The organism is Paradesertivirga mongoliensis (assembly GCF_024436395.1).
In the GTDB taxonomy this organism is placed as follows: Bacteria; Bacteroidota; Bacteroidia; order Sphingobacteriales; family Sphingobacteriaceae; genus Paradesertivirga; species Paradesertivirga mongoliensis.
Genome location: NZ_JAFMZO010000001.1, coordinates 256,181 through 486,866 on the forward strand (window position 1 = coordinate 256,181; position 230,686 = coordinate 486,866).

Genomic DNA, 230,686 nt, shown 5'->3' on the forward strand with positions numbered 1-230,686 from the left:
GACGGCAAACATTAGGTTTATAATACAAAAGCCCCAGATCTCTCTGAGGCTTGGTGGGAGATACTGGGTTCGAACCAGTGACCCTCCCGAACCTCCCAATCCAGAAGTTTTCCTGTAAAGCCAGAATGATTGGTATTATGTTTCTTTAATCGCTCGCTCACATCTGAGGTACAACCAACATAATATTTGTCCAATGATTGGGAATACAGAATATAGACGGCAAACATTAGGTTTATAATACAAAAGCCCCAGATCTCTCTGAGGCTTGGTGGGAGATACTGGGTTCGAACCAGTGACCCTCTGCTTGTAAGGCAGATGCTCTGAACCAGCTGAGCTAATCTCCCGTTTTTTATTTTATCTCTGCTTTCCAGTGACCCCCCCGACTCAAAGTCGGGATGCTCTGAACCAGCTGAGCTAATCTCCCTTTTGGGACTGCAAATATAGACGCATACGCCTATTATTCAAAATAAATTTTATAATAATTTTAATGGCCTTTTTTACAGATACTTAGTAAGCTCTGGCGACAAGGGGCTAACCCTTGAACGGAAGCGATGCACTAATTTTCCGTTCTCGTCAATCAAAAACTTCTCAAAATTCCAGGCAATATCGCCGGTAAAGTCGGGGTTTTCTGCCGAGGTTAAATACTTAAACAAGGCGTTCATATCCTCACCCTTCACACTCACTTTCTCCATCATCGGAAAAGTAACACCAAATTCCTTCGTGCAAAACTCCTTTATGGCGAGATTTGAGCCGGGCTCCTGGCCTTTAAAGTTATTGGCCGGAAAACCTATTACAACCAGTTTGCCTTTATACTGTTCTGACAACTTTTGCAGATCCGCATACTGCTTAGTATATCCGCATTTTGAGGCAGTATTAACGATCAAAAGCATTTTACCTTTGTACTTATTCAGATTAAAGGTCTTTCCATCAATCGTTTTAACTTTAAAATCGTGTACCGATTTAGGTGCCACGGCAAAGAACGTAAACAAAACAACTAGCAAGGTTTTCATATCCGGATTTGTTGGTATAAGAACAAAAATACCATTCACATCGTCAAAAAAAGAAACCGCCATGTAATTTTACTATGGCGGTTCCAACCTCACATCATTTAAATGCGCGTTTAATTAGCAGATAACCTGTTAAAGATCTTTCCAACAACCTTTGGAATATCATTAACCGCCTTCTCTGGGTTATTGACCGCTCCTTTGGCAACTCCTCTCCATATTACCTTTGACGAATTCCGATCAATTAGGTCGATTACAATGTTACCTTCCTCAAATTGCACTTTACGGGTCTCGGTTCCGGCATAGACAGGAAAAGGGCGATAATACTGATAATAATAAAACCGCCGGCCCTGGTAGTAACCCAATCTCGGAACATACCGTGCCGCAGGCTGATAATACACCGGATCGTTCACCACCCTGCTTTTATTATCTACCACCGCTGTATACCTGATCAATAAATCGGGCTTGCGGCTATTGACTTTAAATCCCCGGTTATTCAGCTCCCGGTTAACCGCAACAATCATTTTGTCTTCGGCAATGTCATTCTCATAATATTTACTCGCTTTCGATTCGCTGCCCGGCACCCAGGCATAGGTTTGATATTTGCTGATATCAACCTTATCGTTACTAACTGTGTAGAAATTATAAGAAGAGCATGCGGACAAGATCAGCGTAGCGAGCATCATTGAAAACATTAGCTTCCTCACTTTATCCATCCTTTCTGAAATTGTTTGTATACCCTCTAAACGCCAAAAGCTGCACTCAAAGCATACTGTTATGCGTTTGTTACAATTTATTCAGAAAGGTTAGGTGCCATTCGTTATAACAAAAGAAGCCGCTCCAAGTTATTGGAACGGCTTCAATCTGAAATATTTAATTTATTTATTTTACTTCTTCGAAATCTACGTCAGTAACCGTGTCTCCTGCATTGTTAGCCGATTGACCATTAGCGCCGGCTCCAGGGTTTTCAGCCTGTCCATCCGCACCACCAGTTGCTTTGTACATTTCTTCAGACGCAGCAGCCCAGGCGGCATTTAGTTCTGTTTGAGCACTTTCTATATCTGCGAGATTTCTGGCAGCATGCGCTGTTTTCAATTTAGCCAAAGAATCTTCGATAGGTCCTTTTTTGTCTGCAGAGATCTTGTCGCCATATTCTTTCAACTGTTTCTCAGTCGAGAATATCAGGGCATCAGCTGCGTTTAAAGTGTCTACTTCTTCCCTTGCTTTTTTATCCGCTTCGGCATTTGCTTCAGCTTCAGCTTTCATCTTTTGGATTTCTTCATCAGACAAGCCAGAAGATGCTTCGATACGGATCTTTTGCTCTTTGCCAGTAGCTTTATCTTTAGCTCCTACATGCAGAATACCGTTTGCATCAATATCAAAAGTTACTTCAATTTGAGGCACTCCGCGAGGCGCTGGTGGAATTCCGTCTAAGTGGAAACGGCCAATCGTACGGTTCTGATTTGCCATAGGGCGCTCACCTTGTAAAATGTGAATCTCTACAGAAGGCTGATTATCAGAAGCGGTTGAGAAGGTCTCAGATTTTTTAGATGGGATAGTCGTGTTGGCTTCAATTAATTTAGTCATCACACCGCCCATAGTTTCAATACCTAAAGAAAGTGGTGTAACATCAAGAAGCAATACATCTTTAACCTCACCGGTTAATACACCGCCCTGGATGGCAGCGCCGATTGCTACAACCTCATCGGGGTTAACTCCTTTTGATGGCTCTTTACCAAAGAATGATTTAACCGCTTCCTGAATTGCAGGAATACGGGTTGAACCACCTACTAAAATGATCTCATCAATATCTGAAGTTGAAAGACCAGCATTTTTCAAAGCAGAACGACAGGGCTCAATGGTACGTTTGATCAAGCTATCAGCCAATTGCTCGAATTTCGCTTTGCTCAAAGTACGAACAAGGTGCTTAGGTCCGCTTTGGTCGGCAGTGATATAAGGAAGGTTTATTTCTGTTTGATTAGAACTCGAAAGCTCAATTTTAGCTTTCTCAGCCGCTTCTTTTAAACGCTGCAGAGCCATTGCATCTTTTGCAAGGTCCATACCGTTTTCAGATTTAAACTCATCCGTCAACCAATCGATAATTACCTGATCGAAGTCGTCACCACCAAGGTGGGTATCACCATCAGTTGATTTAACTTCAAAAACGCCGTCACCCAGTTCCAGAACAGAAACGTCATGTGTACCGCCACCGCAGTCGAACACAACAATTTTCATATCCCTGTGAGCTTTATCCAAGCCGTAAGCTAAAGCCGCAGCAGTAGGCTCGTTGATAATACGTTTTACGTCTAAACCAGCTATTTCACCGGCCTCTTTCGTAGCCTGACGCTGAGCATCGTTAAAATAAGCCGGAACAGTAATTACTGCGCCAGTAACCTCATGACCTAAAAAGTCTTCGGCTGTTTTTTTCATTTTCTGCAAAATCATTGCAGAAATTTCCTGTGGAGTGTATTTACGGTCGTCTATTTCAACACGGGGAGTATTGTTATCGCCTTTTACAACAGTGTAAGGCACACGACTAATTTCTTTTGCTACTTCATTATGGCTGTTACCCATGAAGCGTTTGATAGAATAAATAGTCTTTTTAGGATTAGTGATAGCCTGACGTTTTGCTGGATCACCAACCTTCCGCTCACCATTCTCTACAAAAGCTACAATGGAGGGAGTGGTGCGCTTGCCTTCGCTGTTCGCGATAACAACCGGCTCATTACCTTCCATTACTGCTACACAGGAGTTAGTTGTTCCTAAGTCGATACCAATAATTTTTGACATGATATATAAGTTTTTTTGTTTTCAATAAATAATCATCAATGATTATCAAGCCTTATGCCAAGAGTTATATGCAAACAGTTTGACAGTCTTATGTCAACTTTCTCTGCAGATATAATGACATAGTGACAAAATGACCAAAAAAAAAGCCCCCTTTTTGAAAGGAGGCTTCTCACTGATGCAGTTTTTCTAATTCTTTTTTGTAGTAGTGGTCTTAGCCGGGGCAGCCTTCGCAGGAGCTTTCGCAGCTGGCTTTTTGGCAACCGGCTTAGCCGGGGAAGCCGGTTTCTTAGCAACCGGTTTTGAGGCTGGCTTTTTTGCAGCTGGAACTGTAAGCTTCTTCGCCCGCTTCACTTTTACCACTTCCAGATCGAATACCAACGTAGAAAAAGCCTGAATATCTTCACTCATTGCCTGCGGACCGTAAGCCAGTTGCGAAGGGATGATAAAAGTGGCCTTCGATCCTTCATTAAGCAAAAGCAAGCCTTCTTCCCAGCCCGGAATTACGCTTCCTTGCCCAAGAACTACACTAATGGGTTCGTATGTACGGCCGGGCTGTTCCAGTCCTGCCTTTTTTGCTTCTGCCTCAATACTTGAATCAAAGACTTTTCCCTGCAAGGTTTTGCCAACATAATTCACCAGTACAGTATCGCCTTTTACAGGCTTTGCTTTAGCAGACGGTTTGGTAATGATATATCGCAAATCGGACGCAGTTTTTATCGCGTTGATCTTGTTGTCAGCAATGTATTTTGCCAAGCCTTCTGCTTCCTTGCTTTTCAGGCCGTCCATCACCTTTTGCTGCTCTGCCATTGCCTCTTCCATAGACTGGATTTTGGCAATCTTGATTACGTAATGCAGCGAGCTTCCTTTTGGTAAAAAAGGCGGCCGTTGGCCCTCCATCTGCGGACCATTGAAAATAGAGTCGGTTGGTATAATTACCAAAGCGCTATCGTTCAAAGCAAGCAATGGAAAGAAGTCCATTAAATCTGCGATGTTCTTTGTTGGTGTTACCTGCAGCATTGCCGGCCGGTTTACTTCAAAAGAATTTACCAGTATCGAATCCTTATCCGTTTTCTGAAGAAAATTGAACGTTATAATGTCATTCAATTTAATTTTGGGCCCTGGATTGGCAGTATAGATTTTATACTGAAGCCCGTTGGGTAAGCGCTGCATCCCCGCATTTCCTTGTCCAAGCGCCTGTACCGATACTACCAGCAGCAATACAGCTATTATGTTTTTTATTTTCATGTGTGTAAAAAAAGCCCTCGTTAAAGGGCTTATATTTTCTTATTGTTGAGGCATTCCCGGAATCTGCATCGGCTGTGCCGGCGCCGATCCTGGCTTTGCTTTAATAATGTCAACTACCTCGATATCAAAAACGATAGGCATATATGGCGGAATTCCCTGGTTTCCCTGCTCACCGTAGGCAAGCTTTGAAGGAATAATGATAGTAGCTTTTGTTCCCTTTGGAAACAATAACAGTGCTTCATCAAATCCCGGAATAGTTCCGTTTAAACCAGCAGCAACTTTCATTGGCTCGTAAGGACGTTGAGCGTTGTAAATATTAGCTTTCTGCGCTATTGCTTTGATACTTGAATCAAATGCTTTTCCACTCAGGAACATTCCGGTATAGTCAAGCTTTACAGTATCACCTACAGCCGCCTTCGGACCTGTGCCTTGCTTTTTGATCACATACTGTAAGCCAGATGCAGTTACAGTCGGCTTCAAATCGTGCGAAGAGATATAACCGCTGATATTTCCTGCTTCTTTGTTCTTGGCTTTTTCAATTTCAGCTTTGTAAAACTGCTCTACTTTAGCCTGAAACTCAGGATCTGTCAATTTTCCTTTAGGAATTACTTTCTCAAGCTTGATGGTAAACAACATGTGTTTGCCTTTAGTATTGGTTGGCTTAGGCATTCCTTTAGCAACCATAGAATCGATGCTGATTTTGAAAGTAGCACTATCACCTTCGCTCAACATAGCAAGTCCATCGTAAATATCACCTTTGAAAGCTGCTTTTTGTTGTGGAATAAGGGCAACGCGTTCAGTATCGTAGGTGCTGGTTAATATAGAGTCTTCTTCAGTTTTCTGAATAAAGTGGATGGCAAGGAAGTCACCTTCTTTCACGGTAGCGCCCTCTTTATCCTCGTGAATAATGTATTGAAGGTCACCGGGGCCCTTTTTAAATTGCTTACATCCTGCTAATGTCAGAACAGCAAATCCTAAAACAACTAAATTTTTCTTCATTTTTATTTATAATATTAATAGACTTTTATAATCAGGCAAAATACCTTTAAATTCTGAAATTACCTCTTGTAAAGGCTTGTCCGAAGCACCTCCTGCAGCGTTCCGGTGTCCTCCACCATTAAAATATTTTTTACAAATCTCATTAGCAGGAAAATCGCCTGTCGACCGAAGCGAAAGTTTTACCTTATCGGGCCGTTCGATTATCAAAGCTGCTAATTTAATTCCATTTATAGTTAGTGCATAATTCACCAATCCCTCGGTATCACCGGTTTCTATCCCAAATCTATCAAGCTCATCTTGCGCCACACTAATCAGAGCAGTATTGTACTCTTCGAAAACCTCCAGTTTGTTCAAGAGGCAATATCCAAGAAAACGTAAACGACTTTCGGCGAAGTTATCGTATACCAACTGATGAATCTTTGAGTTCTCGGCTCCTCGTGCAATCAGATCTGCAACAATATGGTGAACAGCAGGCGTCGTGGTTGGAAAACGAAACGAACCCGAATCGGTCATAATTCCGGTATACAAACAGGTAGCTACATCTTTATTGATCAAATTCGGTTCCTTCATTATCGTTACGATAAAGTCGTAAACCAGCTGTGCAGTTGCACATGCGTTGATAGACCAATGCCGGTAATCATCGAAGTCTTCCGGTTCCAGATGGTGGTCGATCATTATCTTTTTCCCTTTTGCATTGCGAACCACCTCGCCCATCTCATTGATCCGCGAAAGTGTATTGAAGTCAAGGCAGAAGATTAAATCTGCTTCATCTATAATTTTATTTGCCTCCTGCTCCTTTTCAGTATAGATCAATACTTCTGGATTATTAGGAAGCCAATGCAGGAAAAATGGATAATCGGTGGGTGCAATAACGTAGACGTGGTGCCCCTTCTGGATCAAATAGTTATAAAGACCCAGGGATGAGCCCATTGCATCGCCATCAGGTTTGTGATGTGTTGTAATCACAATGTGCTGCGGGTAAGCCAATAAATCCTTAAGCGAGGTTAGTTCCAACATCTTTTAAAAAAAGAAACGCAAAGCTATCAAAAACCTTCGCGATACAAAATGCTTTATACAATAAGAATTTACTGATGCTAATCCACTAATAAACGAAAAATTAATCATCTCATAGATATTTTTATGCTGGCATTCCACATCAAATTTCAATTAAAAAGCTTTTCTTCAAGGGCATCTAAATAAAATTTATCTAAGTTTGCGGCGATTTTTCGAAACACTAAAACCAAAATGGCAACTAACAGAACATTTACAATGATTAAGCCCGATGCCGTGAAAAACGGACATACCGGAGCTATTTTAAACGATATTATTAAAGGGGGCTTCAAAATTGTGGCTATGAAATACACCAGCTTAACTAAAGAGACTGCTGGTGCTTTCTATGCGGTGCACAAAGAACGTGGCTTTTACGGAGAACTGGTAGACTTCATGTCTTCCGGACCTATCGTTGCTGCCATCCTTGAGAAGGACAACGCTGTGGAAGATTTTCGCAAGCTTATCGGGGCTACCGATCCTAAGAAAGCCGAAGTTGGAACTATCCGCAACAAATATGCCGAGTCAATTGAGGCAAACGCGGTACACGGTTCAGATTCTGACGAGAACGCGGAAATTGAAGGAAACTTTTATTTTTCTGCTTTAGAAAGATTCTAGGATTACAATCAGAAATTGAGAAAGGCAGAATAAGAGAATTATTCTGCCTTTTTTATATAAAAAACTTGGGCGTTGCCAGCTGTCCTCCGCTCTTGTCCACAACTGCTGGCCAGGCTTTCCGCTACAAGTCCTCTCCCGATAAAAGATCGGGATGCGGGCTTTTCGCTTCAATCCTTAACGCGGCCTCTTAAACAAAGATAATCTCATCCAACACCTTCGAGCCTGCCCGCTCATTCATCCGTTTTATAATTTCTGACCGGATCATCACCAGTTCATTTTTTAAGACCGACGATTCTACCCTGATAAATAATTTACGCTCGCGGATATAGAGCTGACTGGTGCGATTGGCCACCGCCTTGCCCATTAACTCGGGCCACGCAGCAATTAACGATGTTTCGTCAAACTTCCGTTTAAGTTTGTAGACATTAAGCAGTTGCTCAATTGCCTCTTTTAATGGCTTATCGTTATTTCTGCCCATTATTTTTTAACTGTGCCGTTTTCTATTTCAAAAATACTTAAGCCCACGCCAATTCCACTGAAAATTCTCTCTACTCGCTCAGAGCTGGTATCGGTAATAAAAATCTGTCCGAAATCTTCGTGCGATACCATTTGCATTAATTTGGTGATGCGCATTTCGTCCAACTTGTCAAAAATATCATCCAATAACAATAAGGGTTTAAACCCTTTTTTCTCGTTCAAATAAGAATACTGCGCAAGTTTCAGGGCAATTAAAAACGACTTTTGCTGCCCCTGCGAACCAAACTTTTTTAAAGGCATACCATGAACAGAGCATAGCAAATCGTCTTTATGGATTCCGGTTGTGGTTCGTTCCAGAACCCGGTCGCGCTCAACAGCCTTTTTTAGGAGAGCCGAAAAATCTTCTCTCGCCAACTGCGAATCATAAACCAGTTCCACCTGCTCGGCATCGTCGGTAAGATACTTATAATGGGATGCGAAAACAGGTAGAAAGCTATCCATAAAAACCCTTCGCTTTTCATAAATAATATTGCCCGAGGCTACTAACTGCTCATCGTAGATCTCTAACAGCTGGGCATCGTATCGGCCAGTCTGAGCAATGGAACGAAGCAACGCATTGCGGTTGGTCAGATTTTTATTGTAGATAATCAGCTCATCAAGGTAACGGTTATCTGTTTGTGAGATCACATTATCTATAAAGCGGCGACGCTCTTCGCTGCCTTCAATAATTATACTTATATCGTAAGGTGAGATCATTACCAGTGGGAACAATCCTATATGATCGGCCAGCCGCTGATACTCCTTCTTATTTCGCTTAAACTGCTTTTTTTGATTTCTCTTGAGTGAACAGGCGATAACATCTTCTCCACCCTGTCTGTCGAATGTGCCCTGAATCATAAAAAACTCAACGCCTTGCTTTATTTGCTGTGAATCAATAGGATTAAAGTAGCTTTTGCATAACGACAAATAATGGATGGCATCTAAAAGATTGGTTTTACCCGCACCATTATTTCCCGCAAAGGCATTTACCGAGGCAGAAAAATTCAATTCTGCTTCTTCGTAATTTTTAAAGTTTAAAAGAGAAATTTTTTGAAGCCACATAGCGCAAGAGACACAAAGTTACAGTTTAGATGGCATTCTGTTTTTTAAATTTAAAAGGGCTTGATTGTAAAGGCTAAAACTGTATTTTTGCAAACTTCAATTTTTAAAAACGCAAATGGCGACTAATCAAAAAGATACTATTACCCAGCCCGCTAAAACTGGCACCGGAAGCTTTGTGCAGGAGAACAAAAAGAGCTTAGCAGTGATTGGTGGCGCTATCGTAGCCCTGGTACTGCTGTATGTTGGCTATCAAAAACTCTACCTCGCTCCAAGAGCAGATAAAGCGGCGAATCAGATGTACAAAGCTGAAGAGTTTGTTGGTACAGATTCACTGGCTGACCGGGCTATTAAAGGCCATGGATCTTTCCCGGGTTTTGAACAGATTGCTGAAGAGTATTCAAATACAAAGTCGGCTAATCTTGCTAACGCGTATCTGGGAGGCTTGTATCTTAAAAAAGGCGAATTTAAAAAGGCAGCAGAGGTTTTGGGTAACTACAGCACCACAGGAAGCCCGGTAATCGATCCGCTTGTTTTTGGAATGCTGGGAGATGCATACACTGAACTCAAAGATTATAGCAAAGCTGAAACTTATTACAAAAAGGCTTCAGATAAAGGCTCGAACTCTTTCACCACACCGTTATTCCTTAAAAAACTTGGACTAGTTTACGAAGAGCAAAAAGACTATGATGCTGCTGTAGATGCTTATAAAGAAATAAAACAGGATTATCCTGAGAGCTATGAAGCATCTTTAATTGATGCCTATATCGCCCGTGCGGAAGCACGCCAGCAGCAATAGAAAAGTAATTTCCCACGCATAAAAAATGGTTATCCTGCTTGAGGATAGCCATTTTATATTTTAAACTCATGGCAACTCAACTTAAAAGCTTATCAGATTTTAGCCACACTACCATCCCCGATGGGCGAAAATACAGATTCGGGATAGTAACAGCCCAGTGGAATGCTGAAATTACCGGCGCTCTTTACAATGGTGCAGTTCTGTTATTGGAAAAACAGGGAGTGCTACCAGAAAATATTATAGAAATTACCGTACCGGGGAGTTTTGAATTAACTTCCGGCGCTGATATCCTGCTAAGTAAAAAAGATCTGGATGCGGTTATTTGTCTTGGCTGTGTGATTAAAGGCGAAACTCCGCATTTCGACTTTATCTGCAATGCTGTGGCGAACGGAATAAGCCAGGTCTCCATAAAATACAACAAGCCAGTAGTGTTTGGCGTGCTTACCACAAACACCCTTGAGCAAGCGCAGGCACGGGCTGGCGGAAAACATGGCAACAAAGGTGAAGAAGCGGCCGCTACTGCCTTGCTAATGGCCGATCTGCAAAAGAATTTAAACGATTGAAACTTATTAGTCTAACTTTCGTATTGTAGGAGAATTTTGATAATTTTACGCTCATTATGAAGAGACTAGCCCTTGCATTATTATTTTTATTTACCGCAGCTGCAACACTTGAATCTTGTTCAAGTAAAATTTGCCCTGCATACAACTCATACCCAAAAGCGAGAAGGGGCGCTAATTAATAGCCGTTTGTAATCTCATTCTCAAAATATCTTCATGCCTTAGGAGAATATACAATACCTGCCTATTTTTGAGTTTCTGTTTTATATGAATTGGATACCATTAGAAAGCATCGATCAACTGGAAGTAATAAAGCAAGCTCCGGGCCACAGCATTTTATTTAAACATAGCACACGCTGTTCCATCAGCCTTATGGCTAAAAGAAAGTTTGAATTCGAGTGGGATGCACTTCCGCCAGAAACTTCGCTTTATTTTTTAGATCTTCTCAAAAACCGCAATATTTCTGACGCCATCGCGGATATGTTCAAAGTGCATCATGAATCGCCCCAACTGTTGCTGATAAGGGATGGCGAATGTATTTATGAAAGTTCACACAGCGACATCTCAGCCGAGGAGACTGCCGAGCAAATGGCGGTGAATTCTTAAGCAAATCTTACTGATATTTAAACGTTATTATCTTCCTGATATCGGGATGCAGGCTGTAAAACACCGGACAGGTTTTAGCGGCATGCTCGAGAACAGCCTTTTCCTTATCTGAAAACGAATAAGGGAAGCTAACTTCTGCATGAATTTCGCTAACTCTTCGGGGCTCGGCGGCCATGATTTTGGTTATTGTACAAGTTGTTCCTTCAATATTCCAATCTCTTTCGCGGGCGGCGATACCCATGATGGTAAGCATACAATTGCCGAGCGATGTTGCAAGCAAATCTGTAGGAGAAAAAGCTTCTCCTTTTCCTTTATTATCAACTGGAGGATCTGTGATGATTTTTTCTCCTGATTGAAGATGGGTTGCTTCTGTACGTAAATCTCCTAAATATGTTATTGTTGAGGTAGCCATAGTATAAGTTAAAAGTGAAAATTCAAAAGTAAAAAAGCGCGGGCGATAAGCAACATGAACGAACGGAATTTAATACCATTACCAATCTTCTAAAATTCCCTTTCGAATTTGTGTTGAGGCACCCATAGGACAAGGTAAAGTGAAAATTCAAAAGTAAAAAAGTGCAGGCGATTAGCAACATGAATCGACAGAATTTAATACCATTGCCATATTTTGAATTTTCCCTTTTGAATTTTGACTTTTGAACTAACATCTCATATCTATCCGTTACCTTTGTACTATGATTGAATTGCCGGTTATTCCTGCAAACCAGACTGCACGCAGACCGAACTGGTTAAGGGTGAAACTACCTGTGGGAAAAGAATATGCGCATGTACGCAGCCTTGTTGATACTCATAAGCTTCATACTATTTGCGAAAGCGGCAATTGCCCGAATATGGGCGAGTGCTGGGGCGCCGGCACAGCCACATTTATGATACTGGGCAATATTTGTACGCGTTCATGCTCTTTCTGCGCCGTAGCTACCGGGAGACCCCTGGCTGTCGACATGGACGAGCCCAACCGGGTGGCTAATTCAATCAAATTAATGAACGTAAAACATGCGGTTATCACATCTGTAGATCGTGATGATTTAAAAGATGGTGGTTCCATCATCTGGGCAGAAACCATCAAAGCAGTAAGAAGAGAAAGCCCTGAAACCACTATGGAAACATTAATCCCTGACTTCAGAGGAATTTGGGATAATTTATACCGGGTTTGTGAAGAACGCCCCGAGGTAGTTTCACATAACATCGAAACTGTTAAACGTTTGACCAAGGAGGTTCGCATTCAGGCCAAATACGATCGCAGTATGGAGGCATTGAAAAGAATATCTGAGTTTGGGCTGAGAACCAAATCAGGCATTATGCTCGGCTTAGGCGAAACTGAAGAAGATGTTATCGAAACCATGCAGGATTTGGCGGATACCGGCGTTCATATCTTAACGTTAGGTCAATATCTACAACCCACTAAAAATCATCACCCGGTAATCGATTGGATCCACCCGGATCAGTTTGCCAGATACAAGGAAATTGGTCAGAAGATGGGATTCAAATACGTAGAAAGCGGTCCGTTGGTGCGCTCTTCATATCATGCCGAAAAGCATCTGTTCGACCAGGTTGTCTAAATCATTTTGCCTATTGCCTGCGGAATGTCCTTCAGGAGCGAACCTGCCGTCACGACATATGCCCTGTTTTGCGACGACAGTTCCTGCCCGGCTTTCCCATGAATAAACACCGCCAGATATGCAGCATCTTCCGGTTTATAGCCCTGCGCCAAAAAAGAAGTAATCATTCCTGTTAGTACATCTCCCATTCCTCCGCTCGACATTGCCGGCGTACCGGTAGGATTAAATACACACTTACCTTCTGGAGTAAATAATATGCTATATCGGTTCTTCAATATGATAATGCAATCAAGCTCTTTCGCCTTATTCATTCCTGTTTCGAGTCTCTCCCACCAATTGGAATGTTCACCAAAAAGCCGGTCGAACTCTTTGACATGCGGAGTTAACACCGATAGTTTGGGTACTAAATTCACCAAATCCGGATTAGACGCAAGAAGGTTTATGGCGTCAGCATCAAAAACTATCGGCTTCCTGAAGCTATTTAATGTCTGTTTCAAGACCAGTTTACTTTCGTCCGAAACACCAAGTCCCGGACCAATTGCAATGGCATTGTATTTTTCCCAGGCCAGATCAGCCGGAATTACATTTTTATAGCGCAAAGATGCCATAGCCTCGGGTATCCTGATATTTAATGCTGTAAGCCCTTCGGAAGGTATAGATGCTGTTGTAAGGCCAGTCCCCGTGTTTAAACAAGCTTCGGCACAAAGTAAAGCTGCTCCCATTGTTTGTATGCCGCCTGCCACAATTAAGGCGTGGCCGAAAGTTCCTTTATGGCTAAAAGGCTTGCGCTTTTTCAAGCGGCGTGTGATACTGCTGTCTGTAAGTATAGCATAAGGGGTTGAAAGAGCCTGAATAAACCCCTCATCAAGGCCAATATCAACAACTTCGAATCTTTTTATGCAAAGGGCAGAATCGGGAAGAAGGAAGTTGATTTTGGGGCGCTGAAAGCTTATGGTCAACTCAGACTTGACCGTTACATCATGCTTTGAAATCGGCCCTTCGGCTTTGAAGCCTGTAGGAATATCCACAGAAACAACGGTTCTTCCCAGGCTATTTAACCATTCTACCAGAGTAAGCCACTCCCCATCAAGCGGTTTATTAAGCCCGGTACCTAAAAGTGCATCGATTATGATTGACGCCTGCTCTTCCCGCAAATCAGCTATTTTTCTGAACTCATCGAATATTATTCCCTGCGACATCAACCTTGCAAGATTTCCGTCAAAGTCACTGGATGATTTGCCAGAAAAGCGAGCAATCTTCACGTCTACTCTGTAACCCGCACGGTATAGTAACCGGGCTATCGCCAAACCATCACCACCATTATTTCCTGTTCCACAGTACACCGCAATCGAACGCATTTTATCCGGATAATTTTTGATAAATGCCTCAGAAAACGCGAGAGCGGCGCGCTCCATCAAATCAATAGATTGCATCGACAGGTGCTGGATAGTGTATTTATCCGCTTGACGGCTTTGATCTGACGTTAAAAGATTGAGCATGCGTTCTAAACGTAAATGATTAAAGCTTGTTTAATAGCTCCCGGGATTTTGCGTAATTAACCGCATCTTCAGGAATTTTTTGCAACCAATACCGGGCACGCTCTTTATTTTCTTCCTTTAAAAAGCTTAGCGCGATATAAAAAGCCGCATCGTATTTGTAAACCGAAGTACCCGCATACAATTCTTCTAAAACTCCCCGAGCGGTCTCGGCGTCATCGGTTTCAACCAGAGTGATCGCATAGTAATATTGAACCATCGCATTAGCGGGATCTTTCTTATAAATTGGCTCCAGGGCAGCTCGCGCTTCAGAAAAGTCCTCTTTATTAAATGCCTTTACAGCTTTGGCCATTTGATCATCGTCACCCCCGCTCCGCTCTACCATTGCAATCATCTCAGTCTCTGCATATTCTTCGTACAAATTATTACGCCACGGTGCCCAAATTAAAAGTACTAAAAAAACAGCTGCTACAGCCGAAATCCAGGTTAAATAACGCTGCATTTGAATCAGCTTTGCTTCTTTCTTAAAATGTACGTTCCCGGCATTGCTCAATGTTTGTCTTAATTTACGATCATCCTCATCTTCTGTCAACTGCATTTTTAGGGAGCTATGGATATCATAATACCTGGAAAGAGCAGAACGCAGTCCTTCATCCCCCCGAAGTGCCTCCTCAAATTTAAGGCGCTCCCCGACTTCCATATCACCCTCTGCAAAACGGGCTACATCTTCCATACTATACATACTCATAGCTTTTAACTCTTGTTAATTAGTTTGATGAGAGCGGCCATGCATTCAGATTTTTTTTTCCTGAGATACCCATAGGTTACTCCAAGCTTTTCAGCAACTTTTTCCTGTGAGTCCGTATTCAAGCTTTCTTGAATAATTTCCTTACAGCGCTCACCCAGCTTTTCAAACATTAAGGCAAAATGTTTCGCTTCCTCAGCCTGCTTTTCAAGCAGTTCTGCTTCAGCAAAAACATCCTCTCCTACAGTTAATAAAGTGTCGTCGATATTTGTTACCTGTAAAACTGATTTTTTCTTTAACTCGTTAAGCCATTTCCGTTTACAAACCAATAAAAGAAAAGGCTCAAAAGGGCAGCTTAATTGAAACCCCTTATGCTTTGCCTGCTGGTAGATATCGATTAATGCCTCTTGCATGATATCCGCGGCATCGTTTTCGGAACCGCTATTGCTCAAAATATGTCGTTTGATCTTCCCTGCAAATTTCGCATAGATCTCCTGCACAACTTTCTGGTCGTTTTGAAGCAATGCCTCAATGTATCTGTGGTCTTCGTGCAGTTTTTTCAAGATTCCGAGATTCTAAGTTAAGTGCTTTTCGCCTGCGGTAAAATTTATTTTCTCCAAAGGGGGGTAACAAATTTCTGATCCGGCTGATATAGTTACAAATCAACCAAAACGGCGGATGCTGAAAAGCCGGAACAGAGTAAGCAGAAATATGAAAATACGATCACACGAACAACTAATAACAAAATGTCTGGTAAACCTGGCCCTGCTCTTAGCACTCAGCCTTATCATCCAGATCTTAATTATCAACTAACCATTAACGGCGGAAGCTGAAAAGCCAGAGAGTAAGCAAAAACAACAAAAATTAAAAACATGAAAAAGATCAATTTAATACCAGCCCTTATTTTAACAGTTGCATTAGTCTTTACTGCATGTAAGAAAGACAAAAATATTGTTGTCAGCAAAGCAAAAAATGCCAAAGAATTCGCAGAAAAGCTCGGTCCGCAGAAACAAACCGTATCTATGACAATTTCAACCGCTCCGCAAACCATTACTTTAAAAGGTGGAACCAAAATCACATTCCCTGTTGGCTCATTAACTAAAAACGGACTTCCCGTGACCGGCGAAGTAACAGTGGTTGCTTATGAAATGCTCAAAAGAAGCGCTGTGATTCTAGGGGGCACAAACACCAATCACATCTCTGGTGCTCCCCTCGTTTCGGATGGATTCATTTTTATCGATGTAAAAGCAAATGGCGAAAGTGTTGATAAAAACCTTGCCATTCCTGTTAAGGTAAGAATACCCGCAGAACGGGAAGGCGTGACTCAGCTATGGGAGGGCGTTCAGAATGACCAACAGCAAATGGCATGGCAGGCACCCAAACCCGCTAACGGAGCCGGACAACGTGAAGTTCAATCAACCCAGGGAGAATTTGCTTTTGATTTTGGAATGCTTGGATGGATTAACTGTGACGTGTTCTGGAGCTATTCTAATCCCAAAACTACTATGAGTGTAGAAATCCCTAATAATCCCGGCACCTTTGCCACTTTCCGTGGATTTTCCGGAGAAACCTTCGTTTTCTTTTGCGCCAAAGGAAGTAATGTTGCCGCTCAATTATATACTCCCGACGGCACCAGCAAGGTTAAAAGTTATGATAATGTAATGCCGGTGGGTGAAGAAGGCCGTTTGATTGCTTTCTCAATCAAAGACGGGAAGTACTACTTTGCTAAAAAAGATATCACCATTACTGCTAACCAAAACGAGAGCCTGGTTTTGGTGGAAACCACTGAAGCGAACGTTCAAACGGAAATCAATAACCTTGATAACTTCTAAATCTACTTTATTGAACACGTTAGCCCCCCAACACCGGTGCTTCTCTGCACCGGTGTTATTTGCGTTAATAATCTCTATATTTATTCAGCTAAACAGATGATGAGACACCTGGCTACTTTGATTTTTATTCTAATTGCGTGTGAAGCAAAGTCGCAGGTATTGCCGGCTGACACCATTCCTGCTGAAATTGCGGTGAGTATCGATAGCAGCAAAGTGCGATTCAATAGCAAACTAAGAGATTTAAGGCAAATTTCAGGAGCTCCCACGCCCTTCTACACTTACTTTTGGGAGTTTGGAGATGGGCATTTCAGCTTTGAGAAAGATCCGCTTCACCATTACCGTGATACCGGGACTTATGATGTAAGAGTCTATGCTACTAATAATTACGACGATGGAAAACCACCTCCAACTAAACCCAAAAAAATAAAAGCACCGAAAGCACCGCCAATTCAATATGCCTATAATAGCTTTAAATCTGGCGGGAGTATCGCACTTAAAACCAACAGAATGCCCAAGCCGGCCGAAGAAATGGTTCTGATTGTTGCCTATAGAAATAAACCGGAATGGAATATTGAGAATCTAAGTGGCAGGATAGCTATTTTGTACAATGAGAAACAGTTTAAGCAAAACAACTTCGTTTTAAACGATACCCGTAAGTACTATAATGAGGAAAAGACAGAGTTAAAAACCCTTCTTGCTTATACGCCATTAACAAAGGTGATAGAGGAAGATTGGAAACAAAAAGGCGGGCCCGCGAATGTGACGATCTTAAGACCTGCGGAAGACTCTCAATTGCTAAAAGAAAAAGCGGACCTATTCAGGAATGCAGAAGTCTGGAAATTTCAGAATTTGAAGAAAGGGGAAGAACGTTTTATGTTTCTTTCATTAAATACAACACCAGAAATGCTGCAGGACACCAATGCTGTAGTAACCATTTCGGCTGTCTTTATTCCCGACGACCCCTTAGTTGAACATGAACTTACAGACTTGCAATTGCAAATTGTAGCCTCTCATGATCCAAACAAAATGATGCTGAAAAACCGCCGGATGAATTATCGCTTCACCGGAAAAAACCGCGAACTCGCTTACAAGGTTCGCTTTCAAAATACAGGGGAAGGACCTGCAAAAAAGGTTGCCATTGGAGTACGTACTGCCGGCATACTTGATCTGTCTTCCTTAAAAATAACCGGCTCCCAACCTAATTGCATCCCCTGCGATTCTGCATATACGAACCAAAGCTGCCTGGATACAGTAATATTAAAAGACAGCGTGGTATTTGTATTCAAAAACATTTATCTGCCAGGTGTTAAGCAGAAAGGTGTATCGGATGTCGATTCAACCATGGGGCACATTGAATATTCCGTAAAGTTTAAAAAGAAGCCCAGGAAAGTACCGTTTGATAGCCAGGCAGCTATTGTGTTTGATAAAAATGAACCCATCTATACTAATCGATCCGTGGGCAGGTTTAAACCAGGACTTTCGCCGTCGCTGATAGCTGTATATGGCTCACAGTTGAATAAAACTCAGGCTATTAATCTTGGGAATAAAAACTTTAGCCTGGGGCTGAGTATTGCACCTTTTGCACCTCATCGTAAATATCTGCAATGGGAAATTTATGCAAGCAGTTATAACGAGGCTGAAACATTCCTGGGACGACAGGAGGGCGTCGGAGACACTGTCATCAATCGCATAGGATATAAAATTAATTATCGTGAGCGCTTCCAAAAAACTAAAATGGTTTCTGTGGATGTAGTGCCGGCTCAACTACGCTATAACTTAAACTCATTTGTCGGCTTTGGCGCAGGAGCACTTGTATCGCTAAACTTTAAAACATCCGGAGAGAGAACACAAAACACCTATGCGCAAACGCAGGGAGCCCAGGGCAGACTCGAAAATACGGTTTTCACCGCTACAGTAAAGGAAGACTTAAAAGGAATAGACCACTGGACAACAACACTTTTTGCCGATGTACAAATTGGCAGAGTACGCGTCGGGCCAGCGCTCGGACTACGTTACCTTCATTCGTTAAACATTAGCGACAGACGGATTTCAACTTATCTTACGTGGAAATTTTAGCAAATGCGAGCGATATGCCTGTTTATTTTTCTGGCAATTTTTCAAATGGCATATGCCCAGACCCACTCACGCCAGGAACTGGATTCTACTCTGGAGAACCTGAAAAAGCAGGATAAGTTAAGCGAATGGATTTACCAGCGCATTGCGTACAGCGCTGAAAAGCCCGAAGAGCGTCTGCCTTTTTTAATGGCGACAGCCGGTGAAACCTGGAGAAAACCCAAAACCAATCACGAACTCGAAGCCTCGCTCAATCTTCTGATTAATCAGGGCTATTATCAACTCTATACGGGCAACGTTCTGCAATCCATCGAAGAATATGAAAGAGCCCATGCCTTCTATCAAAAAAGGCCCCTGGACTTAGACGTGGTAGAGTATGTTCTAAAACCACTCGGCAATAATTATACCCGCTTAGGAGATTATACCAACGCTATTTTCATTCAAAAGAAGAGCCTCGAGATTGCCCGGAGAAATCGGGATAGTCTGTCTGTAGCCTCTGTTTATAACAACCTGGCAATCTCTTATAAATCAATGGGCGACCTAAAACAAGCTGCTGATATGTGCCTTAAGGGGTTTAGCTATTTAACCAAAAACAGTCCTCTAAAGGGCCTGTTAAACAGCACTCTTGCCGACGTGCAGTTTGAATTGGGAGAGATGGAAAAATCCTCCGCAAGCATTACAGAAGCACTAGACATTTTGTCGCGGGATAAACAGGACTCGTATACAGCTTATTGGCTGCTAAGCGCCTATACTTTAGCGGGAAATATCGAACAACAAAGAGGCAGTTTCGCCAAATCCAGGAAATACTACCAACAAGGATTACAATTAATTGAGGAGAAGTTCAGGGGTGGGCGACGGCGAGAAAAAGCTAACCTGCTTGTCCAAACCGGGAACATCTTAATTAAGATTGAACAACCGGCTGCTGCTTTGGTCGCATACAATCGGGCCCTGCAAACGCTTCTGCCAGAGTTCAGAAGTTCCGCCATCGAAAGTTTGCCCGCTGAGAATAGCTTATATGGCGAGAACCGCCTCTATGATGCATTGGAGGGTAGAGCGAATGCCTTGTTAGAGCTGAACAAAAATGAGCCGGCACTGTCTAACTTTTTGCTTGCCTTAAAAGCTGGCAGTAAAGCACGTGTTGAATTCTCTGATGTGGCAGACAGGCTATATTATCAGAAACAATCTAAAAGGTTAGCAGAAAAAGCAATAAACACCGCCTTTGCTCTTTGGCAGAAAACCGGGCAAGAAAAATATTCGGCACTTATTTTACGTCTGACGGAACAAACTAAATCCAGAACGCTATCAGAACATATTGAGCGAAACAGACAACTACTTTCCAATACAAACAATCCCTTATTAAAGCAACATTCAGCACTAAAACGCGCGATTGCTTATTACGAAAAAGAGTATTTATTGAATAAAAAACCCTCCATTTCACATAACAAAGAAGAGGTACAACACAAGCTGTCATTGCTTGAAAAGGAGATTAGAAAAAAATATCCCTCATGGAATAAATCGATGGATAAGGCCGAGTCTTCATTTGAGAAAGTTATAAACGAGATCCCACTGGGAACCAGAGTATTAAATTTCTTTTGGGGAACGGAGAACGTATATCTTGTCACAGCATCCACAGGACGCATTGATACTATCATTAAAATTGCAAATGCACCACGGTTAAACCGGATGATCTCCGATTACGTGGAAAGGTATTTCAGGCGGGGAGCAGCGGCAATGACGAATCATCCCGAAAAATTTTATTCGGAATCACAGGTGATATATAAACAGTTGTTGCTACCTGGCTTACGCGGTATAAAACAAAAAAAGATATTGATCATCGCTGATGATATTCTTGGTTACCTGCCCTTTGAATCATTAATTACCCCTGGCAGGTACTCGCCTAACATTTCAAAATGGCCTTTCTTGCTCAAAAAGCATCCGATTGGTTATGCTTATTCACTCCAAACATGGCTATCAGCATCTTCCCAAAAATCGTCAAACCCAACATTCAGTGGCTTTTTTATCTCGAAGGCAGAGGGAGGTCCGCCAATCCCTGCGGTTGAGGAAGAAGCCAGAAACCTTGAGCACCTTATTCAAGGATCTCAATTTATAGATAAGGAAGCTACCGTAAAGAACTTCAGCCAAGCGCTTAGCACTTCATCATCTTTGCACCTCAGTACACATTCTTATCTGTTCGGCAAAGAGAAGGAACCAGTATTGCAATTATCCGATGGAAAATTCTTCCTGTTTGAATTATCGGCACAAACAAAGGTCCCCGGACTGGTAGTATTGAGTGCTTGCGGTACCGCAGACGGAGCCATGGCTACAGGCGAGGGCATACTTAGCTTATCAAGAGGTTTTACAGCCGCAGGGACTGCAGGTGTGGTTGCGGGTTTATGGAATATCAACGATGCATCCTCAGCACAGTTAATAACGAGCTTTTATAGTAAACTCCAGAAAGGGAACGACGCCTCAACAGCACTGCATCAGGCAAAGCTTGATTGGATCTCCCAACAGCACAGCAATCATGCCTTACTTCTCCCCTATTATTGGAGCAGTTTGATTTATATCGGTAAACCCCAGACGATTAATCTGAAACCTGCTGCAAGCTACAGCTGGACATATTGGACACTATCACTCTTCACACTAGCAATTTTCGCCGGATTTTTGATGCGGCGAAAGAGCAGATCCTCAAAAGAATGAATGTGAAGCGTCGAGTTTCTCAACCTTATCTTCCCATCTCCACTTTTAAAAACTTACCGGTATGGCTGTTTTTCACTTTGGTCAGATCATCCGGCGTTCCGGCAAACAATATCTGGCCACCACCCGAACCACCTTCCGGCCCCAGATCGATCACCCAGTCTGAAACTTTTACTACATCCAGATTATGTTCAATAACCAAAACCGTATTGCCATGATCAACCAGACGATTCAGCACTCCAAGCAAGACATTGATATCCTCGAAATGCAGCCCCGTAGTTGGTTCATCCAGAATATAAAAGGTTTTTCCAGTGTCTTTTTTCGAAAGCTCTGTAGCAAGTTTTACACGCTGCGCCTCTCCTCCCGACAAAGTGGTGGATGACTGACCGAGTTTGATATAACCAAGACCGACATCGAACAAGGTTTTGATCTTGCGATAAATAGATGGAATAGGTTCAAAAAATGCCACGGCATCTTCAATACTCATATCCAGTACATCGCTGATCGATTTTCCGCGATATCGTACTTCCAAAGTCTCTCGATTATAGCGTTTCCCCTGGCATTCTTCACATGGCACCTGCACATCCGGAAGGAAATTCATTTCAATCACCTTCATTCCCGCACCCTGACAGGTTTCACATCTCCCTCCTTTTACGTTAAAAGAAAAACGGCCTGGCTTATATCCTCTTATTCTCGCTTCGGGCAAGCCGACAAAGAGGTTCCTGATATCAGAAAACACCCCCGTATAGGTCGACGGGTTTGAACGCGGAGTTCTCCCGATCGGAGTCTGATCTATCTCTATCACTTTGTCGATATGTTCCAATCCCTCAATCTTCTTGTAAGGAAGTGGTGTCTTTTTAGCTCTGAAAAAGTGGTGATTTAAAATAGGATATAAGGTCTCTGCGATTAAGCTTGATTTCCCGCTTCCGGATACCCCGGTAACACTGATAAATTTTCCCAGAGGAATTTCCAGAGTGACATTTTTAAGATTGTTTCCGGTAGCATTCTTTAACACTAAGGACTTACCAGTTCCTTCGCGCCGCTTAGCAGGTACCGCAATCTCTCTGGCTCCGCTTATATAATCATTGGTTAAAGTTTTACCTTTTGTGAAATCTTTGGGATGTCCTGCAGACACTACTTCTCCGCCATGTACCCCCGCTGCCGGCCCCATATCGATTACATAATCTGCTTCGAGGATCATATCCTTGTCATGCTCTACTACCAGTACAGAATTTCCGATATCCCGAAGATTCTTCAATGCGGAAATTAAACGTGCGTTGTCTCTTTGATGAAGACCAATACTTGGCTCATCAAGAATATAAAGAACATTAACTAGTTGAGACCCAATTTGAGTTGCCAGCCGGATCCGTTGAGCTTCACCGCCAGAAAGCGTTTTTGCAGTCCGGTCAAGTGTAAGGTAAGTAAGTCCCACGTCGATCAAAAACCCGATGCGTGAGCGAATTTCTTTTAGTATTTCCTTGGCAATAACATTCTGCCGTTCGGTTAAACGCTCTTCTATACCATCAAACCACACCGCCAGATTGGAAATATCGAGAGTTGCCAGCTCGAAAATATTTTTTTCATCTACTTTAATATGAAGAGATTCTTTCTTCAAACGCGCTCCGGAGCATTCGGGACAAGTGCGCAAAACACGATAGTTCTCCAAATCTTCAGCCGCCTCTTCCCCACGTTTTTCGGTTTGCTCCTCGAGCATTTTAATAATCCCGTCAAACGTTATCTGATAGTTCTGAACGTTCCATTTATTATACTCCACCGGAACGGTGATGATCTCTTCAGCTCCGTTTAAAATAATATTGATAATTTCTTCCCCTAACTTTTCGATTGGAGTCGACAAAGAAAAATTGTATTTTTTAGAAAGCGCCTTCAGGATATGGAACATCCAGGTCTCGCGGTATTCACCCAAAGGTGCCAGACCGCCCTGAACAATACTTAGTTTAGGATTGGGGATGATTGCGTTCGTATCAATTTCAAAAATATATCCCAGGCCGCTACATTTAGTACAGGCACCATAGGGAGAATTAAAGGAAAAAGTATTGGGCTGCGGCTCATCATAGGAAATCCCCGAAACCGGATCCATTAGGTATTTACTGAAAAAAAACTCGTGGTTATCCTGGTCGGAGATTTTGATAATGCCTTTGGCTGTCTTTAATGCGGTTTGTATAGAGGTATAAAGCCGCTTTTTATCGCTTTCGCTGACGATCAGGCGATCAATAACCATCTCTATATCGTGAATCTTATAACGATCTACCTGCATTTTAGGAACGAGGTCCATTATTTCGCCGTCCACCCGGACCTTCAAAAACCCTTGCTTCCTTATTTGCTCAAACAGCTCCCGGTAATGCCCTTTCCGCCCTTTAACCACTGGCGCAAGTACGTTTATCGCTTTGCCATCGAATCGCTCCAAAACATTTTTGAACATCTGCTCTTCAGACATTCGCTCCATTTTTTCTCCGGTTACGTAAGAATACGCTTCTCCTATCCGCGCAAAAAGTAAGCGCATGAAATCGTAAATCTCTGTAATAGTACCAACGGTGGAGCGAGGATTTTTAGAAGTTGTTTTTTGTTCGATGGCAATAACCGGACTTAGCCCAGAAATCTTATCTACGTCGGGCCGTTCCATACCGCCTAAAAACTGGCGTGAGTATGCACTAAAAGTCTCCATATAGCGGCGCTGACCTTCGGCATAGATAGTATCAAAAGCCAAAGACGATTTGCCGCTTCCACTTAAACCGGTGATGACCACCAGCTTATTCCTGGGAAAAGAAACATCTATATTTTTGAGATTATGAACCCTGGCCCCGTAAACTTCTACTTCACTTTGCTCGCCAAGGTCTGGAGTAGCTATATCCATAAATTATAAAGAGTATTAATGGATAAAGATTAGAAATTGTTTGGTAAAGAGTATCCCCTAAAAGTAAAAAAGGCCGAATTGCTTCGGCCTTTTTTACTTTTCTAATTTTGAAGTATCGTAAGTGTCTTTATCGCTCCCTGCTGAACCGTTGGATTAATAGAATAGGGCTGAACTTCCGGCTCTTCCTGATTATTGGCAAGCAGTTGCTTGCTGCGGCTCACAAAGCCGTGTTTGGCTGGATTCTCAATTATTTCTTTCATGGCGATGATCTTATACACATAAGATGCCGTCTCGCCATTCAGTTTAAGCTTGTAATAATTCCGGTGTCCCTGCTTTGCCATCTGACGGAGAAGGTTTACTTCACCTATATTGTATGCAGCAGCAGCCAGGGTCCAGCTGTTAAAGATTCCGTGTAACTCTTTTAAATATTTGCAGGCCGCGATGGTCGATTTGCGCATATTTTTACGCTCATCAATACTGCCGTTTACCCTCAATCCGTAATTACGCGCAGTGCCAGGCATAAACTGCCAGAAACCAGCAGCCCCTTTTGGCGAAGTGCCCTCTGCCAAACCACTCTCAACCAGGGGCATGTATTTGAAATCTTCAGGAATACCGTATGATTTCAGAATTGGCACAATAACCGGGAACCATTGTTCAGCTTTGCGATGAAGTTTAGTGGTTTGAATGCGACGGTAATTGTGGGCTCTCAAATACTTTTTCATTTTTTGAGAAATGACTTTACCCTGGGGCAAATGTTCATTCACAAATCTTAATGTTGAAGCTTTAGTCTTTACCGGGCTGGGTTCTTTTTTCTCCGCAAACTTAAATTGGAGATTCATTTTAAAAGGAAGATTCACCTTTTGTGAAAACGACTTTAAACGGGTTTCCGGAGCACTATATAAAAATAGCTTTGCCGAGAGCATTACTATTAGCAGTCCGGAACATGCAATTAAATGTTTCTTAATCATGTGTTCCTTACTTATTTTAACTAAAAAAGATTCCAAAGATACTCAATATATGCTTAATTACCAAATAGTTACGCTATACGCCCGATATTCAGCCACTTACATGTATTAAAATCCCTCTCACTTTTTCAATCTTCTGCGAAACACAATGCAGCAACAGACGTTTATTTTCTTAACTTTGCACCCCATTTTAATAAGGTTAGCAGCGTATCATGCCAGAAAAGAAAAACCGGAACAGTCGAGAAGACAAATCCCTCAGTAACAATCGTTTAAGCGGAAGTTCAAAAAACGAACGACCAGACAATTCAAACAACTTCAAAAAGAAAAAGTTTGAGGACGATTCTAAAAGACCTTATAAAAGTCGCTCAGATAAGCCGGAAGGCAAGGATTCTGAGGAAAAAAAATATTCTCGCAGCACAGAAGACAAGTCCTTTTCAAAGAAACCGTTTAACAGTTCAAAAGAAAAACCTTTCGGAAAGAGTGATCGTTCTTTCGAGAAAAAATCATTCGGATCGGACAGGCCTAAAGCTGACAGGAAGACTTCGGGCGAACGTTCTTTTGAGAAAAAACCTTTAGGCGAGCGCTCATTCGAAAAACGGCCGCGATCTTCAGAAGGAAAAAGCTTTGATAAACCGCGCGAAGAGCGTTCATTCGAACGACGCCCGGCCAGATCGGGCGATGAAAGAAGATTAAGGCCCGACGGAGACCGAAGCTTTGAAAAGAAGCCATTTAGAGAAGGCGACAAATTACCTTATAAATCTGGCTCGGGTTTACCTTATGAGAGAAAACCATTTAAGAGCAAGAATGAAACACGTAAATGGACCTCCGAAGAAAAAATTGACCAGCCTGCAACCCGCGGAAGGAAAAAAACAAGTTCTCCCTCTGGCGATGAGCTTATCCGCTTAAACCGATATATTGCCAATGCGGGAATATGCTCAAGACGAAAAGCCGACGAGCTGATTGAAGCAGGTGTTATTTCAGTGAACGGAGAAGTGGTATCCGAATTGGGCTTCAAAGTGAATCCTGTTAAAGATATTGTAAGATACAACGGCGAAACGCTGAAGCGCGAGAAGATGACTTACGTGCTTTTAAACAAGCCGAAAGACTATATCACCACTACCGACGACCCTCAGGAGCGTAAAACGGTCATGCAATTGGTTGAGAAGGCTTCCCGCGAACGCATCTACCCGGTGGGACGCCTTGATCGTAACACAACAGGATTGCTTTTAATGACCAACGACGGCGATCTGGCTGAAAAGCTTTCTCATCCAAGAAACAATATCACGAAGATCTATCAGGTTGAACTCAACAAAAACCTTTCTCAGGGAGACTTTAATAAAATCGAGTACGGCCTTGAACTCGAAGACGGTTTGATCAAACCTGACGCCCTTAGCTATGTGCAAGGAGCAAGTAAAAAAGAAATCGGAATTCAAATTCACACGGGGAAGAACCGTATTGTACGCCGGATCTTTGAATTTTTAGGTTATGAGGTGGTAAAGCTGGACCGTGTAGTTTACGGGAGCTTAACCAAAAAAGACTTGCCCAGGGGAAGATGGAGATACTTGGAAGAAAAAGAAATTATTCAATTAAAACATCTTATAAAATAGAAAAAGGCTTCGTGAAAACGGAGCCTTTTTTGTTTAAAGAATAATTATCTTGCAATATATAGCTAACAATGAAACCACTGATAATTACTCTTTTCATGATCATAAACCTCATGACAGAAACCCAGGCACAAAAATTCAATCTTTTGATCGGCACATATACCCGACCGGGTAAAAGTGAGGGGATCTACGTATATGAATTTGACGCAGCCAGCGGCAAAGTAATTCCCAGGAACAAGGCCACTGGATTAAATAACCCGTCGTATCTCGCTTTAAGCCGCGATGAAAAATTTCTGTACTCTGTAAGTGAAGGAGGGCCCGGCCGTGGCGCAGTATCGGCTTTCAGCTTTGACAAAAGGACAGGTGCGCTGAACTTGTTAAACTCAAAATCCTCGATGGGCGACGGCCCCTGTTATGTGACTGTAGATAAAAAGAACAAGAACGTTTTTGTAGCTAATTATAGCGGAGGAAGCTTTGCAGTTCTTCCGATTTTAAACGACGGGAGCCTGGGTGATGCGGTCCAGTCTATTACATTCACCTCGAACGGAATAGGAAAAGGACAACAAGAAAAACCGCACGCCCACTCAGCTGTGTTATCTCCTGATGAAAAATATCTATACGTGAACGACCTCGGAAATGACGAAATACTGAGCTACAAGTATTCTCCAAAAGCATCAAAACCATTAAGTCCGGCGCAAGTAATAAAACTACCGCAAGGAAGCGGACCCAGGCATTTTGATTTTCATCCTAACAAGAAATTCGCCTATTCATTACAAGAACTGACTTGCGATGTGGCGGCTTACCACTATAAGAACGGGGAGCTAACCTTTCTTCAAAGTATTTCGGGCCTGCCGGCAGGATACACCGGCCGCAGATGGTCGGCAGATATCCATGTCTCGCCTGATGGTAAGTTTCTATATTCATCGAACCGGGACGACGCAAATGATATCGCGATTTTTTCTATACAACAAGACGGGACTTTGGTAACGGTTGGAAGGCAATCCACTTTAGGGAGAGTTCCGAGAAATTTTGCAATAGACCCTAGCGGGAATTATTTGCTGGTGGCTAACCAGAACAGCGATAACATTGTGATCTTCAAAAGAGATAAAAACACCGGATTGCTGTCGGATACAGGTGAACGGATTGAAGTTGGGGCTCCGGTTTGTCTAAAGTTTAGCGCGGCAGAATAAATGGAAACCGCATACGAAACAAAAATGTGTCACCAGTAATAAAAAAGCTGTTCTATTCACATGATATAAAGAGCAAGTTCGAAATGTAATATGGTAAAACAAGCCAGCTACATTTAATTCAAAGGCCTGCTTGCTAAACGAGAGCCGCGTCCAGAACCTCCTTATAGAACTGTTCGTAAATCGGAAGAATGTTGCTTAAATCAAATTCCTTTGCGCGCTTTAATGCGTTCTCTTTAAATTCGGCCAGGCGTTTCGAATCTTCAAGAATATAAATAGCATTTTTGGACATATCCTCAACGTCTCCTACCTCGCTTAAAAAGCCTGTTACCCCTTGTAAGTTTAGCTCAGGCAAACCACCGGTATTGGAAGATATAACCGGCACTTTACACGCCATTGCTTCTAAGGCCGCTAAACCAAAGCTTTCTGAATGAGAGGGCATGACAAATAAATCAGCCACAGAAAGTATTTCTTCTACGGCTTCCTGTTTCCCTAAAAAGCGCACGTTTTCGCAAATCTTATATTCCCTGCAAAGTGCTTCACAGTTTACACGATCTTCACCGTCTCCCACCATTAATAATTTAGATGGGATCTGTTCATTTACCTTTTTAAATATTTTAATAACGTCTGTTGCCCTTTTTACTTTCCTGAAGTTTGATGTGTGAACCAGGATCCGCTCATTGTTCGGTGCAATAGCTTTCTTAAAGTGATCTTTGGGTTTAAGACTAAAGCGGCTCAAATCGATAAAATTCGGAATCACTTTAATGTCTTTCTGAATGTCGAAATGTTCGTATGTCGATTTCTTCAGATCTTCAGAAACGGAAGTTACGCCGTCAGATTGATTTATAGAAAAAGTTACTACCGGCTTAAAGGTTACATCTCTGCCAACCAGAGTGATATCAGTACCATGCAAGGTTGTTACTACCGGAATATGTATGCCATAAGTGGCCAATATCTGCTTCGCCATAAAAGCCGCCGAAGCATGGGGAATGGCGTAATGCACGTGTAATAGGTCTAAACCTTCAAATCGAACAACATCTACCAGCTTACTTGCCAGCACCAGTTCGTATGGCGGATAGTCGAACAACGGATATTGGGAGACAGAAACCTCGTGATAATATAAGTTTTCAGAAAAAAAGTCGAGCCTTGCCGGCTGACTGTAAGTGATAAAATGTACTTGGTGACCGTTATTGGCTAAAGCTTTTCCAAGCTCTGTGGCTACAACACCACTACCTCCAAAGGTTGGATAGCATACTATACCTATCTTCATATCACAAAATAAAGATAAAAAAATCAGGAGATTGTTGATGCTTCGTCAATTCTTAGGGCGGAGAATTGGTGGCGTGTATCATTTTGGCATGAAGTTCGGGGTTTGAAAGAGAAGAAGCTGGGCTACAAAGGCTCAAAGGCACAAAGCTCATAAATCCTTACTGGCCCCTGTCTTTTCGGTTCGTAACTAAAAAAATGGTGCCTAAGCCGGCAAATCACCTAATTTATGCCCCCCTCAATCCAGGCCATCCCTTATCGCCTTATAAATAGCGTCCTGGATCCTCGGCCTGATCCTTAGGCTGTTCAGCTTATTTGTAACAGAAGGGTGCACGCGGTTAGATAAAAATATATAGATCAGCTTATGCTCCGGATCTACCCAAACGCAGGTGCCGGTATAACCCGTATGTCCGTAACTTTTAGATGAAGCTAAGTCTGATGGATAGCGATTAGTGCGATCAGGATCCCAGCGATCAAAACCAAGGCCCCTGCGGCTTATATTAGACTGCCTAGTTGTAAAGAGGTCGATAGTTTCAGGCTGGAAGTATTGCTTGCCGCCATAAGTGCCGCCATTAAGAATCATCTGGAAAAGAATGGCCATATCATTAGCGGTAGAAAAGAGTCCGGCATGGCCAGAGATACCACCAGCCATAGCTGCGCCCTGGTCGTGGACGTATCCCTCAATTAATGTCTTTCGAAAATAATTATCCTGTTCTGTTGGCACGATCTGACTTTTTGGAAAGCGATTGCGCGGATTGAATCCGGCGGTATACATTCCAAGAGGGGCATAAAACTGCTTTCCCACGTATTTATCCAAACGCTCAGTTGATAAACGCTCAATAATATCTTTCATTAAGTACATGCTTAAATCGCTGTACACATATTTTCCGCGGGCCGAAAGACCCGATTTTAGCATCCGTGGCCACATCACATCTTCAAAATAATTGGCTCTCAGATAATAGTGGTCTGCAACCTTTACGGGATGGAAGATGGAAGAATCGCGGCTGTAATCACCGGGTTTCAAATCTTCGAAAAAAGGAATATAAGCCACTAAACCGGCCTGATGGAGAAGCAATTCCCTTACTGTTAAGTCGCTTTTATTTGTATTTCTGGCCAGGGGAATATAAGCGCCAACATTCGTATCCAATTTTAACTTTTGCTCTTCATAAAGACGCATTGCGGCCATAGTGGTAGCTCCGATTTTAGTTACTGAAGCAAGGTCAAAAATATCACCAGCCCTGGTGGGCATCCCATTCGCATAGGTGTGATTTCCATAGCCTTTATTAAAAATCACCTTCCCGTCTTTAACAATCATTACCACTGCTCCGGGGGTGGCTTTCTGCTCAATAGCTTCATTGACAATCCTGTCTATCGGACGTCCAAGCTCCTTGCTGTCGATACCCACTTCCTCCGGAACCGTGTATTTTAAGCGACTTGCCTTAGTGGTGTAGCCGGCCCCTTTTTTTATTTGAGGAGAAACATCCTGCAGAAGTTTCCCGGAGAGCGCTACACCTCCAAAAACAGCCTGAGCACTAAAGGCAGCACCTGCGGGCGAATTCACCGGCGTCCAGATAATAGGTACATTGATCTTATCCAAAAACTGCAGACCACCCGAATTGCCATAAACCACCACGAGGACTTGCCTGGTTTTTGCCAATTCCTGTATAAGGTTTTGCAAAGGCAGATCCCGGAGCGCCACATCGCCAACCTGCAGAATTACGGTATTAAAAAATTTGAGCCGGGCATTTAATGTATCTGCAGAAGCCTGCAAATTGGTATTAACAAGTTTAAATGCCGAAATCGACGCATAGTTACTTAATGTACCAACAAACTCCTTCTCAAAGGTAGCTCCAACGCTTACCGCAGCAATCTTCCGGTCTTCTAACCGGCCAAGAGGCACAATATCTTTTGAATTATTGAGCAGCACCACAGAAGATTCCAACGATTTTGACTCAACAAGCCATTCGGAATTCAAAGGTTCATCTAATTCGGCAGACATGAAAACTATTAATATGAGCAGCAGAACCGGAATCGCCGGCCACCACCTGTTAAGTATTTTTATCTTCATCAAATAATTTACTCAGCAAATCTCTATGGAATTATCTTAATAACGAAATTATCACCTTAGAAGTACAAATTTAATTGCCGGTCTGCTGAATGTTAAAATTATCAACACACATCAAAGAGTTAAAAGCGGAGGCTTATTTTGATTAAATTTGCTTGCTTATATGTCTGATATTATTCAACTTTTACCTGATTCGGTTGCCAATCAGATTGCCGCGGGCGAAGTAGTTCAACGGCCCGCATCAGCAGTAAAAGAACTTATAGAAAATGCCATTGATTCCGGCGCCGGAAAAATACAGCTAATTATCAAAGATGCCGGAAAATCTCTGATCCAGGTTATTGATGATGGTTGTGGCATGAGTGTTACCGACGCCCGCATGTGTTTCGAGCGGCATGCAACTTCCAAAATACGCAAAGCGGAAGATCTGTTCGCCATACGGACAATGGGTTTCCGGGGTGAGGCGATGGCTTCGATTGCCGCAATTGCCCAGGTTGAACTTAAAACGCGCAGACATGAGGATGAACTTGGGACTACCATTTGCGTCGAAGGCTCGGAAGTAATAAAACAAGAGCCTGTATCATGCAGCGCCGGAACAAGCATCTGTGTCAAAAACCTTTTTTACAACATCCCGGCAAGAAGGAATTTTCTAAAAGGAAACCCGGTTGAACTGCGTCATATTATTGACGAATTCCAGCGGGTTGCATTCGCACATCCTGAGATATTCTTCACTTTCCATCACGATGGGAATGAGATATTTCACCTACCCCAGGCATCGCTCAAGCAACGTATCATACATATTTTCGGCAGCAGCTATAACCAAAAACTCGTACCGGTTGAGGAGAATACCAGTATTATCGGGCTAAGAGGATTTGTAGGAAAACCCGAATACGCCAAAAAGACGCGCGGAGAGCAGTATTTCTTTGTAAATAAGCGATTTATCAAAGATCCGTATCTGAACCATGCGGTATTAAATGCCTACGATGAACTGCTGCCCGACGATAGTTACCCGCTTTATGTATTGTTCATAGATATCGACCCCTCTAAAATCGACATCAACGTTCATCCTACTAAAACAGAGATTAAATATCAGGACGAAAAATCTATTTACGCTATTATTCGTTCTGCCGTAAAGCGATCGCTGGGGCAATATAACATCACGCCTACCTTAGACTTCAACCAGGAAACCGGTTTCAATAACATGATAACCGAAAAAGCACACGAGGATATCATTCCTCCGGCCATTAGCTTCAATCCTGATTTTAACCCGTTCCAGGCAGAAAAGAAACAGGATCGCGAAATTTCTTTTCTACGAAGCACCGGGGGCGAAAGGCAGGATGTAAGCAAAAACTGGGGTTCTCTGTACGAAATCGTGAGGAACCCGGCACAGCAACAGCAGGAAATTGAGCTAGAGCGGAGCAATGATGATAGTGTTAAGAAACATGGCGAAAAGCAATTATTTCAACTGCATAACCGTTATATCATCTCTCAGATCAAATCTGGATTTATGCTGATTGACCAGCAGGCAGCACACGAACGGATTCTTTACGAACGCTTTTTACAGCAGCAGGAAACCCATCAGGGGGCAAGTCAGCAAAGTCTTTTCCCGCAAACGGTATCGTTAGGTGCAGTCGACTTTGAACTGGTAAAAGAGTTGTTACCCGACATACAGGCGCTTGGATTCCAGGTTCGCGAATTTGGGAAAAACACATTTATTGTAGAAGGGATTCCTGCCGATATTGGGTCAAACATTAGCGAAGTAGAAATGCTCGAACACCTGATAGAAGGTTTCAAAAACAATTTTTCGCTGCTGAAATTAGATAAAAGAGACAACCTCGCCCGAACCCTCGCAAGGAACGCTGCTATAAAAGGCGGAGTCGTTCTATCGCAGGGAGAAATGAACAACCTGATCGATCAGCTGTTCGCATGCGCGTCGCCCAATATTTCGCTTCAGGGAAAACCAGTAATTATTACATTTACACTTGAAGAATTAATTCAAAAGTTTGAAAGATAATTCGAACACACTAAGATAGAATGAGCTACAGACCTTCGTTTCTTGCCGATATACCACCCGTTGTAAAAAACCTTCTGATAATAAATGTTATTTTCTTTATTGCAACCCATCTAATCAAAGGGCCAATGGAGTATCCTTTGGTAAATTATCTTGCGGTTTATTATTTCGACTCGCCGAAGTTTGAAGTATGGCAGGTAGTTACTTATATGTTTATGCACAGCCCTGAGAACCTGATGCATATTCTTTTTAATATGTTTGCCTTATACAGCTTCGGACCGGTGCTGGAATACACTTTTGGTTCAAAGCGGTTTCTAAACTATTATCTATTCACTGGCTTGGGTGCTTTATTTTTACAAATGGCTGTACAAGCTATTGAGGTACATGGCATAACCGGCTCGGTAACTAATCCCGACATCCTCACAAAAATCAACAATTTACAAGGAGTAGACCTTGAAACAGCGCGAACGCTGGCGAGCAATTATTTTTCGCCAATGCTGGGTGCCTCCGGCGCAATTTTCGGAGTTCTTATAGCCTTCGGTATGCTGTTCCCCAATGCCGAGCTGATATTAATTTTTTTACCCGTCCCTATAAAGGCAAAGTACCTGATACCGTTCTATATTGTAGTAGAACTCTTCCTTGGGGTTAAACAATTTCAAGGCGATTCTGTTGCTCATTTTGCACACCTTGGCGGCGCTCTTTTTGGTTTTCTATTAATAAAGTATTGGGGCATTCATCGCAGGCCGGGAGGTTATTTATGAAGCAGTCTATGTTCAAAGAGCTTTGGAACAAAATGTTCTATTCGGGTAGCCGGTTGTATTTATTTATCGGCATAAATGTTATTGTGTTTTTAGTGCTGGGCATTTTACGGCTCGAGTACTTATTTACCCGAGACATTGCTATCACCAACTGGTTGCAGTTAAACCTTTCTGTGCCCGCAGATCTCGAAAAATTGCTGTACAAGCCCTGGACCGTCGCCACTTATATGTTTGCTCACACAGAAATTTTTCACTTTCTGATCAACATGCTGGTTCTATACTGGTTTGGCCGAATTTTCGAAGATTTTTTGAACGGGAAGCAATTCACTTTCATTTATCTTGCCGGAGGCCTTTTCGGAGCCCTGCTATTTTTACTTTTTTATAATATTTTCCCCGCCTTCGAAGACTCGAAATATGTTTCAATACTTCTTGGCGCATCAGGCAGTATCATGGCTATCGTAGTAGCTATTGCCACTCTGGTTCCTGATTATTCCGTCCGATTGCTTCTTTTTGGAGATGTGCGTTTAAAATACCTGGCGCTGGTATACGTACTGCTCGATGTTATTAGTATCGCTGGGACGAACCCCGGTGGCAGTATTGCCCACCTTGGAGGCTCTCTGTTCGGCTATATCTTCATCAAACAACTACAAAACGGAAACGATTGGAGTAAGATGTTCCAATCGAGAAAAAGACTGAAAGTGGTAAAAAACTCCGGCATTCCACCCGTAAGTTCCTCCAGAGTTCCCGAACAGGAATTAATTGATCAAATACTTGACAAAATTTCCAGGTCGGGATACAACAGCCTTACTCAGCAAGAGAAAGAGCAATTGTTCAAAGCCAGCAACAAAGAATGAGAAGATCTGGAAGTAAAAAAACAAAACCAGGTTGGTTACATAAATTTTTATTAATACTAAACATCCTCGCTGCCGCGATGCTCCTTCTGAGTTACGTGGCATCTTTTGTTTCGCCAGCCACTTTCTGGCCCATTGCTTTTTTAGGCCTTGGGTATCCTTTTCTGCTGCTGTTTAATTTTGTCTTTATTCTTTTCTGGCTTTTTAAAAAACCCGCGCTTTCCCTCATATCCGTTGTGACCATCCTCCTCGGCTGGAAATTTTTGGTGAGCACTATTGGCTTCCGCGAATCAACCGGCATCCAGGTTCCAAAATCATCAAATGCAATCGTCAGAGTAATGACCTGGAACGTTCATTACTTCAAACGCTTCGACGACACGGTTTATCAGCAAACGGTGAAAAACCAGATGATGGATGTTATCCGTAAAGAGCAACCGGATATTTTCTGTGTGCAGGAGTTCTTCTCCCGAAAAAAGGGTGAATATAATTTTAAAAAGGCTATCGAAGAACTGCTCAAAACCAAACACTACTACATTATGGAGCTTGCAGGCAACGATTATGAGATGAACGGCTATGCAATCTTCTCTAAATTCCCGATCAGAAACCGGGGTAAACTTCATTTCCCGAATACGGTAGGGAACGATGTGATCTTTGCCGACTTCGAAATAAAACAGAAGAAGCTAAGGGTTTACAACGTTCATTTGCAGTCCATAAGTTTCCAGCCAGAAGATTACGAATACTTAAAAAACGTAAAAGAGATCCACACCGATGTGAATTCAACTAAACGCTTAAGCCGCCGCATTAAAAATGCTTTCCTTAAACGCGCAGAGCAGGTTGACATCTTAAAAAAACATGCCGAGGCGTCTAATCTGCCTTATATAATTGCCGGCGATTTTAACGACACTCCCATCTCTTACGCCGTAAACACTCTTTCAAACGGAATGAAAAACGCTTTCCGTGAAAAAGGAAGCGGTTTTGGCATCACCTATAACGGAGATTTTCCAAATTTCCAGATTGACTATATTCTTACAAATCCGGCATTTGAAGTTAAAAATTACATCATTATTGATAAGAAATTGTCAGATCACTATCCGGTACGTACAGATCTGGAATTAAACCCCTAAGTGCTGGCATCTCATTTCTTCAATCTCAAACTATTCTTTAAGTTTGCAGCATGAATAACAACCTGGTTGTTTATAATACATTAACAAGAAAGAAAGAAACATTCGAGCCTTTAAACGCCCCTTTTGTAGGGATGTACGTTTGCGGCCCCACTGTTTACAGTGATGTGCATTTGGGTAATTGCCGGACATTTGTATCGTTCGATTTAATGTACCGCTACCTTTTGCACCTAGGCTTTAAGGTGAGATATGTAAGAAATATTACAGATGCCGGACATCTGGAAGGTGATAGAGATGAGGGGGATGATAAGTTCTCGAAGAAAGCGCGGCTTGAACAGCTGGAGCCAATGGAAATCGTACAGCGATACACCATTGGATTTCGTGATGTGATGCAGCTTTTCAACACTCTCCCACCCAGTATTGAACCTACGGCCACCGGCCACATCGCAGAGCAAATTGAGATGATAAAACAGATCATTGCGAATGACTTTGCTTACGAGGTTAACGGGACAGTTTATTTTGATGTAGAAAAATATAGTCAGGAAAACAACTATACGATACTTACCAACCGCCACATGGACGACCTCCTGGCAAATACTCGCGAACTTGGCGGCCAGGAAGAAAAACGCGGGCGGCTTGATTTTGCATTATGGATTAAAGCGAAGCCTGAACATATTATGCGCTGGCCATCGCCATGGGGCTGGGGTTTCCCCGGATGGCACATTGAGTGTTCGGCCATGAGCAGCAAATATCTTGGCGAGACCTTCGATATACACGGCGGAGGGATGGATCTTGCTGCAACCCACCACACCAACGAAATTGCGCAATCGCAGGCCTGCAATCATTCAAGTCCGGCAAAATACTGGCTCCATACCAATATGCTTACAGTCAATGGCGCGCGTATGTCCAAATCTGCCGGAAACGGCTTCCTTCCCCACGAATTATTTACAGGTGAGCATCCGCTTTTAACGCGCGGTTATTCTCCAATGGCCGTACGTTTCTTTATGCTCCAGGCTCATTACCGCAGTACGCTCGATTTTTCTAATGATGCACTTGAAGCCTCAGATAAAGGCTTTAAGCGATTGATGAATGCCTGCGCCTTACTCGAAAAGCTGAAAGTTTCTGAAAAGTCGGACGTCGATATCAGTTCGCTCAGACAACGCTGCTACGATGCCATGAACGATGATTTTAACAGTCCGGTTGCGATTGCCGAATTGTTCGAGGCGGCCCGCATCATCAATAGTGTTTACGACGGCAAAGCTTCGATCTCTGCATCAGACCTACAAGCGCTTAGATCATTAATCAACGATTTTGTATTCGACATATTGGGACTGAAGGAGGAAACATCGCAGACCAACGATTTTAGTCATCTCATGGACTTTATTATCAAACTGCGTCTCGAGGCAAAAAGCAATAAGGATTATGTTACTTCCGATAAGATCCGGATTGGCCTACAGGAAATGGGCATTCAGATCAAAGACGGAAAAGAAGGCAGCACCTGGAACAAAGTATAATTGCAAACCAGCTCACACAACAAAACATAAAAATAAACGCTTTATTGTTTTACTCAACTACTATGCAAAAGGCATTAACATACCTTATTATCTTTGGCTGTACCATTGTAACGGCAATATCTCAGCCCACAGATAAAGTTGGACAGCTGGTTTCTGCTGAAAATTATTTTGCTGCCCTGGCCAAGGAAAAGGGTATAAAAAAAGCTTTTCTTTCTGTGTCTGATGATAATACCATTATTTTCCGCCCGGGACCGGTTAGTGCGATTAAGTATTTTAAAGGAAAACGCGACAGTCTCGGCATCTTGAATTGGGAACCATCCTTTGCCCGGATCTCTAAAAGCGGAGATTGGGGTATAACCGCTGGTCCCTCCACGTTCAAAGCGTCCGACACGAGCAAAACTCATTACGGCGATTACCTTTCGGTTTGGAAAAAAAACACTAAGGGAGTGTGGAAACTTGCGATCGATATCGGAGTTGTACATCCCAAGCCAAAAACTGAGCCTGTTCTGGTATTTCAGAATGCCAAGAATGAAATCTATCAAAAGCAGCGTTCTCAGAACCGCTTGCAGCAACGCGAAGACGTAGTATTCAGTTCCGACAAACTAATGGGAACTATTTTAAAGGCTGATGACCAAATAGCCTTAAAGGAATTTATAGCTGAAGAAAGCAGGCTTCTTTTTCCGGGATTTCTACCCATCACCGGCAAAAAGAACATTATGAACTTTTGGCGGATACAAGGATTCAATTTGAGTTCTGAACCGGTTAAAGCCGACCGGTCGTTAAGCGGAGAACTCGCCTTTACGTATGGAAACGCGAGTATATTACACCAGGGCGAAACCAAAAAATATCATTATGTAAGAGTGTGGGAAGTGCAGCAAGGCTACGTTTGGAACGTAATCTACGAAGCGTATGTGCAGGCCGCCAATGAGCCTAAAAAAGAGGAGAACGATTAAAACTTCTAGAAAAGCTTTCTTATCAATTCTTCGGTAGTAATTCCTTCTGCTTCTGCTTTATAATTCCTAACGATTCTGTGTCTCAAAATCGGCTCTGCCACCGCCTGCACATCCTCAATATCCGGAGAATACTTTCCAGAGATAGCAGCATGGCATTTAGCTCCCAAAACCAGGTATTGCGAAGCGCGCGGACCGGCTCCCCAACTTAGAAAGCGGTTTACATCATCTGTAGCATTTGCGGTACCCGGACGTGTTTTAGTTGCCAGGTTAACAGCATATTCAAGTACATTATCCGTCACCGGAATAGTGCGCACTAATTGCTGAAAATATATAATTTGTTCGGCGGTTAATATCTTTTTGAGACTTACATTACGATTAGCTGTTGTATTCTTAACTACCTGAAGCTCTTCCTGAAACGAGGGATAAGATAAAAACACATTGAACATAAACCGGTCTAACTGCGCTTCCGGCAAGGGATAAGTTCCCTCCTGCTCTATCGGATTTTGAGTAGCAAGCACAAAAAATGGCTGCGGTAAGGGATAGGTATGCCCGCCAACCGTTACAATCTTTTCCTGCATCGCTTCAAGCAAAGCCGCCTGAGTTTTAGGAGGGGTCCGGTTTATCTCATCGGCAAGAATGATATTCGAGAACACGGGGCCTTTGATGAATTTGAAGTTCCTGTCTTCACCTAGTATTTCAGAACCTACAATATCAGAAGGCATCAAATCCGGAGTAAACTGCACGCGGTTATAAGACAGATCTAATACCTGCGAAACCGTTTGTACCAGCAAGGTTTTAGCAAGTCCTGGAACACCTACCAGGAGACAGTGCCCGTTACTAAAAATGGATATGAGCACTGATTTTACAACATCGTCCTGGCCAATAATTACATTTCCGATTTCTTGCCGAATTCGTCTGTACGATGCACTAAGTGCATCAACTGCTTCAATATCTGAATTGTATGCCATGGATAAATGCTCTTATTTAGATACCCAAAGCTTCATATTTGAGCAGCTTTGGTATTCGGGGTCGATTTTGATGTAAGTGGTACTCCTTCTCTTTTCAAACCATTCGCTTACCGTACGGCCTACTTTTTCTTCGTAAGCCATCTCCTTTAATTTAGGAAAATCCAGTTCGAGACTTGCACGATGCGGTTCTGTTTTTGATTTAAGATATAGAAAACGGTATCCTTGTTTCCCATCACGGGCGGTGAAAAGCTCAGGCTTTGAAAACTGGCCTACCTTCATGGTATCGATAGTCAAGAACACAGCTGGTTCAAGCTTATCAGTGGGAATATAGGTTGTACGTACTTGTACATTCTCCGCATTAAGCATCATCCCGCCATTATACTTGGTTTCGTTATTATCCGAGTACAGTGAAGCAGCTGTCGAAAAAGGGATTCGTTTATTTAAGACACTTTGATAAAGTGTATCAATAGAAGTCTTTGTACGATTTAAGCTTTCTGGTGTAGGGCTGGTTTTGATCAGGATATGGCGGGCGCTTACCTGCTCTCCTCTTCTTTCTGTAACTTGCAGAATATGGAAGCCGTGTTCTGTTTCAAAAACCGGCGAAAGTTCGCCTGGTTTCAGTTTAAAAGCCATTGCAGTAAATTCTTTCACCATCACCTGGCGATCGAAAAAGCCCAGACTTCCACCTTCTATTGCGGATCCCGGATCTTCAGAATATAAACGTGCTAAAGTTGCGAAATCCTCACCGCCTTTTATGCGCAAACGCAGAGCCTCTGCCCTATCCCGGAATGATTCCTTTTCCTTTTTCGTAAGCTCGGGATACATCACAATCTCACCCACTTCTACTTCTGCATTGTAATACTGTAAGCTGTCTTTAGGGATAGACTCGAAAAAGCGCTTAACCTCCAGAGGAGTTACACTCACGTTTTCGGTAATCTTGCCTTCCATTTTACGGGCTACAAGCTGCTCTCTGATATCGGGGCGGATTTGATCTTTATACTGGATGACCGAACGGTTTAGAAACTGTTCCAGTCTCTCTTGTCCTCCGGCTCGCTGTATCAGGGCCCGCATCCTGCGGTCTGCCTCGTTAGTTACTTCATCGTCAGTTACCGTTACCGAATCAATCACGGCCTGCTGCGATAAAAGTTTCTGAGTAAGCATTTGCTGCACCAGGTAACACTTAATTTCTTGATTTTCGGCATTACCCTGAAGGATATAATTTGCATAATCTCTTTCAATATCAGATTGAAGAATCACATTATCGCCTACAATTGCAACGATTTTGTTGATCGTCGTCTTTTGCGCGAGAACGGAACTGAAAGAGGTGAGTACTAAAAATATTACGCTTAAAAAATTTTTCATTCTAAATTTTAAATTAAGGTCTGCGACCTAAAAATTCCATTTCTTCACAAACGCTCGAGCCGGACTGTCGCAAAAATATCAGATATAATCTATTAATCAACAAATAATCAATTTAGTATCTGTACCAATATCGTTAATGGCATTTCTGATTAAGAGCAAAGACTAAAAAAATATTTTGGTGTAAAGGTAACTCAAATAAAAACTGTATTAGTAACGCTAATATGTTTTAACTATTTTTAACAGAATAGAGTTATTTTCGCCAACTGATGAACACACAAAAAACCTCGCACCCCTTTGCACTTGGATTACTGATGAACGAGGATTTGTATCATTTTTCAGGTGATGAAATAAACGTTAGGACTATTTCGGAAGATCAGCAAATCCTGGCGCCCGTCGAAGTAAAAGAACCGCGACGAGACAAGGAAGCTGAGCAACTGCCTGAAGTTAAACAAGCGTCCGAAGCTGCACCTGAACCCAACTACTTCGAATACCTGGGCGAAAACAATAAATACACCCTTATCCTGGTAAATGAACCGGCTTATGATGTGCTTGGGCCGAAAGAAATGGAGACCTTATTGAACATCCTTAAAGGGAAAAAACAGGATTTGAACGATGTAGCCCTGCTTAACATACGCAAGTATCCGACAGCTACTTTTCCCGTACTAAAAGAGTTCTTCGCCTGCAATTCAATAATTTTTTTTGGAATAAACCCATCTCAGCTTAAGATAGATGGCGTACAGGCCAACCAGATAAGCGTTTATGGGAACACCAGGATACTGGCAACATACAGTATTACCGAAATGCTGAACAGTGTAGAAAAGAAGAGAGCGTTTTGGGATGAAATGAAAAAGCTTTAAAGATATGAGAACCCTCGTGTTTGCCACTAACAATCAGCACAAGTTGGAAGAAGTACAGGCCATAGTTGGCAACAACTTTGCACTAAGAAGTCTGAAAGATATTGGCTGCGAAGCAGATATCCCCGAAACCGGCACTACGTTCGAAGAAAATGCCTCTCAAAAAAGTAGGTATATTTTCGATCATTTTGGGCTCGACTGCTTCTCTGACGACTCGGGGCTGGAAATAGATGCCTTAAACGGCGAGCCTGGAGTTTATTCGGCGCACTATTCTGGCACAAGAGATACAGAAGCTAATCTACAGTTGGTACTAGATAAATTAGGCAGTAATCCCAACCGGGGGGCTCGCTTCCGCTGCGTGATATCGCTTATTTTAAATGGAAAGGAGCACTTTTTCGAGGGAAGCGTGGAAGGGACAATCACCACCGGACGTTCCGGAAAATCGGGCTTTGGATATGACCCTGTCTTTCAGCCACTGGGCTACAAAGAAACCTTTTCAGAAATGTCTGCCCAGGAAAAGAACCAGATAAGCCACCGAGGACGCGCCATGGAAAAGTTAGTGGAGTTCTTAAACCAAATTCAATAATAGTCTGGCGATTTTTAATTCCCTGACTTAGCAATTGCCGGTTTCTTTGGTGAAGAGCTGGCAGGCTTCTTAGGCACCGGCTGTTTAGGCGCCTGCTTTCCTGGCTTCCTCAACGACGGAATGATTTCTTCCTTAGATGCCGGACGTTCTTCAGGCTTCCAGACAAATCCTTCCAGCATATCTTCGTCTTTCGGAATTTTATCAATCGGAAAATACTTGCCCTCGGCCTTTCGGACCAGCATTACATCGGTTAACTTATTATTAGCAAAATCCAGCCGCATTCGCCCGCTGAGCGTTCGGTTAAATCCGGAATACACACTATCCTCAGTGGTATAGTAAATACTTTCGGCATTTCCGTCTACCAGCATCCTGTGAAGGCGGCTGTTCACAAACAAGCCGGTCATTTTTGAGCCCTTTACCTGGTTAAACTTGGTAGAATCGTTTTCTGTACTTACAATAAATCCATCTTTCTTAAGCTGCATGTTATCAAGCTTCCGGTTTTTTAACTGAAGAAAAATGGTATCGGCAGATAGCTGTGAACCCTGTGTCCAGATAATCGGGTTTTGGAAACAGCGAATGGTTGAATCTGCATAACTGTAAAATGCAGAATCGGATTTCGATTGCAAATCAGACTTAAATATCTTAACCTTATGATAGGCCAGGATAATGCGTGTACGGGTTGTATCCAAAGGAGCTTTAACCTTCTTTGCGTTTTGCAACGAGTCGGTTAAGGCATTCACGCTATCCTTTTCGGCAACAGATAAGGCAGAATCGATAAGAGGCGCCTCAGGCTTATCCGGCTTTACCACCTTAGGTGCACGGGGTTTTCTGGGCTTTAACAAACCGAAAAGCCGTCTTTTAGGAGGGGTTTTTACCGGTGCAACCTCGGGCACCGAGTCTTGTGCAACAGTTTCGTTCGGAATATTGGGCAAAGCGGCAGGCACATTTCCATCAACAATGGCAGCACCAGGGGCTTGTCCCTCTACTATTACGGCCTCTTCCTCTACAACTTCGGCATCCGATTTTAATTTCTCTCCGTCAAGCGGAACGAGATCTCGCAAGAAAATAAGCTTCGTTAACAGCGTATCTGCCGTCATCCAAATAGTATCAACCTTAGTTGAATCTTCTTCCACAACCATCGTTACATAAGCGCTGCCAGTCATCAATGCGCTCTCATCCGCCTTGCGATAAGTCCCCACATTTCCTTTCATGGTACTTTTTTGCTCGGTATCTACGAAAGTTACATTTCTGATGGCCTTGCCAAATCCGGCTTTTCCATCATAAAACAAACTGTCGCCTTTTAGAGACTTTGTGCCATCGGTATAAAGATTCTTCTTCCCAAACCAGGCCTGATCTGTTTCGGTGTTGTAGCGGCCGTTCTCAGTATATAACTTAGTCTTATCCTTTTTATTTAAAATATTGGTAGGGCCGTAGAAATACGACATCTTACTTATCGAATTGTAGCGAAGTGTATCAGTGTTCATCAAAACCTCGGGCGTAGTTACTACCACATCATACCGAAAGTACGCATCGCTAGTAGTGCCGAAATAATACCCGTTTTTGCTCGTAATCACTGTTGGAGGATTGTTCACCTGCCCACCTCCGATATAGGTTCCCATACGGGTACCAAGATTATAGGTAAGATAGTTGGTGGTTAGCGTGGCATCTTTATCAACCAGCTTCACATTGCCGGTAAGCAACGCCAGCTTGGTGTTACCGTTGTAATTGAGCTCATCGGAATAAATTATGGTTCCGTTGCTTTGCGTAATCACTACATGACCGAAGGCATCAAAAGCATTGGCGGCGTTATTAAATAATGCGCTATCGGCCGACAAGGTGGTTCCATCTTGTGCAAATACTGGTTTTATCACACGTAAAGCCTGTTTACCCGGAGATAGCGACTGCGATTGTACCAGCTGAACTGTACTTTGAGCAGAAACGCCAAAAGCCGAAAGCAATACTATATATAGAAAGAGGAATTTCTTCACTTTGCAAAATTAGTTTTTTAAAAGCATCTAACTACATCCCGGGCGTTAAAGTATGTTAAGACAGTAAATACAGGATATATTTAGATATTTTTGACAAATGTTGCCTCTTAACAGATTCATATCGTTCATTGAGTTTAACAAGCTGTTTAAACCAGAGGAAAAGGTGCTGCTTGCTATAAGCGGAGGAAAGGATTCTGTATTGATGGCGCATTTATTTAACGACGCCCGCTTCAGTTTTGGTATTGCGCACTGCAACTTCGAATTAAGGGCTGATGAGTCTGACGGTGATGAGATTTTTTGTAAACAGCTAGCTGAAAAGCTTAACGTTCCTTTCTATCATACCAGGTTTCAGACCGAGATCTTAGCGAAGCAACAAGGCCTTTCGATCCAAATGGCCGCCCGCGAACTTCGCTACAATTGGTTTGAGAGCATTCGTGCAAACGAAGGATTTGATTACATAGCTGTTGCTCACCATCAGAGTGATACTACCGAAACCGTTCTTTTGAACCTGGTGAGAGGTACAGGGATTGCTGGATTACATGGCATTTTGCCGAAAAGGGGAAAGCTGATCCGACCATTATTATTTCTCAGGAGAGATGAAATAGACGAAATTGCCGGAGAGGAAAACCTCGCCTACCGGGAAGATCGCTCAAACAGCTCTGTAAAATATGCACGCAACAAACTGCGACTGGAAGTCATCCCTAAATTAAAAGAACTAAATCCATTTCTGGACCAAACTTTTGAGAGCAACAGCCGCCGGTTTAAGGAGTTGGAAGATTTTCTGAACAATCAGGTTGAAACTTTGAGAGAAGGCCTGTTTCGAATTACCCCTTCCGGGGATATCTATATCGGCTTGGATAAGCTCCGAAAATTACAACCTCAAAAGCTTTTGTTGTATGAGATTTTTAAACCCTATAATTTCTCGGAAGCTGTATTAGAGGATCTTGTAAAATCGTGGAATGGTCAGGCCGGGAAAATCTTTGAATCAACTACCCACCGCTTGCTACTGGATAGACACGAGTTGATTCTGAGCAAATTACAGGAAACCACCTTACCCGAGATATTGATTGATGAGAAAACTTCATCTTGTGTTTGGGGAACCCGCAGGTTTGAAATCAAAGAGTCTGATGCCATAGGTTTGGAAATCTCTGCATCCAGCGATACAGCTTTTTTTGATGCAGCCCTGTTACTTTTTCCGTTAAAACTTCGTCATTGGAATAAAGGCGACTATTTTTACCCTCTGGGGATGAAGGGTAAAAAAAAATTGAGTGATTTTTATACCGGACTAAAGCTACCTTTAACCGCTAAAAACTCTGTACCGGTATTAGAAAATGGTAACGGAGACATTCTTTGGATTGCAGGTTACCGGTCTGACGAACGCTATAAAGTTAGCCGCCTGAGCAAAAAAGTTATTATATTCGAAATGCAAACATGTCATGACAACAAAACCTGCTTTTACTGAAAAACAATACCTGGGAAGAGATTTTAACAGGATCAGCATCCGTGTGGTTATGATGATCTTTGCTTTCGCCGCCTACTTTGTTACCGAGAACCGCGACCGCAATGGCGACTTATTTTTGATAGTAGGTTTTGCCATTCTTATCGTTTCTATTTTTATGCTGTTTATGGTGCATTACAGAACGACGGTACAAAATAAAAGCGTAATTCTTGACGGCCTATGGACCACCAAGCTGGTTAAAATTGATTTAAATAGCATTGTAAAAGTTCAACGACGGCCATATAGCTCTTACTTGTTAAATAATCCTGTGTATAATCTGCATCAAAAAGGAAAGATCAGATTTTACGCAGGGGGAAAAGACGCAATAAGCCTGACAGACAGAGACGGACTTGAATATATTATAGGCACACAATGCCCCGAAGAATTCGAAAAAGCTCTGGTAGATGAAATGAAAAAATAAATTGCGAAGCCTGAGCTTCAACAATTTATTACATTTTTAATCCTATTTCTCTTAACCTTTCGTCCAGATACTCTCCGGCGGTCATGTCCGAATATAGTTTGGGATGTTGTTCATCAATACAATTATCAAGGCAGGTCAAATCAACATTCGATTTAGGATGCAGAAAAAACGGTACAGAATATCTCGAAGTCTTCATCAATTCTCTGGGAGGATTTACTACTCTGTGAGTGGTTGACTTCAATTTGTTGTTAGTTAATCTCTGAAGCATATCGCCAACATTTACCACTATATCTTCGCCCTGAGCCTTAACAGGATACCATTCGCCATGTACCGTGAGCACTTCTAACCCATCGGCGCTGGCTCCGATAAGCAAAGTGATCAGGTTTATATCTTCATGCGCCCCCGCACGAACCGCATCAGCAGGAAGTGCGTCGGGATCTGCAATCGGGAAATAATGAATCCCCCGTAAAATCGAATTGCCGTTATGTACTTTATCCTGAAAATAGTTTTCATCGAGCTTAAGGAAAACCGAAATTGCTTTTAAGAGATTCACTCCTGCAAATTCAAGCCTCTCATACACCTCGCGTGTTACTTCGTTGAACCTCGGCAGCTCTTCTACTACAATATTATCCGGATATTCATTCTTCACCGGATCGCCATCGGTAACGGTCTGCCCTCTTTGCCAGAATTCCTTCAAGTCGGGAGTTTTCGAGTCTTTGGCCTTTTCCTTTCCTTTACTGGTATAGCCCCGCTGTCCCGCTAACTCTGGTTTCTCGTACTTTAATTTAATTTCATCCGGCAAGTCAAAGAATTTTCTCACTTCCGCGTAGAGCTCCTTCATCAGCTCGGGAGACAGACCATGGTTTGCAATAGTAACAAAGCCGGTTTCGGTAAAGGCTTTGCCGATGTCATCAGAAAACTTCCTTTTTTGCTCAGCTGTGCCTTTCAGGTAATCATTTAAATCGAGTCGGGGAATATTTACTTCTGTCATATATTAAAGATAAGACGTATTCTGAAAATCTCCTACGAGGAGGACAAAAAACACAGGCCCTATTTAATCCAAATATATTTACCGGCCTCATCTTAAACCCGATGAGATAGCAGAATGTTTACATAAATAATTTCTGCCGGCTACTTTCTTTACAGCCTTATTACAGATTAATTTTCATAAAAAAGGCTTTTTTAGTAATATTGCATCGTTAAACTATTATATCTATAGGAAATGCAAAGTTTCAGGACTGAATTAGAAAATCCGATTGTAGAAAAAGATATCATCGAACTGGAAAAGAAGATTCGGATGTTTCGCGAAGGGACACTTCATGAAGAAAAATTCAGAAGCTTAAGGCTGGCCCGTGGTATCTACGGACAGCGTCAGCCCGGAGTACAAATGGTACGTATTAAGTTACCTTACGGCCGTGTAACTACCAAGCAGCTTGAACGCATTTCCGATGTATCTGATAAATATGCAACCGGCAACCTCCATATAACAACCCGCCAGGATATACAGATTCACTTTGTAAGCCTCGAGCGTACCCCCGAGCTTTGGACAGAGCTAGAGCAGGACTCGATTACGCTTCGCGAGGCATGCGGTAATACCGTAAGAAACGTGACTGCATCGCCAATGGCTGGTGTGGATCCTGAGGAACCTTTTGACGTTACTCCTTATGCTCATGCATTTTTCGAATATCTTCTGAGAAATCCTATTTGCCAGGATATGGGGAGAAAATTTAAAATCGCGTTCTCGTCATCCGAGAAAGATACTGCTTATGCGTTTATGCATGATTTAGGCTTTATCCCTAAGGTGAGATTTGAGAATGGCGAAGAAGTAAGAGGATTTAAAGTTGTTTTTGGCGGCGGACTGGGCTCACAACCGCACATAGCGGAGTTAGCTTCCGAATTTATTCATGAGGACGATGTTATTCCTTTCGCCGAATCAATTATCCGGGTTTTTGACCGCTACGGCGAGCGTGCAAAAAGGATGAAAGCGCGTATGAAATATCTGATCCAGGATATTGGCAGAGAGGCTCTGTTAGACCTTGCAGCGAAAGAAAAACTTGCGTTAAAATCTAAAGTTTTTAAAATAGACAGAACCATAAACGCAAGCTCTGTATTGTCTGATTTTATCGCTCCGATCCCAGAAATCACCGAGCCTGTAAAATACCAACAGTGGTTAAAAACTAACGTGTATGCGCAAAAGCAACAAGGATATGTTACCGTTGGGCTTAAAATACAAAATGGTGATATCAAAACTCCTGTGGCAAGAACATTAATCAAACTGATTCGTGAGATTGCTGCGGATGATGTTAGGTTAACCCAAAATCAGGGCATGCGCATTCGTTTTATTAAAGAAGAAAACCTTCCTTATGTATTCGAGAAGCTAAATGAACTAGGCCTTGCAAATCCAGGTTTTGAAAGTGTGGCCGATGTTACGTCATGCCCCGGAACCGACACCTGTAATTTAGGTATCTCAAACAGCACGGGAATTACACGTGAGCTTGAAAGAGTTATTCTGGAAGAATATCCGGACCTGATCTACAACAAAGACATTACCATTAAAATAAGCGGCTGTATCAATGCTTGTGGTCAGCATGCTATGACAGCTATTGGGTTCCATGGATCAAGCATGAAGGTCGGCCCTTTAGTTGCGCCTGCCCTGCAAGTTTTATTAGGCGGTGGCGCAACCGGAGACGGAAATGGAGTAGCGTCTGAAAAAATTGTTAAGGTACCAAGCAAACGCGGGCCTCAGGTATTGAGAACCGTTTTAGACGACTACCATAAAAATGCTTTAGAGGGCGAGTTGTTTAACCAGTATTACAGTCGGCAGGGTAAAATCTACTTCTATGACCTGTTAAGTTCGTTATCAAAACATGATGGAATTACGCCTGATGATTTTATCGACTGGGAGCAGGAAGAACCTTACAAACCAGCTATTGGTGTTGGTGAGTGTGCCAGCGTGCAGATAGACCTCATTGCAGTATTATTGGTTGAAGCAGAAGAAAAATTACAGAGGGCCGGTGAAGCTTTCGCAGCTGCTGAGTATTCTGATGCCATTTACTATGCCTATACTGGCTTTATAAATTCGGCAAAAGCACTATTAGTTTCTGAGGATAAAAGAACGAATACACAAGCGGGAATCATTAAAGATTTTGATGAGCACTTTGTATCAGCTGGAAAGATTAAACTGGATATGCGCTTTCAAGAGCTTGTTTATCAGTTAAACACACAAGAACCTACGCAAGAGTTTGCCGAGTACTATATCAATCAGTCAAAGCTGTTTAATCAGCAACTTACAGAATACCGCAATTCGCAATTAATTGCACAATAGGAATTAGCATAAAAATGTCAGGAACCATTACCGAGGAGCATTTAGTAGCGAGCACCTATAAGGAGCATAATACGCTTTTTCCGATCTTCCTAAAACTCGAAAACCTGACTACTTTAATAGTAGGCGGAGGCTATGTTGCCACCGAAAAACTGACTGCTTTATTTCAAAACAGTCCGCAGGCTGTCGTGCGATTAGTTGCCACGCAAATCTCGCCCGAGGTAAAATCTTTAATCACCCGGCACAATATTCATTTCGAAGAGCGTGCCTTTTCGCCAACCGACCTTGAGGGGATTGATCTTGCAATCATAGCGATTGACGATAAAAATACCAGCGCCGAAATACATTCGGCATGCCTGGAAAGCGGCGTACTCACCAATGTGGCCGACAAACCCGAGCTCTGCGACTTTTACTTAAGTTCGATAGTACAAAAAGGCAACCTGAAAATTGCAATATCCACCAACGGCAAATCACCCACTATTGCCAAACGGGTGAAAGAAGTACTCACGGAGGCTATCCCGCCGGAAATGGAGGATGTTCTTGACAATATGGAGAAGATCCGGCAGCGGCTGGGAGGCGATTTTTCGGATAAAGTGAGGCAATTGAACGATATCACCTCTGTTCTGGCTGTAAAAACAGAACCCGAAACCCGGCAACATAAAAAACTGGTGCATTACCTGCTCTATTCCGGGGCGGCAATCTGCCTGATGGTACTTGGACACCTCTTTTTTACATATATCAATTTTGAGAATATTTCTGTTGCATCAGAATGGGTAAGCCAGCAGGTAACATCAGAGATTTTCATTTATATACTGGGTGGATTTATCGCCCAAATGATTGACGGAGCATTAGGAATGGCTTATGGCGTAAGTGCAACCACCTTCCTTATGTCGTTTGGTGTTCCGGCAGCAGCTGCCAGCGCCAGCGTACACACATCAGAGATATTCACTTCCGGAGTTTCCGGACTGATGCACTTACGTTTTGGAAATGTGAATAGCAAACTTTTCAAGAACCTGCTATTACCCGGAATCGTCGGAGCAATTCTAGGGGCTTACATTTTGACCTCACTCGAAAATTACAACTCGTATATCAAGCCGATTGTAGCTATGTATACAATGACATTGGGGATAGTAATTATCAGAAAGGCATTGGCGGCCAAACGAAGAAAGAAGAAGACAAAAAACGTTGGAATTCTTGCTATTGTTGGGGGCTTTCTCGATTCGGTAGGAGGAGGTGGATGGGGACCAATAGTAACCTCTACGTTGCTCGCGGGCGGAAGAAATGCACGATTTACAATTGGTTCGGTAAATTTGGCCGAGTTTTTTGTGGCTTTTGCGAGCTCGGTAACTTTTAGCATTTTCCTTGGCATGGGAACCTATTTCCAAATTATACTGGGGCTGGTAGTGGGCGGAATGATCGCTGCACCCATTGCTGCAAGTTTATCCAGCAGGCTACCTGTAAAAACTATCATGTTAATTGTGGGTATAGTAATTATCATTGTTTCGTTGAACACCTTCCGTAAGTATATCTAGTTTGCTATATTTGATATACCAACTCTATAGACAAAGCTTTGTTAACCAAGAAAACGAAATATGCAGTTAAGGCTTTAATGGCTCTGGCCAGAAATAAAGCCAATACCCCGATGCTCATTTCAGAGATAGCGGCGAAAGAGCAGTTACCAAAAAAGTTTCTGGAGGCAATTTTACTCGAGCTAAAACGAAGCGGGTTTCTGGGAAGCAAGAAAGGAGCAGGCGGCGGTTACTACCTGATGAAAAAAGCAGAAGAAATTAAACTTGTTGCAATCATCAGGATCATTGACGGTCCGATCGCACTATTACCTTGCGTGAGTTTGAATTTTTACGAGAAATGTGATGAGTGTATCGACGAAGGATACTGCGGCATTAGAGATGTAATGAAAGATGTACGAGACGCAACTCTAAAAATCCTGACAGAAACAACTGTTGCAGATATGGTTGCTAAAGAAGACGCTATCAAGGCAAAAATAGCTTCGGGCGACTTTCAATCGATTCCTGCGGAAGATTTAAAAGGGCTTTCATGATCGAGGAGCTTCAAGATACCGCTTAGTTATTTGAGGTTACAGAGCAATTTCAACAAAACAGCGACTTTTCCACAATTGTCGAAAGGCTATACAATCAAGCAAAGTATTTTATAAATTGCATCAAACAGACGTAATTGAACCCGCTAAAAATTGCAGTGGTTGATGATGACCAAATTTATCAGTTCATTATCAACCGGACTCTTACTAAGCTACAGCCTGGCAGTAAAATTTTGAATTTTTCTAACTGCGCTGATTTCTTCAATTTTCTGAAAAGGAATTTGGCGGATGCCTCCCTTCTCCCCGACTTGGTTTTACTTGATTTAAACACTCCCTTTATGAATGGTTGGGAGTTTCTTGAAAACTATACCGCATTAAAAAACTCCTTGCAAAAGGAATTTGAAATCTACATCGTTACCTCGTCGGTTGATCCAAATGACCAACTGCAGGCAAACGAAACCCCATTGCTTGACGGTTTCTTCACAAAGCCCTTAAAGCCCGCAGAACTTCTGGAAATAATAAAAAAGAACGAATTGAAAAACATGTGACGTTTTTAATTCCTGAACGGGAAGGCGTATAGCCCTCAGACATTAAGTTCACTGGAACCATCCACAACCTCTCCCCCAAAATAATCAACCATTTTTGAAACCTTTTGTATCACTTAACGTAGGCTCACAATCATTTGGGATTTGTGAAAGAGCATTTAGAGAGAGAAAATAACTTTGACGTCCCCGTTGCCCTGGGGCTGAAAGAAACTTCGAAAAGAACAATAGGGTTCATCTATACCGCATTAGCGTTTGCCATACCACTATTTTTTGTAAATTATTTTCAGGGATTACATTGGGTAGCCTCTGTCCTGTTTATTTACATACTATTCTTGCTCGGGATTCTATACTTCGCTAAAAAAGGACATCTGCTTTACACAAAAGCAGCCTCTATCATCTGCGTAAACTTATTCTTTTGTGCCTTAACCATCATTGAAGGAAAAAGCTCGGGCGTATATATGTTTTTTATGCCGCTTTTTTTCTCAATACCTTATTTAATCGACGAAAAAAAGAATTCGGGACGGGAAGTTACATTGTACTTTGTATTTAGTACGCTTTGCTTCCTTGTTGCTATTCTGGTTGCAGAAGATATAAGCCCATATCAATACTTTCCGCCCAAAGCGCTCACATTCAAATTTCATCAAAACATTATCCTCTCGGCCGCATTGTGCTGGGCATTTGCTTATCTCAGCATAAAATTTGAGAGAAAGTACCTGGCTGCGGTTTTGGCTGAAAAACTGAAAGCAGAAAAAGCAAGCAGAGAGGCCGAAAAAGCCAACCAGGCTAAAAGCACCTTCCTGGCTACCATGAGTCATGAAATACGAACTCCGATGAACGGCGTAATCGGCATGGCCAACCTTTTGTCATCCACGCCCTTAAATCAGGAACAGGAAGAATATGTCAGCGTAATAAACACCAGCGGTGAAGCTCTCCTTGGGCTGATCAACGATATCCTCGACTATTCAAAAATTGAGTCGGGGAATATGGAGTTAGAAAAACAGGATTTTAATCTAAAAGAGTGCCTCGAAGGAGTAATGGATCTATTCGCGGGAAAAGCAGCGTCGCAGGGTTTGGACCTGATTTATCAGGTTGATCCGCGGATACCCGGCATTATTGTCGGCGACAGCCACAGACTACGCCAAATACTTATAAATCTAATTAACAACGCGCTTAAATTTACACATGTCGGAGAGGTGTTTGTGAAAGTGAATTTAGAAGGGCGGGCGGAAAATGAAAACGAAATCTCTTTCGATATCATTGATACCGGTATCGGAATCCCCAAAGATAAACTGCCAAAACTATTTAAGGCATTTACGCAGGTAGATTCATCAACCACCAGAAAGTATGGCGGTACGGGTTTAGGTCTTGTAATATGCGAAAAACTGGTTCGCCTTATGGGAGGAAACATTTCGGTAAAAAGCAAGGTTGGAGCGGGCACCACATTTTCATTTTCAATTAGATGCGAAAGCTCCGGTGTTAGCAAAAAGGAATATGCCTATTTAAATACGAAAAACAATGAGAATAAAAAGATCCTTATTGTTGACGACAATGCCAATTATCTTAGAGTAATTAAATCGCAGATGGAGCAATGGGGATTGAAACCATATATCGCTCATTCGGGCAAAGAGGCTTTAGACCAGTTATCAATCAATGCGGATATCAGCCTGGTCATCACAGACAAGTTAATGCCTGAAATGGATGGCATTGACTTAGCCAAAAATATTAAGGCTTTTTCGCCTGATTTACCTATTATATTGCTTAGCGCCGTAGGTGATGAAAATCGCTCAAAGTATCCGCATCTCTTTACCAGCACACTTACGAAACCCGTGAAAGAAAACCAGCTTTACACTACTCTGCAGGTGGCCTTGAAAGAAGGTAAAGTATCTTTGCAGTCCGAGGAGAAAAAAAGCGGTTCATTTGTCTTGTCTGAAGATTTTGCAGACGATTACCCTTTATCGATTTTGTTGGCAGAAGACAATCTTATTAATCAAAAACTGGCTCTGAAAATATTGAGCAAGCTCGGCTATACTGCCGATGTGGCGAATAATGGAGTAGAAGCTGTAGGAATGGTTCAGGAAAAGCAATATGATATTATTTTAATGGACGTCCTTATGCCCGAAATGGATGGACTGGAAGCAACCGCAGTTATCCGCTCGGGAGGTCAGCCACAACCTCAAATTGTGGCTATGACGGCAAACGCAATGCCCGAAGACCGGGAAATATGCTTAAGCGCAGGCATGGATAATTATATTTCCAAACCCATAAAGCTGGAAGAGCTTGTAAACATATTGAAAGAAACGGCGACGCTGAAATTCGACCAAAACCAGACTGAGGACATTACCCACGGTTGAACATACGCGCCCAACTGAGCAACCTTTTTGAATGCTTCTGTCTTAACTGCTTTGCCTTCAATCTCCAGGTCCAGTTATTCTCAACGGAGGCCGGAGTATTCATCCTGGCTTTTTCATCCAGACCAATTACATCCTGCATAGGCAGTATTACAATCCTGGCGACAGAAGAATAGGCCCGTTTTCCCAGTAGGAGATGAATATTCTTTTCGGTGGGCTCTTTACCCAGATATTCGTTCAGATTCTCTCTGGTGGCAATGTCCGCATCCTTCCTAAACCAACCCTTTGTGGTGTTATTGTCGTGTGTACCTGTATACACTACGCTATTGGGGTTAAAATTATGCAAACTGTGTACTGACTGTGCTCCGTCATCGCCGAAAGAAAATTGCAGCACGCGCATTCCCGGCAGTCCGAATTCGTCTCTTAAGTCATAAACAGGCTGATCAACGTCGCCCAAGTCTTCGGCAACGAAAGGGAGCTCACCTAATTCCTGCTCCAGCACTCTAAAGAAATCAGATGCCGGCCCGGGTTTCCATTCTCCATTTTTAGCCGTTTCTTCACCGGAGGGTACATCCCAATAGGAAGAAAAAGCACGGAAATGATCAAGCCGGAGTAAATCATACAACTGCATATTTTTTCGAATGCGCTGGATCCACCAGTCGTAATTCTGTCCTTTTAAAACATCCCACTTAAACACGGGCATCCCCCAAAGCTGACCATTGTCGTTGAAATAATCCGGCGGTACCCCAGCCATCCCAGTCATCCTGCCATCTTCATCTAAACAGAAAATATCTTTATTGGCCCAAACATCGGAAGAATCGTTGCTTACGTAAAAGGGAAGATCGCCGAACAGTTTAATACCTGATTTATTGCAGTAATTCTTTAAGTTGGTCCACTGTTTTAGAAAGATAAACTGGAGCCATTTAATCTTATTCAAAACGTCGGAATTGATTTCAGAGAATTGCTCCAGGGCCTTTTTATCTCGCAATTTATACTCCGGAGGCCATTCAAACCAAGGCTTCCCCTGATTCTGGTTTTTCAGGGAAAGATAAAAGGCAAAATCATCCAGCCAATGAGATTCCCGCTCGCAAAAATTCCGAAAATCATCACGGAGCGATGATTCCGAATTACAGAAATTATGATATGCTTCGTCAAAAAGACGGTCCTTTATTTGTTTTGCGGATGCATAATCGACTACTCTTTCACTTTTTATGCGATATTGCTGAAGCATTGAGGCGTCTAATAAGCCCTCTTCTGCCAGAAGTTCGGGACTGATAAGGAGGGTGTTGCCTCCCATAGTAGAAATCGCGCTATAGGGTGAATAACCCTGTCCGGCTTCGGTTGGACTAAGCGGAAGGATTTGCCAGTATTTTTGTCCTGCAGAACTGAGATAATCGGCGAATGTTTTAGCTCCGGGGCCAAAATCGCCAATTCCGAAAGGGGAAGGAAGTGATGTGATATGCAAAAGGACTCCGGCCCCGCGCCCGCTTTCTCTTTTTTGCAATTTGAAAACGGCGAAGGGCGTCTTAGCGAAAGCCTCTTTAATGAAAATCTCCTTGCCCGCTTTCGATATGGATTTCATTACCAAATCTTCCATCTCAGATGGAATATTTGAAGGTAAGACTATCCTGGTATTTTTCCACTTCAGGTTTTGGAAATCTTTCTTCCCCATTTTACTGATTCTGGCCAAATGTAGGGGAACTGCTACTATCATCCACTGATGCTGAAAACGACGGGCGAATGCAAGCACATGATCTTTGTATTTTCCTTTCACTTCGAGAGGAAAATAGTCTGCCTGCATAAAAAACTCTTGGTTATCTGCTCGAAGCTTTAACAAGGTTTTTGTTAGCCAAAGTTTTATAGCACCACTATACCGGTCTTCCCATAGTTTCGCCATAAGCTTGGTATCTGTTTGCGTGCTGTCAAGCTTTTCGAGCAACGCCGCTCTATGAGAGTAGTTAACCGGACGCCGGTTGTCGGGATCTACCAAACTCAGGTCCCATAATTCGGTACCCTGGTAAATATCCGGAACACCGGGACAAGTAAACTTAAGCACCAGTTGGGCCAAAGAATTTGCTATCCCAAAGTCGGCTATGTTACGGTTGAACTTTCGCAGCAACTTATAAAAAGCTCCGTCTTTATCAAGCAAAGCAGATGCAAAATCCATTGCACGGCGCTCGTAATCTTCGTCGGGCTTTGCCCAATCCGAACTAATTTTACCTTCACGAAGCGCTTTAACCAGATATTCATGTATCCGTGTTTCGTAGTCGCTGTCGTTTTCTCCTGGCATTGGCATAGTGCCAACTAAGGTTTGGTAAATAAAATATTCGTCGTTCTCACTTAAATGATACTGCTGCGATGATTCCGCGTTCAACTCTTGCCAAAGTTGTATCGTCCCGATCCAGCGGTCAGCCAGGTCGGTAAGAACGTTTAGCCGGGCGCGTACATCTTCACCCCGTTTTGTATCGTGCGTTGAAGTACCATTTAAAGACAGCGGCCAGTTTAATTGCCGTTCGGCCATCAGTTTGTGAAACGTTTCTATATCGTACCCAAATGTCTCGGGCGAATCGCCAACCTCGTTATGGCCAATAAATCGGTTGTAAGTATACATCAAAGTGTCCTCAACGCCCTTTGCCATCAGAGGCCCTGTAAACTGCATACAGCGCATATAGAACTTCATTGCCCGTTCCCTGTATCCGGGATCTTCTTTAGCCGGCTTTATCAATAGCGCTTGCTCCAATAGATTCACTGCCGAATGGAGTAAAGCCTTTTTATTTCTTATCCGGTTCAGAATATCTTGTATCGCATTCGCTTCCTCCGCTTCGAGCGGAAGACGGTTCCCATAATAGCGATACACAGGGCAGTAAATGAGAAATTCGGCAATAGCCTCTCTCAAATCACCGTCTGTTTCTATTTCGGTTCTGTCGATCAGGTTTAAATCAAGAAACAACTGATACAAATTGTCAAGTTCGCCGGCCATATGCTGACGAAGGATGTAGCCTTTTTTTTCTGCGATCAGCTCCCCAACAGGCCGCTTGTCGCCAATGAGTTTCTTGTAATATTTAGTAAAGGCTTTTTCAGCATCGTCATTGGCGAATAAATTATTTACCATCGATAGGAAATCATAACCTGTATTTCCTTCAATTGGCCAGCTATTCGGCAAAACTTCGGAAGGCCCCAGAATCTTTTCGACGATGATGTAAACGTCCTCGCCTACAAGTGAACGAAGTTCTTTTAGATACAACTCCGGATCGGATAGGCCGTCGATGTGGTCGATCCTAAGTCCCTGAAAAATTCCGTCATCCAGCAATTCTTTTACGTAAGAATGAAAATAGCTAAACACCTGTCCGTCCTGAATATTTAGGCATATAAGTCCATTCACTGTAAAAAATCGCCGAAAATTGATCTGCTTATCCGTTTCTTTCCAATGCTCTAATTTATAAACCTGTTCATCGAGAATTTGGCTTAAAACACCCCTATTTGAATTAACAACTTCAAGGCAGTTATCGATATGCGCTTTCACCGCGGCATCTCTCATTAAAGAATCGAGCTGCAAAAGCACCTCTGACCATTGATTAGAAAAGGTTTTGGAATGTTCTACCTGCTGTAAATCATCTAACTGCTGTATCAATTGCCTGACATCCTGCAAGTTACTACCTATTGAATTAAGAACCGCGGAATACGATTTCGGGGACAGGGGATAAGCCGAATCATAATACTTAAACACAAATCTAATCCCATCAAACTCCAGCCTCAGCTCGTTGTTTATGGCTTCATTCAAACTTGTGCCCAGGAAAGGAACGAGTATTTTGCCATTGTATGTCTCGCTTTCCCAATTGATATCGAAGAATGAGGCATACTCCGATTGTTTTCCTTTTTCTAACACATCCGTCAGCCATGGATTGGCAGGGTGAAACGCCATGTGATTGGGAACGATATCCTGGACCCATTTGATATTGGCGACCTTTAACTGAGCACTGATCTGTCGTAATTGTTCTTCTGTTCCTATCTCTGGGTTTATCTCATGGGGATTCAAACCGTCATACCCGTGGGTACTGCCAGGCGTGGAAGTAAAAATCGGTGATGCGTAAATAGTCTTAACTCCCAAATCATGGAGGTAAGGAATAATCTGCTGAAAGGCTTCAAAATTGAAGCCTTTATGAAACTGAACTCGATAGGTAGATATAGGGTTGTTCATTTTTTCTTTTTAAAACAATAAAGGCGCGTTAACTCTCGTCGTTCTCGTGTGGGCGAGTAGGTGCAATTGCAACGTCACCCGGTAGGTGAGTTTCATTTAGCCGCTTTATATTTCGACGGCTCAATATGACGCTGGCTATCGGCTCACTAAGAATGACCCAGCATTTGCCACTCCTCCTCAGTCTGTGCTTTCCTTAGCATCTGATACATTAAAAAAGAAACCGGAGGCAGGTTTAGTTTTTCATTTGATGAAATTTCATCGGGGCTAAACCGGTGTCCCTTCCATTCGGGAGATGATGAATCAAAAAGCTTTATCCAGGTTGAAGATTCGGCGGGAACAATGACAGCTTGAGCAGACTCAGAAAAATTCATCATGCACATCACCTGCTGCTCGTCATTCCATCGTCGAAGGATTAAAACTTTCTTTTCTTCATTGTGCTGTACACTGAGCTGCTTTCTGTTTAAATCTTTAAGTACCGGGTGATTTTTCCGCAACGCAATAAGCTGCCTGTAATAATTAAACATGGTTTGATGGGGTTCCATATTCAACAACTCCCATTGAAGTTTTGATCGCCCGAAGGTGTCTTCAGCCATGGGGTCGGGCGCTTCCGCAGAAGATTGAAAAGCAGCGAATTCGGCCTTTCTTCCCTTTCGTACGGCCTCTGCAAGTTGGGGATCGGTATGGCTTACAAAATAAAGGAAAGGATTTGTCTCTGACCACTCTTCACCCATAAAAAGCATCGGCAGAAATGGACTGCAAATGACCGCCGCTGCCATCACTTTCTGCATCTCAAAGCCCATCAGCTGACTCGACCGTTCGCCAAGCATGCGGTTACCAATATGATCATGATTTTGTGAAAATACCACAAACTGCTCGCCGGGGTTATGATCGGCTTTTACACCAAAGGTTTTATTTCTATGCGGAGAAAACTGGCCGTCGTAAACGTAAGCGTCTTTGTATGATTTGGCCAGATGAGAGATCCCATTGAAATCCGAATAGTAACCAGTCGGCTCTCCACCTGCAGTAACCCGCAAAGCGTGGTGGAATTCATCCAGCCACTGAGCGTCCATTCCGTAACCATGTTGGTCGAGCGGGTTGATAAAGCGATTATCGTTTAAATCGAGCTCTGCAATAAGATAATGCCGGCGACCGGTTTTCTCCATCAATTCATTTACACGCATCTTTAGTTCCTGTACGATATGCACCGGACTAAAATCTTTAATAGCATGAACCGCATCAAGGCGCAGGGCGTCGACATGAAAATCGCGGAACCACATTAATGCATTCTCGATAAAATAACGTCGTACTCCATCACAGCCAGAATCGTCAAAATTGATTGCGTTCCCCCAGGGAGTATGATACTTATCGGTAAAATATGGCCCAAAATCGCCGAGATAATTTCCCTCCGGGCCGAGGTGGTTATATACCACATCAACTATTACTGCAATGCCCTTAGCATGGCAAGCATCAATGAGCTTCTGAAGTTCCCTGGCACCGCCATATGAGTTTTGAACTGAGAAGGGTTGCACGCCATCATACCCCCAGTTTCGGTTTCCCGGGAATTGAGCAAGGGGCATTAACTCGATGGCATTAACTCCAAGATCCTTTAGGTAACTGAGTTTCGATTCTATCCCTTCAAATGTTCCTTCCTGAGTAAATGTCCCTGTGTGTAATTCGTACAGTATATATTCCTTCAAGGGAATGTTTTTCCAGTCCTGATCTTCCCAGGTAAAGCCGGCTAAATCTACAGCTTCTGAAGGACCATGAACCCCTTCGGGTTGAGATAAAGATGTTGGGTCGGGAAATTGCTTTACTCCATCCAATCTAAATTTGTATTGATCCCCCGGCTTTAAGTCGCCGGTAATGATTTTCCAGTACCCCTGCTCGCCCTGTTCCAGATTTGCAACGGCTTTTCCGCCCACAAGCAATTCTACCTGTTTGGCAAAGGGAGCCCATAACAGTACCTCTGCTGTACCGGAGCTGTTGAAGTTAAGGCCAAGGGAACGATCAGATATCTTTGTTTTCATCGGTTTCTAAAATCTTATGCTGCAAAAGCACTACGGAGCGGCCCTCTGCCTTCACGATATCTTGCGCGCTGTAAATCTCTTCCTTGCAACCCGGGAAACTGGTATCAAGAATTTTAACCCATCCTCTTGCGTAAATACTTGAGGGGAGCTTAAAATCAAGCGCTTCATGGTGCGCATTAAAAATCACATAAAAACTATCGTCAATAATTATTTCACCCCTTGAGCCAACAGTAAGTAACCCGCGACCATTTAAATACACAGCCAGTGATTTAGCATAATCATGATTCCAGTTTTCTTCCGTCATTTCTTCACCATGAGGCTGAAACCATGCAATGTCTTCAAGTCCTACACCCTTAATAGGCCGTCCCTTAAACCATCTCCTGCGGCAAAAAGAAGGGTGTGATTTACGTATATGGATGAGCTTTTTGGTAAACTCAAGCAATTCCTTATCGGCTCCCGCCCAGTTTAGCCAGGAAACTTCATTATCCTGGCAGTAAGCGTTATTATTCCCGTTCTGGGTTCTGCTCATTTCATCGCCGGCAACTAACATGGGCACACCCTGCGAAAGGAAAAGAGTAGTTAAAAAGTTCCGCTTTTGCTTGTTTCTAAGCGCAATAATTTCTTCGTTATCAGTCTCTCCTTCCACTCCACAATTCCAGGATCGGTTATGACTATCGCCGTCATTATTACCCTCGCCATTCGCTTCGTTGTGTTTTTCGTTGTATGAAACCAGATCATGCAGGGTAAAACCATCGTGCGCTGTTACAAAGTTGATGCTGGCCGTGGGTCTGCGATAGTCGTCCTGATAAAGATCGGGACTGCCTGTGAAGCGCTCGGCAAACTCGCCCAGCATGCTGTCTGCTCCGCGCCAGTAATCGCGTATGCAATCCCGATATTTCCCGTTCCACTCGGCCCATCCCGGAGGAAATTTCCCCACCTGGTAACCACCTTCACCAATATCCCAGGGTTCGGCAATGAGTTTCACCTGCGAGATCACAGGATCCTGGTGAATAATATCGAAGAAAGCACTTAAACGATTTACTTCATGCAGCTCGCGGGCAAGTGTCGCTGCAAGGTCGAATCGAAAACCATCCACATGCATATCTAGAATCCAATAACGCAGGCTATCCATCATCAGCCTTAACACGTTGGGCAGATTAGCATTCAGCGTATTACCAGTGCCGGTATAATCCATATAATAACGCTTGTTATCTTCTACCAGGCGGTAATACGAGCTATTGTCGACGCCCTTAAATGATAATGTCGGTCCGTTTTGGTTCCCTTCTGCCGTGTGGTTGTATACCACATCAAGAATTACTTCAATGCCAGCCTGATGAAATTCCTTCACCATGTTTTTGAACTCATTAACCTGCTCGCCCAAAATTCCGCTGGATGAATAACGGGCATCTGGGGCAAAAAAACCGATAGTATTGTACCCCCAATAATTTTGAAGCCCTTTCTCTTCAAGAAATCTATCTCTTACAAATTGATGAACAGGCATCAACTCTATTGCAGTAATTCCCAGAGACTTTAAATAGTTAATGGTTACGGGATGCGAAAGACCTGCATAAGTTCCCCGGATCTCTTCAGGAATTTCCGGATGCAGTTGGGTAAATCCCTTTACATGGGTTTCATATATGATCGATTTATGGTATGGTATTTTTGGCGATTCGACACCCTGCCAGTCAAATTCAGGATTGACTACAACAGATTTGGGGATGAAGGGCGCGCTATCTGTCTCGCTGAAGCTAAGATCCTCATCCGGATGTCCTACCTGATAACTAAACAAAGCATCGTGCCAGTCGACTGTTCCTGCTATAGCCTTAGCATAAGGATCAATCAATAATTTATTAGGATTGTAACGCTCTCCGTTCTCGGGCTCATAGGGGCCGTACACCCTATATCCGTATAACTGACCGGGCTCAGCCTCGGGCAAGTATGCATGCCATACTTGATGTGAACGCTCAATCAATTTTATTCTGGCGTATTCAGCTTCATCGTTAGGACTATAAAACAAGCAAAGCTCTACCCGGGTAGCATGATCTGCGTAGAGGGCGAAGTTAACTCCTTTTCCGTCCCAAGTGGCTCCCAAAGGATAGGGTTCGCCAGGGTAAACGATTATATTATTGCTCTTCATATAAGATTCTCGCGCTTTTGCGCCTTAAAACACTTTTGATTATTTTTTGGGGAATGCAGGCAAGGGCATCCAGTGAGTAAAGTCGCTTATGTCAACTTTATCGTCGCCAAGGATGAATTTATCCGATATTTCACTATAGTAACCAAAGTAGATTTGGCCGCCATCGAAAAGCAGCACATCCTCTCCTTGCGCAGGTAGCCGATCTCTTATTGAAATCCATTCCATGGCTAGATAACTACATAAAAAATAATATGTTTAGCGCTTTTCCAAAATTTGCAGCAAATAATTGTAAAATAGTGGTATGGTAATTTCAGATATAATAACAGAGGATATTGATGAATTAAAGGAGTTACAACCCGAGGGCTGGCCCGATATTACACCAAATATGAATTTTTATATCCAGTCATCATTTTGCAAACCCATCAAAATTTTATCCAACCGTAGAATTGTAGGAATTGGCGCGGCCATTTTTCACACCAACAGTGCCTGGCTCGGACATATTATTGTTCACAAAGACTTTAGGAATCAGGGCATAGGAGCATTTGTAACAAAATCCCTGTTGCAGATGACTGAAAAAGCCAGATATCACACCGTATCTCTCATTGCAACAGATATGGGTGAACCAGTTTACAGAAAATTAGGGTTCCAAAAGACGAATGAGTATCACTTTTATAAAAAGAACAGCCCGGCAACAGGTTACTCAGCATCAGACCACATACAAAATGGGTTCAGTTATTCAGACCAAATTCTTAGTCTCGATCGGCTGGCCGCAGGCGAAAAACGACATTTGCTTTTAAAAGGTCATTTACCGGATTCGAAAGTTTATATAGATGAAGGAAAGGTAAAAGGTTTTTATTTACCCGGTCTGGGCGATGGTCTGATCGTCGCCCAAGAAGAAAATGCTGGATTAGAACTTCTTAAACTACATCTCAACACGAAAAGCACCTGTGTGTTACCAGAAGAGAACTACGCTGCAATAGAGCATTTAAGGTCGGATGGATTTGAATATGTAAAGCAAGGCGCCAGAATGTCAATAGGCCGAACGCTGTTATTCCAGCCAAAAATGCTTTACAGCAGAATCGCCGGGAATGTTGGATAAAGTTAAAATAAAAGAGCGCGTCTGAAATTCAGACACGCTCTTTTATTTAATTATTCAGATTTAACGATAAATATGTTCGCCGCGATTATTTCTCCATTCGCTTTCGAAATATTGTGCGTCTTCGTCATTCCTAGGCTTTACTCCCATCACAATGCCACCCTCTTTAATACCCGATTCGTAATGTTTAGCACGGTCTTCAGGAATTCCTGACCCGATTAAAGCCCCAACGATACCGCCGGTTAAGCCACCTGCTCCTGCTCCAGCTAAACCTGCAGCAATCGGGCCCGCTACTATCAGTCCCAAACCAGGTATTGCAACCGAGGTTCCTATGGCTGCGATTGCTCCAAGAATTGCTCCGGTCGTTCCGCCAATGGCAGACCCTGTTCCTGCTCCTTCAAGCGCTTTGTTTCCAAGGTCAGAATCCTGATCGCTGTTTTCGAAATGTCTTTTGCGTGTCTCGTCAGACATCATCAGGTTTACATCATCCTGGCTATAGCCTCTTGAATGCAATGAATTGTATGCCCTTTCGGCACTTTCGCGATCTCTGAACATTCCGGTCAGCATTCGCTGATCCGTATTTGACATGTTTTCCATAATTAGATTATTTATAGGTAATAGTTAAAAAATCAAGTATTGAACTTAATGTTATAGCAACGTATTTGTGGGCGGGTGGTTTTTGTTTTTTGAATTGTGCAGCTTCCGCTGTAAAAAAGAAGGCCTCCAAACGGGGAGAGTGGAGACCTTTAACTAACCAATTATAAACCTGATTCAAATATACGACACGGTTACGAATAACGCAATCATATTTTCATTTTCTTGCAACTTTTACAATATAAACTAACATAATTGACACAACATCAACAAAATGAACTAATTCCCGATATATACGCGAACAACTGTGAGCGATTAAAGATCAGTGTAATAAACAGAATTGGCATGTTTCCGTTGTTGAGATAACAAGGCCGGATAATGAACTTTATCGATGTAATACTTATCTTAATACTGCTTTTATCTGCCTGGCGCGGCTTTCAGAAGGGCTTTATTTTAGGTCTTGCCGATCTTTTCTGCTGGCTTGGCGGACTGGTAGCAACATTTCTGCTTTATCCCTTTATTTTGAAATACCTCCCTTTGGCTGGTGCATGGACAGTTTTTCTGACGTTCATCCTCACACTTATCGCTATCAGATTAGTTCTTGCCTTTGTCGCAAACCAGGCTTTAAAACAGGTTCCAGCCCCAATGCATCTTTCACCGACCAATAAAACGCTAGGACTATTTCCTGGCTTTATCAGCGGCCTGATATATGCATCAATCGCGGCGGCTCTATTACTGCTCCTACCCATTTCCACTGCTCTTACTAACGAAACCAGAGACAGTACGCTGGCAACTAAACTGTCTGAAAGATTGGAAACACTGGAATCACGACTGGGTCCAGTTTTGGACGATGTGAACCGCTCTTTAAGTAAAATTACCATCGAACCAAGTTCTGATAAATTCATTAAACTCGGCTTTAGTGTAAAAGATGCAAGACGCAGACCTGATCTGGAGAAAGAGATGCTCGACATGGTAAATAAAGAACGGCGCAAAGCTGGCTTAAAAGCGCTTAAAGCAGACCCAGAAATTGCCCAGGTAGCCCTGAAGCACTCTGCGGATATGTTTTCAAGAGGCTACTTCTCACATATAAGTCCCGAGGGCGCCACTCCCTTCGACCGGATACAGGCTGCGGGAGTATCTTTCCTTACTGCAGGCGAAAACCTGGCTCTGGCACAAACATTGACCTTAGCACATACCGGTTTAATGGATTCGCCCGGGCATCGTGCAAATATTCTTCATCAATCATTCGGAAGGCTGGGGATTGGCATCTTGGACGGAGGAATTCATGGAATAATGGTTACCCAAAACTTTAGAAACTAGAAAATGAACAGAAATAATCAGGAAATAAAACTAACAGGGAAGCTAAAATGGGTAGAACAGATCTCCTACCTTCTTGACGAGCGATTTCGCATTCCAGGAACTACCTTCAGATTCGGGCTTGACCCCATTCTCAACCTTATACCGGCTGCGGGCGGGCTTTCCGGATTTGTGCTTACTGCAGCACTAATTTTAACCATGGCAAAAAATGGCGCCAGCGGAAGAATTGTTGCCCTTATGGGGATTAATGCGCTCCTTGATGCTACTATCGGAGCAATTCCGGTTATCGGTACTGTATTCGATTTTTTTTACAAAGCAAACTCTAAAAACATCCGTCTTCTGAAAGAACATTACGAAGAAGGTAAACACCAGGGCAGCGGAAAAAGTGTCTGGATAACCGCTATAGCTGTGATTCTCGTCCTATTCGTACTTCTTCTCATTCTGCTATGGAATATATTGGAATGGATCATAGGCTGGTTCTGATTTTGATGGGAAAACCGTGATTTTGCTCTGTGCAGGCGCTTGGCAAACAAGATCCCTGAAAATTATGTTATTAATAGTACCACGACTAATCAGAACTAAAATATGGGGCAAGTATTTACAATTAATTTAGGGGGAGTGAAGTTCCATTTTCAGCTTATTAAACTGAATCAGGTTGACAGGCAGGTGGAATCGCAAATCCTGCTACAAGGCACCACCATCACACTTTGCAAGAGCGGGCAGAGCGGCTGGACACAGAAAGAATCGCCCTGTCCCCTTATCAAAGATCTTATTCAGGCTATCGGAAACACCATTTCCCTGCGCTACCGGATCTGACTTTTATTGTGCCTCTTAACTGCTGGATATCCGCACGTTAATGAGGCAATTTTCATTTTATGGTATCAGAAAAACTTAAAACACACACAAAACAGCCACATCAGGAATTAGAGACGCTAATCATTCAGAAAATTACACAGTTTGACACCGAAGTCTCTTACGTTGATTTCTTAAAGACCTTTTACGGATACATCGCGGCCATCGAACAAAAATTAAGTCCGGTAGTAGAAAACAAGGGGATTATTGAAGACTATCCGGAGAGACGGAAAGCCAGATATTTGCTAGAGGATATTACCGCTTTGGCTCCTGCATCACACTTTCCTTCGCTGGCTTCTGATATCCCGGAAATCCAGTCTGCAGACCAGGCTCTGGGAGTAATGTATGTCCTAGAGGGCTCTACCTTAGGAGGAAAACACATTAGCCATATGATTTCAGCGAGGCTCAAATTCGAATCGGATAAGGGCCTTTCCTATTTTAATGGATATAAAGAAAACACTTACATAATGTGGGACCGTTTCAAAGATACACTGAACACCCACACAGATAATGAATCCGCAGAAATTGCTGTAATTGAAGCTGCAAATCAAACCTTTATCAAATTCAAGAACTGGATAAATGAACATTGAAGCAAAAAATTACGACTCAGAGTTTTGTGGAAGTTTGCCCTTGCATAATATTAACCTGATCCAGCCTTACGGTTATTTAATGGTTTTAGACAGGGATACACTGTCTGTTATTCAGGTGGGTGAAAACATCGAAGCCCTTCTCGGAATATCTCCGCAAAACCTGATAAATAATAGCCTGAGCAACTTTATACCACTTTCGGAAACAGAGCTGCTTAAAACCAGGCTTTCATCCAACATCACCGATGCTATACCCTTTCATTTAACGATAAAAGATAAACAAGAACAAACACGTCCCTGCATCGCAATCCTTCATGCAAAATTAGAATTCTTAATCCTTGAAATGGAAGAGGTATCTGGCAAAAAAGCATTTGTCGATGTAATTCAGGACTTGAAATTCGCAATGGCCGCCATTGATCAGGCAGGGACGGTACAAGAGGCTTGCGAATTTTCTATTAGCGAGTTAAAAAAGTTTTCTGGCTTTAATAAGATCATGATGTACAAGTTCGACGAGAACTGGAATGGAACCGTTATCGCTGAAGTTTCGGACGAAAGATTGGAGCCTTATATAGGACTTACTTTCCCTGCATCAGACATCCCCAAACAAGCGCGTGACCTTTATCTTAAAAATCCGTACCGGCTCATACCTAGCCGCTTGTATACTCCCGTACGGCTGTACCCGGTAAGAAATCCTGTCAGCAATTCTTTTTTAGATCTATCTGATTGCAATTTAAGAGGTGTCCCATCGGTTCACCTCGAGTATCTTGGAAACATGGATGTTATGGCCTCCATGTCGACAAGAATTATTGTGAGAGATAAGCTTTGGGGACTTATTTCATGCCATCATCACACAGAAAAAATGCTTAATTACGAGGAGCGTGCAGTATTCGAGCTGCTTTCGAGTATTATCTCTACCAAAATTACATCTATTGAGACCAAGGACAAGTTCGATTTCAGAAACGCTCTGCGCCAAACACGCGGCAAGCTTCTGGAGTATATCTATACCGATAAAAGTTTTGCCAGAGGCTTACTTAACCATGAACCAAACATTCTTAATCTGTTAAGCGCTGGAGGCGCTGCTGTTATTGAAAATGGCGTGTTAAGCACCATTGGGGCGGTTCCAAAAGAAGACGATATTCGGAATCTTATATTATGGCTTCAGAATAAAGGAATAGACCGTGTGTATGCAGAATCAAATTTGTCGGATAAATACGACCATGCTGAAAATTACATTGACACAGGTAGTGGTGTACTGGTTATTCCTGTTGACATCAGGCGTGGCGATTACATCATCGCATTCAGGCACGAAGTAATTAGAACGGTAAATTGGGGCGGAAATCCGGAGGAGGCAATAAATTTCGAACCAGACGGAAAAAAATACCATCCGCGCAATTCTTTTCGTTTATGGAAAGAGACCCTTGTAAAAACATCCGAGCCGTGGCATAGCGACGAATTGGCCATTGCTGAAGAAATAAGAAATTTTATTTTTGAATTTTCTTCTAAATATATACACAACTAAATTTTTGATGCAAAATGTCATTAGAAGAGCTGGCAAGTAAAAGTGCAAAAGAAAAGCAGGCAAATTCAAAAAATGGCCATTACATAGTCGCCATAGGGGCATCAGCAGGTGGACTCGAGGCTATCCATGAGTTTTTCGATAATATGCCAGAAAATTCTAATCTTTCTTTTGTCGTAATTCAGCATCTTTCTCCCGACTATAAAAGCCTGTTAGTAGAGCTCGTTGCAAAGCATACTCATATGAAGGTGTTTGAAGCAGAGCATGGCATGAGCGTTCATAAAGAATGTGTTTATATCATTCCGAACAAAAAGCTGATGACCATCAGGGATGGCAAACTCGAACTTAAAGAAAAAGTCCAGGAAAAAGCCCCGAATACTGCGATCGACTACTTCCTGCGTACGCTTGCTGCAGATCAGAAAGATAAATCTATCGCTGTAATTCTCTCTGGCACCGGAACAGACGGCACCCGTGGGATAGAGGCCATCAAGGAATGCGGCGGGATGGTGATTGTGCAAGATCCGGTGACTGCCAAGTTTGACGGAATGCCTAACAGTGCAATCACTTCCGGTAATGCAGATTTTATCCTCCCTCCGGAGATGATGCCCGAAGAGATTTATAATCATATCCATGAAAACCCAATTCATGTACTCAACAAGGGCAAAATTGACGATGGCTTGCTTGCTGAGATTTTTTCACGAATCTATAAAACGAACGGCTACGACTTTCACTACTATAAAACACCAACCATTATACGCCGGATAGGCAAAAGGATGGGGCAAAACGGTTTTAGTAACCTTAAAGAATACGTTGACTATCTCCATAAAAACGACGAAGAAGTAAATCGCTTAAGTAAAGATTTCCTTATCGGTGTTACTAAATTTTTCCGTGATCAACCTGCATACGATAGCTTGTTCAGGGAGGTATTGCCTGCTATTCTGTTAAATAAGAAAGAAAACGATATTCTGAAAGTATGGGTATGTGCCTGCAGTACCGGAGAAGAAGCCTACTCTATTGCAATTCTTATTGATAAATACCTGAGAAAGGTTCGCAAAAACCTGGATGTCAAAATTTTCGCAACGGATATTGACGAAAGTAATATCGATTTCGCAGCTCGAAACCTTTATCCGGATACTATTGCGAAGGATATTAACGCAGAGATATTTGAACAATATTTTCTTAAAGACGGGAAATATTATTCCGTAATTCCTCAAATAAGAAAGCAGATAGTATTTGCGCGGCATAATGTAATTAAGGATCCCCCTTTCATTAAGAATGACCTGGTAAGTTGCAGAAATATGCTGATTTACATGAATAATGTATTACAGCAAAAGGTATTATCGACCCTGCATTTTTCACTCAATATGGACGGGTACTTATTTCTGGGTCCAAGCGAGACGATCAACTCGATCAGAGACTGCGTTTATGAGGTGAACAGTAAATGGAAGATCTTTAGAAAGATCAGTAAGAATAAAAATCAGCCTTACGAAATTTATCGTCCGATCGATGGCAGAACCCCTATTCCCCGCTCCATGCCAGAATTACCCAAGCTGGATAAAGTTAAGACAAATCCCTTGATGCAGGATTTCAGCGAGTCGATGATCGAAGACTTTGGGTATGTATGCTTTTATATAGATCTGTCATTTGACATTAAAGAAGCTGCGGGAAATTATAACCGATTTTTATCCCTCCCTGAAAAGAACCTTAACCTCAATCTTCTTAAAATGGTTCCGCAGGAATTGTCTGTGGCAATAAATACAGCAGTTAGAAGAAGCTGGAAAGAGAAACGAAAAATATTCTTAAAGAGCGTAAGAGTAAAATCAAAAGATACCGAAACCTTTGTAAGCATTTCGGTTACTCCTGCAAGGCCTTCAGACGGAAAGCTTCATACACTAATCATCCTGGGCGAACACCACCAAAGCCACATTCATCAGAAAGAAGATTCTAATATTTTATCTTCCGCAGAACAAACGCAGTATGTGAATGAGCTTGAAATTGAGCTCACAGAGGCTCGTTCGAACCTTCAAATGGCTATTGAGGGAATGGAGACCACAAATGAGGAGCTCCAGTCGAGCAACGAAGAACTTTTGTCGGCCAATGAAGAGCTGCAGTCGAGCAATGAAGAGCTGCAATCGCTCAATGAGGAGCTCCACACTTTAAACACCGAACATCAGCTTAAGATTAAGGAGTTAATAGAGCTAAACGATGATTTAAATAACTTCTTCAGAAGTACCGATATCGGCCAGATCTTCCTCGATTCGGACTCCCGGATAAGGAAATTCAACTCTGCTGCAGTGAGTATAATAAACCTGATCGAATCAGACATAGGCAGACCGATCAATCATATCTCTACCAATATCCGGTATAATAACCTTCTGAAAGATATCCAGCAAGTATTAAATGATGGTTCAACTATCGAGAAAGAAGTTATTCTGAACAATGATAGCCGCTGTCTGATGCGTATTCTTCCCTATATCCGTCAGGATAAAACCAGGGACGGTGCTATAGTTACCTTCGTTGATATCAGTGCAATTGAGAACTTAAATAATATCATAAACGGGGTTTTCAATTCCAGCCTGAACGCAATCGTTGCATTCAAGGCAGTCAGAAACAATAATGGCGGCATTATCGACTTCGAGTTACAAACCGCAAATTATGAGGCGGAGAAAGTTTTCAATATTAAAGGACCAACAGAGGGAAAACGGCTTTCTATGTTGCACTCGATATCTGACCAAGGACTACTTGACAAGTATCATCAGGTTGCTAACTCGGGTATACCCCTGCACACCGAATTATCACTATCTGATAACGATATCCCGAAGTGGTTTGAGGTTGTTGCGGTAAAAATGAGGGACGGTTTTGTTGCGACGTTTTCAGACATTACCGACAAAAAAAATGCAGAGATCCGACTCAAAACAAACTATAATGAACTGATTGAAGTCCGCGAGAATCTCAAAAGATTAAATCTCCAACTCGAGGATAAAGTTCGGGAACGCACCAGAGAGCTTTCAGTTAGTGAAGAGCGCTTCCGGTTAGTTTCTCAGGCAACAAATGACGCAATTTGGGACTGGAACCTTGCGGACAACTCCATTTGGTGGAGCGAATCATTTTACCGCTTGTTCGGCTATAAAGAAGATAAGCTGAACCAAAACAGCGACTTCTGGCAAAGTAAGGTGCACTTTGAAGATCTTGAAGCTGTAAAACAGAGCTTAGATAAAGCTATTAATGGAAACGAAAAACAGTGGCACGCCGAGTATCGGTTTTTAAAAGCTGATGGAAAGTATGCCTATATTCTCGACAGGGGACATTTGCTGCATGACGAATATGGAACACCTTACCGGATGCTTGGCTCGATGCTCGATGTGAGCGACCTTATCAAGGCCAATGAAACCATAAGGAAAAACGAAGAGCGGTTTAGATTTCTGGCTAATACCATTCCCCAAAAAGTGTGGACAGCAACAGCTGACGGACATTTAGAATATATCAATAAAGTATTCCTTGACTTCACCGGAAAGTCCTCGGAAGAGTTAATCGAAAAAGGCTGGGAAGTTATTGTGCATCCGGACGATCTGGAGTTAAACCTTAAACTCTGGAAAATATCTATCGAAACCGGGCAGCCTTTTGAAATGGAGCGCCGGCTTTTAAGCGCAGAAGGTGAATATCGCTGGCATTTAAGCCGGGCTATTCCGCAATTTGACGAAACCGGAAGCACAACCATGTGGGTCGGCACCAGCACAGATATTGATGAGCAAAAAAATGTTTCCGAAGCGTTAAAAATATCGGAAGACTATTTCCGCCAGCTATCAGACGAAGCACCGTTTATGATCTGGAAAGTGGATGAAGCCGGGCGATGCAATTATGTAAACCAGCGTTGGATGCAGGCCACAGGACTCTCATTTGATGAAAGCATGAATTTAGGCTGGGGAAAAGCATTCCATCCGGAAGATGGCGAGCGCGAGTACACAAAATTCATGAAGGCATTCAATAGCCGCCAGCCATACAACTCCAAGTTCAGGATTAAATTTGTAGATGGAGAATACCACTGGGTTTTGGCAAAAAGCAATCCTATTATAGCTGACGTATTTGACGGCTATATAGGAAGCTTGACCGATATCACCGAACAGGAAATGGCCCAGGAGGCGCTAAAATTGCTAATGAAGAAGAAGGATGAGTTTATGAGCATCGCCAGTCATGAACTCAAAACTCCTATCACAAGCATGAAGGGATCGCTTCAGATTGCCGAACGTCTCACCAGGCGGGGAGCTGACATGAAGGAAATATATTCTTTTCTTGAAAAGGCGAACAAGCAGGTTAATCGCCTTACCGGACTGGTAGACGACCTGCTGGATGTTACAAAAATAACTGCCGGCCGGCTCGAATTCCATCTTTCTACCTTTGCCATCGGGGATGCAATACAAGACTGTCTCGATGAGGTGCAGCACGACAATATCACGCATCGGATAATTGTGGAAGGCGACCGAAATATTGAAGTAAATGCCGACCGTCACCGGCTAGAGCAGGTCATAGTGAATTTCATTTCAAACGCTATTAAATACTCGCCGGATGCAGATAAAATTATTTTAAACATTGGCAAAGAGAACAACATGCTCAAAGTATCGGTAACCGATTTTGGAATTGGCATCCCTGAGAACAAAAAAAACTTTGTGTTCGATAGATTTTTTAGAGTGCAAGAATCTTCAGCAAAGTTTTCCGGGCTGGGGTTGGGCCTGTTCATTTCCGCCGAAATAATAAAAAGACACGGAGGACGGGTAGGTGTTATTAGCGAAGAAAATAAAGGCTCGTCGTTCTGGTTCACTTTACCGCTTTAATGTAAAAAAAACAATTATATTATAAATTAAATTTTTGCACAATTAATTTATTTACTAACTTTACGTTATTGATGGAAAAAAGTGTATTAATTTTTGATGACGATGTAGATATATTAAGTATTTTAACATATCTGCTTGAGGAGAAGGGTTATAAAATTAGTACCCGTACAAGTTGTGCAAATATTTTGAACGACATCGCCGAGACTGCTCCGGACATTATTATGATGGACAACTGGATTCCGGAAGCGGGGGGAAAGGTAGCTACCAAGCTAATTAAGAGCCATCCCGAGTATCGGTCTATCCCGGTAATTTATTTCTCTGCCAACAACGATATTGAAAAGTTGGCTAAAGAGGCTGGGGCAGATACCTACCTGGCAAAGCCGTTTGATCTGGATCAGCTCGAAGAGTTGCTGAGCAACGTATTACAATAAAAAGTATTGATTTAATAAACTTGCCGAAGCGTAAAATATTACCTCCGGCAAGTTTTATCTGCTTAATTTTTCAATTCAAAAACTGCCCTCATCTGGTAGTTCAATTTGATCTTTTTAAAATCTATTTCAGGCATTGCTGCGGCTTCAGCACCCATGGCTTGGTCGCGCATCATGACATTGGCCCTATACATCGGCTGAGGATAAGACTCATTATTGATCTCGTTTATTTCAAGCGCGTCACCCACCTTATCATCCAATGCGGCAGCGAGGTATGAGGCCTTATCTTTCGCGGCTCTCAGAGCTTTGATTTTCAGTTCTTGCTTCAGCGATTCGATTTTCGAATAATCATAACTTTCTATATTAGTATATTCGATAGCCCTCGGCTCAATCGCACTTATTATCTGATTATACTTATTCAGATCAGTTACCTTAATTCTATACTGTTTCCTCGCCAGGAACGCCGGATTCTTTTTCCGTTCGTAAGCATAATTATAGCTGGAAATGTTGTTGATAGTGAAATTCTCTTTAGGAATTCCGGCATTTAATACAGCTGTCTGAAGCTGTCTTTCCAATTCTTCAATTTCAACCTTCTTCTTGCTGGCGTTATCCCTAAAATATTCCTTCAAGGAAATTCCAACGTAAATAATATCGGGAGTTACTTCAGCTTCGGCTGATCCGGATACTTCAATTTTTCGGCGGGTATCAACATTCTGCGCAAACACAGACCCTGCAAAAACGCTTAGTAAAGCGATAAAAACGACTCTTTTCATACTCTAAATTTGTGTGTTAGTTTAAAGATGCAGACTATCACCATTTTCCATAACAGATAAAAGGAATAATAGTTACACTGTAGCTATGACGAACTAATTCGAGATATCGCAACAGAAGACTAAATTTTAAAAAATCGTCCTCAGCATCGCTTCTAAACACAGCACATAAAAAAAGCCCCATTTAGGGGCTCATCTATTCTTCTACAATCTCACTATGAGGATAACTCTCTTCCATCCGCTCCTCCTTAAAATATCTTTTCTGAAAGATCAGAATTGAAATAACTCCAATCGAAATAGCGGCATCAGCAATGTTAAACACCGGCCTGAAGAAAATAAAGTCCTCACCGCCCCAAATAGGAAACCAGGTAGGAATTATCCCCTGAATAATCGGAAAATAAAACATATCTACCACTTTTCCGTGAAAAAGGCCGGCATAACCGCCCCCTGCAGGAAGAAATTTAGCAGTTTCAAAATACGTACTTTCAGAAAACAGCAATCCATAAAATGAAGAATCGATAATGTTTCCCAGGGCGCCTGCAAAAATCAGCGCCACATTTAAGATCAGTCCTCTGTGATACTTATTTTTGATAAGATATACCACGCCGTACCCGATCATACTAACGGCAGCAATTCTGAATAGTGTAAGCGCGAGCTTCCCCGCTTCGCCACCGAACTCCATTCCGAAAGCCATTCCATTATTTTCGGTAAAGTGAATAAGAGCCCATTTACCAATCAGATGAAACTCCTGACCAAGGGTCATATTGAGTTTAATCCAAAATTTGAGAACCTGATCGGCCAGCAGGATAATTACTATGGCAAGAAAGGGCTTGTAATAAGCTTTCATTAATTCTGCTTCAATTTAGCTTCCATGCTTAATGTAGTGTGAGGAACAGAACGCAAACGTTCTTTCTGAATAAGTTTGCCGGTTTCACGGCAAATACCGTAAGTTTTGTTTTCGATACGAACTAATGCAGCCTCCAGGTTTTCAATAAACTTTTTCTGACGGGCAGCAAGCTGGTTAATTTGCTCTTTCTCTAACGTTGCAGAGCCATCTTCAAGAGTCTTATAAGTACCTGCAGTATCGTCAGTTCCATTTAAGTTTGGATTGCTTAGCGATTGCGACAATGAAGCAAGTTCTTCGCGCGCAACACGTAATTTCTCCAGAATTAAATCTTTGAACTCTTGTAATTCTGCATCAGAATATCTTGTCTTTTCGTGATTTTCCATTTTAAGCTTTTGTAATTGATATTAGTAATTCCTGCTCATCAATTTCTACTTTCTCTCCCTTGTTCAATTCATTGACAAGTTCAAACGAGTCGGCCAGAATTTCAGCGCAAATATATGATAAATTATTTTTTACAGCTTCCGCGATATAAGGGTGGCTGCTTGTACGTACATTAATTTTATCGGTTACCTCGAAATCAAGATCTTTTCTAAGATTCTGGATACGGTTAACCAATTCTCTGGATATACCCTCCTGTTTTAACTCATTGGTTACTGTAACATCTAAAGCGACGGTTAGTTTGCCCATGTTCGTTACCTGCCATCCCGGGACGTCTTCTGCAATGATCTCGACATCGCCAATTGACACCTCCAAGCTGAAATCGTCCTTTACAAATTGGATAACTTCAGCATTCTCAAAATCATTTAATTGTTCCGGACTTAAAGCAGTTATAAAAGCTGCTACATCCTTCATATGCTTGCCGGCTTTCGAGCCTAAAGCTTTAAAATTAGGCTTTACCTTCTTCTTAATAATTCCAGACGTATCGTTGATATATTCGATCGCTTTGATGTTGGTTTCGGAAAGAATCAACTCCTTTACGCGCTCAACTTTGTCTTGAAAACTGCTATCTAACACCGGCAGCAATATTTTGTTTAAAGGCTGCCGAACGTTTATCCCTACCTTCTTCCTTAACGATAAAATCATCGAAGAAATATTCTGCGCAATCGACATTCTTTCTTCCAGATCGGTATCAACCAGCTCTGCATGGTAAACCGGGAAATCGGAAAGATGAATAGACTCAGATTTTTCCTTGCCGGTGATACTGTTCAAATCCAAAAATAAACGCTCGCTAAAAAACGGCGCTATAGGAGACATTAATTTAGAAACAGTGATTAAGCAGGTATAAAGCGTCTGATACGCGGATATTTTATCCTCAGTATAATCACCTTTCCAGAAGCGGCGCCTGCTTAATCGCACAAACCAATTACTTAAATGCTCATCCACGAATTCCTGAATGGCACGGGCAGCACGCGTTGGTTCAAAATCGGCGTAATAGCTGTCAACTTCTCTGCTGAGTGTATTTAACAGAGAAATCACCCATCTGTCGATTTCGGGGCGATTTTCGATCTCCTCTTCCGCATACTTAAAGTTGTCGATATTGGCGTACAGTGCGAAAAATGCGTAGGTGTTATAGAGCGTACCAAAGAACTTGCGGCGCACTTCGTCTAGTCCCTCGATGTTAAACTTCAGGTTATCCCAGGGCGATGCATTGCTAATCATGTACCAGCGGGTTGCATCTGCGCTATATTTATCAATCGTTTCGAAAGGATCTACCGCATTTCCTAGACGCTTCGACATTTTATTGCCGTTTTTATCCAGAACCAGGCCGTTGGACACCACATTTTTAAAGGCTACAGAATCATTCAGCATTACTGCGATGGCGTGCAGGGTGAAGAACCAGCCACGCGTTTGGTCTACTCCCTCGGCAATAAAATCGGCTGGATAAGCAGCTTCGAACTTATCTTTATTCTCAAACGGGAAATGCCATTGAGCATAAGGCATGGCGCCGGAGTCGAACCAGACATCAATCAGATCGGTTTCCCGAAGCATCTTTTTACCGCTTGAAGAGATTAGAATCACATCATCCACATAAGGTCTGTGCAGGTCGAAATTACCTTCGGTAAGTCCGTGTAACTGCGCCTGCGCTTTATCCAGCTCTTCATTATCCAGCAGGCCACTGTTAATGGCCTCCGATATCTTGGATTTCAGCTCATCCATTGAGCCAATGCATAATTCCTCCGAACTGTCTTCGGTTCTCCATATAGGCAAGGGCGTACCCCAATAACGTGAGCGCGAAAGGTTCCAATCTACCAGGTTTTCAAGCCAGTTGCCAAACCGACCGGTTCCTGTAGCTTCCGGCTTCCAGTTAATGGTTTTATTCAATTCAACCAGCCGGTCTTTCACCGCGGTTGTTTTGATGAACCAGCTATCGAGCGGATAATACAAAACCGGCTTATCTGTTCTCCAGCAATGCGGGTAGCTGTGCTCGTATTTTTTTACATCAAAGGCCTTATTTTCTTCTTTCAGTTTTATGGCGATGAGAACATCGGTTGGTTTAAAATCTGCAGCGCCCGACTCATCTGCAGAAAAATATTCCTCCTTGACATAGCGGCCGGCAAAATCGCTCACCTCACTAACAAACCGTCCCTGACGATCAACCAGTGGCTGTGGCTTTCCAAACTCGTCCATTACCAGAACAGCAGGTATCCCACTTTCCCTTGCGGCTCTAAAATCGTCTGCACCAAAGGTTGGGGCAATATGGACAATACCGGTACCGTCTTCAGTGGTGATAAAATCGCCGGAGATTACCCGGAAGGCATTTTTCTCCAGGTCATCGTTGCTTACATAGGGCATCAGCTGCTCATAACGGAGTCCTACTAATTCCGAACCCTTAAACTCGGCGCCAATCTCCCAGGGAATGAGTTTATCGCCAGCTTTGTAATCCTGAAATGACAGGCCTTGCGCCTCGGCTTTTAAATGCTTTGAGACCAAATCCTTAGCCAACACCACACTCACCGGAGCATAGGTGTATTGGTTGAAGGTTCTGATTTTAACATAAGTAATATTATTTCCGACAGCAAGGGCGCTGTTCGAGGGCAATGTCCACGGAGTGGTGGTCCATGCCAGAATCGTTGTATCTTCGCCTTCTGTATCAAATAAAACAGGGATTAGTGGATGCACCTGGCCAGCTCGCACCTTAAACTGAGCTACAATCGAAGTGTCTTTTACATTTCTGTAAGTACCTGGCTGGTTAAGCTCATGTGAACTTAAACCTGTACCTGCTGCCGGAGAAAAAGGCTGGATAGTGTACCCTTTGTACAGGTAACCTTTGCTGTACAGCTCCTTTAAGATCCACCATAGCGTTTCAATGTAATTATTTTCGTAGGTGATGTAAGGATTATCCAAATCGACCCAATAGCCCATTTTTTCGGTTAGGTCGTTCCAAACATCGGTGTATTTCATCACCTCCTTGCGGCAAGCTGCATTGTATTCGTCTACAGAGATCTTTTTACCGATATCTTCCTTTGTAATACCTAATGTCTTTTCTACAGCCAGCTCTATCGGCAAACCGTGGGTATCCCATCCGCCTTTGCGCTCAACTCGAAAGCCTTTCAGGGTTTTATAGCGACAAAATATATCCTTAATGCTTCTGGCCATTACGTGGTGAATACCGGGCATACCGTTAGCGGATGGCGGTCCTTCGTAAAATGTATACGGCCTGGAAGCCGGGCGATTAGAAATACTTTTTTCGAAGATCTTATTCGACTTCCAGTACTCTAATATCTCTTTTCCCGTCTCGGATAAATTTAACTGTTTATATTCTTTATACATCATTTACCACGCTGCAAAATAAGGTTGCAAAGGTAAGAAATAACCCTTAAAAAAGTTAAAATAAGGCTTTTATTAAACAGGCTCTGAGGATCCCGTCGCCACCCTGCTTAAGAGATTGTCCTCTAAACAGTACAAAATAAAAGTTCTCAAATAAAACAAAGCACCCGTCGGGACCCTACAGCGGACAAATATTATGCTGGCTTGATTTTGGCAAAGGCTACCAGTGACGAGACTTAATCCGTCTAATAAACCTTAGCGTTATGAAAAATCGATTCGTTAAAAAAGGAGTGATTGCATTTGTTGCAGGTATACTTCTGAATATATTGGGATACATGATGAAAGCCAACGAGATGGATCTTTATGGCTGGGCGATGACTTTGGGCACTATTTTATTCGGAATAGGATTTCTGCTGATTTTCTACAGCCTTGTAAGAAAAGTGGAGTACCAGGGTATTAAAGAAGAGCGTGAGGACGCCAAAAAAATGAACAAGCACAAACTGCAAGTAAAATAATATGACCTTATTGATTAGCTTTTTTGTTCTTCTAACTTGTTCTGCATTTTCAGGAGAACAACGGTGAAATAGTAGTTTCACAAGTACAATAAGACATTAGGATGCAGGTATTAGCTCAATATTCTCGCACCTCACCTATTTAAAGCTATCCTACAGGTCATTGCTCTCCTATTAGCCAAACTTCCCGGAAAAAAACCAATATTTGAAAACGATAACCTCGGCTGAATAATTATGAAGAAGTTTCTGAAGGGTTTTGTGTATGCCTGGCAAGGAGTGATCTATGCATTTTCTACGCAGATTAATTTTAAGTTTCATACAATATCTGCCCTTCTGGTGATTATGGCAGGCTATTTCTTCGAACTTGCTTTACATGAGTGGATTTGGATTTCCGTGTCGATTGGCCTGGTAATAATTGCTGAGCTTTTTAATACCGCTATCGAAGTTTTAGTTGATTTGGTATCACCGGATTACCATCCTAAGGCAGGCGCTGTGAAAGATCTGGCTTCGGCCGGAGTTCTGCTTACCACCCTCCTTTCTGCGATAATAGGCCTATCTATCTTTATTCCAAAAATAATTGATTATGCTGCATAAAACCCGCGGCATTGTACTTAAAACCACCAACTATTCTGAGAGCAGTGTGGTGGTTCAGATTTTTACCGAAAAGTTTGGCTTGCAGTCGTATTTGCTAAATGGGGTGAAAAAACCAAAGGCAAAAATCAAGCTGAATATGTTACAACCTCTGCATTTGCTCGAATTGATCGTTTATCACAAGCCCAGCGGGAGTCTGCAAAGAGTTTCCGAATTACGTAACCAGCCTGTACTTCAATCCGTCCCATACGACATCATAAAAAGCTCTATAACACTGTTTATCAATGAAGTGCTTTACAAATCGCTGAAGCTGCATTATGAGGACGAACCTCTGTTTAACTTCATTTTCAATAGCGTAGAGTTACTGGATAAAAGCGATGAGGGGTTGGCAAACTTCCACCTTTATTTTTTAATGAGGCTTACCAAGTTTCTGGGTTTTTATCCCGACAGGACCTTAGAAAGTGACGGACAATTCTTTGATTTGAGAGAAGGCGGCTATACCCGCGATCAGCCTCTTCATCTTTTGATAATCGATAAAGGTTTGATAACAGACTTTAAAAACCTTCTTAGCTCTTCTTTCGAAAACCTGGCTCTGTTAAATATAAATCAGGCTAACCGGAAAATTTTACTTTCAAAAATTTTAGATTATTACCGCCTGCATATCGAAAGTTTCGGCGATGTCAAATCACACCTTATACTAGAAGAAGTATTGAATTAAGCAGAAGCTGGCGGTTTGTCGCGAAGCATTTTCTCGATAACCAGTTCAAGCTCTGTCAGGTCGAAAGGCTTTTCTAAATAAGTATCCGCACCAGCCTGTTTGGCCAGAGATTGTATATCGTTATTCGCTGAAAAGTAAATAACCGGTATCTCTTTTAAGTCTTCCTGACTTTTAATCGTTTGGGTTGCGATTATGCCCCCGGTATCGGGAATCCAGTTATCCATTAAAATAATATCAGGCTTAATGCTTCTAACAGTAGCGTCAATATTATTACAGTGCGGCGAGGTGAATACTTCCCAGCCTTGCTCCTCTAATATGTAGGTACAAATGGAAAGTATGTCGACATCGTCGTCAAAAATCAGAATTCGTTTAGACATACTTTTCTCTCGATAATTTCTTAATAAGAATAAACGGGCTTGACTTGCGGCTTAACCTGTATTCAGTTTCTATTAACAGGTAAACTGATTCTATTGTTCTTAAAACCCAAACGAGCCATTGTTGTTTTGCTTTACGGGTTTATTTTTTTCGTCTTAATTAATCCACTCAAACTTGGTGTAGGGGACTAAAGCAGCTGGAATTTTTATTCCAGCCTCTGTCTGATTATTCTCGAGTAAAGTAGCAACAATTCTTGGTAAAGCAAGAGCACTTCCATTTAAAGTGTGAGCTAACTGGGTTTTACCTTCCTTTCCTTTAAACCTCAGTTTTAAACGGTTACTTTGAAAAGTTTCAAAGTTTGACACCGAAGAAACTTCCAGCCAGCGCCCTTGAGCCGCACACCATGTCTCCATATCATACGTTAGCGCCGAGGCAAAGCTCATATCGCCGCCACAGAGGCGCAAAACCCTGTAAGGCAATTCAAGTTTCTGAAGCAAAGACTGCACATAGGCGCTCATTCGCTCTAATACTTCGTAAGATTTTTCGGGCTGGGCGATCTGTACAATTTCGACCTTATCGAACTGGTGCAAGCGATTTAAGCCCCGCACATGAGCCCCGTACGAGCCGGCTTCGCGGCGGAAACATGGAGTATACGCGCAATTTTTTATTGGCAACTCTTCTTCCTTAACAATCACATCGCGGTATAGGTTGGTTATTGGAACTTCGGCTGTTGGGATAAGATACAGATTATCGATTCCGACATGATACATTTGCCCTTCTTTATCCGGTAACTGCCCTGTTCCGAAGCCAGAAGCCTCGTTCACCACTATAGGCGGCTGCATTTCGCGATACCCTTCCGCTTCGGCATTATCCAAAAAGAAGTTAATTAAGGCTCGCTGAAGTTTGGCTCCCTTGCCTTTATAAACAGGGAAGCCAGCACCGGCAATTTTATTTCCCAGTTCGAAATCAATAATATCGTATTTAGCTGCCAGCTCCCAATGCGGTAAAGCATTCGCAGATAATAAGGGTTTTTCGCCATGTTCGAAAATAGTCTCATTTTCTTCGGGAGTAGATCCCTTAGGCACCGAACTATGGGGAAGATTAGGAAGAAGCACAATTTTTGACTGAAGGCTTTCTTCCAGAGACGCCAGTTTATCTGCGAGGGTCTTAGCCTGCTCTTTTAAAACAGGAGTTTCGGCCTTTAGACTTTCTGCCTGCTCTTTCTGGCCCTGACGCATTAAATCTCCAATCTGCTTTGCAATACTATTTGATTTAGCCGAGACCTCGTCGAGTTGAGTTTGTGTTTTTCGCCGGTCCTCGTCTAATTCAATAATTTCGTCAACCAGTTCAGGCTGTTTAAAGTTCTTTAAAGTCAAACGCTCTAAAACCTTTTCCCTGTTTTCACGGATATAACTAACTTGCAGCATCTTTTAGAAATTTCGACAAAGATAAGAGCTGACATGAGTTGTGGGTTATGTTTATAATTTTTTCCCTTAGTTTGTTCCTATAGCCACGATATGCCCAAATTAGACGAACTGGTCTCTCTGATTGCAGAAACTCAGAAATATTTTCAGCAACAGGCGCAGCGTCAGGTAAATACTGCCTTAACTTTACGAAACTGGCTGTTTGGATTTTATATTGCTGAATACGAATTAAATGGTGAGGACAGGGCGATATATGGTCAAAAAATTATTAAAGAACTAGCCATACGACTTAAGCATTTTAAGGGAATGTCAGAGTCAAACTTATATCTCTTCCATCAGTTTTACCTTACTTACCCTGAAATTTTCCTGACAAGGTCTGCGAAAATGTATGTAGCTGACTTTATGGATAAAGCAATTTTCCAGACGCTGTCTGGAAAATCAGGTAATACCGGAAAAGCGAGCTCAAAAGATATAGCCGAATCTAATTCTACAATACTCCAGACACAGTCTGGAAAATCTTTGATTGACGCAGACAAGCTTATCAATCAGCTCAGCTTTTCACACTTTATCGAGTTAATCAAAGCTGACAGTCCCGTCAAGCGTAGCTTTTATGAGTTAGAAGCACTTAAAAACAATTGGTCGGTAAGAGAATTACAGCGTGCTATGAACAGCATGTTATATGAACGGACGGGCTTAAGTAAAAACAAGCGAGCCGTTCTAAACAAGCACCTAAACAAGGAAGAACTGTTACCCGAAGACGTGTTCCGAAATCCCTATATGCTGGAATTTCTTGGACTAAAGGAAGAAACTGAATACTCGGAATCAGACTTAGAACAAGCCATTATCAATCATCTGCAAACCTTCTTACTAGAAATGGGTAGAGGGTTTTGCTTTGAAGCGAGACAAAAACGTATCACCTTCGATAATACACATTATCGAACAGACCTCATATTTTATCATCACATTTTAAAAATGCAATGTGTTAATCGACTTAAAGTTAGGCGAGTTTACTCATGCAGACGCTGGACAAATGAATATGTATCTAAATTACTATAAAGACAATGAAACCAACGAAGGCGACAATCCGCCCATTGGAATCATTCTCTGCGCCAGCAAAAATGAAAATCTAGTCAAGTACAGCACCGCCGGTTTACCACAGAAAGTTTTTGTAAACAAGCATATGATCAATTTGCCAAAAGAAGAAGATCTGCAAAGAATAATAGAAGAAGAACAACAAAAAATTTCGAAGTCATGACAGGCAAACTATACCTCGTTCCCACCCCTATCGGCAACCTCGAAGACATCACCCTTCGGGCCATCCGCATATTAAAAGAAGCAGATATCATCCTTGCAGAAGACACCCGGACAAGCGGCCCTTTGCTTAAGCATTTTGAGATCGACAAAAAAGTATTCGCCCACCATCAGCACAACGAGCATAAAGCAAGCAGTGAGATCGTTCGCTTTCTGAACGAAGGAAAAAATGTGGCGTTAATTTCTGATGCCGGCACACCCGCCATTTCAGATCCGGGATTTTTCCTGGTAAGAGAAGTGCTCAAGAACCAGATCGAAATAGAATGCCTTCCGGGAGCAACGGCTTTCGTTCCGGCTTTGGTTAACTCGGGCCTTCCATGCGACAGGTTTACTTTTGAGGGATTCCTCCCTGTAAAGAAAGGCCGCCAAACGCGGCTTAAGGAGCTGGCAGCAGAAGAGCGGACCATGATCTTTTATGAATCGCCACACCGGATCTTAAAAACCCTCGAAGAATTAGCTGTGGTTTTTGGTGAAGACAGGCAAGCTTCTGTATCGCGCGAACTGACTAAATTATTTGAAGAGACCGTAAGAGGCACTCTGAGAGAAGTAAAACTTCATTTCGACACTCATACCATAAAGGGAGAATTTGTACTCTGCGTTGCCGGCAAAGAGAAGAAAAAGAAAGATGACAGTGAATAAGATGATTTAAAGTCATTCTTACATTTTCAGCCAAATACTTTTTTATTTTTGATGTTTAACACTGAATTTATCATGCGAATTGAACCATTCATAAACGACGAACAGGATCCGAAAACCGCCGAAAAAGTTTTAGGGAAAATATCCGACATGCTGACTCCGGGCGAACAGGTTGTTTACCTCGCCGTGCAAAAAAAACCGGCAGTTACGCTAATCCCTGATTCTATCGTGGTAACAGATAAACGCCTTATTTTTTGCAAACCAGGAAATCTGGGATTAACCACCAACTTCGAAATTTACAGCTGGAGAGATATTAAAGAAGTATCCTTTAAGGAAGAATTTTTCGGAGCAAAGTTCACTGCGGTGCCGCTATCAGGCGAAAATCTTACGGTAGACTACATTCCGAAAGTAGAGGCAAGAAAACTTTACCAGTTCTGTAACCAGCAGTTAGAACGTGGAAAAGAGATCGAAAGAGAGAGATCTTTAGAAAAAGAAAAATCAGCAAAGCCGCAGAACGAAATTGAGTTAAAACCCGTTATAGGAGAACCCTCACAAAACAGCTTTGATGGCCCCAGTGTTCCGGTTCAGCCCAGTATTCAGAGTGGAACGATTCCCGCTCCTGAAACTGCAAAGTCATTGGAGGACGAGATAACATTAAAGCTTCAAAAGCTGAGAGGGTTATACGAAAAACAATTAATTACACAGGAAGAATACGAAGCTAAAAAAGCCGATATCTTATCTCAGCTATAACGTGCGAAATAATTACCTTTTAGGCATAACCACTGCTTTTACGGCATGGCTAGCCTGGCCACCCGTACCATATACATCAATCCTGCTGCTGATAGCATTTGTTCCGCTATTGCTTGCGGTCGAAAATATTATCCGCTCAGAAAGCACAAAAAAGGGCAAACAGGTATTCGCTGTATCCTTTTTTAGCTTCGTAATATGGAATACATCGTGCATTTACTGGGTATTCAACTCTCTTAATGCTGTAATGCCGGTGGCTGTTGCTTTCATGGTGTCACTAATCCCCTTCGGACTGGCGGCACTGCTAATGACGATTGCTTTCTGGCTTTATTACCGCTTACGGATGATCAAAGGCAGGCTTTTGAGTTATATCGGCTTAATTAGTTTTTGGCTGGGATACGAATATTTGCATCAAACCTGGGATCTGGCATTTCCGTGGATGAACCTGGGAAATGGATTTTCTAACTTCCATCAAATTGTTCAATGGTATGAATTTACGGGGGTGTATGGCGGCAGTTTATGGGTTTTGATCAGCAACGTTCTGGCCTTGGAAGCATATTTAGCGCTTAGAATTAAGTCGCGGGAAGCAAAAAAACTCATATGGGCCTTCTCGGGAGTACTAGCCTTGCCGATACTCTATTCCCTCACTATTTATACCAACTATCAAGAAAAAGTTAATCCATCGAATATTGTGGTGGTGCAACCCAATGTAGATCCTTATCTTAAATTCGGCAGTCCCGCTGCTGCACAACTTCAGGGATTAATTCGCCTGTCTGACTCGATCGGCCAACCCAATACCGAATATTTTATATGGCCTGAAACCGCAATCCCCGAGACCGCCGACGAAAACAATGTCAGAACCGACTTAAACTTTCAACAGGTACAGAACTTCCTGCAAAAATATCCAAATGCAAATGTTCTTTCGGGGATTGAAAGCTATCTGATGTACGACTCAATGAGTACAGCCACAGCCAGGTATCACGCGGGGAGCGCCAAATACTACGACCGTTTCAATGCCGCTATCCAGATAGAAAACTCGGCGAGAGTCCAGTTTTATCATAAATCTAAGCTGGTTCCGGGCGTAGAACAAACACCTTTTTCATCGGCACTTGGGTTTATGAAACCAGTTTTTGCAGCCTTCGGTGGCTCGACTGGCAGTTATGGCCGGCAAGACGAGCCCTCGGTTTTTTACACGCAAAGCGGAATAGGAGTAGCGCCGGTAATTTGCTATGAATCGATTTGGGGAGAATACGTGTCAGACTACGTAGACAAAGGGGCCCAGTTTATCGCTATCATTACCAACGACGGCTGGTGGGGAAATACATCGGGCAAAGATCAGCACCTGGCTTACGCGAAACTTCGTTCCATCGAAACCCGCCGCTGGATAGCGCGTTCGGCAAATACGGGAATTTCGGCATTCATCAATCAGCGGGGCGACATTACTCGACGTAGCGGCTGGTGGCATGCAACTGCCCTGAAAGAAAACATTAACCTGAACGATGAGCTCACTTTTTATACCCGGCACGGCGACTATATCGCGATCGCTGCCTGCATTTTAAGCGGAGCGTTTCTGGCATTGTTAGTACTAAATTTGATTCAACGACCTAAAAGATCTTTGAAATAACTAAAAGATCACAAGGGATAACAGCATTAAATAAGGTAGCGCAATAAACAGCAAGGTTAGGCTTAGTTTGACTCCTTCAGCTTTTCGTAATCCTCCGCAGTATCAATATCAATATTTCCTAACGGAAAGGGAATTGCAACCACGTCCGATTCATTATCCAAAACCAGCCCTTTAGCTCCATGGTTTCCTTCGAGAGACAGTAGATCAGGAAAGAACCGCTTATCAAATAGCACCGGCGTTCCCAGGGTGTTATCATAAGTGCATGCGGCGATAGCCCTTCCAGCGGCTTCTTTTTCAGTCATCAGCTTGTTGAGTATCGCGGAATCAACAAAAGGCTGATCACATAACATAATAATAGCTTGCGGGGCATCTGGTTCAAGTTGCAACAATCTGGTCAGACCACATTTTATTGAGGATGACAGGCCTTCATTCCAACTCATATTAATCACTATCTGAACATTTTCGGCGATTTCGGTCCGGATGTTATCTTCGTCTGCCCCCAGTACCACTACAATGGGTGAGCAGTTAGAAGCCAGGCCTTCTTCAACGGCGTGCTGTAAGAGACTCTTGCCATTATAGATAAGTTTTTGCTTGGGCCGGCCCAGCCGGCTGGATGAACCTGCCGCAAGAATTATAAGTCCTGTCATAAGTTAATCGCGCAAGAGGAAAATTTAGCATTCGGGTGCTTCTTAGAAACAAGCTCAACGGCGTTCTGTTCTGCTGGTCTGAACTTTAATGAGGTACCTGTCCGATTCGACAGCACAGCTTTAATTTCTGAAACAATTGAAAGGGCTATTTCCTCTGGCGTTTCTGATCCAATATCCAGACCTGTAGGGCCGAAAACAATATCAAGTTTTTCGGCGGATAGTGGGATTTCATTTTCCTGTAACTCATCCAGCATCCGCTGGAGCTTCTTTTTTGGTCCGAGTGCTCCAATATATTTCAGATCAAAGTTGGACAGCTGTCGCAGCGCAGCGATATCATAGTTGTAATTATGGGTCATCAATACTGCAACCGTCCAATGATCAATAACAATTCCCGACAGGCAGTGCTCCGGCTTTGAAACCAACACCTGACTGGCAGACGGGAAGCGATTGGTGGTGGCGTAATTAGCCCGGCCATCTATAACAGATACTTCCCAGCCTAAAATGTGGGCAAATTGCACCAAAGGCATCGCGTCATTACCCGCACCAAATATCAGCAGATGAACCGGCGGCTTTAAGTATTCAATAAATCCGGTAATAGTATCATGGTAATTCACAATAAGCGATTCCGCACATTTAAGCACCTTGCCTGCATCAGCCAAAAAAGCGTCTTTAACAGCACTATCCAAAAAGCCCTGCTGCCCTCGGTCGCTTGTTAACAAAACAGACGTGCCTGCTTGTGGCGCCAACTTATTTTGCAAGGAAAAAAACGTTCCCAAAACCGCTTCCTGTCTTTTCGCGAGATAGCTTCTGAATAGGTGGATTGGATTAAACTCATCGCCGGGATTTAGCGGCTCGAGCAGCACCTGAATAACGCCATTGCAACCCAGACCAACGCCCATGGTTGCGTCATCATCGTCGGTAGTATCATAAGTAACTAAAGTGTTCCGACTTTCAACAATTGCAAGTCGGGCTTTACGAAGAGCATCGCCCTCAAGGCAGCCGCCACTGATAGCTCCGGTTAGCTCTCCATTTTCTGTTACGAGCATCCTTGCCCCTTCGTGCCGGTAAGCCGAGCCCTCCACATGTACCACCGTAGCCAAAGCAGTTTTGAGACCGCGTTCAGTGGCGTCATCATAGGCTTTCACGATCTCCTGCAACTCCTTCATTTTTTGGGTAAAGAAATTAAATTGGTTTACGTAAAAATCACCTTTTCTTTATGCAAGTCCAAATCCGGCAGGGACCAAAACGGTAACAATTTTAGTAAATGATTAAAAAAAACGGCTGGGCCTCAAAAAGAAACCCAACCGCTTGCTTAACCCTCATCACTCAACCTTTGTCTTTCTTAAGAAAATCCTTAGATTTTGGATTGGGTAAACGGATAACAGAATAGAAGCAAATTTGTTTGTGACCGGCGGTTAAGACAAGGGGTCTGCCTTAAATCCAAGTCGTTCAACCAGCTCCTTAATATCCTGCCGATCCAGATTTTCTGTTTCAACACTAAGGATTTTATCGGGATTATTGATATCCACATCCCAGTGTTTGATATCTACGTTTGCATCTAAATGGGGTGTAACCTTCGCGATACAGCCTCCGCAATTAATAGTTGTTTTAAATTGATACTTTTCCATGATTTTTAACAATTTCCGTTTTCTTGTTTTAACTCTCCCGACTCGAGCTCGATAGTGCTATGGTGCACGTTATGATGCTGAAGAGTGTGCCGTAACTTTTTTATCACCAGCATCTTTTCGCTAAAACTGAGTCGTTCATCTATTTTAATATGCACAGTAAGTGCGTTTTCTGTTGTACTAAGCGGCCAGATATGAATGTGATTTACATCAGTGATATCTGTATTTTTCAGAATAATGTCGCGAATCTCCTCAACCTTCACTCCTTTGGGAACCGCGTCTACCGAAAGCTTAAAACTTTCGACCAGAAGTTGCCAGGTGCCAACCAGTATCACAAAGGCAATAATCAATCCCAACACAGAATCTACCCAATTCCAGCCGGTATATGCGATCACAATTCCACCGATCACTACCCCCAGAGAAACCAGCGCATCTGCCGCCAGATGCAGATAAGCGCTTTTTACATTCAGATCTCTTTCTTTGTCTCTGAAAAAAAGCATGGCTGAAATTCCGTTCACTAAAATCCCTGCACCCGCAATCCAGGCTACTACGCTCCCCTCCACAAATTCGGGGTTAGATAAGCGACGTAAAGATTCATACGCCATTATACCCACAGCGAGCAAAAGGATCACTGCGTTAGTCAAAGCCGCAAGCACCGTTGTCTTTTTATATCCGTAGGTGAAGACCTGTGTGGCTTTTTTTCTGGCGAGGATGAAAGCCAACAAGGAGAGCACCAGGCTTCCAACATCACTAAGATTATGGCCAGCATCGGTTAACAGGGCCATCGAGTTATATTTCAATCCCCCGATTACCTCTGCTATCACGAACAACAGATTCAAAGTAATGCCTATCTTAAAAGCCCTTCCGGCTAATAATCCAGGACTTACCTCGTGGGTGTGATGATGATGTTCGTGCGTGTGCATATTACATTTTCATATACTTCAGCCTCAGACTGTTGGCCACAACACTTATACTGCTTAGCGCCATTGCACCGCCGGCCAGCATCGGGTTTAATAAAAATCCTGTAAAGGGATATAAAATTCCTGCTGCAAGTGGTATGCCGATTAAATTGTAAATGAAGGCCCAGAACAGATTCTGTTTAATCACTTGTACGGTTTGACGTGACAACTTTATAGCCCGTGGAATATGCATCAGATCGGAAGAGATCAGGGTCATTTTAGCTACATCCATCGCAATGTCTGTGCCTTTGCCCATGGCGATACTGACATCAGCCAACGCAAGTGCCTCACTATCATTAATTCCATCGCCCACCATCGCCACTTTAATGCCCTCAGCCTGCAATTTCTTTACGAAAGCCGCCTTATCGCCCGGCATGGTTTCCGCTTTATAATTAAGTATACCCACCTGCTTTGCTACAGCTTGTGCAGTAGTTAAATTATCGCCGGTAAGCATATAAACGTCGACATTCATTGCTTCAAGCGCTTTTACTGCTTCTGCCGAGGTTTCTTTGATTTTATCGGCTATCGCGATTGCGGCAAGTGTATTTTCTTTGTCGGCGAACCAGATAACAGTATACGCATTACTAAGCCATTCCTCCACTTTTTGCTCGAGTGATGCGTCTATGGCGATTGCATTTGAACTCATTAGTTTAGGACTGCCTAGAAAATATGCATCACCCTGATGGGATGCAAAAACACCTTCGCCGGTAAGGCTTTCAAATGATTCCAGCGGAAGCTGTTTTACCTCCATGTTTTGAAAGTATTTTACAACCGCATCTGCCAGGGGGTGTTCGGATTGGGATTCTATGCTATAAATCAAAGCCGACAAGTGTTCGCGGTCTGCACCTTCTTTCCATTCAATGCCAATTACGTCTGGTTTTCCTTCGGTGATAGTGCCTGTTTTGTCCAGAATAATGGCTTTTACATTCCGTGCTTCCTCCAAACTTTCAGCATCCTTTATTAGAATTCCGTTTTCTGCTCCTTTGCCAACACCCACCATTATTGCTGTAGGCGTGGCCAGCCCAAGCGCACACGGACAAGCGATTACCAACACGGTCACCATGGCTAACAGACCCTGAGTAAATCCATTTTCGCCACCCAATACCAGCCAGGTAAAAAGACAAAAAATGGCAAAACCGATAACCGCAGGAACAAATATGCCTGCGATTTTATCCACCAGTTTCTGCACCGGCGCCTTACTTCCCTGAGCGTTCTGCACTAATTTTATTATCTGTGCGAGAAGCGTGTCCTTTCCTACCTTTTCGGCCAGAAAGCGAAAACTACCTTTTTGGTTTATCGTTCCGGCGTATACCAGGGCATCCTTTTCTTTTAAAACCGGCACAGGTTCGCCGCTGATCATACTTTCGTCGACGTAAGATGAACCAGAAAGCACTTTCCCGTCAAGCGGGACCTTTTCTCCGGGTTTCACAAGAAGCACGTCGTTGACTCGGACATCTTCGGTCCTAACAACTTCTTCTTTGTCGCCTTTTATCCGGATAACCGTATCGGGCTGTAATCCAATCAATTTCTTAATGGCCTCGGAGGTGTTTGATTTGGCGTTTTCTTCCAGAAGCTTACCTAAAAGGATAAAGGCAATAACCACCACCGCTGCTTCGAAATATACATGTGCATGTAGTCCGCGACTTGTCCAGAACTCGGGATACAGGGTGTTAAAAACACTAAAAAGATATGCAATACCCGTACTTAAGGACACCAGAGTGTCCATATTGGCATTTCCATGATTTGCCTGTTTCCAGGCGTTGACGAAAAACTGCCGTCCGAATATTAAAACCACCGGTGTAGCAAGCGCCCACTGGATGTAGTTTCCATATTCTACATCCATAAAAAACATCCCAAGGGCAACAATGGGCAACGCAGACAGGATGGATAACCAGGTATTTCGCTCAAGAGCTTTAAATTTGGCTTTCTGAATAGCTTCTAAGGTGGCTTTCGCCGAAGCCGAATCTTCTATGATCAGATCATAACCCACCGATTGCACTGCAGATTTGAGTTCTTCGGGTTTCACAACCGATGGCTGATATTCTACTAATGCAGTATTATTGGCAAAGTTTACCGCTGCGTTTACTACTCCCTTGTGAGATTGCAAAATAGTTTCGGCGCTAATGGCGCAGGAAGCGCAGCTTAGGCCGGTAACAGGAAAGTTCTCTTTTATCGTTTTTGAAGTACTCATAGTATTTCATTTTTGTATACTCAAAGGTCGGGGATAAAGAGAGCGAAACTTTATATTATCATGGGAAAGATTTATAAAATTTTAAAGAATCAGCACAAGGGAGTTTAAGAGGAGTGTTTACCTTCACTCCTTCTTCCGCCCTAAAATCAGTCTGATTCCCTTATCATAGCTAAAATATCCTGAGATCCAATTCAGAAGCACGATAAGCCGGTTCTTGAAACTGATAATGGATATCAAATGAATAAACATCCAGATAAGCCATGCTAAGAAGCCCTGCGTTTTAAATTCTCGGTTAAACATTTTCAAATCTGCTACGGCATGATTGCGTCCGATAGTGGCCATAGAACCCTGATCATGATACTTAAAGGCTTCCGGCTTTTCGCCGTTTAACAGGCGCGTAAGATTTTTTGACAGTAATTTCCCCTGCTGAATGGCCGGCTGAGCCACCATCGGATGCCCTTCCGGATATTCGGGACTAATCATGCAAGCCACATCTCCGATGGCAAAAACGTTATCGTAAGCCTCTACCAGGTTATATTCATTCACACGAATGCGGTTTCCTTTAAAAATGCTTTCTTCCTTTAATCCCTTAATCGGAGCGCCTACCACACCGGCGGTCCAGATTAATGTATGAGCTTTTAATTCTTCTCCCGAATCAAGAAGAACTGTTTCTCCATCGTAGGATTTTACCCGCCGGTTGAGCCAAACCTTTACTCCATAATTTTTCAGAAACTCGAGCGATTTTTCTGAAGCTTCCGCAGACATGCCCTTTAATAACTGATCCCCACTTTGGATGAGATTAATATCCATCTGTTTTATGTTCAGCTCTTTATAATCTTTTGGAAACACATGCTTCCGAAGCTCGCTCAACGCTCCGGCTAACTCCACCCCTGTGGGCCCTCCTCCAACAATTACAAAATCCATTAACAGATTTAGCTGGGCTTCGTCGCGGGCTTGCAAGGCATTTTCAAGGTTGCAGAGAATGGTATTTCGAAGCATCACGGCGTCATTTATGCTTTTGAGTGCAATAGCATTTTTTTGCATCAGCGCGTTGCCAAAAAAATTGGTTTCTGCCCCGGTGGCAATTACCAGGTAATGATATGCAATCTCGCCAATCGTGGTGTTCAATAATTGTCTTCCTGCATCAAGCGATATGACTTCAGTTAAGCGAAAGAAGAAATTTTGCTGCCCTTCGAAAAATTTCCTGAATGGATATGCAATAGACGCCCCGTTAAGTCCAGAGGTGGCCACCTGATAAAGCAATGGCTGAAATGTATGATAATTATTTTTATCGATCAGCACCACCTGAACGGCAGCCTTTGACAAAGACTTGGCAAGCTTAAGCCCTGCAAAGCCGCCTCCTACAATAACAATACGTGGGTTACCCGTATCGGGGATACCTGTTAATTTCACCATTTATGTCCTTATGTAATTACACAAACATCGGGCGGTTAGATTTGTTCCCTTATAGCAGTGGCCGACGATTTGTTTAGCGTAGTTCAGCGGATCATCGGTATACCGATGGGTTTATTACTCCAGCTAAGGGGCGAAACTTTTGCTTTTAAATGATGATAGAAAGTAAAATACACATTTCTAATCGCATTACCAGTCATAGAGTCATTCAAGATTTTAGCCACACCGGTATTATAAACATGCTGGCCATTGATGCCCGGGGAATTATAGTTTACGTTAATGAGGCAGAGCTTTCTTTATCGGGCTATACAGCCAGCGAATATCTCGGACAGCACTTCGGAACTTTTTACAAAGATGAGTCTGTGGTTGCTGCTATTTTAGACAGTATTCGGCAGCCAGAGGGAATCTACAACCTGGAAGCACGCCTGCATTGTAAAAATGGGGTAATTAAGGATATCCTGATAAGCACCAGAAACCTGCAGGACGAGAACGAGCTGCTGTACACCTATCTTTTTATTCGTGACATCACCCTTTCCAGGAAAAACGAAAACCTTCTGGCGTATCTTAACACTGCCGCGGAAGTACTGGCCGGAGCCCGCGATACGAAAGACGCATTAAATAAGATCGCGGATCTGATTGTGCCCAGATTTGCAAATTGGTTTACTATCGACCTGTTAAAAAACGGCGAACTTGAACTAATCAAAATCGCCCACCAGAACCCTGAATTACTTAAAATCTCGCTCGACTATCGCCGGAGATACCCCACCAATCTGAGTGGGGACGCCGGCACTGCTCTGGTAGTGAAGACCGGCCGACCGAACTTCCTGCCAGTTGTGAGCCCCGAAATGATCGATATGCATATAACCGATCCCGTTCAGCGAAAAATTATTCACAGTCTGGGCCTGCACTCGGTCATCACCGTTGCCATGTTTAACAAAGAAGCAATTACCGGGGTAATTACCTTTGTTTCGTCAACGCCGGGGAAATATGATGAGTCTGATCTCCGTTTCGCACAAAATTTTGCAAACCATATAGGGCTTGCTATAGAAAACACCCGTCTTAACGAGGAAGCTCTGGCAGAAATAGACCGGCGTTCTAAAATAGAAGACGAGCTGCGAAGAACCCAGCTGCAATTAAAGTCGGCGCTCTCATCAGGCTTAATAGGCACCTGGATACGCGATTTGGAAAACAATATCCTGTATGCCGACGAGAGCTTGTCGAATCTGTTTGATATTGAATATAAGCCGGAGGGCGTAGCCCCCGATGTCTTTATCAGCCGCATCCATCCTGAAGACCTTGTAGATTCACAATTAAAACGCCAGGAGGCAGTTGAATGCGGCGGTGATTATGAAGCGGAGTACCGGATTGTTACGAAAGACGGAAAAGTTAAATGGGTTTTTGCAAGAGGCAAAACTGAATGTAATGCGGAGGGAAAAGCGGTAAGATTTGCAGGCGTAGTGGGTGATATTACCGAACGCAAAAAGGCCGAAAATGCATTAAAAGAGAGCGAAGAACGCTTCCGGCTGATGGCAGAGGCCATGCCTCAAAAAATATTTGTGAGCGACGTGAATGCAGGGCTTATTTACCTTAACCCACAATGGGAAGAATTTACCGGTTGCTCCCGGGAAGAGATCACTGAACTTTCTTTAGCTCATTTTATCCACCCTGACGACCTGGAAGAAAATCTTAAAAGATGGTCTGAAGCAGTTCAATCTGGCAGCGAGTTTCAATACGAGCACCGGTTCAGAGCAAAAGACGGGAAATATTTCTGGCATCTTACCAGAGCGCTGTCTCTGCATGATACCGGCGGAAATAAGATTTGGATAGGCTCTATCACCGACATTGACGAGCAAAAGAAAAAGGAACAGAAAAAGGATGAATTCATCAGTATAGCCAGCCATGAGCTAAAAACTCCTATCACCAGTTTAAAGGGCTATTTGCAAATTCTTAGCAGGATGGTAGAAAAAGAAAATAATTCATCCATCTGCGATCTGGTGTTGAAAACTCACAGACAGGCACATAAACTGGCTTCACTCATTATTGATCTGTTGGATGTATCGAAAATGCAGGCGGGTAAAATGAACTATAACTTTGTAACCTTCAATTTTGAAGAAGTGATAGACGACGCCATTACAGACGCACAAAATACCTATCCCAGCCATCGCATCACGGTTAAAGGCAATCCGGCGGTAAATGCTTTTGGTGATAAGCACCGCCTCGAGCAGGTACTATCAAACTTGCTAAGCAATGCTGCAAAATACTCTCCGGAAGAAAATGAAATAATTCTCGCTATTTCAACTTCTGATGATTTGCTAACCGTATCTATACAGGATTTCGGAATTGGAATCCCGGAAGAAAAGACCCGTTTTATATTTAACCGGTTCTTCAGGGCCGAAGATACGTCTTACAAATTTACGGGTCTCGGCATTGGCCTTTATATATCGCAGGAAATAATACAGCGACACAAAGGAAAAATCACCTTCTCCTCTGTGGTAGGAAAAGGTTCAACCTTTACGGTAAAGATTCCCCTTCGGGAATCCTGAGGTCTCTCTAACAAACAGCTTAACCCGCTTAATCTGTCAGGCGGCGCTCTCTCCGTAGTATTTGTTCAGGTATTCCCGCAGGGCTTTGGCCGAGGTGATGCCGGAATTATTTACGACAGATGTTAATATAGACGGATGCAAGTCGAACTGTTTCGACCAGTACTCCACTTCATAATATTCGTGTATGTTAATCCTGTCAAGATCGAGGCTACGAAATTCAATATCTTCCATATAATTTTAACTAACTATATAATAAACGTTTAACAGGCGACAATAGTTTTTATCGAACAACTATCTTTATTAAATTTAATAATATAATTACCTAATAAGAGATTGAACTGAAGCTGGGCGGAAATAACGGTGGTCAAACAATTCTAACCCTAACTCGTTATATCGCCAGCTAACATCTTGAAAGCATTTTTGCAGAACTAAGTAATTGCCGTATACTAAACCCGTATTTATTCGCCCGGCAGGTTAATATAAATTCCGGCATCTTTACCTCCTCTGCTCTCTCTAAAATAAAAAACAAAATCGTGATAAAAGTACTCTTAGCCGAAGATCACAATATAGTTCGCAATGGCATCAGGTCGCTGTTAGACAAGCAACCAGATATTGAAGTCATTGCCGAGGCTATGGACGGACTCGAGGTTATCCAGAAACTGGATGAGGGGATAAAGGCCGACATTGTGCTCACCGACGTGAACATGCCCCAGTTAAACGGTTTAGCCCTGATAGAACGTTTAAAAGACAAAAATCCGGAAGTAAAAGTAGTGATCCTTTCGATGCTGGATCATGAGAACTATGTAATGAAGGCAGTAAGTTCTGGCGCTTGCGGTTATTTGCTGAAAAGTGTAGGCGAAGATGAGATGATGTTTGCCATTCGTCATGTAAGCGAGGGCAACTTGTATGTTTGTTCAGAGCTCACATCAAAATTGCTAAATAAATTATCGACCCTGCCTGATGAAAACAGTGACGGGAACAAAATTGCTATCGACCTTTCAAGAAGAGAAATAGAAATACTTCTTTTAATTGCCGAAGGGTTTACAAACAATGAAATCGCTGAAAAGCTTTTCACCAGCAGAAGGACAGTTGAAGGACATCGCCAAAACCTTTTGGAAAAAACCGGCGCACGTAACACTGCTACGCTTATCCGCTTTGCCGCACGCCATGGCTTAATTGATTAAAAATGCGCTTCATCTTCGCGCAAAATGTTCGGAAACTGCTTGGTTCCCTAACTTAATTTTCCATGATACTAACCGGCCAATAAAACTTCTGTAATCTTATTTGTTATAGATATGTAAGAATATCACCGTGAATTACACCAGGAAGTCCTTATTCAGTGCCGAAGAGATGCTTGAGCGGTTCAGGCAAGAGGCTGATAAAATGTTATCAGGCATGGGTGAAGAGAAGGAGCTGAACCTTTCAAAAAAGGAAATTAAGGAGCTGCTTCACCAGATACAGGTACAGCATATCGAACTCGAAATGCAGAACGATGAGCTTAAGATCTCTAAAGAGAAGGTGGAAAATCAGCAGATTAAATTTGCGGGGTTATTTAACCTGGCTCCGGTAGGTTATTTAATTTTAGATAAGAATGGAATAATAACCGAAGTAAATAACACCGCCTGCTACCTGCTTGATGTTTTAAAACGAAATTTACTAAGCCGCTGTTTCCGGAGTTTTATCAATCCCGACGAAGCGCAATTATTTTATACTTTTCTAAGAACCCTCTTTCAATCGGAAACCCAGCAGAATTGTCAGTTAACGCTTATTACCCCAAAAGGGAAGGGCTTGTATGTACAGATTGAGGGAATTGCCGGACAAAATCCAATCTTACGGGAGAATGAATGCTATATTACTATCGTTGACATTACGGAAAGACGGCTGGCAGAATTAACATTAAAAGATACCAAAGAGCGGCTCGAAATTGCTCTTGAAGCCTCGGATGCGGGTACCTGGCAGATTGATCTTAAAACAGAACAGATCTCTCTTGATGAATTTAGCTGCGAAATTTACGGATTAAGTAACTGTAACTCCATTCAGGCGATCGACACGTTTATTAAAATGATTCATCCGGAGGATCGCAGGAACGCAAGTAAGCGCTTTGGCGAAGCGATCAGCCATAAGCAAGATCTTGATGTAGAATACCGGATCATCAAGCCCGATAAATCAATCGCCTATATTTCTGCCCGTGGCCATGTAATTGAAAACGAAAGCGCTGCTATTTGCTTTGTTGGCATCCTATTGGACATCACCGAGCGAAAACGACTTGAAACAGAGGCCTTACGTCTTAAAGAAGAGCACCAGAAGACCATTATGACAACCGTATTTCGCACCCAGGAAAACGAGCGAAAACGCATTAGTGAAGCCTTACATGATAGTGTTAGCCAACTGCTTTATGGTATTAAACTGAAATTACAAGATTACAAACGTTGCAACAAAGACGAGAACATTTACGAAGAGCTGAATTCGTTGATTGAGCAGGCGGTGGAAGAAACCCGGGATATTTCTTTTGAACTTGCGCCTTCAATACTTTCGGATTTTGGGCTGCCCATAGCCCTCGAAGAAATGGCAAAACGACTAAACACTGAGAAGTTAAAAATCTCAACAAAAGTGTCCGGGCTGAAAGATCGCTTAGACCTGAACAAGGAGATAAACATTTTTCGGATCGTTCAGGAGCTGGTCAATAACGTGATCAAACATGCCAACGCAACGGAATTAAAAATAGCATTAACTATAAAAGCAACTAATTTAAATATTTCTGTAAGTGATAATGGTGACGGTTTCGATTCCCTGCACGCGTTAAACGCCTCTGGCTCGGGCTTGCACAGCATAAAGAACCGGCTAGATTTATTTAACGGAACCATGAGCATCCAATCGACCAAAGCTGCCGGCACCGTGGTACATATCACATTTAAAGATGTTGCCAGTTAGAACCATAAATCCAGATGCGGTGGGCCTCAAGCGATCATCGATCTCATGCCTGCAAGACCCGATGATTAAATCCAGAATGCGTTATTACCCGCAATTGTAGTACCAATCCTTTCCAACTCAGCCCGGATGCTTATGCTATTTCGAGTGTCCACTGACGAATCTCAATAACATACACACTATCAATAGGATATACCTAAAACAGGTAAAAAACTCCAACTGAACAGGTATTTTCCGATGGCGAAAAAATGTTTCTTTAGCCGTATTTTTGTACTTCAATCTACCAAGATGAAAAGGGAAGAAAAATCAACGCATAATTGCGGCAAAAACAATCATCGTCTTTATAAAACTTCGGGAGTCGCGGTGCCAGGGCTCTGCTTTTTTCAGGAATTCTTCTGAGTCGGGGGTTTATGGTTTAGCGATCCTGGTATCGCCCTTGGGACTTAAATTTAAATCAGTTTAATATTCATAATTACTTATGGCGAAACGAGTTCTAGTGTTGGATGATGATATTGCTGTTTTAGAAGCTATAGAAAGTGCTCTTACCTACGAAGATTTTGAGGTGACCACTATCGGGCGCACTTATAATATTTTCAAATCGATCGACGAACATAAACCCGACATCATATTGCTTGATTTTATTCTTGACGGACTAACCGGTGGTGAAATATGCAGAAACATCAAAGCGAACCCGGATACGAAACATTTGCCGGTAGTTATCATTTCGGCTTACCAGGGTAATATGGAATCTCTTAAGACATACGGCTGCGACCACTTTATTGCCAAGCCCTTTAGTTTAAAAGATCTCATTGATGGGATAAATAAAACCCTGGACAAGGCTTCTGTTAAGAGCTAATACAGATTTGTAAAGGGATGACAAACACTTAATTACCGTTTAAAATCCGGACTTATCCCTTTTATACGGAAAAACTTCAGCCTTATCTTCATAATACTTCGAAATTTTCTACCTGAAAACTATGCACATAGAAGGAAAGTACCTGCTCCTTAACTACCGGGATATGCCCGATACAGATTTTATCTGTGAGAACGGAGGAGATCTACGAATTCGAGTACTCAGGATTCCGAGAAACAAACTGGATGCCTTACCCGAAGGTGAATTGCTCGGCGCAATGGACAAATGGATTCTTGTGTTTCAAAATATAAGTAACAGAAGGATTACCGAACAGGAAGAACTTATCAGGGCGGTACATTGGTATACGTGCAAGTTTGGGATTCAGCAAATGAAAATGCTGTACTTAAAGAGGTGAGGCGACGCTTTGTTTACTGACCGATCCGTCGCAGGTCGCTTTTTTTTAACCAGCCTTTGGTAATCTGGCCTGCCGTGTTAAAAAACACTACATAAATAAATCCATTTCTATCGTCTAAGGCAGTAAGTTCTGCGTTATTCCAATGCACAAGGTGTGCACTTCTGCGAGTGCTTGGATCGGGAGCGGTATGAAAATGTGCCTTAGATACGGCGAGTGTATATTTTTTCCGGTCGGGAACCTTGGGGGGCTCAGTGCTGGTAGATCCTGAGGGCCGCTCGGAGGAGGTGTCAATCAGGCCCTCGTCATCAGTGCCAACCTCCGAAGGTTCTTCAACGGGGACAGGAGTATTTTGAAGCTCTTCCTGCTGACTTTGAATTGCGCGCAGACTATCAGCATATTTCACAGAATCCCGTCTCGCCATAGCCCTTCTGGTACGACGATCGATCTCTAATTCATCTTTTTGTTCCTCTGTTAAACCCGCTGTATCTTCCTGCGGAATACTGTCGAGGGTTGCTCCGGCGAAATCCGTCTCCGGACCGCCTTTTTTTGAAAGCAAAGAGTATGCTGCGAAGACACCCAATCCTGCAAGAAGAATTAATAAAGTAAAGAACACCGGCCTCGAAAGACTTACAGCAGATCTTCGGTCCCGGTCGTACATACTGGCATCCCGTCTTTCTTCCTGTACGGCGGCCAGTCCGGGCGTACTAGCAGCGGCGTCCTGATATTGCAGCACCAGGGCATTCAGTCTGTTAATTTCGCTCTGCAAAACTGCTACACTTTCTGCATCAGCCGGAGTGTTTTTAACCGCAGATGTGCTATGAGAAATTACTGCTTCGTGAAGTTCAACTCCGTCTTTGAAACGATTTTCTGGTTTCTTTTCAAGACATTTCGAAGTAATAGCGAGAAGCCATTCCGGCACTTGCATTTCAGTTCGCTTCTTATCTGCAGACCAGGTGGCGGGCAGATGCTTTCTTCGAAGTTCGAGTACATCCGGAACCGGAGTTTCCATATGAGACACCATAACAGTGTTCCTGGAAGTTTCACCATTATCAAGCAGCGGAAAAGGAACAACACCGGCAAGAAGTTCAAAAAGAATCACTCCAAAACTATACACATCGGTTTGGAACAACATTTTCCCCTCGTTTTGCTCGGGGGCCATAAATTCGATAGCACCTGCATGCCTTAAACTACTCCGGCGTTGCTCGTCTGACATTATTGCGAGTCCAAAATCAAGCAGAATATAGTTCCCCGACCGAATATTAAACTTAACGTTATTGCTTTTTATATCCCCATGCTTAACCGAAACTTTATGACAGTGAGCCAAAGCATTGGATAATTGATCTGCGACTTTAATCACCTCCCTGATACTAAAAACGGGATCGTGTGGAGGTTTTAATAATTCTTCCAGGTCAGGGCCTTCGATAAATTCCATCTCGATGAAAGGAAAAGAACCACTTTCGGTGATCCCCGAGTTAAGAATCTTCACTACGTTAGGATTGGGCTCTTCATTAACCTTTTTCAGCTTCTCTACCTCGTTTTGAAAATCTCTAAAGTTTTTATCATCATTATTCTCGGTATGAATTGGCGTTGGCAATAGCTTTACGGCGCTTATAATCTCGCCAATGCGCCTGCCCTTGTAGACAGAGCCCTGACCACCGGTGCGCAATGCGCCCATATTTTCTAAGCCTTCGGTAATAGTGAATACTTTGCCCATTTATTTTTAACTGTTAGGTATCAATAATTGTTTATCAATCCCGCCTTTCAAACCTGATATCAAAAAATTTTTTCCTCTTCTTCTTTTCTTCGTTTTTGATCTCTTCTTTTTTGATCTCCTCGGCTTCTTCTTCCTGCACCTGTGCAATACGTTCTTTTATTGCGTTGTATCGTCTGGCATTATCTATCGAATCCTGGTAGCGCTTGGCATTTAAGCGTTCAAGCGCGATGATGGAGTCTTTCAGACGTTGTTTCTCAGCGTTAATAGCTGCCGTATCAATCAATGTTGCTGCCTGACGGCTTTTATAAACAGAAAATCCAGCGAACAGGGCCAAACTGGCAAGTAAAAGCATGAGCCCCATCACCACCGGCTTCAATCCTCCATAGGTGGCTCTGTTCATTAAGCCGCCTGAAGACGGTGAGCGACCGGCAGATGCCATAGTTTCTTTCTGCCAGTTATTTTCCTGCATAGCGACAAGGCCCGGTATTTCTGGCCTGATGGCGGCTTGCTGATATTGCATCAACAGCCCTTTCAATCTGGCGTTTTCACTTTGCAGTACAGCGATATCACCTGTGTTATAGGCATAATTATCTACGGGCGAAGTGCTGTTTATTACAATGGCCTCGTGAAGCTCCACTCCGTTCCTGTACCTGTTTTCCGGTCGCTTTTCAAGGCATTTGGCAATTACGGTAAGTAACCAGCCGGGCACACGCATTTCCCTGGCCCGTTTGTCGTCGCTCCAGCTTGCAGGAAGGTTATTTCTGCGCAGAGCCAGTACATCCGGAACCGGAGTTTCCATATGCGAAATCATCACCGCATTTCTGGATGTTTCCCCTTTATCCAGCAACGGAAAAGGAACAACCCCAGCAAGCAGTTCGTATAATATAACTCCGAAACTGTATACATCTGTTTCGAAAAGCATTTCGCCCGAGTTCTGCTCGGGCGCCATAAATTCTATGGCGCCGGCATGCCTTAAACTGGTGCGTCGCTGTTCGTCAGACATCACGGCAAGGCCGAAATCCAGAAGCATGTAATTGCCCGAATGCACGTTAAACTTTACGTTATTACTTTTGATATCGCCATGCTTCACATCCACTTTGTGGCAATGAGCCAAAGCGTTAGACAATTGGTCGGCAACTTTAATCACTTCCCGAATGGTGAACACCGGATCGTGAGGTGGCTTTAATAACTCCTCCAGATCGGGCCCCTCTATAAATTCCATTTCTATGAAAGGCAATGATCCGCTTTCGGTAATCCCGGAATTAAGGATCTTAACTACATTCGGGTTAGGCTCCTGGTTAACTCTTTTTAACTTGGTAACCTCGTTTTTAAAATCCCTGAAATTTTTATCGTTATCGTCTTCGGCATGAATAGGCGTTGGTAAAAGCTTAACAGCGGTGATAATCTCTCCAATGCGTCTGCCCTTGTAGACAGAACCCTGTCCACCGGTACGCAGCGCGCCCATATTCTCTAATCCTTCTGTTATGGTGAATACTTTAGTCATTGATTTAATAATATACAAAGACTCAGGACCTGAACTCCCTTGGTCTTTAATGTGTTGTGTGTCGGGGGGTATCCCAGAATCTTTGTGTGTTATATAAAACTATAACTAAGATTGTGCCGAACTTGAAAATTCTATCACGGCAGTTTCGCCGAGAATAATTTGATCCCCTTCTTTTAAGCGATGCCCGATATGTGTTGAGTTTAATTTCACCGGGTTATCATCATCGAACGACTTAATTTTGATTTTATTTTTGGGAGGAACGCCGCCCTCGTCGGCAAAAATCATAAAACAGCCCGCATCATTGTTCCATTCAATATGCGCATGCTGACGGCTGATGTATTTATTACATTCGTTGCCGCAGTCGCCAGGGAAGGCAATGGTATTGATCCTGAAAAAGCCATCTGCGGTCTGCGCTTTTTTTTCTCTTCCTATTGTAATTTTTCCTGAAGAGGAATTTATTTCATATTCATCTTTCTCGGCCTGACCGCTTAACACCCTGATGTAGGCAGTACCGGACTTGTGTATAGTTTGCTGACGGGTTTTTATAAACAGTGCAGCATGAACTTCGTTCAGCTTTTTTGCTTCCGGCGGCAGTTCGTCTGCAAAGGTCACTTCCAGTGTCCAGCCGGTGGGTAAATCGATCGCAAAATCATCGGCAATTCGTTGAACTTCCTGTTTGAAAAGCTGTGGTTCTTCGATATACACTGCAGATTCATACACATGCTTTTCGTTTTCCGAACATGTGATAAACAGTTGGATTCCCCTGATATGCTTCCCTTCTCCTCCTTCAACAATTTGTAATTCTTCTTTTATCGAACGTAGCAAAGCATCGCGAAGGCCTTTGACGTCCTGCGGACTCTCTGCATCGGTATTAAATATTTCGAACATTGACTTACCTTTCTATTATTAGTAATGACCTGATTATAAAACAGAAATCATGCCTTATTGTTGAGCCGTCAACAGGCGTTTTCCTGCGATTTATTAGTTTGTACTGAAGCGTGTTAATAAGATTTGCTCTTGCTAAGCGACATCACATTTATCCGCCATTCGCTGTATCGGGTGCTGCCTGCGGTGGATCAGCATCGGGCGATTGAACAGGAACAGGCGTATTGACAGGTGCCGGCGAAACTACCGGGCCACCCGGAGCCAGTGTACTATCCCGGCCAAACTGCGCCGGAAGTGGCTGCGAGGTAGTAAAGCTCTTGATATACCCCTTTTGCAGAAGCAGCGGAATAACATGCTTGCCGGCCAATGCCACCGCATCACTCGAACCCTTTGTAGATTCAACACGAATACATACCACCAGATGCCCCTGCCCTTTAGCTTTGGGTGCGAAAAACACGTACCATCCATCATTGATGCGTTCCTTTTTCCAAATCCGTTCGGGTGTTCCGGTTTTTCCTGCTACCGCGATACCGAGCGTATAGACCTTGGGCGCACTCTGCTTAATCATATAACCTTTAATAATGTCGGCATATGCGGGTTGCTCCGTAAGTTTGAAGTTCCCTTTAACGCCTTGCGGAGTATTGTGAACTTTTAGAACATACCGATTGGCTACAATATTTCCCTGGTTGGCAATGCCTGCCGCCATTCTGGCTATTGCCGCCGGAGTTGCAATTAATTCGCCCTGGCCCCAGGCCATACCTGAGATACCCTTGGCACGTGTACGCCTGATGTTGTTCGGATCGTATCTGGGCCTGGTTTTAAACTCTGTGGTTCTCCATAATTCGCGCCATTTGTTCTCCTGCTCCGGATTCAGTCCGTCTTTCTCATAGTAATAACCACCTACACCACGCAAGAACATCCCGGATTTGAGGTACACGTTTACCATTTCTTCCTGCAACTGTTCTTCGTTTGCCAGCTTAATAAAGTACACGTTATTCGACTTTTCGACAGCTCTTTCTAAGGTAATCCGGCCGGTCTCGTCAGGCTCGATGCCTTTGGTACGGATACGTTCGTGCGGACTGACCATGTAAACTTTTTTGGCGGCATCCAAGCCAAGCTTATTAAAGGCAGCAATTGTGGTTGCTATCTTAGCTGTAGAGCCGGGTTGCGTGGCATAGGTAAACCCGAGATCCTGGGTGGTCATCCATCGCGACAGCTTATTTTGTTCCGACATGGTCATGGTCATCTGCTCCCAGTTGTTTATCGGCGGAAGCGGATAATTAGCCGATGCCAGCACATCGCCGGTATAATCTTCCATAATCACCACCGAAACCCTGTTGTCTTTTAATGAATCATCTGCAGCAATTGCCCGCTGAATACTGGTTTGCAGACGTGCATCGATAGTTAATTGAACGTCGCGATTGCGCTGCTTAAACTTCTCTACTTCCTTACTGTTAATGCCGGCCAGTAGCAAAGGAGCCAATTCGCTATAATCCTTTTTAACCACTGTCATCTCTTTAATTCCACGTGCCAGAAAGCGGTCTTCGCGATAAGCGCTGGCAATGGCTGTAACTTTTTCGGTGGGAGTGTTAAAGCCTCTCAATTCAGCGCCATGCTGATACTCTGCAAAATAACCATTAACACTTCCATTAAATATTCCTGTATTCGCATCGCCGATCCAGAAGAAAGTTTCTTCGGCAAAAGGGTAATACCGGTCAAGGCGCTTATGAATAACCGAATCCATATCGAAGTTCAAACCGCCGGAGGCCCGCAAAACCCCCTGCTGCTGCCGCATAAGCTCGGGTTTACTTGTGGCCAGGAGCCTTCCGTCTCTATCGTATAAATTACCGGCCTGCAACCTGTTCATTAGAATCGCGATCCGCGGGTTATAACTAAACATCCGTAAACCGCTTCTGTCTGCAACCAATGCCGGCTGAACAACCCATTTTTTGTTATTGAACAAATAGCGCGAAACGTTAACCGTAAGTAACAGCACACCAATTAATGCTGCTGCTAATGCGGGGATCAGATTTTTGTCGTGTTGCTTTGTGATAAAACCCATCTGTACCTCGGTACCTTTTACCATAGAGGCCGACATTAAAAATCCCACTGCAATAAAATTAGCCACCATTGATGATCCGCCGTAGCTCACAAAGGGCAATGATACTCCGGAAAGCGGCAAGGCGCCTGTTGATCCGCCTGCGATAAGCAGGAACTGCACAAACGTGCTTATCCCGATACCGGCACTGAGGTAGAATAAAAATGGCGTACCTGTTTGTCGCCCGACGTTAATAGAGCGGTGGAGATAAATAAGAAAAAGCATGAAAACACATACAATGCCGGCCCATCCAAATTCTTCGCCAATGGCAGGCAAGATCATATCGGTATGTGCTTCGGGAATCGTTTTACCGAAACCTTCGCCAATACCCTGGCCGGTGATACCACCGCTGGACATGGCCCAGATTCCGTTGGCAACATGGTCGCCACCGTAAACTTCGTTATTCCATGCATCCTGCCAGATCGCTTTACGTTCTGTTAAGCGTTTTACCGGGCCGGGGAACAATTTATCAAGATATGGAATTTGGTCAATCAATAAAAACCCGGCTATGATTACCAGAGCCATAATAGCCGACTCGCTAATTTGCTTTCGCTTAAATATCATAGCGATGGCAACCAGAGCGACAGTTATCGCCGTGGCCAGCCAAATGCTGTTCAAGATCCAGGCAGCCAGCACATACAGCACTACGGAGCCTATCATAAACATAAAATCGCCTCGGGAAAAAGAAAACAACACGATGAATGTAAAACACACTACCATAGCCGGACCAAGGTCGCCCAGTATCAGGAACAACAGGATGGAGATTAAAATCGCTGCTAAAGCGAAGTAAAAGAACGACCAGCGCTTGCGATAACTCCGGTATTCGCTGATAAAGCGCTCGTTGGTGGCGAAAAATCCCGCCAGGAAAAAAATGATGATATACTTCACAATTTCGCTGGGCTGGAAACCAAACAAGTTTACTTTAACACCACTGCCTTCGGGACCGGTACCAAATACGATGGTGAGGCCCAGCAAAAGAACTGCAGCGGCTGCCCATGGCCATCCATTGGCTGCCTTCTTATTATTCTTGAAGACGAACATCCGGTACAGGCTGTTATCTACATTGAACTTGCGGACTTTAACAAACATCATGGCGCAGATCCCAAAGAGGCCCAGACCCAGGTAAAGGAGAGTGTCCTTAGCCAAAAAGCGGTCGCGTAGGGGATCTTGCAGACTGAGCAGGGTCAAAATAGATAAACCAGTAAGCAACATTACAAAAGGTATGAGCAATTGATCTGCTGCAGGAAATCTTAAAGTCAGCACCAGATGAACCAGCAGAAAACCTCCAAAAAAACATGCCATAATAATCCAGAACCATTCGTTGAACTCGCCGGGTTCTCTTACAATTAAAGAGCGTTCTTTTTTAAGAATATTAAAATCGCGGGTCGACAAAAGCCGGATAGTATGCGGAGACTGTACAAAATTAAGTTCTTCGTCATCATCCAGTTGCTGTACTCCCTGAGATATACCAAACTGGAAGCCCGGCTTTAAAGGCAAAAGTTCGAAAGCTTTATCATCGGGTAAACCCTTAAAAACATATTTGCCGTTAGCGTCGGTACGGGCATAGGCTGTCAAAGATTCCAGTTGTTTGTGCTTAAGCGAATCCAGCAGGTAAACGCGTTTAAAACCGGCGCCTGTTTCGATAAGTTCGGCTTCAACCTCTGTTACAGTTTCGCTGTAGGCGCTATCCTGGGGCAAGATCATTTGAAGCCGCACCAGCACACCAGGTACCGGCTGCTTTTCCCTGTCGCGTATTATGCCGGATATGCCATGCTTTCCTAGCCCAACCTCAGTGGTAGCTGGCAATTGCTGAGGTTTTGAGCGCTCCTGCGAAAAAGCGATCGAATCGTCTCCGGTAAACCCGAGTAAAGAGCGCGATGCTTCTACCCGCTTTCGAAAAGTTTCTCCTCCTTTTATGTAGGCCTCATCAGCATCAACAAAGAACTTACGTTTGTTTAACTCTCCGATATTATCGATTGGCTTACCTAAGGGATTCAGGCCCTTTTCTACCACCGAACCAATCAGGTCTATATCTTTTTGATCATCGAAGTAATAGCCCTTTTGCAGCAAGGTCCGTATCCCCTGACCGGCATCTTTGCTATTGAGATTAAGCATTGTTCCGTTGGTTAAGCGGCTACGGACATCTTTAAAATCACGCTGTATAACAGTATAGAGGTAGACAAAAAGCGACGCAAGAACTACGGTGATTAACAATAGAAAAAGACGCTCTGTCTTTCTTCCTCTTTTTATTAAGGGAGTATCTTCTGTCATTTTTATCTTGGGGGTAGGGTATTTAACGAATCTGTTCTGAACATGTAAGCTCCCGCGAGTCGGCCGGTAATGTATTGTCTGTCGGGAAAAACGAAAAAGTTTTGAACTGGCCATTTACAGTTGAAAAACTGCACGTTGCGCAAAAACAAAGCATCGTTCTGGGCCGAAACAGCCACGTTGAAATTCTCAAATTGCAGGCCGTCGAGCAGGATAAAGCGGGAATCTGCAGAAAGCTCGATTGCCGGACCTTTAAAGGTACTGTCTGCGCGTAAAACAATTTTCCCCCTGGCAAGGATAAAGAGCGAATCCTGATGAATGTCGAGCGTATCACTGATAACGATAGCTTGTTTAAACAGCGAATCGGAGAGCACCAGGGTATCGTTACCCACGGCGTTTATAGCTTCCTGCAGTTTTTTTTCCTCTGGGTTCCGCTTATCTTCAACGGGCGCAATAACAGGATCTTTACTATCAGAGCCCCTCGTATTTTTCCATAGTAAAAACAGAGTAGTTCCTAATAAGAACACACAGAGCGCTGCCAGTATTTTGTTTACAGGACCGGTTTTTTTTGAATGCGATACCGGCGGCGCGATTGGTACAGGCCGGTTTTCCGGCAAGCCTGGCTGTGGCTTAGTCAAAACTTTTTTTTTCTCTGCCCCGCTGTGGATGGTGCCAGCCGGCGGTGTTGCCTGCCAGGATGAGGCCGAGTCGTTTTGGACCAGTACTACCGTAATATTATCTTTTCCGCCATTTTTATTGGCCAGATCAATTAATTGTTTCGCCTTGTCTTCCAGTGAGGCCTGCCCCATTAAAACGCTTGTAATAGCGTCCTTGTTCACCATATCTGTAAGCCCATCGCTGCAAAGCAATAGCATATCACCCGGCAAAAAGGGCGAACTACCGGTTTCGATATAGTCGTCCTGGTTCTCGATATCTCTGCCGAAACCTAAAGCCTTATTAATTTCATTTCGCTTAAGATGCTTCATGGCGGCATCTTCATCAATTCGACCGGAGTCTTCCAGAAAGCCTACGAATGAATGATCCTTAGATACTTTTACTAACGAGCTGTCGCGCAATAAATAAAGTCTGGTATCGCCTACATGTGCATAGTGAAACTGATTGTTTTCCACATCAACCACCGCCAATGTAAGTACGCAAGCCATTTTACTGTGCTCCTTTGTTTGCAGCTTCTCGTCAAAAATCTTTTGATTGGCTTCAATAAAAGAGGATTTCATGGCTGCGATCAGATCGCCCGAAGGCTTAGCAAAATTCTCGAATATGGAATCCCGGGCAATCTCTGCCGCAATCTCTCCACCCGAATAACCTCCAACGCCATCAATAGCACAGGCAATAATGAACTTGTTGTCCATCACCTTTTTTGCTATGAAGGCATCTTCATTATTATCGCGTACTTTTCCAGTATCGGTTATTCCAAAAAAGTTCTCAGCCATTACGTTTATGCGTGTTTTTTATATCCTTGAAATGGGCTGCCAGTAAAAAAGCACAAATAAAAAGCAGCGCCACAGTTAATATCTGAGACATATTATGATTTAAAAATATTAACTCCTACTATTCCGTTTAAAATCATTCTCGAATTAATAGGAAGCTCGACCCATATTGGCGAATTTTCGTCGCTTCGCTCCACTTCCTTCTCGTTTACAATAGTTTTTTCACCAAAAGAAGCCAGGTAGAATTTACCGTCAGATTTATCATGCTTAATAAACAGATGCGGCGTATTGACCCATTCTGACGGGATTTTGAAAACGTTGGAATCTGTGCTTGTCTCTTCATCGCCAGACACTGTGATCTGCTCATCTTTCATAAAGTACTCCACTTTATGTCCGCGGTAAGCCTTATCGGGAAGAATGGTTTCAAAACGAGCCAGGCCGGTTTGTTCTGTATTTTTAAGTTTCGTTTCGTCGTATTTCAATTCCTCTACATAAGGTACCTCATAGTAGCCTTCGCTGTAAAAGTTGAAGCCTTTCAGGATATCATCGTTCACATCAAATGTTTCGGCAATACCGGTTTGGCGCGGAATAAATGTAACCCTGAGATTCTCATCCTTTTGGCTTCCGCCAGGTAACAATTTACCGATAAACCCTTTATCGCCCCGCGCATAATCGGGATGTGAAACAAACCGGAACACCCATTTGCTGCTCGATGGTTCCACGGTTTTACCCTCTGCACGGTACTGATTCAGCACTTCATAAAATTTCTTTACAGCTTCCTGAACGATAAGTCCGAAAATCCCCTTCTTATTGTCCATAAATTCCCGGTAATCTTCGGGATTGAAACTGATGATATACTCGTGGTAAAAAACTACCCGGTCGGCGAAAGTTAGCTGACCGATAGATTCTTTGAATTTATCTATAATATACTTGTATACAACATTCGGAGTGAGTGCTTCGGGTTCGGTAGGCGCCGAACCGCTATCGTTTAAAAACCATTCATGGATGCCTATACGTTGCCAAAAAGAGGGTTCTGTTGTCATTGCTTTTGCGTTCTAAATGTGGTTATTGTGATAATGAATTAATAGAACCAAAAAAGGGGGGCGGATGTTTGAGTGGGCGAGAGTTTGCCTGCGAATAGCCGGTAAGGGCAAGCGAAGTGACGCTTAAAGACTTGAAAACTATTTAAAGACTCCCCAGAATGAAGCGACTTTTGAGCTGTGTTTGTTCAGTAGTAATCGAATGGATTACACGAACAATTTTTAGATTATAAGTTTCTGACTGGGAGATCACGACTACATAGCTCTTTGTAAGCTGTACGTTCGCTCAAGGTAGGTCCATCCTCCGTTCATCCTACGTATGAGTGGTGTTGATTACCAGATGTGCTAAGCGGTGGAAACAACCGGACGAAATCTTCAGGATCTTGGTTTCTCTATAGACACGACAATAGACACACCTACAACCTCATCGCTTTTGCGCACCGGCGTATAGGTTGAAACAGTGTCTAACACGACCGAGTTATAATGTATCTGTTGTTTTTGTTTTACCTGCTGGCCCGACACAGCGCGGCCAAAACAGGTGATAAACTTCCCATCAATTCTGTTTTTAGTGTCCCGGGCGAAATCGAGAATACTATCGCCTTCGTGAATTTCTTTGCCATGAAGAACCAGGCTATTTGACGCTGCCTTTTCATTGAACAACTTTATCCGAAAATTGGGGTAAACGAAAAAGCAGACCGAATCCGAGTCGTTAAAAGTTGCTTGTAAGCTTTTTAAAATTTCTTGCACTCTTTAGTAATAATACGGTGTTAAAGATATGCATTATCTCTAATTCATGACTGGCAACTTCAGATGCAACTCCATCATTTTGAGTTGCATTACTATCGCACACATTGTATCGAAAGCTGTTCTGAGAGATGACCCTGCAAAGATGATTGGACATTAACTGAAAAAAACAGAGCAGAAAATTGACAAATCGTATAAAATTCGTACAGTGGTAAATATCAGTAGTTCAAAAAATGAAAGCAAATCACAACGCTGTTGGTTAAACCCAGATACATTTTCACATGTCGCCCTGCCCGATTCGCTTTTCAATGCGTTTATCAGGAACAATCCAGATTATAGCAACTAATATATAAATGCCAAAGCTTACCCAGGCATTGATAAAAGCCATAATTATGGCAGTAAAATATAAAACCAGGGAAACCTTCCCTTTAGAATCCTTACCTATGGCTTTACTGAGAATTGAGTTATTCCCATGATGTTTGACCAGTGTCCTTACCAGAATGGTGTACGAAACTGCATTCATAAAAAGAACAAATCCATAAAAAGCAACCGGCCATGTTGTAAAATGGTTTTCTCCCATCCAGCCGGTAACAAAGGGGATTAGCGACAGCCAAAAAAGCAAATTGATGTTCGCCCATAGAATGGTTCCATTTACGGATTCAACCACCTGAAGCATATGGTGGTGATTATTCCAATATATTGCCAGATAGATAAAGCTTAAGAGATAGCTAATAAATATCGGAAACAGAGGAACCAAGGCGGTCACAGTATCATCATGAGGTATCTTCAATTCAAGAACCATAATGGTGATAATAATAGCAATCACGCCATCACTAAAAGCTTCGAGTCTACCTTTTTTCATAATCCTGCAAAATTTGCATTTTGCAGGCCAAGATACAAGAACGGTTTCGTTCTGCCTACCGTCAATCCCAAAGAGTGAAAAATTTCGTTGAACGATTCTATAACGCTATTTCCTATAATTCCTCTTCAACCACTCTTCAGGCACCGGAACTACGCAAATATTCATAGACTTTCCATCGTCAGAAAGCATAGCCGACTGAATCTGAATTCGGGTTCCATCCGGACTGAAGGTAGGGTGAATATGATCGGAAGCCGTTTCCTTATGTCCCTTGGTTAGCTCAATCATTTCCCGGCTGTGTCTATCGATAAGATAGAGGGTACGTGAAAAATCATCTCCCGTTGCCCATCTTCCATCAGGCGAACCATGCACGTGCCACAAGCCGCTTCCGCTTGCCGTTTGCCCCGCAATAGTCATTTCGCGGGTACGGAGGTTTACAATACCGAGGCCGGTTGGTTTAGAACGGTTTCCCGATGGCCCCCAGTCGGCCTCCTGCCCCGGATTGGCGCCGCTCACTGCAGTACCAGGAGCATTAACTCCCGTATTTTCTGTTCCAGGGATCTTTCTATGTCCCATAATCGCTATCGCCACTTCATCCCGTGATATTACTGCTTCGTGGGTTACCCATTCATAATCGGCTTCCGGATAAAGCGGGCGCAGTCCTGTACCATCGGCCATTACAGTCCATGTACGCTGAGGAGACTTCCCCCCGGTTTCCCAGCAAAAAACGATCTCTCCGGCATTCCAGGGATTAGACTGAATATGGCCAACCTGAAAAGGTACTGATACCACATGTTTTAGCGCGCCTGTCCGGATATTCATGCTTCCAATCCCCGAGGGGCCAGCTCCCATATTCCGGGGGCCGAAAGCCTCGGCTATTTTTGTTCCAGCCGCAAGATATTTAGCCGATTCCTCTTTCCCCACACGGAAATATACCGTCTCTTCTCCGCCATCCAGGGCCAGGTCGCCGCTGGCCCCCATAGATTCCGGCGTGGTTCCGCACACGCGCTGATAGACCGATGGCTTCTGCATTTTCCCCGCTTTACTGTCGGCAAAAACCCTGGCCAGATCCACCTCTATTACCTGCATAGGGCGCGGAGCGTTTCGGCGTCGTGCGGGTTGGGTAGTCCCCGCTTCGGCCGCTGCGGGAGTCGGAACCGGAACGTTCCTTAAAAAATACAGCTTCATCGATTTTTGAGCAATACTCAGAGCTCCACTATAGCCGCCTTCGGTTACCTGCACCAGGTCGCCGGTCTTTTCATTTACCGCCATGGCTTCACCCGGCACACGGCCCGAGCGAAATATTATCCACTGCCCGTCGGATGTCCATTGCGGATGTGTCGGATATATTTTACTATCTCCCCCTGGAGTACTGGTGAGGAAGGTTAACATGGTGCCTGTAACAGGATCTTTTACCACCTTTCGTTCGGATGGAAATCTTCTGCCGATCTGCGCATCGGCCAAAGCCGGAAACATTAAAAAAGCACACAAAACTGTGCTGTAAATTAAATCAAGTCTGTTTTTTGTCATAGCTTTAAATTGGTTGAGAAGGACTTTTACTTTTTTGGGATCCATAAAAGTCTTCTTTAAACCAAATTACAAACTATTAAAGAGCCAGATTCATCTGCGCCGTATCATTTTTGTTATGCTAAGTAACGTTTTGGTGGCGTAAACTATAACCCTTTTCGTAAATCTTTCGTAGAAAGCACTTACGAAAATAAAGGCATTCAACGCACAAACATTCAAGCTAACCTCTAATACTAAATTGAAGCTCAATAAAACGACAAATACGGCAAGCCGATCAATACTTGGTGCCATTCAAAGCATAGCATTAACCATCGTACTATCTTTGGGGGTTGCCGGACTGTTGAACTGGAAATTTGGGTTCCTGAACACGGATTCCTTGCAACAGTATGCCTTGCATCCGCTAACTTCAGCTTCTCTGATCCTATGCGCTATAGCCATTGTGATGCTTAACACAGAAAAGAGCCAATGGCAGCATCCTTTTGTACCCAGGCTCATTTCAATTCTTGTCATCGGAATAGCTGTTTCGAACATGGTCTCCTATTTTGATGGAAAACCGTTGCTCAACCCAGTGCAAAGTGCTGTTCCGGTCAATTCGGCATTCCTGTTTCTTCTCACCGGATTCGCCATTCTACTGTCGAGTTATAAAAAACATTTCTTCTCTCAATCACTGTCTCTGATAACCGGCGCGTTTGCTATATTTTCCCTTATCGGACGTATACATAATATGCCCCAGTTCTATGTACCATTTAAAAGTGGCTCGATAGTGGTTCCCGGGATAGTTTGTATGCTGCTTCTGGCTACATCAATGCTGGCTTCCGGCAGAGAAAAAGGTTATATGGCCGAAATCACAAGCAGATACAGCGGTGGCCAGATTGCCAGACGACTTCTTCCCATGTTGGTACTTACTCCTCTTTTTCTGGAGTTTGTTAGATTATATGGCGAAGAATCAGGCTGGTACACTTCTGAGTTCGGCGTGGTTCTGTTTTTCTCTGCCATATTAATTATTTTCCTTTTCACCATTTTAAGTTCTGTAAAGCTTGCCAACAAAATTGACCTTAGCCTTGAGGAAGAAATTGATGAACGCGAAAAAGCTGAGACCGAAATAAAAGAAAGCAACAGGTTTCTCGAAACGATTCTGGAAAATATCCCTAACATGATATTTGTAAAGAAGGGCAAAGAATTACGTTTTGCTGCGATTAACAAGGCAGGCGAGCAGTTGCTTGGGATACCGAGACACGAATATATCGGTAAAACCGATGATGACATTTTTCCGGAAGACCAGGCCCTGTTTTTCAAAAAGAAGGATATGGAGGTTTTTAATAGCGAAGCGGTGGTGGTAATTGAAGAGGAACCTGTAAACACTAAGGAGGGAGAACGCTGGCTTCGAACAAAAAAAATCCCTGTAAAGGACGGCAGGGGAAATCCCTTATACATAGTAGGAATTTCGGAGGATATCACTGAAAAAAGAGAACAGAACGAAAGGATCAAGCAATTTTATTCCGAACTGGAATGTAAAGTAAAGGAGCGGACACAGGAGCTTTCCAATAGCGAGAAACGCTTCAGAGCTTTGATAGAAAACAGCACCGATGGCATTACGATTACAGACGAAGGTTCGGGAATTATTTATGAGAGCCCGGCAGTAGAACGCATGACCGGCTATTCGGCTATGGAAAAAACCGCAACACTCTTGTTCGACCACATCCTCCCAGAAGATTTTGAAAAATGCCGTAAACTTTATGATGACCTGGCGGCATCTCCCGGAAAGCCTATTTTTCAGCAATTTAGAATCAGACACAAAAACGGCCAATATATTTGGGTAGAAGGTACAGCAACAAACCTACTTTGCGACCAGAGCGTAAAGGCAATAATCTTCAATTACCGTGACATTACCGAACGTAAAAAACACGAACACGAGAGAGAATTGCTGATTCTTGAGCTTACTAAACATAACAAAGATTTGCGCCAGTTCTCATACATCACTTCACATAACCTGCGGGCTCCGGTGTCGAACTTACTGGGTTTGCTAAGCTTATTAAAATATACACCGGTAGAAGATCCGTCGCTGAAGGAGATTCTCGACGGCTTCCAAATTTCGACAAATGCTTTGAACGATACCATAAACGACCTGTTGAGTGTTTTGTACATCAAAGAAAATACACCGATGGAAATGGAAGATATTTCTGTTCCGGACATGGTAAACAAGGTTTTCATGCAGGTATCGAACCTGATTGAGGAAATTAAACCGGAAGTAAGCTTCGAAGTAAAAGCAAATAGCGTTATTTATTTCAACAGGACATATTTTGAAAGCATCTTTTTGAATCTGTTAACCAACGCTCTAAAGTACCGGTCGGATAAACGCCGTTTAAAAATCACGATTAAACTGCAAGAATTTGAAGACAAAACCATCGTAACCTTCGAAGACAATGGAATTGGCTTTGACCTTGCAACGGTTAAACCCAAGATATTTGGCCTCTATCAGCGGTTTCATAACCATCCCGACAGCAAGGGCCTTGGTTTATATCTTGTAAAAACTCATATGGAGGCTTTAGGTGGAAGTATTGATCTGGAAAGCGCAGTAGATGAAGGAACAAAGTTTATTCTAACATTCAATAAGATTTATGCTGAACAAGGTTCTCTTCATTGATGATGACAGCGTAGCCCTGATGCTTTACAGAAAGCTGGTCGAGAAATCAGACTTTGCGAGGGAAACGCTGACGGCTTTAAATGGAAGAGCTGCACTCGAATATTTTTCAGCTTTGATGGAAGACAATACGTCTCAAGACTATCCTAAATTAATTTTCCTGGACCTCAATATGCCAGTTCTGGATGGTTGGGATTTTCTAAAAGAATTTTCAAGCCCCCTTTATTCTCCCTTCAAATCGGCTAAAATTATTATCCTTTCATCATCTATTAATCCGGAAGATCTAGAACGTTCGAGAGAGTTTGAAATGGTGATCGACTTTATTTCAAAGCCTGTAACGATCGAAGTTCTGGAAGGACTGATGATACGGTTTCGAAGAGAAAGAGCGTAAAAAAAGCCCATGCAATGCATGAGCTTTTGATAATTCGCAACTTAGTGTGCTGGGCTGATATTCCTATCAACGTGATGCCCGTGCGAGTGCTGCGATGTCTTCACTGTAAATAGTCCGGCTCCAATCTCCATTATACCGATAATCAAATGGGGCAGATATACAAATTCGTCAAAATTAAATAACCAGGGTGATGCAGCCAGGAAAATACCCATGATCACATCCATGGTTAAATGTCCGCTCATTGATATAGCTTTTTTTCCTCCGCCTTCATAATCGGTCATGAAAGACAGACCGAGAACCAAAATACCAACAGCTATAGCCACCCATTTCGCACTTTCAATATCGGCGAAGTTAAATAACCAGGGCGAGGCGATTAATAATATTCCAGCTACATAATCCAACACAGCATGGAATTTTCGACTAATGAATCTCATAGTATAGAATTTTAAGTTTTAATTTAGATGTACTGATACTTTTACAAGTTGTATGCCAAGTGCCGAAAAACGACCTCAAACGGGTATAATCCGCAGCATCACCGTATTTTACACATTAAAATTAAAACCTTTGCCTTAATGCAACAGTAGGTTGCATGCCTTCGGAAGAGAATCCTGCTACGGCTCTGACGAAAAACCTGTTGAATGGATTCAGAAAAACCCCTGCGCCGTATCCATGATGAATAGTCTTCGATACTTCGTCTGGAATCCATACCCTGCCGATGTCATAAAACACAATGAGGCCGGCCTTGCCTTTTAATATTGGAAGTGGTCTAGGAAGAGTTATGCGCGTTTCGAGATTATTATAGACCAGGTGATCTGCCGCAAAGCGAAACTTACGGTATCCTAAAAGATTGTCCTGGCTACCCAGAAAAGCACTTTGATAAAAGGCCGTCTTACCGATCGTAAAACCAGCTCCTACGCGATTTGCCAGAACTATACCTCCTCTGTTATCCAAACTTTTATAGAAGGAAAACTGGGGAAAAGCCTGTGCGTATGTTTCCGAATATTTATTTAAACCCTCGAAAGCCTGCAGCCGCAGGCTAAAATGAACACCTTCTATAGGCATTCTTAAATCATTACGTGTATCCCGCATAAAGCTAAAAACAACACCAGCATGGCTTTTTTCTTTCGAAAGATTGTTAAGTTGATTGCCTGCTGCCAGCTCATTAATATACCTGCCCCCGTTATCCTTCGGATCAAATACAAAGTGCTGAAAAACCGGGCCGAAGCTTATGGATGATTGTTGGGGTAGTCTGATACGAAGGGCCGGCTCGATCTGGTAGAACGAAAAATTTACGCGATAAAAAGTCCGGAAATCTCCGCTTCGGTCAAAATCAGTATCATTTCCCCGGCCGAAAAAGTTAAGAATATTCCCCTTAATATCTGCCAGTCCGTTTAAGGTTATATCTGTGTTTTTAAATACCGATATCCATTCGCCTTTGTATTCTAAAATAAGCGCCTTAGTCCTGATACTCTTTAAAACAGTGATCTTTTGAATATTAGGATCAGGCGCCTTATACCCTTTTATCCGGTAAGAGAGGCCTAGAAACAAACCATCAACAGAACGCAGGTCGGCAGTTGGAGAAATCCTCCGGGCCTTTTTTAAAAAAGAAGGACCTTGTATCTCTGTGCTGTCTTTTGTCAGCAGTTTTAAAGTATCGCCTACCGAGGTACTATCGTTAACACTGTAGGCGTTTTGGCAAAAAGAAACTCCACCAATAAAAAGCGAAAGTATAGTAAGCAAGATCTTATTCATGTAAAATTATTTTCCAGATAGTGTAAATAAGTAACATCATAAGGCCCGCTGTGTTTCTTAAACATCAAACCTCGAACGCTCTTTAATGTTCTATAAGAAATTCTGATACATGAGCCCATACCGCAGACGTCTCTTATTTTATCTTCTTTGTATCCTTTTATTGGGCTTTTTCTTACTAACGGCATTCATTTATTTCTATCCTGAATCGGGTGCAGACCAAGAGTTTTCTGAAGAGATACAAGAGCATCAACATCCCCTCCTAGACAATTTAATGAGAGGGATAAGTGTGTTCGGCAGTTTTCCTTATTCCTTCAGCATGGTTGTTGCAACGGCCGTTCTCTTCCTGATTTTCAAATTCAAAAAAGAGGCATTATTTATCTGCCTTACGGGATGTTCGTGGCTGGTAAGCTCCTCGATTAAAATCATTGTAGACAGGCCGCGGCCAACCGAGGATCTGGTCAGAATAGTCGAAGAGGCCAATCGAAAAAGCTTTCCGAGCGGCCATGTGCTGTTTTATGTGGTGTTTTTCGGATTCTTAACGCTGTTGATGTATCATTTAAAAAGCATCCCTAAGACCCTGCGGGCGGTGATCGGCATTGCCTCGCTCTTCCTTATCTTTAGTGTTCCGGTGTCGAGGATCTATTTGGGCGCGCACTGGTTTACCGATGTATTGGGCGGTTTTTTATTGGGAATAGCGTGTTTACTTACTCTCAGCTTTTACTATTTAAAGAAACCTGATCAAGAAACTTAAATCTCCGCTCCATTTTATTGATGATTTTCAACATTCATATCATCTTAAATTGTAATTTAATCGCATGAAATCCAGCCTATCCGGCTTGGTGTTTAGAAAAGATGTTGAGAACCTTCGTACTCAGGCTAAGTCTGATCATCTGCCTATTTCCTTATACAGGCAATTCTCTTGCCGTGGAAATTCTATTTTCACGGTATTCTGTGAGCGATGGCTTAGCATCAAACTTCGTTAATTGCGTATGGCAGGATCCGCGCGGACTAATCTGGGTGGGAACCGACAACGGGCTGCAGCGCTTCGACGGCAGTAAGTTTACCAGCTTTTACCAGAACTCCAACCAGCAAAAGCTTCCTGCTCTGGCCGTTCATCAAATATTGAGAGATGCCCGAAGTACTATGTGGATCAGAATGGGCAGCCGGATCGGAACGTTTAACACCTTCAATTATACTTTTAAAGAAGTGAAGGTAGTTTCGCAAAAACCAATCCCTCCGCGCGCAGAATATTATTTAAGACGGGATTTTAAAGGCAACCTGCTCCTTACGGTATTAAAAGTGGGAATTTTCACATACAATGAAAGCAAACGAATTTTTGAGGAAAACAAAAATGTGCTCTATGTTCCAGCCGACCTGGGCATTAACCATGCTTTCGAAGACAGAACTACAGGAAATTACTGGCTGTCTACAGATAAAGGCCTGGCATTGTACAACTTCAAAGACAAGAAAATTTATAATCATACAAACCCCGGTTGGAACAAGGCGTTTTCGAAACAACCCGGCTTATATAAAAACGTAACGCATTTGCACATTGATAAGCAACGGAGGTACTGGATAGTTAGCTGGGCGGGCGGAACTCCTAAAACCTATTGTTACGACGAGCAGAAAGGCAGATTCACCACCGATACAGCCGGATTAAACTCTGACAATGGCTATTTTGAGATCAGAGATTTTAAAGAATCACAAAATATTCTCTGGGCATACGGACTGCATTTTCTTAAAATTTTCGGGCAGCATGAAAAGGGCTTTTACACTTTCTACAACGACAAGTCGACCTACGGCATTAAATTCAACTCTATCAATCATATATTCGAAGACCGCGAAAAAAATGTGTGGATAGCGTCGGATAACGGCCTCTATGCTGCCAAAGTGATATTTGATGAAGCAAAACATGGGATTATAAAAAAGTGGCACAATGAAGATGCGATCACTTCTGTCCTGCAAACTTCAGATTCGCACCTGCTTTTAAGTACTTCCGGAAGAGATATCGAACCACTGAAAACTTCGGGGAGAGACATCATGCCTGCCCCTGCCTACCGGGATGTGATTTACAAAAATCAGCCAAAGGGAGATAAAGCCTTTCATATGGTCTGCGACATGCAGGAACACACCCAAAGTAAAACACTCTGGCTTACTTGTCATAATGGGCGGCTAATCAAGCACAACTTAGTCAGCAGAACTTCCCAATTCCTTAATCCTGCAGCCTTCAACAATAAAAACGTTCGGCAAGTGGCCGAGGATAAGTCTGGCAACCTTTGGTTCGGCACACAATCGGGAGGTCTGATCAGGCTTGCTGCCGCAGATATTGGAACAAACAAATTTCAAGGGGTATTGAATTTCAAGGTTGGAATCTCAAAGCTATACGTCGATAAGCAAAACCGCCTTTGGGTGGCCACCGAGGGCAAAGGATTATATGAGGTGAGTACGAAGGATTATAAAGTTAAAAAAGCTTTAACAGCGGATAAGGCCCCGGGATATAGCTTGTCGGATAATTCAATCAAAGACATTATTCAATACAACGATAGTATATTCTATGTAGCTGCAGGCAATCTCGATATTTTGAATATTAAAAACGGCAAAGTCGAGCAGCTTACGCTTTATGACGGATTACCGTTCACTTCGGTTTCATCGCTTCAGCTGGACAGCTCAGGCGACCTGTGGTTGAGTACTATCGGCGGACTGTGTACTTATGACTTTAAACGCAGGTTTTTCAGGCTTTACGATCAGAAGGACGGATTAATCACCACCACCAGTGCCGATAATCTTTTGCAAACCAGTGCCAGGCTGCAGGATAACCAGCTTTTATTTGCGGGAGGAAATAATTATGTGCTTTTTGACCCCGACCAGATCAAGGATAAAAAACGCCCTGATAAAGTAACGATCACAGACTTTAAGCTTTTCAACAATAACTTACCGGTAGATTCGATCCTGAAATTAGACAAATTTACGTTGAACAGTAATCAAAACTCGATCACCATTGAATTTGCCACTTTAAATTACAACAGGCGCAACAAGCTTAAATATTACTATAAACTCGAAGGCGCCGACAATAACTGGGTTGAATCGGACGGGCCAATTGCAGCAAATTACGCCTACCTGCCGCCTGGCGATTATACCTTCCAGGTAAAATCTGTAAATAGCCAGGGGCTCGAATCCATGGAGGTTACCAGTCTGCCCATTCGCATAAAACCTGCTTTTTGGCAAACATGGTGGTTTTTACTTCTGGTAAGCAGCGCTATCGCAGGCATTATTTATTTCGGTTACAGGTTGCGGCTAAACCAACTGATGGAGGTCCAGAAAATCCGCGAACGCGTGGCAAGAGATCTCCACGATGATATGGGATCTACCCTTAGCACAATCAATATCCTTAGCGAAATGGCGAAGGTCAAAGTAAAATCAGATACTGTTAGTGCAGGCGATTATATTAGTAAGATATCGGATAACAGTATAAGAATGATGGAGGCTATGGACGACATTGTTTGGAGCATCAAGCCATCTAACGACAGCATACAAAAAATAACAGCACGCATGCGCGAATTTGCCGCAGGCATACTCGAACCTAAAAATATCGACTACTCTTTTGTACTCGATGAAAAAGTGAAGGAGCTGACACTGGATATGGAGGCAAGGCGCGACCTCTTCCTGATTTTTAAAGAAGCTATTAATAACCTGGCTAAATATTCCGGCGCAAGCACAGCAGATATCCAGTTCTATCAAAAAGACAATAAGCTCATACTTCAGATCGAAGACAACGGCAAAGGCTTTGACCCTAACCAGGCAGAGCAAGGCAACGGGCTTTTGAACATGAAAAAAAGAAGCGACAGGCTTAAAGCAAAATTTACTATCAAGTCTGAAATGGGGCTGGGCACAGAGATTTGCCTCGAGCTGCCACTAACATAAATATGTGATTGCAGAACAAGTTAGCTTTTTATAATTTCCGGCCCGAGATAGAGGTGAATGATAAAGATAATCTTATACGAAGACAATTCCCAGCTGCGCGAAGGCCTGTTTATGCTGCTAAATGGCTCTGACGGTTTTTTAGTGGTGGGGGCCTTTGGGAATCCTACAAATATTATCGAACAGTATAATAGCCTGAAACCGGATATTATCTTAATGGATATCGACATGCCCGAGACCTCTGGCCTGGAGGGACTCAAGATGCTGCGTCAGGTGAGTGCAGATGTTAAGGTGTTAATGCTTACTGTTTTCGACGACAATCAACACGTTTTTGATGCTATTAAGGCAGGAGCAAACGGATACATCCTCAAAAAAACGCCGCCGGCCAAACTTATCGAATATATACAGGAAGCCAACACCGGCGGAGCGCCAATGAGCTCGTCGATCGCTACACAGGTGCTTAAAATGTTTTCATCCATCCAAAACTCGGGCGATAAGCAGCATGACTATAACCTCTCAGAGCGTGAAACTCAGGTCCTACAACTTCTTGTCAATGGATACAGCTATAAAATGATAGCTTCTGAGATGTATATAGCTATCGATACGGTCCGTTCGCATATCAAAAAAATCTACGAAAAGCTTCATGTAAACTCGAAGAGTGAAGCTGTAGCGAAAGCCTTTAAAGGAAATTTATTTAATTGATCCTAAAAGCTTAGGCCGTAACCAGGCTTAAATATTTTGAACTTCTGCTTTCGAGGGAGGAAATCTTTTCTTTTAAGATACCACGAGCCCTGCTCAACTGCGTTCTTGACAATATTTCGGAAATGCCAAGCTCTTTTGCGATTTCCTGATGAGAATAGCCCTCTATGGCGAACATATTAAACACCAGGCGATATGATGCCGGTAAGCTGGTGATGAGGCGCAAAATATCTTTAGCCTCAAGGCCTTCCTGGTAAACAGCGGAAGAATATGCGTTTACATTTTCAGAAATATCTATAGAGCAGGATATGTATTTGTTTCTTCTGTAATGTTCGATAGCCGTATTAACCATTATTTTTCTAACCCAACCCTCGAAAGAGCCCACACCATTAAAGTAGTTAATCTTTGAAAAAACCTTAATAAAACCGTTTTGCAAGATATCCTCGGCCTCGAAACCGTCGCGGGCATAACGTAAGCACACACCGTACATTTTGGACGACAGCTTTTTATAAAGCTGCTCCTGGCATTGCCTGTCGCCATTTTTACAGCCCTCTACTAATTCAAGGTATCGTGATTGCGTCATGGGTTTATTTATTGAATAGAACAAATGTATGCCTGATTATCAGGCACATCAATCACATATTTGTGGGGTTTAATCCCCGTTGCTACGGAAGGACCTATTTACTTCAGACTAGAAACCATAACCATTTACCTGTTAAGTGCGTATAAGGTAAAACGATTTTTGAAAGCACCCCCTGGCAAGCAGGTATTAACATTTCGGTCTAAAGAATGAACGTTTAAACAATGGAATCAAAGGTCTTATCCTCTACCGGCTTTTTACACGAGTTTAGCATCGAAGAACTGTACGTTTTAACTACTCACTGGCTTTCCGACATCGGATTTTTTGAGCAGGAGATTAATTACTTCCAGTCGCTCATCAACAGGTACTTCCTTCCGGCTGTTGAAGAACAAAATGTCATGTTAATCCAGAGCCTGGCGAGCCATTTCGAATCGCTCGATTTGCGCAAAGAACAATTGAAGAATAACATCATCCAACATCAGCAACACCTTAGCACTTTCCTGGACAAGAGCCAGGTAGAAAACGAAGCACATCTCAACGTGCTTCATTCAAACCTTGAAGGGAAGCTTTTTGAATTTATTAAAACATTGCGTCAGATAAAGCTGGAATTTTTTAATGCCACAAAGTTTTCCGGTAAACTGAAAAAAGCGGAAACAAAAGCTTAACAGGCGAAAAGGCCACGGGCTATCTCCTTTATACACATCAAAAAATTGCGTCAAAGAATCGTCTGCAGAGTGTAACAGCGCGCACATTTCCTGCGTAAACCGGTAAAATGAGAAAGAAACGGATCGACGCCTCACATCGACATTTGTCTGTGCAGCACCACTGCGGCCAAGCTATCAGCCTGGCCGGAATATTGGTAATTTTTGGCTGGATTATTGACAGCGCGGTGCTTAAAAGCTTAGTCCCTGGATTTATGGCGATGAACCCGGTTATAGCCGCCAACTTCGTTTTATTTGGCGGCTGGCTATTGCTTAATAGCAAGCCCGAGTTCAAAGGGACCAGGTATCTAACTTTTCTGATATTGTTAGCCAACAGCTTTGGTGCGATATTAAAATTAACTGAAGGATTTTTTCCGCCCGGAATTGAAATTGACCACATCCTGTTCCCGCAGCTGGAAACAAACAAAATCCCTCCGGCATCAATTTTAAATCTGGTGATTTTGAACGCTGCCTTCTTTGTTTCGTTATCAAGGAGCAAAAATAAGGAGTATTTTTTTCAAGCGCTGGTATTGTGCTGTCTTGTTATCAGCTCTGTCTATTTGTGTGGTTACTTATTTAATTACAGTTCATTAATAGGGGCATCGGTATTAAGACCAATGGCTCTAAATACCTCCATCTGTTTCATGGCACTATCTGTGGGACTTTTATTTTCCTATCCTGATAAAGGCTATATGCGCCCCATCATGTCTAAGAAATTAGGCGGAACCATGGCGCGTAGAATAATTCCGTTTTTGCTCTTTACACCAATGGTTACTGGGGCGCTACGTCTCTGGGGACAACGGTTTAACTTCTATAATACAGAGCTAGGAGTGGCTATCTTCGTAATAGCGACCGCCTTCCTTTCATTTATTTTATCGTACTATTTTGCCAGGAGATTGAACGAGATAGACACAGTACGAAAACTGCGTGAAGACGAATTAAGAGAAAAAACGATTTTACTTCACCAATCAGAGGTATTACTCGAACAAACTGCCGGAATTGCAAAAGTAGGTGGTTGGGAAATTTCGCTGCCCGATAAGAGTGTTTCTTGTACAACTGAGCTTTACAAGATAACGGAGATGAACGAAGAGACAGAAATGGGGTTTGAGGATTTGTTAAATTGTTTCGGGAAAGAGTCGGGACAGTACTTCCTCAACCATTTTGAACAGGCCTTGAAAGATGGTAAACCTTTCGAAATAGAAGTCAAAATACTTAAGGCCAAAAAACACGAAATTTGGGTCAATGCCAAAGCCCGCACCATCTTTAACACCGAAGGCGAGGCAATAGCGATAGGTGGCACTCTTCAGGATATAGACGAAGCAAAAAAGAAGGAGCTATTGCTGGAGGAATCACTAGAGATCATCAACGAGCAAAATAAAAGGTTAATGAACTTTACGCATATCGTTTCTCACAATCTTAGAACTCACGCAGGAAATATCAAAAGCACACTGAGTATCTATGAGGAAGAGGAATCGGCCGAAGAAAAAGCAGCTATTCTAGAAATGACCAAATCTGCAGCCGACTCCTTACAGCAGACCATTGCCGATTTAAATGAAATTGTTGCCACACAATCTGCGTCAAAGCACCTCAGATCGCGACTTTATTTTGAAGATGTTTTTTTAACTGCAAAAAGCGTTCTGGAAAGAGATATCAAAACTGCTCAGGCAATAATCGTTACCGACTTTTCTGCCTGCCCCGAAATGGATTATGTCGCCGCCTATCTGGAAAGCATTTTCCATAACTTCATAAGCAACGCTATAAAATACCGCAGACCTGATGTGCCACCCGAAATTAAGGTATGCACGAATATGGAAAACGGCAAAGTAGCAATGACCTTCTCGGATAACGGCTTGGGAATTGATCTTGAAAAATATAAGGGGAAACTCTTCGGAATGTACAAAACCTTCCATAATCATCCCGACTCAACCGGAGTGGGCTTATTCTTAACAAAAAATCAAGTCGAATCCCTGGGCGGCAATATCGCGGTAGACAGCCAAGTGAATGTGGGAACAACCTTTAAGATCCTTTTTTAAACACCTGAAAAATGGCGCATCGTTTGTGCTTCGATGGAGGGGACAAGTTCGAATACCGTGAAAGTGTCGATTTGCGCCCGGACCTTCCGTTAAAATTTTATATTTGACCATTGCACACGAGCCAGATGATCACTGCTTTAATACTTATAGTAGCCTTAGTTGCTTTCGCCTACTTTTTTTTACATCAGGCCCAGTTTGGGAGGATAGCCACCGGCGACCGCCTAGAAAGAATAAAGAAATCACCGAATTACCGGGAGGGTAAATTTCATAACCTTAACCCTACTTCCGACCTGACCGAAGGAGTAAGTCTTTTTAAGGTCTTACGCGAATACCTTTTTAATAAAAGTGATTCGGTGAGACCACCTTTAACCCTGCCATCGTCGAAAACTGATTTGCACGCGTTAAATGCGGACGAGGACGTCCTGGTTTGGTTCGGACACTCTTCTTACTTTTTTCAGGTAGACGGAAAGAAAATATTGGTCGACCCTATTTTCAGCGGCAGGTCATCTCCGGTGAAGTTTACTACCAAAAGCTATAAGGGCAGCGATATATATACGACTGATGACATTCCGGAAATCGATTATCTCTTTCTTAGCCATGATCATTGGGACCATCTCGACTATGAAACCATCATCAAACTGAAACCTAAAGTCCGCCGCGTTATTACCGGACTAGGTGTAGGAGCCCATCTTGAACATTGGGGTTACTCTACAAATATGATAACCGAATGCGACTGGTTTGAAGAAGTGGTACTTGATGCGGGATTCAAAGTAAATACATGCCCTGCGAGGCACTTCTCGGGCCGGGGATTGAAGCGTAACCAGGTTTTATGGATGTCGTTTGTATTAACCAGCCCGTGCATGAAAATATACATGGGCGGAGATTCTGGGTACGACACGCATTTTGCAACCGTAGGCGAGCTTTATGGCCCGGTTGATCTTGCTATTTTAGAATGCGGCCAGTACAACCAAAACTGGAAGTACATCCATATGATGCCGGAGCAGGTTGTGCAAGCTGCAACAGACTTGAAAGCTAAATATCTGCTCCCTGTACACTGGGCAAAGTTCGCGTTGGCGCAACACGCGTGGGATGAACCCATTAACCGGGTGATTGACGAATGTGGTAAAAGGAACATGCCGGTTCTTCATCCAATGATCGGCGAAAGACTTCCATTAAAAGAATATAAGAATTGCGAAACCTGGTGGAAATAGTCAATAATATCTATCACAAATTCCTTATTTTTTCAATTACAATGGAACCCTTGTAAGCATTTCGCGTAAACTGCTGCGATAACCTAAACCTAAAAATCAATGAAAGAGGATTTTAGAATTCCTGTTTTCTTCCTCATAGCGGGTATTCTATGGATAACCTTCAGCGATCAATGGCTGTTCTCGCTGCCATTTAATATAGAACAGCAGGCATTCATCAGCAAAAGCAAGGGCTTTCTTTTCGTTTCCGTTTCAACTTTTTTCCTTTTCTTCCTGGTAAGGCATAGTAACCGGAAACTGATAAAACAGCAATATAACCTCAATCTGCAGGCAGAAGAAAATCGTAAGCTTTTCGAGATACTAAACAAAGTGCAGAGTTCCATTATATTTTCAAATCCTGAGGGAAAAATCACCTGGGTCAACCGCTCATTCGAAGTTGCCAGTGGCTATAGTTTAAATGATGTTATTAACCGGCATCCCAAAGAAGTGCTGCGTGGTTCGGAAACAGACCGCGATACAGCCGAAAAGATTGATACAGCTTTGAGAGAGGGGGTAAGTTGCAGCACCGAAATTTTAATCTATAAAAAGACAGGTGAGAAGTATTGGATCAATACCAACATCACCCCGCTATATAATAACGATCGCCAACTTAGCGGATTTCTGTCAATCCAAACCGACGTTACCGAATACCGGCTACTTGAGCAAAAGCTATCTAAACAAAATACTTTATTGCGAAACATCACCTGGATGGCTTCACACGACATCAGAAGACCGCTGTCTTCCATCCTCAGTCTTGTTGAACTAATAGAATCAGGAACTGAACCGGAACGAACAGAATGCCTGCTACTACTGGCACAAAGTGCAGATGATCTCGACAAAACCATCTGCTCGGTAAGCAACAAAATAAATGAACTCGAGCGACAATAAATAAATGCCCGCAACCTCCAGAAATCCTCAGGGGGGGGCTCTGAGGAGCATCTCTGGCAGAAATCTGAACCCTATCCTGCTTAATTGCGTATAAAGACTGTTATTTCCCTGCCGGGAACAATTCTAAATGAGTAAAACTGTCTCAAAAAGTGTTAATATATTCTTGGCTTTAGACAAGAATGTTATCAATGGATACTTCAATCCACATGATATTTCTCCCATCTATAAGCGTCAGCTAAGTGTGCGATTTGAGCAGTATATCCGGCAATCGGTTCAGTCGTCCAAGCGGCACGATCCAATTTTTTTCAAACTAAACAGTAAAAACAAAATCGACGAGCAGTTTGCCGACCCGCTGATGTATGCCATCAGAGGCCACTTCACGGCAAAGAAAAAACTGGAAGTTAAAGCCTTCTCCAAATTTAAGCGCAGGAACTACGGAACTCTTGGAGTAAGCCTTTTTATTGTATCCGGACTGAATTTATTGTTACCCGTGCTGATGGATGAAGTTACAGCAAGCCAGTCGGGGATGGGACATTTTATAGATGTGTTTAGTTTTATCATCTTTTATCATCCGCTTACCGAACTGCTGTTCAACTGGAATCCTTATCTCAAAAGAATAAATCTATTAAATAAGCTCATTGCCGCAGAAGCAATTATCGTGAGCGGTGAAAAAGGCGCTGTTCAGGCCGATAGTTTTGAAGAGTATGAGAGCTTTGAAGAAATGGAAGCCTGGTAGTTCAAATGCCGGTCAGCCTCAGGCCACTTCGGCTTTTATCTCCATCGAATCAAAACCCTGAATCACAGGAAGTGCATTTTCTTTGTTAATGATAGCATCAATAACCTTGCTTGACACAAATACCCGGGAAGGAATACTTTCTGCCTCGTACGATTTGAACTCCTGCCGGCGGGTAGCAACCAGGGTATCATAAATATATTCTTTGCCATTCTTACAAGCAAGAATCTCATCTTCCGTGAGATAAAATATATCATCTGCGTTTTCTATCCAGCCATTTCTTACAAATAAATCGCCGAAAGCTAGATACAGGGTACGATACATTCCAAACACCCTGCTGCGTTCAAGTTTAAACACCTCACGGTGAGCAATAGCCGTCTGCAATTTGTTTATGGCAGAAAATATATTCATTTTCTGCGCATCCGGAACAGCTGATAATCTTGATTCAAATATTTTAATGCAGAGTCTCTGCGATTGGCTGCCTGCCCTTATTTCAGAGATTTGAGCGTGTAAACAATCGCGTAGATAACTGTAAAACACCAAAGGGTTGGTGCGCATAGTTTGCGTTTCCAATTTCAACTCGCCGGTTGTTCTATCGCCATAGTGATCTATAAAATGAAGCACTTCTTGATAAAAATCGGTAAAGCGAACTTTAACCTGCTGATGTATGTCGTTAGGCAGCCTGCTAATCAGTAATTTCAGTTCGGGCTGTGAAGCACAAATAATGGCCAGGCGGTGCATATGCCTGGCGGGTTGCAGACTTGATACGGATTGCTCTTCATTTAAGAAATTGTCTACCAATTCCTCTGCGCCGCCTATTTCAGCTTCCTTCAATTTACAGGTCAAAACTGCACAAGCTTGCAGGATATATAGATCGTTTATTACTGGTACAGTCCAGTTTGTTATTAAATTACCGTCAAGCTCGGCTTTGCTTCTTTTCAAGTCATCTATACCTGATTGCTGAAAATTTTGCTTGTAAAATTCGGCGTTAAACTCCTGAATCTCATTTAGAAACTTAGGGACAGATCTTTTTAACGCCGCAAATTTTAAAAGGAGCTGAGGCCGGATAATATATTTCATCCATACGCGGATCAACTTTATGCGCCAGCTCTGTCCATCATCTTCTGCAAAGTTCAGGCTATCCGTAAGGCCAAGCATCTGGGCCAGCGCTACATTGTTCTGTTTAAAAGGATTGAATAACAGCACCCCACGGTACCAATTGTTAATGTTATAGTAAATACGTCCCTTAATCAAACCAACCAGATTTTGAAACACATCCTCGTTGTCTTTCATAACGCTTTTGCTAAGCGAAAGAGATTTAACCGTTTTCCGGTAAACCAATGCATAAAGCCGTTTGGTAAGATTATATGTTAAAGGAGTGGTGACACCGTTGCAGCATTTTTGTATGTTAGAGTTGTCGTAAACAATAACACTCTGCTTTTTTTCTGATACGGATATTGAAAAAGGATCTTCGTTTTGAAAAACTACCATTAAAGATAAAAGGTTAACACATAAAACCGAGCAATGTGAAAGCGAGACCGATGTTCTCTTGTTCGCATTTTGGGACCATTAGGTTTCAAAAAACTGAAATATTTTTTACTTATAGATTAAAAATCGAAAGACAGCAACATAACATTCAAGTATTCAGACCATTGAACGGAAAATTCATTCCAGACACTTCTTCACACCGCTAATGAAGACTAATCTTTAAAAATCCTGACGCGTATTGCATTGCATTTAGTAATATTACCGCAGGGCGTTATCAGTCAGGAATTATGTTCTTCATTCTCTCTAAACTATTACTGATATTTATTTTGCCGGCCACATGGATCTTTATTGCCTTGCTGGGGGCTTTGGTTTTCAGGAAACAATCTCAAAAAAGACGATGCTTGATAACATCGTTTTCTCTATTGCTGATTTTTACCAACCCGTTTCTTTTAAATCAATTTGCAAGGTACTGGGATATTGAACAGAATACAGATAATAACCGTTACAGTTGCGCCATTGTACTTGGCGGTTTCGTTAGTGAAGATGAAAGGGCAGAGGGATATTTTAATGGCTCCGCCGACCGCTTTATACAAGCGCTGAAGTTGGCGATTTCACAAAAGGCCTCCACATTACTTTTTACTGGTGGAAATGGCAGTTTGAAGCCGAGCGGATTTAGAGAGGCTAAGTGGCTTTCGGCAGAAATAAAATCATACAACGTACCCGATTCAGCAGTACTACTCGAAAGCCGGTCGCGAAACACTTCAGAGAACGCAGCATTTTCTAAAAAAATAATAGAACAGCGTAACCTGGCACCGCCTTATCTGCTGGTAACTTCAGCATTTCACATGCGCCGTTCGTTGCTCACCTTCCGCAAAGCAGGACTGGAAGTGGTTCCCTATTCATGTAATTATATTGCCGGCCGGGAGAGGGTTTCGCCAAGCAGCTTTACCCCCGATGCCCGCATTTTGAGTACATGGAATTTTTACATTAAAGAAGTGTTAGGATACATTGCCTACTACTTCAAAAACTAAAGCATAAAAGCCTGAAAGTACTTTCTTGCTTGCTCTCCGTAGCTTTTAATTAATGAATCAAAAGTGGCGACAAGGCCCTTATAATTGGTAGCTTTCCCTTTTGTTGGAGAAGCTAAGGGCTTTTCTAACGGTTTGTCGGTTACCGAAGTAGCGAACCATGTAACGTGTACATGAGGCAATGCAACACCGAGAATCATACCCGGCAGGCCCGAAAATGTTTCGGGGCCGCTCGCCACAGGAATCTGATCAGTGTAAAAAGCTACAACATAAATAGAATCCAGGATGAGACCGTTGGCGCGGCGGCATGAATATCCTGCAATTTCACGCGTTTCGTCGGTTATTTTCCATTTTACGTTACGGATACTGTCTCTAATGAGAAAAGTTTGTTCAAATACCTTCTTTTGAACGCTGCTGGTATGGGTAGCAAAATCGTTGAACACAGTATTAATCTGCTGGACAGAAGGGTGACTGCTGTACCTAGATGCTGTTGATGAAGGTTCCTCGGCGGGGGTAAACAGCGACTTATCCTTCGAAAACTGCAGGGTGCTCTTCATAGTCATGAATTGCGGCTGCGTTTTTTTATACTGATCCAGAATCTGAGTCATATACGCTTCATTGTCTTTCGTTATCTCGCTTTTAAGAATAGCGTGCATATTTGCCTTTTTCTCGAATTCAATCGTTCCCTGCATAGGAAACCGGGTAAACTGAGCTTGTAAACTGCCGCCAATCAGCAGCATAGATATTATTGTTAAGATGATAGTTTTCATATTCCTTAATTTTTTGGCTTAATTCCTCCGCCCATTTTGTTAAAATCCCAGATTAATGAGAATAGTGCGTATCGCCTGATGGTTGTATGGTCGCTCTGTGAGTTTGAGTTATCGTAACTCTGTCTGCTAAAACCGGTATTCTGATTTAACAAATCGTTACCTGACACAGCAAATTTCAAACTTTCATCCTTCAAAAACTTTTTGGTTAGTGTGGTAGTCAAAATGAAAAAGTCGATATCCTGATTAAACGTTTTTGTCCTCTTGGTTAAGGTGTAGCGGTAATCAGCACTAAGCTGGAGCTTCCCCGGTAATTCGACACTGAAAGAACCATTGGAGTTGAAACCGCCACCGCTATTATCGGTACTTTGGACGGTAGACTTATTATTGTTGAAAGAAGGGCCTAGTGAAACATTGAAATTGTACTTTTTAGCAACATAATGTGACGCGTTGAGATTAACCGAATAACTGGTTCTGGTCAATGAATTCAAGATCCTTTCCGGATCATCGCTATTACGGATATAGTTGTAATTCTTGCTTCCGTCTACTCCCGCCGACAAACCTAAGGTGAAGCCCAGGCTCTTAATTTTTCGGCTGAAACTGGCATTCAAATAATAATTTGAAGACATTTTGCTGGTAAGATTAACTGACTGGTATTCACTGGCTCCTTTTGAAGTATCAGTCACCGTATATCCAATAACAGGGTTAACGGTAAAAGAATACGAGCCATAACCGTACATATACTGTTCAGATAGTACTTTGTACGAATTATAATTTACATTGACAGAATTTCTGAACGACGGGTTTAAGTCAGGGTTTCCGCGAGAGATAAAAAGCGGATTATTGTTCACCCGTACCGGCTGAATCTGGCTTATACTGGGTTGTTGAGTACTCCCATTGTATCTTATACTCAACCCCTTATACTGCGAAAACCTGTACTGATAAGAGGCCTGAGGACTGATGTTGATAAAGTTCCTTTCAAATTTATCATCTCTCAAAATGTCTATTTGCTCAAGCTTTACCGCGTTAACCTTCGCCCCTATATTAGCAATATTTTTACCTTTCTTCAAATTTAGAACCGCGCCCCCCTGATTAGAACTTTGATTATAATCGAAGTTGTTACTAAAATTTTCGTCAAAAATATCATACACCCCCTGCCCCGACTTATTAAAGGATTTCCTGTCTGATGAGCTGCTGTTAAGATTCAGGCCGTAGTTTAATACGAGTGAAAGAGTTTTAGATAATGGCTCGGTATAAGTAATGTTAGAGTTAATTGCCGAACTCTTGGAATTTGATGTTTTTAATTGATCGAGGTTCTCAAAATGGGTAAAAGTCCCGCTTTCATCATAAAAATCATTCTTTGACAATACCAGCCCCTCGTCTTCACCTCTGTTAAATGTCTGGCTAAGCAGCATAGACAATGTCCTTCCGGTTTTCTTTAGCTTTTTTGTATAAAAAATACTGCCAAAGAACGATTCGTTTTTCCCCTCATTATTCGAATTACGGGTATTCTTATTTTGAAGAGCATTATTTCCCCTCATATTCATACCCTCATCAACATCGGCCCTTTCAGTGTTTCTTAAAGTACCGTCGGCAACAACTTTAAGGTCTGACGTTGAATCAATTTTTAAAGTATAAGTAACATCTAGCTTTTGTCTGAAGGTATTATTTCTAAAAGTAGAAGAATTGGCTCCGGTGAACATTGCAGCAGAATCTCTGCCATCCGCAGTCAGTCTCCTTAAACTGGTTTGCGACTGGTTACTTCGAACACCCTCAATCGTGAGCCCACCTGCTTTATAGTTCATATTCACGGTCTCTCTGTCTTTGTTCCATTTGGCATCGTAATGCACTCCGCCTGACTGTGAGTAGGGAATCCCCTCGCCGTTGTAACGTAAGTCATCTCTGTTGTTTGAGTAGAAGTAGCCCTCTTCGGACATTTGCATACTTGATGCGCCGTACTTATTAGCATCGTCCCAGCTCATTGCTTTACCGGTGTTTGCTATCGTACCATAGGCAGATATTTTTCGTTTAGCCTTGAACGCATTGAACATTCCCTGCCCCTGGTAATATTCGCTGTTTCCACCTCCCGCGTCTACCTTACCGAAATACCCCTTTTTCTTATCCTCTTTTAATTTGATATTAATCGTCTTGGTCTTTTCGCCATCGTCAATTCCGGTAAAAGTAGCCTGGTCGCTTTTTTTATCATAAAGCTGTACCTTATCCACCATATCTCCCCTGATATTTTTTGTGACCAGCGTGGGATCGTCGCCAAAAAACTCTTCACCATCCACTAATACTTTGCTCACGGTTTCACCCTGGGCTGTAATTTTCCCGTCTTTATCTACCTGTATTCCGGGTAACTGCCTTAATAGATCCTCTACTTTAGAATTGGGTTCTATCGTAAAGCTTCCGGCATTGTACTCTGTGGTGTCGCCTTTAATTTTGATCGCAGCTGCCTTCCCTTTGATAATTACATCGGCCAGCAATTTGGATTTAAGCAGTAAACTAATGCGGCCAAAGTCCACGGATTGTTTGACCGAATCGAGGGTAAAGTTGTCGACGTAATCGGCATATTTAGGGTAAGTTACCAGGAGGATAAATTTCCCTGGCTTTAGATTATCCATAGAGAAGGCTCCTTCTGCGTTTACCCTTGTAAATTTCACCAAAGTAGAATCTTTTGAATTTAGAATACTGACAGAAGTGTTTTCAAGATTCACATTGGCAGATGTGTCGACCACCGTTCCCTTAATGGAATAAGTAGTTTGTGCTTTAAGCGAAAAAGATGTCAGGGAAATTAATATTATTGCCCATAAGCTAGATTTCATAATGAGGTTTTAAGTGCACCTAAGGTATAACTAATTTCTTAGTATTCAAGAAGCCTCTGATCTAAAAGCTATTAATTAACATTAATTAACAGTTAAGAGTATGCGGTTTAGTTCGGGAACTTGCGAGAATGCTAGGGGGAAAAGACGTCTTGGAATTGGTTCGATTACTTTCTTTGCAAGATAAGACGGCGGCTATCTTTTGATTTTCTGAATTCCCAGGGGGCGATGGCATTTTTCATACTCCAAATCCCCACCCGACTTCTTTTTGCGTAAAGCTCCAGAGTTGCAAAGTCTGCAGATTTATCAAATTTCCTATAATGCCAGGCTAAACCCGCTTTTAGTAGTTCGCGGTTAAGAATTTTTCCATCCGGCAAAATAACCAATCCGATTGCTCGTCCATAACGATCTTTGTTCAGAACCTGCACTGTAACCGTTTTTCCGAATGCTAATTGAGAGCTAAAGAGCTTTGCCTTAGTCCCAAAGTCCTGCTTTTTTTCGGGGCAATCTATTCCATGAAGTCGTACTCTGATCTGCTGGTTTTCGGATAAGACGGTCATGGTGTCCCCGTCGGCTATCTTAATCACCTTACCTTTTATAATTTCCTTGCACAAAGCCACCAGACTTATCGAAAGGAATAGCAGCATCAATATACTCCGCTTTCTCATCAGGGACGAAGATAAGGATTAAGGCATTTGCGCGGCGGAAGAATGATGGGTAAATGGCAATACTGAAATCATTCATAATATACCTCTTCAGGTAAATAGTTATTATTTAAAAGGTATTTAATCCCGAAAGGGTATAAGCAGAAAATATTCAATTAGGTTTCACTGCCTGCGTTAAATTTAGCTTATAACTAGTGCTTCTGCCACCGCCTTCGTCCTTCATAAGAATACTTTTCCCCACTAAATCCTGAATGTCGCGAAGAGCCGTATCTGTAGAGCAACTGCACATTTTGGCCCACTTAGAAACATTCAATTTTCCATAGAAATCATCCAGCATAGTGTCCACCATTTTCTGCTGTCTGCTGTTTAATGGGACGTCTTTGTTCGCTTCCCAAAAGCTGGCTCTTATATTTATCTTCTCTAATACCTGATCCGTGGCATCCATGGATCTGTCAAGACATTCCAGGAACCAAACAATCCACTCTGTGATATCCAACTTCCCTTTCTGCGTACTTTCCAGGATGTTATAATATGCACTCCTCTCCTTCTGAATCTGGGCAGACATACTATAGAAGCGTTGTCCGGTTCGGTCAGCACGCGCCAATTGGATATCAGTTATCGCTCTGGTAATCCGTCCGTTTCCATCATCAAGAGGGTGAATGGTTACAAACCATAAATGGGCAATCGCTGCTTTTAATACTAGGTCGATATCTTGCTGCTCTTCGAACCAGGTTAAAAACTCCGACATGTATTTTTGCACAAGTGTAGCAGACGGAGCTTCGAAGTGTACCTTCTCTCTGCCATAAGCACCGGATACTACTTGCATAGGACCTTTCTCATCTTTCCGCCACTCAGCGACCGTAATTTTAGAAAGGCCGCTTCGCCCGGTTGGGAATAATGAGCCATGCCAATTGAATAGACGCTCTTCTGTTAGCGGAGTGTTGTATTTCTGAGTAGCATCCAACATCATCTCAACCACACCTTCAACGTGTCTGTCTGTTGGGGTAATACCTGCCACTTCAATACCGAGGCGTTTAGCTATAGACGATCTTACCTGCTCAGAGTTGAGTATCTCGCCCTCTATTTCGCTCGATTTAACGACATCTAAAGTCAAAGTCTGGAGGATAGCTTCTTCTTTAAGCTTGAAGCCCACCGAATTCATTTGGCCAAATATTTTCCCTTGCCTGTATCTGATTTCACCAAGCTTTGCACTAAATTGCTGATAGTCCCAGGTGAATAATGGCCAGTTACTCAGTTCATGGATATACATAATTGCCGCATTTATGCGGTGAATGTAAGAATTATTTGCCGCACATTCTAATAATACGCCGCAAATTTGCGGTGATTTAACAAATATTTGCCGCAAGGCGCTATATGACCGGAATACCGCTATTCCATTCATTTAATCTTTATTAAACTTTCAATATATTTTGAAAGTTTAATAACTTCCTCTATATTTGTTCCATGGAACTGGCAGAAGCAAAGAAAAAGTTTATCGAGACATGGGGTAAGTTGGGATCTGAATGGGGTATAAACCGCACTATGGCACAAGTTCATGCTTTACTGTTGATTTCTCCCGAAGCACTCACTACCGAAGAGATAATGGAAACATTAAGTATCTCAAGAGGGAATGCAAACATGACCTTAAGGGATTTAATGGGCTGGGGATTGATTGAAAAGCAACATAAAGCAGGCGAGCGTAAAGAATATTTCTATGCTGACAAAGACACCTGGAACATTGCCCGTCAGGTAGCTAAAGAGCGGAGAAAAAGAGAATTAGACCCAGTTCTAAAGGCTCTAGATGAATTAACAAAGGTAGAAGGAGATGTAAACGATCCCGAATACAAAACATTCAATAAATCGGTTACTGATATCAATAAATTAGCTAAAAACGTGGATAGAACATTAGATACGATGCTTAAAGCAGAAGAGAGCTGGTTTTGGGGCTCAATTTTTAAAATATTCAAGTAGAATATTTTTTTATAACAATGTTTCAATTTTTACTGAAAATTCAATAATTATAAGCAGCATTATGAAAGCGCTTAAGAACCACCTCATCCTTTTCGACGCCGAGTGCCCTATGTGCCGCATGTATACTCAGGCATTTGTAGAAAGCGGAATGCTCGATAACGATGGCAGAACTGCTTACCAGGAACTTCCTGCCCAAGCTTGCCCAATGCTCGACCGGCAACGGGCAGTAAATGAAATCGCATTGGTTAACCAGGAAACAGGTGAAGTGACTTACGGAGTAGAGAGTCTGTTCAAAGTTTTCGCTGCTTCTTTCCCTGTGCTTAAGCCCTTGTTTTTATTTAGACCGTTCGTTTGGCTGATGAGTAAGCTCTATGCGTTTATTGCCTTCAATCGAAGGGTGATCATTCCTGCGCCGGTTGCAGCGAATAGTTTCGAGCTGCAACCCACATTTAAGCTAAACTACCGCCTGGCTTATCTCTTCGCCACGTGGTTGCTTACAGCAATCGTCCTTTCTGCTTACGCCAGCTTGATGACGGGCCTCCTTCCTGAAGGAAGTGTCTATCGCGAGTATCTGATTTGTGGTGGTCAGATCTTTTTTCAAGGAGCTATCATCAGCATCATTCACAAAAGCAAACGCTGGGACTATTTGGGCAATATGATGACTATTTCTTTTGGAGGAGCGCTACTCCTGTTACCGGTTCTGCTTTTGGCACAATGGTTCAATCTTCATCCGCTCTTTTGCGCCATTTGGTTTATGGCAGTAGCAGGTCTGATGTTATTGGAACACATCCGGAGGACCAAGCTCCTGGAACTTGGCTGGATGCTAACAACCAGCTGGGTGCTCTATCGCATATTGGTTCTTTTATTCATCCTTTTAACTAACTGACATGAAGTACAACAAGATCGTGCTGGCCGGAGGTAATGGATACCTCGGAGGAGTATTAGCCGAATATTACAGACCTCTTGCAAATGAAGTAATTATCCTGAGCAGGAAGAATAAGGCTGCCCACGGGAATATCCAAACGGTGCTTTGGGATGGCTGTACAAAAGGTGAATGGATAAAAAGCCTGGATGGTGCAGATCTGCTCATCAACCTATGTGGTAAAAATGTGAACTGCAGATATACAGAAGAAAATAAAGCCGGAATTATCAATTCAAGAATAGTTCCCACAGCGCTTTTAGGAACTGTGATCGCCGGGATGGACATTCCACCAAAGCTGTGGATTAACGTTACTTCTGCTACTATTTACAGGCATGCAGAAGATCGCCCGCAGGATGAGGAAACCGGAGAAATAGGCTACGGATTCTCAATTGATGTTTGTCGCCAATGGGAAGAAACTTTCTTTAACACCAATACGCCTCGTACCCGGAAGATCGCGTTGCGAATGGGCATAGTACTTGGTCGCAAAGACGCAGCATTTCCGCGCTTGCTTAACCTAGTAAAATGCGGCTTGGGAGGAAAACAGGGAGACGGACAGCAATACGTCGCCTGGGTACACGAACAAGATGCTGCTAAGTGTACCGAGTGGCTCATGAATCATGAAAAACTAGACGGAGTGATCAACTGCACGGCGCCCGAGCCTGTAAAAAACGCTCAACTAATGTCCATCATTCGCGATGCATACGGGCTTCCTTTCGGTTTACCTGCACCTGCATGGCTGCTCGAAATTGGTGCAGAAATAATTGGGACAGAAACAGAATTGATCCTGAAAAGCCGGTGGGTTTTACCTAAGCGCCTTCTCGATAGCGGTTACCCCTTTCTTTTTTCAAAAGCAGAGCATGCGGTGAAAGACCTTTTAAGTATTAGAACTTAATCCCATGGAAACACCTTTACCCAACCTTCAAACATTTATCTTTTTTGCAGGTCTGGCCCAAATTGCACTGGTTTTAGGAAGTATGGCAATTCCCAGGATCTTAAACTGGAAGACGGAACTAATGAAAGTTCAGACATTAATCAAACAGATGTTCTGGACCTATGCTGCCTACATCTTGGTCATAAACTTAAGTTTTGGCTTACTTTCAGTTTTCGCTTATAATGACTTGACTAATGGTTCTTTACTCGCTAGCACAATAAGCGGCTTTATCGCCATTTACTGGATTTCAAGAATAGTAATCCAGTTCTTCTATTTCGATCGGAAGAGTTTTCCAAGCGGCTTAGCGAACAGACTTGCGGAAGTGATATTGGTTGCCCTGTTTCTTTTCCTAAGTATAGTTTACAGTATGGCCTTTTATTACAACTATCAACAACTCTAAAGATGGAACCAATACTACTACATCTGGCTTACTTCATGTTATTAAATCTTTCAATTATTCTCATCGGATATTGGTTGGTTCGAAACACCCTGATATGGCACAGCTGGAGTTTGTTAGTATTGGGTATCCTTATAATTCATCTCATTTTTCTGAACGATCATCCAATAATGCGGATGCTAGCTTTGATCGCCACAACCTTTACGGCAATGAAAATAATCGCGGCAGCAGAAAGCTATAAGGGCAAACCACTTAGCCTTTCCTTGCTGCAATGGGGAGTATTTGCCATCGGATGGGCAGGTATGCGGGCACAGGTTTTTGAAACACTGGGCAACAAACCATTGCCGGATGCCTGGCCGAAAATAACCTTTGGCTTCAGCAGGATTTTAGCTGGCTTTCTGCTGATCTTTCTGGCTCATCACATGTTGACATTACCAATCGATGCCGATGTTCTTTATGTCATCATAACAGCAATTCTACTCGTTGCCTTCAGTTTAATCCTTCATTTCGGACTGCTTAGTATCAGTGCGGGCATGTGGCGCCTTTCCGGCGTGAGTACGTATTATTTATTCAAATCTCCTGCAAAGGCAAAAAGCCTGAATGAGTTTTGGAGCAAACGCTGGAACCTTGCTTTCAGTGAGATGACCTCAGTCGCTATATTCAGACCACTAAAAGGTAAAACCGGAGGTGCTGTCGCCTTGATGCTCGCCTTTGTATTTTCAGGACTGCTTCATGAACTAGCTCTAAGTGTCCCTGTAGACAACGGTTATGGCTTACCACTTTTGTACTTTATCATTCAAGGCATCATCGTACTTTTAGAGAAGCTATTACTTAATCGCAAGGTCAGGTTCTTGCAGAATAAAATTCTCTCCCGGGTATGGGTATTCTTTTGGTTAATAGCACCCATGCCTATGCTTTTTCATGATCATTTTATTAAGGAAATAATATGGCCTATTGCAGGCCTAAACACTATTTAATATGCCCAGATTTATCCTACGTACCCAAATAAATACTCCAATAGAAGTCTGCTTCGATCTCGCCCGAAGCATTGACCTCCACCTCGACACCATGAAACACACCGGCGAAACAGCCATCGCCGGAGTTACCAGCGGTTTAATTGGACTTGATGAAACCGTAACCTGGAAAGCCCGGCATTTTGGAATTATGATGACATTAACCAGTAAGATCACCGAATGCAGCTCTCCTCTAATCTTCACGGACGAAATGGTGACGGGCCCTTCCAAAATGATGAAACACAGACATCTTTTTGAACAAAAGCAGGGCTATACCTTAATGACTGATGAATTTGTGTACCAGTCGCCTTGGGGAATACTTGGCAAGCTGGCAGATGCACTGTTTCTCAGAAAATACATGCAGAACCTCATCAAACACCGCAATGAGGTTATCAGGCAAAAAGCAGAATCAACAACCTACCCTTCACATGAAAACCCAGGAACAACTCTTAAGAAGAAAGATTAAACGATGGATCATCTTCTTTATCGTAGCACTCATCTTAAGCGGAATTACCGCTTTTCCCATCGAAAGTCAGCTGGCCATCACGATGAATCACCTGGATGTTTTTCCCTTAACCATTCAACATTGGCTCAGCACCATTTATCATGCAGTTAAAACAACAAACGATAACTATCCATATCTCGCATATGGAACAGATTGGCTGGCCTTCGCCCATATCGTAATTGCTACAGCATTTATTGGCCCTCTGCGAGATCCGGTGCGAAATATTTGGGTAATACAATTCGGTATGATCGCGTGCATCATGGTATTTCCATTGGCTCTCATAGCCGGACTCATCAGACAAATCCCTTTTTTCTGGCAACTAATAGATTGTTCTTTCGGAGTAATCGGTATAATTCCGCTGTATCTATGCTACAGAAACATCAAAAAACTGGAATATCTGCAAACTACAACCTTATCTTAAAATCATGGACAAAAAGATCTACTAATTCCAACTCATGAAAGGCTTCATCCTTTCAAACGTCTTGCATTTAGTATCATCCGAATTACCAGGTATTTAAAGCCGAATCCAAATGTTTTAGTATATGCCGAATTTGTTATTGTGCCATTGCTGATGGGTATTATTTGCGCCTGGCGCTGGAAAGGTTTGGAGGTTAAAGCAGAGTACTGGTACTCCTCTCCTGCCTCAATGGTTTAATTGGAGTGCTTTTGAGCGCCGTCTTTCTTGGCGAAGGGGTAATCTGCCTGCTCATTGTATCTCCTCTCATTTTCTGCTTATCATTACCGGAGTATTTATTGGCAGGGTAATGTTTAAGAAAAGGAACCAGAACTTAAATGTGAGTGTCGTTTCACTATCAATTTTGCGTCAAATCCTCCGTATATCCTATCCGTATCAAAAGCTACTTTAATGCGTGACAAGGCATGGATTATGTAACCGGGATCAAAGCTTCCATCAGCCATAAAACGTGCAAAACACAAATCCTCACTGATTTTATGTGCATACTCCCTCATGTCGATTACGGCAGCCCCGAACAGCGCAAAGCAGCAATAGCCTATTTCATGCAGCGCGGCTACTCGTGGTTGCGCTGAAATTCATCTTTACCCTGCAGAACTTCAAGAAACAAGTATATTTGCGTATGAGAATGACCGTAATGTTATAATATAATTCCAGATCGTAGAGTGAATGCCTTTAAGAGGCACTTGCTGTGTATTCTTTGAACTTTATATTAAAATATTATGGACAACATCTTAAATCCACAACAAATACAATCCTTTATTGCAGACGGCTTCGTCCGCATAGACAATGCATTCTCTGCTGAACTTGCGAGCGAAGCGAGGACTATACTTTGGAAAGACCTCCCCGTAGACCCTATTGACAATACCACCTGGACACGTCCAACCATCTGGTTGGGTATGTATACTCAGGAGCCCTTCGTCAAGGCTGCCAATGCGCCTATTCTTCATAAAGCATTCGATCAGCTGGTTGGTAAAGGCAAATGGAATCCCTGCATGAGTATGGGGTCCTTCCCTGTCCGTTTCCCTTCAGCAGTTGATCCTGGCGATACGGGCTGGCATGTAGATGCTAGTTTCCCGGGGGCTAATCCAACTGATTATTTTAGCGCACGCATTAATGTAAGATCAAAAGGCAGGGCATTGCTAATGCTCTTTCTATTTTCCGATGTCTCGGAACGGGATGCACCAACCAGAATTCTAAGGGGTTCGCATCTGGATGTTGCCAGACTGTTAAAACCGGAAGGCGAAGCAGGGCTGTCTTTCATGGAGCTGGCAGCGAAGTTGCAGGAATTACCAAAAAGAAAAGAGGTGTTGGCTACTGGAAAAGCAGGGACGGTATACCTCTGTCATCCGTTCCTGGTGCACGCCGGACAGCAGCACAGGGGGCTGCAACCTAAGTTTATGGCGCAGCCGCCATTGTTACCTAAAAGCGATTTTAGCCTTGAGGGTGTAGGGCCGCTTAGTCCTGTCGAGGAAGCAATAAGAATAGCGTTAGATTATTAGCTATATGCTTAACGTTTCAGGCCTTTGATAAAACGGTTCGGAGCTTCTCCCAGTCGCAGCCATCATCCCGCTTTACGATGAGTAGAGCGGGATTCGGCACGAGGAGAACTGCAGAAAGGGGTTAGGATGAAGATGTTATCAATCTACTACCAGTTCAAAATTCTGTATCACAGATTCCTTCCGTTGATAACGATCGAAAGACGCTGTTCCCCCGGTACTAAAGACCAAAACGAAGGCTACTTTAATGCATGAAGGGATGGATAATTAAAACCGCAATTCTTCGCTTCAATAATCAGTAGATATCAGTAATCGAGGAAGACTATACCATTACCTGCGAATCATTAACACTCACCATCCCCCCAAGTATTTTGCTTGATCCCATTTTACACCCTGTTCGGCATCAACCTAAAGCCCGAAAACAACAAAAGCGATCATTTCTGATCGCTTTTTGTAGCCCGTAGGGGAATCGAACCCCTGTTTCTAGAATGAAAATCTAACGTCCTAACCCCTAGACGAACGGGCCAAAAAAAGAAGCGTTCGTAAACACTTCTTTGGTAGCGGGGACCAGACTCGAACTGATGACCTTCGGGTTATGAGCCCGACGAGCTACCAACTGCTCCACCCCGCACTATCGCAATTCTTTGTTTTCGGCCTTAATTACTTAATTCCTTACTCCCTGAATTGGACTGCAAAGATATATTTCGTTTCTTTGCAGTCCAAATGTTTTTTAAAATAATTTTCAATGTCGCATAAAGCAGGATTTGTGAGTATAGTTGGCAAGCCGAATGCAGGGAAATCTACCCTGATGAACGCGCTTGTTGGCGAGAAGATGTCGATCATAACGCCCAAGGCCCAAACTACCCGCCATCGTATTATTGGCATAGTGAATGAAGAAGAGTATCAGATAATTTTTTCCGATACGCCCGGAGTGATCAAGCCAAAATACGGACTTCAGGAGAGCATGATGGGAATGGTGAATGAATCGCTGGTGGATGCAGACATTGTTTTACTGGTTACTGATATTAACGAGCGGTTTGACGAGAACGATATTTTAGAAAAGATAAAGAAAACATCTTCCCCTATTGCTGTAGTCATTAACAAAATAGACACCTCTACACAGGAAGAGGTGGAAGCTAAAATTGAATATTGGAAAGAGACACTGAACCCTGAAGTGATTTTCGGCACCTCGGCCCTTCACGATTATAATGTGGATGCTGTAATGAATTTTATTCTCGACAAGCTTCCCGAGCACCCGGCCTATTATGAAAAAGATACGTTAACCGACCGTAATGAGCGCTTTTTCGTGTCTGAAATTATCCGGGAAAAGATATTTAAGCTCTATCAAAAAGAAATTCCCTACAGCACCGAAATAATTATCACTGCATTTAAAGAAGAAGAAAACATTAACCGGATCAGTGCAGAGATTATAGTGGAGCGGGATTCGCAAAAGAATATCCTGATAGGCCCGGGTGGACAAATGCTTAAAAAAGTAGGCACCTACGCTCGTAAAGACATTGAAGAGTTCCTGCAAAAAAAAATATTTCTTGAAATGTTTGTTAAAGTGATACCAGACTGGCGTAACAGGAAGAACTATTTAAAAAGCTTCGGGTACGAAGACTAAAAAAATACAAGAAAAATAGAGACAAGAACCAAGGTACTGTCTCATAACAATAAACATAGGAACTCGAAGAGAAGCGGCGCAAGTCTTGATTCTCATATCTTGTTCCTGATTCTAGATAAACAATGAGTAATATCGTAGCTATAGTTGGACGGCCCAACGTTGGAAAGTCAACTTTATATAACCGCTTAACAGAATCGCGGAAAGCAATTGTGGACGATCAGAGTGGGGTTACCCGTGATCGGCACTATGGGGTGGCTGAGTGGATTGGAAAGCAATTTACAGTAATTGATACGGGTGGCTATGTGGCCCACTCAGAAGATGTTTTTGAAGCGGCTATTCGCGAACAGGTGATTATTGCCATAGAAGAAGCAACCGTTATCTTATTTATGGTAGATGTAACTACCGGAATTACTGACCTGGACGATAGCATTGCCGATCTTTTGAGAAGAAGCAAGAAGCCGGTCCTGGTTATCGCCAACAAGGTCGACAACAACAAATTACTGGACGATATCCACCAGTTTTACAGCTTTGGTCTTGGGGAGATTTATTCTATCTCGTCTATGACCGGCTCTGGGACAGGTGAGCTGCTGGACGAAGTCGTGTCGCACTTTCAAGAGGTAGATGAGGAGCCTTCCCTCCTTCCTAAATATGCCATTGTAGGCCGACCGAACGTGGGCAAATCTTCGTTAATCAACGCCCTCATCGGCAAAGACAGGAACATTGTTACTCCTATTGCTGGTACAACCAGGGATTCAATTCACATTCACTACAACCAGTTCGGGCATGAGTTTATGTTGATTGACACTGCCGGTCTTCGTAAAAAAACCAAGGTGAAAGAAAACATCGAATTTTATTCGGTGATGCGTACCATCAAAGCGCTTGAAGAAGCGGATGTGGTAATCCTGATGATTGATGCCGTCGAGGGAATGGAATCGCAGGACGTTAACATTTTCCACCTGGCCGAGAAGAACAAGAAAGGTGTAGTGATCCTGGTGAATAAATGGGATTTAATCGAGAAAAATAACAAAACTACCAAGGTTTTCGAAGATGAGATCAGGCAGCGTTTAGCGCCATTTTCGGATGTACCGGTTGTGTTTACATCGGTAACAGAAAAGCAACGGATTTTTAAAGCTGTTGAAGCTGCGTCGAAGGTATTTGAGAACAAGACCAAAAAAATCCCAACTTCAAAACTTAACGATACTCTCTTACCGATAATCGAAAATTATCCGCCGCCCGCTCTGAAAGGAAAGTATGTGAAGATTAAATACATCACACAAATAAATGCTTCATCGCCCATGTTTGCATTCTTCTGTAACCTGCCGCAATACATTAAAGAGCCTTATAAACGCTTCCTGGAAAATAAATTAAGAGAACATTTTGATTTCAGTGGTGTTCCCATTCAAATATATTTCAGACAGAAGTAATATGAAGAAGCTTTTATTTACACTTTGTTTTGCAACAAGTTTAGCGTTTGCCGCCTGCAGCGGCCCCACCGAAGAGTCCAGTGATCAGGATTCAATAGATGCAGCCAGATCTGCAGATTCGATGTTACAAAATCAGTTAAACGCTGACACATCGATGAATACAGATAGTACCGTAGACAACATGCCCACGGATTCTATGCAGAATCAATCGCAAAAACGTTAATTACTAAGGTTGCTTCAGTTCCTGAAGCGACCTTGCGATTGCCTTATCGCTTGCGTTAAGCACCTTAAAATAAGACTCCTGATCAAAATACACCTTTGCCAGCAATGCCTTTATTTCGGTATTGATAGCAGCGCGGGCAATTTCAACGGTCCTCCCGGTTGTTTTTATACCCTTTTTTAACGCCAGGGCGATTAGTTGCCGGTACTGAGCATCACTTAAATTAAACTCATTTATAATCTGCTTCAGAGAAGTTGGGTGATAGCCGTTTACCAGGCGACTGAACAGAAATTCTGTTAGTAAACCTCTGGCCCGCAAGGCATAATAAAACGAATTAAAAGCCGATGTATCCACTGGGATAAAGATATCAGGAGTAATACCTCCGCCACCGTACAACGTCCTTCCCAAACCAGTTTTATACGAATTCCTTTTATCAGATACACTATCTTTAACCCTGACAGGATTTACTTCCGGTTTTTCAAGACGCTTCGAAGCCTCATCAAAGTAGTCTTTCGGCTTCATTTTATATGGCCTTTGTATCGACCGGCCAAGTGGCGTGTAGTAGCGTGCAATTGTTAGATTCAAAGCAGAGCCGTCGCCGAAATTAAACTGTTCCTGTACAAGTCCCTTTCCGAAAGAACGGCGCCCGATAACAATTCCCCGATCTAAATCCTGTATAGCACCAGCCACAACCTCACTTGCCGATGCTGTTGTCTCGTCGATCAACAACACAAGTTTGCCCTGTTCAAACTTTCCGCTTTTTGTAGCAAAATAATCTGTCCTTGGTTCGTGCTCGCCCTGGGTATAAACTATTAATTGCTTATCCGGCAAAAATTCATCAGCCAGGGCTGTTGCAGCACTAAGGTACCCACCCCCATTGTGTCTCAGATCCACCACCAAACTTTTCATGTTTTCTTGCTGAAGGCGATTGACTTCGAGAGCAAAATCATCATCTGTGCGCGCTCCAAACTTGCTTATTTTGACATAGCCAACCGTGGGTGTCAGCATATATGCGGCATCTATACTGCTAACCGTAATTTTATCGCGCTTAACTAAAACATCCTTTTCACGGTTTGTTTCGCGGCCCTTCACACGCAAATTCACAACAGTTCCGGCTCTGCCTTTGATAAGGGGCACTATTTTTTCTGAAGAAATTTGCGCGCCTGTTATATTTTTCCCTTCTATAGCGGTAATTTTATCTCCAGCCTTTATTCCGGCTTTTTCTGCCGGCCCCGTTTTCACGGAGGTGATCAGCATCGTATCGTTCAACACGGTATACTCCACACCTATGCCGTAATACTTACCCTCCAGATCCTGCGACTGCTCTCTGGCCTTTACAGGCGGCAGATAAGACGAGTGTGGGTCTAAATGAGACAAGATTTGATTGATAGCTAGGTTTTGCAGCGTGTCTGCCTTAACGGGATCAACATAGTTTTCTTCAATGATGCCTAAAACCTGGTCAATCTTTTCCGGACTTGCAGAAAAAGGTGTAAAATCTCCGGTTTTTGCCGCGTCGCTTTCGCGTCCAAACTTGGGGCCAACGACCATACCAAGTGCAAGAATTCCTGCATAGCAGGAAGCTACTAATAAATTACTTTTCGTGGATGAATGCATGGAATAAGAGCGACCTAAAAATAGGCATTCGGCACGACAATGGAGGACTAAAAATTGTCAGAAAAAAGCTTTTTTTGAAGGGTCTTTTCTGAATATATTCCGACCTTTAAGCCATGGACAGAACCACCGAACAAGACTCATTATATACCGACCTGGAAAAGAAGTCGGTTAAGGAACTTTTGCACGGAATTAACCAAGAAGACAAAAGCGTACCACTGGCCGTAGAGAAGGCAATTCCACAAATTGAAAACTTGGTGGAAAAGATTGTCGAAAAGATGAAAGCCGGGGGCCGACTGTTCTATATAGGTGCCGGAACCAGCGGCCGTTTAGGGATTGTAGATGCTTCAGAATGCCCGCCAACTTACGGTGTACCCCATGATATGGTGATCGGAATTATCGCAGGCGGCGATTCGGCTATAAGAAAGGCGGTTGAGTTTGCAGAAGATGATACTGAACAAGCCTGGGAAGATCTATTAAAATTTACTATAAGTGATAAAGATGTACTCATAGGTATCGCAGCATCAGGCACTACTCCTTACGTTATCGGAGGATTAAAACGAGCTAACGAAGCAGGTGTACTCACCGGCTGTATTGTCTGCAACATAGGCAGCCCGGTAGCCGTAGAAGCAAAATATCCTATAGAGGTTGTAGTGGGGCCGGAATACGTTACCGGTTCTACACGAATGAAATCCGGGACCGCCCAAAAACTTGTTCTGAACATGATCAGCACCACCGTGATGATCCAGTTAGGAAGGGTGAAAGGAAATAAAATGTTCGACATGCAGCTCAGCAACAATAAATTGGTTAAAAGAGCCGTAAATATGGTTGTCGAAGCTACAGGATTAGATGAACAAACGGCACAAAAACTGCTTGATGAACATGGGAACGTGAGAGCTGCGGTGGAAATGTATAAAAAATAATGTGCAGATGAGGGGATGTACGGATGTGCATATTTTGCTAATTGCCAATCTGTACCTTAATAGAGTGCCGTCATTCGCACATCACAAACCTGCATATTTACATATTTAACAATGCACGAAATAGAACCTTTTTATCGCTGGCGCGACGATTACATAGCATCGGAAGATGAGCGTTCGCCATTTTATGAGATGGAGTACAGTGAGTTTGAATTCGATAAAAAGATCTACAACTATTACATCCATCCCCAATGGGATTCTTTTGGATCACAGACCTTGTATCTGAAAACACTTTTTGCAGACTATGATAAGCAGTATGCCATTATAGAGTTTATCGGTGAGTGGAACGATGCCATTTACAACGACATCATGCTCCTGAAACGAGAAATACTGGAACTCATGATAGATGAGGGCATCAATAAATTCATCCTGGTAGGAGAAAATGTTTTAAACTTCCACTCGTCAGACGACTCTTACTATGAAGAATGGTTCCAGGATGTTGAAGAGGGCTGGATTGCAGGCGTGAACTTCAGAGAACATGTTATCGACGAATTCAAAAGCAATAACATTGATTATTACATCAATTTTGGGGGCGAATTAGATCATATCGCCTGGAGAACACTTAAGCCCATCCAGTTTTTTAAAAAGGTGGAGGAGCAGTTGGTGAAACGGCTCACCTAGTGAACAATTTCTTTCAGGATGTCGGGCTGAGCTTTTCGAAGCCTTTTGAAGCTTCAGACATTAGTACAAACTAAACGAGCTGTGTCGACTTTAAGACTCTTATCCGTTTGCATTTTAAGATTTTTTATTGCATTTTTGCAACGCTTATTCAGAAAGACGGAGGGATTAGACCCTGCGAAGTCTTAGCAACCTGTGCTTACAAGGTGCTAAATTCTAACTGATTCCATACACCAAGGATGAAGAAAGATAAGTGAATTCAAAGCCGGATACCCGACTTTTCAAAATAAGCTTGCAAAGAGATATGAGATACTAGATTTGAGAATTGAGACCTTATGCGTCTTATCCGGTCTCACACCTAATATCTCACATCTCACATCTAAAAACAATGAGCATAAGAGAAGAATTAAAGAAGCGAATTTTGGTAATTGACGGGGCTATGGGTACAATGATCCAGCGCTACCAATTAACGGAAGAAGATTTCCGTGGAGAACGATTTAAAGACCACCCCTGCGATGTTCGCGGCAATAACGACTTGCTTAACATCACACGTCCCGACGTAATCAAAGCCATACACGCCGAATACCTGAACGCAGGCGCCGATATCATCGAAACCAACACCTTCAGTACACAACGCATCTCGATGGCCGACTACCAGATGGAAGATCTGTCGTACGAAATGAGCTACGAAGGAGCGCGCATTGCAAAAGAAATCGCCACAGAGTTCACTCTTAAGAATCCCGATAAGCCTCGTTTTGTTGCGGGAGCCTTGGGCCCCACAACTAAAATGGCTTCCATGTCGCCGGATGTGAACGACCCTGGTTATCGCGCTGTTAGCTTTGACGAGCTGGTAGATGCTTATTATGAGCAGATAAAAGGCTTGATTGATGGCGGCGCCGACGTATTGCTGTTTGAAACTATTACCGATACGTTAATAACAAAAGCAGCTTTGTTTGCTGCGAAAAATTACGAGAATGAAATCGGCCGTACGATCGAAATCATGATCTCGGGTACTATTACCGATGCCAGTGGCCGTACGCTTTCCGGTCAAACGGTGGAGGCTTTCCTGAATTCGCTGTCGCATGCAAACCTGTTGAGTATCGGCTTAAATTGTGCTTTAGGTGCAAAAGATATGCGTCCGCATATTGAAGAATTATCAGCCAAGGCAAGTTGTTATATTTCTGCATATCCAAATGCAGGCTTACCAAACGAATTTGGAGCCTACGATGAGGTCCCTCACGAAACTGCACATTTGGTGGAGGACTTTATTAAAAACGGCTTTGTAAATATTGTAGGTGGGTGTTGCGGCACCACTCCCGAGCATATTAAATGCATCGCCGAAAAGGCGGCAAAATATCCCCCAAGGGTTCCCGCTCAACCCGAACCCTTCCTGCGCTTAAGCGGGTTGGAGCCTGTAACACTAACTCCAGAGACGAATTTTGTAAATATCGGCGAGCGTACCAACGTAACCGGATCGCCGAAATTCTCGAAGCTTATTTTAAGCGGAAATTTCGAAGAAGCTTTATCGGTAGCACGCCAACAGGTAGAAGGCGGCGCCCAAATTATCGATGTAAACATGGATGAGGGGATGCTTGATTCTGAGGCTGCCATGACCAAGTTTCTTAATTTGATCGCCTCAGAGCCAGATATTTCAAAACTCCCAATCATGGTCGATTCTTCGAAATGGACAGTGATTGAAACAGGCCTGAAATGCCTGCAGGGAAAAGGCGTAGTTAATTCCATCTCACTAAAAGAAGGCGAAGAAAACTTTAAAGATTACGCCCGCAAAGTGAAGCAGTATGGCGCGGCTGTGGTAGTGATGGCCTTTGACGAAAACGGCCAGGCGGATTCATACGAACGTCGCATTGAGATCTGTAAGCGCTCGTACGATATTCTGGTAAATGAAGTCGGCTTCCCCGCGCAGGATATCATTTTCGACCCGAATATCTTAACGGTTGCCACCGGACTGGAAGAGCATAATAACTATGCAGTCGACTTTATCAATGCAACACGCTGGATAAAAGAAAACCTCCCCCTGGCAAAAGTAAGCGGTGGTGTTTCAAATATTTCATTCTCCTTCCGGGGAAATAATACTGTGCGCGAAGCCATGCACTCGGCCTTCTTGTATCATGCCATTAAAGCAGGCTTAGATATGGGAATTGTAAACGCCGGGATGCTCGAGGTTTATGAAGAGATTCCGAAAGACCTATTAGAATTGGTTGAAGATGTACTTTTAAACCGTCGCCCCGATGCTACAGAAAGGCTGGTGGAGTTCGCTGATACAATCAAGACCAAAGGAAAAGTTGTTGTGAAAGACGAAGAATGGCGAAAAGAAGGCGTTGAAAGCCGACTTTCCCACTCCCTCGTAAAAGGTATCATCGACTACCTTGACGATGATGTTGAAGAGGCCCGTCAGAAATATGCTAAGCCGCTCGAAGTAATTGAGGGTCCGTTGATGGACGGAATGGGCATTGTAGGCGATCTATTCGGTCAGGGAAAAATGTTTTTGCCACAGGTTGTGAAATCGGCCCGCGTAATGAAAAAGGCAGTCGCATATCTTTTACCTTTTATCGAGCAAGAAAAACTTGATAATGCCGACAGCAACCAGCGCAAAAATGCCGGTAAAGTTTTGCTGGCAACGGTTAAAGGCGACGTACATGATATCGGTAAAAACATTGTTGGAGTAGTTCTGGCATGTAATAATTTCGAAGTGATCGATTTGGGCGTAATGGTTCCTGCACAAAAGATCATTGACGAAGCAAAAGCCCATAATGTTGACATTATAGGCTTAAGCGGATTAATTACACCTTCGCTTGACGAAATGGTTCACTTTGCCAAGGAAATGGAACGCCAGGAATTTAAAATCCCGTTGATTATTGGCGGAGCAACTACTTCACGTATTCATGCGGCAGTAAAAATTGCTCCTAATTACTCAGGACCATCAGTTCACGTGTTAGATGCTTCAAGAAGCGTAACAGTTTGCAGTACTCTGATGAGCGATGAAAACCGGGATGAATATATCAACCAAATTCGCGGTGAGTACGATAAGGCGCGCGAAGCGCATCTCAATAAACGCTCGGATAAGCATTTCAAAACCATTGAAGAAGCTCGTCAGAATAAATTTCAGATTGGCCTAAACGGATCTCTTCCTCCAAAACCAGCTTTTTTAGGAACAAAGGTTTTTGCAAACTATCCGCTCGAAGACTTAGTCCCTTATATCGACTGGACTCCTTTTTTCCATACCTGGGAGTTAAGAGGTAGCTACCCGAGAATTTTTGAAGATCAGTACGTAGGTGACGAGGCTAAAAAGTTATTTGCTGATGCTCAGGAATTATTGAAGAAAATCATCTACGAAAAATTACTTGAAGCCAGGGGTGTCATCGGATTTTGGCCGGCAAACTCTGTGGGTGATGATATCGTATTGGATGTTCATGGATCAACTACAGTGATTCATACTCTTCGTCAGCAGGTAGAAAAAGCTGCCGGCGAACCGTATTATGCTCTGGCTGATTTCGTGGCGCCAAAGGAAACCGGAATTCCTGATTACTTTGGCGGATTTGCCGTTACCACTGGTATTGGTTGCGACGAATTAGTAGCTAAATATGAAAAGGATCACGACGATTATAATAGCATCATGGTTAAGGCCTTGGCCGACCGCCTGGCCGAGGCCTTTGCTGAAAAAATGCACGAGTTGGTGAGAAAAGAATACTGGGGCTATGCCAAAGATGAGAACCTAAGCAACGAGGAACTTATTAAAGAAAAATATGCAGGTATTCGTCCTGCTCCTGGTTATCCTGCCTGCCCCGATCATACCGAAAAAGAAACGCTGTTCCGACTGTTGGATGCAGAAAATGCAACCGGTATTAAACTAACAGAAAGTTATGCTATGTATCCAACAGCAGCCGTCAGCGGTTTTTACTTCGCTCATCCCGATTCACGCTATTTTGGTTTAGGTAAGATTTCTAAAGATCAGGTTGAAGATTACGCAAGACGAAAAGAGATGGATTTGGAGGTGGTTGAAAGATGGTTAAGCCCGAATCTGGGTTATTAAGTCGGACGTTAAGGAAATAAATAATTAAGAATTTTAAGCGCTCCGCCTGCGGCGGATTGGTATGAAAATAACTGAACACATAAAAAACGCTAACGGGAAAACGCTTTTTTCTTTCGAGCTGCTTCCCCCGGTAAAAGGTCAGCGTATTGAGAACATCTACGATGCCATTGATCCTTTAATGGAATTTAAACCTCCGTTTATCGATGTTACATACCACCGCGAAGATTTCATTTACAAACAGCACCCAAATGGCTTGCTCGAACAGGTTTCGTATCGCAAACGCCCTGGCACCGTGGCCATTTGCGCAGCGATTATTAACCGCTATAAGGTTGATGCAGTTCCGCATTTAATCTGCGGCGGCTTTACTAAGGAAGAAACTGAAAACGCTTTAATTGATCTCCAATTTCTTGGGATCGATAACGTATTAGTATTAAGGGGCGATGCTCGCAAAGGTGATGCAAGTTTCATCCCTACACCCGGCGGCCATGCTTATGCAACCGATCTTTTGCAACAGGTGGTAAACTTAAACCGTGGAGTTTATCTGCACGACAATAGCGATGCGCAGAAATCTGATTTCTGCATCGGTGTCGCAGCCTATCCTGAGAAACACTTCGAAGCTCCGAATATGAAAACTGACTTCGATTATTTAAAAATGAAAATCGATATGGGCGCGAATTTCATCGTTACTCAGATGTTTTTTGATAATCAAAAGTATTTCGATTTCGTAAATCTTTGCAGGGAAAATGGAATAACCGTTCCAATTATTCCGGGATTAAAACCGATCACTTCTTCTAAACAACTGGTTAGTCTTCCCAAAATCTTTCATTTAGATTTACCGGAAGATCTTACAAAAGCAATAACAAGCTGTACATCAGAAAAGGATGTGAAGGAGGTTGGGATTGAGTTTATGATTGAGCAGTGTAAAGAGTTGATAAAGTTTGGCGCGCCGGTATTGCATTTTTATACCATGAGTAATCCGGGACCAACAAAGAGGATTGCGGAGGCAATATTCTAAGCTATATTTTAGCAATCAGGCAACTAAGAGTTATCTGATTGCTATTTAAATTAAAGGCCACCTCTATCCACAAGCTCTGCGTGCAGTTCTTCCGGAGAAATGAAATGTATACTATCAATTCCCATTTTAAGGGCAGATTTTACATTTCTGAAATTATCATCAATAAACAGAACCTCTTCCGGCTTCAAATTATATCTGTCCAAAAGGATCTGAAAAAATGCTGGATCAGGCTTACGAATCTTCTCGGTGCCTGACACCACTACGCCGTCAAACCAGTTCAGAAAATCATATTTCTGCTTAGCTATTGGAAAAGTCTCGGCTGACCAATTAGTTAAGGCGTAGATCTTATATTTACCAAACTCCTTAAGTTGTTTAAAAATCTCTACAGTGCCTTCAATCGGGCCGTTGAGCATCTCTTCCCATCGTCCGTAATACGCTTTAATATTTTCTTCTTGTTCGGGATACTCCTTTATCAGCACTTCTGTAGCTTCCTGAAGTGTACGTCCTGCATCTTGCTCTTCATTCCAGTCATTGGTACAAATAGTCTCCAGAAAGCTTTTCATTTCGCTTTCGTCCGTAAAGATCTTTTGATAGAGATACTTGGGGTTCCAGTCGACTAGTACGCCGCCTAAATCAAATATTATGGCTTTAATCATGCGGCTAGCTATTTAAAAGGTAATTCTTAAACGCTGCAAAATCTGCTTTCATTTCCACAGCTTGCTTAGGTTTACCCTCCAATGCTTTCACTTGTTCGGGTATAGTTACACTTTCTGCGATTTCTCCCTGGTAAACATCCGGAAATTTACATGGATGAGCGGTCGACAGGAATACACCTGCGCTCGTTTCATCATTAAATTGTTTACGGTAATTCTCAATCGCCAGCCAGGCTATCGCTGTATGCGGACAAACCACATAATTGTATTCTTCAAATACTTTATAAACCGCCGCTCTGGTTTGTTCATCGGTATAACTTACCGCTGAAATCACTTTTTTAAGGGCATTTAAATCATCACTGAAGAGGTTCATAATACGCACCCAATTACTAGGATTTCCAACATCCATCGCATTTGAAAGTGTGGCAACTGATGGTTTCGGTTGGTAAACTCCGGTTTTGAAGAATTCCGGAACCGTGTCATTAGCATTCGTAGCTGCAATAAATTGTTTAACAGGAAGTCCCATTTTCCAGGCCAGTAAACCGGCGCCTATATTTCCGAAATTACCGCTTGGAACAGAAAACACCACCTCTTTTTTTCCCTCGCGCTTTAATTGAGCGTAAGCATTAAAATAATAGAAAGTTTGTGGCACCAACCGTGAGATATTAATGGAATTAGCCGACGTTAAGCGGAACTTTTCATTTAATTCATCATCGACAAAAGCCTGCTTAACCAAAGCCTGGCAATCATCAAAAGTTCCATCTATTTCGACAGCACGAATATTTTGTCCGTTAGTAGTGAGCTGCAATTCTTGTATCGGACTAACTTTTTCTTTCGGATACAGAATAGTCACTTGTGTATTTTCTACGCCTAAAAAGCCCAATGCTACCGCACCTCCTGTATCGCCCGAGGTGGCTACCAGTACATTTAGTGTCTTTTCGCCTTCTTCAAGGAAATAAGCCATTACACGGCTCATAAAGCGCGCTCCAAAATCCTTAAATGCTAAAGACGGACCATGAAAAAGCTCAAGAACGAAAGTATTTTCGTCCAGCTTCACAATTGGTGCAGGGAAATTGATAGCATCCTCAACAATTGCCTTCAAGTCATTATCGGGCATGGCATCCTGTAAAAGGCTCTTTGCAACCTTGAACGCGATCTCGGGAAGAGAATAATTCTCAATAGTATTAATGAAATCAGCGTCCAGCTGCGGAATGGTTAAAGGCATGTATAAGCCCTTGTCCTGGGGCATACTGTTGAATACTGCCTCTTTAAAATCTACTGCTGATGTTGGATTATTGGTGCTGTATAATTTCACTGTTCTTTCTTTTTGCTGCGAAGACGCGAAGACCCAAGATTGCAAGGTTGAAACCTTGATGCACTTGTGCTTTTGCCTACGGCTGGTTCTTTAATTGCTACAAAGGCGCAAAGGCTCCAAGTCCCTGTTTGTGTCTTGGCGACTTTGTGGCTAAATCATTCTTTATCTTAACACCTTGTCGAAAAGCTTTTAATGCCTCTCAGTGGCTAATTATCAATCTAGTATCTTCGGCCCGTCTGCATTCACTGCCGATGTATAAGCCTGACTGCCAATATTAAGTTTCGACAAATGTTGCTGAATAGCTTTGGTGATCTTAACCGAAGTATCGGGATCTTTAGTAAAAGCAAACACCGACGGCCCTGATCCAGAGATGCCGAAGCTAATTGCGCCATTTATCATTGCAATCTCTCTCATCCGATGAAAATCCGGGATGAGAATAGAACGCACAGGTTCGATTAAAACATCCTTCATGCTTCTGCCGATCAGACCCAGATCCTTCATAAACAATCCAGAGACCAAACCTGCAATATTTCCCCATTGAGTAACTGCATCTTTTAGTGCGATCTTCTCGCGGATCATTCGTCGTGCATCCCTCGTTGGAACATCTACTTCGGGAAAAACTATTGCACAATGCAATTCTTCCGGATAGGGCAGCTTGATAATATCCAGAGGTTCATAACTCTTTATTAACACAAAGCCGCCCAGAATGGCCGGTGCAACATTGTCTGCATGGCCTGTACCACAAGCCAGTTCCTCGCCTTTCATAGCAAAAGGAACAAGTTCCATTTTAGATAGTGGATTACCTAACATAGCATTGATAGCGAATAATCCGGCCACTGTACTTGCGGAACTGGAACCTAATCCGCTTCCAATAGGCATTTGTTTGTGGAGTTCGATCTCTATTCCCACATCTGGCCGTCCCACATGTCGTAAATAATGCTCTACGCTGGCACTAACTGTGTTCTTCGACGCATCGAGCGGCAATCGGCCATCATCACCCGTAATCTTTGTTATAATTACTCCGGGTTCTGACCGCTTCCGCATAATCACTTCATCTCCCGGAGCATCAACTGCCAAACCAAGAATATCGTAACCACATACCACGTTTGCGATAGTTGCAGGAGCAAAAACTCTGATAGACTCTCTCATTAGAAGTAATTTGGATACTGGGCACCAACGTTTACTATATCGGCAAACACCCCTGCGGCGGTAACTTCTGCTCCAGCACCCGGACCTTTCACCACTAACGGACGTTCCCGATACCTGTCAGTTGTAAATGAAATAATATTATCACTTCCCGAAAGCATATAGAATGGGTGGTTTTCATCTACCATTTGCAAGGATATAGAAACCTGTCCGTCTTCCAGCATACCAATGTAACGCAATACTTTTCCATTGCTTACAGCCTCGGCCTTAAGCTTTTCAAAAAAGTCATTATGGTTTTTCAACTCAGTATAAAAATCCTCAACGCTGGCAGCTTTTAGACAGGCTTCAGGCAACATGCTTTCAATCTTCACCTCATCCGGTTCTAATTGGTTTCCGGCATCACGGGCGAGAATTAGCATTTTACGCATAAAGTCAGTACCGCTTAAATCATCGCGGGGGTCTGGTTCTGTATATCCCTTTTCCTGGGCTTGCTTTACCACATCATGGAAAGTAAGGTCGCCCTTGAAGTTATTGAAGATGAATGAAATAGTTCCCGAAAGAATGGCTTCAATTCGAATTACTCTGTCACCGCTGATCATCAAATCTTTTAATGTCCGTACGATAGGTAAACCTGCCCCTACATTGGTTTCATAATAAAAATCGACACCGTGTAGTTGAGAAAGTTCTTTAAAATTCTTGTACTGACTGTATGAAGACGAGTTACCTATCTTATTACAAGTAACCACCGAAATATTTGACTTAAATACGTCTTCATAAACTGCTATTGGCTTAAGACTTGCAGTATTATCCACGAAAATTGCATTTGGCAGATTCATTTCTTTCATCCGGGCAACGAAAAGTGCAAGGTCGGCAGGCTCGCCTTCTTTTTCAAGTACTTCGTTCCACTTACTTAATGCAATTCCATCAGGGTTGAACACCATCTGACGGCTGTTTGTAATTCCGACTACATTAATGGTTACGCCGTTTTGTAATTGCAAAAATTCACAATGCTCCTGAATCTGCCTGAACAAGGTAGAACCGATATTTCCTGTGCCTAAGCAGAAAATATTCAAGTTTTTCTTAAGATCAGTATAAAACGCATCATGAACGGCATTTAAGGCCTTCTCCAGATCATGACTGGATATAATAACCGATATATTGTATTCGGATGAGCCCTGCGCAATGGCTCTCACATTCACACCGTTTCTTCCCAAAGCGTGGAAAAGGGTTCCAGAGATACCTGGTGTCTCCTTCATGTTCTCTCCCACAATAGCCAGGGCAGCCAGATCTTCCTCAATTACAGGAGCTTCAACTTTTTTTGCATCCAATTCCAATTCGAACTCCTGTTCAATTAAGCGTTTTGCCTTTACTGCATCGGCGGGATGAACAGCAAATGTAATGCTATGCTCTGACGAAGACTGAGTAATGAGAATTATATTGATTTGCTCGCGCGACAATAAAGAGAACAAACGACCGCTAAAGCCGGCTTTACCCACCATACCGCTTCCCTGGAGATTAAGCACGCTTATATCGTTAATAGATGAAATCCCTTTAATTGGATGATCCGCCTCGCGACAATCGTGGCGAATAACAGTTCCCTTAAAATCAGGCTCAAAAGTATTCCTGATAACAATTGGGATTTTCTTTAAAAACGCAGGAATCATAGTCGGTGGATAAATAACCTTCGCACCGAAATAAGAAAGCTCCATTGCTTCGGTATAAGAAAGCTCTTTTAACGGGAATGCCTTCTTAACCATTCGCGGATCGGCGGTCATCATTCCATTTACGTCGGTCCATATCTCTATCTCCTCCGCATTTAACGCAGACCCTATAATTGCTGCAGTATAATCACTGCCGCCACGGCCAAGTGTTGTGATTTTTCCCTCATCATTGCTGGCGATAAATCCGGTTACGAAAATAAGTTTTCCTGAATTCGCTTCGTAAAAATTACGAATCAACATCTCAGAAATTTCAGTCTGGATGCGGGCGTTTCCGTAAGAGCTATCGGTTTTAATCAGCTCCGAGGCATCGGCAAAAACCGCCTCTCCTAGTTCCTGCTCGGCAATTTTGCTCACCATTAAAGTAGAGCAGCGCTCACCATAACTTAAAACCAGATCGCGGGTTTTAGGCGTTAGCTCCTGCAGACTGGAAATCCCCTGTAAAAGGTCTTCCAACTGGTTAAAAAACAATTTTAGCTTAGTAAAAACAGGATTTTGCCTCGGCACATCCAGCAAAGCCTTAACCACATCAAAATGGCGGTTTTCCAATTCCGTTAAGTAAGCCGAAACTTCTTCACCTCTGGCTGCTTTATCAGCCATAGAAACCAGCAAATTAGTAACCCCACTCATGGCAGATAATACCACAACGGGGCTCTGACGCTCAGACTTTTCGCGCTTAAGAATTTCAATCAGTGTACGGATACTTTCAACCGAACCTACTGAAGTACCACCAAATTTTAAGACCTTCATTAACGTAATTTTTAACAAAAAACGCCTTCCCCTTAGCGGAGGAAGGCGTTTTTTGGTTTCCTTTTATGTTTAAGTTACACCATATTCGAGCTTCCTCCGGCTATATTCAGCGTGGTGGTAGTAATCGTAGCGATGGTATAAATATACTTTTTCATTAACTTTTAAATCGGGCGTAAAGTAAGCAGTAAAAATTTAGATTAACAAACCAAATTGGATTTTTTTGAAAAGCATCTCTCTTCTCTGTGGCAAATGTAGCCCTGCTGTCCCTTCAAGTCCGCCCGATGCCCAGGCAAACGCACTTCGGGCTTTCCGTACCATCAGGTTTAAAATGCTCGGCTGCGTTTTCATCGGATTCAGTTAAACTCAGACAGCGTTCCAAACGCTGTCTGAGTTGTAAGCACCGAAGGTCTAAAGAAACTGATAATTATTTTATATACCAAAAAAGTATATCTACTTTTGATATATAATAACCATAAATGAAAAGCATTCTTCTAAAACTTGACGATAAACTCTTCGAGGACATCGAAGAACAAGTGAAAGAATTAAAAACGAGCCGTAGTAATTACTTAAAAACCGCATTAAAAGCGTATAACTCATATCTTAAAAGGAAGAGTTTGGAAGCTCAGCTAAAGAAAGAAATTACTATAATAAACGAAAGCTGTTCCGATGGAGAATTGCTCGATGAATTTAATGATGCTTCTTTAATCGATTTAGAAAAGTATCTTGATGAAAAATAACATCGAGATAAAACAGTACGATATCTGGATCGCAGATCTAAACCCAGGAAAAGGAGCAGAAACAGGAAAGATCCGGCCGGTTTTAATAATTCAAACAGACCTGCTTAATTTGAACGGGCATTCATCTTTTATCGTCTGCCCGATTTCATCGCAGGAGCGAAAAGGTGTCGAAATCTTACGATTGTCTATTGATGCAGACCCGCGGAATGGGCTTCAGAAAAAATCATATATTCTTGCAGACCAAATACGAGCTATCGACGTGTCGCGACTTAAAGAACAAGTGGGAAAATTATCAAAGAAGGATTCTGAAAACTTGCGAAATAGTTTAAAGGTTATTTTAAATCTACCATGAGATGTTTAGTAACAAAGTCTACCGGAAGCTGGTACCAGGTTGTAAACAACAAAGGTGAGAGCATCGATTGCCGCATTAAAGGGAAATTCCGCATTAAAGATATCCGGACCACCAATCCTATTGCCGTAGGCGATTGGGTAGAAATTGAAATGGAACCCGACCAAAGCACCGGCGTAATAGTAAAACTGGAGCCGCGTAAGAACTATATTATTCGGAAATCTATAAACCTGTCCAAGCAATCTCAAATCATTGCGGCTAATCTTGATCAGGCGTTTCTTATCGTTACACTGGCTTCACCTCGTACATCATTAGGCTTCATTGACCGGTTCTTAGTTACTGCCGAGGCGTATGATATTCCGGCAGCTTTAGTCTTTAACAAACTGGACTTATTCAGCAACGAAGGGATGGAAGTGCTAGCAGAATACGAAAACATCTACCAGAACATTGGTTATCCCTGCTATAAAGTATCTGCCGTTGAAGGCACCAATATCGAGCAAATCCAAAACCTGCTTAAAGACAAAGTCACCTTATTCAGCGGACATTCCGGAGTAGGAAAATCCACTCTGATAAATGCACTTGTGCCCGATCTGGAATTAAAGACGGGCGCTGTTTCCGACTGGAGCGATAAAGGCCAGCACACCACCACTTTTGCCGAAATGCATGATCTCCCACAGGGTGGATATTTGATAGACACCCCAGGAATAAGAGAACTCGGCATTTTCGATATTGAACCTCAGGTATTGGGACATTTCTTTCCTGAAATACGCGAGCGTTTAAACGAATGTAGGTTCCATAACTGCCGTCATGTGAACGAACCGGGCTGTAATGTTATTCAAGCGGTTGAAAATGGGGAAATAGAGATTTCAAGGTACGAAAGCTATCTAAGTATTTTTCATGGAAATGATACGAGGGCCTAAAATAGAGGTAAGGTGCGAGAAGCAAGAGATATTCCCAGTGGTGAGATCTTTCTCTTTCCTCCTGATTCTGATATCTTCCATCTAATATGAGAGCAGTCATTCAACGCGTTTCGCATGCTTCATGCACCGTAGATAAAAACATCACCGGAAAAATCGGCACCGGCTTGCTTATCTTGCTTGGAATAGAAGAAAGCGACGCTACTGCAGACCTTACATGGCTTGCTCAAAAGATAGTGAACCTGCGCATCTTCAACGATGAAAATGGTCTCATGAATAAATCGCTTGCCGAAGTTGGCGGAGAAATTCTTCTTATCTCGCAATTCACTTTATTCGCACAAACTAAAAAAGGAAATCGCCCCAGTTTTATTCGGGCTGCAAAGCCAGAGCAGGCAGTACCATTATACGAACAAATGATCTCGGAACTTAGCAGACTCACCGGCAACCCACCAAAAACCGGGATTTTTGGTGCAGATATGAAAATCAACCTGCTCAACGACGGACCGGTAACAATCATTATGAATACTAAGGACAAGGAAAATTATTGACATGGAAATAAAACAAGCCCAAGCCATTGTTGACCAATGGATTAAAACCACCGGCGTGCGCTATTTCAACGAGCTAACAAATACCGCCATTTTAATGGAAGAAGTAGGTGAAGTAGCCAGAATCATGTCCAGAAAATATGGCGAACAATCCTTTAAAGAGTCAGACAAGACAGTTGATTTGGGCGATGAGATGGCCGATGTACTTTTTGTGTTGATCTGCCTTGCTAATCAAACCGGAATCGACCTGACTGAAGCGCTTGAAAAAAATCTCGAGAAAAAAAACATCCGCGATGCCGACAGACATAAGAACAACGATAAGCTGAGGTGAAAGCTTAGAGCTTCACCAGCTTATCGCCGTCAAGCACCGGAATTGCGCTCGTTTCATCAATTTTCAAACAGAAAGCGATATCTTCTTCTATGCCCAGCTTCTTCAAGCGCTCGCTATGTGAACTCTTTGACAGGAAGCCAGCCAAATCATTCTTCGCTAAAAGATAGAGGTCCTCTGCCGCAATAGCTGCATCATCCAGAATATATTTTTCATCTTTCAACTGATGAACTACCGCCCCGGCAAAAATGGTATCTTCCAGGTTAAAGTTGTTTTTCCAGCCGGCGCAAACCAAAATAATATTTTCATGCTCATCTTTTAACCACTGAGAAAGTGAACTCAGATTTAAAAAAGATCCTATTACGATACGCTTTGCACTTCTCGATAGCTGGATAGCGTGTGTACCATTGGTTGTAGTAAGTACAATTGTTTTACCGGCAACCTTTTCTGGTGTGTAGGCAAACGGAGAATTGCCAAAGTCAAACCCTTCAACCACTTCGCCATCGCGCTCTGCAGCAAGCAAATGCCCGGTACCATGGTATGCGGCGCACTCTTCTACATGTGAAACCGGAATAATTGCTTCAGCTCCATTTTCAATCCCGTAACAAATGGATGAAGTTGCTCTGAATATGTCAATCACCACTACCACACTGTTCTCCAATTTGTGAAGTGGTAGCAAGGCGGGGGTTAAACAAACTTCTACTTTTAATCTATCTGATTTTAACGATACTATTTTCGACATTCTTATCCTTTGTAGAAAGGCATCTTTACAATCCTCGCTTTTACCGGATTGTTCCTGATGCTTATATAAATCTCATTTCCTTCGGTTGCAAATTCTCTATTAACGTATCCCATTCCAATAGCTTTCTGCAGCGAAGGTGATTGTGTACCAGAAGTAACCACTCCGATTTCATTTCCATCCTTATCCGTTATAGGGTAATCATGGCGGGGAATTCCTCTGTCGATAAGCTCAAAGCCAACCAGTTTTTTACTACCGCCGTTTTTCTTCTGCAACTCCAACTCTTCTTTATTTACAAAGTCCTTAGAAAACTTAGTAATCCAGCTCAAGCCCGCTTCAATGGGAGAGGTAGTATCATTAATATCATTTCCGTAAAGGCAAAAGCCCATCTCCAAACGAAGCGTATCTCTGGCGGCCAGTCCAATCGGCTTAATGCCAACTTTTTCACCAGCTTTAAACACCGCATCCCAAATAGCTTCCGAATGTTTCTCATCAAAATATATTTCAAAACCACCGGCGCCGGTATACCCTGTGGCGGAAATCAATACATTATCAACGCCCGCAAAAGTCCCTTTTTTGAAACTGTAATATTCCATCGAAGCTAAATCAACATCTGTAAGACTTTGCAAAGCCTCTGCAGATTTGGGGCCCTGTATGGCCAATAACGAGGTGCGTTCTGATATATCTTTCATCTCCACACCGAAAGTATTGTATTGGGATATCCAGTTCCAGTCTTTTTCAATGTTAGAAGCATTCACCACCAGCATATAGCTTTTCTCATCGATGCGATAAACCAGCAAATCATCTACAATGCCACCCCTGGTATTTGGAAGGCATGAATACTGCACTTTACCATCCACCAACTTTGATGCGTCGTTTGAGGTAATCTTTTGAATAAGGTCGAGGGCTTTTTCTCCTTTCAGGATAAATTCGCCCATATGACTAACATCGAACACGCCGACACCTGTTCGAACAGCCTGATGTTCTATATTAATTCCTTCGTATTGCACAGGCATATTAAACCCGGCGAACGGAACCATTTTAGCACCCAATGAAATATGCTTTTGCGTTAAGGCAGTATTCTTCATGTTTTGAATGAGAAAGGCCAAAAATAATTAAAAAAGAGGAATCAGACTGCGATTAGGTCAGTTTGTTCGGAAGTTTGACTGAATAAGTCTAATTGAGGGTCGGTAACCCTGAAAGTTCTGCGGTGATAGGGAGAGAAGCCATGTGTTAAAACTGCATTGCGATGCTTTATGGTGGGATATCCTTTATTGCTTGCCCATTCGTATTCGGGATGCTCCTCTGCGATGTTTTTCATGTAATCATCTCGATAGGTTTTGGCCAGGATGGAGGCTGCCGCAATGGAATAATATTTCCCGTCGCCTTTTATAATACATTCGTGCGGAATTTCCTTGTATCTCTTGAAACGATTACCATCAATCAATATAAACCCAAACTGCTCAGTTAACTGATCCAGCGCCTTGTGCATGGCAAGAAACGAAGCATTAAGAATATTTATCCGGTCAATTTCGTCATGATCCACCTGTGCAACCGCATAAGCAACAGCTTTTTTCCGGATCACTTTACGCAGCGCGTACCGGTCTTCTTCACAGAGTTGCTTGGAATCTGTAAGTAATTTATGTTTGAAGTTGGTTGGCAGAATAACGGCAGCTGCAAACACAGGACCAGCCAGACAACCTCTTCCTGCTTCATCACAACCGGCCTCAACAAATTCTTTCTGATAAAATGGAAAAAGCATCTTTGTTTTAATTCATCTCAAAAATAACGGTTTAGCTTTAAAGCTAAAAGGCTATTTCCCAACACTAAAGGATCTTGATTGTTAACAACGTAATGTCGTCAGAGCTCATCCTCGCCTTACGGGAAGACTGTATATCGGAGAGAATGCTCTTATTTATGATTTCTACCGGAGAATGTCTGTGGAGCTGCAAGTAATGCACCAGTTCTTCCTCTGATATAAAAACATCTTCATCCGGACTTTCGATCAAACCATCTGTATAGTTGAAGATCAGAGAATTTTCGGGCAGGATAAGTTGGCCGGTGTTCACAAACGGCAGGGTGTCGAAGCTTCCTAAAAGCGTTGTTCCCTCCTGCAGGAAGCGAAAACCTTCGCTGGAAATCAGAATAGGGGAATTGTGCCCGGCATTTACAAACTGCATTTCGCGTGTAAGTTCATTGTAACGCCCTAGAAAAAGTGTAATAAAACGTTCACCGTTTGTATTGTAGGTTACAATTTCATTCAACTTGGTAACAACCTTTTCCATGCTGCTTTCCACCGAGGCCCAGGCCCGTAAACTTGCCTGTAAATTAGCCATCAGAAGGGCCGCAGAGATCCCCTTTCCCGACACATCTGCGATACACCAGATAAACTCGTGTTCGTTTAAACGGATAAAGTCGAAGTAATCGCCGCCAATATTTTCATGAGGAAGATAGGTAGCAGCAATTTCAAACCTGTCACTTTTAGGCAGTTGCAACGGCACCAGCATGCTTTGCACTTCGCTTGCAAGCTCCATATCTCTTTGATATCTTTCGCGATGAACCCTTTCCTTAAATAACTTTTTATTTTCTAAGGCAACTATGATGATATTGATTAAGGTCTGGATAAAGTTAAGCTCATGGCTTACCAGCTCGGGCTTAGTATGAAAATCCCCAATCAGCACGAAAGCCAGAGTATTTCTTTTATGCCTGACTGGAACAAAAAAATCATACTCCGAGAGCATGGCATCAGGGTGGTTAGACAAAGAAATGATGGTCTTGGTAACTTCAAGCTCTTTACATATCTGCTGAAGGATTTTAGCATTCTCGTATGTACCGCCAAAACGTGAAACGCAGGAGAACTGATGTTCGTCCTTAATCACAAGGCGCATTTTCCCAACGTTGAGGTTTACTTTGAGAACCACTTCAAGCATTTCAAAAAGCACGGATGCCGCGCTGTTTTTATTAATAGCCAGTGTAACCTCGAGCAGAGCGTTTAACTCAGCCTGCCGCTTTAACAGCAACTGAATCAGGTCGTTTTCCTCAGGATCGTTAGAACTGCGTTTAAATGCTTCCAAACTTCTTCAACAATAACGTTAAAAGTAATAATTTAACCGTTTCTAAGGGATTTTTTTGAAATTATTTTACTAGCCGGCCTTTCCACATATACTTCCCTGTGTTCCCTGCGATGCCAATATAAATAATATAAATCGCATGGATGCATGTAAGAAGCGGCAAATACAAGAGCAATTCGCGCCTTTTTACAAAACCAGTCACTGGAATCAAAAAATAAAGCTCTGCCAAACCCTTCGATATAAGCAGCACCAAAACGACTGCAAGAGAAGACGGGTAAAAAAATGCAAGTACCGCGTTTAAAACGACCAATACGTTAAACAACCAGATGCTAACGCCCAAAGCAACGATCTTCTTGTCTTTATACCGTGTGCTTTTTGAAGCCCATCTTTTTCGTTGCCTGATAAATTCACTCATATTTGGCTTGGCATGAGTAAACACCAAAGCATCGTAAGATTTGCAAAAGCCGATGTTATGCGGATATTTAGACGCCACTTTGTGAAGAAAGAGCTCATCATCGCCCGATGCCAGTTCGTCAATTCCCTGAAAGCCTTTAAGCTCTTCAAAAACATCTTTCCGATATGCCAGATTTGCCCCATTGCAGGTGGATGGCTTTTTGTTCCCGATGGTTGCCGCTCCCAAACCTATCAGATATAAGAACTCAAGCGTTTGCAAGCGCTCAAAAAAGCTCTTCTCCTCGAAAAAGACCACGGGAGACGAGATCAGCTTACAATCATGAGTTTCGAAAAATGAGACAATGGTGCTAAGCCAACGACTATTCATCCGGCAATCAGCGTCGGTGGTGATTAGCAGCTCTCCCTTCGCCAGCTTAATGGCTTCTGTGATCGCCTTTTTCTTGTACGAATTTAATGGCTCATTTTCATTAAGCCTGAGAAGCTTCACTCCCCGATCGGCATAACCTGCAATAATTTCCGCTGTACGGTCCGTCGAATGGTCATCAACCACGATAAGTTCGCTAAGTTCCTGCGGGTAATCCTGATTTAAGATATCTTCGATCGTAAGTGCGATCTTATCTTCTTCGTTCCGGGCGGCAATGAGGATGCTAACGAATGTCCGAGCAGAACCCCTTCTTTTTGAAGGTGCAACAATTCTATCCCAGCCATACCGGAAATATATAATTGCCAATCCGTAGAACACCGTCAGAAATAAGCTGAAATAGCTAATCAGGTTTAGTACCAAAAAATTTGAGTTTAAATACGAAAACGGAGCCTAAAATAGCAGGAATAATAAGATTTACAAACCATATAGATGCTGTCGCAGCCATTATAGCGATGTCGTTGTTAGTCAGAAAGCTAAAGAAGTAAGTGGCAGTCATCGTTCTGACACCTACATCCATCAAATCCAGCGAAGGTAATGCCGACTGGATAAAGAACAGGATAAAGATCATCATGATCATCTGCATAAGGGGTATTTCTGGAATCAACAGACTAATAATGAGACAATACTGAGATGTGAATACCACAAACCGGCAGAGGCTGTAAAAAAACACAATCAGCAATTCTCTGAGATGATATCTCCCTAAAATTCTGAAAAACCGCCTGAATCGCGACAGAAATTTAATTGAATTGAGAATAGCAAGCAAAAACCTGATATTGAAATACAGCAGTAAAAAAAAGAAACAGTATAAAACAGTCAGTGTACACAATCCATAATAAAGCCAAAAATTCATTTCGACATACCGTCCAATGAACCATAATATGGCACAGGCTCCCAGGATGTTAGTCACAACCATCTGACCAACGGCTCCCACACCCATAATTATTACGCCGAGAACCCTCTTGCGTGGCGTAAGAAAAAAAACACGTCCCCCGTATTCGCCAATGCGGTTTGGCGTGAACACTGCCAGGGTTAGTCCGCAAAAAACAGATTCAATTGCCTTCCACAAGCTCACCCTCTGAATGGGCCGGATCAAATACTGCCATTTAAATGCTTCGAGAACCCAGTTCAGCAACATGAGCAAAAAAACCAGTACAAGTATCCCGTAAACCTTTTGTCTGGAAAGCTGGCCGATCAACTGCCGGAAGTTATCCAGATTTTGGTTGTTGCTTAACTTCGAATAAATAAAAACCGCCGCAAGCACCAAAATGCTTACTTTAATCACGGCATTAATTAACTTCCTGGTCTTATTTGTCAAGCGGTGGATTTTACTGCAATGTTACAAAAAACCTCTTCATCTATCAGCCAGCTATTCCGCATATATTAGTAATTTTGCCCTGAATGCAGAAAGAAGGTTCAAGCGAACGCATTATATTGGGAATTGATCCGGGTACATCCATTATGGGATATGGCCTGGTTAAAGAAATAAAAAAGAAGGTGGAGATGATCAACCTGGGTATTGTTAAACTTGATCACCTGGACGACCATCCCTTAAAACTTCAGCGCATTTTTGAAAAAACCCTGGCGCTTATTGACCAATATCACCCGGACTGCCTGGCAATTGAGGCGCCCTTTTACGGAAAAAATATACAGGTAATGTTAAAACTGGGGCGTGCGCAGGGAGTTGCCATGGCGGCGGCGCTTTCGAGAAACATCCCAATTTTTGAGTATGCGCCACGAAAAATAAAGCAATCTATCACCGGCAACGGAAATGCAACCAAAGAGCAAGTGGCCGCTATGCTGCAAACGCTGTTACAGTTTACAGAGACTCCCCAATTTTTAGATGCTACAGACGGCTTGGCCGTGGCGGTTTGCCATTCGTTCCAAAGAACCGGAACCAGTGGTGAAAGTAAAAGCTATTCGGGATGGGACGCCTTTGTAAAGGATAATGAAAAGCGGCTGGCTACATCCACGCCGCTTAAAAAAAGCGGAAAAATTTAGTTTATCTGCCGGGCGATTTTCTCTGCAACTTCTTTAAGCTCCTCTGGCGACAACTTAAGCTTGGGCCTTGAGAAATTCAAATCATCCATCCCGTTTATCGGGACCAGATGAATGTGTGCATGAGGCACTTCAAGCCCAATAACTGCCACTCCAATTCGGTTACAGGGGATAGCCTTCTTTAAACCTGCAGCAACCTTCTTTGCGAAGGCCTGCAACCCAAGATAAAGTTCATCTTCCAGATCAAAAAGATAATCTACTTCCGCTTTTGGGATTACCAGCACATGCCCTTTAGCCAAGGGATGTACATCCAAAAAAGCTAAGAACTCATCTGTCTCGGCAACTTTGTGAGCGGGTATTTCACCCGCCACTATTTTGGAAAAAACTGAGGCCATCAGCGTGAAATTTCAAGTATTTCAAATTCCATTTTACCTGCAGGTACAGCAATTTCGACCTTATCGCCGACTGATTTTCCCAACAAACCTTTTGCAATAGGCGACTTTACGGATATCTTACCCGACTTTAAGTCAGCTTCTGTCTCAGAAACCAATTGGTAGGTCATTGAAGACCCGTTTCTAATGTTCTTTATTTTTACGATAGAAAGAGCCAGCACTTTCGAAGTATCCATTTTCGATTCGTCGATCAGGCGTGCGTTCGAAAGTATTTCTCCCAATTTGGCGATTTTTGCCTCGTGCAAGCCCTGTGCCTCTTTCGCTGCATCGTATTCTGCATTCTCAGAAAGGTCGCCTTTATCTCTCGCTTCGGCAATAGCCTTGGCTATTTGAGCCCTTCCTTCAGTTTTTAAAAAGTGTAATTCTTCTTTAAGTTTTTCAATTCCTTCTTTGGTATAATATGTTACCTCTGCCATGGCTCACTGTAGGTTTAAACTGTATAAAAAGCAAACAAGACCACACCAGTTTTGCTGGTATAGTCTTGCCTGTGTCAATACGAAGATATATTTAGAAGATTATAAATGCAAATTTTGTTGACAAAGAGCTGTAATTTAAACCGGAAGTCAGTTGCTTACAATTTATCAATATCCTTATTAAGAATGAATTCTGTAAGTCCGTTTATCGGGCTGGCAATCACTTTCCCGAGTTTGATTTTATGCTCACTGCAAACCTGGGCGAGTACATCCTGAAAGAAATAAGCGATCGAACCCACAAAATGACAGGGATAGGCCTGGTAATGTGCTTGCCTGAGGATGTGCACTTTGGCAAATTCTTCAAATCCATCAAATAAGATAGATTGAATCAGCTTATCATCCCGATGCTTGTACATAAATCGGGAGAACGCGGCTAAATAGATATTGGGTGAAGGCTTCTGGTAAATATTTTCGATGATGGTTTCTTTATCAATCTGGTAGTTGGCTTCGAAGGCCTTTTTTAGTGATTGAGGCATTAAACCATACATGTATGCAGTTATTATCTTTCTTCCAAAATAAGCTCCTGACCCTTCATCGCCCAAAATATAGCCGATACCATGAACTCCATAATGCGCCTGTTCACCGTCAAAAAACGCAATATTTGACCCTGTTCCCAGAACGCAGGTAAACCCTTTGCTGTTACCGCAAGTAGCGTATACAGCGCCTAACACACCATCTTCTACGTTAATAAAAGCTTTTGAGAATACTTTGGACAGGCCGTTGGAGACTATTTCTCTTTTATCCGGGCTGGAGCATCCGGCGCCAAAAAAATGGACTTCCTTTATCTTAGAATTATACTTCTGAACCTCTTCGTAGCCGGAAAGAACTTTGCAAATTTCTTTCTCATTACTAAAGAACGGATTAATTCCCTTCGTGCTGAACTCTATCCGCTCGGCATCGTCTTTAATTATTATCCAGTCTGCTTTTGAAGAACCGCTATCGGCTACCAGGATCATTTTCTATTCAATCTCGTTCAATATCTTTTCAGTAAGTGGTTTACTGATAAATTTTGAGACCAGTTCATTCTCGGCAATCTGCTTCAAATCATCCGGGTCAAGAGACGAAGATAACATATAAATTTTTAAGTCTGACACCTCAATTCCGATATCAGCGAGGTTTTCAAGAAATTGAAATCCGTCCATTTCTGGCATTCGGATATCGAGGAAAATAACGTCAGGCATGGAACCTTCATTTATACATTGCTGTATATATGCCATTGCCTTTACCGGAGAATCAATAACAGTAATGTCGTCAGCGAAATTATTCGACTGCAACATTTTCCGATTGATAAGATTATCGACATAGCTGTCATCAACAAGCAATACCGACTTAAATCTAGGATCTTCCATATTAGGCATCACACACCGTTTTACAAGTTCTTTGTACGCATACTTAATAAAAAGGTTATATAAAACTAATAATAAAAATCGTATTACAAAGACCTAAAAACTCAAATTTCCGGATATTTCTTTCAATGACACCTCAGCGAGCTTCGCCTGATAGCGGGCGTTATTTAACCTAACCGTAGCATTCAGATAATTGAGCTGAGCGTCTCTTATCTCAACCTGTGTAATTGTACCCAGACGATACCTCGTAAGCGTAATATCAAGGTTCTGTCCGGCAATTTTCTGGTTGTTTTCCTCCAGTTTCACCAAACTCAGATTGGTTAGATAGATCTGATATGCGCTTGCCAGCTGTGCATTCACGCTTTGATTTACCCTTTTATAATCCAGTTCGGCGCTTCGTATCTGGACTTCAGAGTTTTTCTCGTTTCGACGTTGAAGAAACCCGTTAAAAATATTGATAGAGGCGCTAAGTCCATAGTTAAATCCTCTGCTTTGAGACCGCGAGGCAAAATCGAGCGGAGATTCAGACTTGTTGAAGTTGTACCCGCTGTTTAAACCTACCACCGGATACCGGTTTGCTTTTACTTGCTTTAAATCGAGTTCTGCTATTCTTCTGCTGATCAAGGCCGCTCTTAAGGTCGGATTTTGCTGCAATGCATAAGAAAGCAGTTCTCCCAGAACCAGGCTTTCGTTCAATTCAAAGCTGTTCACTACCCGAAATTCGGTATTCACATCTCTCGCCATTAATTCGTTAAGTGCGATCTGCGTGGTTCTGTGAAGCACCTGCTGCTGTAAAAAATTGGTGGTATCGGTATTGAAGTCTACCTGAGCGTTTAAAACTTCCAGCCGGGCAGCCTTTCCAACCTCAAACCGGGTTTGAGCCGTTTTTACCCTTAAACGGGATATCGTTACTGCAGAATCAAAGGCTTTGAGCTGCTGCTGTTGTTGCACAAGGGTATAATATTGCTCCATAACATCGCCCAGAGTACCCAGAATATTAAGTTGCAAATTAGCTTCTCCCAACTTTTGCAGCTCTTGCAACTGATCGTAGCGCGCAAACATCCTGAACCCGTCGAACACCGTCCAGTTCAGGCCAACACCATAATTTGTTCTGGTGCCGGGAACATTACTTCGTTCAATCACTTCTCCGCCCCTGGTCTGGTTGCTGTTCTGACGTGTCTTGGTTCCCGTAAAGGTACCTGTAACCGCTGGCAACATGCCAGCATTGGCGCGGCTCACATTGCGTTCCGCTATTTCCACATCATTTTTCGAGATTAAGATGTTATAGTTATTCTCCAGTGTGGTTCTAACGGCCTCTTCAAGGGTCAGGATCTCCTGCGAAAAGCCCTGAAGGGTGTATATTCCGAACAATAAGTACGCTATTATATATTTCAATTTCATAGGATCTTTAATGATGTGCTGCGGCAGCTTCCTCCTCAAACTCCTTAATTCTGTCGAATTCAGGATGATGCTTACGTTCTTTAGACCACATAGAATAAATACCAGGGATCACAAATAATGTCAATATCAGTGAAAAGATTGTTCCCCCTACGATTACAATACCCATACCCATCCGGCTTTGCGATGCAGCTCCAAGCGCCAGCGCGATAGGAAGCGCTCCCAATGCAATTGCCAGGCTGGTCATTAAGATGGGACGGAGCCGTGCTTCTGCAGCTTCCATAATAGCTTCCATTTTAGGTTTACCCTGCTCTCTGAGCTGATTGGCGAATTCAACAATCAATATCCCGTTCTTCGTGACGAGCCCTATAAGCATAATGGTACCGATCTGACTGAAAATATTCCACGTTTGTCCGAATAACCACAGGGAAAACATCGCCCCGGCGACCGCCATAGGAACTGTGAGAATGATGATAAGTGGATCGACAAAGCTCTCGAACTGTGCCGCCAGAATGAGATAAATCAACACCAAGGCCAGTGCAAAGGCAAAGGCAGTATTTGAACTACTTTCCACAAAATCTCTCGATTCGCCCGACAAGTCGGTCGAAAAGGTATCATCCAATACTTTTTCACTTATTCTATCCATAGCATCAATGCCATCGCCGATACTTCTGCCGGGAGCAAGCGCCGCAGATACCGTGGCCGCCAGATACCGGTTATTATGATACAATTGAGGAGGACTGCTTCGTTCTTCCATCGAAACCAGGTTATCGAGCTGAATTAGCTGCCCGGTGTTGCTCCTTACAAATAAGGAAGTCAGGTCCAGAGGATCATCCCGGTCGGCACGTTCAAACTGACCCACAACCTGGTATTGCCGGCCATTCATCATAAAGTATGCGAAACGCTGTCCGCTTAACGATAGCTGCAAAGTCTGTGCAATATCCAGAACAGATACGCCTAAGCTCTGCGCCTTTTCACGGTCTATAGTGATATTAATTTCCGGTTTGTTGAACTTCAAATTCACATCGACCATAGAAAAAGTAGGGTCTTGACTTGCTTCATCTAAAAATTGTGGAATCTTGTCGCGAAGCTTTTCAAAGTTGGGTGCCTGGATGATATATTGAATCGGTGGTCCGCCCCTGCGATTTACAGCTATAGTAGGCTGCTGGCTCACCTGAACACGGGCTTCAGAATATTTTTTAGTTGCCCTGGTCAAAAAATCAGCTATTTCCTGTTGTGAACGCTCGCGCTCTTCGGGTTGGACTAAACCCAGACGAACCATTCCGCTGTTAACCGACCCGGAACCACCAAAGCCCGGAGAGGTAATGACCAGCGCAACCTGCTTTTCAGGAATAGAATCGTTTAACAAGTCGGTTAATTCCTGCATAAACCGGTCGGTGTAGTCGTACGAAGCACCTTCCTGGGCCGAGATCTGCAACCTTAGCATACTCCTGTCGTCCAAGGGTGCTGTCTCTTTAGTAAGGCTTATATAAAACAAAACGGTTAAACCCAGACATCCGATAATGATAGGAAAGCTCAGCCACCTCTTCTTCATGAAATCGCCCAAAGCACTGGCATAACCAGCGTTCATTTTTTGAAAATACGGCTCTGTCCAATTATAAAATTTAGACTTGTTCTGTACGCCTCCCTTCATCAAATAGGCATTTAGCATCGGGGTGAGGGTTAGTGAAACAAAAGCAGAAATTAATACCGCTGCCCCAATCACCACTCCGAATTCACGGAACAGGCGCCCCACAAATCCCTCTAAAAAGATGACGGGCAAAAATACCGCCGCAAGGGTTATGGATATCGATATTACCGCCATAAAGATCTCATTAGCGCCCTTTATTGCGGCTTCAATCGGAGACATTCCCTCTTCCACTTTTTTGTAGATATTTTCTGTCACCACGATACCATCATCCACCACCAAACCAGTTGCAAGTACAATCGCCAGCAACGTGAGTACGTTGATTGAAAAACCCGCCAGGTACATGATAAAGAATGTGGCTATCAACGAAACCGGTATATCTATTAAGGGCCGGAAAGCGATTCCCCAATCTCGGAAAAACAGATAAATGATAATGATAACCAGGATAAGCGAAATCAGAATAGTCTCGGCGACTTCGGTAACAGACTTTTTTATAAAAAGCGTATTATCCATTGCAATATTCAATTGCAAATCTTTTGGCGCCTCCTTTTTTAACTTCTCGAACTCCTCGTAAAACTTGCCTGAAATTTCCAGATAATTAGTTCCCGGTTGAGGAATTATGGCCAAGCCTACCATAGGTTGCCCGGATTCGCTCATTTTCGTTTCAAGATTCTCAGGACCAAGCTCAGCTGATCCGATATCGCTGAAGCGGATAATCTTATCTCCTTCCGACTTCACAATCAGGTTATTAAACTGCTCCTGGTTAGATAAATTACCCAGGGTTTTTACAACCAACTCGGTGTTGGCCCCTGTTACCTTACCCGAAGGAAGTTCAATATTTTGCTGGTTTAAGGCATTCCTGATATCAGAGACGGTCAACCCGTATGACGCGAGCTTATCAGGATTTAACCACAAACGCATTGCGTAACGTTTCTGACCCCAAATTTGCACGCTGCTCACTCCCGGTATAGTTTGAAACCGCTGCGACAACACATTTTCCGCATAATCGCTCAGATTAAGCTGATCCCGGGTGCTGCTTCCAACCGTCATCGTAATAATCGGCTCGGAATCAGCATCGGCTTTAGAAACAACCGGTGGTGAATCGATATCATCAGGCAACTCTCGTACAGCTTGTGATACTTTATCCCGAACATCGTTGGCGGCTTCTTCCAGATTTTTATCAAGGTTGAACTCGATGTTAATCCTGCTTGACCCCTGATTACTGGAGGAAGATATATTTCTTATCCCATCAATCGAATTAATTGCTTTTTCGAGTGGCTCGGTAATTTGCGACTCAATAATGTCCGAGTTTGCACCCGAATAGTTAGTTCGAACGGACACTATTGCCGGATCAATCGAAGGAAATTCCCTGACACCTAAAAATGAATAGCCGATTAGTCCGAAAAGAACCAGCATAAGATTCAGCACGATGGTAAAAACCGGCCTCTTTATACTTGTGGTTGATAAACTCATAGTTTCACATTTTTACCGTCTCCGGTTTTCACTTTCACTTTACTCCCATCTTTGAGCGTCATGATACCTGTAGTTAACACGGTATCTCCTGCTTTCAATCCTGACGTGACTAACACATCCTTCTCCGTTCGTGTGGACGTCTCAATCATCACCTCTTTCGCTTTTCCGCCCTCGGTTATAAAAACTTTTTTTCCTTCCTGAACCGGCACAATTGCTTCCGAAGGAACAAGTATAGCGTCCTCAATCTCGGCAAGAGGCAAGGAAATACTAACAAAAGAGCCGGGAATCAACACGCCCGCCGGATTGTCGGCCCTGGCTCTGAGTTGAAGGGTACGGCTGGCTGCTTCAATACGAGGTTCAAATGCGTATACCCTGGCTTTAAATACCTGCGTAGAGCCGGCAACCGTAAAGTCAATAGTAGTCCCCACCCGCACCTGGCCAGAATATTTCTCCGGAACCGAAAATGTCACCTTCACGGGATTTATACTCACAAGATTGGTGATTGGCATTGAAGGAGTAACGTATTCGCCGGTCGAAACCGCCCGCAGACCGATCCTTCCGCTAAAGGGTGCGTTGATTACCGTCTTCCCTATCTGCGCTCTGATTAGCTGACTCTGAGCCTTTGCCGTACGAAAATCGGCTGATGCGATATCATACTCCTCGCGACTGATTGCTTCCTTCTGTAGCAAAAGCCGGGCACGTCTTTCGTTTTCTGCCGCAAGATTTTGCCTGGTCATCGCCTGTGCAAGCTGAGCCCGCAATTCGGAGTCATCAATTTTCACCAGCGCCTGCCCGCGCCGTACATTACTACCTTCATTAAAATAGATACCTCTAACTATTCCCGATACTTCACTAATAATACGAACTTCTTCGTTTGCGTCTATTGAGCCCGTTACAGTCAGAGAATTTGAAAAAGACGTGGGGGTCACCACAATGCCGTTCACATTCATTGGTCTGTCGCCGCCTGGCCCGCCTCCTGCTCTTCTGCCGCCGCCCTCTTCCTTTCTGGTTATCCGGTAAACGATCAAAGCAATAAAGAAAGTGAGGAGTAAACCCCAAATAATATGTCGTTTTTTCATTATCTGTTTTTGTAATTAATGGTGATGTTTTTAGGTTCTACTTCGGCTAAGTTATGACTGATTTGCAACAGTACCTCCGAAAATATCTGAATCTTTTCTTCGGACAGATTTTCCATGGATTGCTTGTTTAAGCGGCTGATCACTTTTTCGATCTTCGGAATCGCTTCCCTGGCTTTGTCGGTCAGTTTGATCACCTGCTGCCTCCTGTCGTTTATATTTTTTTCTCTTACAACATACCCTTTAGATGACAGGTAATCTACAATATTCACCATAAACGACTTGTCGACCTCCAGCAATTCAGACAGTGCTTTTTGCGTCAACTGCTCTTTGTGCAAATTAATAAGAACAAGAACGTATTGATATCTGTCAATATCTAATCCTCCTGTTTGCTGAGAAAATATAGAGAGGTATTTTTTTGTAACTGATATCAGCAACTGCGCCAATGGTTGTTTCATTGCCATGTCAACAAAATTAACGCAGCAGATTAAAAATAGTTGATCGTACCAACTATTTTACAGTGGATAAACCGAGCCAATTGGCTAAGCCATAATTTTTAACTAAAATTGAATTAATGAAGAAATTACTTTCGCACACACCTATATATATATTATTTATGATGTTAAACGCGGCCGGAAGCGCTGCTCAATCCGAAATTTCTTATGTGGTGTCTTTCCCCGAGGCTCAGGCACATTACGCTGATGTTGAAATGAACATCAAGGGGATCAATAGCAGCTCGATCGATCTTAGAATGCCTGTATGGGCGCCTGGTTCTTACCTGGTAAGAGAATTCGCAAAAAATGTTGAGGGATTTTCGGCGAGAACTTCTTCTAATACCCGCCTTTCAAGCTCAAAAATCAACAAAAACACTTGGAGGATCTCGGGAATAAGCAATAAGGATATTACGATCAATTACCGCATTTACGCTTTTGAACTCTCGGTACGCACCAGTTTTGTAGATGTCTCGCATGCATTTTTATCGCCAAGCGGATTATTTATGTATCCTGATGGGCAGATCAGCTCGCCATCGACTGTTACTATTAAGCCGTATCAAGACTGGAAGAAGATTTCGACCGGACTCGAGCCGGTAAAAGGCCAAGCAAACACATTTTATGCGCCAAACTATGATATTCTCTACGATTCCCCTCTCGAGGTTGGCAACCACGACACCTTCGAATTTGAAGCAGCGGGCGTTAAACACGAAGTCGCCATGTACGGCGGTGGCAATTATGATAAAAAACAGCTCTCGGCAGATATCACAAAAATAGTAGAGGCCGAAACTGACATCTTCGACGGGAATCCCAATAAACGTTATGTATTTATTGTGCACAACACCCTGGCTGGCGGAGGCGGACTCGAGCACCTTAATTCTACGGTGCTTGGAGCAATACGATTAGGTTATACCAATGAAGACAGCTACAAAAGCTTTTTAGGATTGGTGGCTCATGAGTATTTCCACTTATGGAATGTTAAGAGATTACGGCCCCAAGCATTAGGGCCCTTCGATTATAGCAATGAAAACTATACCACCAATTTATGGGTAGCCGAAGGTTTCACCGCTTATTATGATAATCTGATGCTGCGCCGTACGAACATATATAGCCCGGAAAAATATCTCGAACTACTTACTACCGATATAAATACAGTCGAAAACCAGCCCGGAAACAGAATACAGCCGGTTAGCGAAGCAAGCTTTGACGCCTGGATTAAATATTACCGGCCGAACGAAAATTCAAAAAACAGCACCATATCCTATTACGACAAAGGCGCAATGATCGGGCTGATCCTCGATCTTGAAATACTGGGCGCAACCAAGGGAGCCCGACGCTTAGATGATGTAATGAAGGCGATGTATGACGAATACTATAAAAAGTTAAACCGGGGTTATACTGATGCGGAATTTAAGGCCATGGCCGAGAAAATAGCGGGAAAACCCCTTGATGAAATCTATACTAAGTATATTAACGGAACAGAACCGATAAGCTTTAATTCATATTTAGGGCACGCAGGGCTGTATCTCGTGAATGACCATGCGGGTAAGTCTATCCCTACCCTCGGGGCCGCCACTGTAGTAAGAGATGGCAAACTGATGATTACTTCGGTGCAAAGAGGAACCGCTGCATGGACTAACGGGCTGAGCGTGAACGACGAGATAATCGCCATAGACGATTATCGCATAACAGGCACTACCGACACAAAAGGGGTGACCGATCTGGCAAAAGCGATATCAGCCAAAAAAGTGCGTAACAAAATCAAGGTAACTGTGTCCAGGGACGGCATTATCAGAAATATAGACGTTACGTTAACTCAACACCCTGGAGCACGATACCGGATAGAAGGAGATAAAAATGCGACTGCCCAACAAATGGCTATCAGAAAGAAGTGGCTTAGCTTGTAAGCTTATGTCGGGGGGGACCAGAAGCCTGATACATTAATGTCTCTCGGACTAAACGCATCCGGTTTAAAAATTAGATTTTTTAATTAAACCGCGTACCACAAATTTCAATATATTCGCTCTGCACGATTAGTGATACCGAGTCTGAATAAATTATATAATGATACGCTGCCTGGTTGTTGACGATGAGCCTCTGGCACTCGATATACTCACAGATTATATTGATAAAGTTCCTTTTTTGAAGCTTGTTGCTGCTACAACCAGCGCGTTTGAGGCCTTAGCTATCGCGCAAAAAGACGAAATCGACCTGATCTTTCTGGACGTACAAATGCCAGAACTTACCGGCATCCAGTTTCTGAAAATTCTAAACGGCAAGTGTAACGTTATTCTCACCACTGCTTATTCTCAATATGCATTGGATGGATATGAACTCGACGTTGCCGATTATTTGCTTAAACCAATAGCTTTCGACCGGTTTTACAAATCTGTTTTAAAGGTCCAGAATACGCTTCAGCAAGTTAGCCCGCAAGCGCCGGTAAAGATCATCGACAATACCATCAATTCGTTTATCTTTGTTAAAACCGAACACAGGATACAAAAGATCTATCTCGATGATATCCTCTATATCGAAGGCTTAAAAGATTATATCTCCATCTTCACAAAAACGGAGCGGGTAATTACACTCCAGCCTATGAAAAAAATGGAAGAGAGTCTGCCTGCCGGACGATTTATCAGGGTTCACAAATCGTATATCGTATCTATTGATAAGATAGAAAGCATAGAACGGAGCAGAATTCAAATCTGTGATAAAATTATCCCTATCGGAGATACCTACCGGGATAATTTCTTCAAGGTGATAGAGGATAAAAACATCTAAATTTAACCCTCTACGAAACTTTTTATTTTCTGCTCGGCTTCGGCAACAACTTCTTCGTGAGATTTTTTGCCAGATGCAATCGGCTCCAAAACTGTGTAAGTTATCCCCTGCCCGAACCTTAAAGGATAAAGCCCGTATTGAGTTAATTCCCACGACCCCTGAATGGCGATAGGAACGACGAGAGCATCAGGCACCTTCTTCAGCAAGGTCACCACGCCGCCAGTAGCGAAGGGCTTCATCTTTCCGTTCTTTGTTCGGGTACCTTCCGGGAATATCACGGCAGACCACTTATTTTCTCTCATCCGCCCGGCCAGCTTCAGGATCTCTGAGATGGACTGTTTCGGATCTTTTCTGTCGATGTTGGCTCCGCCACCATGAATTAAGTTAAATGGTATGCTTGGAATCGGTTGTCGCGTAAGCTCAATTTTGGAAATAAACTTTGCGTGATATTTTCTTAAATGCCAGATGAGCGGAGCAATGTCGTACATACTCTGGTGATTAGCTACAAAAACAATAGAACGGTCAGGCGGAAGTTCGAATTTGTTATTAAATCTTACATGACATCCCACACAGTAATAGGTGCTCACCAGGAAAAAGTTTAAAATATCTACAGATCGCTTGTGGGCAGAGTAGCCTCCCAGCTTCAAAGAGATCCATTGAATAGGATGAAAGATCAGCAGGAAAATGCAAAACGTTAAATATTGAAGCGGGGAAAAGATATATCCCAGAAATTTACTCATGCTATAAATTGTTGCACAAATCTAACAGCTTAAACCTTATTTTCAAGCAACAGCAGTTTAACTCTCAATATTGCAGCTACACTTAATGAATCAGTGATCTGACCCGATATCACCATTTTATATGCTTCTTCAAAAGGCAAACGCTTCACCTGCAATTGTTCAGTTTCTTCCGGCTCTGCTTCGCCCTGCTGCAAGCCCCTGGCCAGATAAATATATCCGGCTTCGTCGCAAACTGAGTTAGACAAATGAAAAGGCATTAACTCTTTCCATTCGGCGGCTATCAAACCGGTCTCCTCCAAAAGCTCCCGTTTGGCCGTTTCCAAAGGATCGGTTCCCAGCGGACACCCTCCTTCGGGAATTTCCCAACTATACTTATTTAAGGTATATCGGTACTGGCCTACCAGCCAGGTATGCAGTTCATCATCCAGAGGCAAAATCCCGATTCCGAGGTTTTTAAAATGTACTTTGCCATAAATTCCATTCCCGCCCGATGGGTTGATCACCTCATACTCAGTAACATTTATCCATGGGTTATCATATATTTCTTTCGCAGACAGGGTTTGCCAGGGATTGTGATTCTCGTCAATCATGTAGTTCAGTCTTAAGTTCTCCGATAAAAACGCTCACATTTATTCACCGGACGAATAGTAAAATAACAAAAAAGCCTCCTGATATACAGAAGGCTCTTCAATATGTTTTTAAATCGACTTAGATTCCGAAAGCCGCTTTCACTTTTTCTACGTAATCAAGTTTTTCCCAGGTGAATAGTTCTACCTCGATTTCTTTCTTTTCGCCGCCAGCACCTTCGAATTGCTTTTTCACCACTTCGTATTCTCTTCCCATGTGGCCATAAGCTGCAGTTTCTGAATACATCGGATTACGAAGTTTTAGTCGAGTCTCAATACCATAAGGTGTCATATCAAATATTTCCGCAACCTTTTTGGCTATTTCCCCATCGTTAATTCCAACTTTTGAAGAATTATAGGTGTTTACATAAATACCCATCGGGTCTTTTACACCAATCGCATACGAAACTTGTACCAAAACCTCATCACAAACACCCGCTGCCACAAGATTTTTAGCAATATGACGAGTTGCATAAGCCGCAGAACGGTCCACTTTCGATGGATCCTTGCCCGAAAACGCACCACCACCATGACCGCCTTTACCGCCATACGTATCTACAATGATCTTACGACCGGTTAATCCGGTATCTCCGTGAGGACCACCAATGACAAACTTCCCGGTAGGGTTAATATGATATTTAATATCGTTGTTAAACAATCCCTGTAATTCGGGTTTAAGCTTCGCTTTAACCCGAGGTATCAAAATATTGATGATATCTGCGCTGATCTTCTCCTGCATCGCTTTTTCATCAGCGAAATCGTCGTGCTGAGTTGAAACTACAATAGCATCAATGCGCACCGGTTTGTGATCATCGCTGTATTCGATAGTCACCTGCGATTTTGCATCAGGACGCAAATAACTGATTGCTGAATTCTCGCGGCGTAAAGCGGCAAGCTCAATAAGTATTTTATGAGCCAGATCCAGAGCTAAAGGCATATAGTTAGCGGTTTCGCTTGTTGCATAACCAAACATCATCCCCTGATCACCGGCCCCTTGTTCCTGTTTCTCTTTACGATCTACTCCCTGGTTAATATCTGCCGACTGCTCATGAATAGCCGAAATAATCCCACAAGAGCTGGCTTCGAACATATACTCTGCCTTGGTGTAACCTATTTTAGTGATCACTTCACGGGCAATGCGCTGAACGTCTAAATAGGTATTTGATTTAACTTCCCCGGCTAAAACTACCAGACCGGTTGTTACCAGGGTTTCGCATGCAACTTTGGAATCAGCATCCCAGGCTAAAAAATTATCAATCAACGCATCCGAAATCTGATCCGCTACTTTGTCCGGATGTCCTTCAGATACAGACTCAGAAGTAAATAAATATGGCATAATTAAATTCTTTCTATTTGAAGCTTGGTGGGATTGCAGAATGCGGAGTGTAAAAAAAGACATTAGCAATTTTTTTACGTGGTTGCAATCCAGTGCCATAGACACAAAGCAAATCATTCCACCAATACCCCGGCGAAAGTACAATTATTTTTAGATTAAGGAAAATTATAAGGTATTTTAGGCCTCTCATAATTTCAATTGAAAAAGAGCGTATTATTTATAATAAATCCGATATCGGGGGGGAAAAAGAAATTAGAGTTTCCGGCTTTCGCAACAATGCATCTCGACCTCGACAGGTTTAATGCAGATTTTGTTTATACCGAATGGCCTACACATGCTAACGATTTAGCTATAGAGGCTGTCGAGAACGGAATGGACATCGTGGTTTCGGTAGGCGGCGATGGCACTATAAACGAAGTAGCCTCTGCCCTGGAAGGCACAGATACCATTATGGGAATAATCCCTTTTGGTTCTGGAAACGGCCTGGCACGTTCTTTAAATATCTCTTTAAGCAATAAAAAGGCGGTTCAGATTCTTAACAATCTTCACTGCCGGCGAATAGATTCGGGCATTCTGAACGAGCGGAAATTCTTCAACATGGCCGGGATGGGCTTCGACGCTCATATCAGTGCAAAATTCGCCCAGTTGAAGAACCGGGGATTAAAAGGATATGTGCATACCGCCCTGAAAGAGGTGTCTGCATACGTTCCGGAAAATTATGACCTTGAAATTGACGGCAATCATTACGAGCGGGAGGCATTTATGATTAGTATTGCAAACTCTTGCCAGTATGGCAATAATGCGTATATTTCACCCGACGCTAAATTGGATGATGGATTACTGGATGTATGTATTATTAAACCTTTTCCACTTGTACAATTTCCGGTAGTAGGGTATCATTTATTTAATAAAACGGTGCATACCACCAGTTATGTCGAGATAATAAAGGGAAAAAATATCCGTATTAACAGAAAACAAGGAGGGATGGTTCATGTGGACGGCGAACCCATCGAGATGGATAAGTGTATTGAAATCAAGGTTAAACCTTTATCACTTGCTATTCTGAACTAGGTATTTTCAATAATGTCAAAAAAAAACAAAAACATATCAGGCGTAGTTTATTCGACTGATCCCGGATTTGAGTACCAGTTTGATGAAACGCCCGAACAAAAAACTCTGGCTCCCCAGCAACAGGACCTCCGGGTTCAACTAGACAAGAAACAAAGAGGCGGTAAGGCAGTTACACTAATAACCGGATTTAAAGGCACGACTGAAGATCTGGAAGCGCTCGGAAAAAAGCTGAAGCAAAAATGCGGAACCGGCGGTGCATCTAAACTTAACGAAATCTTAATACAAGGCGACTTTAGGGATAAAATAGTAGAAATACTTAAAAACGAAGGATTTAAGGTAAAAAAATCCGGAGGCTAACCACCACAAAAACAGCGATTAAACTGTATTTAATCAAGATATTTGCATTTGATAGAAAAAATAGTTTTCATTGTAAAACAATTTTTTTCAAACACCAGTTATAAGTCCCAAACGGAGATTCTGCTGGATCGGGTAACTGAATTGTTATCATGTGCACAAATAATTTTTTATTACTTCGAAAATTATATTTTTGTTACCCCGTTATACAAACTTTGCAATCAATAAATTAAAAACTATTATAATCTAAACTAAATTTAAAACTAAATTTTAAAGTAAAATGGCAACCGCACCAAAAGCAACAACAGCAACAGCGAAGAAAGAGGGAAATGGTTCAAACATCTTTGCGAGTTTATCCATAGTAATCTGCCTGGTAATCGCATTCCTCCTATGGAAATTTGTGATGGGAGATCCGTCGAATTTTGTGGGTGGAGCAGATCCGGATCTGCATGATACCCAACCTCTACAAGGAAATTATTTTGGGATGGTATATAAAGGCGGATATGTAGTTCCGGTACTAATGGGAATGTTTTTAATGGTAATTGTATTCTCTATTGAGCGTTTTATCGTTATTAATAAAGCTGCCGGTACCGGAAACGTAGACGTTTTCGTAAGAAAAATTCAAGGCTTTTTAAGTGCTGGAAACATTGAAGCAGCAATGGCAGAGTGCGATAAACAAAAAGGCTCAGTAGCAAACGTTATCAAATCTGGATTGAAAAAATACAGAGAAGTTGAAAACGACGCCAGAATGAATACAGAACAAGCATCATTAGCCATCCAGAAAGACATCGAAGAGGCTACTTCTCTTGAAATGCCAATGTTAGAACAAAACCTGACGGTAATTGCTACTTTGGTATCAGTTGGTACTCTTGCAGGTTTGTTAGGTACAGTAACAGGTATGATCAAGGCCTTCGCCGGTTTGGCACAAGCAGGTGCTCCTGATTCATCTGCACTTGCAAACGGTATCTCTGAGGCACTAATCAATACTGCAACTGGTATCGGTACATCTTTCCTTGCAATTATTATGTACAATTTCTTCACTTCAAAAATTGATAAATTGACTTATTCAATCGATGAGGCTGGATTTTCAATTGTTCAAACGTACGCAAGTACACATAAATAAAATTTCGAAAGATTTATTTGCTCGGGCTTATGGAAAGTGCCGGGCAAATTCATCTATATATAAACGATTAGAAATTTAAGCGATGCCTAGAGTTAAAGTTGCAAGGAAGAGTACAGCTATCGATATGACGGCAATGTGCGACGTGGCGTTTCTGCTGTTAACGTTTTTCATTTTAACAGCAACTGCCCGCCAGCCAGAACCGCTACCGGTTGATACTCCATCCTCCACCACAAAAGCGAAACAACCATCAACCAATATTGCCGTTATCACCATCGGAAATGGTAAAGTATTCTTTGGAGTAGCTGAAGAAGCTGTTCGTGTTCGTACACTCGAAAAAATGAGCGAACGCTACAGCTATCCTTTCACAGCTGAAGAAAAAGAAAGATTTTCTTTGATGGAAAGCTTTGGCGTTCCTATAGGTAATTTAAAACAAGTTATCAATGTGGGTAACGAACAACGGCTAAAACCTGGGTTCCAGACCGGAATCCCAATAGACTCTATTGGTGGTCAGGCCTCCGAATTACATTACTGGATCTTGAACTCAAGATATGCGGCTAAAGAGCTTAACAATGCCTCTCTACGCTTTAGTATAAAAGGTGATTCCAAAGAAGAATACCCTACGGTTAAAAAGATCATTGATATGTTACAAAAGCAGGAAGTAAATAAATTTAGCTTTATTACTGCTCTTGAAGGAACTGATTAAATATCATAAAATATTAAACAATGGCAGAATTAGATACCTCCAGCGGGGGTGGTAAAGGCGGGAAGGTAAGAAGTAAGAAAGCTTCAACAAGAGTCGATTTAACGGCGATGGTTGATCTTGCATTCTTATTGATCACCTTCTTCATGCTAACTACCTCCCTAAATAAACCTCAGGCCATGGATATGACCATGCCTGATAAGGAAGAGAATGTTGATGATAACCTTAAGGTTGCTGACGACAGAACGATGACTATTCTTTTAGGCAATAATAACGAGATCGAATGGTATATGGGGACGGTTGATAATCCAACAACTCCAACGACAACCGGTTATGGTAAAAACGGAATCAGAGCTGCGCTTCTAGATAAAATGAAGTCCGTAAGAGCTGCAACCGGTAAAGACCTGTTCGTAATCATCAAGCCCAGCGATAAATCATCATACAAGAACTTAGTAGATATTTTTGATGAAGTAAATATAGTAGACGTTAAACAACGTGCGCTTACTGATATTACTGCTGACGAAATTGAGTTATTAAAACGCGATGGTCTTTATTAACAAAAACGTATTTACGTCAAAACATTAAAATGGCAAAGTTAGATATTTTTAAAACCGCGTGGATCGACGTAGTTTTTGCAGGTAGGAATCAGGCTTATGGAGCTTATGAGTTACGGAAACTAAACTCATGGAATACCACAAAAGCCCTGATGATTGGTGGTACCATATTTATTCTGGCGATAAGCACTCCTTTAATTTTAAAATACGTTAAAGGTTTGACACCAGAGGATAAAGAAAAACTGATCGAAACAGAAGTAATCCTTACTCCTCCGCCTCCTGTAGACGAGAACACGCCTCCACCTCCGCCACCTGTTGAACCACCAAGACCTAAAGTGGATCAGATCAGGTTCCCACCTCCGGTAGTAGTACCCAAAGAAGAGGTTAGAGATGAAGAGCCACCAACTGTTGAAGAACTTAAAGTGGCAGATCCGGGGCAAAAAACAATTGAAGGTGACCCTACTCAGGAAGTTCGGATTGAAGAACCTGTTGGTGAGGCCCCTGTAGGCTCTCAGGTTACAGAAGACAATAGTATTCACTCTGTGGCTACCATCGAGGTAATGCCTAAATACCCGGGCGGTATGGATGAATTTTATAAATGGGTTGGAAGGACATATGAATACCCAACTTCCGCTCGTGAGGCTGGCGTATCCGGCCGATTGACCGTGTCTTTCGTAGTTGAAAAAGATGGTTCTTTAACCGATATAAAAGTTCTGAAAGATTTAGGACATGGCACTGGCGATGTTGCCAAAAGAATGTTAATGAAGTCTAAGAAATGGGAACCAGGCATTCAGAATGGCCGGCCTGTACGTGTACAGTACACTTTACCGTTAATGCTGCAAATGGAAGCCCAATAACATGCTAAATAGAAACAATGAGATACAGAAATCGCCCGACAAGCGATTTCTGTTCATTTTAGGCCTTTTAATATTTGCCGCTTACCTGGTACTCGGAATTATATTGCTATTTTTCAAAAATGTGCTTCCGCAGTTTGAGAATCCATACCGCACGATCTTTGGAATAGCGGTAATTGTATACGCCTTCTTCAGGTTTATGAGATTGATGCAAGTAAAAAATAATTAATCATGCGGTATCTTGCCTTTTTTTCGATCATTTTATTCCTGGCAGCCTGCAGCAACAATAACACGGCAGAAGAACAGGCCACAGAGCCGGGCATACAGATACTGGTCGACGAGAGCTTTGCCCCTATTATTGACGACCAGTATCAGGTATTTAAAAGCAGCTATCCAAACCTGAAGGTTGAGCTTTTTTATAAATCTGAGAACGCAGTAATACACAGCCTACAGGAGGGGGATGTAGGTATCGCCATCCTGTCGCGAAAGTTACTCCCCCAGGAAATAAAGCTTTTCGAAAAGCGGGAAATAAGTGTCAGGGCAAATAAAGTAGCAACAGATGCGGTGGCTTTTATCACCCATAAATCCTCGACAGACTCATCAATAACAGTTGACGAAGTTACAGGCATTATGCGGGGAGCGGCATCTGCAAAAAATCTCATCTTCGATAACGCCAATTCAAGTAATGTAAGGTATTTAAAGGATTTGGCCGAAATAAAAGATTTGCCGAAAAAAGGGGTATATGCCTTACAAAGCAATGACGATGTAATTAAATACGTACACAATAATCCGGGTACAATTGGTGTTATAGGTATTAATTGGATGAAACAGCCCACTAAAGAATTAGAACCTATTGTAAAACAGCTAAAGGTATTATCGGTGAAAAACTCGAAAGGGCTTCCCGGATCGGATAAGTTTTACAAACCTTCCCAAAATAATTTAGCTTTGGGATTGTATCCTCTCAGCAGAGACATATTTTTTATCGACTGCCAGGGCGGAAGAGCCGGCTCAAGCTTTGAAGCATTTGTAGCCGGAGAACGCGGACAACGCATAATATTAAAATCAGGCTTGATGCCGAACAAAATCCCATCAAGAGAAATATTAATAAGAGAAACAAGAAAACCATGAAATATTTAGAGATGAAACTGATCAAAAAAGTTGTAAATGCAGGTCTACTCATTGCAGTTGTTGGAACCACTGCTGCTTACGGGCAAAATATAGCAGAGGTGAAAATGGCAATTGATGCCGAGCAATATCAAAAAGCGAAAACATCGTTAAAAGCCCTGGCTGCTTCGAAGCCCAGCGCCGAAGTATATTTTCATTTAGGAAATCTTTACCTGGCAGACTATCCGGATTCTGCTAAAGCATTGTACAGCAAAGGTGTTGCAGCTGATGCAAAGAACTCTTTAAGTTATATCGGCTTAGGTGCAATAGATTTAAGAAACAATAATGCCGCAGCTGCAAAAGCAAATTTTGATAAAGCAATTGATGAGGCAGGAAGAAGAGATAATGACCCGTATATCTATATCGCCAAGGCTTATATAGCGGCTCCAAAACCAGATTATAACACTGCAATAACTTATCTGGAGAAAGCCATTGCAATGGATGCTAAAGATGCAGAAGCTCAGCTAGCATTAGGCGATGCTTACAGAGGACTGGATAAAAACAGTGAGGCTTTTAGTGCGTATCGCAGCGCTTACGAGCTAAATAAAAGCCTTCTAAGAGCTAAAATAGAGCTTGGAGTAATCAACAAACGCGCGCAGGCATGGCAACAATCTATTGACGAATTCAATGCCGTTTTAGCGATTAACCCTAACTACGCACCAGCTTACCGCGAACTTGCAGAAACGTATAACAACTGGGCAACAAAATCAACGGATATTAAAGACTTCGAAGCTAAGAATAAACAAGCACTCGATGCATATCGTAAGTACATGGATCTGACTGACAGATCTCTTGAATCCAGAATGCGCTATGCAGACTTCCTGATCCTTGCTAAAGATTATAAAACCTTAGAGAGTGAGGCACAGGAGATGGCGAAAATCGATAAAACTAATCCTCGTATCTATCGCTACCTTGGTTTTGCAGCTTTCGAGAATGGAAATTTTCAAGAAAGTATTACTGCAATCAATACCTGGATGTCAAAAGCTGACAAATCTCGTTTACATCCACACGATTACCTTTATTTAGGTAAAGCTCAGATCAAACAGGGGAATGCAGCTGAGGGTGTTAAAAACCTTACTACGGCATTAGATACGACCTTATATTCAAAAATGGAGCCTTCTATTGCTGAGGTAGTTAAGACAGGTGTAGCAGAACAAATGAGCGCTATCGGAAAAGATTTGTTCTCAGCAAAAAAATATGAGGACGCAGCACAGGTGTACGAACTATCGTTGCAGGCACCTAAACCCCTGGTTGCCGACAGGTTCTATGTAGGATACTCCCATTACTTCCACTATGTTAATGTTCCCGAGGCAGAGAAATCTCAACATAAGGCAAGCCTTGTGAGAGCAGATTCGGCGTTTAGCAATGTCAGCAAGGTAGTTCCTGACTATGCTCTTGCATATCTTTACAGAGCAAGGGTAAACAGGCTGCTTGATGATGAAAAAAATCCGAAAGGCCTAGCAGTACCGCATTTTGAGAAGTTCATTACCCTTCAAGCCGCTACTCCCGTTGATAAATTAACTAAAAATAATAAGTTGGATTTAGTTGATGCTTATTATTATGTAGGTTATCATTCCATCTTATCGGATCCAAACAAAGCGAAGACCTATTTCAACAAAGTGTTAGAACTGGATCCTACTCACGCAGGTGCTCAGCAGTCGCTAAGATCACTGGCAACTAATTAATAATATTGGTTTTAAAGGAGCCGGCATCTGGAAAGATTCCGGCTCTTTTTGTTTATATTTGCGCACCTTTTTTTAACAATGGAAGCACAAAGCACACCAGTAAGTTACCTTCCAATCATTTTTCAAATGATTGTAGCGCTTGGTTTTGTGGTGACAACTATGATTGCCACCCATCTTTTAGGACCGAAGCGCAAAACCAAAGACAAACTAACCCCTTTCGAATCGGGGATAGAGGTAATAGGAAACGCCCGTCAGCCGTTCTCTATTAAATATTTTTTGGTCGCAATTTTGTTTGTACTATTCGATATCGAAGTAATATTTATGTATCCATGGGCGGTGAACTTTCGTGAAATGGGAATGGAGGGACTGATCGAGATGTTTATTTTCATGGGAACATTATTACTGGGCTTTATCTACATTATCAAGAAAAAAGCTTTAGACTGGGAATAGTAATTAGAACATTTCTAAATAGATATACCCTCCAAAACAAAATTTGTAAAACTTTAAATTTGCCGCTTGATTCTTCTATAGATCAAGCATTGGAAGGACAAAAAACATGAGTGATATTAAACTAGCAGAAGCGCCTCCGGGAATTGAAGGATCGGGCTTTTTTGCGACTTCATTCGATAAAGTGATCGGGCTTGCCCGTTCGCATTCTTTATGGCCACTACCCTTCGCAACTTCATGCTGCGGAATTGAGTTTATGGCTACTATGGGCTCTCACTACGACCTGGCCAGATTCGGCTCCGAAAGACCATCATTTTCTCCCCGCCAGGCTGATATGCTTCTGGTAATGGGAACAATTGCAAAAAAGATGGGCCCCGTTTTAAGGCAGGTGTATCTCCAAATGGCTGAGCCCCGTTGGGTAATTGCTGTAGGTGCATGCGCCAGTAGCGGTGGTATCTTTGATACGTACTCGGTTCTGCAGGGTATCGACGAGATAATTCCGGTTGACGTTTACGTACCTGGTTGCCCGCCCCGGCCCGAAGCTATTCTAACCGGTGTTCTAAAGTTACAAGACCTGGTTAAAAACGAATCTTTGCGCAGAAGAAACGAGCCTGAATACAAAGAGTTAATGAACAAATACGGAATACAGTAGATGGGGAAGATCAGCAACCAAACTGTACTGGATAAATTAAATCAGCAATTTGGTGATAAGATAAGCCTTGCGGCAGAACCTTATGGCCTTTTGACTTTTGAAACCACCAAAGAAGATATAATTCCGATTCTCAGCTTCTTAAAACAGGATGAGGAATTGAAGTTTAACTTCCTGACAGACATCACAGGCATACACTACCCGGAAACGGCGCTTCCTATAGGTGTAATTTACCATGTGCATAGCTTTGTAAATAATGTCCGGGTTCGTATTAAAGTTTTCCTGGAAGAAATCAATCCGGTTATCCCAACCGCAACGGTACTTTGGGAAGGTGCAAACTGGATGGAAAGAGAAACTTACGATTTCTTCGGAATTACGTTTGAAGGACACCCAGGCTTGTATCGTATATTAAATGTAGACGACATGACGGTTTTTCCAATGAGAAAAGAATATCCGCTGGAAGACCCGAATCGTGTAGATAAAAAAGACTTTTTCTTCGGAAGATAACGATGGATCATCCAATAATTGCCGCAAGGCACGAATTAACAGAAACAACAACGCTAAACCTAGGCCCTACCCATCCGGCTACGCACGGAGTTTTCCAGAACGTGCTTGAAATGGACGGCGAGCGGATTGTCAGCGGCGTTTCCACCCTGGGATATATCCACAGAGCATTTGAGAAAATCGCGGAACACCGCCCTTTTTATCAAATTACTCCGCTTACAGACAGATTAAATTATTGTTCCTCTCCCATCAATAACATGGGCTGGCACATGACAGTAGAGAAGCTGTTAGGGATTCAAACCCCTAAACGCGTTGATTATCTCCGTGTTATTGTTATGGAATTGGCCCGTATTTCTGATCATTTGATCTGCAACAGCATTTTAGGTGTAGATACCGGAGCTTATTCAGGCTTTTTATACCTCATGGAACAGCGTGAACATATTTACGAAATCTATGAGGAGGTTTGTGGTGCCCGCTTAACAACTAATATCGGTCGTATTGGTGGGTTTGAAAGAGATTTTAATGATACCGCGTTCGCGAAGATCAAAAAGTTCCTGAAGAATTTCGGCCCTGTGCTTAAAGAGTTCGAAGAACTTTTTAACAGAAACAGGATCTTTATTGACAGAACTGCGGGCGTTGCTGCCGTTGATGCTGAAACAGCCATGAATTATAGCTGGACCGGCCCTATTCTAAGAGCTTGCGGCGTTGACTATGATGTTCGGGTAAACGAACCTTATAGTTCTTACGAAGATTTCGATTTTGATATCCCGGTAGGAACTAATGGTGATATTTACGACCGCTACCTGGTTCGCCAGGAAGAGATGTGGCAAAGTATCCGGATAATCGAACAAGCGCTTGAAAAGGTCGAAAAAGAGCCCAAAGGTATTTTTCACGCTGAAGTCCCTGAGTTCTACCTTCCTCCCAAAGAAGAAGTTTACAACAACATGGAAGCGCTGATCTATCACTTCAAGATTGTTATGGGCGAAATAGATACTCCCAAAACAGAAGTTTATCACTGCGTTGAAGGAGGAAACGGTGAGCTTGGATTTTACCTTGTAAATGATGGCGGACGCAGCCCTTACCGCTTGCATTTCCGCCGACCAAGTTTTATCAATTATCAGATGTATGCACCTATGAGCGCAGGAATGCTGCTTTCGGACGCTATTATTAATCTGAGTAGTTTAAATGTTATTGCAGGAGAATTAGATGCTTAATATTGCTCAACCCGAAGAAGTAACTTTTAGTCCCGAACTTATTACCAGGTTCAACGAAATCGTGACACGCTATCCGGAAGGAAAACAAAAATCAGCTTTGCTGCCCATATTACATTTGGTACAAGCGGAGTTTGGTTGGGTTAGTGCCCCGGCGATGGACAAAGTTGCGGAGTACCTCCATATCAAATCGATAGAGGTTTACGAAGTAGCTACTTTCTATACCATGTTTTTTCTGAAACCGCTTGGTAAGCACGTTTTAGAAGTTTGCCGCACCGGTCCATGTTGCCTGGTGGGTGCAGAAAAAATAATGAAATACATTGAGCAAAAGCTGGGAGTCAAAGAGGGTGAGGTTACTCCCGATGGCTTATTCAGCTGGCGCGGGGTAGAATGCCTTGCAGCTTGCGGCATGGGCCCGGTTTTACAAATAGGCCCTGAGTATAAGTTTCACGAGAATTTAACCGAGGCGAAAATTGATGAGTTAATTGACAGTTTAAGGCTGACAACAGCCGATAAGCCTCAAATCAGCTAAGAGAATGGGACGCAAATTATTATTAGAACATATCAACGTTCCCGGAATAAATACTTTCGATGTGTATCGTCAGAACGGGGGTTACCGGGCTTTGGAAAAGGCGCTCAAAACCATGTCTTCTGATGACATCGTAGAAGAAGTAAAAAAATCAGGCCTCAGGGGTCGCGGTGGCGCAGGGTTCCCTACCGGGATGAAATGGAGCTTCCTGGCTAAGCCCGAGGGGAAAGCCCGTTACCTGGTTTGCAATGCAGATGAGTCGGAGCCCGGAACGTTTAAAGACAGATATTTAATGACCTATATTCCTCACCTTTTGGTAGAAGGAATGATTGTTTCGAGTTTTGCGTTAGGCGCAAACACCTCCTACATTTACGTACGTGGCGAGATGATGCCGCAGATCCGTATCCTGGAAAAGGCTATCGCCGAAGCAAAGGCCGCCGGTTTTCTCGGAAAAAATATTTTAGGGTCAGGTTTCGATCACGAGGTTTACGTTCAGCCTGGAGGGGGTGCTTATATCTGCGGTGAAGAAACAGCCTTAATTGAATCATTGGAAGGCAAACGTGGAAATCCAAGGATAAAACCACCATTTCCGGCCATTTCAGGCCTATATAACTGTCCAACCGTAGTAAATAACGTGGAAACCATTGCAGCTGTAGTTCCTATTGTGAATGATAGCGGCGATGAATATGCGAAACTTGGTATCGGCAGAAGTACGGGAACAAAGCTTATTTCAGCCTCAGGAAACTTAAACAAACCTGGTGTTTATGAAATTGAGCTTGGTGTTTCGGTAGAAGAATTTATCTATTCTGATGAGTATTGCGGAGGTATCGCCAATGGCAAACGTCTAAAAGCCGTTGTTGCTGGTGGTTCATCGGTTCCGATTCTTCCTGCAAATCTTATTTTAAAGACAGCAAATGGCGAAAATCGTCTGATGACGTACGAATCACTGGCGGAGGGTGGTTTTGCGACCGGAACCATGCTGGGTTCAGGTGGATTTGTTGCATTCGACGAAGATCAGTGTATCGTTAGAAATACCTGGAACTTTTCTCGTTTTTACCATCACGAAAGCTGCGGACAATGTTCACCATGTCGTGAAGGAACCGGCTGGATGGAAAAAGTACTCCACCGACTGGAATATGGTCATGGAAAGTTAAGCGACATCGATTTACTGGTTGATGTTTCTAAAAAAATAGAAGGAAATACGATTTGTCCGCTTGGTGATGCAGCTGCATGGCCGGTAGCGAGTGCAATTCGTCATTTCAGAGATGAGTTTGAATGGCATGTAACTAATCCGAAAGAGGCGATGGAGAGAAATTTTGGTCTTGCACATTATGCCGACCCGCTCCCAAAGCCGGAGCCGGAACTAAGTCAAAATTAAAAAGTCAAAAGTCAAAAAAGCATGAGCGACAAACCTTTCGATATCAAAGAAAGAAGTTACAATTTCTCAAAAGAGATTATACAGTTTGTTGGACAATCACAATTTGACAGAATTTATTATTCACTTTTTGATCAGGTTTTAAGAAGCGGAACCTCAATTGGAGCAAATGTAGAGGAAGGAAAGTCAGGAAGCTCCAAAAAAGACTTTAGAAACTTTTACGTTATATCATTAAAGTCGGCTAATGAAACAAAATATTGGCTCAAACTTATCAAGGAAACGAAAGTATCGAAGGTCCCTGAAGAGAAACAGTTAGAATTGATAACAGAAGCTGGTGAGCTGTCAAAGATCATAGCTTCAATTATTATCAATCTGGATAGAAATTGACCAACTTCGGGTTTTGAATTTTTAATTTTGAATTTTGAATTTGATGAAAGTAATAATAGATGGAATTACAATAGATGTCGAGCCAGGAACAAGTATCCTGAACGCTGCCCGCATGATCGGGGGAGAAATTGTTCCTCCCGCGATGTGCTATTATTCCAAATTAGAAGGAAGTGGCGGTAAATGTCGTACTTGCCTTGTAAAAGTAAGCAAGGGTTCAGAAAAAGACCCGCGCCCAATGCCCAAACTGGTGGCTTCATGCCGTACAACGGTAATGGACGGGATGGAAGTTCAGAATATTACTTCACCCGAAGTAAAAGAAGCCCGCAAAGGTGTTGTGGAGATGTTGCTGATCAACCACCCGCTTGACTGCCCGGTTTGCGACCAGGCTGGCGAATGCCACTTACAAGATTTAAGTTATGAGCACGGTTCTGAAGCTACACGCTACGAATTCGAACGCAGAACTTTTGATCGTATTGATATAGGCGATAAAATTCAGTTACACATGACGCGCTGCATTTTATGCTACCGTTGTGTTTATGTCGCAGATCAGCTTACTGAAAAGCGTGAACATGGGATTTTAGGCCGTGGCGATGCTTCAGAAATCTCGACCTATATAGAAAAAGCAATCGATAATGATTTCTCGGGTAACGTAATTGATGTTTGCCCTGTTGGAGCATTAACCGATAAAACATTCCGTTTTAAGCAACGTGTTTGGTTCAGCAAACCTGTGGATGCGCACCGCGATTGCCCTACCTGTACTGGCAAAGTAGCTTTGTGGTATAAGGGAGAGGATGTTATCCGGGTAACCGGACGTAAAGACGTGTATGGCGAAGTAGAAGATTTTATCTGCAATACCTGCCGTTTCGAGAAGAAAAACACCAGCGACTGGGTTATTGAAGGACCACGCCAGATCTCGAACCGTTCGGTTATATCTTCCAATCATTACGAGCAATTAGCGCCGCCACCCGTAGTAAGAAAAAACCTCGCACTTCAGGCGGCAAACAAAGAAGAATTCGAAAGAGCAACTAAACATTAATGGAACTAGCATTCGTTATAGAAAAATTCGCTTTAGTTATCGTAATATTCATGATATCTCTTGGAGTTGCGGCCTATTCAACGCTCGCCGAGCGTAAAATTGCTGCATTTCTACAAGGAAGAGTGGGCCCTCACCGCGCTGGCTGGGGTGGTATGTTTCAACCCCTTGCGGATGGAGCGAAAATGTTTTTTAAGGAGGAGATTATCCCAACCCAGTCAAACCAATTTCTGTTTATTGCAGGGCCGTCTTTAGCGTTATTAACTGCATTAATTGGCAGTGCAGTTATTCCATGGGGACAAAGCCTGACGTTTGGCGACACGGTTGTGCAGCTGCAGGTTGCCGACATAAACGTTGGCATTCTCTACATCTTCGGAGTAGTGTCGCTCGGAGTATATGGCATTATGATTGGTGGATGGGCCTCGAATAATAAGTTCTCATTAATGGGTGCGATTCGGGCTGCTTCACAGAATATAAGCTATGAAATTGCGATGGGACTTTCGATAATCGCTTTGTTGATGGTTACCCAGAGCCTTTCGCTCAAAGAGATCGCAGCGCAGCAGTCAGGATTTATTAACTGGAATGTTTGGGCACAACCCCTGGGGTTTTTAATCTTCATTATTTGTGCCTTTGCCGAGTGTAACCGGACTCCTTTTGACTTGCCCGAGAGTGAAAATGAACTGGTTGGAGGATATCATACCGAGTATTCGGGAATGAAACTGGGTGGATTCTTATTCGCTGAATATATCAACATGTTTATATCCTCGGCAGTAATGGCTACTTTATATTTTGGCGGATATAACTTCCCTTTTATGAATGACCTGGGTCTTCCTCAAAACATCATTACCCTTATTGGAGTACTATTTTTGTTTGCGAAGATCTTCTTTTTCATCTTCTTCTTTATGTGGGTTCGATGGACAGTTCCACGTTTCCGCTATGATCAGTTGATGAACCTGGGATGGAAAGTGCTTATCCCGTTAGGAATCGCCAATATCGTGTTAACCGGTATCTGGATAATAGTTAAAGACACTTACTTTAAATAATTAAAAGTCAAAATTAAAAAGTCAAAAAAATTGAGGTTAGATAAGTAGGAGAAATAGTGAGTTTAATATTCACCTTTCAGCTTTTACCTTTCACCTTTTTAACCTTTCAATTATGGAATCATTAAGTAACAGAAAAAAAGTAATCGAGCAGAAACCTATGACCCTGGCGGAGAGAATGTATCTTCCTGCTATAGCCAAAGGTCTTGCTATTACTTTCAGACATATGTTTAAAAAGAAAGAAACGATCTTTTATCCTGAACAGGAAAGACCGATTTCTGAAAACTGGCGCGGTTTGCATTCGCTTAAAAGGGACGAAAACGGCAAAGAGCGGTGTACTGCTTGCGGACTGTGCGCTTTGGCATGTCCGGCAGAGGCTATTACCATGATAGCCGCAGAACGTAAGAAGGGAGAAGAACATTTATATCGTGAGGAAAAGTATGCTGCAGTATATGAAGTAAATATGCTGAGATGCATCTTCTGCGGACTTTGCGAGGAAGCTTGCCCTAAAGAAGCGATCTATCTTGACGGTCCTTTTTTAGAAGCAGATTACCTTAGAAAAGACTTCATCTTCGGTAAAGATAAACTGGTTGAAGCTCCGTTGAAATCGTAAAAAATTATACCTTTGCGCATCTTTTCATAAGCGGAAAGATGGCAAAGAAAATTATACATTAATGAATTTGTTCTATTTCATTGCTTTTTTATCCATCTTCTTCTCACTGCTGGTTATCTTCTCAAAGAATCCGGTTTATAGTGTTCTGTATCTCATCGTTACCTTTTTTACCTTAACCATACATTACATCCTGCTAAATGCCCAATTTTTAGCCATTGTAAACTTTATCGTTTATATGGGGGCTATTATGGTACTCTTCCTGTTCGTTTTAATGTTACTTAATCTAAACGAAGACTCTGAGCCCATGAAATCCAACTTAATAAAGGTGGCGGGCGTAGTTGCGGGTATGTGCTTACTGGTCACCCTGGTAGGATCATTCAGAGCATTAGGTGATTCAGATCCTTTAATTCTTAAGAATCCGGAGATCGGTTTAGTAAAGAATTTGGGAAAAGTGCTGTTTGACGAGTTCCTGCTCCCTTTTGAGATATCTTCTATTTTGTTATTATCGGCAATGGTGGGTGCGGTGCTGTTAGCTAAAAAGGACCCTAAGAAAATATAATGGAATCAATTACTAACTCAATCCAGGGAGTTCCTCTAAATCACTACATTTTATTCTGTGCTATCCTGTTCTCTATAGGAGTAATGGGTGTTCTGATCCGGAGAAATGCGATAGTAATTTTCATGTCGGTAGAATTAATGCTAAACGCTGTCAATTTATTATTAACGGCGTTTTCTGTGCATCATGGCGATGCATCCGGACAAGTATTCGTATTTTTTGTTATGGCCCTTGCAGCTGCAGAAGTAGCAGTGGGCCTGGCAATAATTGTAATGATATACAGAAATACCAGTTCCACCGATATCAATGTATTGAATCGGTTAAAGTGGTAATTAATTTTTAAAAGCGTCAAAAAACGTACATGATAGATTTTGTCTGGTTGGTCCCTTTATTTCCTTTAATAGGATTTCTTATTATTGGTCTTGGCAGGAATATTTTACCTAAAGCTGTTGCCGGGTTCATTGGCAGCCTCACAGTTCTTTTATCCTTTGCTGTAAGCATTGCGATTTTTGTGCAGCTGGAATCCTCGGCAGTAAAAACGCACATTGTTCCTCTGTTCGACTGGATACGGGCAGGAAACCTCCTCGTACCATTCTCGTTTCAGGTTGACCCATTAAGTGCACTAATGCTGCTTATTGTCACCGGAATTGGCTTTCTGATCCATGTTTATTCCACCGGATACATGCATCATGATGCTGGATTTTCCAAGTTTTTCTCATACCTGAACCTTTTTATTTTCTTCATGCTCTTGCTGGTTCTCGGGTCGAACTATATCGTGATGTTTATCGGCTGGGAAGGAGTTGGTTTATGCTCATATCTGCTTATCGGTTTCTGGTACACCAACTCTGCATACGCAAGCGCCGCCAAGAAAGCTTTCATCATGAACCGCATTGGCGACCTTGGCTTCTTAATCGGTGTATTCCTGATATTCGCCACGTTTGGAAGTCTTGAATTTGCACAGGTATTTCCACAAGCGGCGAACCTGGCGCCTAACAATCCTTTCCTTATACTGATTACGATTTTGCTTTTCATAGGTGCAACAGGTAAGTCGGCACAAATTCCCTTATTTACCTGGCTGCCAGATGCCATGGCCGGGCCAACACCAGTTTCTGCATTGATCCACGCAGCAACCATGGTAACCGCCGGAATCTATATGATCGCGCGTTCGAATATCCTATTTACTCTTGCGCCTCTTACCCTCGAAATTGTAGCAATTATCGGAATAGCAACGGCATTATTGGCAGCGACCATTGCTGTTACTCAAACAGACATTAAAAAAGTACTTGCTTATTCTACTGTTTCTCAACTGGGATACATGTTTCTGGCTTTAGGCGTAGGCGCTTATACCGGTGCAATGTTCCATGTTCTAACTCATGCTTTTTTTAAAGCCCTATTATTCCTTGGTGCAGGTTCGGTAATCCATGCCATGAGCAACGAGCAAGATATGAGGGCTATGGGAGGATTGAAGAAGAAATTACCCATCACCTTTATCACTATGCTGATTGGCACGATCGCCATTTCTGGTATTCCACCGTTTTCAGGATTCTTTTCGAAAGACGAGATCCTGGCTCATACTTACCAGCACAGTAAAACATTATGGGTACTGGGCGTAATCGGTGCTATGTTCACCGCCTTTTACATGTTCCGAATGCTCTTCCTCACGTTTTACAATAAATTCAGAGGCACACACGAACAAGAACATCACTTGCACGAATCACCTAAGTCAATGACCATTCCATTGATCGTGCTGGCTGCGCTTTCGGTTGTGGGCGGGTTTATAGGTATCCCGCATATTTTAGGTGGCCATCACTGGCTTTCGCAATTTTTAGCCCCGGTATTTTATCAGTCAAGTGTCCGTACGGGCGCATTAACCCTTGATCACCAAACCGAATTCCTGTTAATGGGCGTCTCGGTAGCAGGAGCAGTAATCGCTGCGCTGATTGCTTTTGTTAAATATTCAAAAAACAATCACGTGCCATTGGCAGACAATGTCGACCGGGGTACTTTAGCAAGACTATCTTATCATAAATATTATATAGACGAGATTTATGATTTCGCGATAAGCAAACCATTGAACTTCCTATCGGGATTCTTTTACCGGGTGGTAGATAAAGCGGCTATTGATGGCGTAGTACAAGGATTAGGAAGAGCCACTACCGAGGCAAGTAAAGGCCTTCGCTTGTTACAATCAGGGAATATTGGCTTTTATATATTTATGATGGTGGCTGGCATTGTTGCCTTACTGCTTTACGGATTCTATAACATATAACAAGAGGGACTAGAACATATAAATGGAAATATTACTGCTTATATTCTTACCAATTCTGGGTGCAGTTTTTACCTCATTTTTTGGTAAATCACAATCAGCAAGAACAGTAGCTCTGATATGGTCGCTCTTATCACTGGGTTTAACTATCTTTTTACTCGCGGGGTTTCAGCAACACTCTTCGAGATTTCAGTACTCTGTTGATTATTCATGGTTAAGCTCTTACGGCATCCGTTTCAGGGCCGGCATTGACGGGATCAGTATGCTGATGGTGTTGTTAACCAACGGATTGATGCCACTGATTATCTTATCGAGCTTCAAACATCACTATAAAAATCCGGGCGTATTTTACGGATTGATCCTGTTTATGCAAAGTGGCTTACTGTTGGTATTCACAGCTCTGGACGCCTTTCTTTTCTATATCGGATGGGAAGCTGCATTGATACCTATTTACTTTATTTGCGCCATTTGGGGAGGTGAGAACCGCATAAAAGTGAACCTCAAGTTCTTTATCTATACAATGGGCGGAAGCTTAATAATGCTCCTAGGTATTATTTACATGTATCTCCATACGCCCTACAAGAGCTTCAGCATTGAATCATTCTATAATCTCAACTTAGACGCAGGAACACAGGGTTGGATCTTCTGGGCCTTTTTCATTGCTTTCGCGATAAAAATGCCGGTCTTCCCTTTCCATACCTGGCAGCCAGATACCTACACTGAAGCACCTACAGCCGGTACGATGTTACTTTCCGGAATTATGCTCAAAATGGGTATTTACGGTGTCATCCGCTGGCTGATCCCGATTGCGCCTCTGGGTTTTGTAGAGTGGGGGCAAGTAGCAATCATCCTTTCCATCATCGGAATAGTTTATGCTTCCATCATCGCATTTACGCAAAAAGATTTAAAAAGACTGGTAGCTTACTCCTCCATTGCACACGTTGGCTTAATTTCAGCAGGTATTTTTGCATGGAACGACCAGGGGTTACAGGGAGCCATGATCCAGATGATTAACCACGGGATAAACGTATTCGGTTTATTTTTTATCATTGATATTATCAGCCGCCGACTGAACACACGCGAAATCAGCAGCATGGGCGGAATTGCGAAAGTAGCTCCGCAGTTTGCCATCGCATTTTTAATTATTCTGCTTGGAACAGTGGCCCTGCCTTTAACTAACGGTTTTATCGGCGAGTTCCTGTTATTATTAGGCGTATATAAGTACAATATCGGGGCAGCAGGGGTCGCGGGTCTCACTATTATCTTTGGTGCAGTATATATGTTCAGAACCTATCAGCGCGTAATGCTGGGCGAGACAAATGAATTAACCGCAGCCTTTGCAGAAATAGGCGGTACAGAGAAATTTGTTCTGTATACTGTATGCGCCCTTGTCATCTTGATAGGGGTTTATCCACAGCCTTTGCTTGATATATCAGATGCATCATCAAGAGCATTAGTCGAATTTGTAAACAACCGGATTCAGGGAATAAATCCGTATATACATTAGAAGTTATAGAGAAAACATGGACGTAATAATAACGATATCTCTTTTAGCTATACTGGTTTTATACCTTGGGCTCTTCAAAGCTGCCAAAGCTCTTCTTCCTGTCACCCTGGTGGGCCTGCTTGTTGCACTCGGCCTTACCTTTAATCACTGGGACCTGGCAAACAATACCAAGAGCATTTTTAGTGGCATGTTACTGTTTAATAACTTCTCGGTCGCCTTCAGTGCTCTCGCAATTATCTCAACATTTCTAATCCTGATGCTTTCGAAGGATTATTTTGAACGCATAAGCGCAAATGTTGCCGAGTATTACACCATTATTCTATTTGCCCTTACGGGGATAATCATAATAGCATCCTATCACAACCTTTCCATGCTCTTTATCGGGATAGAGATCATGTCGGTGAGCCTTTATATCCTTACCGGGATAAAGAAACGCGATTATGCTTCTAATGAAGCAGCTTTGAAATATTTCCTTATGGGAGCTTTTTCTACCGGCTTTCTCCTGTTTGGTATCACGCTCCTGTATGGCGCTTCAGGCTCATTCGACTTGACCGAAATAAGAAATTATGTCGCTTCCAGCGAAGAAATATCACCCATATTTTACGCAGGAATACTTCTCAGCATTATTGGTTTGTGTTTTAAAGCCGGAGCCGCTCCTTTTCACTTCTGGACGCCCGATGTATACGAAGGAGCTCCCACTCTAATCACCGCCTTTATGAGTACAGTAGTTAAAACGGCAGTATTCGCCGCCTTTTTGCGTCTGTTCTACATCAGCTTATCAAGCGTAACCTTGCAGGAATTCTGGGTACCGGTATTGGTTGTACTGGCATCTTTATCGCTTCTCATCGGAAACATCACTGCGGTTTATCAGCAGCATTTCAAAAGAATGCTTGCCTACTCCAGTATTTCACACGTTGGGTATCTGCTGTTTGCCCTTATCGCTTTAAGCAGCGCGTCTGATAGCGCCGTCTTCCTGTATGCCGCCGCTTACACCATCGCATCTATCATCGCATTCGCTGCACTTATGGTAGTTCAGAAACAAGTTGGTAACGACAGCTTTGACAACTTTAATGGCCTGGGCAGGAAAAACCCTTTGCTGGCTCTCACTCTTACGATCTCTATGCTGTCTCTGGCGGGTATCCCGCTTACGGCAGGGTTCATCGGTAAGTTTATGATGTTTACCGGCGCGCTGTCAACTTACCATACTGCCCTTACAGTATTCGCGGTGCTTAACGCTATCGTGGGTGTTTTTTACTACCTGCGGGTTGTGGTGGCCATGTATTTCAAAGACGCCGAACGCAATGAACTTGCAGTTCCGGTTTATTTTAAAATCGTGCTTGTCGTCTCAACCTTAGCGACAATCATCATCGGCGTTTATCCCGGATTTATTGCAGATCTTATCTGATTATTAAAATTTAAATTTATTTTAATAATCGTAGATTTACGAGTATTCAAATATGTACGAAATCTGGGAATCATTCCGACATCTTGTAGACCCTGAAACCTTATTGAGAGAAGGCGGCTTTTACCTCCTTCTTTTTGTCGTTTTTGCTGAAACGGGTTTGTTTTTCGGTTTTTTTCTTCCGGGTGATTATTTGCTGTTTCTTGCCGGGATGTTTGTAGCTACTGATAAGCTTGATGTGACCATCTGGGTGATGATTGTAGGATTGATAGCCGCGGCAATAGGAGGAAACTTTGTGGGATACTGGTTTGGCCGGAAAACCGGACCAGCGCTATACCGGCGCGAAGATTCTCTTTTTTTTAAGAAGCAATACCTGGTAGCTGCCGAAGTATATTACAACAAGCAAGGTGCGTTTGCTCTGATCATGGGCAGATTCATTCCTATCGTGAGAACGTTTGCACCTATTGTAGCGGGCATGATCGGACTGGATTATCGAAAATTCGCCCTTTATAATATATCCGGAGCTATCTTGTGGATCACTTCACTAACGCTTTTGGGTTACTTTTTGGGTATCCGCTTTGAAAAGGAAGTAAATGAATATCTTTTCTACATTATATTGGGCTTTATTGCCATTACTGCCATCCCACTATTGTGGGCATATTTAAAAAGGAAATTACCCTAAACAAAATATCAAAAGTTTAGTTGAACGAAAATATAGATTAGTATGAGTAAAGATCACCCCTGGCATTCTGTATCACCCGGCACCAACCTTCCGGGCTCTGTAAATGCTATTATAGAAATACCCAAAGGTTCTAAAGCAAAATATGAGATAGATAAAGATTCAGGACTTCTACGCCTTGACAGGATATTATTTTCGTCGGTGATGTATCCGGCAAATTACGGGTTCATCCCCCAAACGTATTGTGATGATCACGATCCTTTGGATATCTTAGTGCTATGCTCTGCCGATGTATATCCCATGTCGATCATAGAGGCAAAAGTTATTGGTGTGATGCACATGGTAGATAATGGCGAGCAGGATGACAAGATAATCGCGGTAGCAAAAAACGATATGTCTGTTAATTATATCGACGACCTGACCGAACTTCCGCCCCATACAATGAAAGAGATTGTTCGCTTTTTCCAGGATTATAAAGCTTTAGAGCATAAAAATGTTTCGGTAGAAGACCTTCTTGGTAAAGAGTATGCCTATAAAGTAATTGAAGAAAGCCTGGAGCTCTACCAAACTACTTTTGTTAATCACGCTTAACTGAATGGAATCACCTGAAGGTAATGACATTGGCCTCCAGATATTCTGGACGTTTTTTCTGGTCTTTTTGAACGGATTTTTTGTAGCAGCAGAGTTTGCTATCGTAAAAGTCCGTGGCTCTCAAATAGAAATTAAGGCCAAATCAGGCAGCCGGGTGGCCAAAGTGGCAAAACACATTACCCAACACCTAGACGGCTACCTCGCCGCAACACAACTGGGTATTACCCTCGCTTCCCTGGGTTTAGGTTGGGTAGGCGAGTCAGTGATGGAGCACATCATCACGAACGTGCTTAATTTCTTTAATGCCGATCCGGCCTTTGTGGCCTCGTTTTCGCACACCTTTGCCCCGTACATCGCTTTCGCGATAATCACCATTCTCCACATCGTATTCGGTGAGCTGGCTCCTAAATCAATAGCCATTCAGCGACCGATTGGAGTAACCATGTTTATCGCATTCCCGCTGCATTTCTTCTACCTGGTATTCCGTCCTTTCATAGTCCTGCTCAACGGATTCGCCAATAGTCTTTTAAGACTTCTGGGAATCGGCGCTGTCAACTCTCACGAATCGGCCCACACCTCCGAAGAACTTCAATATCTGCTTGAACAGGGTAAAGAAAGTGGCGCCTTAAACCTCAACGAGCACGAACTGATCAAGAATGTATTTGATTTCAATGAGCGGGTTGTGAAACATATTATGGTTCCGCGGACCAAAATATCAGGAATTGAACAAAACACACCGCCCGACGAACTTATCGATACGCTAGTTAAAGAGGGTTACTCACGCATGCCGATTTACGACGAAACCATCGATAAGATCATTGGCGTAATCCATGCAAAAGATATTCTGCCGCTACTGGCGCAACAGAAAGAACTGGTATTAAAAGACATTATAAGAAAGCCTTATCTCATTCCCGAAACCAAAAAGATCAATGATCTGCTGGCCGAATTCCAGCTGAGAAGAATTCAGATCGCCATCGTACTCGACGAATTTGGCGGAACGGCCGGTATGGTTACCCTTGAAGATATCGTTGAAGAACTTGTTGGCGAGATTCAGGATGAATACGATGAGGAAAAACCTATAGTAGAAAAAGTGTCTGATTCGGAGTTCATAGTGAACGCCTCGGCTACCATTTATGATGTGAACGAATACCTTCCACACGATTTACCCGAGGATGAGGACTACGACACCGTTGGCGGACTTGTTGGTGCTTTATTCGGAAAAATCCCGGAAGTGGGCGAGTATAAAGAGTTTTACGGCTACAATGTAACCGTATTGAAAAAATCAGAGCAGAACGTTGAATCGGTAAAAATGGAATTGGTGATCAATCCCGAAGAAGCTGTAGACAATCATTAAACAGGTGAACCATGCACCTCTTTTATACCCCGGATATTACAGGTGATACCTACCAGCTCAATGAAGAAGAAAGCAGGCATTGCAGCAAAGTTCTTCGTCTCGTAGAAGGCGACCGCGTTCAGCTAATTGATGGCAGAGGAGGCTTTTATACCGCGGAAATTACTGACGCTCACCCAAAACGCACTGTATTAAAGATAACAGAGCATCAACAAGAGTATTCAAAAAGAAATCATTACTTACATATTGCGGTTGCTCCAACAAAAAACATTGATCGCTTTGAGTGGTTTTTAGAGAAATCTACTGAAATCGGGATCGACGAAATTACGCCGCTTATTTGCGAGAGGTCTGAACGCAAAGATGTGAAGATCGAGCGACTCAATAAGATCATCACTTCTGCCGTAAAGCAATCGCTTAAAGCCTACCACCCAAAACTTAATGAGGCCTGTAGCTTTAAGAACTTTTTAGATAAGCCCGCAAAGGAGAAATTCATCGCGCACTGTATGGAAGGCGATAAAAGTACGTTATCTGATAAGATAAAGAAACATGGCGAGTATACTATTCTTATCGGGCCAGAAGGCGACTTTTCTCCATCAGAAGCAGAGCAGGCTCTTTTAAAAGAATATATCCCCGTATCGCTGGGTTCGAGTCGTCTTAGAACAGAGACTGCCGCCCTGCAGGCATGTTTCGAAATTAACTTTTTGAACAGATGAAGAAGATAAGCGTACTGTGGGTTTTTCTGTTTTTTGTACTATGCGGATTAAATGCTCCCTCTTATAAAATAGGTAAGCTTAAGTACAACGGTGGCGGCGACTGGTATGCTAATCGCACTGCTCTCAGTAATCTAATTCAGTTCTGCAACAAAAATATCGGTACTAACTTTGAACCCGACGAGTCTATTGTGGAGGTAGGAAGCGCAGATCTGTTCAATTATCCGTTTGTTTATATGACGGGGCATGGTAACGTGTTATTTAGCGATCAGGAAGCCCAGAACCTTCGTAAATACCTGATGGCAGGTGGCTTTCTTCATATAGACGATAATTATGGTCTCGACAAATTTATCAGACCGCAAATGAAACGGGTGTTTCCGGAGTTAAGCTTTGTGGAGTTGCCTGCCAACCATCCAATTTACAACCAGAAATTTAAATTCCCGGGAGGGCTTCCAAAAATACATGAGCATGACGGCAAGAGGCCTGAAGGTTTAGGCTTGGTGTATAAAGGCCGGGTGGTATGTTATTACACGTTTGAAACCGATCTGGGAAACGGCTGGGAAGATGCCGGAACCTATGCTGAAGACACTCCGGAAGTACGTGAAAAAGCTCTTAAAATGGGCGCAAACCTGGTGCAGTATGCCTTAACTCAATAGGATGTATAAAGTAAAAGTCAACAATCAGCACGATTTTGAACTCGGTATAAAGAATGGAACGGTCAGCTACCGCGGCGAAGAGCTTAAAATTGACTATCAGTCGGTAGACAAAAGCAACGCTCATTTGATTTACCGGAATAAATCCTACCGTGTCGAGATCATCGATCATAACGTCGCTGAAAAAGTTGTCGTTTTGAAGATCAATTCAAAAGAATATAAAGTTGAGCTTAAAGATCAGTATGATGAATTGCTTCATCAGCTGGGCCTTGATAAAAAACTTTCCAGTCATATTAAAGACCTGAAGGCTCCCATGCCCGGACTGGTCTTAAAGCTTCTTACAAACGAAGGCGATCAGGTATCTAAAGGCGATACACTCATCATACTAGAGGCAATGAAAATGGAAAACATCATCAAGTCGCCTGTGGACGGCGTAATCAAAGCAATCAAGATCAAAACCGGAGACAAGCTGGAGAAGGATCAGGTGATGGTTAGTTTTGTGTGAGAGATTTAGTCATCGTATGACTGAACGATACACATCGTATTTACATCTTCTTAAAGTCATCCGATAACTATCGCGAAGTCGAAAACAATCTTTTTATAGCTCCCCTCGTCCTTCTATGGAAATCCAGGGCGCTTCGTGTCCCGTCCACCAGCTGGCGGACGGGGGGATACTGGGAGCTTATACATACGCCCCAAACTAAAATTATCTCTTAATCCAAACATCAATCTTGTAAGGAAATCCCTAAGGCGTTTGCTGTCCCCCGCCGGGGGGGGGTTAGGGGGTGGTTACGATACTCAGTCAGATTCTGCATCATAATCTCTAAAACATTTCAGAAGAAATAACCTGCTCCCCAAACGCAAAAAGTCTGAATCCCGTCAAAGGGATTCAGACTTTTATATTCTTTTAGACCTATCGTTACTTAGCCTTCTTTGGCGCCTTAGATGCAGGTTTTGCGAATTGAGGCTTGCCTTTAGAGCTTATCTCGGCAGATCCAACCATGCTCATCGCACAACGGAATCCAATCTCAGCACTGGTTTCATCCTGCTGCATGAACCTTCTGGTACCTGGATTCAACCAATAAGCTCTGTCGTTCCACGACCCACCTTTATAAACTCTCGAACGGTCGTTGATCAATGTTGTAATCCCGTATAAATCCTGATTAACAGTATCCGCATGACCTCTAAAGTCGGGATCGTACGGCTTACCAGCGATAGATGAGTTTAGCGCTGTGCTATCTTTTATGCCATTCAGCTCAGCAAATGTCTGCTTTTTTCTAGATGGCGCCGGATCTTTAATCGGTCTTCCATATTTATCTTTTGCATAAATTCCTTTCGACTTATCTTCCAGTCTCTTATCAACGTATTGGTTACCACGGAAAGGGTTAAAATCTTCAACGTCTTCGAATGAAAGCTTCCGGTAAACATCACCTGTCCACTCACTTACGTTTCCAGCCATGTTGAACAATCCAAAGTCGTTCGGTAAAAATGCAGTAACAGGTCCGGTAATTTCGTACTTATCGTTCAGATAACCACCTGTACCCATGTTATCACCATTACCACGCTTAAAGTTCGCTAAAATCATACCCTGAGTTTTCTTGCTGGCAGAACGCACACCAAGTCCGTTCCAGGGATAGACCTTACCATCCTCTATGTTCTCATACTCTGTATTACCAGCGAGAGATAAAGCAGCATATTCCCATTCTGCTTCTGTCGGCAAACGATAGGGTTGTTTTAAAATACCATCTTCCAACCTTACCGGTCTTCTTGCACCGCCTTTTCCTTCAGCTGCTGCAGATGGATTTAAGTCTTTAGGCATTTTCTTTCCGTCAATACCCTCGCCACGATACTGACCGTTGAGGTAAATATCAGTATTAAAAGGATCGCTGTTTGCTGAAGCTGTGGCAGCCCCGGCAGATTTACCTTTTCCTCCCCCTGCTAGTGTCTTATAATCTACAAGTATCCCTCTGTCGCGCAAGATCTGCTCGTTCACCCTGTCTGTACGCCATTCGGTATAAGCATTTGCCTGTTCCCAGCTGATGCCCACAACCGGGTAATCCTGAAATGCAGGGTGACGCATGTAATTACTTACATAAGGTTCATTGTATGAAAGTGGGCGGCGCCACACTAAAGAATCAGGTAAAGCATTGTAATAATACTCTGCATCATCAGGAAAAGTCCTTTTGATCCAATACAGGTACTCAAGCCAGTCGACGTTTGCCACCTCGGTTTCATCCATATAGAAAGACGCTACGGTTACACGCCGTCTCAGGGCATCGTGCTCATAAGCCAGATCCTGACTCATACTTCCACCCATAACGAACGTACCGCCCTCAATAGCAATTAAACCTGGTCCTGGCCCTGGTTTAACCTTTGGAGCAACCTGGAAACCTCCGTTATACTTGTTATTGTAGGCCCAGCCTGTTTTTGAAGAAGTACCACTACCTTTGTTGCTTTTACACGCTGTTCCGAAAATCCCCAACACCAGCAGTCCCGTTGTAAAAATTACAGATATTCTTTTCATTTGAGTATTATGAGCATTAATTTTTTAAAAATAACTATTAATCGTTGAGCTACCAAAAACTAAAAGCAGATGGATTTCTCTTCGGTAAATTGACTTGTACGAGTGGCAGATCGTTTGTGTTACAACTAAAGTTACTTTATACGCCAAACTTTATTGCAATTAATGAGGTATTTTTCTGTAAGTTAGTTAAGTTTGGAGGCTGATTATAATTATTATACTTTAAAGGATGGCGTTACCTAATGTTAAACATTTAGTTAGTTCATTACTGATTCTTACCACTTTAAAATGTTTTTCACAGGTGGGAGGCCCCGAAGCTCCCTCTACCGATGGAAGGATAGGATCAGGTTTGATTGTGACGGGTGTGCCTTTTTTGTTGATTTCCCCCGATGCCCGCGCCGGATCAATGGGCGACGTGGGTGCAGCTACCTCTCCGGACGCTAACTCGATCCACTGGAATCCAGCTAAACTGGCTTTTATGGAGGACTCCAAAGGTATCTCTATTTCATACAGCCCCTGGTTACAGCGCCTGGTTCCCGATATAAACCTGGCTTACCTTTCGGGATATTACCGTCTCGACGACAGAAATACCATTGGCGCATCATTACGTTACTTTTCCCTCGGTCAGATAGATTTAATAAGCGCTGAAAAAGAGCCGCAAGGCACCTACAGCCCTAATGAATTCGCTTTGGATGGAACATTTGCCCGGCAATTCGGCGAGAACTTCTCACTGGGAACCGCCGTTCGCTTTATCTATTCTTCGCTTAGTAACGGGCAGTTCTCGGCGGGCCAGCAAACAAAACCTGCTACAGCACTTGCCGCTGATGTTTCTGCATACTTTAAAAAAGAAACTATTTTGCTGGGCTCTGATGCGCGTGTAGCGCTCGGACTCGACATTTCAAATATCGGCAACAAGATCAGCTATACAGATGGAGGCGGGAAAATATTTATCCCAACTAATATGCGCCTGGGGGCCGCAAGCACCTTTTTAAACGGATTAAGTGAGTTTACAGTTGCCCTGGATGTAAATAAGCTGCTGGTACCTACACCGCCTATCAGAGATTCTGAAGGCCGGATCGTTGCGGGCCGTGATCCCGACCGCTCTGTCCCTGCCGGTATCTTTGGCTCTTTTGCGGATGCTCCTGGAGGATTTTCCGAAGAAATGAAAGAGATCAACTACGCGCTAGGGCTTGAATACCTCTACAACAAACAGTTCGCCCTGCGCACGGGCTATTTCTACGAACATCCCGATAAAGGCGACCGGCAATATCTCACTCTTGGCGCCGGCCTCCGGTATAACGTCTTCAACATCGACTTTGCTTACCTGCTGGCCAATCAGCAAAAAAGTCCGCTGGCTAATACCCTGCGGTTCTCTTTAGTCTTTAACTTCGGCGCTGAGAAAAATACGTCAAATGCGAATTAAGGTAGGTTTTGGTTTTGATGTACACCAATTAAAAGAAGGACATCCATTTATATTGGGCGGTGTAAACCTCGAACATCATTCGGGAGCTTTCGGCCACTCTGATGCCGATGTGCTGGTACACGCCATCTGCGATGCACTGCTCGGCGCTGCAAACCTCAGAGATATCGGATATCATTTCTCCAACACCGATGAACGGTGGAAAGGGATAAGCAGTCTGATTCTCTTGAAAGAATGTGTCAATCTTCTCGCCGAAAAAGGATGGACTGTAGGAAATGTCGATGCTATGATCTGCCTTGAAGCACCAAAGATTAATCCGCATGTTCCTGCGATGAAAGAGCATATTTCAACAGCAAGCGGAATATCTCTGGAGGATATCTCTATTAAAGCAACTACGAATGAGACAATGGGATTTATTGGAAGAGAAGAAGGAGTTGTGGCGTATGCGGTGTGTCTGATAGAGAGGTAGAGGGAAGCCTCACCCTGGCCCTCTCCTTTGGAGAGGGAGAAATGGCGAACTGGAAATTATTGGTAACCGTAATGGTCTCTGCGCAAGTGAGTAGCGCCTGGGTAGTCATCGGATGACTCAAAAATATCCGCCGACTATAGCGCCCCGTGCAAAGTCATCCGATGACTAAACGTTGGGCCGCCCAATGGACCGAGCACCCCCATCAAAAATCCTGATACAAGTTCCTGAACGAACTCCTCAAGCCAAAAGTCACCCAGGTCGTTCGATCATCCTGAAAAGAGTTCTTTTCATTCCTGAAAACAGCTCCCAATTCTAAACGAAGATTAGTTTTCGGATTTAGAATAAACGAAGTCCTCGCATCGAGGTAAGTGAATTTTGTACTGATGCCCTGCCCTGTTTCATGTCCGTAATTCCCCTCCCTGTCGTTATACGACTGGAAGATGTCCTTCCCAAAATTCGCATCCTCAGGATCAAGTCCGTATTTGGCGAAGTTGCCCTGGACAAAAAACTGAAATCTGTTCAGCGAGTAATCAACAATAGCCAGATACTCTTTAAAATTAGCTCCGAAAGGATGGGCCAGAGGCTGATTATAATGACCGTAATTCAGCAAAGAAGAGCGCTGAGAATACGTATACGGTCGTGCGGTGTTAAACTCTGCAAGGAAGTTCAAATTCTTAATCTTAAACGCATCAAATCCCTTTACTCCCAATTGAATTCCAAATTTATTTGCCCAGTAACCATTCCCTCCAAAAAACTCCTTAGCCGTAAATTCATCCAGCATAAACTGTCCATAAGTGGTCAGATTCTTAGCAAACTTGTACTTTCCGTTAAATCCGATCAGGGCATTATCCGGGGAACCGTTATATCCCTCGACTGCACGTAAAAAGATGATGGGCGTTACATAGCTGAAATCAAAACCTCTTCTGCCGAGCGAATCATTCTTCTGCCAGATAATAGACTCAAATATACCTAATGACAGACGCTTATTAACGTTCCAATCAAGATAATGAAACACCCCGAACTTCTTTCTAAGGCCGTTATCATAAGAAAGCTTTGGTGCTGATGGATCCTGGAATTGAGCCCAGATATTCAGAAACCTGACACGCCCAAGAGTGGTTTCTATCTTAAAAAAAGGATAATTAGATGCCACATCCGATAAAAGCATCGAACGATATCCATCGCCGATAAAGTTCTTATCCTGACCCAGGACAAATGAAAAATATTTGCTGGGAGTATAATTTACTAAAGCAGACGCATAGGCCCAGTCTTTCGTAGCATTGCCCGGAAACTTGTCGTTAACCTGGCCCGGTATAATCCCATTTTTATTGACAAAGTCTGTCAGATATCGGGGTAACACCGCTTGGTTCTCAAAAGCGCTCGAGTAAAATCTAAACTTTCTTCCAATATTTCCCTGAATCTGAAAGCCCCGGGTATTTAACCAGGTTGTACGCTTATTCTCTTTGTCCCTCCCCACCTGAAAATCAGGTAGAAAGTCGATATAAACATTATAATCCGGCTTTTCAATCTGAATGAGGTGCTCAGTAAAGATCTTTCTATGCAGCCATGATCGTTCATTAGAAGTGTCAACACCAATTCTGCTTAAAGAGTCGAGATAGGCATATTGCAGACTGTCGTTCGGGAAAACTGGGCGGATAGATGTATGAAGATTCGTATCAATGGAATAAACCGAGCTGTTAATTTTCTGGTATAGATGATAATCATATTGGTAAGTCCGGCTTTGGGTATAAGCAAACAAGGGAGCCAATAAAGCAACCATTATAAATAAAAATCCGAACGGGCTGACATTAAAAAACGGACGCACATCAGCACCCTGGCCAGGTTGTCGCCCGAGATGACTCTCTTCGCCTGCTAGAGCTCCTCTTTCCTCCGATAAAACCTCGGGGTCTTTTGTCTTTCTTCCAATGCTTTTAGAAATATTCATTACCGGTTGTGTTTAATTGTTGTTCTGCAGCCCTTAACAACTCAAAGAAAACTTTGAAATGATGCCAGTGCTTCTGTTGGTGTTAATACAGCCAGGGTGCTTTTTTTGAAATCCTTGGTATTTGGGGTCACTATACAATCAATATCTGGCAAACTTAATGCGCAGTAATATTGAATAGCATCTTCATAATCTTTAAAGTCTGATTTTAGAGACAATTTGATAATCGAAGCGGTTACATCAGCTATTTCAGTCATTTCCGCAAGCTCCTCTAACAAGCGGATAGCAGCGGGGTGGCTTAAGCTCCGGCGAAGGATATAATAAATGTTATTGTATGATACCGCCGAGATATATAACCTGGTCTTTCCGGTTACACCCAAATCAAATAGCATAGCGGCAGCTAATGAAAAAGGTTCCCGATTAGCCAGAAAATCGATCACCACATTGGTATCTATAAAAATATTTTTCACTAAGGGATGTATTTTTTGGAGAGTGCTGCGCCCATTTCGGACTTATAATCAAAATCATCGGGTAAGGAAATCACCCCCATCATTTTAGAAACCCTTGGAGATAATTTCGCTGTCCTTTCTTCCTGACTGGTTATCGATTTCAAATAATTCTCAATAATATCAGATAAACTCTTGCCTTGCTGACGGGCATATTTCTTTGCAGAGTCAATCACCCGATCTTCTATAGTCAATGTAAGCTTCGTTGTCATTGCACGTATCATTTATCACACAAAGATACGTATTGCATAAATGAAGCAGAAATTTTTATCAGAAAACCGTATTGTGGGATTCAAGTGATCGAATGAGGGTGACTCAGATTCGGCCACACTTGAGTTTCACGTCAGGCTGATTAGCCAGCTGGCGGACGCTTTGAATGGTACCAACAATCTTTCGACAGATCATGACGCTAGGGGGATTTCAGTTGTCGAAGGGTTGTGCGCTGGATGCTTTCTTCCACCGCTCTATGCTTCGACAGGCTCCTTTAGATGACGGAAACGACTTATCAGACGCCCTCCGAGAAATGCAGAGTAGCTTTAAAGGGACAATCGAAAACAATAGGGATTATCTATTCGAGGTGCTTGACTAATCAATGGCAACCTTAGCCCTTGGCTTCAAATCCAGGTCCTCGTATATAGAATTCTTACTTTTAAACTCGGGAACAATTTCCTTCATTTTAATCACCACCTGCCTGTCGTAATACTGACAGCTTAGGTCAATCAGCTCCTCAATATGTTTGCTGATCTCTTCAAAATTATACTCCCGTGTTTTGGCCACCATTATTTTTTCATGGTGAGTGGGAAGCGTGTTTTCTTTGTCGTTCAAAAGCTCTTCGTACAACTTCTCGCCAGGCCGCAGACCTGAAAACTCAATTGCTATGTCCTGGTTGGGAATCAAACCCGATAAACGAATCATCTTCTTAGCCAGTTCCAAAATCTTCACCGATTTACCCATATCGAAGATATAGATCTCGCCACCCTCACCCATCGAGCCCGCCTCGAGTACCAAACGGCAAGCCTCGGGAATGGTCATAAAATAGCGGGTAATTTCAGGGTGGGTAACGGTAATCGGACCACCTTTCTCGATCTGTTCTTTGAATCTCGGAATCACAGATCCGTTTGATCCGAGAACGTTCCCGAAACGGGTGGTAATGAATTTGGTGATCTTCTTTTCCGCCTTCCCGTTCAAATGACTTAGTCCGTTGGTATAAGTAACCTTCTCATCTTTGAAAGAATTGAAGAGCGACTGGACGTAGATCTCCGCAACCCTCTTAGAAGCGCCCATCACATTGGTTGGGTTAACGGCTTTATCAGTGGAAATCATTACAAACTTCTCTACCCCATATTTAACCGATAAATTTGACATAATATAGGTCCCCATCACGTTGGTACGAACGGCTTCTGCTGGGTTATGCTCCATCATGGGCACATGTTTGTAAGCTGCGGCATGGTAAACATAATGGGGTTTAAAGGTTTGGAATAAGAAATCCATCCTGCACTGATCCCTTACGTCGCCGATATAAGCATGGAAAATATTGTCGAGATTTTTATCCTGAAGTTCTAGCTGAAGTTCATGAAGGGGCGTTTCCGACTGATCGTTAAGGATGATCATCTGCGGGGAAAATGCAGCTACCTGCCGGACGATCTCACTCCCGATGGACCCTGCAGCCCCGGTGACTAAGACACGTTTACCTTTTAACTGCGCGCCGATGATATCATTATGTATCTCAATCTGATCACGTTCTAACAGCTCTTCAATGTTTACCTGATGGATTTGCTGCGTATTGATATGGCCGTTGATCCAGTTAGGTACGGAGGGTAGCGTTAATACTTTAATTCCGTTTTCAAGGCAAAAATCTACAATGGAATTCTTTCGTTCAGGACTAATATTCGCAGCTATCAGCAGGTCCTCAATTTTATCCTCCAAAATGAACGTCTTAAGTTCTCTTGGATGAAAGATCTTAATCCCATCGATCACCTTTCCCGACTTGCGGTCATCATCATCCATAAAACCCATCACATGCATGTTCAGGTTGCGGTCGTGATCAAGCGTACGCTTCATGGCTATACCGGTTTCGCCGGCACCGTAGATGATAATTCGCCGCCTGTTGATACTCAGATTCTTAATGTAGATGAAGAAGTATTTTATGAAAACACGGTAAGTAATTAGAAGAAGGAAGCTGCACAGGCCGTTGATAACCAGAACCACATTACTGATAATGGTTTCCTTGTTAAAAGACAGTAAAACGATGTTTGCAGCAACAAATAAAAAGTTGCTGATCAGTATTGAGAATAAGATGCGAAAGGAATCCTGGGCGCTGGTGTAGCGTATGATTCCCGCATAGGTTTTAACATTATAGAAAACGATGCTGCTGATGATTGAAAACACCAGGAGGTTCCGGCTCAGTTCATTTAAGTTGATATGGTTGATATCAAAGTTAAAACGGATAAAGTAGGCAAAGCAAAGCGAGAAAAGACAAAAGAATAAGTCCAGGCAAAAGATGATCCAGCGGGGAACGATATTTATTTTGCTAAACATTAGATAGCGTTGAGCTTGTGTTGCAAAGATAGTTTTTCATTTTAATAAATCATGGAAATGATGGAAAAGGCTGAGATTAAGTATACTAGGTGTTTCAAGGTGGATGGGACTCTGTGTTTAAGCGACCTACATTAATCTACTCACCCCCGTCATTCCTGCAAAGGCAGAAATCCTAATGCAGAGCACGATAGCGGCCACCGGTATAGCGCTTTACGATTGCCGATTTGCTCGGCAATGACGAACGACGGGGATTCTCAGTTAACACAATGGTACAGCACGACGATTCTGAGCCACATTCCAACCTACCGTACGTAATTCCTGCACAGGCAGGAATCTTAATGCAGAGCGCGATTAACTTGAATAATGCTTTACGATTGCCGATTGGCTCGACAATAACGAACGACAAGTATTCTTTGCCACCATGCCTGCTCCCTATTTTAGGGGAGCTTCCGAAGGGTGAGGGGTAAAAAGAATAAGGTTGTTTTGGCGCAAAAAGCCTCACCCTGCCCTCTCAGAAGGAAAGGATTCAGAAGCAGCGTTAAACAAACGTGCCTTGCCTTCGATAACCACCCGTATTAAAATGAACAATACCCCAGCGCCAATAATCACGGGGATCAGATTATACAAACCTTCCTCAAACTCTGAGCGATCAGGAGACTGGGAAATCAGCGTAATATTTACAATCAACTGCAAAGCAAAATACAATCCCGAAACCCACAAATGCGACCATTTACGCTCGTTTGCCAGGTACTGATAAAAATGAGAGCGGTGCGCTTCAAAAATGTTCTCTTTCCTGATAAGCCGAAAGAGGATGGTTGACACCGCATCAAGTCCGTAAACCAATAACAAAAGAATATAAAAAAGATTCTGACTTTCAAGTATCAACTGTCCGATAAGGAATATAATGATAAAAGCGATGCTTACGCTTCCCACGTCTCCGGCGAAACACCGGGCCTTTTTACGGAAATTGAAATAGTTAAATATCAATAAAGCCAAGCCGATAACGATCAACAGGTCCGAAGAAGTAAAGCTGATCACATACTGGTTTATGTAATAGAGAGAAGCGATAGCGATCAAACTATAAGAACCTGTAATCCCATTGATGCCGTCCATAAAGTTATAGGCATTAATGGTGCCGATGACGACGACCGAAATGACGAGTATCCAGTACCAGGGATATATGAAGAAAGCCCATTGATAAAACACCAAGCCAACGGCTATTAAATGAATAACAATGCGGATTTTATTGTTAAGCGTATGGAGGTCGTCCAGGAAGCTGATTGTTGCGATGGCCGTTAATCCCAGCAGGAAGTAAGGATATTGAAAGCTGAAACAGATGTAGAATAATAGCGCAGCAAGAGGAAAAATGATCCCACCGCCCCGCAGGGTTATCGAGGTGTGCGAACTGCGTGCGTTAGGTTTGTCAATTATATTGTAGCGGTCGGCGAGACCAAAATACAAGAACTCCAGAAAAACAAGCAAAAAGAGGATACCAGTGTAAATGAAAAATTCGGGCATTGATTGTGAGTATTGACGGGCACAAAGGTAAATTTTTAATTGGTTGGTCGAAAAGGGAGAGAAATCAACCGTTTATAAATAGGCTTATGCTATAGCGAATTACGATTGGGAAATTCTACTGAGGACAAAGCCGAGTTATTTCGTTCAAAGGATGAAGCGCTGTCACTTCCTAAAACACATGAACTTATAGCGGAAATGTATTGTGTCGTAACTGTGAGTGCTTAGTATGTATGTAAATAACAGACCTATCAGATTAAGGCTACTACTGGCCCTCGCTAAACGAGCGCGCGGTTTTTAAAAGTCCTTCGCGGGAAGCAAGTGGTAATTCCTTATGGATAGCCTCTTTTATCTTTTTGTTGCTTACTACAAAATCTTCTGTGAGCTTTTGAAGCCGCTCGCTTGTCAATGGAAGGTGCAATTTATCTCCAAGTCTGGCAAAACCACTTATCAAACTTTTAGGAATGTGCAGTAGCCGTGGAGATCTGTTTTGAGCTTGGGCAAGCAATGTTACTACATCAGTTGTCGATAAAGGCTCATCATCCGATACATTATACGTCCCGGGAAGTATGTCATCCCTTTCAAGAATTTCCTTGATAATAAAACATAGATTTTCCACACTTAAAAATGAGCGATGGTTGGAAAAGGATGCTAACGGGTAAGGTACACCTTTTGAGACTAGATTGTATAAAAGATTGAGATTTCCTTTATTACCAGGGCCGTGAATCATGCATGGGCGAAGAACGTAACATAATTTATCCGACGGTATCGAACGCGACCCGATATACTGTTCTGCCAATAGTTTGGATTTTCCATAAAAACTGGCTGGCATGGGCACTACATCCTCGACGAGTTCAGTATTCACAACATCTGCAACAGCCTTAACCGAACTCAGGAAAATGAACTTTGAGGCTTTTGACTGCATGAAATAGTCGAAAATAGCTTTGGTAAGTCCGAAGTTTACATCCAAATATTCCTTTTCAGTTGACGCTCCTTTCGTATCATGAGCTTTGCCTGCCAAATGAATTATAGAATCGATATGACCACAACTGTCCAAAGTTTCCCAAGTGCAACCTAGTGTCGTTACATTTTTCCCTCTCCCGACGGTTACAATCTGATGGGAATAAAGATACTCCCTGAGGTTTGTTCCGACAAAACCGTTATAGCCTGTAATTAATATCTTCACAATGTTAAAGTTGGTTTAATCGAACTTTTCTAGACTCCTCCAGGTAGAGCCGGGGCAAGATTTTTAAATAAGGCACTACTCTGGGAATTTGTTTCATAGGTTCACTAAAAATCCTACTGATCCAGATAAATTTAAGCGCCCCGATTTTGGCGTCAGGTAGCGCTATTGCACCCGTGTAAAAATTAAAGGCAGCACCGATACCGAACATCACTCCCTTATGAATGTGGGGTAACAATTTAGCCATAAAAAACTCTTGCTTTGGTGCGCCCAGCGAGACCCAAATAATATCGGGATTTTTTTGATTAATGTTCTTGGCAATTTCGATATAATCAAAGTCGTCAACGTGCTTAAAGGGGAGAGGGTAAACGTTGATATGCGTATTGTTAATCCCTTTCCGCTTCAATACGTCCTTTACTGAGTTTGATGTTTTCTCGTCGCTCCCTAGCAGAAGTTGTGAATAATTTTGCTCAACATAGTGATTAAAAAGCTCCGGCCCATTTAACGCCCGAAATTTTTTCTTGTGTATTAGTCCAGCTAACGTTGCTATTGAGCTCCCATCACAGGTATTGACTAATGAGCTATTGAGAACATGACGGAAGTGTTTATTCTTCTGAGCAATAGTTAAAACGTTAGCATCAACAACGCACACATATCCTTTAACTTCTTCCTTTATGTGTTTCCCGATCGTTGCTTTAAGTGCAGCATGATCAAATTCAAGTGAAACGTTAAAATATTCTTCCATACAAAAAAGGAATTAGACCCAATAGGCATAAATATCGACTCATCGTTTATCTCTCCAATATGGAAAAAAAAACTTTCCATTGCCCCTTATCCAACCAATAGTCTCCTGAACATTTTCCTCAAGATTCGGGTGGGAAAGACCAAACGCATCTAGTGTTTTTTGCATTGGAGTGTCATAGTCATCAAGCATATTATTAAATCTTACCATATGCAGAGGAAATGGGATATTGAGTTTTTTTATATAATCTCCAATATGAGATGCAAGCCGCATTAAGGGTACTGGAAAAGATTTAACCTTTTTCCCTGTTAATTCCTGAGAAAAAGAGTTCACCCAAGTTAATGACGCCATAGGTGGATCGCCAACGTAGTATACCTGCTTATCTACTGCCTGTGTAGGCGATTGTAAAATTCCCCAAATTTGATGGGCAACATTTTTAACATAAGCATAAGACTTGATTGGATTAGCTTTACCTGGATGAAAATATAAGCCTTTATCAATAATCTTCAAGAACTCATTCGGATATCGCATATTCCATGGCCCCCATACATTTGTTGGCCGGATGATTGTCCACGCACTATGCATTGATGAATTTCTAGTTGCTTCCTCGCTTAATTTTTTGCTAACGCCATAAGCAGTATGCGGTATATACTGATCTTCCCTTTCAGGTAAGGGAAATTCTTTAGATTTATAGACATATTGTGTAGACGCAATGATTGTTAGCTTTACAGAGGGCTGATTCTCAACAGCGTTAATTAAATTAGCTGTCCCTTCGGTGTTTTCAACATAATCTTCCAGCTTATCGCTAGCGGTATCCGTTCTTGCTGCCAAGTGTAATACATGGGTAGGCGCATACTGGTCGAATATTTGTCTAAGCTTTTCTTTTTCTAAAATATCACATGGTCTCCAATAGTCATTATGTTGACTATTTAACGGCCTTTGCTTGTCAACATTAATAAACTCTACAAAATTATTGTGAGTTAGTAAGTCGATAAAATTTGAGCCGATAAACCCCGACCCTCCGGTTATTAGTAATCTCATATCCATTATACCTGGCTAAATACTATATCCATTTTGCTTCGGAAAGTATCTATCGAATATCTATCCAAATATTTTTTCCTTCCATTTTGCCCCATCTTTATTCGCTCTTTCTCATTACGAGCTAGGTGCTCAACTTTATCGGCTAGATCTTGGGGATTTTTTATATCAATCAAAAGTCCGTCCTTCCCATCTTCAAAAACAAGGGGAATACCATTCCAACGCGTAGCCACAACCGGAATTTCAAACTGCATTGCTTCAGCCAAAACCAAGCCGAATGTCTCCGAAGGCACATAAGTAGGGAAACAAAATATATCTGAATCCCTAAATACACCCCACTTATCTTCACCTACCTTAGTTCCCAGAAACACGATGTATTGGTCCAATCCCAATTTATCGATTAAAGCCCTAATCTTAGTTTCGAAGTCGTTTGATATAAATATTCCCATCATCTGAAGCCTTACATCGACCCCACGCTTTCTAATAATATCAACGGCATAAACGAGTTCAGTAATTCCTCTTTCCTCGTACATGGCCCCCACGTATAAAAGATTGATCTTACTGTCGAGTTTCGGCGTTGATACAAATTTGTAAAATTGGTATTCATCTTTTATACCGTTAGGCACCACAAAAACAGCTTTTGGCACCAGCACTACATCATCCCCGTGACTGAAATTCGTTAGTGTGATAAGAACGTCCGGCTTGAAGAATGCAATCCGGTAAAAAAATTTTGCTATCACATTTAAATCCGCATATAACCTGGAAGATCCCCCAGCATGCGTATGTAATATTGTCTTTTTGAAAAATAGGCGTACAGGCGCAAGCAAGAGCATGTCCCTATACATTCCTAGCTTGTTTGGGCCCGCAGGCCCGTAATATAATATGTCGGCGCTTTTATAATACCTGTAAAATATAGTCTGGAAAATTGCCTTAAACAGACTCCAAAATTTATATAGCTTAAAACTACCCATGTCATCAAAGTCCCTGGAGAAGTCTAGCCTGACATGAAATAGCTGTGCATTTTTATATTCACCTTCTAAAAGAGTTTGGAGCATCAAAGCCTGCCCTCCGTAAGGAGGAGGTGTTTGACCAAGCACCAGAACTCTCTTCTTTTTAATCAACATAAACCTTTATTAAGCGAACCGTCATTCGGGGAACTTAGTGACAATGCCTTTCGATCGTCCATTAAGCAGCTCTGCGAATAGATTGCAAAGAAAAACAAAAACATCAAATAGTAACTGAATAACATATCAGCATAGAACCCATACCCAAGAAAAATAGATAAAAAGTAGAAGCTCTTCCTATCAATCTTTTGTTTTAAAAAGAAGAACAGAAAGAACAAGCCTCCGAAAATTCCAAAATGCGCTATTAACATAAAATAGAGGTTGTCGAACGTACTCTCTAGATCCATTTTGGATAAATTAAGTCCGGTAAATAAATCTGCAAACGAACTGTTCTCTAAAACCTTGGCTAAGAGCTCAACTCTGCCATTAAAGGTTCCGTATGCAAGCATACGAGAGCCAGTGTCTGCTGAAGAAAAGAGAATCGGAAAGACAAAGACTAAAAATAAGAATAGTGAACATGATGTCAAAAACGAGAGAAATAAGTATCCGCCAGTGTATCTTTTCCAAACAAACGTGAAAAAGTATGAAACTAGCGTTGATACAAAGACACCCCGGGAGCCTGCAATGTATAACATTAGTAGAGAAAAAAGCAGCAACCAATATTTTTTTTTAATCGCAAAGAAAAATATATAGACAGCAATAAATAGCGTAAACTCAGGCATGCTTGCGAAGGTGGAAAAGGGCCTGATGTCATCTGTGAGAAATTCTCGTTCACTAGCAAAGCTCAGCCCCGATTGTATCCATCTTTTTTCTATAGGTGAGTACCCGAAAGCCTTTTGGGTGAGTCCATAGATAGATACCACTACAAAGAACCAAAACGACCTAGAAAGCAAAGTTTCAAAACTTACTCTTTTAAACATTGGTATAGCCAGCAGCAGCAAGAAATACATGATGAAGTTTCCGAAGGAAGATATATTGCCGGTTATTAGCAAAATGAACGTAAAAAGAATAACAAAAAGCAAAGACTTTTTTGATATAACGGGGCTCAAAACCGTAAATAGCGGCAGAAAGACTATTGCGCCATAAAGCGTTGGATTAAACGCAAAAAATCGCTTTATAAATGAAAATACATTAACTAAAATGAACCGAAAAAACATCGTTATTTCCTATATCGTTCTAATCAGCTTTGCAGGATTACCGCCGTAAATGCTGCGATTTTCCGCAGGACGTACCAAAATACTTCCGGTTGCAATCACGCATCTTGAACCTACGTCTGCGGCTACAACTGCGTTGCTACCTATCCATACATCTGAACCTATATTGATGGTCACTCTTCCAGCCGCCTTCTGTGTGCTGATGGGTTGACTATCATCGTCGAATGAGTGTTGCTTTGTGCCGCTTACAAAATTAACAAAGCCCCCGACTATTACATCGTCTCCAATAATAACCTCCCCAATTGCATTATAGTAACCAAACAATACTCTGTTACCAATCACCGCATTAGGATATTGGCAAAAAGTGCCATATTTAAATTTAACATCGCGACCAAGACTCTTTAATGTAAGCTTGTAATAAATGTAACGAACTCTAATCCCAAAATTGAACGGGACTTTTGACGCCAAGATTGACACTTCTGAAAAAGCCCCGCAAAATACTGCGAACTTGCCTGCAATAACAAACAATAAGGCTACAGGCAGTGCAAAAATTGAAATGCAAAGGGAATATACTTCTTTCGCGGCTTTTAACATGACTTGCAACTATTTGAGATCCTTATCATAACTTTTGCTTTACTAAGTCAAACACTTTTACTAAGTCTCCTGTAAGACTCGACCGCAAAAATCTTTTGATATTAGTTCGTTCCACAGGTTGCCTACTCCGTCTACTATAAAATTCTTCAACGGCATCAGCAATTGCTTTAGGATCTTTGTTATCAATCAGTGCAATCTCTTCGATTCCTTTAACCACGTCAGCTATGCCTCCCTTTCGCCCCGCTAATGCTAAAATGGGCCTCCTACTTCCCAAATAGTCAAAGATTTTTCCGGTCTGCTCCGTTTCCTGTCCGCTGCCAATTAGTAGCAGCAAATCAGAACCTTTCATATTGGAAATAGTGTCATGATAAGAAAGGTATCCTGTTGCTTGAAACTGATCTATCATACCGTTCTGAGCCACAAGTTCTTCCACTTCTTGATTTACCGGGCCTACATATCGGAAAATGACTTTTATTCCTCTCTGGCGCAGAATTTTCATCGCCTGTAAAAAGGGGTCGGGATTACGAAACGATTTTCCTGACAGGAACTTACCTGCATATGTAACTGTAAATTCCTCGAAAATGACCGGGCTAATAACATCGTAATCATCGGGATCGTAGCCATTAGGAATCACAACAAAGTCATCCGGATTCCGTTGAGGGTACGCTTGCCGGTAATCTTGTGCCATTTTCTCTGATACCACTATGATTTTCGATGCTTTCCCTAACACCCGCGGCTCAATGAAGTTATTAAGTGGCCCAAATATTTTACCCTTGATGCCTTTCATGGGATTATCAACTACTGCTAGCTTCCAGGGGTCGCGCAGATCGATAATATAATCGATTCCATAACGGCTCTTAGCGAAAGGAGCAACTAATAACGGGAAGAACGGATCGCCGGTGGCAAAGAGTAAATCTGGCTTTTCTTTTTTAATAACCTCACCAATGATAGCGAAAAGAGGTTGAAGCCAACGGGTAGGTAAGCCCTTCCGCAGGCTCTTTAAAAAAGTGGGCTCTTTCGCTATCCCGGTGCGGTAGATGATCAAATCATCGGCAACATCTTTAAGCAATGTATCGTCAATTAAAAATTTGCATTCGCGGTACGACTCTTCATTGACTGTAAGCACAACAGGTCTCCAATGAAATTGGGGGAGAAACTTTACAAATTTGGTAATACGAAAAGTGCTGATACCACCTGCCGGAGGAAAGTATGTTGCGAGCATTAAGACCTTTTTCATCAACGTAGCTTATTTCTTTATAGCGCGATACAACTTCCTAAGTCCCTTAAATAAACCTGTTCTATAGAGACGGCCGTAAGGCTTATAGTCCCAGTACGATTTTTTAGGTGCATGTAGGATAGCATCCAGTTGCTCCTTGGTCAAATCAAATTTTTTCAAAACATAAGCAGTATCTTCTCTCTGCAGCTCTGGCGAATAGGTGTCCTTTTTAAGCTCTTCAAGCGCCTCATCACGGGTTATTTCCCCAGCACAAATCAGACTCGACAAGTGGGATTTTCGTTTGTCGTACCCAAATTTGGTGGGTAACCAATACCCTTGAAACCAGCGAGTATAGATTGATTCATAGTGCTTCCCCCCATAGTAACGCCAGCCGATTTCATTTTCCAATATGGGCATGGCGTCTTTCTTTGAATATTCAATATAATTTAGAATATTAATGAACTTTTTACTATACGGCGGGAAGACAAAATTAAACAAAGAAAGATGCGGAAACGTTTTCAATTTTACAGTACCAAATTGTTTTTGAACGTTTTTGATATACCCCCAATCAAAATGCCCTTGAGACCATTCGGCCGGAAGATGAGTTTCCGTCCTAACGTTGTAACCAGTAAGAATATGGGAAACACCTATCATCTTTGCTGTCTGAAGCATGGAAACTACAATTGCATGATCGCTTGGAATTTCGGAATCGGGGGTAGAAGCCTTAAGGAAAGCCAGTTGAAGATCACGAAATTCATTCCAGTCCAAAACAATAGTGTGAAGATCAATATCGAGTTTCCGGCATATATTCTCCACGTTCTTTATAGCAAGCTCTGAGTCCCATCCATTATCAAGATGTACAGCCAGCGGCCTTAAGCCTAGTTGCTTTACCTTGTATGCAACGAATGTACTATCCACTCCACCACTAACCCCGATTACACAGTCGTATTTATTATTTTTGTTTTGCTCTTTTAGGGTGGATACAATTTCCGAAAGCTTTTTTTCACCGGCGGCTCCCTGCACCACTTTTTTCCTCATTTCTTCATTATGAGTGTGGCAATGGTTGCAAACTCCGTTTTCGTCGAATGCAATAGTTGGATCAGTAGTATCCATCACGCAACGGGTACAAATCTGGTATGAAGTCGCCATATTAATCTTTTAATAATTTTTCTAACTCTTTATATTCAGGATAAGTGATCAGCACTGCTCTGTGGGGTCCATGAAATACGAAGAAAGCACCCGCAGCTACTGCGCTCGCACCAGAATTGATCGCATCTTTAATATCCTTTAAGCTACCTATCCCTCCCAAAGCAATCAAAGGGGCTGATATTTCGGCGCTCGCCTGACTGATCAGATTTAAATCCGCGCCCTGTAGTGTACCATCGCGGTCTACAGAATTTAATAAAACCTCTCCGGCACCTGCGTCCACAACTTCTTTAATAAAATCCAACCAGTTTTTTGAATGACTTTGGCCCGTACTTGCTTTGTACAGTTTAGGACGCTGCAGCCAATCTTTCTTTACGTCCACAGAAATCACTACGCTCTGGCTTCCAAATCTATCTGCAAGATCTTTCACTAGTTTCGTATTGTCCAAAACTGCAGTTTGCAGGCAAACTTTTTCGACGCCGAGCTTAAAGATTCTTGATGCCTGCTCAACGGTTTTAATTCCTCCCCCGTAACACAAGGGCATAAAGCATTCGCCCGCAAACTGTTCAATAAGCGAATAGTTAGGCTCTTTTTGCGATCTGCTGGCATCAATATCAATCACCATCAGCTCATCCACCTGTTTGGTGTTGAAGATACGTATTGCGTTAATCGGATCACCTACATACTTTGGCTTGTCAAATTTGAAAGTTTTGTAAAGTCCGCCATTCTTCAAAAGCAGCGCAGGA

General features: G+C 42.7%; 208 protein-coding genes, 3 tRNA genes, 1 pseudogene and 1 riboswitch (1 of these 213 only partly in view). Of the genes and pseudogenes, 115 read left to right on the top strand and 97 right to left on the bottom strand.

What is annotated here, in order from left to right:
• Positions 1–17: 17 nt before the first annotated feature.
• The 8 genes from J3P43_RS00785 to J3P43_RS00820 form a co-directional block, all read right to left on the bottom strand.
• Positions 18–227 carry a GIY-YIG nuclease family protein gene (locus tag J3P43_RS00785; RefSeq protein WP_255897905.1) on the bottom strand — a complete coding sequence of 70 codons (210 nt, stop codon included), beginning with the start codon at positions 225–227 and terminating at the stop codon, positions 18–20.
• A 39-nt stretch (positions 228–266) separates the two neighbouring features.
• A tRNA-Val gene (locus tag J3P43_RS00790) sits at positions 267–344 on the bottom strand.
• Positions 345–497: 153 nt separating this feature from the next.
• Positions 498–1,010, bottom strand: coding sequence for a glutathione peroxidase (locus J3P43_RS00795; protein WP_255897908.1), 513 nt, complete (start codon positions 1,008–1,010; stop codon positions 498–500).
• Positions 1,011–1,120: 110 nt separating this feature from the next.
• Complete coding sequence (locus tag J3P43_RS00800; protein WP_255897910.1) at positions 1,121–1,720, bottom strand: DUF4136 domain-containing protein; 600 nt, start codon at positions 1,718–1,720, stop codon at positions 1,121–1,123.
• Between the two features lie 166 nt (positions 1,721–1,886).
• Complete coding sequence (gene dnaK, locus J3P43_RS00805; protein WP_255897920.1) at positions 1,887–3,794, bottom strand: molecular chaperone DnaK; 1,908 nt, start codon at positions 3,792–3,794, stop codon at positions 1,887–1,889.
• 186 nt (positions 3,795–3,980) lie between these two features.
• Positions 3,981–5,039: an FKBP-type peptidyl-prolyl cis-trans isomerase gene (locus J3P43_RS00810; RefSeq protein WP_255897922.1), complete on the bottom strand. Its 1,059-nt coding sequence runs from the start codon at positions 5,037–5,039 to the stop codon at positions 3,981–3,983.
• A gap of 39 nt (positions 5,040–5,078) precedes the next feature.
• On the bottom strand, positions 5,079–6,038 hold the full coding sequence (locus J3P43_RS00815) for an FKBP-type peptidyl-prolyl cis-trans isomerase (protein WP_255897924.1): 960 nt from the start codon (positions 6,036–6,038) through the stop codon (positions 5,079–5,081).
• A 6-nt stretch (positions 6,039–6,044) separates the two neighbouring features.
• Complete coding sequence (locus tag J3P43_RS00820; RefSeq protein WP_255897932.1) at positions 6,045–7,055, bottom strand: DHH family phosphoesterase; 1,011 nt, start codon at positions 7,053–7,055, stop codon at positions 6,045–6,047.
• 228 nt (positions 7,056–7,283) lie between these two features.
• Between J3P43_RS00820 and J3P43_RS00825 the strand changes: the two genes are divergently transcribed.
• Positions 7,284–7,703 (top strand): nucleoside-diphosphate kinase, encoded by a 420-nt coding sequence (locus tag J3P43_RS00825; protein WP_255897935.1) that lies wholly within the window; start codon positions 7,284–7,286, stop codon positions 7,701–7,703.
• 187 nt (positions 7,704–7,890) lie between these two features.
• On the opposite strand, the gene J3P43_RS00830 is transcribed toward J3P43_RS00825, so the two are convergent.
• Positions 7,891–8,181, bottom strand: a complete 291-nt coding sequence (locus J3P43_RS00830; RefSeq protein ID WP_255897937.1) for a DciA family protein — start codon at positions 8,179–8,181, stop codon at positions 7,891–7,893.
• The gene (recF, locus tag J3P43_RS00835) at positions 8,181–9,281 is read right to left on the bottom strand and encodes a DNA replication/repair protein RecF (RefSeq protein ID WP_255897939.1); all 1,101 of its coding nucleotides are present in this window, start codon (positions 9,279–9,281) and stop codon (positions 8,181–8,183) included. The genes J3P43_RS00830 and recF overlap by 1 nt, the downstream gene beginning before the upstream one ends.
• 115 nt (positions 9,282–9,396) lie before the next feature.
• On the opposite strand from recF, the gene J3P43_RS00840 reads away from it, so the two are divergent.
• The 3 genes from J3P43_RS00840 (at position 9,397) to ytxJ (ending at position 11,243) form a co-directional block, all read left to right on the top strand.
• On the top strand, positions 9,397–10,077 hold the full coding sequence (locus J3P43_RS00840; RefSeq protein WP_255897941.1) for a tetratricopeptide repeat protein: 681 nt from the start codon (positions 9,397–9,399) through the stop codon (positions 10,075–10,077).
• Between the two features lie 68 nt (positions 10,078–10,145).
• Positions 10,146–10,640: a 6,7-dimethyl-8-ribityllumazine synthase gene (gene ribH, locus J3P43_RS00845; RefSeq protein WP_255897943.1), complete on the top strand. Its 495-nt coding sequence runs from the start codon at positions 10,146–10,148 to the stop codon at positions 10,638–10,640.
• A gap of 264 nt (positions 10,641–10,904) precedes the next feature.
• Positions 10,905–11,243 (top strand): bacillithiol system redox-active protein YtxJ, encoded by a 339-nt coding sequence (ytxJ, locus tag J3P43_RS00850; protein WP_255897954.1) that lies wholly within the window; start codon positions 10,905–10,907, stop codon positions 11,241–11,243.
• Between the two features lie 7 nt (positions 11,244–11,250).
• Here ytxJ and J3P43_RS00855 read toward each other — a convergent pair whose 3' ends face one another.
• Positions 11,251–11,655, bottom strand: coding sequence for an OsmC family protein (locus J3P43_RS00855; protein ID WP_255897956.1), 405 nt, complete (start codon positions 11,653–11,655; stop codon positions 11,251–11,253).
• 280 nt (positions 11,656–11,935) lie between these two features.
• Between J3P43_RS00855 and lipA the strand changes: the two genes are divergently transcribed.
• Positions 11,936–12,820 carry a lipoyl synthase gene (lipA, locus tag J3P43_RS00860; protein WP_255897958.1) on the top strand — a complete coding sequence of 295 codons (885 nt, stop codon included), beginning with the start codon at positions 11,936–11,938 and terminating at the stop codon, positions 12,818–12,820.
• Here the strand turns inward: lipA and J3P43_RS00865 are convergent.
• The 3 genes from J3P43_RS00865 to J3P43_RS00875 are packed head-to-tail and all read right to left on the bottom strand — an operon-like array spanning position 12,817 to position 15,624.
• Positions 12,817–14,319 (bottom strand): NAD(P)H-hydrate dehydratase, encoded by a 1,503-nt coding sequence (locus J3P43_RS00865; protein ID WP_255897960.1) that lies wholly within the window; start codon positions 14,317–14,319, stop codon positions 12,817–12,819. The genes lipA and J3P43_RS00865 overlap by 4 nt on opposite strands.
• A gap of 19 nt (positions 14,320–14,338) precedes the next feature.
• Positions 14,339–15,064, bottom strand: coding sequence for a YbbN family protein (locus J3P43_RS00870; protein WP_255897961.1), 726 nt, complete (start codon positions 15,062–15,064; stop codon positions 14,339–14,341).
• Positions 15,065–15,069: 5 nt separating this feature from the next.
• The gene (locus J3P43_RS00875; protein ID WP_255897963.1) at positions 15,070–15,624 is read right to left on the bottom strand and encodes an RNA polymerase sigma factor; all 555 of its coding nucleotides are present in this window, start codon (positions 15,622–15,624) and stop codon (positions 15,070–15,072) included.
• A gap of 309 nt (positions 15,625–15,933) precedes the next feature.
• Between J3P43_RS00875 and J3P43_RS00880 the strand changes: the two genes are divergently transcribed.
• From J3P43_RS00880 to J3P43_RS00890, 3 genes are all read left to right on the top strand, one after another.
• The gene (locus J3P43_RS00880) at positions 15,934–16,893 is read left to right on the top strand and encodes a hypothetical protein (protein ID WP_255897965.1); all 960 of its coding nucleotides are present in this window, start codon (positions 15,934–15,936) and stop codon (positions 16,891–16,893) included.
• A gap of 96 nt (positions 16,894–16,989) precedes the next feature.
• A complete protein-coding gene (locus J3P43_RS00885; protein ID WP_255897967.1) occupies positions 16,990–18,969 on the top strand; it encodes a PKD domain-containing protein in 1,980 nt (659 codons plus the stop codon).
• Positions 18,970–18,972: 3 nt separating this feature from the next.
• Complete coding sequence (locus J3P43_RS00890) at positions 18,973–21,666, top strand: CHAT domain-containing protein (protein ID WP_255897969.1); 2,694 nt, start codon at positions 18,973–18,975, stop codon at positions 21,664–21,666.
• Between the two features lie 25 nt (positions 21,667–21,691).
• On the opposite strand, the gene uvrA is transcribed toward J3P43_RS00890, so the two are convergent.
• Together uvrA and J3P43_RS00900 are read right to left on the bottom strand one after the other, a co-directional pair.
• Positions 21,692–24,535, bottom strand: coding sequence for an excinuclease ABC subunit UvrA (gene uvrA, locus J3P43_RS00895; RefSeq protein WP_255897980.1), 2,844 nt, complete (start codon positions 24,533–24,535; stop codon positions 21,692–21,694).
• Positions 24,536–24,636: 101 nt separating this feature from the next.
• Entirely contained in the window at positions 24,637–25,503 is an 867-nt protein-coding gene (locus tag J3P43_RS00900) for a lytic transglycosylase domain-containing protein (RefSeq protein WP_255897982.1), read from the bottom strand.
• Between the two features lie 209 nt (positions 25,504–25,712).
• On the opposite strand from J3P43_RS00900, the gene J3P43_RS00905 reads away from it, so the two are divergent.
• Complete coding sequence (locus J3P43_RS00905; protein ID WP_255897984.1) at positions 25,713–27,107, top strand: pseudouridine synthase; 1,395 nt, start codon at positions 25,713–25,715, stop codon at positions 27,105–27,107.
• Between the two features lie 68 nt (positions 27,108–27,175).
• A complete protein-coding gene (locus J3P43_RS00910; RefSeq protein ID WP_255897986.1) occupies positions 27,176–28,294 on the top strand; it encodes a lactonase family protein in 1,119 nt (372 codons plus the stop codon).
• Positions 28,295–28,427: 133 nt separating this feature from the next.
• On the opposite strand, the gene bshA is transcribed toward J3P43_RS00910, so the two are convergent.
• Together bshA and J3P43_RS00920 are read right to left on the bottom strand one after the other, a co-directional pair.
• A complete protein-coding gene (gene bshA / locus J3P43_RS00915; RefSeq protein WP_255897988.1) occupies positions 28,428–29,561 on the bottom strand; it encodes an N-acetyl-alpha-D-glucosaminyl L-malate synthase BshA in 1,134 nt (377 codons plus the stop codon).
• A gap of 234 nt (positions 29,562–29,795) precedes the next feature.
• Positions 29,796–31,625, bottom strand: a complete 1,830-nt coding sequence (locus tag J3P43_RS00920; protein WP_255897990.1) for a serine hydrolase domain-containing protein — start codon at positions 31,623–31,625, stop codon at positions 29,796–29,798.
• A gap of 160 nt (positions 31,626–31,785) precedes the next feature.
• Between J3P43_RS00920 and mutL the strand changes: the two genes are divergently transcribed.
• The 6 genes from mutL (at position 31,786) to J3P43_RS00950 (ending at position 38,827) form a co-directional block, all read left to right on the top strand.
• Positions 31,786–33,633 (top strand): DNA mismatch repair endonuclease MutL, encoded by a 1,848-nt coding sequence (gene mutL / locus J3P43_RS00925; protein WP_255897992.1) that lies wholly within the window; start codon positions 31,786–31,788, stop codon positions 33,631–33,633.
• Positions 33,634–33,653: 20 nt separating this feature from the next.
• Positions 33,654–34,391, top strand: a complete 738-nt coding sequence (locus tag J3P43_RS00930) for a rhomboid family intramembrane serine protease (protein ID WP_255897994.1) — start codon at positions 33,654–33,656, stop codon at positions 34,389–34,391.
• Positions 34,388–35,242, top strand: a complete 855-nt coding sequence (locus J3P43_RS00935; protein WP_255897996.1) for a rhomboid family intramembrane serine protease — start codon at positions 34,388–34,390, stop codon at positions 35,240–35,242. The genes J3P43_RS00930 and J3P43_RS00935 overlap by 4 nt, the downstream gene beginning before the upstream one ends.
• Complete coding sequence (locus J3P43_RS00940; RefSeq protein ID WP_255897998.1) at positions 35,239–36,363, top strand: endonuclease/exonuclease/phosphatase family protein; 1,125 nt, start codon at positions 35,239–35,241, stop codon at positions 36,361–36,363. The genes J3P43_RS00935 and J3P43_RS00940 overlap by 4 nt, the downstream gene beginning before the upstream one ends.
• Positions 36,364–36,413: 50 nt before the next feature.
• Complete coding sequence (cysS, locus tag J3P43_RS00945; protein WP_255898000.1) at positions 36,414–37,874, top strand: cysteine--tRNA ligase; 1,461 nt, start codon at positions 36,414–36,416, stop codon at positions 37,872–37,874.
• 62 nt (positions 37,875–37,936) lie between these two features.
• Positions 37,937–38,827, top strand: coding sequence for a Cif family virulence factor (locus tag J3P43_RS00950; protein ID WP_255898002.1), 891 nt, complete (start codon positions 37,937–37,939; stop codon positions 38,825–38,827).
• 5 nt (positions 38,828–38,832) lie between these two features.
• Here the strand turns inward: J3P43_RS00950 and J3P43_RS00955 are convergent, their stop codons facing one another.
• Both J3P43_RS00955 and J3P43_RS00960 read right to left on the bottom strand, forming a co-directional pair.
• Positions 38,833–39,795 (bottom strand): AAA family ATPase, encoded by a 963-nt coding sequence (locus J3P43_RS00955; protein ID WP_255898004.1) that lies wholly within the window; start codon positions 39,793–39,795, stop codon positions 38,833–38,835.
• 12 nt (positions 39,796–39,807) lie between these two features.
• Positions 39,808–41,157, bottom strand: coding sequence for a peptidylprolyl isomerase (locus J3P43_RS00960; protein WP_255898006.1), 1,350 nt, complete (start codon positions 41,155–41,157; stop codon positions 39,808–39,810).
• Between the two features lie 266 nt (positions 41,158–41,423).
• Between J3P43_RS00960 and J3P43_RS00965 the strand changes: the two genes are divergently transcribed.
• On the top strand, positions 41,424–42,014 hold the full coding sequence (locus J3P43_RS00965) for a hypothetical protein (protein ID WP_255898008.1): 591 nt from the start codon (positions 41,424–41,426) through the stop codon (positions 42,012–42,014).
• Between the two features lie 4 nt (positions 42,015–42,018).
• Positions 42,019–42,597 carry an RdgB/HAM1 family non-canonical purine NTP pyrophosphatase gene (gene rdgB / locus J3P43_RS00970; protein ID WP_255898018.1) on the top strand — a complete coding sequence of 193 codons (579 nt, stop codon included), beginning with the start codon at positions 42,019–42,021 and terminating at the stop codon, positions 42,595–42,597.
• Between the two features lie 14 nt (positions 42,598–42,611).
• On the opposite strand, the gene J3P43_RS00975 is transcribed toward rdgB, so the two are convergent.
• Positions 42,612–44,585: an OstA-like protein gene (locus J3P43_RS00975; protein ID WP_255898021.1), complete on the bottom strand. Its 1,974-nt coding sequence runs from the start codon at positions 44,583–44,585 to the stop codon at positions 42,612–42,614.
• 97 nt (positions 44,586–44,682) lie between these two features.
• Between J3P43_RS00975 and tilS the strand changes: the two genes are divergently transcribed.
• Together tilS and J3P43_RS00985 are read left to right on the top strand one after the other, a co-directional pair.
• Positions 44,683–46,047 (top strand): tRNA lysidine(34) synthetase TilS, encoded by a 1,365-nt coding sequence (gene tilS, locus J3P43_RS00980; RefSeq protein WP_255898023.1) that lies wholly within the window; start codon positions 44,683–44,685, stop codon positions 46,045–46,047.
• Positions 46,022–46,504, top strand: coding sequence for a hypothetical protein (locus J3P43_RS00985; RefSeq protein ID WP_255898034.1), 483 nt, complete (start codon positions 46,022–46,024; stop codon positions 46,502–46,504). The genes tilS and J3P43_RS00985 overlap by 26 nt, the downstream gene beginning before the upstream one ends.
• Positions 46,505–46,532: 28 nt before the next feature.
• Here the strand turns inward: J3P43_RS00985 and J3P43_RS00990 are convergent, their stop codons facing one another.
• Positions 46,533–47,495 carry an isopenicillin N synthase family dioxygenase gene (locus J3P43_RS00990; protein ID WP_255898036.1) on the bottom strand — a complete coding sequence of 321 codons (963 nt, stop codon included), beginning with the start codon at positions 47,493–47,495 and terminating at the stop codon, positions 46,533–46,535.
• A 231-nt stretch (positions 47,496–47,726) separates the two neighbouring features.
• Here J3P43_RS00990 and J3P43_RS00995 point away from each other — a divergent pair, with 231 nt between their 5' ends.
• The 5 genes from J3P43_RS00995 (at position 47,727) to J3P43_RS01015 (ending at position 54,778) form a co-directional block, all read left to right on the top strand.
• Positions 47,727–49,829 (top strand): ferredoxin-like domain-containing protein, encoded by a 2,103-nt coding sequence (locus J3P43_RS00995; protein ID WP_255898038.1) that lies wholly within the window; start codon positions 47,727–47,729, stop codon positions 49,827–49,829.
• Positions 49,830–49,843: 14 nt separating this feature from the next.
• Positions 49,844–51,358 carry a TSUP family transporter gene (locus tag J3P43_RS01000; RefSeq protein ID WP_255898040.1) on the top strand — a complete coding sequence of 505 codons (1,515 nt, stop codon included), beginning with the start codon at positions 49,844–49,846 and terminating at the stop codon, positions 51,356–51,358.
• A gap of 38 nt (positions 51,359–51,396) precedes the next feature.
• Positions 51,397–51,885, top strand: a complete 489-nt coding sequence (locus J3P43_RS01005) for an RrF2 family transcriptional regulator (protein ID WP_255898042.1) — start codon at positions 51,397–51,399, stop codon at positions 51,883–51,885.
• A 134-nt stretch (positions 51,886–52,019) separates the two neighbouring features.
• Complete coding sequence (locus J3P43_RS01010; protein WP_255898044.1) at positions 52,020–52,430, top strand: response regulator; 411 nt, start codon at positions 52,020–52,022, stop codon at positions 52,428–52,430.
• A 143-nt stretch (positions 52,431–52,573) separates the two neighbouring features.
• Positions 52,574–54,778, top strand: coding sequence for a response regulator (locus J3P43_RS01015; RefSeq protein WP_255898046.1), 2,205 nt, complete (start codon positions 52,574–52,576; stop codon positions 54,776–54,778).
• On the opposite strand, the gene treY is transcribed toward J3P43_RS01015, so the two are convergent.
• The 4 genes from treY to J3P43_RS01035 form a co-directional block, all read right to left on the bottom strand.
• Positions 54,765–58,973 (bottom strand): malto-oligosyltrehalose synthase, encoded by a 4,209-nt coding sequence (treY, locus tag J3P43_RS01020; RefSeq protein ID WP_255898048.1) that lies wholly within the window; start codon positions 58,971–58,973, stop codon positions 54,765–54,767. The two genes, J3P43_RS01015 and treY, sit on opposite strands and share 14 nt — an antisense overlap.
• Before the next feature lie 146 nt (positions 58,974–59,119).
• Positions 59,120–61,000 (bottom strand): malto-oligosyltrehalose trehalohydrolase, encoded by a 1,881-nt coding sequence (gene treZ / locus J3P43_RS01025; protein ID WP_255898050.1) that lies wholly within the window; start codon positions 60,998–61,000, stop codon positions 59,120–59,122.
• A complete protein-coding gene (glgX, locus tag J3P43_RS01030) occupies positions 60,981–63,137 on the bottom strand; it encodes a glycogen debranching protein GlgX (protein WP_255898052.1) in 2,157 nt (718 codons plus the stop codon). The genes treZ and glgX overlap by 20 nt, the downstream gene beginning before the upstream one ends.
• 39 nt (positions 63,138–63,176) lie before the next feature.
• The gene (locus J3P43_RS01035; RefSeq protein WP_255898054.1) at positions 63,177–63,362 is read right to left on the bottom strand and encodes a DUF551 domain-containing protein; all 186 of its coding nucleotides are present in this window, start codon (positions 63,360–63,362) and stop codon (positions 63,177–63,179) included.
• Between the two features lie 76 nt (positions 63,363–63,438).
• On the opposite strand from J3P43_RS01035, the gene J3P43_RS01040 reads away from it, so the two are divergent.
• Complete coding sequence (locus J3P43_RS01040; RefSeq protein WP_255898056.1) at positions 63,439–64,236, top strand: GNAT family N-acetyltransferase; 798 nt, start codon at positions 63,439–63,441, stop codon at positions 64,234–64,236.
• Between the two features lie 60 nt (positions 64,237–64,296).
• Here J3P43_RS01040 and J3P43_RS01045 read toward each other — a convergent pair whose 3' ends face one another.
• A complete protein-coding gene (locus J3P43_RS01045) occupies positions 64,297–64,830 on the bottom strand; it encodes a hypothetical protein (protein ID WP_255898058.1) in 534 nt (177 codons plus the stop codon).
• A gap of 375 nt (positions 64,831–65,205) precedes the next feature.
• Between J3P43_RS01045 and J3P43_RS01050 the strand changes: the two genes are divergently transcribed.
• The 7 genes from J3P43_RS01050 to J3P43_RS01080 all read left to right on the top strand — a co-directional run bounded on the left by J3P43_RS01050 (position 65,206) and on the right by J3P43_RS01080 (position 74,359).
• Positions 65,206–66,147: a CvpA family protein gene (locus tag J3P43_RS01050; protein WP_255898060.1), complete on the top strand. Its 942-nt coding sequence runs from the start codon at positions 65,206–65,208 to the stop codon at positions 66,145–66,147.
• Positions 66,148–66,150: 3 nt separating this feature from the next.
• Complete coding sequence (locus J3P43_RS01055; RefSeq protein WP_255898062.1) at positions 66,151–66,627, top strand: DUF4112 domain-containing protein; 477 nt, start codon at positions 66,151–66,153, stop codon at positions 66,625–66,627.
• 102 nt (positions 66,628–66,729) lie between these two features.
• The gene (locus J3P43_RS01060) at positions 66,730–66,960 is read left to right on the top strand and encodes a hypothetical protein (RefSeq protein WP_255898064.1); all 231 of its coding nucleotides are present in this window, start codon (positions 66,730–66,732) and stop codon (positions 66,958–66,960) included.
• A gap of 59 nt (positions 66,961–67,019) precedes the next feature.
• Positions 67,020–67,586: a biliverdin-producing heme oxygenase gene (locus J3P43_RS01065; RefSeq protein ID WP_255898066.1), complete on the top strand. Its 567-nt coding sequence runs from the start codon at positions 67,020–67,022 to the stop codon at positions 67,584–67,586.
• The gene (locus J3P43_RS01070) at positions 67,576–69,102 is read left to right on the top strand and encodes a GAF domain-containing protein (RefSeq protein WP_255898068.1); all 1,527 of its coding nucleotides are present in this window, start codon (positions 67,576–67,578) and stop codon (positions 69,100–69,102) included. Before J3P43_RS01065 ends, J3P43_RS01070 begins: the two co-directional genes overlap by 11 nt.
• Before the next feature lie 14 nt (positions 69,103–69,116).
• The gene (locus J3P43_RS01075; protein WP_255898078.1) at positions 69,117–73,928 is read left to right on the top strand and encodes a chemotaxis protein CheB; all 4,812 of its coding nucleotides are present in this window, start codon (positions 69,117–69,119) and stop codon (positions 73,926–73,928) included.
• Positions 73,929–73,999: 71 nt separating this feature from the next.
• On the top strand, positions 74,000–74,359 hold the full coding sequence (locus J3P43_RS01080; RefSeq protein ID WP_255898095.1) for a response regulator: 360 nt from the start codon (positions 74,000–74,002) through the stop codon (positions 74,357–74,359).
• A 62-nt stretch (positions 74,360–74,421) separates the two neighbouring features.
• Here the strand turns inward: J3P43_RS01080 and J3P43_RS01085 are convergent, their stop codons facing one another.
• The 4 genes from J3P43_RS01085 to ileS all read right to left on the bottom strand — a co-directional run bounded on the left by J3P43_RS01085 (position 74,422) and on the right by ileS (position 79,744).
• On the bottom strand, positions 74,422–75,129 hold the full coding sequence (locus J3P43_RS01085; protein WP_255898097.1) for an SIMPL domain-containing protein: 708 nt from the start codon (positions 75,127–75,129) through the stop codon (positions 74,422–74,424).
• A gap of 193 nt (positions 75,130–75,322) precedes the next feature.
• Positions 75,323–75,973, bottom strand: coding sequence for a lipoprotein signal peptidase (locus tag J3P43_RS01090; RefSeq protein ID WP_255898099.1), 651 nt, complete (start codon positions 75,971–75,973; stop codon positions 75,323–75,325).
• On the bottom strand, positions 75,973–76,356 hold the full coding sequence (locus tag J3P43_RS01095) for a TraR/DksA family transcriptional regulator (RefSeq protein WP_255898101.1): 384 nt from the start codon (positions 76,354–76,356) through the stop codon (positions 75,973–75,975). Before J3P43_RS01095 ends, J3P43_RS01090 begins: the two co-directional genes overlap by 1 nt.
• Position 76,357: 1 nt before the next feature.
• A complete protein-coding gene (gene ileS / locus J3P43_RS01100; RefSeq protein WP_255900161.1) occupies positions 76,358–79,744 on the bottom strand; it encodes an isoleucine--tRNA ligase in 3,387 nt (1,128 codons plus the stop codon).
• Positions 79,745–80,004: 260 nt separating this feature from the next.
• Here ileS and J3P43_RS01105 point away from each other — a divergent pair, with 260 nt between their 5' ends.
• The 3 genes from J3P43_RS01105 to recO all read left to right on the top strand — a co-directional run bounded on the left by J3P43_RS01105 (position 80,005) and on the right by recO (position 81,562).
• Positions 80,005–80,256, top strand: coding sequence for a signal peptidase (locus J3P43_RS01105; protein ID WP_255898103.1), 252 nt, complete (start codon positions 80,005–80,007; stop codon positions 80,254–80,256).
• A 231-nt stretch (positions 80,257–80,487) separates the two neighbouring features.
• On the top strand, positions 80,488–80,847 hold the full coding sequence (locus J3P43_RS01110) for a diacylglycerol kinase (protein WP_255898105.1): 360 nt from the start codon (positions 80,488–80,490) through the stop codon (positions 80,845–80,847).
• The gene (gene recO / locus J3P43_RS01115; RefSeq protein WP_255898107.1) at positions 80,837–81,562 is read left to right on the top strand and encodes a DNA repair protein RecO; all 726 of its coding nucleotides are present in this window, start codon (positions 80,837–80,839) and stop codon (positions 81,560–81,562) included. Before J3P43_RS01110 ends, recO begins: the two co-directional genes overlap by 11 nt.
• Here recO and J3P43_RS01120 read toward each other — a convergent pair.
• On the bottom strand, positions 81,559–81,939 hold the full coding sequence (locus J3P43_RS01120; RefSeq protein ID WP_255898109.1) for a response regulator: 381 nt from the start codon (positions 81,937–81,939) through the stop codon (positions 81,559–81,561). The two genes, recO and J3P43_RS01120, sit on opposite strands and share 4 nt — an antisense overlap.
• A gap of 153 nt (positions 81,940–82,092) precedes the next feature.
• Positions 82,093–83,364 (bottom strand): serine--tRNA ligase, encoded by a 1,272-nt coding sequence (gene serS, locus J3P43_RS01125; RefSeq protein ID WP_255898111.1) that lies wholly within the window; start codon positions 83,362–83,364, stop codon positions 82,093–82,095.
• Positions 83,365–83,454: 90 nt separating this feature from the next.
• Between serS and J3P43_RS01130 the strand changes: the two genes are divergently transcribed.
• The 5 genes from J3P43_RS01130 (at position 83,455) to lnt (ending at position 87,679) form a co-directional block, all read left to right on the top strand.
• Complete coding sequence (locus J3P43_RS01130) at positions 83,455–84,417, top strand: PDDEXK nuclease domain-containing protein (protein WP_255898113.1); 963 nt, start codon at positions 83,455–83,457, stop codon at positions 84,415–84,417.
• Positions 84,392–84,616, top strand: a complete 225-nt coding sequence (locus J3P43_RS01135) for a PDDEXK nuclease domain-containing protein (RefSeq protein ID WP_255898115.1) — start codon at positions 84,392–84,394, stop codon at positions 84,614–84,616. The genes J3P43_RS01130 and J3P43_RS01135 overlap by 26 nt, the downstream gene beginning before the upstream one ends.
• A complete protein-coding gene (gene rsmI / locus J3P43_RS01140) occupies positions 84,613–85,311 on the top strand; it encodes a 16S rRNA (cytidine(1402)-2'-O)-methyltransferase (RefSeq protein ID WP_255898117.1) in 699 nt (232 codons plus the stop codon). Before J3P43_RS01135 ends, rsmI begins: the two co-directional genes overlap by 4 nt.
• A 72-nt stretch (positions 85,312–85,383) precedes the next feature.
• Entirely contained in the window at positions 85,384–86,058 is a 675-nt protein-coding gene (locus J3P43_RS01145) for a PH domain-containing protein (RefSeq protein ID WP_255898119.1), read from the top strand.
• 1 nt (position 86,059) lies between these two features.
• A complete protein-coding gene (gene lnt / locus J3P43_RS01150; RefSeq protein WP_255898121.1) occupies positions 86,060–87,679 on the top strand; it encodes an apolipoprotein N-acyltransferase in 1,620 nt (539 codons plus the stop codon).
• A 62-nt stretch (positions 87,680–87,741) separates the two neighbouring features.
• Here the strand turns inward: lnt and J3P43_RS01155 are convergent, their stop codons facing one another.
• From J3P43_RS01155 to J3P43_RS01180, 6 genes are all read right to left on the bottom strand, one after another.
• Entirely contained in the window at positions 87,742–88,326 is a 585-nt protein-coding gene (locus J3P43_RS01155) for a nucleotidyltransferase family protein (protein WP_255898123.1), read from the bottom strand.
• Complete coding sequence (locus J3P43_RS01160; protein WP_255898125.1) at positions 88,323–89,492, bottom strand: XdhC family protein; 1,170 nt, start codon at positions 89,490–89,492, stop codon at positions 88,323–88,325. Before J3P43_RS01160 ends, J3P43_RS01155 begins: the two co-directional genes overlap by 4 nt.
• Before the next feature lie 249 nt (positions 89,493–89,741).
• Complete coding sequence (locus J3P43_RS01165) at positions 89,742–89,954, bottom strand: heavy-metal-associated domain-containing protein (RefSeq protein ID WP_255898127.1); 213 nt, start codon at positions 89,952–89,954, stop codon at positions 89,742–89,744.
• A 5-nt stretch (positions 89,955–89,959) separates the two neighbouring features.
• On the bottom strand, positions 89,960–90,874 hold the full coding sequence (locus J3P43_RS01170; RefSeq protein WP_255898129.1) for a cation diffusion facilitator family transporter: 915 nt from the start codon (positions 90,872–90,874) through the stop codon (positions 89,960–89,962).
• 1 nt (position 90,875) lies between these two features.
• The gene (locus J3P43_RS01175; protein ID WP_255898131.1) at positions 90,876–93,101 is read right to left on the bottom strand and encodes a heavy metal translocating P-type ATPase; all 2,226 of its coding nucleotides are present in this window, start codon (positions 93,099–93,101) and stop codon (positions 90,876–90,878) included.
• 123 nt (positions 93,102–93,224) lie between these two features.
• Positions 93,225–94,517, bottom strand: a complete 1,293-nt coding sequence (locus J3P43_RS01180; RefSeq protein ID WP_255898133.1) for an NAD(P)/FAD-dependent oxidoreductase — start codon at positions 94,515–94,517, stop codon at positions 93,225–93,227.
• A gap of 149 nt (positions 94,518–94,666) precedes the next feature.
• Between J3P43_RS01180 and J3P43_RS01185 the strand changes: the two genes are divergently transcribed.
• Positions 94,667–97,057, top strand: coding sequence for a PAS domain S-box protein (locus tag J3P43_RS01185; protein ID WP_255898135.1), 2,391 nt, complete (start codon positions 94,667–94,669; stop codon positions 97,055–97,057).
• A 36-nt stretch (positions 97,058–97,093) separates the two neighbouring features.
• On the opposite strand, the gene J3P43_RS01190 is transcribed toward J3P43_RS01185, so the two are convergent.
• A complete protein-coding gene (locus tag J3P43_RS01190; RefSeq protein WP_255898137.1) occupies positions 97,094–97,288 on the bottom strand; it encodes a DUF3606 domain-containing protein in 195 nt (64 codons plus the stop codon).
• Positions 97,289–97,590: 302 nt separating this feature from the next.
• Between J3P43_RS01190 and J3P43_RS19615 the strand changes: the two genes are divergently transcribed.
• The 4 genes from J3P43_RS19615 (at position 97,591) to J3P43_RS01210 (ending at position 101,253) form a co-directional block, all read left to right on the top strand.
• Entirely contained in the window at positions 97,591–98,241 is a 651-nt protein-coding gene (locus tag J3P43_RS19615) for a response regulator (protein WP_255898139.1), read from the top strand.
• 127 nt (positions 98,242–98,368) lie between these two features.
• A complete protein-coding gene (locus J3P43_RS01200) occupies positions 98,369–99,988 on the top strand; it encodes a PAS domain-containing sensor histidine kinase (protein WP_255898141.1) in 1,620 nt (539 codons plus the stop codon).
• Positions 99,989–100,463: 475 nt separating this feature from the next.
• A complete protein-coding gene (locus J3P43_RS01205) occupies positions 100,464–100,841 on the top strand; it encodes a response regulator (protein WP_255898143.1) in 378 nt (125 codons plus the stop codon).
• 121 nt (positions 100,842–100,962) lie between these two features.
• The gene (locus tag J3P43_RS01210; protein WP_255898145.1) at positions 100,963–101,253 is read left to right on the top strand and encodes a hypothetical protein; all 291 of its coding nucleotides are present in this window, start codon (positions 100,963–100,965) and stop codon (positions 101,251–101,253) included.
• 13 nt (positions 101,254–101,266) lie between these two features.
• On the opposite strand, the gene J3P43_RS01215 is transcribed toward J3P43_RS01210, so the two are convergent.
• The 9 genes from J3P43_RS01215 to J3P43_RS01255 all read right to left on the bottom strand — a co-directional run bounded on the left by J3P43_RS01215 (position 101,267) and on the right by J3P43_RS01255 (position 115,343).
• A complete protein-coding gene (locus tag J3P43_RS01215; RefSeq protein ID WP_255898147.1) occupies positions 101,267–102,967 on the bottom strand; it encodes a serine/threonine protein kinase in 1,701 nt (566 codons plus the stop codon).
• Between the two features lie 34 nt (positions 102,968–103,001).
• Entirely contained in the window at positions 103,002–104,471 is a 1,470-nt protein-coding gene (locus J3P43_RS01220; protein WP_255898149.1) for a serine/threonine protein kinase, read from the bottom strand.
• A gap of 105 nt (positions 104,472–104,576) precedes the next feature.
• Positions 104,577–105,359 (bottom strand): FHA domain-containing protein, encoded by a 783-nt coding sequence (locus J3P43_RS01225; RefSeq protein ID WP_255898151.1) that lies wholly within the window; start codon positions 105,357–105,359, stop codon positions 104,577–104,579.
• A gap of 148 nt (positions 105,360–105,507) precedes the next feature.
• Positions 105,508–109,725: an FtsW/RodA/SpoVE family cell cycle protein gene (locus tag J3P43_RS01230; protein ID WP_255898153.1), complete on the bottom strand. Its 4,218-nt coding sequence runs from the start codon at positions 109,723–109,725 to the stop codon at positions 105,508–105,510.
• 2 nt (positions 109,726–109,727) lie between these two features.
• The gene (locus tag J3P43_RS01235) at positions 109,728–111,173 is read right to left on the bottom strand and encodes a PP2C family protein-serine/threonine phosphatase (protein WP_255898156.1); all 1,446 of its coding nucleotides are present in this window, start codon (positions 111,171–111,173) and stop codon (positions 109,728–109,730) included.
• 92 nt (positions 111,174–111,265) lie between these two features.
• Positions 111,266–112,213: an FHA domain-containing protein gene (locus J3P43_RS01240; protein WP_255898158.1), complete on the bottom strand. Its 948-nt coding sequence runs from the start codon at positions 112,211–112,213 to the stop codon at positions 111,266–111,268.
• A 372-nt stretch (positions 112,214–112,585) separates the two neighbouring features.
• Entirely contained in the window at positions 112,586–112,957 is a 372-nt protein-coding gene (locus J3P43_RS01245; RefSeq protein ID WP_255898160.1) for a hypothetical protein, read from the bottom strand.
• A 274-nt stretch (positions 112,958–113,231) separates the two neighbouring features.
• A complete protein-coding gene (locus J3P43_RS01250) occupies positions 113,232–113,816 on the bottom strand; it encodes a TMEM175 family protein (protein WP_255898162.1) in 585 nt (194 codons plus the stop codon).
• Positions 113,817–113,921: 105 nt separating this feature from the next.
• A complete protein-coding gene (locus J3P43_RS01255) occupies positions 113,922–115,343 on the bottom strand; it encodes a TolB-like translocation protein (protein ID WP_255898164.1) in 1,422 nt (473 codons plus the stop codon).
• Between the two features lie 889 nt (positions 115,344–116,232).
• On the opposite strand from J3P43_RS01255, the pseudogene J3P43_RS19750 reads away from it, so the two are divergent.
• The 3 genes and pseudogenes from J3P43_RS19750 to J3P43_RS01265 form a co-directional block, all read left to right on the top strand.
• Positions 116,233–117,243, top strand: a pseudogene (locus J3P43_RS19750) (PAS domain-containing protein); the annotation flags it as partial.
• A gap of 306 nt (positions 117,244–117,549) precedes the next feature.
• Positions 117,550–117,984: an ATP-binding protein gene (locus J3P43_RS19755; protein ID WP_439652056.1), complete on the top strand. Its 435-nt coding sequence runs from the start codon at positions 117,550–117,552 to the stop codon at positions 117,982–117,984.
• Positions 117,959–118,372: a response regulator gene (locus tag J3P43_RS01265; RefSeq protein ID WP_255898168.1), complete on the top strand. Its 414-nt coding sequence runs from the start codon at positions 117,959–117,961 to the stop codon at positions 118,370–118,372. Before J3P43_RS19755 ends, J3P43_RS01265 begins: the two co-directional genes overlap by 26 nt.
• Positions 118,373–118,413: 41 nt before the next feature.
• On the opposite strand, the gene J3P43_RS01270 is transcribed toward J3P43_RS01265, so the two are convergent.
• Both J3P43_RS01270 and J3P43_RS01275 read right to left on the bottom strand, forming a co-directional pair.
• Complete coding sequence (locus J3P43_RS01270; protein WP_255898170.1) at positions 118,414–118,806, bottom strand: SPW repeat protein; 393 nt, start codon at positions 118,804–118,806, stop codon at positions 118,414–118,416.
• A gap of 121 nt (positions 118,807–118,927) precedes the next feature.
• The gene (locus J3P43_RS01275; RefSeq protein WP_255898172.1) at positions 118,928–120,124 is read right to left on the bottom strand and encodes a BamA/TamA family outer membrane protein; all 1,197 of its coding nucleotides are present in this window, start codon (positions 120,122–120,124) and stop codon (positions 118,928–118,930) included.
• A gap of 109 nt (positions 120,125–120,233) precedes the next feature.
• On the opposite strand from J3P43_RS01275, the gene J3P43_RS01280 reads away from it, so the two are divergent.
• The 3 genes from J3P43_RS01280 (at position 120,234) to J3P43_RS01290 (ending at position 124,744) form a co-directional block, all read left to right on the top strand.
• Positions 120,234–120,875, top strand: a complete 642-nt coding sequence (locus J3P43_RS01280; RefSeq protein WP_255898174.1) for a phosphatase PAP2 family protein — start codon at positions 120,234–120,236, stop codon at positions 120,873–120,875.
• Positions 120,876–120,976: 101 nt separating this feature from the next.
• A complete protein-coding gene (locus J3P43_RS01285; RefSeq protein WP_255898176.1) occupies positions 120,977–124,045 on the top strand; it encodes a ligand-binding sensor domain-containing protein in 3,069 nt (1,022 codons plus the stop codon).
• 57 nt (positions 124,046–124,102) lie between these two features.
• Positions 124,103–124,744 carry a response regulator gene (locus tag J3P43_RS01290; RefSeq protein WP_255898178.1) on the top strand — a complete coding sequence of 214 codons (642 nt, stop codon included), beginning with the start codon at positions 124,103–124,105 and terminating at the stop codon, positions 124,742–124,744.
• A 10-nt stretch (positions 124,745–124,754) separates the two neighbouring features.
• Here J3P43_RS01290 and J3P43_RS01295 read toward each other — a convergent pair whose 3' ends face one another.
• The gene (locus J3P43_RS01295; protein ID WP_255898180.1) at positions 124,755–125,324 is read right to left on the bottom strand and encodes an RNA polymerase sigma factor; all 570 of its coding nucleotides are present in this window, start codon (positions 125,322–125,324) and stop codon (positions 124,755–124,757) included.
• A 221-nt stretch (positions 125,325–125,545) separates the two neighbouring features.
• Here J3P43_RS01295 and J3P43_RS01300 point away from each other — a divergent pair, with 221 nt between their 5' ends.
• From J3P43_RS01300 to J3P43_RS01320, 5 genes are all read left to right on the top strand, one after another.
• Positions 125,546–125,986 (top strand): hypothetical protein, encoded by a 441-nt coding sequence (locus J3P43_RS01300; RefSeq protein ID WP_255898182.1) that lies wholly within the window; start codon positions 125,546–125,548, stop codon positions 125,984–125,986.
• Between the two features lie 107 nt (positions 125,987–126,093).
• Complete coding sequence (locus J3P43_RS01305; protein ID WP_255898184.1) at positions 126,094–128,055, top strand: sensor histidine kinase; 1,962 nt, start codon at positions 126,094–126,096, stop codon at positions 128,053–128,055.
• Positions 128,056–128,180: 125 nt separating this feature from the next.
• Positions 128,181–129,266, top strand: coding sequence for an MBL fold metallo-hydrolase (locus tag J3P43_RS01310; RefSeq protein WP_255898186.1), 1,086 nt, complete (start codon positions 128,181–128,183; stop codon positions 129,264–129,266).
• 99 nt (positions 129,267–129,365) lie between these two features.
• Positions 129,366–130,190, top strand: coding sequence for a PAS domain-containing sensor histidine kinase (locus J3P43_RS01315; RefSeq protein ID WP_255898188.1), 825 nt, complete (start codon positions 129,366–129,368; stop codon positions 130,188–130,190).
• A gap of 127 nt (positions 130,191–130,317) precedes the next feature.
• Positions 130,318–130,926 carry a hypothetical protein gene (locus J3P43_RS01320; protein ID WP_255898190.1) on the top strand — a complete coding sequence of 203 codons (609 nt, stop codon included), beginning with the start codon at positions 130,318–130,320 and terminating at the stop codon, positions 130,924–130,926.
• An 18-nt stretch (positions 130,927–130,944) separates the two neighbouring features.
• Here the strand turns inward: J3P43_RS01320 and J3P43_RS01325 are convergent, their stop codons facing one another.
• Positions 130,945–132,414, bottom strand: coding sequence for a PEP-utilizing enzyme (locus J3P43_RS01325; RefSeq protein ID WP_255898192.1), 1,470 nt, complete (start codon positions 132,412–132,414; stop codon positions 130,945–130,947).
• A 284-nt stretch (positions 132,415–132,698) separates the two neighbouring features.
• On the opposite strand from J3P43_RS01325, the gene J3P43_RS01330 reads away from it, so the two are divergent.
• The gene (locus tag J3P43_RS01330) at positions 132,699–133,442 is read left to right on the top strand and encodes a YdcF family protein (RefSeq protein ID WP_255898194.1); all 744 of its coding nucleotides are present in this window, start codon (positions 132,699–132,701) and stop codon (positions 133,440–133,442) included.
• On the opposite strand, the gene J3P43_RS01335 is transcribed toward J3P43_RS01330, so the two are convergent.
• The 5 genes from J3P43_RS01335 to J3P43_RS01355 all read right to left on the bottom strand — a co-directional run bounded on the left by J3P43_RS01335 (position 133,439) and on the right by J3P43_RS01355 (position 139,095).
• A complete protein-coding gene (locus J3P43_RS01335) occupies positions 133,439–134,209 on the bottom strand; it encodes a GLPGLI family protein (RefSeq protein WP_255898196.1) in 771 nt (256 codons plus the stop codon). The genes J3P43_RS01330 and J3P43_RS01335 overlap by 4 nt on opposite strands.
• Before the next feature lie 5 nt (positions 134,210–134,214).
• Positions 134,215–137,031 (bottom strand): TonB-dependent receptor, encoded by a 2,817-nt coding sequence (locus tag J3P43_RS01340; protein ID WP_255898197.1) that lies wholly within the window; start codon positions 137,029–137,031, stop codon positions 134,215–134,217.
• A gap of 164 nt (positions 137,032–137,195) precedes the next feature.
• Positions 137,196–137,615, bottom strand: a complete 420-nt coding sequence (locus J3P43_RS01345) for a thermonuclease family protein (RefSeq protein ID WP_255898199.1) — start codon at positions 137,613–137,615, stop codon at positions 137,196–137,198.
• Between the two features lies 1 nt (position 137,616).
• On the bottom strand, positions 137,617–137,772 hold the full coding sequence (locus tag J3P43_RS01350; RefSeq protein ID WP_255898201.1) for a hypothetical protein: 156 nt from the start codon (positions 137,770–137,772) through the stop codon (positions 137,617–137,619).
• A gap of 72 nt (positions 137,773–137,844) precedes the next feature.
• Complete coding sequence (locus tag J3P43_RS01355) at positions 137,845–139,095, bottom strand: Fic family protein (protein ID WP_255898203.1); 1,251 nt, start codon at positions 139,093–139,095, stop codon at positions 137,845–137,847.
• 62 nt (positions 139,096–139,157) lie between these two features.
• Between J3P43_RS01355 and J3P43_RS01360 the strand changes: the two genes are divergently transcribed.
• The 8 genes from J3P43_RS01360 (at position 139,158) to J3P43_RS01395 (ending at position 145,406) form a co-directional block, all read left to right on the top strand.
• Positions 139,158–139,664: a GbsR/MarR family transcriptional regulator gene (locus J3P43_RS01360; RefSeq protein WP_255898205.1), complete on the top strand. Its 507-nt coding sequence runs from the start codon at positions 139,158–139,160 to the stop codon at positions 139,662–139,664.
• A 61-nt stretch (positions 139,665–139,725) separates the two neighbouring features.
• Entirely contained in the window at positions 139,726–140,550 is an 825-nt protein-coding gene (locus J3P43_RS01365; RefSeq protein ID WP_255898207.1) for a DCC1-like thiol-disulfide oxidoreductase family protein, read from the top strand.
• Position 140,551: 1 nt separating this feature from the next.
• On the top strand, positions 140,552–141,478 hold the full coding sequence (locus tag J3P43_RS01370) for a TIGR01777 family oxidoreductase (protein ID WP_255898209.1): 927 nt from the start codon (positions 140,552–140,554) through the stop codon (positions 141,476–141,478).
• Positions 141,479–141,482: 4 nt separating this feature from the next.
• Entirely contained in the window at positions 141,483–141,917 is a 435-nt protein-coding gene (locus J3P43_RS01375; protein ID WP_255898212.1) for a hypothetical protein, read from the top strand.
• A 2-nt stretch (positions 141,918–141,919) separates the two neighbouring features.
• Positions 141,920–142,891, top strand: a complete 972-nt coding sequence (locus J3P43_RS01380; protein ID WP_255898214.1) for an MBOAT family protein — start codon at positions 141,920–141,922, stop codon at positions 142,889–142,891.
• A gap of 1 nt (position 142,892) precedes the next feature.
• Positions 142,893–143,393 (top strand): SRPBCC family protein, encoded by a 501-nt coding sequence (locus J3P43_RS01385; protein WP_255898216.1) that lies wholly within the window; start codon positions 142,893–142,895, stop codon positions 143,391–143,393.
• Positions 143,356–143,853: a hypothetical protein gene (locus J3P43_RS01390; RefSeq protein ID WP_255898218.1), complete on the top strand. Its 498-nt coding sequence runs from the start codon at positions 143,356–143,358 to the stop codon at positions 143,851–143,853. The genes J3P43_RS01385 and J3P43_RS01390 overlap by 38 nt, the downstream gene beginning before the upstream one ends.
• Before the next feature lie 773 nt (positions 143,854–144,626).
• Entirely contained in the window at positions 144,627–145,406 is a 780-nt protein-coding gene (locus tag J3P43_RS01395) for a phytanoyl-CoA dioxygenase family protein (RefSeq protein ID WP_255898220.1), read from the top strand.
• A gap of 451 nt (positions 145,407–145,857) precedes the next feature.
• Here J3P43_RS01395 and J3P43_RS01400 read toward each other — a convergent pair.
• Both J3P43_RS01400 and J3P43_RS01405 read right to left on the bottom strand, forming a co-directional pair.
• Positions 145,858–145,929, bottom strand: a tRNA-Glu gene (locus tag J3P43_RS01400).
• A gap of 29 nt (positions 145,930–145,958) precedes the next feature.
• Positions 145,959–146,034: transfer RNA gene (locus J3P43_RS01405), tRNA-Met, on the bottom strand.
• A 114-nt stretch (positions 146,035–146,148) separates the two neighbouring features.
• On the opposite strand from J3P43_RS01405, the gene era reads away from it, so the two are divergent.
• From era to J3P43_RS01420, 3 genes are all read left to right on the top strand, one after another.
• On the top strand, positions 146,149–147,027 hold the full coding sequence (era, locus tag J3P43_RS01410; RefSeq protein WP_255898222.1) for a GTPase Era: 879 nt from the start codon (positions 146,149–146,151) through the stop codon (positions 147,025–147,027).
• 122 nt (positions 147,028–147,149) lie between these two features.
• Complete coding sequence (gene der, locus J3P43_RS01415) at positions 147,150–148,451, top strand: ribosome biogenesis GTPase Der (RefSeq protein ID WP_255898224.1); 1,302 nt, start codon at positions 147,150–147,152, stop codon at positions 148,449–148,451.
• A gap of 1 nt (position 148,452) precedes the next feature.
• Positions 148,453–148,674, top strand: coding sequence for a hypothetical protein (locus J3P43_RS01420; protein WP_255898226.1), 222 nt, complete (start codon positions 148,453–148,455; stop codon positions 148,672–148,674).
• Positions 148,675–148,677: 3 nt separating this feature from the next.
• Here the strand turns inward: J3P43_RS01420 and J3P43_RS01425 are convergent, their stop codons facing one another.
• A complete protein-coding gene (locus J3P43_RS01425) occupies positions 148,678–150,285 on the bottom strand; it encodes a S41 family peptidase (protein ID WP_255898228.1) in 1,608 nt (535 codons plus the stop codon).
• 113 nt (positions 150,286–150,398) lie between these two features.
• On the opposite strand from J3P43_RS01425, the gene murQ reads away from it, so the two are divergent.
• The 4 genes from murQ (at position 150,399) to metF (ending at position 156,946) form a co-directional block, all read left to right on the top strand.
• Complete coding sequence (gene murQ / locus J3P43_RS01430; RefSeq protein ID WP_255898230.1) at positions 150,399–151,205, top strand: N-acetylmuramic acid 6-phosphate etherase; 807 nt, start codon at positions 150,399–150,401, stop codon at positions 151,203–151,205.
• 111 nt (positions 151,206–151,316) lie between these two features.
• Positions 151,317–151,883, top strand: coding sequence for a hypothetical protein (locus tag J3P43_RS01435; RefSeq protein ID WP_255898232.1), 567 nt, complete (start codon positions 151,317–151,319; stop codon positions 151,881–151,883).
• A 141-nt stretch (positions 151,884–152,024) separates the two neighbouring features.
• A riboswitch (SAM riboswitch) is annotated at positions 152,025–152,136 on the top strand.
• A 132-nt stretch (positions 152,137–152,268) separates the two neighbouring features.
• On the top strand, positions 152,269–155,931 hold the full coding sequence (metH, locus tag J3P43_RS01440; RefSeq protein ID WP_255898234.1) for a methionine synthase: 3,663 nt from the start codon (positions 152,269–152,271) through the stop codon (positions 155,929–155,931).
• A 61-nt stretch (positions 155,932–155,992) separates the two neighbouring features.
• On the top strand, positions 155,993–156,946 hold the full coding sequence (gene metF / locus J3P43_RS01445; RefSeq protein ID WP_255898236.1) for a methylenetetrahydrofolate reductase [NAD(P)H]: 954 nt from the start codon (positions 155,993–155,995) through the stop codon (positions 156,944–156,946).
• A gap of 50 nt (positions 156,947–156,996) precedes the next feature.
• Here metF and J3P43_RS01450 read toward each other — a convergent pair whose 3' ends face one another.
• The 5 genes from J3P43_RS01450 to J3P43_RS01470 all read right to left on the bottom strand — a co-directional run bounded on the left by J3P43_RS01450 (position 156,997) and on the right by J3P43_RS01470 (position 162,876).
• Entirely contained in the window at positions 156,997–157,602 is a 606-nt protein-coding gene (locus J3P43_RS01450) for an HAD family hydrolase (protein ID WP_255898238.1), read from the bottom strand.
• A 4-nt stretch (positions 157,603–157,606) separates the two neighbouring features.
• Positions 157,607–158,914 (bottom strand): threonine synthase, encoded by a 1,308-nt coding sequence (gene thrC, locus J3P43_RS01455; protein WP_255898240.1) that lies wholly within the window; start codon positions 158,912–158,914, stop codon positions 157,607–157,609.
• Positions 158,915–159,127: 213 nt separating this feature from the next.
• A complete protein-coding gene (locus J3P43_RS01460) occupies positions 159,128–160,063 on the bottom strand; it encodes a homoserine kinase (protein ID WP_255898242.1) in 936 nt (311 codons plus the stop codon).
• The gene (thrA, locus tag J3P43_RS01465; protein WP_255898244.1) at positions 160,063–162,528 is read right to left on the bottom strand and encodes a bifunctional aspartate kinase/homoserine dehydrogenase I; all 2,466 of its coding nucleotides are present in this window, start codon (positions 162,526–162,528) and stop codon (positions 160,063–160,065) included. Before thrA ends, J3P43_RS01460 begins: the two co-directional genes overlap by 1 nt.
• Before the next feature lie 192 nt (positions 162,529–162,720).
• Positions 162,721–162,876 (bottom strand): hypothetical protein, encoded by a 156-nt coding sequence (locus tag J3P43_RS01470; RefSeq protein ID WP_255898247.1) that lies wholly within the window; start codon positions 162,874–162,876, stop codon positions 162,721–162,723.
• Between the two features lie 128 nt (positions 162,877–163,004).
• Here J3P43_RS01470 and J3P43_RS01475 point away from each other — a divergent pair, with 128 nt between their 5' ends.
• The 5 genes from J3P43_RS01475 to J3P43_RS01495 all read left to right on the top strand — a co-directional run bounded on the left by J3P43_RS01475 (position 163,005) and on the right by J3P43_RS01495 (position 165,407).
• Positions 163,005–163,265: a hypothetical protein gene (locus J3P43_RS01475; protein ID WP_255898249.1), complete on the top strand. Its 261-nt coding sequence runs from the start codon at positions 163,005–163,007 to the stop codon at positions 163,263–163,265.
• On the top strand, positions 163,255–163,617 hold the full coding sequence (locus tag J3P43_RS01480; RefSeq protein WP_255898251.1) for a type II toxin-antitoxin system PemK/MazF family toxin: 363 nt from the start codon (positions 163,255–163,257) through the stop codon (positions 163,615–163,617). Before J3P43_RS01475 ends, J3P43_RS01480 begins: the two co-directional genes overlap by 11 nt.
• Positions 163,614–164,534, top strand: coding sequence for a ribosome small subunit-dependent GTPase A (gene rsgA, locus J3P43_RS01485; RefSeq protein WP_255898253.1), 921 nt, complete (start codon positions 163,614–163,616; stop codon positions 164,532–164,534). The genes J3P43_RS01480 and rsgA overlap by 4 nt, the downstream gene beginning before the upstream one ends.
• An 86-nt stretch (positions 164,535–164,620) precedes the next feature.
• Positions 164,621–165,079: a D-aminoacyl-tRNA deacylase gene (dtd, locus tag J3P43_RS01490; RefSeq protein ID WP_255898256.1), complete on the top strand. Its 459-nt coding sequence runs from the start codon at positions 164,621–164,623 to the stop codon at positions 165,077–165,079.
• Position 165,080: 1 nt separating this feature from the next.
• Entirely contained in the window at positions 165,081–165,407 is a 327-nt protein-coding gene (locus J3P43_RS01495; protein ID WP_255898258.1) for a nucleotide pyrophosphohydrolase, read from the top strand.
• Between the two features lie 4 nt (positions 165,408–165,411).
• Here the strand turns inward: J3P43_RS01495 and J3P43_RS01500 are convergent, their stop codons facing one another.
• The 6 genes from J3P43_RS01500 to J3P43_RS01525 form a co-directional block, all read right to left on the bottom strand.
• On the bottom strand, positions 165,412–166,146 hold the full coding sequence (locus J3P43_RS01500; protein WP_255898260.1) for a 2-phosphosulfolactate phosphatase: 735 nt from the start codon (positions 166,144–166,146) through the stop codon (positions 165,412–165,414).
• A 2-nt stretch (positions 166,147–166,148) separates the two neighbouring features.
• Positions 166,149–167,231: a glycine cleavage system aminomethyltransferase GcvT gene (gene gcvT / locus J3P43_RS01505; RefSeq protein WP_255898262.1), complete on the bottom strand. Its 1,083-nt coding sequence runs from the start codon at positions 167,229–167,231 to the stop codon at positions 166,149–166,151.
• A 41-nt stretch (positions 167,232–167,272) separates the two neighbouring features.
• Positions 167,273–167,905 (bottom strand): ribonuclease HII, encoded by a 633-nt coding sequence (rnhB, locus tag J3P43_RS01510; RefSeq protein ID WP_255898264.1) that lies wholly within the window; start codon positions 167,903–167,905, stop codon positions 167,273–167,275.
• Positions 167,906–167,969: 64 nt separating this feature from the next.
• Positions 167,970–169,217, bottom strand: a complete 1,248-nt coding sequence (locus J3P43_RS01515; RefSeq protein WP_255898266.1) for a PP2C family protein-serine/threonine phosphatase — start codon at positions 169,215–169,217, stop codon at positions 167,970–167,972.
• A gap of 61 nt (positions 169,218–169,278) precedes the next feature.
• Positions 169,279–170,412: a glycosyltransferase family 2 protein gene (locus J3P43_RS01520; RefSeq protein WP_255898268.1), complete on the bottom strand. Its 1,134-nt coding sequence runs from the start codon at positions 170,410–170,412 to the stop codon at positions 169,279–169,281.
• Positions 170,393–171,367, bottom strand: coding sequence for a lysylphosphatidylglycerol synthase domain-containing protein (locus tag J3P43_RS01525; protein WP_255898270.1), 975 nt, complete (start codon positions 171,365–171,367; stop codon positions 170,393–170,395). The genes J3P43_RS01520 and J3P43_RS01525 overlap by 20 nt, the downstream gene beginning before the upstream one ends.
• Before the next feature lie 83 nt (positions 171,368–171,450).
• Here J3P43_RS01525 and ruvC point away from each other — a divergent pair, with 83 nt between their 5' ends.
• Entirely contained in the window at positions 171,451–172,050 is a 600-nt protein-coding gene (gene ruvC, locus J3P43_RS01530) for a crossover junction endodeoxyribonuclease RuvC (RefSeq protein WP_255898272.1), read from the top strand.
• Here ruvC and J3P43_RS01535 read toward each other — a convergent pair.
• From J3P43_RS01535 to J3P43_RS01570, 8 genes are all read right to left on the bottom strand, one after another.
• Positions 172,047–172,442, bottom strand: a complete 396-nt coding sequence (locus J3P43_RS01535) for an HIT family protein (protein WP_255898274.1) — start codon at positions 172,440–172,442, stop codon at positions 172,047–172,049. The genes ruvC and J3P43_RS01535 overlap by 4 nt on opposite strands.
• Positions 172,442–172,915, bottom strand: a complete 474-nt coding sequence (greA, locus tag J3P43_RS01540; RefSeq protein ID WP_255898276.1) for a transcription elongation factor GreA — start codon at positions 172,913–172,915, stop codon at positions 172,442–172,444. The genes J3P43_RS01535 and greA overlap by 1 nt, the downstream gene beginning before the upstream one ends.
• Before the next feature lie 155 nt (positions 172,916–173,070).
• Positions 173,071–173,928 (bottom strand): N-acetylglucosamine kinase, encoded by an 858-nt coding sequence (locus J3P43_RS01545; RefSeq protein ID WP_255898278.1) that lies wholly within the window; start codon positions 173,926–173,928, stop codon positions 173,071–173,073.
• Between the two features lie 3 nt (positions 173,929–173,931).
• The gene (locus J3P43_RS01550; protein WP_255898280.1) at positions 173,932–174,321 is read right to left on the bottom strand and encodes a response regulator; all 390 of its coding nucleotides are present in this window, start codon (positions 174,319–174,321) and stop codon (positions 173,932–173,934) included.
• Positions 174,322–174,414: 93 nt separating this feature from the next.
• Entirely contained in the window at positions 174,415–175,719 is a 1,305-nt protein-coding gene (locus J3P43_RS01555; RefSeq protein ID WP_255898282.1) for a TolC family protein, read from the bottom strand.
• Positions 175,720–175,726: 7 nt separating this feature from the next.
• On the bottom strand, positions 175,727–178,837 hold the full coding sequence (locus J3P43_RS01560; RefSeq protein WP_255898284.1) for an efflux RND transporter permease subunit: 3,111 nt from the start codon (positions 178,835–178,837) through the stop codon (positions 175,727–175,729).
• The gene (locus J3P43_RS01565) at positions 178,834–179,916 is read right to left on the bottom strand and encodes an efflux RND transporter periplasmic adaptor subunit (RefSeq protein WP_255898286.1); all 1,083 of its coding nucleotides are present in this window, start codon (positions 179,914–179,916) and stop codon (positions 178,834–178,836) included. Before J3P43_RS01565 ends, J3P43_RS01560 begins: the two co-directional genes overlap by 4 nt.
• Entirely contained in the window at positions 179,916–180,377 is a 462-nt protein-coding gene (locus tag J3P43_RS01570; RefSeq protein WP_255898288.1) for a MarR family winged helix-turn-helix transcriptional regulator, read from the bottom strand. The genes J3P43_RS01565 and J3P43_RS01570 overlap by 1 nt, the downstream gene beginning before the upstream one ends.
• A 110-nt stretch (positions 180,378–180,487) precedes the next feature.
• Here J3P43_RS01570 and J3P43_RS01575 point away from each other — a divergent pair, with 110 nt between their 5' ends.
• Both J3P43_RS01575 and J3P43_RS01580 read left to right on the top strand, forming a co-directional pair.
• On the top strand, positions 180,488–182,311 hold the full coding sequence (locus tag J3P43_RS01575; RefSeq protein ID WP_255898290.1) for a M61 family metallopeptidase: 1,824 nt from the start codon (positions 180,488–180,490) through the stop codon (positions 182,309–182,311).
• 157 nt (positions 182,312–182,468) lie between these two features.
• A complete protein-coding gene (locus tag J3P43_RS01580; RefSeq protein WP_255898292.1) occupies positions 182,469–183,185 on the top strand; it encodes a LytR/AlgR family response regulator transcription factor in 717 nt (238 codons plus the stop codon).
• Positions 183,186–183,187: 2 nt separating this feature from the next.
• Here the strand turns inward: J3P43_RS01580 and J3P43_RS01585 are convergent, their stop codons facing one another.
• The 3 genes from J3P43_RS01585 to metK form a co-directional block, all read right to left on the bottom strand.
• Positions 183,188–183,925, bottom strand: a complete 738-nt coding sequence (locus J3P43_RS01585) for a lysophospholipid acyltransferase family protein (protein ID WP_255898294.1) — start codon at positions 183,923–183,925, stop codon at positions 183,188–183,190.
• A 29-nt stretch (positions 183,926–183,954) separates the two neighbouring features.
• Complete coding sequence (locus tag J3P43_RS01590) at positions 183,955–184,515, bottom strand: NUDIX domain-containing protein (protein WP_255898296.1); 561 nt, start codon at positions 184,513–184,515, stop codon at positions 183,955–183,957.
• A gap of 118 nt (positions 184,516–184,633) precedes the next feature.
• Entirely contained in the window at positions 184,634–185,887 is a 1,254-nt protein-coding gene (metK, locus tag J3P43_RS01595; RefSeq protein WP_255898298.1) for a methionine adenosyltransferase, read from the bottom strand.
• Between the two features lie 198 nt (positions 185,888–186,085).
• Here metK and J3P43_RS01600 point away from each other — a divergent pair, with 198 nt between their 5' ends.
• From J3P43_RS01600 to J3P43_RS01745, 30 genes are all read left to right on the top strand, one after another.
• Positions 186,086–186,958: a diacylglycerol/lipid kinase family protein gene (locus tag J3P43_RS01600; RefSeq protein ID WP_255898300.1), complete on the top strand. Its 873-nt coding sequence runs from the start codon at positions 186,086–186,088 to the stop codon at positions 186,956–186,958.
• 12 nt (positions 186,959–186,970) lie between these two features.
• Positions 186,971–187,315 (top strand): translation initiation factor, encoded by a 345-nt coding sequence (locus J3P43_RS01605; RefSeq protein WP_255898302.1) that lies wholly within the window; start codon positions 186,971–186,973, stop codon positions 187,313–187,315.
• Between the two features lie 277 nt (positions 187,316–187,592).
• A complete protein-coding gene (locus J3P43_RS01610; RefSeq protein WP_255898304.1) occupies positions 187,593–188,435 on the top strand; it encodes a MotA/TolQ/ExbB proton channel family protein in 843 nt (280 codons plus the stop codon).
• 82 nt (positions 188,436–188,517) lie between these two features.
• The gene (locus tag J3P43_RS01615; RefSeq protein ID WP_255898306.1) at positions 188,518–189,138 is read left to right on the top strand and encodes an ExbD/TolR family protein; all 621 of its coding nucleotides are present in this window, start codon (positions 188,518–188,520) and stop codon (positions 189,136–189,138) included.
• Between the two features lie 20 nt (positions 189,139–189,158).
• Positions 189,159–189,692: an ExbD/TolR family protein gene (locus tag J3P43_RS01620; RefSeq protein WP_255898308.1), complete on the top strand. Its 534-nt coding sequence runs from the start codon at positions 189,159–189,161 to the stop codon at positions 189,690–189,692.
• A 29-nt stretch (positions 189,693–189,721) separates the two neighbouring features.
• Positions 189,722–190,546: an energy transducer TonB gene (locus J3P43_RS01625; RefSeq protein WP_255898310.1), complete on the top strand. Its 825-nt coding sequence runs from the start codon at positions 189,722–189,724 to the stop codon at positions 190,544–190,546.
• A gap of 1 nt (position 190,547) precedes the next feature.
• Positions 190,548–190,772 carry a hypothetical protein gene (locus tag J3P43_RS01630; RefSeq protein WP_255898312.1) on the top strand — a complete coding sequence of 75 codons (225 nt, stop codon included), beginning with the start codon at positions 190,548–190,550 and terminating at the stop codon, positions 190,770–190,772.
• Between the two features lie 2 nt (positions 190,773–190,774).
• A complete protein-coding gene (locus tag J3P43_RS01635) occupies positions 190,775–191,671 on the top strand; it encodes a PstS family phosphate ABC transporter substrate-binding protein (RefSeq protein ID WP_255898314.1) in 897 nt (298 codons plus the stop codon).
• Positions 191,668–193,392 carry a tetratricopeptide repeat protein gene (locus tag J3P43_RS01640; RefSeq protein WP_255898316.1) on the top strand — a complete coding sequence of 575 codons (1,725 nt, stop codon included), beginning with the start codon at positions 191,668–191,670 and terminating at the stop codon, positions 193,390–193,392. Before J3P43_RS01635 ends, J3P43_RS01640 begins: the two co-directional genes overlap by 4 nt.
• Positions 193,393–193,470: 78 nt before the next feature.
• A complete protein-coding gene (locus J3P43_RS01645; RefSeq protein ID WP_255898318.1) occupies positions 193,471–193,842 on the top strand; it encodes an NADH-quinone oxidoreductase subunit A in 372 nt (123 codons plus the stop codon).
• Between the two features lie 106 nt (positions 193,843–193,948).
• Positions 193,949–194,491, top strand: coding sequence for an NADH-quinone oxidoreductase subunit B (locus J3P43_RS01650; RefSeq protein WP_255898320.1), 543 nt, complete (start codon positions 193,949–193,951; stop codon positions 194,489–194,491).
• Positions 194,492–194,995, top strand: coding sequence for an NADH-quinone oxidoreductase subunit C (locus J3P43_RS01655; RefSeq protein ID WP_255898322.1), 504 nt, complete (start codon positions 194,492–194,494; stop codon positions 194,993–194,995).
• 2 nt (positions 194,996–194,997) lie between these two features.
• Positions 194,998–196,206 carry an NADH-quinone oxidoreductase subunit D gene (locus J3P43_RS01660; protein ID WP_255898324.1) on the top strand — a complete coding sequence of 403 codons (1,209 nt, stop codon included), beginning with the start codon at positions 194,998–195,000 and terminating at the stop codon, positions 196,204–196,206.
• Positions 196,199–196,735 (top strand): NADH-quinone oxidoreductase subunit NuoE family protein, encoded by a 537-nt coding sequence (locus J3P43_RS01665; RefSeq protein WP_255898326.1) that lies wholly within the window; start codon positions 196,199–196,201, stop codon positions 196,733–196,735. The genes J3P43_RS01660 and J3P43_RS01665 overlap by 8 nt, the downstream gene beginning before the upstream one ends.
• Before the next feature lie 4 nt (positions 196,736–196,739).
• Positions 196,740–198,110: an NADH-quinone oxidoreductase subunit NuoF gene (gene nuoF / locus J3P43_RS01670; RefSeq protein WP_255898328.1), complete on the top strand. Its 1,371-nt coding sequence runs from the start codon at positions 196,740–196,742 to the stop codon at positions 198,108–198,110.
• Between the two features lie 21 nt (positions 198,111–198,131).
• Positions 198,132–198,494: a four helix bundle protein gene (locus tag J3P43_RS01675; protein ID WP_255898330.1), complete on the top strand. Its 363-nt coding sequence runs from the start codon at positions 198,132–198,134 to the stop codon at positions 198,492–198,494.
• Positions 198,495–198,537: 43 nt separating this feature from the next.
• Positions 198,538–199,530 carry an NADH-quinone oxidoreductase subunit G gene (locus J3P43_RS01680; RefSeq protein ID WP_255898332.1) on the top strand — a complete coding sequence of 331 codons (993 nt, stop codon included), beginning with the start codon at positions 198,538–198,540 and terminating at the stop codon, positions 199,528–199,530.
• Positions 199,530–200,570: an NADH-quinone oxidoreductase subunit NuoH gene (gene nuoH / locus J3P43_RS01685; protein WP_255898334.1), complete on the top strand. Its 1,041-nt coding sequence runs from the start codon at positions 199,530–199,532 to the stop codon at positions 200,568–200,570. Before J3P43_RS01680 ends, nuoH begins: the two co-directional genes overlap by 1 nt.
• A gap of 112 nt (positions 200,571–200,682) precedes the next feature.
• Positions 200,683–201,180, top strand: coding sequence for a NuoI/complex I 23 kDa subunit family protein (locus J3P43_RS01690; protein ID WP_255898336.1), 498 nt, complete (start codon positions 200,683–200,685; stop codon positions 201,178–201,180).
• A 61-nt stretch (positions 201,181–201,241) separates the two neighbouring features.
• Complete coding sequence (locus tag J3P43_RS01695) at positions 201,242–201,739, top strand: NADH-quinone oxidoreductase subunit J family protein (protein WP_255898338.1); 498 nt, start codon at positions 201,242–201,244, stop codon at positions 201,737–201,739.
• On the top strand, positions 201,739–202,068 hold the full coding sequence (nuoK, locus tag J3P43_RS01700) for an NADH-quinone oxidoreductase subunit NuoK (protein WP_255898341.1): 330 nt from the start codon (positions 201,739–201,741) through the stop codon (positions 202,066–202,068). Before J3P43_RS01695 ends, nuoK begins: the two co-directional genes overlap by 1 nt.
• A 29-nt stretch (positions 202,069–202,097) precedes the next feature.
• Positions 202,098–204,005, top strand: coding sequence for an NADH-quinone oxidoreductase subunit L (gene nuoL, locus J3P43_RS01705; protein WP_255898342.1), 1,908 nt, complete (start codon positions 202,098–202,100; stop codon positions 204,003–204,005).
• A gap of 22 nt (positions 204,006–204,027) precedes the next feature.
• Positions 204,028–205,509, top strand: coding sequence for a complex I subunit 4 family protein (locus J3P43_RS01710; RefSeq protein ID WP_255898344.1), 1,482 nt, complete (start codon positions 204,028–204,030; stop codon positions 205,507–205,509).
• A 16-nt stretch (positions 205,510–205,525) separates the two neighbouring features.
• A complete protein-coding gene (locus tag J3P43_RS01715) occupies positions 205,526–206,914 on the top strand; it encodes an NADH-quinone oxidoreductase subunit N (protein ID WP_255898346.1) in 1,389 nt (462 codons plus the stop codon).
• Between the two features lie 52 nt (positions 206,915–206,966).
• Positions 206,967–207,593, top strand: a complete 627-nt coding sequence (locus J3P43_RS01720) for a DedA family protein (RefSeq protein ID WP_255898348.1) — start codon at positions 206,967–206,969, stop codon at positions 207,591–207,593.
• A 42-nt stretch (positions 207,594–207,635) separates the two neighbouring features.
• On the top strand, positions 207,636–208,181 hold the full coding sequence (locus J3P43_RS01725; RefSeq protein ID WP_255898350.1) for an inorganic diphosphatase: 546 nt from the start codon (positions 207,636–207,638) through the stop codon (positions 208,179–208,181).
• A gap of 4 nt (positions 208,182–208,185) precedes the next feature.
• Entirely contained in the window at positions 208,186–209,535 is a 1,350-nt protein-coding gene (locus J3P43_RS01730) for a hemolysin family protein (RefSeq protein WP_255898352.1), read from the top strand.
• An 11-nt stretch (positions 209,536–209,546) separates the two neighbouring features.
• Positions 209,547–210,245, top strand: a complete 699-nt coding sequence (locus tag J3P43_RS01735; protein ID WP_255898354.1) for a 16S rRNA (uracil(1498)-N(3))-methyltransferase — start codon at positions 209,547–209,549, stop codon at positions 210,243–210,245.
• Positions 210,242–210,898, top strand: a complete 657-nt coding sequence (locus tag J3P43_RS01740; protein WP_255898356.1) for a DUF4159 domain-containing protein — start codon at positions 210,242–210,244, stop codon at positions 210,896–210,898. The genes J3P43_RS01735 and J3P43_RS01740 overlap by 4 nt, the downstream gene beginning before the upstream one ends.
• 1 nt (position 210,899) lies before the next feature.
• Complete coding sequence (locus J3P43_RS01745; protein WP_255898358.1) at positions 210,900–211,400, top strand: acyl-CoA carboxylase biotin carboxyl carrier protein subunit; 501 nt, start codon at positions 210,900–210,902, stop codon at positions 211,398–211,400.
• Between the two features lie 414 nt (positions 211,401–211,814).
• Here the strand turns inward: J3P43_RS01745 and J3P43_RS01750 are convergent, their stop codons facing one another.
• Complete coding sequence (locus J3P43_RS01750) at positions 211,815–213,419, bottom strand: SUMF1/EgtB/PvdO family nonheme iron enzyme (protein WP_255898361.1); 1,605 nt, start codon at positions 213,417–213,419, stop codon at positions 211,815–211,817.
• A 226-nt stretch (positions 213,420–213,645) separates the two neighbouring features.
• On the opposite strand from J3P43_RS01750, the gene porV reads away from it, so the two are divergent.
• A complete protein-coding gene (gene porV / locus J3P43_RS01755) occupies positions 213,646–214,839 on the top strand; it encodes a type IX secretion system outer membrane channel protein PorV (RefSeq protein ID WP_255898363.1) in 1,194 nt (397 codons plus the stop codon).
• Entirely contained in the window at positions 214,829–215,305 is a 477-nt protein-coding gene (gene ispF / locus J3P43_RS01760) for a 2-C-methyl-D-erythritol 2,4-cyclodiphosphate synthase (RefSeq protein WP_255898365.1), read from the top strand. Before porV ends, ispF begins: the two co-directional genes overlap by 11 nt.
• A 202-nt stretch (positions 215,306–215,507) precedes the next feature.
• Here the strand turns inward: ispF and J3P43_RS01765 are convergent, their stop codons facing one another.
• Genes J3P43_RS01765 through J3P43_RS01775 form a run of 3 tightly spaced genes read right to left on the bottom strand, consistent with a single transcriptional unit; the run spans position 215,508 to position 217,962 of the window.
• On the bottom strand, positions 215,508–217,247 hold the full coding sequence (locus tag J3P43_RS01765; RefSeq protein ID WP_255898367.1) for a gliding motility protein RemB: 1,740 nt from the start codon (positions 217,245–217,247) through the stop codon (positions 215,508–215,510).
• 41 nt (positions 217,248–217,288) lie between these two features.
• Positions 217,289–217,714, bottom strand: a complete 426-nt coding sequence (locus J3P43_RS01770; protein WP_255898369.1) for a type II toxin-antitoxin system VapC family toxin — start codon at positions 217,712–217,714, stop codon at positions 217,289–217,291.
• Positions 217,714–217,962, bottom strand: a complete 249-nt coding sequence (locus tag J3P43_RS01775; RefSeq protein WP_255898371.1) for a DUF6364 family protein — start codon at positions 217,960–217,962, stop codon at positions 217,714–217,716. Before J3P43_RS01775 ends, J3P43_RS01770 begins: the two co-directional genes overlap by 1 nt.
• A gap of 191 nt (positions 217,963–218,153) precedes the next feature.
• On the opposite strand from J3P43_RS01775, the gene J3P43_RS01780 reads away from it, so the two are divergent.
• Positions 218,154–218,339: a hypothetical protein gene (locus J3P43_RS01780; protein WP_255898373.1), complete on the top strand. Its 186-nt coding sequence runs from the start codon at positions 218,154–218,156 to the stop codon at positions 218,337–218,339.
• Here J3P43_RS01780 and J3P43_RS01785 read toward each other — a convergent pair.
• From J3P43_RS01785 to J3P43_RS01810, 6 genes are all read right to left on the bottom strand, one after another.
• The gene (locus J3P43_RS01785) at positions 218,336–220,288 is read right to left on the bottom strand and encodes a polysaccharide biosynthesis protein (protein WP_255898375.1); all 1,953 of its coding nucleotides are present in this window, start codon (positions 220,286–220,288) and stop codon (positions 218,336–218,338) included. The two genes, J3P43_RS01780 and J3P43_RS01785, sit on opposite strands and share 4 nt — an antisense overlap.
• Before the next feature lie 498 nt (positions 220,289–220,786).
• Positions 220,787–221,806, bottom strand: a complete 1,020-nt coding sequence (locus tag J3P43_RS01790) for an MraY family glycosyltransferase (RefSeq protein ID WP_255898377.1) — start codon at positions 221,804–221,806, stop codon at positions 220,787–220,789.
• A gap of 262 nt (positions 221,807–222,068) precedes the next feature.
• The gene (locus J3P43_RS01795; RefSeq protein ID WP_255898379.1) at positions 222,069–222,989 is read right to left on the bottom strand and encodes an NAD-dependent epimerase/dehydratase family protein; all 921 of its coding nucleotides are present in this window, start codon (positions 222,987–222,989) and stop codon (positions 222,069–222,071) included.
• Positions 222,990–222,993: 4 nt separating this feature from the next.
• Positions 222,994–223,731, bottom strand: coding sequence for a WecB/TagA/CpsF family glycosyltransferase (locus J3P43_RS01800; protein WP_255898382.1), 738 nt, complete (start codon positions 223,729–223,731; stop codon positions 222,994–222,996).
• A 39-nt stretch (positions 223,732–223,770) separates the two neighbouring features.
• Positions 223,771–224,769, bottom strand: a complete 999-nt coding sequence (locus tag J3P43_RS01805; RefSeq protein WP_255898384.1) for an NAD-dependent epimerase/dehydratase family protein — start codon at positions 224,767–224,769, stop codon at positions 223,771–223,773.
• Between the two features lie 5 nt (positions 224,770–224,774).
• Positions 224,775–225,890 (bottom strand): glycosyltransferase family 4 protein, encoded by a 1,116-nt coding sequence (locus J3P43_RS01810; protein ID WP_255898386.1) that lies wholly within the window; start codon positions 225,888–225,890, stop codon positions 224,775–224,777.
• A 288-nt stretch (positions 225,891–226,178) separates the two neighbouring features.
• On the opposite strand from J3P43_RS01810, the gene J3P43_RS01815 reads away from it, so the two are divergent.
• A complete protein-coding gene (locus J3P43_RS01815; protein ID WP_255898389.1) occupies positions 226,179–226,523 on the top strand; it encodes a hypothetical protein in 345 nt (114 codons plus the stop codon).
• A 473-nt stretch (positions 226,524–226,996) separates the two neighbouring features.
• On the opposite strand, the gene J3P43_RS01820 is transcribed toward J3P43_RS01815, so the two are convergent.
• The 4 genes in view from J3P43_RS01820 to J3P43_RS01835 are tightly spaced (at most 25 nt apart) and all read right to left on the bottom strand, a layout consistent with a single transcriptional unit that may run on beyond the window.
• Entirely contained in the window at positions 226,997–227,578 is a 582-nt protein-coding gene (locus tag J3P43_RS01820) for an acyltransferase (protein WP_255898391.1), read from the bottom strand.
• Positions 227,579–227,603: 25 nt separating this feature from the next.
• On the bottom strand, positions 227,604–228,815 hold the full coding sequence (locus J3P43_RS01825) for a glycosyltransferase (protein WP_255898393.1): 1,212 nt from the start codon (positions 228,813–228,815) through the stop codon (positions 227,604–227,606).
• A gap of 9 nt (positions 228,816–228,824) precedes the next feature.
• Positions 228,825–229,943, bottom strand: a complete 1,119-nt coding sequence (locus tag J3P43_RS01830; protein WP_255898395.1) for an N-acetyl sugar amidotransferase — start codon at positions 229,941–229,943, stop codon at positions 228,825–228,827.
• 1 nt (position 229,944) lies between these two features.
• A protein-coding gene (locus J3P43_RS01835) for an AglZ/HisF2 family acetamidino modification protein (protein WP_255898398.1) crosses the window boundary here: on the bottom strand, positions 229,945–230,686 show its 3' portion. Its footprint extends 20 nt past the window's final position; 742 of the gene's 762 nt are visible here — the last part of the coding sequence; the start codon falls outside the window, past its right edge; it ends in the stop codon at positions 229,945–229,947.

Bases quoted from the DNA above. Each gene is read 5' to 3' on its own strand.
- metF (WP_255898236.1), top strand. From the start codon at position 155,993: ATGAAAATAACTGAACACATAAAAAACGCTAACGGGAAAACGCTTTTT.
- J3P43_RS01565 (WP_255898286.1), bottom strand. From the start codon at position 179,916: ATGAAAAAACGACATATTATTTGGGGTTTACTCCTCACTTTCTTTATT.
- rnhB (WP_255898264.1), bottom strand. From the start codon at position 167,905: ATGCTTTTTCCATTTTATCAGAAAGAATTTGTTGAGGCCGGTTGTGAT.
- J3P43_RS01615 (WP_255898306.1), top strand. From the start codon at position 188,518: ATGCCTAGAGTTAAAGTTGCAAGGAAGAGTACAGCTATCGATATGACG.
- treZ (WP_255898050.1), bottom strand. From the start codon at position 61,000: ATGAAAACAAAGATATCTGATCGTTCCCTTGGCCTTAACTTCAACAGC.
- J3P43_RS01645 (WP_255898318.1), top strand. From the start codon at position 193,471: ATGGAAGCACAAAGCACACCAGTAAGTTACCTTCCAATCATTTTTCAA.
- J3P43_RS01680 (WP_255898332.1), top strand. From the start codon at position 198,538: ATGAAAGTAATAATAGATGGAATTACAATAGATGTCGAGCCAGGAACA.
- J3P43_RS01320 (WP_255898190.1), top strand. From the start codon at position 130,318: ATGAGTAAAACTGTCTCAAAAAGTGTTAATATATTCTTGGCTTTAGAC.
- J3P43_RS00830 (WP_255897937.1), bottom strand. From the start codon at position 8,181: ATGGGCAGAAATAACGATAAGCCATTAAAAGAGGCAATTGAGCAACTG.
- greA (WP_255898276.1), bottom strand. From the start codon at position 172,915: ATGGCAGAGGTAACATATTATACCAAAGAAGGAATTGAAAAACTTAAA.
- porV (WP_255898363.1), top strand. From the start codon at position 213,646: ATGGCGTTACCTAATGTTAAACATTTAGTTAGTTCATTACTGATTCTT.
- bshA (WP_255897988.1), bottom strand. From the start codon at position 29,561: ATGAAGATAGGTATAGTATGCTATCCAACCTTTGGAGGTAGTGGTGTT.
- rsmI (WP_255898117.1), top strand. From the start codon at position 84,613: ATGACAGGCAAACTATACCTCGTTCCCACCCCTATCGGCAACCTCGAA.
- J3P43_RS00855 (WP_255897956.1), bottom strand. From the start codon at position 11,655: ATGGCTACCTCAACAATAACATATTTAGGAGATTTACGTACAGAAGCA.
- J3P43_RS01070 (WP_255898068.1), top strand. From the start codon at position 67,576: ATGAACATTGAAGCAAAAAATTACGACTCAGAGTTTTGTGGAAGTTTG.
- J3P43_RS01585 (WP_255898294.1), bottom strand. From the start codon at position 183,925: ATGAGTAAATTTCTGGGATATATCTTTTCCCCGCTTCAATATTTAACG.
- cysS (WP_255898000.1), top strand. From the start codon at position 36,414: ATGAATAACAACCTGGTTGTTTATAATACATTAACAAGAAAGAAAGAA.
- thrA (WP_255898244.1), bottom strand. From the start codon at position 162,528: ATGAAGGTCTTAAAATTTGGTGGTACTTCAGTAGGTTCGGTTGAAAGT.
- dtd (WP_255898256.1), top strand. From the start codon at position 164,621: ATGAGAGCAGTCATTCAACGCGTTTCGCATGCTTCATGCACCGTAGAT.
- J3P43_RS01805 (WP_255898384.1), bottom strand. From the start codon at position 224,769: ATGAGATTACTAATAACCGGAGGGTCGGGGTTTATCGGCTCAAATTTT.
- J3P43_RS01085 (WP_255898097.1), bottom strand. From the start codon at position 75,129: ATGAAAAGAGTCGTTTTTATCGCTTTACTAAGCGTTTTTGCAGGGTCT.
- J3P43_RS01725 (WP_255898350.1), top strand. From the start codon at position 207,636: ATGAGTAAAGATCACCCCTGGCATTCTGTATCACCCGGCACCAACCTT.
- J3P43_RS01080 (WP_255898095.1), top strand. From the start codon at position 74,000: ATGGAAAAAAGTGTATTAATTTTTGATGACGATGTAGATATATTAAGT.
- J3P43_RS01155 (WP_255898123.1), bottom strand. From the start codon at position 88,326: ATGACAGGACTTATAATTCTTGCGGCAGGTTCATCCAGCCGGCTGGGC.
- J3P43_RS01175 (WP_255898131.1), bottom strand. From the start codon at position 93,101: ATGAGTACTTCAAAAACGATAAAAGAGAACTTTCCTGTTACCGGCCTA.
- treY (WP_255898048.1), bottom strand. From the start codon at position 58,973: ATGAACAACCCTATATCTACCTATCGAGTTCAGTTTCATAAAGGCTTC.
- J3P43_RS01500 (WP_255898260.1), bottom strand. From the start codon at position 166,146: ATGTCGAAAATAGTATCGTTAAAATCAGATAGATTAAAAGTAGAAGTT.
- J3P43_RS01450 (WP_255898238.1), bottom strand. From the start codon at position 157,602: ATGATTAAAGCCATAATATTTGATTTAGGCGGCGTACTAGTCGACTGG.
- J3P43_RS01135 (WP_255898115.1), top strand. From the start codon at position 84,392: ATGAATATGTATCTAAATTACTATAAAGACAATGAAACCAACGAAGGC.
- J3P43_RS01825 (WP_255898393.1), bottom strand. From the start codon at position 228,815: ATGAAAAAGGTCTTAATGCTCGCAACATACTTTCCTCCGGCAGGTGGT.
- J3P43_RS01480 (WP_255898251.1), top strand. From the start codon at position 163,255: ATGAAAAATAACATCGAGATAAAACAGTACGATATCTGGATCGCAGAT.
- J3P43_RS00885 (WP_255897967.1), top strand. From the start codon at position 16,990: ATGATGAGACACCTGGCTACTTTGATTTTTATTCTAATTGCGTGTGAA.
- J3P43_RS01785 (WP_255898375.1), bottom strand. From the start codon at position 220,288: ATGTTTAGCAAAATAAATATCGTTCCCCGCTGGATCATCTTTTGCCTG.
- J3P43_RS00955 (WP_255898004.1), bottom strand. From the start codon at position 39,795: ATGGCATACAATTCAGATATTGAAGCAGTTGATGCACTTAGTGCATCG.
- J3P43_RS01375 (WP_255898212.1), top strand. From the start codon at position 141,483: ATGGAAACACCTTTACCCAACCTTCAAACATTTATCTTTTTTGCAGGT.
- J3P43_RS01210 (WP_255898145.1), top strand. From the start codon at position 100,963: ATGCACATAGAAGGAAAGTACCTGCTCCTTAACTACCGGGATATGCCC.
- metH (WP_255898234.1), top strand. From the start codon at position 152,269: ATGAGCATAAGAGAAGAATTAAAGAAGCGAATTTTGGTAATTGACGGG.
- J3P43_RS00880 (WP_255897965.1), top strand. From the start codon at position 15,934: ATGAAAAAGATCAATTTAATACCAGCCCTTATTTTAACAGTTGCATTA.
- J3P43_RS01340 (WP_255898197.1), bottom strand. From the start codon at position 137,031: ATGAAATCTAGCTTATGGGCAATAATATTAATTTCCCTGACATCTTTT.
- J3P43_RS01655 (WP_255898322.1), top strand. From the start codon at position 194,492: ATGGGGAAGATCAGCAACCAAACTGTACTGGATAAATTAAATCAGCAA.
- J3P43_RS01750 (WP_255898361.1), bottom strand. From the start codon at position 213,419: ATGAAAAGAATATCTGTAATTTTTACAACGGGACTGCTGGTGTTGGGG.
- J3P43_RS01240 (WP_255898158.1), bottom strand. From the start codon at position 112,213: ATGACAACAGAACCCTCTTTTTGGCAACGTATAGGCATCCATGAATGG.
- J3P43_RS01190 (WP_255898137.1), bottom strand. From the start codon at position 97,288: ATGGAAGATATTGAATTTCGTAGCCTCGATCTTGACAGGATTAACATA.
- J3P43_RS01735 (WP_255898354.1), top strand. From the start codon at position 209,547: ATGCACCTCTTTTATACCCCGGATATTACAGGTGATACCTACCAGCTC.
- J3P43_RS01265 (WP_255898168.1), top strand. From the start codon at position 117,959: ATGCTGAACAAGGTTCTCTTCATTGATGATGACAGCGTAGCCCTGATG.
- J3P43_RS01660 (WP_255898324.1), top strand. From the start codon at position 194,998: ATGGATCATCCAATAATTGCCGCAAGGCACGAATTAACAGAAACAACA.
- J3P43_RS01495 (WP_255898258.1), top strand. From the start codon at position 165,081: ATGGAAATAAAACAAGCCCAAGCCATTGTTGACCAATGGATTAAAACC.
- J3P43_RS19755 (WP_439652056.1), top strand. From the start codon at position 117,550: ATGCAGGTATCGAACCTGATTGAGGAAATTAAACCGGAAGTAAGCTTC.
- J3P43_RS01800 (WP_255898382.1), bottom strand. From the start codon at position 223,731: ATGGAAGAATATTTTAACGTTTCACTTGAATTTGATCATGCTGCACTT.
- J3P43_RS01775 (WP_255898371.1), bottom strand. From the start codon at position 217,962: ATGACAACGAAGCTTACATTGACTATAGAAGATCGGGTGATTGACTCT.
- ribH (WP_255897943.1), top strand. From the start codon at position 10,146: ATGGCAACTCAACTTAAAAGCTTATCAGATTTTAGCCACACTACCATC.
- J3P43_RS00800 (WP_255897910.1), bottom strand. From the start codon at position 1,720: ATGGATAAAGTGAGGAAGCTAATGTTTTCAATGATGCTCGCTACGCTG.
- der (WP_255898224.1), top strand. From the start codon at position 147,150: ATGAGTAATATCGTAGCTATAGTTGGACGGCCCAACGTTGGAAAGTCA.
- J3P43_RS01230 (WP_255898153.1), bottom strand. From the start codon at position 109,725: ATGACAGAAGATACTCCCTTAATAAAAAGAGGAAGAAAGACAGAGCGT.
- J3P43_RS01635 (WP_255898314.1), top strand. From the start codon at position 190,775: ATGCGGTATCTTGCCTTTTTTTCGATCATTTTATTCCTGGCAGCCTGC.
- mutL (WP_255897992.1), top strand. From the start codon at position 31,786: ATGTCTGATATTATTCAACTTTTACCTGATTCGGTTGCCAATCAGATT.
- J3P43_RS00795 (WP_255897908.1), bottom strand. From the start codon at position 1,010: ATGAAAACCTTGCTAGTTGTTTTGTTTACGTTCTTTGCCGTGGCACCT.
- J3P43_RS01225 (WP_255898151.1), bottom strand. From the start codon at position 105,359: ATGTTCGAAATATTTAATACCGATGCAGAGAGTCCGCAGGACGTCAAA.
- tilS (WP_255898023.1), top strand. From the start codon at position 44,683: ATGTTGCCTCTTAACAGATTCATATCGTTCATTGAGTTTAACAAGCTG.
- J3P43_RS01630 (WP_255898312.1), top strand. From the start codon at position 190,548: ATGCTAAATAGAAACAATGAGATACAGAAATCGCCCGACAAGCGATTT.
- J3P43_RS01720 (WP_255898348.1), top strand. From the start codon at position 206,967: ATGTACGAAATCTGGGAATCATTCCGACATCTTGTAGACCCTGAAACC.
- ytxJ (WP_255897954.1), top strand. From the start codon at position 10,905: ATGAATTGGATACCATTAGAAAGCATCGATCAACTGGAAGTAATAAAG.
- J3P43_RS01120 (WP_255898109.1), bottom strand. From the start codon at position 81,939: ATGTCTAAACGAATTCTGATTTTTGACGACGATGTCGACATACTTTCC.
- J3P43_RS01675 (WP_255898330.1), top strand. From the start codon at position 198,132: ATGAGCGACAAACCTTTCGATATCAAAGAAAGAAGTTACAATTTCTCA.
- J3P43_RS01575 (WP_255898290.1), top strand. From the start codon at position 180,488: ATGAAGAAATTACTTTCGCACACACCTATATATATATTATTTATGATG.
- J3P43_RS01695 (WP_255898338.1), top strand. From the start codon at position 201,242: ATGAATTTGTTCTATTTCATTGCTTTTTTATCCATCTTCTTCTCACTG.
- nuoF (WP_255898328.1), top strand. From the start codon at position 196,740: ATGGGACGCAAATTATTATTAGAACATATCAACGTTCCCGGAATAAAT.
- J3P43_RS01710 (WP_255898344.1), top strand. From the start codon at position 204,028: ATGGAAATATTACTGCTTATATTCTTACCAATTCTGGGTGCAGTTTTT.
- J3P43_RS01370 (WP_255898209.1), top strand. From the start codon at position 140,552: ATGAAGTACAACAAGATCGTGCTGGCCGGAGGTAATGGATACCTCGGA.
- J3P43_RS01185 (WP_255898135.1), top strand. From the start codon at position 94,667: ATGATGATAGAAAGTAAAATACACATTTCTAATCGCATTACCAGTCAT.
- J3P43_RS01065 (WP_255898066.1), top strand. From the start codon at position 67,020: ATGGTATCAGAAAAACTTAAAACACACACAAAACAGCCACATCAGGAA.
- J3P43_RS00965 (WP_255898008.1), top strand. From the start codon at position 41,424: ATGAACACACAAAAAACCTCGCACCCCTTTGCACTTGGATTACTGATG.
- recO (WP_255898107.1), top strand. From the start codon at position 80,837: ATGCTGCATAAAACCCGCGGCATTGTACTTAAAACCACCAACTATTCT.
- J3P43_RS01335 (WP_255898196.1), bottom strand. From the start codon at position 134,209: ATGAAAACTATCATCTTAACAATAATATCTATGCTGCTGATTGGCGGC.
- J3P43_RS01385 (WP_255898216.1), top strand. From the start codon at position 142,893: ATGCCCAGATTTATCCTACGTACCCAAATAAATACTCCAATAGAAGTC.
- metK (WP_255898298.1), bottom strand. From the start codon at position 185,887: ATGCCATATTTATTTACTTCTGAGTCTGTATCTGAAGGACATCCGGAC.
- J3P43_RS01305 (WP_255898184.1), top strand. From the start codon at position 126,094: ATGAGAAAGAAACGGATCGACGCCTCACATCGACATTTGTCTGTGCAG.
- lipA (WP_255897958.1), top strand. From the start codon at position 11,936: ATGATTGAATTGCCGGTTATTCCTGCAAACCAGACTGCACGCAGACCG.
- J3P43_RS01360 (WP_255898205.1), top strand. From the start codon at position 139,158: ATGGAACTGGCAGAAGCAAAGAAAAAGTTTATCGAGACATGGGGTAAG.
- J3P43_RS01130 (WP_255898113.1), top strand. From the start codon at position 83,455: ATGCCCAAATTAGACGAACTGGTCTCTCTGATTGCAGAAACTCAGAAA.
- J3P43_RS01315 (WP_255898188.1), top strand. From the start codon at position 129,366: ATGAAAGAGGATTTTAGAATTCCTGTTTTCTTCCTCATAGCGGGTATT.
- J3P43_RS01165 (WP_255898127.1), bottom strand. From the start codon at position 89,954: ATGGAAAAGTATCAATTTAAAACAACTATTAATTGCGGAGGCTGTATC.
- J3P43_RS00985 (WP_255898034.1), top strand. From the start codon at position 46,022: ATGACAACAAAACCTGCTTTTACTGAAAAACAATACCTGGGAAGAGAT.
- J3P43_RS01820 (WP_255898391.1), bottom strand. From the start codon at position 227,578: ATGTTAAAAGCCGCGAAAGAAGTATATTCCCTTTGCATTTCAATTTTT.
- J3P43_RS01620 (WP_255898308.1), top strand. From the start codon at position 189,159: ATGGCAGAATTAGATACCTCCAGCGGGGGTGGTAAAGGCGGGAAGGTA.
- nuoL (WP_255898342.1), top strand. From the start codon at position 202,098: ATGATAGATTTTGTCTGGTTGGTCCCTTTATTTCCTTTAATAGGATTT.
- J3P43_RS01590 (WP_255898296.1), bottom strand. From the start codon at position 184,515: ATGATTGACGAGAATCACAATCCCTGGCAAACCCTGTCTGCGAAAGAA.
- J3P43_RS01325 (WP_255898192.1), bottom strand. From the start codon at position 132,414: ATGGTAGTTTTTCAAAACGAAGATCCTTTTTCAATATCCGTATCAGAA.
- recF (WP_255897939.1), bottom strand. From the start codon at position 9,281: ATGTGGCTTCAAAAAATTTCTCTTTTAAACTTTAAAAATTACGAAGAA.
- ispF (WP_255898365.1), top strand. From the start codon at position 214,829: ATGCGAATTAAGGTAGGTTTTGGTTTTGATGTACACCAATTAAAAGAA.
- J3P43_RS00935 (WP_255897996.1), top strand. From the start codon at position 34,388: ATGAAGCAGTCTATGTTCAAAGAGCTTTGGAACAAAATGTTCTATTCG.
- J3P43_RS00810 (WP_255897922.1), bottom strand. From the start codon at position 5,039: ATGAAAATAAAAAACATAATAGCTGTATTGCTGCTGGTAGTATCGGTA.
- J3P43_RS00840 (WP_255897941.1), top strand. From the start codon at position 9,397: ATGGCGACTAATCAAAAAGATACTATTACCCAGCCCGCTAAAACTGGC.
- J3P43_RS01300 (WP_255898182.1), top strand. From the start codon at position 125,546: ATGGAATCAAAGGTCTTATCCTCTACCGGCTTTTTACACGAGTTTAGC.
- J3P43_RS00995 (WP_255898038.1), top strand. From the start codon at position 47,727: ATGCAAAGTTTCAGGACTGAATTAGAAAATCCGATTGTAGAAAAAGAT.
- J3P43_RS01460 (WP_255898242.1), bottom strand. From the start codon at position 160,063: ATGAGAGAGTCTATCAGAGTTTTTGCTCCTGCAACTATCGCAAACGTG.
- J3P43_RS01270 (WP_255898170.1), bottom strand. From the start codon at position 118,806: ATGAGATTCATTAGTCGAAAATTCCATGCTGTGTTGGATTATGTAGCT.
- nuoH (WP_255898334.1), top strand. From the start codon at position 199,530: ATGGAACTAGCATTCGTTATAGAAAAATTCGCTTTAGTTATCGTAATA.
- J3P43_RS01295 (WP_255898180.1), bottom strand. From the start codon at position 125,324: ATGACGCAATCACGATACCTTGAATTAGTAGAGGGCTGTAAAAATGGC.
- J3P43_RS00815 (WP_255897924.1), bottom strand. From the start codon at position 6,038: ATGAAGAAAAATTTAGTTGTTTTAGGATTTGCTGTTCTGACATTAGCA.
- nuoK (WP_255898341.1), top strand. From the start codon at position 201,739: ATGGAATCAATTACTAACTCAATCCAGGGAGTTCCTCTAAATCACTAC.
- J3P43_RS01055 (WP_255898062.1), top strand. From the start codon at position 66,151: ATGAACAGAAATAATCAGGAAATAAAACTAACAGGGAAGCTAAAATGG.
- J3P43_RS01145 (WP_255898119.1), top strand. From the start codon at position 85,384: ATGCGAATTGAACCATTCATAAACGACGAACAGGATCCGAAAACCGCC.
- J3P43_RS01390 (WP_255898218.1), top strand. From the start codon at position 143,356: ATGAAAACCCAGGAACAACTCTTAAGAAGAAAGATTAAACGATGGATC.
- J3P43_RS00785 (WP_255897905.1), bottom strand. From the start codon at position 227: ATGTTTGCCGTCTATATTCTGTATTCCCAATCATTGGACAAATATTAT.
- J3P43_RS01000 (WP_255898040.1), top strand. From the start codon at position 49,844: ATGTCAGGAACCATTACCGAGGAGCATTTAGTAGCGAGCACCTATAAG.
- J3P43_RS01215 (WP_255898147.1), bottom strand. From the start codon at position 102,967: ATGGGCAAAGTATTCACTATTACCGAAGGCTTAGAAAATATGGGCGCA.
- uvrA (WP_255897980.1), bottom strand. From the start codon at position 24,535: ATGGATATAGCTACTCCAGACCTTGGCGAGCAAAGTGAAGTAGAAGTT.
- J3P43_RS01050 (WP_255898060.1), top strand. From the start codon at position 65,206: ATGAACTTTATCGATGTAATACTTATCTTAATACTGCTTTTATCTGCC.
- J3P43_RS00890 (WP_255897969.1), top strand. From the start codon at position 18,973: ATGCGAGCGATATGCCTGTTTATTTTTCTGGCAATTTTTCAAATGGCA.
- J3P43_RS00865 (WP_255897960.1), bottom strand. From the start codon at position 14,319: ATGCTCAATCTTTTAACGTCAGATCAAAGCCGTCAAGCGGATAAATAC.
- J3P43_RS00870 (WP_255897961.1), bottom strand. From the start codon at position 15,064: ATGAGTATGTATAGTATGGAAGATGTAGCCCGTTTTGCAGAGGGTGAT.
- J3P43_RS00920 (WP_255897990.1), bottom strand. From the start codon at position 31,625: ATGAAGATAAAAATACTTAACAGGTGGTGGCCGGCGATTCCGGTTCTG.
- J3P43_RS01060 (WP_255898064.1), top strand. From the start codon at position 66,730: ATGGGGCAAGTATTTACAATTAATTTAGGGGGAGTGAAGTTCCATTTT.
- J3P43_RS01690 (WP_255898336.1), top strand. From the start codon at position 200,683: ATGGAATCATTAAGTAACAGAAAAAAAGTAATCGAGCAGAAACCTATG.
- J3P43_RS01555 (WP_255898282.1), bottom strand. From the start codon at position 175,719: ATGAAATTGAAATATATAATAGCGTACTTATTGTTCGGAATATACACC.
- J3P43_RS01110 (WP_255898105.1), top strand. From the start codon at position 80,488: ATGAAGAAGTTTCTGAAGGGTTTTGTGTATGCCTGGCAAGGAGTGATC.
- J3P43_RS01380 (WP_255898214.1), top strand. From the start codon at position 141,920: ATGGAACCAATACTACTACATCTGGCTTACTTCATGTTATTAAATCTT.
- J3P43_RS01285 (WP_255898176.1), top strand. From the start codon at position 120,977: ATGTTGAGAACCTTCGTACTCAGGCTAAGTCTGATCATCTGCCTATTT.
- J3P43_RS01570 (WP_255898288.1), bottom strand. From the start codon at position 180,377: ATGGCAATGAAACAACCATTGGCGCAGTTGCTGATATCAGTTACAAAA.
- J3P43_RS01475 (WP_255898249.1), top strand. From the start codon at position 163,005: ATGAAAAGCATTCTTCTAAAACTTGACGATAAACTCTTCGAGGACATC.
- J3P43_RS01105 (WP_255898103.1), top strand. From the start codon at position 80,005: ATGAAAAATCGATTCGTTAAAAAAGGAGTGATTGCATTTGTTGCAGGT.
- J3P43_RS01350 (WP_255898201.1), bottom strand. From the start codon at position 137,772: ATGAATGATTTCAGTATTGCCATTTACCCATCATTCTTCCGCCGCGCA.
- J3P43_RS01160 (WP_255898125.1), bottom strand. From the start codon at position 89,492: ATGAAGGAGTTGCAGGAGATCGTGAAAGCCTATGATGACGCCACTGAA.
- J3P43_RS01205 (WP_255898143.1), top strand. From the start codon at position 100,464: ATGGCGAAACGAGTTCTAGTGTTGGATGATGATATTGCTGTTTTAGAA.
- J3P43_RS00905 (WP_255897984.1), top strand. From the start codon at position 25,713: ATGCCAGAAAAGAAAAACCGGAACAGTCGAGAAGACAAATCCCTCAGT.
- J3P43_RS01610 (WP_255898304.1), top strand. From the start codon at position 187,593: ATGGCAACCGCACCAAAAGCAACAACAGCAACAGCGAAGAAAGAGGGA.
- J3P43_RS01550 (WP_255898280.1), bottom strand. From the start codon at position 174,321: ATGGAAGATCCTAGATTTAAGTCGGTATTGCTTGTTGATGACAGCTAT.
- J3P43_RS00930 (WP_255897994.1), top strand. From the start codon at position 33,654: ATGAGCTACAGACCTTCGTTTCTTGCCGATATACCACCCGTTGTAAAA.
- J3P43_RS01625 (WP_255898310.1), top strand. From the start codon at position 189,722: ATGGCAAAGTTAGATATTTTTAAAACCGCGTGGATCGACGTAGTTTTT.
- J3P43_RS01290 (WP_255898178.1), top strand. From the start codon at position 124,103: ATGATAAAGATAATCTTATACGAAGACAATTCCCAGCTGCGCGAAGGC.
- glgX (WP_255898052.1), bottom strand. From the start codon at position 63,137: ATGAAGAGCAATAATATAATCGTTTACCCTGGCGAACCCTATCCTTTG.
- J3P43_RS01435 (WP_255898232.1), top strand. From the start codon at position 151,317: ATGCACGAAATAGAACCTTTTTATCGCTGGCGCGACGATTACATAGCA.
- J3P43_RS01075 (WP_255898078.1), top strand. From the start codon at position 69,117: ATGTCATTAGAAGAGCTGGCAAGTAAAAGTGCAAAAGAAAAGCAGGCA.
- J3P43_RS01745 (WP_255898358.1), top strand. From the start codon at position 210,900: ATGTATAAAGTAAAAGTCAACAATCAGCACGATTTTGAACTCGGTATA.
- ruvC (WP_255898272.1), top strand. From the start codon at position 171,451: ATGCAGAAAGAAGGTTCAAGCGAACGCATTATATTGGGAATTGATCCG.
- J3P43_RS01560 (WP_255898284.1), bottom strand. From the start codon at position 178,837: ATGAGTTTATCAACCACAAGTATAAAGAGGCCGGTTTTTACCATCGTG.
- J3P43_RS01395 (WP_255898220.1), top strand. From the start codon at position 144,627: ATGGACAACATCTTAAATCCACAACAAATACAATCCTTTATTGCAGAC.
- J3P43_RS01310 (WP_255898186.1), top strand. From the start codon at position 128,181: ATGATCACTGCTTTAATACTTATAGTAGCCTTAGTTGCTTTCGCCTAC.
- J3P43_RS01425 (WP_255898228.1), bottom strand. From the start codon at position 150,285: ATGCATTCATCCACGAAAAGTAATTTATTAGTAGCTTCCTGCTATGCA.
- J3P43_RS01780 (WP_255898373.1), top strand. From the start codon at position 218,154: ATGACGCTAGGGGGATTTCAGTTGTCGAAGGGTTGTGCGCTGGATGCT.
- J3P43_RS01740 (WP_255898356.1), top strand. From the start codon at position 210,242: ATGAAGAAGATAAGCGTACTGTGGGTTTTTCTGTTTTTTGTACTATGC.
- gcvT (WP_255898262.1), bottom strand. From the start codon at position 167,231: ATGAAGAATACTGCCTTAACGCAAAAGCATATTTCATTGGGTGCTAAA.
- rsgA (WP_255898253.1), top strand. From the start codon at position 163,614: ATGAGATGTTTAGTAACAAAGTCTACCGGAAGCTGGTACCAGGTTGTA.
- J3P43_RS01090 (WP_255898099.1), bottom strand. From the start codon at position 75,973: ATGAAAGCTTATTACAAGCCCTTTCTTGCCATAGTAATTATCCTGCTG.
- J3P43_RS01545 (WP_255898278.1), bottom strand. From the start codon at position 173,928: ATGATCCTGGTAGCCGATAGCGGTTCTTCAAAAGCAGACTGGATAATA.
- J3P43_RS01035 (WP_255898054.1), bottom strand. From the start codon at position 63,362: ATGGAATGGATTTCAATAAGAGATCGGCTACCTGCGCAAGGAGAGGAT.
- J3P43_RS01650 (WP_255898320.1), top strand. From the start codon at position 193,949: ATGAGTGATATTAAACTAGCAGAAGCGCCTCCGGGAATTGAAGGATCG.
- J3P43_RS01355 (WP_255898203.1), bottom strand. From the start codon at position 139,095: ATGAATGGAATAGCGGTATTCCGGTCATATAGCGCCTTGCGGCAAATA.
- J3P43_RS00940 (WP_255897998.1), top strand. From the start codon at position 35,239: ATGAGAAGATCTGGAAGTAAAAAAACAAAACCAGGTTGGTTACATAAA.
- J3P43_RS01255 (WP_255898164.1), bottom strand. From the start codon at position 115,343: ATGACAAAAAACAGACTTGATTTAATTTACAGCACAGTTTTGTGTGCT.
- J3P43_RS01280 (WP_255898174.1), top strand. From the start codon at position 120,234: ATGAGCCCATACCGCAGACGTCTCTTATTTTATCTTCTTTGTATCCTT.
- J3P43_RS01470 (WP_255898247.1), bottom strand. From the start codon at position 162,876: ATGAAAACGCAGCCGAGCATTTTAAACCTGATGGTACGGAAAGCCCGA.
- J3P43_RS01330 (WP_255898194.1), top strand. From the start codon at position 132,699: ATGTTCTTCATTCTCTCTAAACTATTACTGATATTTATTTTGCCGGCC.
- J3P43_RS01765 (WP_255898367.1), bottom strand. From the start codon at position 217,247: ATGAATATTTCTAAAAGCATTGGAAGAAAGACAAAAGACCCCGAGGTT.
- J3P43_RS01715 (WP_255898346.1), top strand. From the start codon at position 205,526: ATGGACGTAATAATAACGATATCTCTTTTAGCTATACTGGTTTTATAC.
- dnaK (WP_255897920.1), bottom strand. From the start codon at position 3,794: ATGTCAAAAATTATTGGTATCGACTTAGGAACAACTAACTCCTGTGTA.
- J3P43_RS01640 (WP_255898316.1), top strand. From the start codon at position 191,668: ATGAAATATTTAGAGATGAAACTGATCAAAAAAGTTGTAAATGCAGGT.
- serS (WP_255898111.1), bottom strand. From the start codon at position 83,364: ATGCTGCAAGTTAGTTATATCCGTGAAAACAGGGAAAAGGTTTTAGAG.
- J3P43_RS01730 (WP_255898352.1), top strand. From the start codon at position 208,186: ATGGAATCACCTGAAGGTAATGACATTGGCCTCCAGATATTCTGGACG.
- J3P43_RS01665 (WP_255898326.1), top strand. From the start codon at position 196,199: ATGCTTAATATTGCTCAACCCGAAGAAGTAACTTTTAGTCCCGAACTT.
- J3P43_RS00900 (WP_255897982.1), bottom strand. From the start codon at position 25,503: ATGATTAAGAAACATTTAATTGCATGTTCCGGACTGCTAATAGTAATG.
- J3P43_RS00825 (WP_255897935.1), top strand. From the start codon at position 7,284: ATGGCAACTAACAGAACATTTACAATGATTAAGCCCGATGCCGTGAAA.
- J3P43_RS01365 (WP_255898207.1), top strand. From the start codon at position 139,726: ATGAAAGCGCTTAAGAACCACCTCATCCTTTTCGACGCCGAGTGCCCT.
- J3P43_RS01420 (WP_255898226.1), top strand. From the start codon at position 148,453: ATGAAGAAGCTTTTATTTACACTTTGTTTTGCAACAAGTTTAGCGTTT.
- J3P43_RS01275 (WP_255898172.1), bottom strand. From the start codon at position 120,124: ATGAATAAGATCTTGCTTACTATACTTTCGCTTTTTATTGGTGGAGTT.
- J3P43_RS01180 (WP_255898133.1), bottom strand. From the start codon at position 94,517: ATGGTGAAATTAACAGGTATCCCCGATACGGGTAACCCACGTATTGTT.
- J3P43_RS00950 (WP_255898002.1), top strand. From the start codon at position 37,937: ATGCAAAAGGCATTAACATACCTTATTATCTTTGGCTGTACCATTGTA.
- ileS (WP_255900161.1), bottom strand. From the start codon at position 79,744: ATGTATAAAGAATATAAACAGTTAAATTTATCCGAGACGGGAAAAGAG.
- J3P43_RS01810 (WP_255898386.1), bottom strand. From the start codon at position 225,890: ATGTTGATTAAAAAGAAGAGAGTTCTGGTGCTTGGTCAAACACCTCCT.
- J3P43_RS01535 (WP_255898274.1), bottom strand. From the start codon at position 172,442: ATGGCCTCAGTTTTTTCCAAAATAGTGGCGGGTGAAATACCCGCTCAC.
- J3P43_RS01250 (WP_255898162.1), bottom strand. From the start codon at position 113,816: ATGAAAAAAGGTAGACTCGAAGCTTTTAGTGATGGCGTGATTGCTATT.
- J3P43_RS01040 (WP_255898056.1), top strand. From the start codon at position 63,439: ATGGTAATTTCAGATATAATAACAGAGGATATTGATGAATTAAAGGAG.
- murQ (WP_255898230.1), top strand. From the start codon at position 150,399: ATGGACAGAACCACCGAACAAGACTCATTATATACCGACCTGGAAAAG.
- J3P43_RS01170 (WP_255898129.1), bottom strand. From the start codon at position 90,874: ATGCACACGCACGAACATCATCATCACACCCACGAGGTAAGTCCTGGA.
- J3P43_RS01045 (WP_255898058.1), bottom strand. From the start codon at position 64,830: ATGGAAAACATGTCAAATACGGATCAGCGAATGCTGACCGGAATGTTC.
- J3P43_RS01830 (WP_255898395.1), bottom strand. From the start codon at position 229,943: ATGGCGACTTCATACCAGATTTGTACCCGTTGCGTGATGGATACTACT.
- rdgB (WP_255898018.1), top strand. From the start codon at position 42,019: ATGAGAACCCTCGTGTTTGCCACTAACAATCAGCACAAGTTGGAAGAA.
- J3P43_RS00960 (WP_255898006.1), bottom strand. From the start codon at position 41,157: ATGAAAAATTTTTTAAGCGTAATATTTTTAGTACTCACCTCTTTCAGT.
- J3P43_RS01235 (WP_255898156.1), bottom strand. From the start codon at position 111,173: ATGGCTGAGAACTTTTTTGGAATAACCGATACTGGAAAAGTACGCGAT.
- J3P43_RS00910 (WP_255897986.1), top strand. From the start codon at position 27,176: ATGAAACCACTGATAATTACTCTTTTCATGATCATAAACCTCATGACA.
- J3P43_RS01605 (WP_255898302.1), top strand. From the start codon at position 186,971: ATGTCAAAAAAAAACAAAAACATATCAGGCGTAGTTTATTCGACTGAT.
- J3P43_RS00820 (WP_255897932.1), bottom strand. From the start codon at position 7,055: ATGTTGGAACTAACCTCGCTTAAGGATTTATTGGCTTACCCGCAGCAC.
- J3P43_RS01095 (WP_255898101.1), bottom strand. From the start codon at position 76,356: ATGGAAAATCACGAAAAGACAAGATATTCTGATGCAGAATTACAAGAG.
- era (WP_255898222.1), top strand. From the start codon at position 146,149: ATGTCGCATAAAGCAGGATTTGTGAGTATAGTTGGCAAGCCGAATGCA.
- J3P43_RS00990 (WP_255898036.1), bottom strand. From the start codon at position 47,495: ATGACAGAAGTAAATATTCCCCGACTCGATTTAAATGATTACCTGAAA.
- J3P43_RS01790 (WP_255898377.1), bottom strand. From the start codon at position 221,806: ATGCCCGAATTTTTCATTTACACTGGTATCCTCTTTTTGCTTGTTTTT.
- J3P43_RS01220 (WP_255898149.1), bottom strand. From the start codon at position 104,471: ATGACTAAAGTATTCACCATAACAGAAGGATTAGAGAATATGGGCGCG.
- J3P43_RS01580 (WP_255898292.1), top strand. From the start codon at position 182,469: ATGATACGCTGCCTGGTTGTTGACGATGAGCCTCTGGCACTCGATATA.